Genomic DNA, 221221 nt, shown 5'->3' with positions numbered 1-221221 from the left:
CGTCAAGGAGGGGATTCTCGAACGGATTCCGCTCGACCGCTTCGCCGAGGTCGAGGACATCGTCAGCATGGTCACGTTCATCGCACAGAAGCAGTCTAGTTACATGACAGGACAGATTCTCGGCATCAACGGCGGGATGGAGTGGTGAAATGACACGGGTACCAATCGCCGGCGTCGGCATGACGAAGTTCGGCAAGAGCGGCGAGCGCACCGCCCGCGAGATGTTCGCCGAAGCCGCCGGCAAGGCATACGACGACGCCGGTATCGCACCGGACGACGTCGACGAGGTGTACTACGGTAACTTCATGGGCGAAATCGCGGAGCAGCAGGGCCACTCCGGCCCGCTCGCCGCAGACGCTGCCGGTGTCACTGCCCCCGCCACGCGCATCGAGAGCGCCTGCGCATCCAGCGGGGCCGCCGTGCGCCACGGCGTCAACCGCATCCGCAACGGCGACGTCGACGTCGTCCTCGTCGGCGGTGCCGAGCGCATGACCAACCTCTCGACTGCGGACGGAACCGCGGGACTGGCAGCCGCTGCGGACGCGCTGTGGGAGGTCAAAGCCGGGGTGACCTTCCCCGGGGCCTATTCGCTGATGGCCAACCGCTACTTCCACGAACACGGCGGCTCCCGCGAGGACCTCGCCAACATCGCCGTCAAGAACCACGACAACGCCGTCGAAAACCCCCTCGCACAGTTCCAGATGGAGATAGACGTCGAGAAAGTGCTGGAGGCGCCGACGGTCTGTTCGCCGTTCGGGCTGTTCGACTGCTCGCCGATGAGCGACGGCGGTAGCGCCGCACTGCTCGTCAGCGAGGACTACGCCGACGACCACGGCCTCGGGCCGGAGGTGGCAATCACTGGCACAGGGCAGAACGGCGACCGCCTCGCGCTCCAGGACCGCGTCTCCATGTCCCGCGCACCCGCCGCAGAACGCGCGGCGGAGCAGGCCTACGCGGACGCGGGCATCGGCCCGGACGACGTCGACGTCGCGGAGGTCCACGACTGCTTCACAATCGCGGAAGTGCTGGCTATCGAAGCGCTGGGCTTCTACGAGCAGGGCGAAGGTATCAAAGCGGCCACTAACGGCGAGACGACCATCGACGGCGAGTTGCCGGTCAACCTCTCCGGCGGTCTGAAAGCCAAAGGTCACCCCGTCGGCGCAACCGGCGGCGCGCAGATTTCCGAGTTGACGAAACTCCTGCGCGGCGACCACGTCAACAGCGACGCAGTCTCCGACGCCGAAATCGGCCTCACCCACAACGCCGGTGGCACCGTCGCGAGTTGTGTCGTGAACGTCCTGGAGGTGATAGCATGAGCGACGACGACAGAGTTCGCGACAACGGCTACGACGACTTCCTCGACGCCGTCGAGGAGGGTGAACCGTACTACCTGGAGAGTCCCAGCGGCAACGGCTGGCTCCCGCCCCGACAGATGGACCCCGAAACCGGCGAGCGCGACCTCACGGAGGAGCCGCTCCCGGAGACGGGCGAGATTCTGACGTCGACGATTACGAACGTCGCCGGGCCGTCCTTCGCCGACGACGCACCCTTCGTCGTCGCCGTCGCACAGTTCGGTCCCGTCCGCATCACCGGCCAGGTCCGCGGCATGGACCACGAGGACGTCGACATCGGTCAGGAGGTCACCATCGGCGTCGGCGAAAACGAGACGGAAGGCGAGCGACTCGTCGTCTTCGAGCCGGCCTGACCGCGTTCCGCGGTTTCACTTGACGACTGTCACCGGGACGGGCGAGCGACGAACGACCCTCTCGGCGATGCGTCGGAGACAGAGCTGAGCCGGGTTATCTCGGCCGTGCCTGTCGATGAAGACACCGCGTCTCCGTTCTTTGTGTGGGTTGCAGCCTCCGGTGGCCCCGCTGTGAGACAGCGTGCAACTCGCTCGTGACCTGTCCCTGCAGCGACGGCGCGGGTATCGGAGTGCGCCTGTACGACGTATCGCAGCGTTCCCTCGACTGTGCGGACCTGTCCATCGGCGGAGAGGCGTCTCCGAGGAGACGGTGGAAGCTGTGCACGAGTGGTAACAAAAATTGCCCGCAGGACGCCCCCTGATGGCGTTCTGCTGGGTGGCGGCCGGTCGAGGCCGCCGGATACCCACGCAAGTGAAGGTGGAGGTGGCGTTCCTCCGCCCGACGAGCTAACTGGTTTCGATTGGCGTACGAGGCTATCCCAGCGCCGGTCGCGTCGCTGCCGGCCGGCGCGTGCCGATGTACCCGCGTCCACTACTTAAAAATTCGGTCACTGACAAGAATCGCGACCCACGGTACCGACACACAAGGATTATTAGCGAACAGTCGTGTGTGAGTATATGGTTTACAGGTCCCGACCGGCTGTTGTGGCAACGCTGGCCGCGGGGGTGGTGGCGGTACTGGGTGTCGCGCCAGTGCAGGCACACGTCGACTACGTGACCGAGGAGTCGGGACAGTCGCTGGACCCCGTCGCCTTCCTCGTCGAGACAGTGTCCGATCCGACGAACCTCCTGTTGCTCGGCGGTGGCGCCGTCGGCCTGGGCGCAGTGCTCGGGGCGTACTTCGTCGTGCGACCGAAGGTCGAAGACGTCGTCGTGCTCCGTGAGACCCTCGCCGGGTACGACGACCTCATCCCGTGGATGCTGCGGCTCAGCGTCGGCCTCCCGCTGGTCGGGGCGGGCTTCGCCGGCTACCTGTTCTCGCCGGCGGTGCCGTTCGACACCACCGCCCGCCCCTTCCTGCGGTTGTTGCTCATCGGGCTGGGCTTTTTCACGCTCTTTGGGATGTTGACCCGCATCGTCAGCACCGTCGGACTCGCGGCGTACCTGCTGACGCTGGTCGCACAGCCCCGGGCCATCCTCGCCGTCGAGTTCCTGCCGGGATTCCTGGCGCTGATGGTCCTCGGAGGGGGTCGGCCCAGCGCCGACCACATGCTCCAGCAGGTCGCCAGCACGGAGGGGACGCTGTACGGGCGCGTCGACCCCGTCCACCACCTCAAGGCGTACCTGGACGAGGCGAGCACACGCTTCCGCCGGTACGTGCCGACCGCCCTTCGCGTGGGCCTGGGCGTCGGGTTCATCTACCTGGGACTCACGCAGAAACTCGGTGACCCGGCGCGGTCACTCGCCGTCGTCGAGAAGTACGGCCTGACGCGGGTGGTGCCGGTCGACCCGGGCATGTGGGTGGTCGGTGCCGGCCTCATGGAGATGGCCGTCGGGGCGGCGCTCGTCGTCGGCTTCCTCACCCGTGCCAACGCCGCGGTGGCGTTCGTCCTCTTTACCTCGACGCTGTTCGGCCTCCCGGACGACCCCGTACTCGCCCACGTCACGCTGTTCGGCATGGCCTCGGCCGTCTTCATCATGGGCGCGGGACCGTACTCCTTCGACGAGTGGGCCGGCCGACCGACCGTGTTCGACACCGAAGCGGTCGTGCCCGGCGACTGACCCGGAGTTGACGAGCCGGCAATCCGGCCGGAAATTCTGTGAGAATTTATTGTTTTCGCGTAATTCAGACAATGTCATAAATTATCACTATATCATAAGTGTTGAAATAGTTTTTACTGGGTCCACCCCGCAGGTAGGTGCGATGGAACGGTCTTCGTTGCACAATCGCACACTGGAGCAGGACATTGGCGCGCTCGGGGACATCCTCGAAGCGGTCATCACGGAGCAGGCGGACGCGGCCGATTTCGAACTCGTCGAGGAGATACGGGAGGCGGCGGCCGAGTACCGGGAAGGGGACCACGACTCCCGCGAACCGATTTCGCGGGCGCTCACGAGCGTCGACGCCGACACGCAGTCGACCGTCGCACGCGCGTTCACGACGTATTTCATCCTCACAAATCTCGCGGAAGAGCGCGAACGGGTCCGGGCCGTCCGGCGCGGCCAGGACCAGGGGACCTTCGCCGACAGCATCGAGGCCGCGGTCCAGCGCCTCGTCGCCGACGGGGCAGACCCCGAGGAGGTGGAGCGCGTCCTCGAGGACGTCTCCATCCAGCCGACGTTCACCGCGCACCCGACGGAGGCACGCCGGAAGACGGTCAAGGCGAAGCTCCGCCGAAGCGCCGGGTCGCTGCGCTCGCTCGACGAGCGCCGGCTCACCGAGAAGGAACAGGAGGACCTGCTGACGGAGCTGAAGTCGGAGGTGGAGACGCTCTGGCAGACGGCGCTCATCCGTGACCGCCGCCCGGAGGTGACCGACGAGGCGCTGAACGTCCAGTGGTACCTGGAGAACGTCCTCTACGACCGCATCGGCGAGACCTACAGCGAACTCGACAGGGTGCTGTCGGAGAACTACGACGCCGACATCGACGTCTCGCAACTCTACGAGTTCCGGTCGTGGGCCGGTAGCGACCGCGACGGGAACCCTTACGTGACCCCGGAGGTGACCGAGGAGACTCTCGACCGACAACGGTCGGTCGCGCTGTCGCTGTACCGCGACGACCTGAGCGACCTCGTCGGGACGCTGAGCGCGGAGCAGTCCCAGATTACCGTCGAGGACCACCTCGCAGAGCAGTTCGAACTCCGGAAGGCGCGCCTTCCCGCGGTCGCGTCGGAGGTCGAGACCCGCTACGAGGGCGAGCCCTACCGCCAGTTCCTCGAACTCGTCCGCGCCGGCCTCGCACGCGTCGCCGGCGTCCTGCCAGGCGGCTACCGCGACGAGGACGAGTTCGTCGCCGACGTGGCGGCGCTGGAGGAGAGCCTGCGCGCCAACAACGCCGCGGAGGTCGCCGACACCCACGTCACGCCGCTCCGCCGGAAGGCCGAAACCTTCGGGTTCACGCTCGCCGGCCTGGACCTCCGTGACCACCGCCAGAAGCACACGACCGCCCTCGAAGACGCGCTGTCGGCCGTGGGCGTCGACTACGCCGGGATGGACGAGGCCGAGCGCGTCGACTTCCTGACCGAGGCGGTGCTCCAGGACGAACCGGTCATCGACCTCACCGACACCGCCGACCTCGGGGAGACGGCCCAGCGGGTGCTGACCCGGTTCGACCACCTCGCGGACTGGCAACGCGAGTACGGCGTCTCGGCGATCGACACGTACTGCATCTCGATGTGCGAGGAGCCGAGCCACGTCCTGGAAGTGCTCTTTCTCGCCGACCAGGCCGAGGTCGTCGACCTGCCGACCCACTGCGGCCTCGACATCGTGCCGCTGCTGGAGACGGAGTACGCCCTCTCGGGTGCGAAACGCATCATGGGGACGCTCTTCGAGAACGAGGCCTACGCCGCGGCGCTCGCCGCGCGCGAGGACGTCCAGGAGATAATGCTCGGCTACTCCGACTCGAACAAGGAGAACGGCTTCCTGGCGGCCAACTGGAGCCTCCACGTCAACCAGAAGCGCCTCGCCGACATCACCGAGGCCCACGACGTGGAACTGCGCCTGTTCCACGGCCGCGGCGGGTCCATCTCCCGCGGTGGCGGCCCGATGAGCGACGCGCTGCTCGCGTTGCCACCGGAGACGGTCACCGGGCAGGTGAAGTTCACCGAACAGGGCGAGGCCATCTCCGAGAAGTACGCGAACCCGCGCATCGCCGAGCGGTCGCTCGAACAGATGCTGAACGCCCAGATGCGGGCGCGGTACAACGCGCTATCGGACCCCGGCGAGGACGTACCGGAGCGCTGGACGGCGGCGATGGAGACCGCGGCCGACGCGGCCCGCGACGCTTACCGCGACCTGCTCGACTCCGACGGGTTCGTCGAGTACTTCGAGGAGGCGACGCCCATCCGGGTCATCGAGGACCTCAACCTCGGGTCGCGGCCGGCCTCACGCACCGGCGAGCGGACCGTCGAGGACCTCCGGTCGATTCCGTGGGTGTTCTCCTGGACGCAGGCCCGCTGTATCCTGCCGGGGTGGTACTCGCTGGCCGCGGGCTTCCAGGCGTACCTCGACGAGGGCGGCGACATCGAGACGTTACAGGAGATGTACGAGGAGTGGCCCTTCTTCGCGACGACGCTCGACAACGCGTCGCTGGCGCTGGCCCGGACGGACCTCGAAATCGCCGCCGGATACGCCGACCTGGCGACCGAGGACCTCCAGGAACAGTTCTTCCCGCGTATCGAGTCCGAGTACGAGGCCGCCTGCGACCTCCTGAGACGTATCACCGGGCGTGACCACCTGCTCGAACGCGCCTGGCTGCGGGAGAGTCTCTCGCGCCGGAACCCCCACGTCGACCCGCTGAACGTCCTCCAGATGCAACTGCTCCGGGACGACGACCGCAGCGAACTAGAGCAGTCGACGCTGCGGATGACTGTCAAGGGCATCGCGGCGGGGATGCAAAACACCGGCTGACTGCAGCGGGCCACGCGGTCTGAACCCCCAGAACGGGGAGTGTGAGCACGTCGCTCGCAGTTGCGGTCCGCGAAGCGAATCCGTTCCGGAGGTGCCACAGGCCGGTGGCAGGTCAGACTAGGGAAATCGTCGTGTTAAGCGTTGCCGTAGTACAGCGTGAGAAGCGGGGACCAGGGTGGAATGGACTATGCACACTGTGGGGGGTGACGTCCACGCGAGAACAACCGTTCCCGTGAAGACGTCGCTGTGACTGGCGAGTGGGGCTACCACCGTCAGGTCACACCGCCGCGAAGCGGCACGTCAACGTACCACAGGAGGTATTATAATAATTTCGCCGGTCCGGCAGTCGGCCGGGGACGCCCCCTTTCCTCTCGGCGGTGCAGCAGGTATGTTACAATACTATACTTGTAACGACATGCGGCAATGTCTTCTAACCAACTATTCCTGCCGGCGTCGCAGCCGGTGTACGTGAACAGCCGGAACGGACCGGTCGCCACGAACCTATTTTCCAGTTTATTAATTGGAATTGAACTGAATGGCAATTCTCAATAGACAGGGTGTGCAAGCGTTCCCCATACTCATGTCCTATGTAATCGTCGGCGACGGAATCGCCGGCAGTTCGGCGGCGGAAACCATCCGGCAGGAAGACGTCGAGTCGGACGTGACGGTCATCACCGACGAGGGGGAGGCACTGTACAATCGTATTCTCACCAAGGAGTTCGCCAAGGGGAAGCTCCCGGAAGGTCCCATCTCCATCCACGACCCCGAGTGGTACGACGAGCGCGACATCGACCTCGAACTCAACACGTACGTCACGGGAGTGGACACCGACGCCCACGAGGTGCACACGCACGAGGGAGAGACCTACGAGTACGACAAACTCCTCATCGCGACGGGCGGGACGCCGATTCAGCTCCCGGTGGGGGACTCCGACGCCGACGGCATCCACCACTTCTGGACCTTCCAGGACGCCCGGAAGATTCGCGAACACGCAGACGAGGCGGAGAAGGGCATCGTCGTGGGTGCGGGACTACTCGGCATCGACCTCGCGGCAATCTGTGCGGCTCACGACATCGAAGCCAACTACCTGATGCGGGGCAACCGCTGGTGGCGCTACGCTCTCTCGCTGGACGGGGCGGAGATCGTCCACGACGCGCTCGCCGAGAACGACGTGAAACCGGTGTTCGAGTCGGGCGTCGACCACTTCGAGACCGACGAGGACGGCCACGTCACTGCCGCCGTCGACCCCAACGGCGACCGCTACGAGGGCGACTTCTGTGGCATCGCCGTTGGACTCGACTTCAACACGGAGTGGCTTCAGGGGAGCGGCATCGAGACGGACAACGGCGTGGTCGTCGACGAGTACATGCAGACCAGCGACGAGGACGTCTACGCCGCCGGCGACATCACACAGTTCCACGACACCATCCTCGGCGAGCGCGCACAGAACGGCGCGTGGGGCTCCGCCAGAGAACAGGGGTCGGTCGCCGGGGCGAACATGGTCGCCGACGGCGAGGCCGAGGAGTTCCGCTGGGTCTCGACGTACTCCATCTCCCACTTCGACTTCGCGTTCCTCTCCTTCGGCCACCCGACGCTGGGCGAGGAGACGGCCGAACGCAAGTACTCCGACAGCGAGTGGCGCCGCCTCGCGTTCAAGAACGGCCAGCTCATCGGTGGCGTCCTCATCGGCGACCTCTCACAGCAGTCGAACTACAAGCAGATAATCCGCGAGGAGCGCCAGGTCGCCGACCAGAAGGAACTCCTGCTCGAAGAGGACTTCGACCTGGAGGACCTCGAAGCGCCGCCGCAGGTCGAGTGACGCGACCGAACGAATAGATAACTTATTGACGCTCCATGTGGTACGAAGTCGCATGCGATTCGTGATTATCGGTGCCGGGAGCGTGGGCCTCCGGACGGCACGCGTGCTCAGGGACAGTGGTCACACGGTCGTCGTCGTGGAGAAGGACGACGAGGTGCTCAAACGGCTCGGCGACGAGGGGTTCGACACAGTCAGGAACACGGGGCCGCTGGCGGAGGTACTCGAACGGGCGGACGTCGAGGCGGCCGACGCCGTCGGGGCGCTCACCGACGACCTGAACACCAACTTCGCCGCGTGCATGATAGCCAAGCAGGCGGGCTGTCGGACGGTGATGCGACTCGACGAAGCCTACGGCGAGGAGGTCTATCGCCAGTACGCGAGCGACGTCGACGAGATAATCCACCCCGAACGGCTGGGGTCGGTCGTCGTGACGAACGCCCTCTCCGGCGGGAACATCCGTGCCATCGCGGACATCAAGCAGAGCCTCCAGATCGTCGAGTTCACCGTCACGGAGTCCTCGCCGATGGGCGGGTACAGCCTGAGCGAACTCGAACTCCCCAGCGACGCGCGACTGCTGGCGTACGGGAAGGGTGACGGCCCACTCGACCTTCCGACGGCCGACGAGGTGCTCGACGTCGGCGACCAGCTGGTCGTGCTGACGGACTTCAGGAAACTCGGTGACGTCCGCCGGCTCATCGTCGGCGAAGACGGGCCGCAGGTGCTGGCGACCTGACCCGATTCGCCACCAGTATTTTTAGGTCTCACTGTCTCTACAACGCACATGAGGTGTATCATCCTCGGGTTCGGGCGCGTCGGCCGGCCGACCGCCCAGCGCATGCAAGACGCGGGCCACGACGTCACGGTCATCGAGAACGACGACGGGAAGTTCGAGGCCATCAGGAAACGCGGTCTGACACTGGTCGAGGGCGACGGCAGTGACGAAGCGGTCCTCGAACGGGCCGACCTGGCGACGGCCGACGCCGTCGCCGCACTCACCGACGACCTCGACACCAACCTCGCCGCGTGTTCGGCCGCCAGCGAGGCGGGCTGTCGGACCGTGCTCCGAATCTCCCAGGAGATAAGCGACGCGGACTACGAGCGCTACTCCGGGCAGGTCGACGAGGTAATCTACCCCGAGCGCGTCGGCGCGGCGGCGGCCAAGACCGCACTGCTCGGCGGTGACTTCAACGTCATCTCCTCGCTGACAGAGGAACTGTCCATCGCCAGCGTCTCGGTCCCGGAGGGCGCGCCGGTCGTCGGCGAGCGGGTCGTGAACGTCGACCTGCCCGGGGAGACGCGCATCTACGCGCACGGGCGCGAGGGAGAAGACATGTCGGTCCCCCTGCCGCAGACGCGGTTCGAACCGGGTGACTCTGTGGCGGTGATGGTCGACTCGTCGATGCTCCAGGACGTCCGGGCGACGATTCGGGGGCTGTGACCGGTATCACTGGGGTCGCGAGGAGAGCGGCGCGCGCTCAGAGCGTGTAGGCCATCATCACCTGGTCGACCTCCTTGTGGCCGATGGTGTAGTGGTCCTCTCGGACACCCTCCCGCTCCCAGCCGCGGCGCTCCAGGAACGAGACCGCCTGCATGTTCGTCCGCGCGACGTTGTTGTACACCTTCAGGTAGTCGTGGCCGGCCGCCCAGTCGAGTGCCCGGTCCAGCAGCGCCGACCCGACGCCGTAGCCGCGGTAGGCATCGCGGACGCCGACGGTCAACTGCGCCGTCGGCCGGAGTTTCTCCGTCAGCGGGAGGTCGAGGTGGCACCACCCGACGATTTCGTCGTCGGCCGTCGCTACGAAGAACAGGCGGGCCCTGACGGTGTTGTGCCGGAACACCGTCTCGTCGTAGCGCATCTCCGCCGCGAGTTCCTCCGCGACGACGTAGGTCTTCTTCCCCGCGATCTCCTCGACGGTGTCGACGAGTGCGTCGAAGTCCTCGTCGGTCGCGGGTCGGACGGCGTAGGTGAAGTCCTTGGTCTCGAAGGTCTCGCTGCCGCCCAGGTCGAGCGCGAGCCCGAGCGCGTCACCCCGTCGTTCGAGGTACCCCGCCGCGGTCAGCGAGTCGACTGCCGTCTCGAACTCGTCGTCCGCGAGGCCGACCGCGCGCTGGACGTCCGCGGCGTCGTGTGGACCGTTCTGTTCGACGTGTTTGTAGACACGCTTGCTGGCTGGGGACTCGAATGTCACCGGTTCGAGTTGAAGCATACAGTAGCGTGTTACGTGGATGGTATGTTTAGTTCTTGCTTGTGGGGTAAGTAACAGTTTCCGGGTCGTGAGGGAGTGACGCCCCGGAGTCGGTCCACTGCCAGGGGGCCGTTCGAGCGCTCGACTGCGCCGGGGTCGGTGCGGTGTTCGGGCGGTAGACGGACTGTTCCGGGTTAACACGCACCAATATTTATTACGCTCTTCTCTCAATGGTACCCCGATGGCGACAGTAGAATACCTCGACTACGAAGTGGTGGACGACAACGACTGGGACCTCTACGACGAGGGCACGTTCGACGCGGCGGCAGACGCCGACCTCGGCGAGGAGGAGCACGGCACCTTCGACGTCACGGAGGGCGAGTACATCCTGGAAGCGGCCGAGGCGCAGGGCTACGACTGGCCGTTCTCGTGCCGGGCCGGTGCCTGCGCGAACTGCGCGGCCATCGTCGTCGCGGGCGACGTCGAGATGGACATGCAACAGATTCTCAGCGACGACGAGGTCGAGGAGAAAAACGTCCGTCTCACCTGCGTGGGGACGCCGGCCTCAGACCACGTGAAGATAGTCTACAACGCGAAACACCTCGACTACCTCGAAGACCGCGTCATCTGACCGGCCACTGCCCGTCCGGGCGGCAGCGGCCGACAGCGACGCGTCTGCGAGGGGGCAAAGCGGGCAGGAAACGGCAGCGAGCGGGCGTCAGGAACAGTCGGTTCGGAGAGTTCGCGCCCGGTCAGAGCGCGTCGGCGACTTTCTCGATTGGGTGGGGCGGCTCCTCGCCGTGTTGCTCCCGGTAATCCGCGAGCTGTGAGCGACAGGAGGCACCGGGTGCGACCACCTGGTCGGTCGGTGACTCGTCGACCTGGTCGTACAGAATCGAGCCGATGGCCTTGCTCATCGAGTAGTGTTCCTCCTCGTACCCGAAGCTGCCGGCCATGCCACAACAGCCCGAGTCCAGCGCGTCGACCTCGTAGCCCGCCCGCCGCAGGATGCCGACGGCGTGGTGGTCCTTCCGCGTGGCCTTCTGCTGGCAGTGGCCGTGGTACGCCAGCGACTCGGGCGGGGCGTCGAAGTCGATGTTCTCGTCGAGGCGGTACTGGTCCATGTACTCGAGGACGCCGTACGCCTTCTCGGCGACGGCCTCGACGTCCGACCCCGAGAGCATGTCGAGGTAGTCGAGCTGGTACATCACCGCGTCCGAGGGTTCGACCGAGACGATGTCCCAGCCCTCCGCGACGTAGGGCGCGAGCGCCTCGACGTTGTCCTCTGCCGTCGAGCGGGCGTGGTCGAGCATGCTCTTCGAGAAGGCCGGGCGGCCGCTGTCGGTCACCTCGTCGGGCACCTTGATGTGGATGCCCGCGGCCTCCAGCACCTCGACGGCCGCTCGGCCGACGTAGGGGTGGCTGTAGTCCGTGTAGGGGTCAGCGATGAGCAGGGCCTTCCGTTCGGCCTCGGACTGGGGCACCTGCGCACCGCCGCGGGAGCGCCACCACTTCCGGAAGGTGTTGCGGTGGAAGGCAGGGAAGTCCCGGTCGCTGGCGATGCCGACCGTCTTCTCCATCAGCCAGTCCACACCGGGGACCTTCATCCCCCAGTTCGACAGGGGCGCGAAGGTGCTGCCCAGCGAGAGTACCTGGTCGACGTTGGCGAACAGCCGGTCGCGGAGTTTCAGCCCCTCGCGCTGGTGGTACTCGTGGACCACCTCGGCTTTGACCTTGGCCATGTCGACCCCGCTCGGACAGTCGTTCTTGCACCCCTTGCACCCGATGCACAGCCCCAGTACCTCGTGGACGAACTCGTCTGTGAACATCTCGTCCGGCAGGTCACCGTTCATCGCGTGGCGCAGCATGTTCGCACGCCCACGCGTGCTGGTAATCTCCTCCTCGGCCGCGCGGTAGGTCGGACACATCACGCCACCGGTGGTCTCCTGGTATCCCGTACAGCCTGCACAGCCGTGGCAGAGTTCGACCATGCCCTGGAAGCCGTTCTCGTTCTCCCAGTTGAGCACGGGTTCGAAGTCGGCGTCGAAGGTGTACGAGGAGTCGTACCGGAGGTTCTTCGTCGCGTCGTGGTCGCCACAGACGTTGCCCGGGTTGAGCAGCCAGTCGGGGTCGAACGCCGACTTGAGGTCCCGGAAGGCGTTCCACAGGTCCTCGCCGTAGAGCTTCTTGTTCCACTGGGTGCGCGCGCGGCCGTCCCCGTGCTCGCCCGAGATGGACCCGCCGTATTCGACGACGAGGTCAGTCATGGCGTCGGATATCTCGTACATCTGGTCGACGCCGTCCTCGGCCTTGAGGTTCAACAGCGGCCGGATGTGCAACACGCCCGGACCGGCGTGAGCGTAGTACGCCGCGAAGGTGTCGTACTCGTCGAAGAGGTCCTGCAGGTCCGAGATGTACTCCGGCAGGTTCTCCGGCGGGACGGCGGTGTCCTCGACGAAGGGCCAGTGCTTGTCGTCGCCGGTGTTCGAGAGCAGAATCGGCAGCCCCGCCTTGCGCATCTTCCAGAACTTCGCCTGCCGGTCGTCGTCGTACGCCTCCAGCGCGTCGACGGCCTGAATCTCCACGTCGGTCACGTCCCCGGCGTCGTCGTCGGGGTCGAGTTCGGCCTGGTAGTCCGGCAGGCGGTCCGCGAGCAGGTTTGCGATCTTCTGTTTGCCCTCCTCGGGCGTGTCCGCGTAGAACTCGACCAGCAGCGTCGACTCGGTTCCCTCGGGGAGCGTCGCCACGAGGTCCGAGAACTGCGGGTTGTCGCGAGCCAGGTCCAGGAACACCTCGTCCATCACCTCGACCGCAGAGGGGTCGTGGTCGAGGATGGGCGCGACGTCGCGCATCGCGGGCAACACGCCGTCGTAGGTCAGCATCACGATGGCCGTCTCGTTGGGGATGGGTTCCAGCGAGACGGTGGCCTCGGTGACGATGGCGAGCGTGCCCTCGCTGCCGGCCATCAGCCGCCCGAGGTTGACCTCGCCGCGCTCGCGGGCCTCGTCGACGAGCATGTCCAGGTTGTACCCCGAGACGTTGCGTTTCATGTCGGGGTATCGCTCCGCTATCTCGTCGGCGTCCTCGTGGAGGAGTCGGCCGACCTCGGCGTATATCTGGGCCTCGATTTGCGAGCCCTCGTCGCGGGCCTCCGTCGCCTTGTCGTGGAGGTCCTCGACGTCTACCCACCCGAACGTCGTCACGGTCCCGTCCGAGAGCACGACCTCGCACTCCTCGATGTAGGCGTCGGTCTTCCCGTACTTCAGCGAGTGCGCGCCCGTGGTGTTGTTCCCGATGGCACCCGCGAGGACGCTCTTGTCGCCCCACGCCGGGTCCGGCGCGAACTTCAGCCCGTGCGGTTCGAGATTGCGGTTGAGTTCCGCGATGGTGATGCCCCCCTCCGCACGGGCCGTCTCCGCGTCGGGGTCGACGTCGAGCATCTCGCTCATGTGGCGCTTGAAGTCGAGGACGACCGCCTCGTTGACGGCCTGGCCGGCGAGGCTCGTCCCGCCACCCCGCGGGAGCACCGGAATCTCGTTGTCGGCACAGTACTCCATGACCGCGGCGACGTCGTCGGTCGAGACCGGCGAGACCACGCCAATCGGGAGCTCCTCGTACGCGCTGGCATCTGTCGCGAACAGTTCCCGTGTGTACTTGTCGAAGCGCACCTCGCCCTCGACCCGCGCTTCGAGCGCGGCGACGAGGTCCGGTCGGTTCTGCCCGTCACCCTGATGGTCGTAGTTAGCGTCGGGGTCACCCGACGGACCCGTGTGAGTCTGTGACTGAGAGTCGTATGCCATGCTCACCCTACCAGTTGTACTCCACCCAAATGAATGATTGGGGTGTCTTCGAGCTAATCAGTGCCTACAGCGGGGAGACTCGGCGGTCGAGCGGGGTTTCATCACAGATAGAGAAGGCAGAGAGCCGTCCCGGCCGCCGGTGTCGTCTGCCTCGGTCTCAGAGGATGGTGAACTGGTCGGTGATGACGTCCGAGTCCTCGCCGGCGTCGACCTTGACCTCGTAGCGGTAGGTGCCGGGTTCGATGTCCTCGTCGGTCTCGATTTTCGCGCCCCAGCCCTCCTCGGAGAACTCCTCGTGGTCGCCGCGCCAGGACATCTCCAGCGGGCCGTAGTCGGCGTTGGGGAACTCGACGGTGATGGAGTCCACCTCGTCCGCGCCGAGGAACTCGCCGGTGTCGCTGTCGAAGACGTTGACGTTGAGGCCGATCTCCATGCCGGGGTGGAACTGCCGGCTGCTCTCACACGGCGTGCCGGTCGAGGTGCCGTCGGCCGTGGCGGTGTCGTCCGTCGTGCTCGTCTCGTTTGTGACGGTCGTGTTGCCGCCGGTACCGCCGGTCCCGCTCCCGCCGGTGTCGCCACCGCTGCCGCCACTGTCGCCGCCGCTTCCGCCGCTTCCGCCGCTACCACCGCTGCCGCCGCTACCGCTGGGTGTGCCGGGGTCCGTGATGTAGTTGCACCCCGCGAGGCTCACCGTCGCCCACGCGGCCGCGCCGGTGGAGATGAGACGACGCCGCGAGACGTCGCCCCGCTGGCCGGAGCGCTGACTGGAAGTGTCGTCGGAATTGTCGTGGCCCATATAGCGGTATGTTCCAGCCCCATCGTACTTAAGAGTGTTTGTCGTTAGCTATCCAGACTCCATCGAACAGGGGCCGGGTCACGGTTGGGAGTGGAGGGTCAGTGTCGGGATGTCTCAGCGCTGATGAACTAAACGCAGAATTTATTAGGTGGGCGCGAGACGTATCACAGGAACATGAGCCATAGAAGTGACAAGACGGGTTCCAGCGGGGAACCGGCAGCACCGGACGAACTTCCAGAAGAATCAGGCGACAGCGGCACGACGCGGCGGCGGTTGCTCGCATCAGGGACGGCGGCCTGGGCGACGGTCCTCGCGGGCTGTCCGGGCGACGGCGGCGACGGCACGGACACCGAGGCACCGACCGACACGGCCACCGCAACCGAGACGGCAACCGAGACGGCGACCGAAACGCCGAGCCAGCAGCCGGAGAACTTCGTCGTGACGGCCGAGACCATCGCGGGCGGCGGCGTCCCGGGTTCGGTCTCGTTCATCTCCTCGTGCGCGGCTACGAACGTGTTCGTGCCGGGCATGACGGCGGTGTTCATGGTCGGTGTCTACGACCCCGAGACGGGCGACCGTCTGGGCCCCGACAGCCTCAGCGGCGTGTCGGTGAACGTCGAAGGGCAGGGTACGGTCGACCTGAGCTGGAACAGCGACTACAGCTGGGCGAGCAGCGCCGACGGCGAAGACTGGGTCGGTAGCTGGCAGGTTCCCGAAGACATCGAACCGGGCGGGCTTCCGTTCACGGTGGAAGTATCCAACGGCGACGCGAGCTTCCAGAACGTCGGCGTCCTCTCCGACTCCATCGAGGTCGTCGAGTACGACGACCCGACGAACTACGTCGTGGACACGGAGACCCGGTGGAACGGCCACCCGGCCCCCGACTACACCAACGGCTTCGTCGGTGCCTGTGCCCCCGAGCGGGAGTTCAGCACGGAGATGGACGTCACCTTCGTCGTCAGTATCTACGACAGCACCTCCGGCAACATGGTCGGCGCGGACGGCCTCGTCAACCCCAACACCGGGGAAGCTGTCGAGGACGAGGGGAGCGAGGTCAGCGGCGGCCTCGACTCCGTGACGGTCACCTCGACCGACGACGCGTTCGACGACGTGGCGCTGGAGTGGACCGCAGCACTCGACGACGAGAACGGGCTGCCGCGCTGGTTCGGCACGCTGGAGACGGAGAACCTCGACCCCGGCACGTACGGCTACGAGGTCCAGATCTCCGACCAGAGCAAGGGCCGCTTCGACACCGGTGTCGCGTCGGACCAGTTCACCATCATCGAAGTCCCGAGCAGCAGCAACTGAGCGGTTGACCGCTTCCGGATAGTTTTTCCCCACGCCCTTTGTTCGTTCAAGTATGAGCCAGCCGGACGACCAGACGCAACCGGCGGAGGACGACGACGGCAAATACCTCGAATTCGCCGATACCGTCGAACTGGACACCACCAAGGAGGACCTGTGGGAGGTCATCTCGGACCCGGCGGTCCTGACCGAGTGTGTCCCCGGGGCGGAGTCCATCGAGCGCGTCTCCGAGCAGAAGTACACCATCGACATCACGCGGGGCGTGAGCAGCCTGACCGTCTCGCTGTCCGGGGAGGCGGAGTTCGTCGAGATGAACCCGCCGGACTACATCGTGACCACGGGCAGCGCGTTCGACTCGAAGACCGGCAGCGACTTCGACATCCTGACCGCGATGGAGATGACCGAGACCGACGACGGGACGGTGGCGCTGACCTACAAGGCGGAGGTGTCCTTCTCGGGCGGCGTCGCCTCGATCAGCAAGCGGATCATCCGGCCCATCGTCCAGCGCGACGTCGACACCTACTTCGAGAACGTCCGCGAGCGGGTTCGGGACGACGGCGCGGAGTGAATCGAGCGGGGGGAGACGCGCCGGGGTCCGGTCGACGCCGGCGACTACTCGTCTGTGAGTTCGAAGGCGAAGTGAAACGCCGGGAGCGGCCGGACCGGATGGTTGTCGAGATAGGAGAGATGCGGCAGTAGTTCGAAATCCGGCATGTCCTCCTTGACCTTGAACAGCGAGGGGTAGACGTCGATGAAGTGCCAGCCCGGTTCGCCGGTCGCGCGAATCACCGGGTTGACGATGCCGGTGTCGTCGTCACCGCCGGTGCCACAGAGGTACCCCAGTGGATGGTTGTCGTAGACGAAATAGGCCGCGTTCTCGTAGTTCGTCCAGCCCAGCCCCGACAGCTCGATTTCGATTTCGGTCCCGAAGGGCCCGCTCGTCGGGCCGTAGGTCTCGATGGTGGGCTGCATCACGAAGCCGGTCACCGCGACCTCCCGGCCCTCCACGGCGGCCGTGATTGGTCGGGACGCGCCGATATCCTGCGGAATCGTCACGTCCACCTGGAAGGAGCCGTCGCTGTCGGCGGTGACCGTCGGCAACACGTCGGGCTTGCCCACCGGCGTGATGTCGGGGTCCGGCGGCGATGAGTAGCCCTGTGAGTTGTGACCCTCGTGGCGGTACCAGATGAGGTCGACCTCGGCGTTGGCGGGGAAGCCGGTCCCGGTGATGATGGCGCTGGTCCCGGCCTGGCCGCTCGTCGGCGAAATCTCCAGTTCGGCCTCGGTGTCCTCGTCGAGGTACGGGTAGTGTGCGGGGATGGGCTGCTCGTCGAACAGCGGGTCCATCCAGGCCGTCTCCGGCGGTTCGTCAGGTTCGGTCACCTCGACGGTCCACGAGGTCTGTCGGTCACCGGCCACGGCGCGAAACGGCGACTGCGTGTCACGGATGAGGTAGGGGACGCCCCGGTGACCGTGCCAGACCTTGATCATGTGCTTGCCCGGCGGCCCGGCCGCACGGATTTCCGCCGTCGCCGTCCCGCGGTTGTTCACGCCGGTCACGAACCCGACGGTGCTGTTGTCCCAGGCGACCTGGTAGTTCGTCGCCATCACGTCCGGACTGATGCCGTACCCGCGGAGGAGGAAGGAACCGCCGAGCGGTGCGACCTGCTCCTCGACGTCGAACCAAGCGATGACGTCGAACTCGGCGTCGTCGACGGTCTCGCCCTCCGCGTCCCGCACCTCGATGCGGTGCCGGCCGCCGAAGTCCTCCGGTATCGTCCACTCCCGGTCGAAGGCCCCCGAGGCGTCGGTCTCGACAGCCGCGATGGTGTCCACGCGGTGGCGGTACTGCGGGCCGACGATTTCGTGTTGCTCCAGGACGCCCCAGTGGCCGTCGACCGAGTGCCAGAGCACCTCGAACTCCTCATCGGCCGGGAAGTTCCGCCCCTGTACGGTAATCGTGTCCCCGACGTAGCCCTCACTGTGGCTGAGGACGACGTCACCCGGACGTCCGCCCTCGCCACCCGGCGCGCCGTGTGTGCTCCGTCGGGTCTCCTCGTTCGCGTCGTTTCCCATGTAAGTGTGTAGACAGGCCGTGTGGTATATATGTGCTGCTGAGAGGCTGACCCGGGGACGCCAGCCACCAGCACTCCGTGGGTTCGTCGCGTCCCGGCGGGTCGACGTGTAGGACAGAACAAACATTCACGTTAGCATCCATAATTACTGCCCCGTGCTGTCGGAAACGAAATGATAACTTCATTAGTGGGTGTCCGGGTAGGGCGGGACATGGGAGACAACGGCGGTCGAGAGCGAGTAGAGACCGAAAGGAGAGCCCGGGGCGCGGGTCGAAGCAGGCGGTCGTTCCTCGCGACCGGGGCAGCCGTCGCGCTGGCGTCGCTGGGCGGGTGCGCCGGGGACGGGGGCACGGACGGCGACGGCGGGAGCGGCGACGGCGGGAGCGGCAGTACCGGGACCGGGACGGCCGGCAGCCCCGACGAGGTGGTCATCGGCTCGGTCCACCCGTTCACCGGCAGCACGTCCTACGTGGGGACACGGTTGCACAACGCCGTCGAACTGGCCGCCGAGATGGCGAACGAGAACGGCGGCGTCGAGTCGCTGGACGGCGCGGAGGTCAGGGTCATCAAGGGCGACCACAAGAACGACCCCGCGCTGGCCGGCGAGGTGACCCGCGAACTCATCGACCAGGGCGCGGACATCCTGACCGGGACCTACTCCTCGCCGGTGACCAACGCCGCGACCCAGGTCGCCGAGTCGCAGGGCGTCCCGTTCGTCATCGACGTCTCCGTCGCCGCCTCACTGCTCCAGGCGCGGGACATGGAGTACGTCTACCGCCCCCACTCGAACTCCTGGGACATGGCGAGCGACAGCGTCGCGGGACTGCAGTCGGTCGCCGACCAGGCCGACCTCGACGTTCAGACGGCCGGCCTGTTCTACGTCGACACCAGCTACGGGCAGGCAATCCGCGACGGCCTCAAGCGCGCGTTCGAGGATACGAACATCGAGATTACCGCCACGGCAACCATCGGCTTCGGCGAGACGGCCGACACGCAGGTCACACGGTTCCGTCAGGCCGACCCCGACGTGCTCGTCCCGACGGTGTTCTCGAACCAGATGCTCGAACTGGTCGGCTCGATGCAGGACCAGGGCTACTGGCCGGACATCTTCGCCGCCCTCGGCAGCGGCGGGATGACCACGGACAACTTCCAGCAGATGGGCGAGGTCATCAACGGGGCGCTCGCCTCGGGGTACAAGATAGACCCGAGCAAGGAGCGCGCCCAGCAGGTGAACCAGCGGTTCATGAACACCTACGACACCGCCCCGATGGTGGACAACGTCGCGATGGCCTTCACGACGGCGGAGGTGATGATTGCCGCGGCCGAGCAGGCCGCGAGCACCGACGCGGACGCGCTGAACGGGGCGCTGCAGTCGCTCACCGTCGAGGACCATATCATGGCGATGCCACCCATCTCCTTCGACGACGCGGGAGAGAACGAAAACTCGCTGTCGGTTGTCGACCAGGTCCAGGACCAGCGGGCGCGTATCGTCTACCCCGACGAGTACGCGACTGTCGACGTCGTGACTGACACGATAGGACCCTCCTGAGAGGGCGCGGACGGCGCTACTCCTCGGTTATCTCGAAGGCCATGTGCATCCCGGGGAGCACGCGCATCGGGTGGTTGTGGAGATAGGAGAGGTGGGGCTTGCGCTCGAACTCCGGTTCGTCCTCCTTCATCGCGGTGATGGAGGGGACGACGTCGATGAAGTGCCAGCCCGGTTCGCCCGACGCCCGGATGACGATTCTGACGGTGTCGCTCTCGGCGTCGGCCGACTCCGCGGCGTAGCCGAAGGCCTTGTTGTCGTAGATGAAGTACGGGGAGTTCTCGTAGCTCGTCCAGCCGACGCCGGAGAGTTCGATTTCGATTTCGGTGCCGACGGGACCGCTTCTCGGCTCGAACGTCTCGATTTTCGGTTTGACCATGAACCCCGTGACGGCGACGGACTTGCCGTCCACCTCGGCGACGATGGGTCGCGTCGAGCCCTGCGTCGTTGGAATCTCGACCTCCACCTGGAAGCGTCCGTTGTCGTCGGTGGTCGCTGTCGGCAACACGTCGGGCCGGGGCTCCGGGAGGATGTCGGGACCCCGGATACCCGCGCCGACGTGTCTGTACCAAATGAGGTCGACCTCCTCGTTGGGCGGGAAGTTCTCCCCGGTGATGAACGTGCTCGTCCCCGGCGGGCCGGACTGGGGCGTAATCTCCAGTTCGGCCTCGGTGTCCTCGTCGAGGTCCGGGTAGTGCAGGTCGATGGGACTCTCGTCGTAGACGTCCTCCGTCCACGCGATCTCCGGTGGCTCCTCAGGTTCGGTCACCTCGACCGTCCAGGCCGACGTGCGACCGCCGGCGACCGGGCCGAACGGCGACTGCGTGTTGTTCGAGAGGTACGGGATGCCCTGGTAGTTGCGCCAGACCTGGAGCGTGTGCTCGCCCGGCGGCCCGACGGCGCGGATGCGGGCCATCGCCGTGCCGTGTTTCAGGACGCCGGTCATGAAGCCGACGTAGCCGTTGTCCCAGGTGACCTGGTAGTTGTTCTTGGTGGCCCTGGGGCCCAGGCCGTAGCCCGTGACGGTGAAGAAGTCACCCAGCGGGGCTTCGGTCCGGTCGAGTTCGAACCACGGCGTGATGTGGTACGTCGCCTGGTCGAGCGCCCGGCCGCTCTGGGTCATGATCTGGACGGTGTGGGGACCGCCGTAGTCCTCCTGGACCGTCCACTCCTCGTCGAAGGCCCCGGAGTCGTCTGCCTCGACCGTCGCGATACCCTCCTGCCGGGGCTTGAACTGCGGTCCGATGACCTCGTTGCCCTCGACGATACCCCACCGGCCCTCGCTGGAGTGCCAGACGATTTCGTACTCCCGGCCCGGTTCGAGGTTCCGGCCCGAGATGGTTAGCGTGTCCCCGACGTAGCCCTCCTCGTCGCTCAGCGTCAACTCGCTGTCGCTGTCTGCCGTACCCGGCGGCGCTCCGAGGTCGGACGAGGGGTTAGGGTTCTCCTCCATGGGTCAGGGTATTAATTAATCGTAGATATATCTTGCCCGTGCCCCCCGCGAGGACCGCGCAAATCACGTACTCATCACACGACGACGGGCCGACGCGGAATGGTAACGTTTTGGTTCCTGGGTGAGAACGGGGGGGTATGTCGTCGGAAGACCCGTCAGACGTGTTCGATGAGCTCTCCGAGATGGAGTCGAAGGCAATCTTCAAACCGAAGGTGGTGGCTCTGGTCGTCAGCAACAGCGAGAACAAGGGACCGAACGTCATGACCGCGTCGTGGTGGATGCTCGCCGGGTACAACCCGTTCCGCTACATGCTCGCGGTCAGCCACGGCGATTACACCCACGAGATCATCGAGGAGAGCAAAGAGTTCGTCCTCGCCGCGCCCTCCTCGGAGATGATAGAGGCGCTCACGCTGTCGGGGATGGTCAGCAACCGCGAACTGGACAAGATAGAGCACCTGGGCCTGGAGACTGTCCCCGGCTCGGAAATCGACGTCCCGCTGCTGAAAAACGCCGTCGGGAACATCGAGTGCTCGGTGATGGACTCCTTCGAGTTCGAGAACTGCACGTACTACTTCGGCCAGGTCGAGGCGGCCTACGTCGCGAAGGACGGCATGGACGGCCGTCTGCTCTCGCTGGACAACGACATCCTGGCGTACCTGGGCAGCGACTGGGACGAGGGCGACACCCACACGAAATCGCGGTACTACGCCGAGTTGAGCAGCGACGACCTGCGCCGGTTCCCCGGCGACGAGGTCATCGAGGGCCTTCCCGAGGACCTCCGCGAGAAGTACCAGGCCGAGGACTGACAGCTACTCCAGGTCCGCGGCGACGTCCGCGACCGCGTCGATTATCTTCTCGTATCCCGTGCAGCGACAGACGTTCCCGCCCAGTGCCGACCGGACGTCCTCCCGGTCGGCGGAGGGGTCGTCGTCCAGGTACGAGAGCGCCGAGAGTACGAACCCCGGCGTGCAGTAGCCACACTGCAGTGCGAAGTGCTCCTCCAGGGCGTCCTGGACCTCCCGGCCGAGCGTCCCGTCCTCGATTCCCGCGACGGTCGTCACCGACTGCCCGTCGGCCTGCGCGGCCGGCACCAGACACGTCTTCACCGCCGTCCCGTCCAGCAGGACCGTACAGGAACCACAGCGGCCGCTGTCGCAGGCGTCCTTGACGCTTTTCGCGTCGCAGTCCTCCCTGAGCACGTCACGCAATGGCTTTTCCGGCGGGACGTCGACCGTCGTCTCCGTCCCGTCGAGGTCGAAGGTGACGTTCATAGCGCACCTCCCGCGCGGCGCGTAGCGGTTTCGAGCGTCCGCTCGACGAGCGTCGGCGTCAGGGCGCGCTTGTAGCGTGCCGACCCGCCGCGGTCGTCGCTGGGGTCGATGTCCTCGCTCGCTGCCCCGGCGGCAGTCGCGAGTGCGTCCTCACTCACCGCCGCACCGTCGAGCGCGTCCTCGACGGACGGCGCGCGAATCGGCCGGTCCGCGACGGCCGTGAGGCCCACGCTCACGTCGGTGAACTCCCCGTCGTCGACGGTCACGGTCGCGGCCACGCCGACCGTCGGCCATCCCGCCTCGACCGACGAGTGTTTGATGTAGGCCGACCCCGCGTCCGACGGCGGGAGCGTGACGTCGATACCCGTCACCAGTTCTGCCCGGCCGAGGTCCGTCTCCCCGTCGCCCCGCAGGAAGTCGTCCAGCGCCTGCGTGCGGTGGCCGTCGGCGCTCTCGATGGCGAGCGTCGCGTCCAGACAGAGCAGAACCGAGAGGATATCGAGCGCGGCGACGCCGTAGCAGACCGCGCCGGCGAGGGTCCCCGCGTTACGAATCTGGCGGTCTCCGACGACGGCGCAGGCGTCCTCGAACATAGTGACCCGTTCGCTCAGGTCGTGGGCAGCCAGGTCGGCGTACGTCGTCGTGGCGCCGAACGTCGCGGTGCCGTCGTCGACGGAGACGCCCCCCAGCGCCGGAATCGCGCTGACGTCCACCAGCGCGTCGGGGTCGACGATACCCTCCCGCAGCATGAGCATCACCGTCTGGCCGCCGGCGACGACCATCGTTTGGCCCTCCGCGTCGGCGAGATTGCGACAGGCCTCCGCGACGGTCTCCGGCCGGTGGTACGCCCTCTCACCCGCTGCGGCGGTCATGGCTCGGCCTCCTGGAGCACGAAGAAGACGTCTTCGTCGCGCACCGGGGCGTCGGTAAAGCGGACGCCGACCGCGTCCCGGATGGCGTTCGTGATGGCTGGCGCGACGGGAGGCAGCGACGGCGTCCCCACGCCCTTCGCGCCGTACGGCCCCGACGCCTCGTTGGATTCGACGATTTCGCAGGCCAGCCGGTCGGGCATCTCCGTCGCGAGGCTGACCGGGTAGTCTGCGAACGTCGGATTGGTCGGCACGCCGTCGTCGAGTTCCAGTTCCGAGAGCGTGGCGAACTCGATGCCGTGCTGGACGGCCCCCTCCAGTTGGCCCTCCACGAGCGTCGGATGGATGGCAAAGCCCACGTCCTGGGCGGCGACGAACGCCGTGACGTCGACCTTCCCGGTGTCCGTATCGACGGCAACCTCGGCGAAGTGGACGCCGTAGCCGATTGGCGCGGTGTTGGTCTCTGTGCGGGCCGTCCCCTCGATGGCCTCGTCGAGCAGCGTCTCGACGGCGACGGTCTCCCCGTCGGGGGCCACGACTTGGCCGTCTTCGACCGTCAGGTCAGCCGACTGCGCCCCCAACCGGTCCGCGGCGCGGGACCGGACCTGCTCGGCGAGGTCGGCCGCGGCTTCCGCCACCGCCTTCCCGACGAGGTACGTCGTCCGGTTGGCGATGGAACCGTACTTGTCCGCGACGGCGTCGTCGGGGTCGTAGCCGCTGACGGTAATCCGGTCGAGCGGGATGCCTGTCTCCTCCGCGGCCATCTGTCCGAGGACGGTCAGCGCCCCCTGACCGACGTCGATAGCGCCGGTGTGGACAGTCAGCGAGCCGTCGGGTTCTATACGGAGTCTGGCTTCGGTGTAGTCCGTGTTCTTGTCGGACCCCGGTGTCGTTATCTGCCCGCCCGCGGCGACTCCCACGCCGTGGACGACGCTGTCCGTCTCGTCCTCGCTCCGGAGGTCGGCGAAGGTTTCGCGGCCGCGGTCGAAACACTCGGCGAGGCCACAGCTCGTAATCGGGTCGCCGGTGTGGGGGCGCTCGTACCCCTCCGCGACCCAGTTCTCCGCGCGGAACGCGACCGGGTCGAAGCCGGCTTTTCGCGCGAGTTCGTCCAGGTGGGACTCCAGCGCCCAGACGATTTGCGTCACGCCGATGCCGCGGTACTCCCCCGCAGGCGGGTTGTTCGTGAACGCCGCGACGCCCTCGTAGCGGTAGTGCTCCAGGTCGTAGAGGTCGATGGGCCGGTCCCGACAGCTCTTTAAGACGATGTGGCCCACGCCGTTGGGGTACGGCCCGGTGTCGGTGACCACGTCGACGGTCAGCGTCGTGAGCCGGCCGTCGTCTGTCGCACCCGCCTTCAGGTCGATGTACGTCTCGTGGCGCGACTCCGCGGCGGAGAACTCCGCCTCCCGGTCGAAGGCGAGCCGGACCGGGCGGCCCGTCTCCCTGGCGAGCGTGGCCGCGACGGGTTCGAGCGTGAGCTTCGCCAGCGACCGCCCGCCGAAACTCGACCCCGAGTCCGGCGGCTGCGCGACCGTGACCTCGCAGTCGCCGAACAGCTTTTCGAGCGTTCGCTCGGCACTTCCGCGGTTCCCCAGCGTCGCGGTGACTTCGAGCGTGTCGCCGTCCCACTCGGCGATACAGCAGTGCCGGTCGAGGTTGCAGTGGGTCACGCGCGGCGTCCGGTAGGAGGCCTCGTGGACGTGGTCGGCGGCCGCGAAACCGGCCTCGACGTCGCCTACCTCCAGCCTGTGGTAGTCGTCGACGTTCTGGACGTATTCGGGGTTGTCGACGCCGACCGGATGGCGGTCGGGCTGTCCGAACTCGGGGTCGTCCTGGACGACGGGCGCACCCTCCCGGACGCTCTCGCGGGCGTCGTGGACCGACGCCAGCGGGTCGAGTTCGTATTCGATGGCGTCGAGGGCGGCCTCCACCGCCTCTTTGCTCTCGGCAGCGACGGCGGCGACGACGTCGCCGTAGTGACGGACGCGGTCGTCGAAGCCGCCGGGCAGGTCCATCCGCGTCACCGCAGCGGCGACGTCCTCGATGGCGGTCGCGGCAGTCGTGTCGACCGACGCGACCTCGGCGTGCGGTGCCTCGGCGCGGAGGACACCGGCGTGAAGCGCGTCTTCGCGGTCGAGGTCGGTCCCGTAGCGCGCCGTCCCGCGGACCTTCCTGCGGCTGTCGGGTCGCGGCGCGTCCCGACCGACGGCGCGGTGGCTCAGGCCGTCGTCCGCCATCCTCGCCCCTCCGCGTCCGCGGACCCGTGTCCGCCGGTCCGCGGGTATGTGTGGTGTGCAGTCATATCCCGTTACCGCGGGGTTCGACCGGGGTCTCAAAGTAGGTGTCGACATCACCGGGCGAGCGGGTCGGGTGGTCGCCGGGCACAGCACTTATCCCGGTCGGTCGGGTGGCAGTCGTGTATGGGTGCCGAGGAGACAGCGGACGGAGACGGGGACGCGACGCAGCTGGGCTTCGAGGACACCGTGGAGCTCGCCACGACCAAGGCGGACGCCTGGGAGTTCGTCTCGGACCCCGTCCAGCTGGTCGACTGCGTCCCCGGTGCAGAGGACGTCGAGCGGCGCTCCCAGCGGGAGTACGCGTTCGAAATCGTCCAGGGAATCGGGCCGTTCACCGTGACCCTCGACGGTGACGTCGAACTCGTCGAACTGAACGAACCGGACTGGATTCTCGCCGACGGAACCGCATACGACGACTCCACCGGCAGCACCTTCGACGTCGTCTCCGCCATGGAGATGAACGAGACCGACGACGGGACGGTCGAACTGGCCTACCGCGCCGACCTCACGATGACGGGCGGCGTGGCCTCCGTCGGCGCGCGCCTGGCCTCCCGGGTCATCCGCTCCAACGTCGAGACGTACTTCGAGAACGTCAGGGAGAAAATCGACGGGCAGGCCACCGAGTGAGGACGCCGCCGACGGACTCGCCCGCCACGGTGTGGCAACGGAAAAGACTAAACGACCGTGTCAACCAGTCCCGGCCATGGACGACGGCGGGATATCACGGGAGCTACAGGACAGACTCGAAGAGCACAAAAGCGAACAGGCGAGCCAGCCCGGCACCCTGGAACTCAGTGAGGGGACGGGCTTCGTCGGCGACGAGGTGACGCTGGCGGGGCGGGACCTCCCCGCCGGGGAGCGCCTCAACGTCGTCTGGCACACGTCGACGGGACGGTGGGGGCTCGTCCAGGCCAACGAGGTCATGGACCCCGTCTACGAACCGCGGACCGAGACCATCCTCTCAGTCGACACCGACGAGGACGGGGCCTTCGATGAGACCTGGCAGGTCCACGAGGACTACGGCGGCGAGCACGTCGTCGAGGTCCAGACCAGGGGCGGCACCACGCTGGCGTCGTCGGAGTACCTCGTCGAGCCCCACTTCGAACTCGACCGGACGACGGCACCGCTTGGCGAGGCGTTCCGGCTCACCGCCTACGGCCTCGGTCCCGACCGGGTCACCAACAACTACCAGGTCACCTGGAACAACAGCTACGTCGGCTTCCTGACGGGCGTGTTGAACCGGGGGACGGCGACGGCAGAAATCCGCGCCGTCGGGCCGCCGGGCGAGCACGCCGTCCAGATATGGCGCAGTCCCGAGGGGATGCCGTACCTCCAGAACTACACCCAGTCGCCGCTGGGCGAGATGACCGACGACCGCACGACGTCGTGGACGGTCGAGGTGACCGAACCCGACGAGCGGCCCGAAACCGCGTGGATGGACCCGCTGCTGGAGGAGCACCCCATCGAGGAACACCTCGTCGACCCCGACGAGGACACCGGGGCGTCGCTGTCCGTCTCGCCGACGTCGGGCCAGTCGGGGACCGACGCCATCGTCACGGGGGAGGGGTTCCCGCCGAACACCGAGGTCGACCTCGTCTGGCACACCCACGCCGGTCACCGGTTCATGCACGACACGGTCACCGCCGAACCCCGGCTCGACGTGTTGCCGACTGTGGAGACGGACGCCGCCGGTTCCTTCCAGGTCGACGTGACGATACCCAGGGACATCGGGGAGACGCGACCCATCGCCGCGGAGGTCGACGGGCGGTCGGTCGCCACGACTGCCTTCGTACTCCAGCCCGAAATCGTCGATATCTCGCCGACCTCGGGGCCGGTGGGCACGGAAATCGACGTCAAGGTCGCGGGGCTGGGGTGGGCGCGCTACGAGAACAACTACTGCGTCCTCTACGACAACTCCCTCTCGGGGTACGTCTGCAGCCACAACCGGACCGACAGCGACGAGGACGGCAGTCTCGTCCACTTCCGGCTGAAGGCCGGAGGCCAGCCTGGGCTGCACTTCATCGACCTGATTCCGACGTTCAACGACACGCGCGTCGAAGACTTCAAACTGGAGAACAGACCGCACCTGTCGTACATCGACAACCACCCGCTCCGGCCGCTGCCGGGCATCCACTTCGCGTTCGAGGTGACAGCAGAGTAAGTCCCGGCGCGCTCACCACAGCGCCCGGTGGCCCGTGAGCACGAAGTGCGGGCTGTCCTCCAGGTTCTCGCCGAAGACGAAGGCCAGGAAGGGGAGCGATATCTTGCGGCCGCCGACAGCGATGTCCGCCCGCTGCAGCGGCTCGCCCTCCAGTCGCTCCGCGTACCGCTTGACGGTGTCGCGGTCGACCTGCAGACCGTAGCGCTGCTGGAGAATGCGCTCGCAGGCGTGATAGGAGTTGTCTGCGGCGTGAAACCGGCACAGGTCGACGATCGGCTTTGCGTACTCGCAGTTCTCGTAGAAGTGCTCGGAGAGGTCCCCCTGGAACGAGTGGCCGCAGTCCTTGCACTCGTACTGCTGGACTTCGAGGCCCACCTCCTCGAAGCCGTTCCGCGTGACGAGGCGAGCGAACGTCTTCGCCGCCTGCTGGTAGCCGTTCTTGCGCAGGTTGGTCGAGTCGCAGTTCGGGCACGGGCGAGGGTCACCGACGCGCTTGCCGTCGTACTCTCTGAGCTGGTCGTGAATCGTCCCGATTAACAGCGGCGACACGACCGGGTCGAGTATCTTTTCCGATGGGCTTTGCATCGTCTGTCACATTGTGCTGCAGGAACATAAGTTTTCACGTTAGCATACTTCCCCCACTTATAACTATCACGTTACAATACTTAATTTCGGATTATCAGAGAAGGGAATTTGCCGAAACGTTGAAAGGGGCGAGAGGGAATCATCCCATATGCAGAATCCATCGTCGTCAGGGACGGGGAGTAGTGAGCAGACGAGTCGCGCCGAGGGAGTGGACAGCACCTCGCGGCGGGCGTTTCTCACGAGCAGCGCGGCGGCAACCGTCGCGGCGTTCGCAGGGTGTTCGGGTGACGGCAGCGATGGCGGTGACGGTGGCTCTGGTGGCGACGGCGGCGACGGCGGCGACGGGTCGTCGGGGACGTCGGGAGGCGACAGCGAACCCTCCACGCCGTGGGAGACGCAGGACCTGGCGAACTACATCGACGGCGACGAGACGCTGACCATCTACGCTGGCACGGGTGACGCCCAGGAGTGGCGCGACCTCATCAAGGTCGTCAACGCGGAGTTCGGCACCAGCATCAAGGGCAACGTCTTCGCCGGCACCGGGGGCGACGTTTCACAGCGGTTCCTCCAGGAGTACCAGGCCGACAACCACAAGTGTGACATCCTGACGGTCGCGAGCGACGTCTGGGACCAGATAAAGCTCAAGGCCAAGGAGGAGGACAAACAGGCGGCCCACGAACTCGCCAAGCAGTACTACGAGTGGGACATGGACAAGAACTTCTGGTTCACGGACGTCCTGTCCGAGGACCGCCTGCTCCCGTTCCTCGCCGCCGGGTTCAACGGCGGTGCCGGCCTCTCGCTGCCGGTCAACGAGGACATCTTCGAGGAGCAGGGGCTTGACTACCCCACGGATTACAACGACCTCTTCGACGACCAGTACGAGGGGCTGACGATGGCCGTCCCCGGCTACGTCGTCAGCGGCGAGGTCGGCTGGGTCATCAAGCACCACGCCGCGGAGACGGACATGAGCGAGATGGAGTGGATATCGGCACTGAAGGACCACCTGGAGTTCGTCGGCACGAGTTCCTACACCTCCGGCATCCGGGCGGTCGGCCAGGGCGACTACGCCATGCAGATTCACAACTGGCCGTGGGTCGTCCAGCCGTTCATCGGCGACAACCCCATCCGCGGCATCTTCCCGCCGGGCGTCAAGATGGACGTCCTCTCGGGCGGCCTCGGCGTCAACGCGAACGCGCCCAACCCGTGGGTCGCGCGCTTCTTCATCAGCGCGATGCTCGAAGAGCCGGTCCAGCGCGCCATCGTCACCGACGTCAAGGACCAGTCGCCAGTTCGGACGGACCTCGACTACTCCTCCGATAACCCCGACCGCTTCATGAAGAAGCGGCTGAACGCAGACGTCACGCCCATCGGGTTCTACGAGGGGGCGAAGTTCTCCGACGTGGGCCAGACGGCCAAAGACAACGGAGCATTCGACATATGAATTTCATCCGTTCCGACACCCAGACGGCCACCGAGACGGAGACCGCCGGAGCGTCGGCTGGAGCCAGGGCGGGTGAAGCGACGGCCCCTGCCCGGGACGCCGACGACGACCTCCAGCTGGAGGTCCGGGGGCTCCGCAAGCAGTTCGGGAGCGAGTTCGAGCTCTCGGCTATCGACCTGGGCGTCGGAACGGACGAGATCGTCGCACTGCTGGGCCCGAGCGGCTGTGGCAAGACGACCGCCCTGCGCTGTATCGCCGGCGTCGAGACGCCGGACGGCGGCGACATCGTCATCGACGGCGACCGGGTCTTCGGCGACGGCGTCGAGAAGCCACCGGAGAAGCGCGACGTGGGGATGGTCTACCAGAACTACGCCATCTGGCCCCACAAGAGCGTCTACGAGAACGTCGTCTTCCCGCTGAAACACGGCGTGCACGACGTCCCCCGCAGCGAGTACGAGGACCGCGTCGACGAGATGCTGGAGCTGATGGAGATATCCGACCTGAAACACTCGCCGGCGACGGACCTGAGCGGGGGGCAACAACAGCGGACCGCCCTGGCCCGGTCGCTCGTCCACGACCCCGACCTGCTGTTGCTGGACGAACCCCTGAGCAACCTCGACAAGGAGCTCCGCAAGCACATGCGCTACGAGCTCCAGCGCCTGCAACACGAAATCGGCGTCAGCATGCTCTACGTCACTCACGACCAGGAGGAGGCCTTCTACCTCGCGGACAGAGTACTGGTCATGAGCGACGGCGAAATTGTCGAGCGTGGCAACCCCCGCCAGCTCTACGAGCAGCCGAAATCGCCGTTCACGCGGCAGTTCATCGGCGTCTCGAACAAGTTCGCGGGCACCGTCGAGCGCGACAGCGAGGGGACGAAAGTCGTCCGGAGCGGCCTGGTCGACTTCCCGCTTTCTGCCGCCGAGTACGCGTCCGAGAACATCGACGACGGCGACGTGGTGTGTTTCCTCCGGCCGCGCGACATCGCCATCGAGCGGTGCGCGGACGACGTCGGCGACCGGATGGCGGTGACGGGCACCGTCGTGGCGAAGGGGGTGCTGGGTGAGCGCTACGAGGTGACCGTCCAGTTCGACGACCGTGACCTCGAACTGAACGTCCACACGGAGAACTGCTACCGGTTCGACCGTGGTGAGAAACTGACCCTCCTGTTCAGCCCGGAGCACCTGCAGGTGTACGACCCGACGGACTGATGAGTACGAGAGAGGCCGTTCTCGGGCGCGTCAGGAACGCCCTCGGTACCGTCAGCGACTACGGTCTCACGACCAAGCGGGTCGTGCTGGGAACGCTGGCACTCGCCATCGTCGTCCTGACCGTCGTCCCGCTCGCGTTCATGATATGGACGAGCCTCTGGTCGGGCTTTCCCGGCCAGTTCTCGGCACACTTCACCGTCGGGAACTTCGTCGCCGTCTACCTGGAGGGCTTTTTCGACGTGTTCGACCTGTTCTCGAACTCCCTCGTCATCGCCGTCGGTATGACCCTCACCGGCATGGTGTTCGGGCTGACCTTCGCCTGGCTGTTCGTCCGCACGAACCTGCCCACGAAGAGCACGATGGAACTCGTCCTGCTCTCGGGGCAGGCGATTCCGGGCTACATCTACGCGATGATGTACGTGACCGCCTACGGCCCGGAGAACGGCGTCATCGAGACGGCGCTGCAGGACACACTCGGCGTCGGCCTCCCCTTCGACATCTTCAGTCCGCTGGGCATCGCCTTCGTCGTCGGTATCAACGTCGTCTCGACGTTCTACCTCCTGGCCGTACCCGCGCTACAGGACATGGACCCCGCACTGGAGGAGGTGAGCCGGGTCTACGGCGCGAGCATCCCGGCCACGCTGCGCTCGATCACGCTGCCGCTCATCAAGCCGGCCATCCTCTCCGGGGCGGTCGTCATCTTCCTGTACGGCCTCGGCGAGTTCGCCATCGTCGCGATTCTGGGCGCTCGCAACGGCTTCGACGTCTACTCGACGGAAATCTGGAAGGCCATCAACTCGCGCTTTCCACCCGCAAACGGCGAGGCGGCCGCGCTGGCCTGTAGCCTCCTGTTGCTGACGCTCGTGCTGGTGTGGTACTACCGGCGGGTCACCCGGCGCAAGGAGGACTTCATGACGCTGACCGGGCAGGGGTACACCCCCCAGACGTGGAACCTCGGGAGGTGGCGGTGGCCCCTCGCAATCGGCCTGTGGGTCGTGCTCGTCGTCGTCTGGATACTGCCGGTGGTCGTGATGGTACTGTCCTCGCTGGCACCGAACTGGCAGGGGACCGTCGACCTGACGGCGCTCACGCTGGCGAACTACGCCGAGGCGGTGTCGAATGCACAGTTGCGCGACGCGTTCGCCAACAGCATTGTCGTCGCCGTCGGCGGCGCGACGCTCGGCACCATCCTCGTCGTCGGGCTGGCGTACTTTACCGAGCGGACCAAGGCCCGCTTCCGTGGCCTCGTCGACTTCCTGTCGCTGACGCCGCTTGCCGTCCCCGGGGTCGTCATGGGTGCCAGCCTGCTCTTTAGCTTCCTCTGGATCGGGAAGATCCACCCCGTCGTCGACCTCTACGGGACGCTCGCCATCATCATCGTCGGCTGCGTCATCGTGTTCATCCCCGTCTCCTCGCGCATCGCCCTGGGGAACATCGTCCAGATCCACTCGGAACTGGAGGAGTCCGCCCGCATCGCCGGCGCGTCCTGGCTCCGCCAGATGCGAGAGGTCTTCATGCCGCTGTTTCGCAACACGACCATCGTCATCTGGTTCTTCCTCGCCATCCACATCTTCCAGTTGCTCTCGATTCCCATCATGGTCTACACCTCCGACACCGTCGTGGTGCCGGTCCAGCTGTTCGACCTCTACATGTACGAACCTAGCCTGGAGATAGTCGCCGCCATCTCCACTATCTTCATCGGGATGACGCTGGTGCTCATTCTCGCGCTGCGGTACGCCGGCGTCACGTTCTACGAACTCGGCCAGCGCTGACCTATCACATCGGCAGAATTTTTGCGGTCCCCTGCGCACGGCCACCATGGGAGCGGACGAAAACTCCGAGCTGTACGTCCCGGACGTCGTGCCGGACGAGGACCGGGCGTACTACGAGAACGAGGAACGGTACGGGAACCGCGTCGGGTGGGGCGACGACCCGGCAGTCCTCGTCGTCGACATGACCTGTGCGTTCACCGGCGAGGTGCCGGAAGTCGGCGACCCCTGCATCGAAGCCAACGAGCGACTGGTGGGGGCCGCCCGCGAGGCCGGCGTCCCGGTGTTCTACGCGAAACCCAATCCGGCGGGGACGTACGCGAAGGGCTACCCGAAGACGACGAAGGCGTCGCCGACGTCGACGCGCGGCCCGCCAGACGTGGAACCGAGCGGGGACCACTCGGCGTGGCGGGATGATCTGGACCGCATCGAACCGGCGCTCGAACCGCGCGAGGACGAACCGGTCGTCACGAAGTCGCGGGCGAGCGCCTTCTTCGATACCCACCTCGGAAACCTGCTGCGGTACCACGGCATCGACACGCTCGTCGTCGGGGGGATGACGACGAGTTGCTGCATCCGGGCGACGGTGGTCGACAGCCACTCAAGCAACTTCCGGACCATCGTGCCCGAGGAGTGCGTCGCCGACCCCTCCAGAATCTCCCACGAGGTCGGCCTGTTCGACATGGACACGAAGTTCGCCGACGTGACGCCGCTGTCGGCGGTCGTCGACGAACTGGCGGGGAGATAGAGCGCAGGACCGTCAGCCACAGACGTCCAGCGCAGTGAGCGCGTAGATTTTCGCCGCCGCTATCAGGTCGTCGATACGGACGGCGTCGCTCAGGTCCGAATCGGGGAACGCCTCGGGAGCGCGGGGCGGCCCGAAGTTGACCGACGGAATCCCCGCCTCGTTGAAGACGTTCGAGTCGCGCCACATGCTGGTCACGTGCGGTGCCGGCGGGTCGGGTTCGGCCCCCCGAACCGCCTCGTGGGCATCCTCCAGCGGGTTCGTCAGACCAGCGACACCCTCCACGTCGGCGACGTAGCCCCGCCGAAAGAGGTACGGTTCGACCGTCGCATCGACGTTCAGGTCGTCGAGCACCGCCTCGACCTCCCGTCGGGCGAACTCGACAGTCTCGCCCGGCGGCAGACGGACGTCCAGGTAGACCGTGCCCGTCCGTGGTGCTGCCGCCGGCGCGTAGGGTTTGCCGGCGCGGACTGCGCCGACGCCTGCTGTCGGCGTGACCGTGCCGTGGTCGTACTCACGCGTGTGTTCGCTGGGGTACTCCCCCGCCCACTCTTCGAGGGCGAGCGTCGTTCGAGCGAGGTCGGTCACCGCCCCCTGTCTATCGCCCGGGTCGACGTCCGGGCGCGCCTGCAACGGGTGGTAGGCCCCCGCTGCAGGACTCTCGACCGTAATCTCGAACCAGACGACCCCGCACTCCATGCGGGCGACGGCGAAGTCCGTACACTCCGCGACGAGCGCGTAGTCGCCAGTCACGCCGCTGTCGACGAGATGGCGGGTGCCGAGGCCGGTGCCGGCGTAGCGCTCGCGGTCCTGGAACTCGACGACCGTCGTGCCGGATATCTCCCCGACGACCCCCGTAACGTGGAGGTCCCCAGACAGGGAGATACCCGCGCGGTCCAGCGCCAGCGCCGCGAACACCTGCGCGCCGAGCGGCCCTTTGTCGTTGACGACGTCGTCGCCCTTGAGGAAGGGGCCGTCGCGCCAGGACTCGCGGTATGCCTTGGGCTGGTCGACGAGAACCTGCCCGTCCTCCTCCGGGTCGCCGTGGGCCGTGTCGATGTGGCCGTTGAACACGAGCGACTCGCCGTCGCCGGACTGCTCGCCGGACAGCGTCGCAACCACGTTCGCCCGGTCGCCGACGACCGGTTGCAGACGCGCGTCCAGTCCCTGGTCGGTCAGCCACTCCGCGAGGAACCGGCCCGCCTCGCCCTCGCGGCCGCGCGGGCTCGGAACGTTCCCGAACTCCAGCAGGAACTCTACCAGGTCCTCGCGTGCGTCATCTATCCAGTCGAGGACGGTTTCTCTGTCTGTCATTGCTGTCATTGGTGTGGTCAGTAGTCTTCGTCCGCACCCCGTCGCTACGCGTAGTACGGCGTATCCAGCGTCTCCAGGGCAAACAGGTCCTCGACGTCGTACCGCTCGGCCGCGATACCCTGGTCGTGGGCGTACCCGACCAGCGTCTCGACGGCGGTGACGTTGTCCGCGGTGAGGCCGTACTCCCAGGGGTCCTCGCCCATGACCTCGCGTTGTTCGTCCCTGTAGACGTCGGCCCACACGAGCGGGAGTTCCCGGGGCCGGTCCAGCACCGACAGGCCGATTTCTTTCGCACGCTCGAAGGCGTCGTAGAGTTTCTGGACGACCCAGGGGTTCTCCGCCAGGAGGCTGTCCTTGAGCACGATGGCGTGCATGATGGGGAAGATGCCTGTCTCGCGGTAGTACTCTTGTTCGACCGCCTTGGCGTCGTCGAACAGGCGCTCGGCGTTGTCGACGTCGGAGTCGACCGGGTGGAAGATGGCGTCGATGTCCCCCTCGGCGATGCGGTCCTCCAGCAGGCCGATGGTGTTGCCCTGGTGGTCGAGGTACTCCACGTCGTACTCGTCGGGGACGTCCACGTCGATTATCTCCGCGCCGCCGTTGACCCACGTCACGTCGGTGAGGTCGAGGCCGTGGTGCTCGGCGAGGGTCCCCCGCTGCCAGATGCCGGTCGTCGTCTGCCAGTTGACGATGCCGACCCGCCTGCCCGCGAGGTCTGCCGGCGACTCGATGCCGGCGTCGCTGCGCCGGTACATGTACGCGTGGCGGAACTTGCGGAACGGGAAGACGGGGATGGCGGTGAAGGGAAAGCGGTCGGCGTCCCGCCGGGAGGCGAGGTAGGTGCCCATCGACATCTCGCAGGCGTCGAACTCCAGGTTGCGAACCATCCGCGAGAACCGGACGGGGTTCGGGTAGTTCACCGCCGTGAGGTTCACGCCCTCGGGTTCGACACGGCCGTCCCAGAGGGGTTTCGTCCACTGGTAGTCGTGACAGGCCAGCGTGAGGTCGAGTGTCATGAGGCAGAGTGGCGAGCGCGCGACAGTTGAGCGTATCGGTCGGCGGAAAACGGGAGCGGCCCTACTCGGTTATCTCGAAGGCCATGTGCATGGCCGGCATCGGACGGACGGGGTGGTTGTCGATGTAGGAGAGGTGAGGCAGTAGTTCGAACTCCGGTTCGTCCTCCTGCATCTGGTAGATGGTCGGGTAGACGTCGATGAAGTGCCAGCCGGGCGCACCCGTCGCCGGGAGCTGGAGGTGGACGCGGTCCTGCTTGTCGTCGCCGCTGGTGCCACAGACGTACCCCAGCGGCTTGTTGTCGTAGACGAAGTAATAGCCGTTCTCGAACATCGTCCAGCCGATGCCCGAGAGTTCGATGTCGATGGTCGTCCCGACGGAGCCGCTGTCGGGCTCGAACTTCTCGATGTTCGGCTGCATCATGAAGCCGGTCACGGCGATTTCGCGGCCGTCGACCGCGGCCGTAATCGGGCGGGTCGACCCCTCGTCGGGGCCGATTTCGACCTCCACCTCGAACTCGCCGTTCGCGTCGGCGGTGACGGTGGGGAGAACGTCGGGTTTCGGTTCGGGCGTTATCTCGATGTTTTTCACCCGGTGGCCCTCGTGGCGGTACCAGATGAGGTCGACCTCCTCGTTCGCGGGGAAGTTCCAGCCGCGGATGAACGCCGTCGTGCCCGACTGGCCCGACGTCGGCGTTATCTCCAGTTCCGCGTCGGTGTCCTCGTCGATGTCCGGGTAGTGGAGGTCGATCGGCTTCTCGTCGAACAGCGGGTCGACCCAGGTCGACTGCGGCGGCTCCTCGGGTTCGGTCACCTCGACGGTCCACTTCGACGGGCGGCCCTGTGCGACCGGCCCGTACGGCGACTGCGTGTTGTTCTGGAGGTAGGGGTCCCCGCGGTAGCTGCGCCAGATCTGGATGACGTGCTCGCCCGGCGGGCCGACTGCGCGGACCTCGGCGGTGGCAGTGCCGCGGTTCAACACACCCGTCATGAACCCGTAGAAGCCGTTGTCCCAGGCGACCTGGTAGTTGTTCGTCACCACGTTGGGACCGATGCCGTACCCGGTGACGGTGAAGGCCTCGCCCATCTCGGCCTCGGTCCGGTCGATTTCGAACCACGGGAACAGCTCTATCTCGTCGGTGTCCACCGTCTCTCCGTCGGCGTTGAGGAGTTCAACCTTGTGGGACCCGCCGTAGTCCTCGGGGATGGTCCACTCCTCGTCGAACGCGCCGTCGTCGTCCGTCCTGACGCTGGCCACGATTTCGGTGCGCTGCTGGTACTGGGGACCCATAATCTCGTGGGCCTCCAGTACCCCCCACGAGCCCTGCGTCGAGTACCACTTGACGTCGAAGCGCTCGTTCGACGGGAGGTTCCGCCCATGGAACGTGATGGTGTCGCCGACGTAGCCCTCGCTGTCGCTCAACACCAGCGTCCCCTGCATGCCGCCCCCGCCGGTGCGGTGCTTGCTAAGTGCATCCTCAAGTTCCGAAGAAATTTCCGCGTCTTTGCTCATGTCGGCTGCTTACGGACCGATGCAAATATACTTACTGCTCGCATACTCACGTGGCCAAAAATCACTCAGTCGAAAGGAAATCGAAAACACAGAATCGCCGGTTCGAACCCGCCACGGAAGACTATCGAGGGGTGCGTTCCGAGAGGGAAACGTTCGTATCCAGATGGCGAACGGAGAGAACGTGGCGGGGAAACTGGCTCGACGCGGGACCGGACACCGTGCTAGTCGGCGGCGGTCACCCGAGTAGCAATCGCAAGTCCGGATACCGCTTGACGATGCTGAGTTTCTCGAGGCGGGCGTCGAGGCCGAGGATGCGGCCGGCACCGAACGCGCCCAGACCGAACAGCAGCAGGATGTAGACGATGTGCTGGCTCACGATGAGCGCGTTGTCGTGCGGGAAGTGCGCGGCCCAGTAAAAGCCCATCATCAGCGACCCGAAGACGGCGCTGAGGCGCATGAAGGCGCCCGCCATGAGGCCCAGGCCGATCAGCGTGAGTCCCACCTGGTTCAGCGGCGTCAGGATGTAAGCCCAGTCGTTGGCCATCGTCGCCCAGACACTGGTGAACGGATTGCCCTCGGGGATACCGTACAGCAGGAAGCCCCTGACACTCCAGTCGGGATTGGCGACCTTCGTGATGCCGGCGTAGAAGAACGTCCAGCCGATGACCAGCCGCATCCCGAGGATTGCATATGCGACCCAATGCTCGGAATACCGGAACGATACCGCCCGCCCAAACAGTTCTGAATCGAGTTCTCTGGTTGTCATACTTCGACGCTCACAGGTGGGTGAAAGGAAGCCACCCATATAAACGGTAGTGGTGATTCGGGTCCGAAGCAACTCACGGCGGGCCTGCCGGAGCCCGGTCAGGGGCCGGGGGCAGCAAGTAACACTCTCGACGGTCGACAGGAGACGGGACTCTCAGCTCTGGATTGAATCGGTCGAAAAAACGGTGTCGGTTCGTGCCGAATCGTGTCGGCCGAGCGAGACGGCCTGGAGACCTTAGAAGGCCCCAGGAACGATGACGTACGAGAGTAGCAGAGTCAGTATCCCTGCGAACACTCCGTAGTACAGGACCGGAATCAGTTCCAGCCTGATGACGCGCCCCTCCTCGCCGATGAGGCCGACGACCGTCAGTGCGGCGACGACGTTGTGGATGGCGACGAGGTTACCGATGGCACCACCGACTGCCTGCGCCGCGACGACGATGACCGTCGGCGCGCCGACGTCCAGTGCTGCCTCGAACTGGAACAGTCCGAACAGGATGTCGCTGACGGTGTTCGAACCGGCGATGAACGCCCCGAACGCTCCGATGAATCCGGAGAAGAACGGGAAGACCGGTCCGGCGATGTCCGCAGCGAGTGCCGACAGCGCCTGCAACATCCCGAGTTCGTCCCCCGTCGAGACCGGTGCGTTCCCGGTGAACTGCATGATCATGACCGTGGCGACTGCGAACCACAGCGCGATGACTGCCGGGAGGATGTTGCGGATGGCCTCGGACCACGACTCCTTGATGCCTTCCGAATCCATCCCGTGGAGCGCGTACGTGATGACCGCGACCAGTACGAACAGCGTTCCCGGGAGATAGACGATTTCTATCCCTTCGGAGTACGGCGTGCCGAGGATGTTGTTCCACTGCAGCTGGATGCCGGCCAGTGTCTCCTGGACGGACGGAATGACGCGAGTCACGACCAGCAGGAGCGCCACGAGGACGTAGGGAATCCACGCCGTCAGCAGCGACATGTCCTGGTTGTGCATGTCCTTGAACGATGCAGTACCGCCGTCGGCGGTGACGGTCTTGTCGCCGCTGGAGCCGCTGACGCCCTCACCGGGTTCGATGCTGCCGACCCAGTGGTCCGGCCAGCTCTCGCGCGGACCGAAGTCCCATTCCTCGTCGGGGAGGAAGAAGCCGGCCCGCAGCGTGAGTGCGACGATGACGAGGCCGACCATCGCGCCCAGCAGGGCGGGGAAGGTCGGGCCCAGGAAGACTGCGGTCGCGAGGTACGGGATCGCGAACGCGGCCCACGCGTACAGGCACAGCGGAATCATTTCGATTGCGGGCTGGATGGACCGCTCCTCGCCGAAGAAGCGAGTCATCATCGCGATGCCGATGAACGGAATCGCGATGCCGACGACGGCGTGGATGAGTGCCGCGTAGACGCCGATCTGCGCCACGAAGGCGCCGACGCTCTCGAAGCCGCCTTCCTGAACGATCTGGTAGGCGGCCGTCCCTGCCTGGTTGGGGTCCTGGGCGAAAACGACGTCTTCGAAGCCGATGATGAGCGGCGTCCCGACCGCGCCGAACGTAATCGCCAGGATGTTACCGGTCAGTGCGACGACCACTGCCGCCATCGGCGGCCAGCCGAGGCCGACGAGCAGCGGACCGACGATGGCCGCGGGCGTCCCGAAGCCTGCCGCGCCCTCGATGAACGAGCCCATCAGGAACACGAGCAGGATGGACTGCACACGTCGGTCGTCGCTGAGCGACGAGAACCCGGCGTTGATGACCTCGAACGCCCCGGATTCCTTCAGCGTGTACAGCAACAGAATCGCGCCGAACACGATGATGAGGATGCGTGTCGCCGTCATCGCACCCCGTATCGATGCTCCCGCTAACAGTTGTGGACCCATATCCCAGCCGATATAGGCCGCGCCTGCAGCAATCGCCCACGCAATCGGCATTGTCCGTGTCGCCGGCTGTAGCAACACGACCATCAGTATCGCGATCGCTGCCAGTGGCAACAGTGCTAATAGTACGAGTGTCAGGTCTGCCATTATTTACTCTCCTTGTGATGTTTCGTATCGTGAATGTACTTGTCTACCACACTTTACCCCGTTTGCCGCCCGTACCGGATTCACGTATGTGTCCGGCATAGTCAATGTGAATGAGGCTTGGTATTTATAATTATTGCCGTAACTGGCCGGCAGTTGCAGGCCCAGATCACCTTCATTTCCGTTGACAGAGCGCCGACGGCGGCCCGGACGGAGCCGGGACGGGGGACGCTCCCCCCACTGGAACTAAAACTATAAGAGGCACCGTGAGCTACCCGCAATTTGTCGCTAGAGGAACGTAGGTGCTAACGAATCACGTAGGCAGACCAGGACGACCCGGGCCGGGAACGCGACACCAGCGCCGTACCGGGATTGCGAGGAGATTGAAAACGGCAGTCTAGCCAACCCAAACATCTATAATCAACCAGACAGACTTCACAGTTGGTCGTTGCATGCAATAAGACAGCGAATCACAGACTACCACTTAGGCAACCGAGACTAAACAATGACACAAGACACAATCGCTTGGCGTGTTTCGGGTGGTTCCGGAGACGGTATCGACTCCACATCTCGGAACTACGCGAAGGCACTGATGCGGTCGGGACTGAACATCTACACGCACCGGCACTACCCCTCACGAATCCGCGGTGGGCACACGTACGTCGAGATTCGCGCCGGGGACGAGCCGGTGCAATCGCGCGGGGCTGGCTTCGACTTCCTCCTCTGTCTGGGGGACAGCTTCGCCCGCAGCGAACAGGAAGGTGCCATCTACGGCAACGAGGAGCTGAAACCGCTCACCGAGCAGTTCGACGAACTGCACGAGGGTGGCATCATCGTCTACGACACCGGCCAGTTCGACGAGGACGACATCGCCGAGACCGAACTGGAGGAGCGAGCCGAGGAGAACAACTGGCACGTATACCCGGTGGACCTCCGCGGCATCGCTCAGGAGCACGGGCGGGCCGTCATGCGCAACACGGCGGGACTGGGCGTCACCGCCGCGTTGCTCGACCAGGACGTGGACATGATAGAGGAACTCATCGAGGAGAACATGTCCGGCGACATGCGGGACGCCAACCTCGAAGTTCTTCACTCCGCGTACGAGCGCGCGCTCGAATTCGACGAGTCACACGACCTGGTCGCCCCGGAGGGCAGCCACGACGAGGAGCACGCACTGCTGACTGGCAGTGACGGCATCGCCTACGGTGCGCTGGACGCCGGCTGTCGGTTCATCTCGGGATATCCGATGACCCCGTGGACCGACGTGTTCCGCATCATGTCACAGAAGCTCCCCAAGTACGGGGGCATCGCCGAACAGGTAGAGGACGAAATCGCGTCCGCGACGCTCGCGCTGGGCGCGTCGCACGCGGGCGTGAAGGCCATGTCCGGGTCCGCAGGCGGCGGCTTCGCGCTGATGACGGAAGCGCTCGGCCTGGCGGAGATGACCGAGACGCCGGTCGTCTACGTCGAGGCCATGCGGGCAGGCCCGTCGACGGGGCTGCCGACGAAGACGGAGCAGGGCGACCTCGAACACGTCCTGTACTCCAGCCAGGGTGACTCCTGTCGGGTCGTCTTCGCCCCGGCCAACGCCGAAGAGGCCTACGAGCAGTCGCGACAGGCGTTCGAACTCGCCTACGACTACCACCTGCCAGCACTCGTCGTCTACGACCAGAAGCTGGAGGGCGAACTCCGGAGCGTGCCCGTGAGCCACTTCGACCAGGAGCCCGCGCCGGACCTCGGGTCGACGCTGACCGAGGAGGAACTCCGCGATGCTGCCCACGACGCGTCGGGCAAGTTCGAGCGGTTCCAGCACTCCGTCGAGGGTGCCAAAGAGGGCGTCAGCCCGCGGTCGATTCCCGGCCAGAAGGGCGGGCGCTTCCTCGCCAGCGGGAACGAGTCCGCACCGACGGGCCACATCAGCGAGGACCCCGTCAACCGGAAGAACCAGATGGACCGTCGCCTGCGGAAACTCACCGCTATCCGCGGCGAACTCGACGACGGCGAGACGAACCAGACGACGGCTGGCCCAGAGGACGCCGAGTACGGCATCCTGACGTGGGGCAGTACGCAGGACACAGTCCTCGAAGCCGTCGACCAGCTCAACGAGGAGGGTCACTCCGTGAAGGCGATGGGCGTCAGCGACCTGATGCCCTACCCCGAGGCGGAGGTCACCGAGTTCCTGGAGAGCGTCGAGGAGTGCCTCGTCGTCGAGATGAACGCCAGCGCGCAGTTCCGCGGGCTCACCCAGAAGGAACTGGGCCGGTTCGGTGACAAGATGTCCAGCCTCCTGAAGTACAACGGCGAACCGTTCCGCCACAACGAAATCGTCGAGGCGTTCAAGGACAGCATCGACGGCGGCCAGCCGGCCGCGCAGAACGTGAAGTTCGTCCCAGCGGCAGGTGACTGACAATGAGCGCATTCTCAGCAATCAACGACGAAGAACAGGAAATCGATCAGGATACGTTCACACCGGGAATAGAGCCGCAGGCGACGTGGTGTCCGGGCTGTGGCGACTTCGGCGTCCTGAAGGCGCTGAAACAGGCCATGCCCGAAGTGGGCCGCACGCCCGACGAGACGATGCTCGTGACCGGCATCGGCTGTTCGGGCAAGCTCAACAGTTACTTCGACTGTTACGGCTACCACTCGATTCACGGCCGCTCGCTCCCCATCGCTCGCGCAGCGAAACTCGCGAATCCCGGCCTCGAGGTCATCGCGGCAGGTGGCGACGGTGACGGGTACGGCATCGGTGGCAACCACTTCATGCACACCGCCCGCGAGAACCACGACATCACCTACATCGTCTTCAACAACGAGATCTTCGGACTGACGAAGGGCCAGACCTCACCCACCAGCCCGAAGGGTCACAAATCGAAGACGCAGCCCTCTGGTAGTGCAAAGGACCCGGTGCGACCGCTCACCCTCTCGCTCGCCTCCGGTGCGTCCTACGTCGCACGCACGGCGGCAGTGAACCCCCGGCAGGCGAAGGAAGTGCTGAAGGAAGCGATCGAACACGACGGGTTCGCACACGTCGACTTCCTCACCCAGTGTCCCACCTGGAACAAGGACGCCAAGGAGTACGTCCCCTACACCGACATCCAGGACGACGACGAGTTCGACTTCGACATCACCGACCGCCGCGAGGCGGCCGACGCGATGTACGAGGCCGAGTCGCGGCTCTGGGAGGGCGAGGTGCTGACCGGCCGCTTCTACCACGACACCGAGCGGCCGTCCTACGCCGAGGAGAAGCGCTCCATCGGTGAGGCCCCGGAGGACTCACTCGCAGAGCGGTACTTCGACGACGACGCCGAGTGGGGCAAAAGCGTCGAAGAAATCCGCCAGCACCACACCTGAAGGGACTGCAACTTCCTTTTCCCGCGCGGCATGGCGTCGATTAACCCGGTGAGCGGCGGCCACGCGTCGCCGCCGAACAGCGCCGGCAGCGTCGACGTTCTCAATTCTGGTTTTCGGGCCATACAGTTTAAATAAACATTGAGTGAAGCGCACAACAGACGGTACCAATGAGCACAACGAACGTGAGCCAGGGGGAGATGGCGACGTACGCCGACGCCGTAGAGTACGGCGGTCCGGACGAGGAGAAGGACCGGGACCAGCTCCGCGAGGAGCGCGACCAGTGGCGAGCGCTGTTCAACCAGCTCATCGAGAAGTTCCCGGAGCCGATATTCGCCGTCGACGACCAGCGACGGCTCCGCTACTTCAATTCCGAGGCGGAGCAGGCCTACGGACGCTCCCGGGAGGAGGCGATCGGGACAGAGGGGTACCAGTTCTTCGGAACTGATGGCGAGTCGGAGATACTGGCCGAGACGGTGGCACGGACCGGCGAGACTGTCTGGGAGGAGGACTATCGACAGGTCCCGACGCCCGACGGGCACCTGTGGAACCGGTCGATGGCCGTCCCGATGGAGGACATCGACGGGAACACCATCGGGGCCGTGGAGATGACGCCCATCGTCACGGACCTGGTCGAGCAGCGCAAACAGATGGCGGCCGCCCACGAGACGGTCTCCGAGGAAATCATGGGGGCGGTCGCGGAACTCGAAGAGACGACGTCGAGCATCCTGGAGAGTTCCGCCGGGAGCAGTGAAATCGCGACCGAGCAGTACGAGAAACTCGACCAGATAACCGCGGAGATATCGAACCTGAGCGCCAGCGTCGAGGAGGTGGCCTCGACCGCCCGGGAGGTCGAACAGACCAGCGAGGAGGCAAGCAGCCTCGCGGTCGAGGGACAGGACTCCGCAGCGGAGGCCATCGAAGTGATGACCTCGGTCCGAGCGGCCGCCGACGAGATGGCCGAGGACGTGACCGCCCTCGACGAGCGGGTGACCGAAATCGACGAGATAGTCGAGGTCATCGACGACATCGCCGAGCAGACCAACATGCTCGCGCTGAACGCCTCCATCGAGGCCGCTCGCGCCGGTGAAGCCGGGGAGGGTTTCGGCGTGGTCGCCGACGAAATCAAGTCCCTCGCCGCCGACTCACAGGCCCAGGCCAAGGAGATAGAGCAGACCATCGGCGAGATACAGGAGACGACGAGCCGGACGGTCGCGGGCATCAGGGAGACCAACGAGGAACTCAACGAGGGCGTCGAGCAGGCCGAGGCGGTCCTCGACGCGCTCTCGGAGATTACCGACGCGGTCAAGCAGACCGCCCGCGGCATCGAGGACGTCGCGGAGGCGACGGACGACCAGGCCGCGAGCACGGAGGAAGTTGCCAGCATGGTGGACGAGGTGACCGAGCGCGCCGACCCGCTGGCCGAGGAGATCGAGGCGATAGCCGACGCGAACGAGAAGCAGTCGGAACTGGTGGACGACATCGAGGAGACCATCGAGGGACTGGAAGCGAGAATGGCCGAACTCGGGTAGGTGGAGCCGATGGACGGATACCTGCGCGACACACGGTCGCTGCCGCGGCACTTGGGAGGCGTCAGATGACGCGTGACACCTGGCGGGAGATGTCCGACGAAGCGATAGCCGAGTTCCTGTCCAGCCGCGGGCACGGCGTCCTCTCCCTCGGCGGCGACAGACCGTACGCGCTGCCGATGTCCTTCGGCTACGACGGCCCAAACCGACGCTGTGTCATGCAGTTCATGTCCGGCCCCGACAGCAGGAAACGGGACCGCGTCGACCCGGGAACGCCAGCCTGCCTCGTCGTCTACGAGTGGCACCACGAGGATGACTGGCGGAGCGTCATCGCGGAGGGGCAACTCGACCCGATACCGGCGGGTTCAGAGCGCGAGCGGGCGGCTGGCGACCGCTTCGGCGAGGACGCCGCCACCGTCGGGCTGAGCATCTTCGGGCACCCGGTCGCCGACCTCGACCCCCAGTGGTACGACCTCGAAATCGAGACGCTGAGCGGCTACCGGTCACCGCTTGACCCGTGAGGGACCCCGCCTGCCCCCCGTGCTGGCGCGGCTGACCCGTCCTGAGTTGCGCCGACAGAACTATTGTCCGAACGACACTCTGTGACAGCGATATACCTGTAACAGGGCTCCAGCGTGGTCGAACCTCGACGACGAGAGGCGATTCGGCGTCCAAGCGATGAAAAGCGAAGACGCGTTACCGGGCCGGGTCCAGTAGCTGGACCGGGTGCATCGGTGCGTCACGGAGGAGGTCCTCTATCTGGTCCGTACAGGAGGTCCCGCTCGCGATGACGTGGTCGGTGTCGGCCTCCCGGAGCTGTTCGCCGAGGTTCTCCCCGACGTCCATCGACAGCTCGTAGTACTGTTCCTTGTAGCCGAAGGAGCCGGCCATGCCACAGCACTCCACGTCGCTCGTGGTCACCTCGTAGTCGGCCCTGTCGAGCAGCGCCAGGGTGTACTCCTCCAGGCCCATCGTGCGCTGCTGGCAGTGGCTGTGGTAGGCGACCGTCTCGCCGTCTGCGGCGGTCCGCAGCGCGTCGACGTCGGCACCGTTGGCGACGAGGCCGTAGGCGTACTCGAGTATCTCGTAGCTCCGGTCGGCGAGCGCCTCGAAGTCGTCCTCCGGGAGCATCCGCTCGTAGTCGCCGCGGAACATCGCGAGGTCGCTCGGCTCGATGACCACCACGTCGTAGCCGTCGTCCAGGTACGGCGACAGCGCCGCCGAGACCTTGCCGGCCTTGGTAGTGGCCGTCTCTATCATCCCCTGCGAGAGGGGTGCCCTGCCGCTGCCCGGCACCTTCGGCAGCTCCACCTCGACGCCGAGGGCTTCGAGCAGCCTGACAGCGGCCTTCCCGCGCTCGACCAGCATGTGGTTCGTGTAGAGGTCAGCGTAGAGGACGACCCGCGCCTCGGGGTCCTGGATGGTCGGTGACTGGCGGTCGTTGAACCACTCGACCAGCGTGGTCCGCTGGAAGGCGGGGAAGTCACGCCGGCTGTCGACGCCGGCCACCTTCTGGAGGGCGTACTTCGCCGGGGTAGAGTTGGCCGCCCAGTTCGAGAGCGGCGCGAACATGGTCCCCATCTTCGCGAGCGTCTCGAAGTTGCCGAACAGCCGCTTTTGAAGGTCGGGGCCGTCCGTCTCGGTGTCCGGCGTCAACCCGTCGACGAGGAACTCCATGTTCGGGTCCTTCCCGGAGTTGACGCGGTCCCTGACGACGGTGTTTATCCACGGGATGTCTATCTCCACCGGACAGGCCTCCGTACAGCGCGAGCAGCCGGTACAGAGGTCGTTGAACTCCGCGGCGCTGTCGAGGCCGTGGACGCCGGCCTCCCAGCCCGTCGCGATGCCGCCGGAGTAGGTCTCGCCGCCGAAGGCGTGGCCGCCGACGGCCTGGAAGTTGGCGCAGGTGTTCGAGCAGGCCGAACAGCGGATGCAGTACAGCGTCTCGCGCAGTTCGTCGTCCTCCCGCATCGCCATGCGGCCGTTGTCGATGAGTACGAGGTGGAAGTCCCTGTCGTCGTCGCCCTCGGTGATGGGCGTCGCGCCGTCGTCGAAGTCGACGGTCGGCGACTTGACCGGGGGCGTAAAAAGGGAGATGTAGCTGGTGATGTCCTGGCCGGTCCCCGAGCGGCCGATGAGCTGGATGAACGGTTCGAGGTCCTCGACGCTGGGGATGACCTTCTCGACGCCGGCAACGGCGATGTGGGTGTCCGGGACGGTGACCGTCTTGCGGGCGTTGCCCTCGCTGGTGACCAGCGCCATGGTCCCGGAGTCGGCAGTGAGGAAGTTCGCGCCGGTCATGCCGACGTCGGCGTCCTGTATGAGTTCGCCGAGTTTCGCACGCGCGAACATGGTCAATTCCTCGGCCGTCTCCAGTTCCTCCTCGGGTTCGAAGTACTCGTTGAACAGCTTCGCGATCTCCTCGCGCGACTTGTGGATGGCCGGCGCGACGATGTGACTCGGCGCCTCGTCGGCCACCTGGAGCACCCACTCGCCGAGGTCCGTCTCCACGACGTCCCGGCCGTCGGCTTCGAGGTACTCGTTGACGTCGATCTCCTCGCTGGTCATCGACTTGCTCTTGATGACGCGCCCGGCGTCTTTCTCCGCACAGACCTCCGCGACGTACTGGTTCGCGTCTTCGGCGTCGTCGGCGATGTAGACGGTGCCGCCGTTTTCCTCGACCGTCTCGGTGAGCTGGTCGATGAGCTCCGGGAGCCGCTCGATGGCGTCCTCCTTGATGGCTCTGGCCTCGCTTTTCAGGTTCTCGTAGTCCTCCAGGTCGCCGACGGACTCGTAGCGGCCCTGGTTGAACCCGCGTGTGTTCTCGCCGACCGCGTCCCCTTCGGCCTGCATTATCCGCCGGATGTGTTCTGCCTTGGATGCTCGTGAGCTCATGAGATGATGATGAGTTCGACAGTTTTCGGTCCGTGTGCTCCCTGTACCAGTGCGCCCATGTCCGCCGTCGCCGACGGCCCCGTCGCGAGAATGACCGAGTCCCGCGTCTCGCGCAGTTCCTCGCCGAGCCACTCGAAGGCCTCCGGCATGTCCGCCACGATGTCCTCCTCGTGGAGCACGGCGACGTGGGTGTCCACGAACAGGCTTATCGGTTCGCTGCCGTGGTCGTCGGCCCGCAGCGCGAGGCTGCCGTAGGTCGCAATCCCGAGCGAGGCCGGCGAGAGCCCCGTCTTCGCCGCCTCGAGTTCGTCGGGCGTGGGGTCGGTCGTGACAGCCCCCGGGAGCGAAACGCCGTCCCACGGGAGCGGCACGCCGACGGCCGTCGAGTCGAGATGTTCGGCGATTACGTCCGTCGCATCGCCGACACTGGCGTGAGTGACGTCCACCCCGTAGGATGCTATCTCCGTCTCGAACTGGTCCACCATTTCGCTTTGCATTAGTATCTGGTTTCTCCCTCGTAACTCATCTGTACGTCGGTTCTCCTGAATGTGTGGGAACGATACACTTGGTTCTTTCGTGCCGCCAGAGCGGATTCAGACCGACTCATCGGGCCGTAGACAGTCGCACGCCTCCGCGTCCAGGAACTCCCCGACTGTGTAGAACCCGCCGCAGTCCTCGCACATGACGTTGACCTCCAGGAGGACGTCGAACGAGCCGATGTCGACCGCTCCGTTGTTCAACAGTTGTTCGATGCCGCGTTCGGTGACGCTGGTCGTCCGGCTCTGCAGTGCCAGGAGGCGACTGCGCCACTCCTCGATGCGTTCCTCGTCGGTCTTCTCGGGCGGTTCGTGAGCCCTGTCGAGACAGTTCACGAGGTGGCGATACAGCGTCTGGTGCGAGACGAACCGGTCCTCGACGTCGTCGACCGGAACGCCGTCCTGCCGGAGTTGCTCGCGCGCCCGCGTCCGACTCCCCGGGTCGGTGTCGTCGTCGGTCAGCACCCGGTAGAGGTTGTCTATCTCGCCGTCGATGGGGAGTTTGTCCGCACGCCTGAAGGCGGTCCGCAGCACACGTTTGTTGAACATGTCGGCGAGTTCGCGGACGCTCTTCCCGTCGTCGTCGGCCCACTCCCGACACATCTCCTCGTGGATGCCGTCGAGGTCGAACTCGGCCGTGACTATCTCCACCTTGCAGGAACACGGCCGGGTCGCCGCCGCCTCCGATTCTCCCATGGTCGAGACGGTAGGGAGACGGCCTACGTAAATGTATGCCTGTTCAGCCCCGACTGGCGGAGAACATGTCCACCAAACACAAAGTTATTTCTTGCACGGGTGCGATTGTGCTCCCGCCGTGGTACCACGGCACGCCAGTCAGTAGAGAGGTCCCGCCTCGGCGTTACCGAGCGTGCCCGGCGCGCACTCCCGCCCCGGGTTCGCCGGGACGCCACCGAAAGCGCCGTCCCACCCGATGAGACCCGACTCTCGACGCCTGTCTGTCCCGGTCGAGACAGCTTCGTGACGGTCAGACACTCGCCCGCCCCGAAGCCGCAGGGACAGCAAAAAGCACTCGGATTGTTACGTCTCCGTACGCGTATCTGTAAGTTTATTTTGAAAACGTTTCATTCCACCGAATTGAGCGAGTAGCGGCCTCATGTCTGCCGAAATCGTGCAATACGGGTCGAAAGCGGGAGCAGAACCTGTAAACTGTGCGGCAATATTTACAGACCTGGATTTACAGAAAGAGTTTATGTTTTCAGCACGAACGTCGGCGTACATGCCTGACCGGAGAGGGAGTATGCATGATGTCGATATGGAGGTCAGGAACATCGGTGGCATCGACGAGACCTCCATGCGAATCAGTTCCGGCGTGACGGCGCTCGTCGGCGAGAACGCCACGAACAGGACCTCCCTCATCCAGGCGATTGCTGCGGGGCTCGGAACGGACAAGTACACCCTCAAAAGCGACGCGGAGGTCGGGGAAGTCTCGATGACGGTGGGTGACCAGACGTACGTCCGCGAGATACGCCGCGAGAACAACCACGTCGAGACCGAGGGGAACCCGTACCTCGACGAACCCGACATCGCAGAACTCTACGGCGTCCTGCTCGAATCGAACGAGATCCGCCGTGCCGCCAGACGGGGTGAAAACCTCCGGGAACTGATTCTCAGCCCCGTCGACACGGAACAGATACAGGACGAAATCGGCGAACGCGTCGACAGGCGACGCGAGATAGACCGCGAACTCGACCGCCTCGACGCGCTCGCCGACCGACGCACCGAACTCGAGGCAGACCGCCGCCGGAAACAGGAGGAGGTGGCGGACCTCGAAGCGCGCATCGAGGAGAAGCGGGGCGAACTCGACGCGCTGGACGAAGACAACGCCGACCAGGGGGACAGCGACGAACTGGCGGAGCAACTGGAACGGCTCCGCGAGACGAGGGCGGAACTGGAGCGCGTGAGCGCAAACCTGGAGAGTGAGCGAAAGAGCCTGGAACGGCTCGAAGAGAACCGCGAGACGATAGCGGACCAGCAGGACTCGCTCGAGCCCCCCGACGACGCGGAAATCGCACGCCTCGAAGAGCGCATCGAGGGGCTCCGGAACCGCCGCCGGTCGCTCGAATCGACGATAAGCGAACTGCAGCGGGTCATCCAGTTCAACGACGAACGCCTCGCGGAGTCCCAGTCGGGAGTCCGCAACGCGCTCGACGAGAAGACCAACGGCGGGTCGCCCGCCGACGGACTCGACCCGTCCTCCTCGGCGGTGACCTGCTGGACCTGCGGGAGCGAGGTCGAGCGGGGACGCATCGAAGAAACCGTCGAGCGCCTGCAGAAAATCCGCCAGGACAAGAGCCGCGAGAAGAACCAGATTGCGGCGGAACTCGACGACCTGAGCTGCGAACTCGAGGACCACAAGACCCGCCGGGAGGAATCCGCAGAACTGGCGGACCGCCTGGAGACGCTGGCGGAGAAAATCGACCAGCGCGAGGAGACCATCGACGAACTCGAAACGCGCCGCGAAAGCCTGCGGGAGCGCGTCGACACGCTGGAGGCGTCCGTCGAACGGCTCCAGAACGACCAGCAGGACGAACTGCTGGCGCTCCAGCAGGAGGTGAGCGAACTGACCTTCAACCGGGACCAGGCCGTCGACGACCTGGAGTCGCTGGAGGCGGAAATCGAGGAGATAGAGGCCGAGTTGGCGACCCGCGAGGAACTGCAAGCCCGCCGGGAGACGCTCTCGGAGGAACTGAACGAACTCCGGACGCGAATCGACCGCATCGAGCGGGAGGCCATCGAGGAGTTCAACACCCACATGGAGGCGATTATCGACCGCCTGGGATACGACAACATCGGGCGCATCTGGCTCGAACGGACGGAAGAAGAAGTCAAGAAGGGCCGGGGGACGGCGACAGAGAAACGGTTCGAACTCCACGTGGTCCGCGAGGACGAGGCCGGCGGCGTCTACGAGGACAGCATCAGCCACCTGAGCGAGAGCGAGCGGGAGATCGTCGGTCTCGTCGTCGCGCTCTCGGGCTATCTCGTACACGACGTCCACGAGGAGGTGCCGTTCATGTTGCTCGACTCCATCGAGATGATAGACGGCAACCGGCTGGTCGACCTGATACTCTACCTGGAGGAGTTCGTTCCCTACCTCGTCGTGGTCCTCCTGCCGGACCACGCGAGAGCGTTCAAGGAGAACACACCCTCCGAGGGCCACAAAGTCGTCGAAATCTGACGGTCAGACGGACCCGCCACGCCCCTCCCCCACCGAACCCGTGCCGACTGTACGTCCTCTCCACCCATTCCCATCAGAAGTTCAATATTCGAGAGTCCCGGAATCGAAGCGTCGGAATTCCCCATCGAAAATAGTTATACAGTAGAGTGGTGTCACGTACTGCCACGAAATCAGATACTTCACCCCGTATCGCTGTGGGGAACGCGAATATCGACTCTCGTCCACCAGTGTGCAAAATTTCGCGGTTTCGAAACGAATCTAAACGTTCGACTAGTTTCCTGGCGTGTACATATATAGCATATGTGTAATTGATGCCGAATGGGTACTTACAGAGGTATAGATGTAATCGACGCGGAGAGAAGTCCACGACATATCAGATTTCGATAACTCCTGACCCGACGCGGACGAAGGCGTTTCGCGGCCGAGGGTCGCCGGTGACCCTTGCGGGCACCAGCACCGGAGGTGAGGGGAGTGTGCCTGCGGGTCAGGGTGGGTTATTTCCAGCATAGATATAATTCCCAATAGATTTATTGTCGTTTTCATCGTACGTGGAAGTCGAGGATGAGTACCCCGGCCCGTCTGTTCGAACGAATGGAGGAAGACCTCACCGAAGCACTGGAGAGGGTGGACGACGCGGAGGCCCGGTACCACATCCGGACCGCCGCGCAGCGAGCGATTATCGCCGAAGAGACAGTCGAGGCACCGACGAACTGACCTCGCTCCGCGCGGGTGGGTCCGCGACCGAGCGTCTGCCGTTCTCCTCCCGGTTTCCGACCTCGTCGAGCGGCAGCACCGGCGCTCGTGACCCCGAATCCAGTCAGTGTGGCATACGTATTATACGTTCAGCGCCGTAAGACAGAGCACATGACTCCACCGGACGTGGTCAGCGACGTCGACTTCGCCGGGGACTCGTTCGTCGTGATGTCGGCACTCATCGGGACCGACTACGCCATCAAGACGTCGTCGGGCGAGAAGTTGCTGTCTGCCAGACGGCGGTTCTTCGACGAACGGCAGGAGTACGAGTTCCGGGACGGCGACACGCTCGTCTTGCAGTACGTCCGCGGGGAACCGACGGAGGGACGCACACGCTTCGAGCTCCGCGAGGCCGATTCGGGGACGGTGCTGGCGACGCTCGTCCAGGAGGACCCCACGGTCGAGGAGCGGTGGGAGGTCCGGCCGGCCTCGACCGGTGAGGTGGCGGCGCGAATCGTGACCGAGGAGGCGGGACGGTCGCTGCTCGGCACCCCGAGCGGCCAACAGATGAACGTCACGACGGCCGAAGGCGAACCCATCGGCGAGGTCAGCAGGCGGACGCTCTCGGTGCACCTCACCTTCGACGTCACCCTGCCGGACCTCGACGGGGTGGCGAAGGCGGCGACAGTACTCGCCGTGCCGCTGCTGTACGACGAGATGCAGCCGGGTTCCGAGTTCGAGACGATGGGGGAGAACTGACGACGGCCCCGACGAGGCAGTCAGTGGGCCCGCGGTGCGGGTTCGGAGGGCTTCTGGAGGCGCGACTCCACCCAGCGGGCGACGATACTGAGCGCGTCCTGGTTCGTGACGTGGAGGAAGTGCTTGCGTCGGTCCGGGACGCCGGCGCGGTCGTAGGCAGTCCGATAGCTCGTCTCCAGGTGGGGGTGGGTCCCTTCGAGGAAGAACAGAATCGGGTGATTGAGCCGGGGAACCGACGACGCGACGAGGTCGAGTCGTCCATTCAGGACCGCCAGGCCGGCGACGTCGGTGGACTGACTGGAGAGGTATTCGACGGCAGCGGCCGCTCCGGTGTCCACCCCACAGACTGCGAGGTCGAGGTCCGCTGTCACCTCCTGGTCGGTGAGCCAGTCGACCTGTGCGGCGAAGCGTCGCGTCAGCAGGTCCACGTCCGAGCGGGTGGCCCGGTCAGCCGACTCCCTGTGACTGACCAGGTCCATGACCACCGAGCCGATTCCGAGCCTGTGCAACGCGTCCGTGAGTCGACGCTCCAGTGTCGCGTAGCGTGTCCCGGACGTCCCGGCGGCGAAGACGACGAGTCCGGCCGGGTCCTCCGGGACGACTAATTCGCCGTATACCGGCTCTCCCTCGACGTCCAGATGAATCGACTGCCTCGTGTTTACAACCATATGTTACCATATACACAAGATACATATATGACCGGCAGCCAGTTCCCAGCTGGTAGGAATATATGTCATTAATCACGACATACAATGTCTGCAAAGTTCGTTACATACGACCACTCAAAACCTGAATTTCGGCACTGTATATAAGAAATTGTATATTTTACTCGTTCGCTGGATGCGGTGGTATTCGGGCACTACCGGGGGTGGGACGCCGCTGAACGACGTCGCCCGCGAACACATGTCAAACAGATAGGCGATGGAGGAGCGGCCGGACCTGAGTGCCGTGGACGGGCCGGGAGCGGCGCGCGCGAGGCCGTGGAGACAGCCAGGGCGAGCAGACGAGCGCCGACGGCGACGAGAGAGCGCGGGCGCGCGGTCAACCACGACCCAGCGAGACGCCTCTCTCCATGTGCTGGCGTCGAGCGGCCGCGGGAACCGACAGCCCGGCGAGCGCAGCGGGGGCCGACTACCCTCCGCTGACCGGTGGGAACAGGGCGAGTTCGGTGTCGCCGTCGACGGTCGTGTCCCAGCCCTCGCCCGTGGCGAAGGGGTCGCTCCCGTCGACGAGGAGGCGGACGTGGTCGTAGAGGTGACCCTCCTCGTCGAAGACCTCCGGTTCCAGACTCGGATGCGTTTCCAGGAGCGCGTCGAACGCCTCACGTAGTGTGACCTCACCCTCGGTGGGGACGGCGGCCTCGGCCTCCCCCGCGGCTTCCGCGAGCGTCGCAAAGAGCCTCCACTGCATATCCACTACTCGGGCCGCAGGCACAAAGAGGGTTGGCACTCGAAGCCGGCTTCGGGCCCTCTCGACGCCAGTGCGCGGGAACGCTTTTGCCTCCCCGGGCGAAGGGAGTGACATGACCGAGGACGCTTCGCGGACCGACCCGGCGGCGGCGGAGGAGTCCCTGCCGGTCGTGTCGCAGCCGTCCACGCAACCCGAGGGGAGTGCCGACGTCTGGGGTGTGGTGCTGGCCGCCGGGACCAGTACCCGTTTCGAGGGCCGGAACAAACTCCTCCAGACGGTAGGCGGACAGCCGCTCGTCCGACACGCCGCGGAACCGTTGCTCGCGGGCCACCTCACCGACGTCGTCGTCGTGGTGGGCCACGAGGCGGCGCGGGTCGGGGAGGCGCTCGCGGCTGTCGACGTTCGGGTCGCCGAGAACCCGGACTACGGCGAGGGACAGAGCACGTCCGTTCGCACCGGCGTCGACGTCGCCCAGCGCAACGGAGCCGACGCCGTGCTCGTCGCGCTCGGGGACATGCCGTCAGTGTCGGTCCGGACGGTCGCCAGGCTCGTCGCGACCTACGAGAGCGGGGAGTACACGGCGCTTGCAGCAGCCTACCGGGGAGACCGTGGCAATCCCGTCCTCTTCGACGCGGCGCACTTCGACGCCCTCCGTTCGCTGTCCGGCGACGTGGGCGGGCGGGAGATACTGCTCACGGCGGCGGAGAGCGCTCTCGTCGAGACGGACGACCCGGGGGTGCGACGGGACGTCGACAGTCCCGGTGACGTCCTCGACAACTGACGGTCAGTCCCCGCCGTCGACGGCGGTGCGGGGGTGAATCGGTCCCGCCCGGTCGCTCAGACGACCGCCAGCGCGGCCGTTGCTGACCGCGACGACTTCGCCGACGACGCTGAGCGCGATTTCGGCCGGTGTGCCGCCCCCGAGGTCGAGGCCGACCGGCGTCGAGATGCGCTCCAGCGCCTCGGCCGGGAGCGCGACGCCATCGTCGGCAAGGAGGTCACGGAGGCTGTCGAACCGCTTTCGCGGCCCCATGAGTCCGACGTAGGGGAGCGCGGCCCGGTCGAGCAGCGCCTCGACCGCCAGCCGGTCGTCGACCAGATTGTGGGACATGACCACCGCGTACGTGTGCTCGGGAGTCTCGACGACGTCGGCGACGTCGGACGGATTACCCGTCCGCACGATGTCGGCGCGGGGGAACGTGGATTCGTCGGTCGCTCCGCGGGGGGAGTACACGACGACCCGGAACCCGACGTCGTCCGCGAACCGCGTCACGGGTTCGACGTCGGGCTGGCTGCCGACGGCGAGGACCGTCGGAACGGGCTGGAGGCCGTCGACCAGCAGCGTCGCACCGCTGCCCACCTCCGCCGTCTGCGTCGCTGCAGTTCCGCGGACCTGCTCGATAGTGTCGGCCGCGTCGTCGAGGAGTCCGTCGGGCACTCGCCGTCGCGCCGGCACGTCGCGGACAGTGCCGTCGCGGGTGACGAGGACGCGGCTCCCGACGAGTTCGTCCTCGCCGGCCTCGACCACGGTCACGACTGTCACAGGTTCGCCGTCAGCGAGGACGTCGAGCACCGGGTCGAGGCTCGCGTCGAGGGGTTCCACGAACAGGTCGATGACGCCGTTACAGCCGAGTCCCAGGCCCCACTCGCCCGAATCGTCGGCGGTCATGTCGAACACTTCGGTGCGGGGTCGTCCGCTCTCGATGACGGTCGTCGCGACGTCGACCGCCGGCCCCTCCAGACAACCCGCCGTCACCGCCCCGACCGGTTCGCCGCCCGCAGGGACGACCATCTTCGCACCCGGCCGCCGGTAGGCCGAGCCCTCGACGGCGGCCACCGTCACGACGGCCGCCGACGCGTCCCGGGACCGGAGCGAGCGGGCGAGCGCTCGGCGGTCCTTCGCGGTGACGGCCCACGGTTCACCGGCGTCTCGTGTCATGTCCGCTCCCTTTCCCCGGCCTCGTCATTAATCGTTCGACACCGCGGTGGGGACGACTGCTACCGAGACGCGACCACATATATTGTATATATTGCACAAGACTAAATACGTTGTTCCACCAAGGGGAAGACATGCGCGCAGTATTCGCAACCGACCTGTCCGACGCCATCGAGGCCGCAATCAGTTCGCGGACGTGTCTGGAGTGTCTCGAACGCTACGGCATCGACGAGTTCGACCTCATAACGGTGACCAGCCCGAACGTCACCGTGGGGATGCCCGGCAGTGACGTGGGGGGGCGGACCAAGAAGGGACTCGCCCGCCAGCAGCGACTGCTCGAAGAGGAGGGGTTCACGGTGAACACCCACGTGATGCGCGGGACACCGCACCGTCGCATCAACGGGCTGGCCGACCGGATCGACGCCGACCTCATCATCGTGGGGTCCCGCGGGCAGAGCCCGCTCGAACAGCGGTTCATCGGCGGAACCGCGAGGAACGTGGCTCGGACGTCGGTCCGACCGCTCCTGCTCCAGCGAATCGTCGAGGGCGACGACGACCACGAAGTCGCCAACGAGCACCTCTTCGAGCGAGTGCTGTACGCGACCGACTTCTCCGAGAACGCCGAGCGCGCCTTCGAACAGTTCGACAACCTCACCGAGGCGACGAAGGAGGCGACACTGTTGCACGTCGCGCCACCGGAACGGCGGGCGGGCAGCAACGAGGAGGCCGTCGCGGACGCGGAGGAGCGACTGGAGGCGCTGGCCGAGCAACTCGAAGCGAAGGGCATCGACACGCGCGTGCTCGTCCGGGAGGGCGAGGCCACCGAGGAGATACTCGCCGTCGAGAAGGAGGTCCAGCCGACCACGATTCTCATGGGGTCGCGCGGCCGGAGTCCGATGCGGCGGCTCCTGCTCGGGAGCGTCTCCGAGGAAGTGACCGCGAAGGCGAACTGCAACGTGCTCCTCGTCCCGCCGACGAGGGTGCGCTGAGGCGACGACGGCTCTCTTTTCGACGTCCAGTAGGAAGCGAGTAAACGCTGATTCGTGAGCGGTCAGCGCCGTTGCCGCGTGTGAGAGCCGTCAGAACCGACGACGGCTCGTGTGAAACGTCAGGGGGGAGCGTGAAGGGGACCGTGCGCGCTACGGCGCGCGAGGAGAGATTCAGTCGCCGGTCAGGGCGTCCTGGCTGGCCGCACAGTTGTTGGGACCGAGTTCGAGTTCGAAGGCCTCGTCGTCGTCGGCCGTCTGCTGGCCCAGGTTGGTCGCGATGATGTCCTCGTAGTTCGCCGGCCGCGGCGGCATGTCCGAGAGGATGAGGTCGACGAACTCCTCCTCGTCCATCGTGAGCGCGTCCATCTCCGCTTCCAGTTCGCCGATGGGCGCGGTGTAGGTTCCGTCGTCGGCCGGCTCGGCGGCGTCGCTGAAGTGTGCGCCGCCGATGAGCACGTCGTCGTCGAGCGGCAGGACCTTCGTCTGGAGCGTCTCGTAGAGCTGACGGGCCGCGTCGGGCGCGCCCTCGTCGCCCTCCTCCAGGTCGGGCCGGGCGACGCTCTCGACGAACAGGCCGTCGCCCGTCGCCAGCAGGCTGTCGCCGACGAGGTAGGACGTCATGCCCGAGGTGTGACCGGGCGTGTAGACGACGTCTATCTCGATGTCGCCGACGGCGTACGTCTCGCCGTCCTCGGCGGTCTCGACCTCGTCGACGTAGGTGACGCCGCGTGGGCGGGCCTCCTCCGGCACGACGCCGGTGACGCCGCGCTCGTGGAGGTCGCGGACGCCGCTGATGTGGTCCGCGTGGATGTGGGTGTCGAAGGCGTAGGTCAGGTCGACGCCCAGGTCCTCGGCGTCGTCGAGATACCGGTCGGTGAACGCCCGGAGCGGGTCGATGACTGCGGCCTCACCATCGGAGACGGCGAGGTAGCCGAGACAGCCGCTGGAGGGGCGCTGGTACTGGTAGAGGTCGCCGGGACCGTCGTACCGTGTGACCGGCGTGCGCTCGTAGATGCGCGCCCAGCCGTTCATGCCCTCTTCGAGGTGGACGACGTCGCGGCCGGCTTCTGCCAGCACGCCGGCGACGTACTCGCTGGCACCGCCCTTGGCACAGAGCACGACCAGCGGGTCGCCCGTGGGAATCTGTTCCATGACGTCGTCGTCGACCTCGTCGTCGAGGAAGTGGAAGTACGGGACGTTCGCGATGTCCACGGAGGGACCGTCGATGTGCCACTCGTCGAAGTCGCTGTTCATCCGGGTGTCGAGGATAGTGACTGGGTCGCCGCTGTCGATTTGCTCCTTGAGTTCCGCTGGGGCGATTTCGTCGACCTCGACGTCCGGTGTCGGGAAGTCCTCTGGTTCCATGTTACGCTCATCGCTTGGGCCTGGGGGTACATATATCTTGCTTGTTTTGTACAATACTAACTACGAGGTGAAAAATGGCCAAAGGAGACGGAGCCGTAACAACGCGGTTATTTATCAGAAATAGCCTCAGCAGCGGCTGGGCCGCACAAGTAGTGTTGTGAAATATTCGCAATACAGAAGGGATGGAGAAGCGAGCGTCAGACGTCAGCCGCGACCGACCTGTCCTGGGCTTCCTCGCGGAGTTCCCGGACTGCGCTGTAGGAGACAGCGCCGCTGACCAGCAGGGCCGCGCCGAGGATGATGAGCAGGCTCACCGTGTCCAGCACCGGGAGGTCCAACACGCCGCCGATCTTCCGGACCGCGACGGCGATGGCACCGAGCAACAGCATCACGCCGAAGTACACCTTGATGTCGTCCTCCTCGACGAGACTCGTCGCCGTCGCGCCGATGCGCGCGCCGAGTGCGCTCCCCGCGAGCAACGGGACGACGATGCTCAGGTCGACGGCCCCGGACTGCGCGTACAGGAAGCTCCCGATACCTCCCGAGAAGACGATCTCGAAGAGGTCCGTCCCGACAGCGACGGGGACCGGCACGCCGATGAGGTAGAACAGCGCGGGCATGCGGATGAAGCCGCCGCCGACGCCCAGGAACCCGGAGAGCAGTCCGGTCGCGAACGCGACGAGCAGTATCATCCACAGCGACGCCTTGAAGCCGCCCCGTAGCTCCATCATCGGCGGGATGCGGTAGGACTGTATCTTCTGTGCAATCTCGGGGATGTCCGCGTCCTCCGCGTCGGCGTCTTCGTCGACGTCGTGGTCGATTCCGCCCCCGCCGCCGGCCTTGAGTGCCTCGCGCGTCACGAAGGCCCCGATGCCACCCAGCAGGAGGACGTAAGCGACGCTGACGATCGTGTCGGCGACGCCGATGTCCTGGAGGTACTCCAGCCCGAGTTTGCCGACTTCGATGCCGGCCGTGGTGCCGGCGATCATCAACACGCCGAGCTTGTAGTCGACCTGGCCGAGGTCACGGTGTTTGAGCGTGGCGATGACCGACGTCCCGAAGACGAAAGCCAGCCCGGACCCGACGGCGACGCTGGGCTCGTAGCCCATCACCAGCAGCGCCGGCGTGACGAGGAACGAGCCGCCCATCCCGAAGAACCCGAACAGGATGCCGATGAGCAACCCGAACCCCGCGAAGGTCGCCAGCAGGGTCGCGCTGACGCCGAATATCTCCATCATCACTCTCTCCCCCCGTTTTCGGTCACGGAACAGCGCCGGAAGAGCACGTCCAGCACTGCACACTGGCCCTGGAGCAATCGCTTGAGCGACGGTCCGAACCACGTCTCCAGCCAGCCGTATCCGAGGTACAGCACCATCGCCTCGATGAGGACGATTCCCACGAGTACGGCCGCCTGCGCGTTCCCGCTGAGGGTCTCAATACCGAACATGCCTTGTCACCTGTGTGAGTGGTCTTGCGAGCATATCGAAATTCTGTACAGCCACCCCTAATATTAGGAGGCTAATAACGGTTTTGGGCTAGTTGCACAATACTATATCTCCGTAACCGACCGATACCGATGGATAAGTTATCGGTAGCTACAGACAGTCGGAGCACCCTGTCGACACATACACGACTACTGCAGTCGAGTGCGTGACGTCGCGGGTCATCTGTGGGGCACATCTGCTCGCGTGACGCACGCGCACGCGGCTGTGCGCTCTAGCCTCCAAATCACAATATACCTGGACGACCGAATCTGGAAAAGGGTCGACGAGGGGACGCGCCTGGCGGGTTATTAGCAGTTTGTTCACAATACACACAATAAACAGCCGGACGACACTCCCGGTGTCGGCGGAGGCTTCGAGGGTCGCACAAAACGGGGGCGCGGTGTCGGGACCGGACTCAGCCCTCTTCCTGAACCGGCGTGAGGAGCGGTCGTTTGCTCTCGGGGGCGAGGTCGGTCCAGGAGACGCTCCCCTGGTCGGCGATGTTCTCCGGGGTCATCGCGGGGTCGCTGAGGACGAGTCCCGCCGTGAACTCCGGCGGGCGGGACTGTTCGCTCGGTGCGGGAGCCTCGCCCACGGGGTTCGCTGCGGGACCGGTCGGCGAGCCGACCACGATGGAGCCGACCATCCCGAACAGCTCGTGGGGGGCGCACATGATGTTGTGGACGCCCTCGGTCTCGAACGTGTACAGCCAGTACTCGCCGACACCGAGGATGGGCGAGGAGTACGGCGGTGCGTCGGTGGGGACCCGCTGGGTGTACCCGAATGCCGGGTGGTACGCGTTGACGTTGTGATGCGGCGAGGCGAGATTGAACCGAACCGTGTCGCCCGGTTCGATAGCCAGGCCGGTCGGTTCGAAGTAGAACTCCGGAATCGGGACCGGGTCACGCGGCTTGATTGCCAGATTTATCGTGTGGTCGGGTTCGACGGGCGGTGAGTCATCACCGGTCCCGATGTAACCGAATCGCGGGTGTATCTCCTGGCTGTCCATCTGCTGCTGTGTGGATGTCGGTGACATTGTTGAAGTCGAAGTGGGAGTCGAGGTCGCAGTATCTGTAGGGTCGTCTGACGAACTGCCACAGCCAGCGACGGTCGGCATCGCTGCGGCCCCGAGGGCCGTCAGCAGCCGCCGCCGGTTCAGGCGAGTCGCCGGTTCCCCTGCCGACCGGTTAGTCTCTCTGCGTGTCACATCCGAGAATATGACGTGTTTGTGTTAAATCTATTCCTCTGACTCGTCGGCCTCCAGAGCCGTGGCGACGAGGGGCCGCCTGGCGGCTTCGCGCCCTGTCCTACTCCAGTTCGACCGTCGGTGGTTCCCCGTTCCAGCCGTACGAGAACACGACGAAGGCGATGGTGAACAGGCCGACGAGCGCCAGACCGAGTTCGAGCAGCCTACCGAGTGTGCGCAGTGCCATACCGGTCGAACGGAGAACCCTCAGGTAAAGACTTCTATCTCTGCACACGACCTGCATCTTACTGGTAAAAGAGTGGCTATGAATTGTTACTAGTACTGGAGAATAGCAGAATTGTCACGCGTTGTTTACGTACAGGCGACGTGTTGCAGTGTCCGTTCTCCGGACTGGAACTGAGAGAACCATACTCCGATAGGAGGCAGAAAACGGCCGCAGAGAGTGTTACGGCAGGATTTTCACGAGACTGTAACAGTGAGACGCACAGCCCCGAAGCGAACACCGCATCCCGGGTGAGCGGCCGTTCGACCGAAATCCGTGGCATTGTGGAATACTGGACCGGCATCCGCCACGCCACGGGAGTCGGTGCTGGACCGCCGAAACACACCACGCGGCGATAACTACCAAATAAGTATATATATAATACATCTTATTTTTACCGCGGAGCCGCGACGAGCAGCGGCGTGTGTTGCCGCGGGCCAAGACGAATACGTTTTTGTCGGTGAGTCCTACTCGTACCGATATGGAACTGGCCATACTCGGCGGCACGGGCGACATCGGCGAAGGACTCGCAGTGCGGTACGCGGCGGACACGGACCACCGCGTGGTCATCGGGTCGCGGAAGGCGGAGAAAGCCGTCGACCGCGCGGGCGACTACGAGGAACGGCTGGCCGACCACGGCATCGACCGGGACATCGAGGGTGCGGCCAACGCCGACGCAGCGGCCGGCGCGGACGTCGTCGTGCTGGCGATTCCGCCCCACCACGTCGCCGATACGGTCGCAGACCTGGCCGAGGAGGGCGTCCTCGACGACCAGCTGGTCGTCAGCCCCGCGGTGGGGATGCAGGGCGACGCCGACGGCCTGCACTACCGGCCGCCGAAGGTCGGCAGCGTGACCGAACTCGTCGCCGAGCGGGCGCCCGACGGCCTCGCCGTCGCCGGCGCGTTCCACAACCTCGCGGCGGACCGCCTGGCGAACCTAGATGCAGACCTAGACGTCGACACGCTCGTGGTCGCGGACGACGAATCCGTCCGGCAGCAGGTCATCGACCTCGCGAACGAACTCGACGGCATCCGGGCGCTCGCGGCCGGGCCGCTCTCGAACGCGGCAGAAGTCGAGAGCGTGACGCCGCTCGTCATCAACGTCGCGCGCTACAACGAGGACATGCACGACGTCGGCGTCACGTTCCACTGACGGCGGACGGGACGGAAGCGTAGCTTTTTGTGGCGGTGGGCGGATAGGACGGGTATGGACGTCGACCTACCGGGGGTCGAAGAGACCCGTATCTTCGACACGCACGCGCACCAGCCGACCAGCGAGTTCCTCCACGACGCCGGCGGTGAGATGATGCAGGACGCCGCCGACCGCTTCGGCACCGACCTGGAGACGTGGGACTACGAGGAGATGCTGGAGGAGTACCACGAAGCCGGCATCGGCCGCGCGGTCCTGCTCGGGTGGGACGCCGAGACCAACACCGGGAACCCGCCCGTGCCCAACGACTACGTCGCCGAGGTCCGCGACGAGTACCCCGACTTCTTCGTCGGCTTCGGCAGCGTCGACCCGCTGAAAGACGATTGCGTGCAGGAGGCGATTCGCTGCGTCGAGGACCTCGACCTCTCGGGGTTCAAGTTCCAGCAGATCGCGCAGGGGTTCGACCCATCCGCGGACCGCCACGACCATCTCTGGAGTACCATCGAGGACCTCGGCGTCCCGGTCGTCTTCCACGGCGGCAATTCCACGCTCGGAGCCTGCAGCGCCGGCGGCCGCGGCCTGAAGGTCAAGTACGGCAACCCGATGCTCATCGACGACGTGGCGGCCGAACACCCCGACCTCGACATCCTCATCGCCCACCCCGCCTTCCCCTGGGAGAAGGAACAACTCGCCATCTGCCAGCAGAAGGGTAACGTCTACATGGACCTCTCCGGGTGGATTCCGAAGTACATCGACGACCAGGTGCTGCACTACGCGAAGACGGTGCTGAAGGACAAGGTGATGTTCGGCACCGACTACCCGATGATAGACCCCGAGACGTGGCTGACCTCCTTCGCGAACGACACCGACTTCGACGAGGACGCCCAGCGGCGGATTCTCTACGAGAACGCCGAGGACTTCTTCGACCTGTAGTCAGTCGAAGTCCGGTTTTCTGCCGTTCAGAAAGGCGTCGACGCCCTCGGCGTGGGCGTCCGTGTCGTACGCCAGCGTCTGGACGTGCGCCTCGCGGTCCAGGCCCTCGCGCCACGACTGCCCGAGGTTGTCGTGTATCGCACGCTTCGCCATCCCGATGTTCGCCGTCGGGCGGTTCGCCAGCGTCTCGACGAGGTCCGCGACCCGGTCGTCCAAGTCGTCGTCCGGGACCACCTCGTTGACGAGGTCCATCTCGGCGGCCTCCTCGGCGGAGACGAGTTTGCCAGTGAACGCCAGTTCCTTCGTCTTCCGGAGGCCGACGAGCCGCGGCAGGATGGCCGTCCCACCCATGTCGGGGACCAGGCCGACGTTGATGAAGGAAGCGCCGAAGCGGGCAGACTCCGCGGCGTAGGCGAAGTCGGCGACGGCAGTCAGCGACATCCCCGCGCCGACGGCGTCGCCGTTGACCTTCGCCACCACCGGCACGGGGGCGGTCAGCACCTGCTCGGCGACGCGACCCAGCGTGGAGCGGACGCGCTCGTAGGCCTCCGGGGCCGTCTCGTCGCGCTCGGCCATCGCCTCGATGTCGCCGCCGGCGCTGAACGACTCCCCCTCGCCGGTGACGACGACCGCGTCGTGGTCGGCCGGGTCGAGTCCATCGAGTGCGTCCGCGAGGTCCCGCGCGACGGCGGCGTTCATCGCATTCCGCACGTCTGGCCGGTCGAAGGTAATCCGCCGAACTGCACCATCGTCGATGCGCATACACGTATTCGCGTGTGCGGGCACTACTATCTTGCTACGCGCCGTCTCCCGTGCGGAACATCTGGGTGAACAGGGCGTGCTGTGCGCGGTGCAGCCGCTCGATGAACGCCGACTTGCTGATGCCGAGTTCCTGCGCTACGTCCGCGGCGTCGGCCTCCCGCGGGACGGTGAAGTAACCCATCTCCACGGCAGTCCGCAGGCTGGCCTCCTGGGCCGGCGTGAGGTCCCACTGCTGGGCGATGGAGTCGTCCTCCTCGGCGCGCAGGGCGTACACTCGCTCCAGGCGGACGCCCACCGTCTCGCCGGCGGTCTCCATGACTGACCGGAGAATCTCGTTGCCGACCACAGTCCCGGTGAGGATGGTATTTCCGTTCTGGTAGGTCAGCGACTCGACCATGAACCCGGAGCTGATGAGTTCGTGGACGACGCAGGGGTGCAGGGAGAGACACCGGTAGTTGTACCGGCCGTCGCTCTCCGACTGGTAGAGATAGCGGATGCGCTCGTCCGCGTCGAGGACCGCCGTCAACTCGTCGTTGGGGGCCGAACTGAACCGCAGGAGGACGTTGCCGTCGTTGCGCATCAGTGGCGGAGAGGCGTCGACGACGCCGTTGACGGCCCGGCTAGCGTCGGCCAGCGGACAGTCGTCGCCCTCGATGCGAAACTCCGTCATCAGGCACTCGTCAATCACGACCCGTGATATGGCGGGTGAGTATATAAAACCCGTCTATAGACTGCACAATTAGTAAGGGAAATCGGACGGTACATTGTGATGAACCATGAACGTCGACGAAGTCAAACAACGAGCGGGTCCCCGCGAGTTCGCGCCCAAGGACGACCTGCCGGAGGAGTACCGGAAGGCGGCGACGCGGATGCTGCAGTTCCACGCCAACAGCGAGATCATGGGCGCGTACCTGGAGCGCCCGTTCATCCGCCAGGCACCGAGCCTGGAGCGGAAGATGGCCTTCAGCGCGAAAGTGCAGGACGAGATCGGGCACGGGCAGTTGCTCTATCGGGCCGCCGAGTCGCTGGGGATCAAGACCCGCGACGAGATGCTCGACGAACTGGCCGAGGGCAAGGGCAAGTTCCTCAACTGCTTCCACTACCCGATGGACAGCTGGGTCGAGACGCCGATGATCGCCTTCTTCGTCGACGGCGCCGCGATGCGCCGGCAGGCGACGCTCAAGAAGTCCAGCTGGGAGCCCTACGCCCACGCGATGGACAAGATTTGCTTCGAGGAAGGGTTCCACGTCAAGCACGGCGAGGACATCCTCCGCGAACTGATGACCGGGTCGAAGAAAGAACAGCAGATGACCCAGGAGGCCTTCGAGACGTGGTGGCCGCGCATCCTGCAGTTCTTCGGCCCCACCGACGACAAGTCCTCGCACCACGACTTCGCCGCCGACGTCGGCCTGAAGGTCATGACCAACGACGAACTCCGGAACGCCTTCCTAAACACGTACATGGACAAGGCCGAGATGTACGGCCTGGAGATTCCCGACGAGCCGCGCATCCGCGAGAACGACGACGGCACCTACGAGGTCGTCGAGGACGACCTGGACTGGGACGAGTTCTTCACCATCGCGAAGAACGACTACGACCCCGGGCTGGGCCAAATCAACGCCCGGAAGGAGGCACAGGACGCCGTCGAGTGGGTCCGCGACGCGCTCGACGAGCAGGAAGCGCTTGCAGCAGGCTCGCAGTCCCCACAGGCGGCTGACTGACAATGATCTGGGAAGTATTCCGACAGGAGAAAGCGGGTGGCTATCACACCCACTGTGGCAACGTTCACGCACCCGACCGCGAGATGGCGCTGCTGTTCGCGGAGATACAGCACGGCCGGCGCAAGCCGACCAACAGCCTCTGGGTCGCCCCGCAGGAAGAAATCGGCGAGGTCGACACCGAGGACGCCCACTTCGGCGGGTCCACGAACAAGTCCTACCGCTTCGCCCGCACGTACAACGTCGAACCGGCCGCCGAGGAGGTCGAAGCCTCCGAGAAGGAACTGACGGAGGCCGAGGAACAGCGGGGTGAGGCGTAATGGCGACCGCCGAGGACGCCGGCCTCGACAGCGTCGAGGACCTCGACGAGGAGCAGCGCGAGGCCGTGACCGACCTCCTGCTCCGACTTGCCGACGACGAACTCGTCCTCGCCGAGCGCTACACCGAGTGGCAGGTCCGCGCGCCGACCCTGGAGTCGGACATCTCGCTCGCCAACATCGCACAGGACGAACTCGGCCACGCCCGCCTGTGGTACGACGTCGTCCAGACCTTCGGCTACGACGAGACCGACCTCATCTGGGAGCGCGACGCCGACGACTTCCGGCACAGCACCCTCGTGGAACTCCCCTTCGAGGAGGGGGACTGGGCCGACGCCGTCGTCCGGAACTACCTCTACGACGTGGCCGAGGACATCCAGCTCCGCGCCCTGGAGGACTCGTCGTACGCGCCCATCCGGGACCGCGTCGGGAAGGTTCTCGACGAGGAGGACTACCACCTCGAATACGCCGAGAGCTGGCTGGAGCACCTCGCGGCCGACGACGAGGGCCACGAGGAACTGCAGGCCGCGCTCGACAGGCTGTACCCCTACGCGCTGACGCTGTTCGAGCCCAGCGACGAGGACGTCGAGGAGACGATCATGGAACTGGGCCTGCGCGACGAGGAACTCGTGGGGATGCGCGACGAGTGGCACGACCGCGTGAGTTCGTACCTGGAATCCATCGGGCTGGCGGTCCCCGAACTGGACCTGCCCGAGCAGTACGACATCCACGTCTCGCCCGACGACCTGCCCGAGCACGTCGGCCGCGACGGCGACCACACCGACGACTGGCCACCGCTGCTCGACGAGATGACGGCCACCTACGAGGAACTCGGTCGCGACTACGCCACCCGCATCATGGACGACGATGAGTAGCGAGTACGAGCGCCCGGAGCGGGACGACGACGACGCCATGGCGTGTGGCTACACCAGCTACGACAGCGACGACGACGTCGAGTACGCCGAGAAGGAGTCCGCCGACAACGAGGTCCCGGCCACCGGGAGAGGTGCCGAGGGCGTCGAACGCCGCGTCTGGGAGGCGCTTTACAGGGTCGAGGACCCCGAGATGCCCATCTCCATCGTGGACCTGGGGCTCATCTACGGCGTCGACGTCGACGACGGCACCGCCACCGTCGACATGACGCTGACCTACACCGGCTGTCCCGCCCGCGACATGCTCCTCAACGAGGTCAAACAGTCCGTCGCTGCCGTCGACGGCGTCGAGACGGCCGAGATAACCCTCGTCTGGTCGCCCGGCTGGACCGTCGAGATGGTGACCGAACAGGGCAAGGAATCACTCCGGGAGTTCGGACTGAGTGTCTGACAATGCGAAATAGAGACCCAAGCGTCGACACGTCCGGGAAGTACGACCAGGCCGAGTGTCCCTACTGCGGGTCGACCGACACCGAGCGGGACCACCCGAAGGGACCGTCGCTGTGTCGGTCGATGCACTACTGCAACGAGTGCGAGCAGCCCTTCGAGCGGTTCTCGTAGCCCGACCCCGACATCGGGACCGAGGTGGTCGACCCTCACGGCGACCGCCGAGTAACAAATTTTTTGATAGTGTATTATGTTCACACACCTGGGTCGCGTTGTGCAGTCACTCACTCGCCCCGATTGCCAGTGCGACTCACAACCCCCAACGGTGACCCCGGAGGTCGGCCGGGTCCCGTCGCCCCGCTCGGGGACCCGGCGACCCCGCTGTCGCGGCTCTCCCGAGCGAAGGGGTGTCTCTGTCGTGGTGCTGACGACGAAAACCGGGCGTAAGCCTCAGGCGACGCCGGCGGCCCGGCGCACCCAGTCGTTGTTCTCGACGGCGTCGCGACGCATCGCCAGCCGTTCGTCGTTCTTCGGTCCGTTCCCGCGGGTCACGTCGAGAAAGCGGTCCCAGTCCAGCGGTCGGTGGGTGTACTCCTCGTTCTCCTCGTCGTAGACGACGAGGTCCGGGACGTCGAGGTCGTAGCGCTGCAGTTTCGGGACGTAGAAGTCGTTGATGTAGGTGTGGCGCAGTTCGTCGTTCGAGCGGACCTTGATGCCCCACTCCATGAGTTCGTCCGTGTGGTCGGAGTCGTCGTTCGGCGGCCCGTAGAAGCGCAGCGTCGGGCCGGCCCACCTGTCCACGGCATCCTGAATCATCTCCCGTTCCTTCTTCGAGCCGGTGGCCAGCGACCGGACGATGTCCTCGCCGTGTTTGACGTGGTAGGACTCCTCGAAGCATATCTTCCGGAGCCCGCGGGCGTAGGGGGCATACGAGGACTCCGTCAGCGAGCCCTGGCGGAACACCGCCGCACCGTCGATGAACATGGCGATGTAGCCCGCGTCTGCCCACGTCGGCGTCTCGTAGTTGACCCAGTTGATGTACTTCGCGTCGCCGTCGAGCAGTTCCTGCATCATCTCCTCGCGGTCCTTCAGCCCCAGCGTCTCCGCGACGCGGTAGAGCACCTGCGCGTGGCCCACCTCGTCCTGCACCTTGGCGCTCATCGACCGCTTGCGGCGGAACGTGGGTGCCTTCTGTATCCACTCCTTCTCCGCGACGGTGCCCATTATCTCGCTGTTGGCTTGGAACTGAATCATCCGCTGGGCCGCCTGTCTGTACGCCTCGGGCAGGTCCGCCGACGGTTCCACCTGCTCGCCGTTCTGCACGCGCTCCTTGAGACGCTCGGTGCTTGACTGACTCATACACCACAATAGTCTACGCAGGTCCCAAAAAGCGGAGACCACAGTATAGAGCAGTTTTTATCAGAGCGTCGCGGCAAGCGGAGGGGTGGGCCCGCCGGGACGCTGCTCACTCCAGTTTGACGTGGACGTTCTTGACCTCGGTGTACTCCTTGATGGCCTCCTCGCCCTGCGCGCGGCCGTGCCCGCTCATTTTGGTGCCGCCGAAGGGCGTCTGCGGCCAGGTGTTGGGCGTCTCGTTGACCATGACCATCCCGTAGTCCAGCCGGTCGGCGACGGTGTGCGCGCGCGTGAGGTCGTTCGTCCAGACGCAGGCGGTCAGCCCGAAGGGCGAGTCGTTGGCGACGTCCAGCGCCTCCTCCTCGTCGCTGACCTCGATAATCGACAGGACCGGGCCGAATATCTCCTCGCGTGCGACGGTCATGTCGTTGTCGACGTCGGCGAAGACGGTCGGCTCGACGAAGTGGCCGACATCCCTGTCCTCGGGGACGCCGCCGCCGGCCGCGACGGTCGCGCCCTCCTCCTTGCCGGTCTCGATGTAGTCGAGAATCTCCCGTTGCTGGTCCTCGCTGACCACCGGCCCCATCTGGCCGTCGTCGTCGATGCCGCCGCCGACCGGGATGTTCTCGGCGATGGAGGCCATCTTCTCGACCATCTCGTCGGCGACGTCCTCGTGGACGACCAGCCGCGAGTTCGCCCAGCACATCTGGCCGGCGTTCATGAAGATGCCGTACTGGACGCCACGGGCGGCCGCGTCGAGGTCCGCGTCGGGGAAGACGACGGCCGGACCCTTCCCGCCGAGTTCCAGCGTGACGCTCGTGACGGCGTCGGCCGCGTCCTGCTGGATGTGCTTGCCGACGCCGGTGGAGCCGGTGAAGGTGACGTGGTCGACGCCCTCGTGGCCGGCCAGTGCGCTACCCGCCTCGGACCCCGAGCCGGGAACGACGTTGACGACGCCGTCCGGGATGTCGGCCGCCTCGGCGGCCTTCGCGTAGTACAGCGCCGACAGCGGAGTCACGCTGGAGGGCTTGAGGACGACGCTGTTGCCCGTGGCCAGCGCGGGGGCGAGGCTGCGGCCGGCCAGCTGGAACGGGTAGTTCCACGGGGAGACGTGGGCGGTCACCCCGACGGGGTCGCGTTTGGTGTAGTTGAGTCGGCCGTCCGAGACGGGAATCTCGCTGCCCTCTATCTTGTCGGTCCAGCCGGCGTAGTACCGGAAGGTGTCGACGACCATGTCTATCTCCATCCCCGCCTCGAACGGCGTCTTGCCGTTGTCGTGGGACTCGACCATCGAGATCTCGTCTTTCATCTCCTCGATGGCGTCGGCCATCGCGTGGACCTTCCGGCGGCGCGTCTCGGGGTCCATCGTGCGCCACTCCGAACCGTGGGCGACCGCCGCTTCGGCCGCCGCGACGGCCGCGTCGACATCGGTCTCCCCGGCCTTCTGGACCGTCGCGTAGGTCTCCTCGGTCGCCGGGTCCTCCGTGTCGATGGTCTCGCCGCTCTGGGCTGCTGTCCACTCGCCGTCGATATACAGGTCTGTCGGGCCGGAGTACTCCATTGCAGGCCAAATCTTGGTTTCTGTGGTCTTAACGGTTTATATCGGACCACAACGGCGCGAGGAATAGTCGCCGCGAACGCGCGTCAGGGTTCCTCGTTGGAGTGGATGGTCAGGTCAGAGCGCGGGTAGGCGACACACAGCAGGCCGTAGCCCTGCTGTTTCTCCCACTGGGTGAGGACGTGCTCCTCGCTCTGGTCGATGTCGCCCTCGACCTTCGCGCTGCAGGAGGCGCAGACGCCCTGGAGACAGGAGTACTGGAGGTCGATACCCTCGTCGAGCGCCGCCTCGAGGATGTACTCGTCTTCGGGCACCTCTATCTCGACGCCCTCCTTTACGAACTCGCAGGTGTACGTCGTCGTGTCGTCGTCGGCGGCGTCCGTCATAGCACTCACAGCTCCTTCTCGTAGGTGACTTCCATCGGTTTCATGCCGTACTCCCGGTAGAGTTCCTCCTCCTCGACCCCGTGGAGCACGTCGATGCGCCAGAACGGCATGTCCTTCTCGCGGAACCACGCCTCGGCGGCCTCGATGAGCGCTTTCCCGACGCCCTCGCCGCGGTGTTCCGGGTGGACGTAGTGGCCGTAGACCATCCCGTGCTTACCGAAGTTGAAGACGGGATGGCCGCCGATGACGCGTGCCTCCAGCGCGCCGACTGTCTCGCCGTCGCGTTCGGCCAGCAGGATGTCGCCGCGCGAGGACTCGACGAGGCTGTTGGTGAAGTAGGACTGCCACTTCTCGCGGCCGCCTTCCTCCACCGTGAACCGCTCGTCGAAGTCAACCAGCGTGTCTGCGTAGCCGTTCCACAGCGACATAATCCCCTCCGCGTCGTCCGGTCCGGCGGTGCGAATCGTCGCATCCGCAAGTGATGTCTCGAATTCCATGTGTGCTGAATTGTAACAATCAGGTATAAAATTACCCGAACCGCTCGAACGGGCTCTCGCAACTGTCGCAGTGGTAGATGGTGCGACACAGCGACGGCCCGCGGGCGTTCTCGACGTGGGTGTCCATCGACCCGCAGTAGGGACACGCTATCTCGTCGTCGTCGACCGGTCGGCCGGCGTTCTCGTCCATCTTCTTGCCCACCGACGAGGAGCCGTCCCAGTCGACGTCGCGCATTACTCCTCCCTCCCGCTAAGCGAGCAGGCGAAGCCAGCCTCGCCCAGCTGTTCGCGACCCTTCTCGGTCATGTCCTCCGGCGACCACGGCTCCGTGTAGTCGAGTTCGACGTTCGCGCTCTCGACCTCGTCCATCAGTTCGAGGCGGCGCTCGGCCATCTTCACCATAATCTCGCGGGCGGGACAGCCGGTGTAGGTCAGCGTCATCTTGACTTCGGCGTGACCGCCGTCGAGTTCCACGTCCCGGATGAGGCCGAGGTCCACCAGACTGACCGGCAGTTCGGGGTCCTCGACGTCTTCGAGGGCCGCCCAGATGTCGTCCTCCGTGAGCGGGCCCTCCACCTCGTAGTCCGGGAACGCGTCCTCGACCGCGTCGAGTTCGAACCCGGGGGCGTTCCGCTCCAGCAGGCTGGCGACGTCCATGGTCATGCGGGAACGTCGACCCCCTGCTCGCGGACCTCGCGCGTCTCCGCGAGCAGGTCGTCGAGGTCGTCGGTGTGTTTGCCGGCCCGGCCCGCGCCGATGTCCTCGACGTCGGTCTCGGGCACGTCGTAGCCGTACTCCTCCAGAACCGCAGTGACCTCGTCGACGAACTCCTCGCTCTGGGCGTCCAGGGACTGCGCGTAGACGCCGGCCGCGGCCAGGTCGATGCCGTCGGGACCCGTCTCGAAGAACGCCAGGGCGTCGACCCAGTTCTCGTCGATGGCGCGCTGGACGCGTTCCTTGCCGTCCGCGTCGTCGGCCAGCGTCTCCAGCCACACCTCGCCGTGTTCGGCGTGGAAGTCCTCCTCCTCGTCGACCTTCGTGAGGTAGCCGGTCAGGGACTCGTCGCGGTCCGCGAGGTCACCCTCCAGCAGGGCGGCCGTGCGGATGTCGTCGGCGACATCGTAAAAGTACTGCCGGACGACCGTGTCCGCCCAGTCGGAGAACTCCCGTTCGACGAGTTGGGCGTTGCGGAACTCCTCGACCGGGCGCCCGTAGGCCAGGTGGTCGAGCGAGGAGCCGACGAGGTCGGCCACCTCCTCGTACAGGGACTCGGCGTGGCCGAGTTCGTCCTGTGCGATGTTGCCGACCGACACGTCCTCCTCGACGGTCGGCGCGACGCCGGTCCAGTCCGAGAGTCTGTTCCCCATCACGTGGTCGTCGTCGGCCGCCTCCAGCAGGGCCACCGCCAGGCCCTGCTCGAACTCGTCTGGCGCTGCGTCGCCGATGTCTGCAATCTGTGTGACAGTCATGCCGGGAAGCCCTCCACGTCGTAGCCGGAGTCCTCGCGGTACTCCTTCTCCAGGACGCCGCCGTAGGCGGCTCCCTCGCCGATTTCGTGCATCTGGTCCTCGCGGACGACGACGAGATTCGTCGTCTTCTTCCGGCGCGCGTAGTTGTCCTTCGCGTACATCTTCGCGAGTTCGGGGTTCTTCGCGTCGACGCTGCCGACCTCCGTCAGCGGCGCGCCGGAGGCCTGCCGACGGAAGACGTAGTAGACGTTCTCCGATGGCGTGCCCGTCATGTCACGCCACCCCCGCTGCGCGGCGGACCCAGTCGTTGTCCTCCAGCGCCTTCCGCCGGTCGGCCAGGCGCACGTCGTTCATCGGGCCGTTGCCCCGGGAGACATCGAGGAAGTGGTCCCAGTCGAGTTCGCTGAAGTTCCAGCGCTCGCTCTCCTCGTCGTACTCCATCTTCTCGTCGGGCACCTCCAGCCCGTACTTCTCCAGTTTGGGCACGTAGAACTCGTCGATGTACTGCTGGCGGAGTTCGTCGTTGCTCTTGACCTTCAGGCCCCACTCCATGAGATCGTCCGTGTGGTCGGACATGTCGTCGCGCGGGCCGAAGAACTGCATCGTCGGCTGGTACCAGCGGTCGACGGCCTCCTGCATCATGTCCTGTTCCTTCTTCGAGCCGGTCGCCAGCGAGCGGACGATGTCCTCGCCGTGCTTGACGTGGAACGACTCCTCGTAGCAGATCTTTCGCAGGCCGCGAGCGTAGGGGGCATACGAGGACTCGGTCAGCGAGCCCTGGCGGAACATCGCCGCGCCGTCGATGAACATGGCGATGTAGCCCGCGTCCGCCCACGTCTCGGTCGGGTAGTTGAAGACCGTCGCGTACTTCGAACGACCCTCGACCAGGTCGTCGAGCATCTCCGCGCGGGTCTTCAGGCCCAGCGTCTCGGCCGTGCGATAGAGTACCTGCGCGTGGCCGGCCTCGTCCTGCACCTTCGCGCTGATGGCGCGCTTGCGCTGCAGCGACGGGGCCTTCTTTATCCACTGTTTCTCGGGCAGCGTCCCCACGATTTCGCTGTTGGCGTGGAACTGAATCATCCGCTGTGCCGCTTCCCTGTACTCCTGGGGCAGGTCGTCGGACGGTTCCACCTTCTGTCCGTTTTGCACTCGTTCTTTGATGGATTCGTCGGTGCTCATCTACACCCGTAACTACGGGGGAGATTACGCATAGAGATGTACCGCTCCATGGAGCGGGTTTTAAGTTGGCACCGATATTTCGGCGAGCGGCTGGAAACTCCGGGAAAGACCGTTCCGTGGACGTATTCCGGCAGAGCGGCCGTTTGACGCCCGTCGAGGCCGGGCAGAGCTAGATTTATACTGCTGGGGAAATGACAGTCGGTAACGTGATAGACGAGTGCCTCGTCGTGGAGTTCTCCGTGACAGGGAACGACTGTCCCGTCGTCGAGGCGACGACGGACCACGACGTCATCGTGGACGAGAACCCGCCGGCCCACCGGGACGACGAGCGCACGCTGTTGCACTTCCAGGCGGAAGGGGAGGTCGACGAGTTCACCGAGTCGCTGGACGAGACGGCCGAAATCGACTACCTCCAGGTGGCAAACGGCGGGAGCGTCGCCCAGTGTCGCTGCCTCCTGCACGACGAGTGCGTCCTCCGCGGGCTGACGACGGCCGGCTTCATGCCCCACGAGATACGCATCGTCGACGGCACCGAGCGGTTCCGCGGGTCGGTCGTCGGCCGCGACATCCTCCGGGACGTCATCCAGGCGGCCCAGGAGATGGGCAACGTCGAACTCGAACGGGTCGCCAAACTCACCTCGGGAGCGGAGACGAACCAGGGGCTGGACGCCACCATCGAGAGCAGCCTCACGAAACAGCAGCGAGAGGCGCTCATCGCCGCGCTCGAACAGGGCTACTTCGACGTGCCCCGTGGCGCGACGGCGACGGAGGTGGCCGACGAACTGGGCATCAGCAAGTCGTCGTTCCTGGGGCGCATGAAACGCGCCCAGCGGACGGTGTTCGAACAACTGCTCGCCGGCGCAGGGTGACCCGGCAGCGGTCGGCGCTCACTCTTTCGTCTTGATGAGGAACTTCATGTCGCCCTGGAAGACGACGGTGCCGTCCTGCTTCTCCATCTCCGTGTCGAGGACGACCAGCCCGGCGTCGTCCCGGTCCAGTTCCTTCTGCGTGTCCACGACCATCTCCAGCTGGAGCGTGTCGCCGATGTGGACGGGGTTGGGGAGGTCCATGTAGTTCATGCCCAGGAAGGCAATCGCAGTGCGCTCGACGATGCCGGTCCGGTAGACGAAGCCGGTCGCCTGGACGAAGGTCATCGGCCCGTGGGCGATGCGCTCGCCGAACTGCTGGTCCTCGGCGTACTCCTTGTTGGTGTGGAGTTCGGTCCAGTCGCCCGACAGCGCGGAGTGCATCACGAAGTCCGACTCCGTGACCGTCCGGCCCACGCTGATGAATTCCTTACCCTCCTCGAAGTCCTCGAAGTAGTGTGGCTCGTAGCTGTACGCCATATCCATTCATCACCTAGCCTGCATAAATAACTTTATTTTCCCCCGTCGCTGGCCCGTTTCGGCCCGTTCACGGCTGCGACGCGGACCGCGTATCCGCGCCGGGAGGTGTGGGTAGAGCGACCAGTACGTATTTATTTGGGCTTGCGATATGGCCTACTGTATGGCGGACGTATCCGACGAGACACGGGAGCGTATCGAATCTGACGCGTACTGCGAGACGCTGGGCATCGACGTCGTCGAACTGGACGCTGGCTCCGCCCGGACGGAACTGACCATCACCGAGGACCTGCTGAACTTCCACGGGACTCCCCACGGCGGTGCCATCTACTCCGTCGCCGACGCCGCCTTCGCCGCGGCGTCGAACTCCCACGGACAGACTGCGGTCGCCTTGGAGACGAACATCTCCTACCTCGAAGCCGTCGAGACCGGCGAGACCATCGCCGCCACGGCCGAGGAGACACACGCCGCTGGGCGGACGGCGGAGTACGAGATAGAGGTGACCGGCGAGGACGGCAACCGAATCGCGACGTTCCGCGGCCGCGTGTACCGGCCCTGACTCACTCGCGGTGGTCGTAGACGCGCTGGACCTTCCCGACCTCGGTCCGGGCGATTCCCCCCGGCTCGACCAGGTCGAGTTCGTCCGGCGTGAACTGTAGTACGTTCGACAACCGCGTGAGAATCTCGTCTTTGAGTTTCTTCTCGCTCTTCTCGACATCCTCGTCGCGTTCGATGGTGAGCTCCATGACGTCGAGGCTGCCCTCCTTGTAGAGGTCGATGCGGTAGTGGGGTGCGACGCCGTCGATGTCCAGCACGACGTGTTCGATTTCACTCGGGTAGAGGTTGACACCGCGGACGATGAGCAGGTCGTCGGCCCGGCCGGTGACGTTGTCCATGCGGACCATCGTCCGGCCGCACTCGCACTCGTCGTAGTCCAGCGTCGTCAGGTCGCCCGTCCGGTAGCGCAGCACCGGCAGGGCCTCCTTCGAGAGCGTCGTCAGGACGAGTTCGCCCTCCTCGCCCTCCTCGACGGGTTCGCCCGTGCGCGGGTCCACGACCTCCGGGAGGAAGCGGTCCTCCCAGATGTGCAACCCTTCCTGAGCCTCGTGGCACTCGCAGGAGACGCCCGGGCCGATGATCTCCGAGAGGCCGTAGATGTCGATGCCGTTGACGTCCAGGCGCTCCTCGATTTCCTCGCGCATCGGGTCGGTACAGGGCTCGGCCCCGAAGATGATGGTCGAAATCGGGAGTTCCCGCGGCTCGAAGCCCATCTCCTCGGCGGTCTCGGCGAGATACAGCGCGTAGGAGGGCGTGCAGGTGAGGCAGTCGCTCTCCAGGTCGGTCATCAGTTCGACCTGGCGCTGCGTGCCGCCGCTCCCGATGGGGATGACCGTCGCACCCAGTTCCTCGACGCCGTAGTGCAGGCCCAGGCCGCCGGTGAACAGGCCGTAGCCGTAGGCGTTCTGGACTGTGTCGCCCGGCTCGACGCCGGACGCCAGGAGCGATTCCGCGACGACCTCGCTCCAGACGTCCAGATCCTCGTCGGTGTAGGACACGATTTTGGGCTTGCCGGTGGTCCCGGACGAGGCGTGGATGCGGCTTATCTCCTCGTCGTCGACGGCGAAGAGACCGTCGGGGTACTCGTCGCGGAAGTCCTCCTTCGTCGTCATCGGGAGTTTCCGCACGTCCTCGACGCTCTGGATGTCCTCGGGTGTGACACCCATCTCGTCGAGTTGCTCCCGGTAGAACGGTACGTTCTCGTAGGCATTCTCGACCGTCTCGCGGAGCCGCTCGGTCTGCAACTGGCGGAGCTCCGCCCGGTCGTATGCCTCCTCGGGCTTGTAGACCATGCTTCGTCGGAGGATTGGTGGACTACAATAAAAATGGTTAGGGTCTTCGACGCAGGTCTCAGGCACGCAGACGATGGATGACGCACCCACGGCCAGGCGCAGCGTGCGCCCGCGTGTGTCACCGTGCCAGGCGAGCGGATGGAAACGCGCGGAGGAAAAGCTATTTTTCCGCCACCTGCAGACGTACGGGTATGCGGGACGCCTACATCATCGGCGCAGGGCAGACGCCGTTCGGCGCGATGCCCGACGAGAGCTATCGCTCGCTGTTCACGACCGCCTACGAGCGGGCGGTCGACAGCGTACCCAACGGAATCGACGACGGCGAGGTCGACGAAGCGGTCGTCGGCTCCCTCGGCGTCGGCGGCCGACAGCTCGGCCTCTCCGGCCCCGCGGCCACCGAACACCTCGGGCTGCACGGGATTCCGAGTTCGCGCATCGAGAACGCCTGTGCCGCCTCGGGCTACTCCGTCCGGCAGGCCGTCCAGGCCGTCAAGAGCGGGATGGCCGACGTCGCCATCGGCGGCGGCGTCGAGATAATGACCGACATGTCGAGCGACGTGACGAAGTACTGGCTCGGCGTCTCCGGCGAGACGGAGTGGGAACGGCTGACCGGGACCACCTTCGCCGGCGTCTACGCCCAGATGGCCAGCGCCTACATCGACCAGTACGAGGCGACGTCGGAACACCTCTCGATGGTCGCCGTCAAGAACCACGCGAATGGCGCGAAGAATCCCAACGCCCACCTGGGGTTCGAGTGCTCGCTGGACGAGGCCGTCGGCGCGCCGACGGTCGCCGACCCGCTGAACCTCTATCACTGCTGTCCGACCTCCGACGGCGCGGCCGCGGTGCTGGTCGCCAGCGAGGACGTCGTCGGCGAGTACACCGACGACCCCATCCGCGTCGCGGGCGTCGGGGCCGCAAGCGAGCGCGTCGGGCTGTTCCAGCGCGACACCTACACCGCCATCTCCTCCTCGGGGAAAGCGGGGCGGAGCGCCTACGAGGAGGCCGGTATCGAGCCGGACGACCTCGACTTCGCGGAGGTCCACGATTGCTTCGCCATCGCTGAACTGCTGGCCTACGAGGACCTCGGCTTCTGCGAGCGCGGCGAGGCCTACAGGCTGCTCGAAGACGGTGCGACGGACCTCGACGGCGACCTGCCGGTCAACGCCTCGGGCGGACTGAAGTCGAAGGGCCACCCCATCGGCGCGACGGGCGCGGGCCAGGTCGCAGAGGCGTACAAGCAACTCAGCGGCAAGGCCGGCGACCGACAGGTCGAGGACGCCACCCTCGGGTTGACGCACAACGTCGGCGGGAGCGGCGGGGCGGCGGTCGTCCACGTCCTCGAACGGGAGGTGGCCCGATGAGCGACGTGTCCATCGCCGGCATCGGCGCGTACGCGCCCCGCCTGCGCATCGAGGCCGCGGAGTTCGCGGAAGCGTGGGGCTCCTTCGACGCCGCGGGCGTCGAGGAGAAGGCCGTCCCCGAAGCCGACGAGGACGCGCTCACGATGGGCGTCGAGGCCGCCAAGCGCGCCCTGGCCGCGGCCGACGCCGACGGCGCGGCGGTCTCCCATCTGGCCTTCGCGACGACGACCCCGCCGATGGCCGAGGAGGACCTGACGGCTCGGCTCGCAAGTATGCTTGGCACGCCCGAGGACGTGACGACGCGAACGCTGAGCGGCAGCACCCGCGCTGGCGCGCAGGCGCTGGACGGGGCACTCGACGCAGGTCCGTTCGGCGAGGGAGTCGGCCTCGTCGTCGTCAGCGACTGCCCGCAGGGCGCACCCGACAGCGGCGTCGAACACGCCGCCGGTGCCGGTGCCGCAGCACTCGTCCTCGACAGCGACGGCCCCGGAACGGTCGTCGACCGCGCCGAGAGCGTCGAACCGTTCCCGGGGACCCGCTTTCGCTCCGCCGGTGACGACGAGACGACCGGGCTGGGCGTCACGCAGTACGACCGGCAGTCGTTCACGACGGCGCTCGGCAGCGCTGCCGACGGTCTGGACGTGACGCCGGACAGCGTGGACGCGGCGGCGGTCCAGTCGCCGGACGGCAAACTCCCCTACCGCGCGGCCGGCGCACTCGGCGTCGACACCGGCACCATCGCGGACGCGGAGACGGTGAGCACGCTGGGGGACACCGGCGCGGCGAGCGTCTTCCTCGGTGCCGCGACGGCCTTCGAGGACGGTGCCGAGCGCGTCCTGCTGGCGGCCTACGGCAGCGGCGCGGGCGCGAACGTCCTCGTCGTGGACGGCGCGGTCCCGGTCGACGCCGCCCTGGGGGGCGACACGGACCTGACCTACGCCGAGTACCTGCGGCGGCGCGGCGAGATTACCAGCGACGAACCGGAGGGCGGCGGCGCGTACGTCAGCGTCCCCTCCTGGAAGCGGACGATTCCACAGCGCCACCGTCTGGTCGCCGGCGAGTGTCCCGAGTGCGGTGCGCTGAACTTCCCGCCCGACGGTGCCTGCGCGGCCTGCAACGAGCGCACCGACGAGTACGAGCACGTCGAACTGCCGGGGACCGGCACCGTCGAGGCGGTCACCACCATCGCCCAGGGCGGCGCACCGCCGGAGTTCGTCGAGCAACAGTCCCGCAGCGGTCCCTTCGTCAGCGCGGTCGTCGCGCTGGACGGGCCGGACGGCCAGGACACCGCCAGCGTCGCGGCGCAGGTGCTCACCGGCGGTGAGGAGACGGTCGACATCGGGACGCGCGTCGAGGCGACGATTCGGCGCGTCTACGCCCAGGAAGACGTCGTCCGGTACGGCTTCAAGGCACAACTGGCCGACGCGCGGCGGTAGTCGGTCCCAATCGAAGCCCTGTCAGGGGCGCTCGAAAATCGCCGCGACACCCTGGCCGAAGCCGACGCACATCGTCGCCAGGCCGTAGGTGGCGTCCCGCTTCTCCATCTCGTGCAGCAGCGTCGTCGAGATGCGCGCTCCCGAGCAACCGAGCGGGTGCCCCAGCGCGATTGCGCCGCCGTTGACGTTCAGTTTCTCGTCGGGAATGGCGAGTTCGCGCTGGCAGTAGATGCTCTGTGCGGCGAAGGCCTCGTTGAGTTCCACGATGTCGATGTCCTCGATGGTCAGGTCGGCCCGCTCCAGCGCAGCGCGGGTCGCGGGAATCGGTCCCTTCCCCATCACCAGCGGGTCGACGCCGGCGACGGCCCGGGCCGTCACGCGGGCCATCGCGTCGAGGCCGTGTTCCTCGGCGTAGGACTCGCTGGTGACGAGCATGCCGGCCGCACCGTCGGTCAGCGGCGAGGCGTTGCCCGGCGTGACCGAGGCCTCGTCGTCGTCGCGGAAGACCGTCGGCAGGTCGTGCAGCGTCTCGAAGGAGGTGTCCGGCCGCGGCCCCTCGTCGGTGTCCACGACGCCCTCGTCGGTCTCGACCGGGACGAGTTCGTCGTCGAACCGGCCGCTCTCCATCGCGTCGACGGCGCGCTCGTGGGAGCGCAGCGAGAAGCGGTCCTGCTCCTCGCGGGAGACGTCGTGGCGGCGCGCGATGGTCTCGGCGGTCTGGCCCATCGGCAGGCGGTCGGCGTCGTAGCGCTCCTCGATGGCGGGATGGAGCCAGTCCGAGAAGGGAATCCGGCTCATGTGTTCGACGCCCGCGACGGGGTAGACGTCGCCGTCGCCGACCGCGACGGCACGGCTGGCTTCGTTGAGCGTGGTCAGCGACGAGCCACAGAGTCGCGTGGTCGTCGACCCGGGCACCGTCTCGGGGAACCCGCCGGCGAGCAGCGACTGGCGGGCGAGGTTCCGTCCCTGTTCGTTCTCCTGGTTGGCACAGCCCAGACGGAAGTCCTGCCACTCCTCGGCCGGGACGCCCGTTCGTTCGACGAGCGCGTCCAGCACCGTTGTCACGAGGTCTTCCGGGTACTGTTCGGCGAGACCGCCGTCCTTCCTGGCCTGGGGGGTCCGGACGGCATCCACAACTACCGCTGGCTCTCCTGAGTCGGTCATCGTCGTCTCGACGTTGTCCGGGCGGCGACATTAATTCACTGGCTTCGGTGTCGAGTGGGCCGTTCGAGCCAGCAAGCAACGTTTTTACTCCTCGGCGTGCAGGCTCCGGATGATGCAAGTAGCCGTACTCGGCGCTGGCACGATGGGCCACGGCATCGCCCAGGTGTCGGCCATGGCAGGACACGAGGTATGGATGCGCGACATCGAGGACGAACTCGTCGAGGACGGACTCGACGCGATCGAGGCGAACCTGGCGGGCGGCGTCGAGCGGGGGAAGGTCTCCGAGGACGCGGCCGAGGCCACGCTGGACCGCCTCAGCGGGACCACCTCGCTGGCGGAGGCCGTGACGGACGCGGACTTCGTCATCGAGGCCGTCCCGGAGGACATGGACATCAAGCACGACACCGTCACCGACGTCGAATCGCACGTCGGCCGGGAGACGGTCATCGCCTCGAACACCTCGTCGCTGTCGCTGACAGAAATCGCCAGCGCGCTGGAACACCCCGACCGGGCCGTCGGCCTGCACTTCTTCAACCCGGTCCACATCATGGAACTGGTCGAGATCGTCGTCGCCGAGCAGACCAGCGACGAGACGCTGGCCGCGGCCCACGAGTTCGTCGAGGGCATCGACAGGACGCCCGTCGAGGTCACTGACGCGCCCGGCTTCGCATCCTCTCGCCTCGGCGTGTCGCTGGGCGTCGAGGCCATGCGGATGGTCCAGGAAGGCGTCGCCTCGCCACAGGACATCGACACCGCGATGGAACTCGGCTACAACCACCCGATGGGGCCCATCGAACTCGGCGACGTCGTCGGACTGGACGTCCGTCTGGACATCCTGGAGTACCTGCGCGAGGAACTCGGCGAGCGCTTCCGTCCGCCCCAGATTCTCAAACGGAAGGTCCGCGCCGGCAAACTCGGCAAGAAGAGCGGCGAGGGCTTCTACGTCTGGGAGGACGGCGAGATAGTCGGCACCAGCGGCGACTGGGAGGACGCCTGATGTCCGTCGAGGAGACGGCTGCCGACTGCGAGACGGTCAACGCGACCGTCGGGGACCGCGTCGACCACGTGGCGACCGTCGAACTGAGCCGGCCGGACGCGCGCAACGCGCTCAACGCTCAACTCCGCGCAGAACTCAAGGAGGTCCTGGACGCCATCGACGACAGCGACGTGCGTGTCGTCGTTCTCACCGGGGCGGAGGGGACCGGTGCGTTCGTCGCGGGCGCAGACGTGACGGAACTGCGCGAGCGGGACATGCTGGAGCAGCGGGAAGCCAGCAAGCGGCCGCGGGTCTACGAGTACGTGGACGACCTGTCGATACCGGTCATCGCGCGCATCAACGGCCACGCCCTCGGCGGGGGCTGTGAACTCATCCAGGCCTGCGACGTGCGCATCGCCCACGAGGACGCGAAAATCGGGCAGCCCGAAATCAATCTGGGCTTCATGCCGGGCGGCGGTGGCACGCAGCGCCTGCCGCGGCTGGTCGGCGAGGGACAGGCGATGCGGCTCATCCTCTCCGGGGAACTCATCGACGCGGCGGAGGCCCGCGACATCGGCCTCGTCGACGAAGTCCACGGCGACGGGACGTTCGACGACGAAGTCTACGACCTCGCGGAGTCGATGGCCGCGAAGAGCCCGGTCGCCCTGGAGTTCGCCAAGAAGTCGGTCAAGGCCGCCTCGCGGATGGACCTCGAATCGGGTATCGAATACGAGGCCGAACTGTTCGCCCAGCTGTTCGCCACCGAGGACAAGAACGAGGGCATCGACGCCTTCTTCGAGGACCGCGACCCCGAGTGGCAGGGCGAGTAACGGCCCCACAGCCCGTGTGAGCTACCAGCACGGTCGTTCAATTCTACTGAACGCATTTACGAAACGTATAGTCCACAATACCTCCGTCAGAGGGCGCTACTTCGACAAACCAGTGAGTAGAGAGTCTTCGAAAGAATCGAACGACATCTGATGGTACCTCGTACCATCGGCAGCGATACGACTGCCTGAGCACCTCAGAGCAGGATTCTCACTGCAGCTCCGACGGTGCGTGAGGGGTCAGCGAGATTCCGGCAATTATTGCGTTCATTCATGTTGAATCGGATGATTCGGAGCCTGAGAGGGGTCCCGTCGGCAGTCACGGCTGTGAAACCCACCCACGATGCACCATGCACTGCCCGCGGAGGCGGCTACGTCCGCGGAAGCGTCGCCGCTCGGCACACACGCTATCGGAGGGAACGGGCCTGCAGTAAGGTTATTACAGGCCTATGATTGTAATTTTACATGGTTCTGAAGGGGTCGGAGCTAGTAAAATTCGACTCTTTCGAACGAGAGGCTGGCCGAGCCAAGCGGGTGAGTGCGACGGGGTGCCTTCAGAGGCGGTCTACCCCGGCGTCGGGAGGTGGTCGGCACGGCGAGAGTCGTCACTCCCGGCTCAGAGACACCCGGGGGAGACGCGCCGTTCAACCGAACTGAACGAGTGTGCGCCAGGTTGACAGGGCAGACGACAGCCCGGGGTAGAACGAGAACCGGTCGGCACCGAGAGCCGTCCGACTAACTCGAACGACCTCAGACGTGGGCGAGATTGATGGTTATCTCGTTGACTGTCCCCAGCAGGAGGGTGGGGAGTTCCTCGCGGAGGAACGAACCTTCGAGGCGGTTCGCCGGGCCGGAGACGCTGATGGCCCCGATCGCGACGTCGTTCTCGTCGGTGATGGGCGCGCCGACTGCGTGGAGTCCCTGGACGGACTCCTCGATGTTGAAGGCGTAGCCGCGGTCCCGGATTGTCTCTATCTCCGACCAGAGCACGTCCGGGTCGGTTATCGTGTTGGGCGTCCGCGGCGGCAGGCCGTATCCGTCGATGATATCCTCGATGCGCTCGTCCGGCAGATGCGCGAGGATCGCCTTGCCGGCGGCGTGCTGGTGGAGGTAGTTCCGGTGGCCGACGCGAGCGTAGGTCCGGACGGAGTGTTTGCCCTGCGCACCGTAGATGTGGACGCTCCGGCCGTGTTCCTCCACGGTACACCATATCTTCTCCTCCGTCTCGTCGGCGAGTTCGTCGACCTTCGGTTTGGCCTCCTGGAAGAGCGTGTACTTCTCGCGTGCGACGATGCCGTAGTCCAGAAACCGGACGCTCAGCCGGTACTCGTCGTCCTCCTCGATGAGGAAACTGTGCGATTCCAGCGTCTTCAGGTGGCGGTGCGCGGTGCTCTTTGCACACCCAAGGTGGTCCGTAATCTCCATCACCGACGCCGAGCCGTTCTCCTTGAGGAATTCGACGATTTCGATGGCTCGTTCGACTGTTTCGACCGGCCGGTTCACTTCCGAGGGTACCGTCATACACCAGACCACGGGAACTGCTCACAAAAGTCTTGTTCTACCTATTCGAACGCCGACGAGAGACAACTGGACGTATCTCCACCGAGGGCGGGGGAAGAGAGACGAACCGACAACCGTTAAACCAAAGACCCACGCAGAAGATGTACGAACTGTCATGATAAAGATGGTAGACCTGCTCGTCCGCAGGGACGGGTACAGCCACGAGGAGTTCGCGGAGCGCTGGCAGGGCGACCACGCTGAACTCGCCAGGGAACTGCCGGGCCTCCGGCGATACGTCACGTCGCTCCCGGCCAACCCGGAGCAGGCCGACTTCGACGGCGTGCTGGAACTCTACTTCGACGACATGGCCGCACTCGGTGCGGCGTTCGACTCGGATATCGGCCAGGAGGTTCAGGAAGACGCCGCGGAGTTCATCGACGTCGAGGCCGGCCCGCGCCTCATCGTCGAAGAGACGGTCCAGCTCGACGAAATCCATGACTGAGACGGGCGAGCGGCTCGTCGAGGAACTCGACACGCAGGGCGTCGAGTACATGTTCGGCTACCCGGGTGGCCGCGTCATCGAGGTCCTCGACTACATTCCGGAGTCCGGCATCACGCTGGTCCGCCCGCGCGACGAGCGCGAGGCCAGCGTCATGGCGGAGTTCTACGGCCGCTACCACGGCGAGCCCGGCGTCCTCGCCGGCCAGGGGCCCTGGATTGGCAGCCTCGGTGCCATCGGCCAGATGGAGGGCCGGCTCGCCTCCTCGCCGATGGTCACCATCACGGAGGCCAGCGAGCGCGGCGACTACTCGACGCTTGCTCCCTACCAGCAGGCCCGCGGCGACTACGGCGGACTCGACCTCCCGTCGGCGCTCGACGCCTACACGAAGGAACACTGGTTCCCCCGCTCACCGACGGAGACCATCCGCAGCCTCCAGCTCGCCTTCAAGCACGCGACGGCCAGCCGTCCCGGCCCGACAGCGGTCATCCTCGACGGCGACGCCGTCACCGAGGAGATGCCCGAAGACCCCGTCCCGCCGGTCTGGGACGGCCACGACCAGGTCCAGAACTGGGAGTCCCGGCCCGACGCAGCGGACGTGGAAGCCGCCGTCGACGCACTGGCCGACGCCGAGCGTCCGGTCATCATCGCCGGCAACGGCGTCCACGCCGCCGACGCCTACGACGAACTGCGGACCGTCGCCGAGGCGACGGACGCCGTCGTGACCACCTCCTACCTCGGGAAGTCCACGTTCCCCGAGACCCACGACCTGGCCGCTGGCGTCATCGGCTCCTTCGGTCACGAAGGGGCCAACCAGGTCGTCAGCGAGGCCGACGTGCTGCTCGTGGTCGGCTCGCGGCTCAACCCGATGGACACCAACTGGCAGTCCCCCGAGTTTATCCGTCCCGACGAGCAGACCATCGTCCACGCCGACATCGACACGCGCAACGCCGGGTGGGTCTACCCCGCCGACGTGGCGCTCATCGGCGACGCCAGGGGGAGCCTGACCGACCTCGCCGACGCGCTGCCCGACGACGTGGACAACGACTGGGCACGGGACCGCGCCACCGCGGCGCGGGAATCGTTCTACACCCCCGAGTGCGACTCCGACGCCTCGCCCATCAAGCCACAGCGAGCGGTCAAGGAGATAGAAGCCGTCGTCGACGAGGACACCATCGTCACGGCCGACTCCGGGAACAACCGCTTCTGGCTGCTGAACTACCTGCAGGCCCCCGCGACGAAGACCTACTTCGGCAGCGGCGGCGTCGGCGCGATGGGCTGGGCGACGCCCGCGGCCGTCTCGGCGGCCATCACGACCGACAAGGACGTCATCGGCGTCGCCGGTGACGGCGGCTTCACGATGACGATGACCAGCGTCGAGACGGCCGTCGAACACGGCGTCGCCCCCACGTTCGTCGTGCTCAACGACACCAGTCTCGGTATGGTCCGACAGATGCAGGAGGGCGAGGGTGACATCGCCGGCGTCGAGTTCCACGACACTGACTTCGTGAAGGTCGCCGAAGGGTTCGGTGCGGAGGCCACCCGGGCCGTCACGCCCGACGAACTCGCCGACGCGCTGGCGACGGGAAAGGAGTCCGACGTGCCATTCGTCGTCGACGCCCGCATCGACCGCGAGGAGGAGATGGTCGAGTCGCTGCAGTCGTCGTTCTACGAGATGGTCGGCGGCCTCCACGAGTAAGACAGCAAAGCTTTTCACCGACACTCGAAACTCATACGACTACAACGATGACAGAGAATACCGTACTGGTAACTGGTGGTACCGGCTTCCTCGGCTCCTACGTCGTCGAGGACCTGGTCGAGGCGGGCCACGACGTCGTGGCCTACGACCTCTCGACGGACGACCGCATCCTCTCGAAACTCGGCGTCGCCGACGACGTGACTATCCGCCGGGGCGACGTCTCCGAGGCAACCGACGTCGTCCGCGCAGTCAAGGAGACGGGAACGAACCACATCGTCCACCTCGCGGCACTGCTGACCAACACCGCCCGCGACAACCCCCGCGCGGCGCTGGACGTGAACGTCCAGGGCACGAACAACGTCTTCGAGGCCGCTCGCACGCTGGACGACCAGGTCGAGCGCGTCTCCTGGGCCTCAAGCGCCGCCGTCTACGCGCCCCCGCACAACTACGACGCCGAGTACGTCGACGAGGACGAACTCGTCTACCCCGACACGCTCTACGGCGCGACCAAGGAGTACAACGAGCACCAGGCCCGCGTCTACCACGAGGACTACGGCCTCGACCACGTCGGCCTGCGCCCGACCGTCGCCTACGGCCCCTACCGCGAGACCGGCGGCTCCGCGTTCCTGGCGAACATCATCGAGAAGCCCGCACTCGGCGAGTCCTTCAGCGTCGAGTACGGCGACCAGGTCATCGACTGGCAGCACGCCCGCGACATCGCGCAGGCGTTCCGCAAGGCCACCTTCGTCGACGAGGACGAGTTGAGCCAGCGCATCTACAACGTCCGCGGCGTCCTGGCGACCATCCGCGAGGCCGCCAACGCAGTCCGCGAAATCATCCCCGACGCTGACCTGGAGGTCTCCGACGAGGGTGAACTCCCCTGGACGCAGAACCTCGACATGACCGCTGCCCAGGAGGACTTCGGCTACGAGGTGGAGTACGACCTGGAGACCGGCTTCCGCTCGTACATCGACACGCTCCGCGAGGAGAACGGCCTCAACCCCGTCTGAACCGGCTCTCGCTCTCTATTTCGTCAATCGCTGCCCGTCGACGTAGAGTTTCTCTGCCGGCGGCCGTCCCTCGTCGTAGCTGTCGTGGTACTCGAACAGCTGAAAGAGCGCGCCGGTCGGGTTCGACGGCGGGACGAACGCCTCGGTCCAGTCCTCGTACTCGCGGTACTCGACCACGCTGTAGCCCGACTCCTCCAGCGTGGCCGCGACGGCGTCGATGTCCGCCACCTCGAAGGTGACGTGGTGCAGGCCGGGGCCGTGCTCGTCGAGGTACTCCGTCAGGAAGGTGTCCTCGGCCTCCGGCGCGATGAGTTCCAGCCGGGAGGCATTCGTGCCGAAGTCGTACTGTGCCCAGCGGAAGCGCCCCTCGACGGACTCCTCGATGAGCTTCCGACAGCCCAGCGCGAACAGCAGCGGTTCGGCGTCCGGGATGGACTCGACGGCGATGCCGGTGTGGTCGACGCGAATCGGCGTCTCGTGGGACATGGGAGAGAGTGTTCGCGGCAGGCAGTTATAGGCTCGGATGGCGGTGGCTACGCGGAACTGGCATCTTCGAGCGACGTGCCCAGCGCGACGAGCGTGCGCTCGTCGCCCCGCCGCCCGACGAACTGGACGCCGGCCGGCGCCCCGTCGTCCGTCTCTGTCGGCACCGTGAGCGCGGGGTGGCCGCTGGCGTTGAACGGGACGGTGTTGGCGACGGTCCGCGAGAAGTCCTCGTCGGTGGTGATAGCGCCGAACTCGGGGGCGGTCATCGGGGTCGTCGGCGTCACGAGCGCGTCGTAGGTCTCCAGCACGTCGTCGACCGCCGCCGTGAACTCGGCGCCGAGGTTCCGCGCGGCGACGTAGTGACTCAGGCCGTCCGCGGCCAGTGTGCCGTGGGTCAGTATCTGGTCGCGGACGCTGTCCCCGATGTCCGGCGACCGGACCACCTCGCGGACGGTCTCGCGCCAGGGTTCGCTGTACCCGGTGCCGGTCCCGACGACCTGCCCCTCCGACAGCGCGAGCGTCGCGAACTCGGCCCCCGCGACGATTAGCCCGGCCATTCCGACGTTCCGGTACTGCGCGGGCGACACCGACTCCGCCGCGACGCCCCGGTCTTCGAGCGACTCGACGGCCGCCTCGACTGCGTCGGCGACATCCCCGTCGGCGTCGTCCATCGCCGGCTCGACGACGGCGACGCGGCACTCCTCCACAGGGTCGTCCAGCCCGGCGGTCGCATCGGTCGACGGTGCCCCGCTCAACGAGGACGGGTCCCGCGGGTCCGGACCCGCGATGGTATCGAAGACACGGGCGGCGGTCTCGACGTCGGGTGCGAGCGGCCCGATACAGTCCAGCGACGGTGCGAGGTCGGCGAAGCCGAAGCGCGGGACTGCACGATGCGTCGGCTTCAACCCGACGACGCCACAGAACGAGGCAGGGATGCGGACGCTCCCGCCGGTGTCGCTGCCAAGCGCCGCGTCGAGCATCCCGGCGGCGACGGCCGCGCCGCTCCCGCTGGACGACCCGCCGGGGACAGAGCCCTCTACCCGCGGGTTCTCGGTGGGACCGAACGCGCACGTCTCGCCGGTCGTGAAGTACGCGAACTCGTCCATGTTCGTCGTGGCGGTGACGGCCGCGCCAGCGTCGTGGAGCCGGTCGACGACCGTCGCGTGGTACGTCGGGGTGAAGTCGACGGCGGCAGACCCGCAGTGCATCGGGACGCCTGCGACCGCCATGTTGTCCTTGACGCCGACCGCCAGGTCATCCAGCGGTCCCGACGCGTCGGGCAGTCGGAAGCGGTGGCGGACGGCGTTGTACTCGTCGTCGCCAGTCGTGACGTCCGTCGCCGGTTCGGCCTCGGGCGTGGCAGGCTCCAGCGAGGCGAACTGCTCTCGCATGTCGTTCGCGGCCTCCGCGTAGGCCGCAAGGTCGTCGGCGTCCAGTTCGAGTCCGAGGCGGTCAGCCACGTTCCGGACGTCTGCATCGCGTATCATGCTGTGTGGTGTCGTGAGCCACGAGCAAAAAGGTGGGCGTGGAAACCCGGCGGTGTCGGCCCCGAATCGGACGCGCGGCCGAAATCCGGAGTTTGATTAGTCCCCTCCGTGTACGCTGTGGTGATGTACGAGCGCGACTTCATGGAAGGGACGCGTGGCACCATGGCCGTCGACTGGGAAGAGCGAATCGACATGCAGCGAATGCGCCGCGAGCGAAAGGAGCGGGCACTGGAACGGCTGCAGGACTCGGAACTCGGGTCGATGCTGCTCATCAACGACCCGAACGTCCGGTACGTAACCGGGCTGGCGATGACCGGCGGCAGCGGGGCCGACCACTACACGCTCCTGACGGAGAACGGCGACATCGTCCACTGGGACACGGCGGACCACGCCTCGAACCAGAAGTTCAATTGCCCGTGGCTGGACGACATCCGCTACGCCTGCCCCGGCCTCGGCAACGTCCCCCGCGCCTCCGGCCGACCTTCCGCGCGCGACTGGCTCAAGGACAAGATGGCCGAGACGGTCTACACCGCCATGGAGGAGTACGGCGTCGACAACGAGCCGATGGGCATCGACGTCGGTAACGGCGCGCTCGTCGAGAAGTTCGAGGACCGCAACGTCGACGTCGACACGGCAGCGGCGACGGACATCATGCTCGACGCCCGCAAGACGAAGACGCGGGACGAAATCGAGTGCCTCCGTCAGGTTGCGGCCATCTGTGAATCCGGGTTCCAGGCCATCACGGAGAGCGGCAAACCCGGCAAACGCGAATCCGAGGTCTGGGGCGACGCCGTCGGCGAACTCTGGCGTCACGGCGCGATGGCCCAGGGCGGCTACGTCACCTCCGGTCCGAACACCTGGCCGAAGCACCAGGCCAACACCACCGACCGGATGATTCGCCCCGGTGACCTGGTCTACGCCGACTTCTACAACATCGGCTTCATGGGCTATCGCTCGTGTTACTACCGCACCTTCAGCATGGGCGAGCCCACCGACGCGCAGAAGGACGCCTACGAGAAGGCCCGCGACGACCTCTACGACGTGCTCGAACGCATCGAGCCCGGGGCGACCACCGACGAGATTTGCAAGGGCTTCCCCGACGAGGAGGGCGAGCACATGGACTGGTACGGGGCCGACGAGTTCTGGCAGATGACCACCAACCACTGGGCCCACGGCCTCGGTCTCCAGCTCTACGAGGTGCCGCTCATCTGGCGCGGCCTCTCGCCGGACCACCCCATCGAAATCGAGGAGGGGATGACGATGGCCGTCGAGACGATGCAACCCGCCGACCGCCAGGGCGTCCGCGTCGAGGAGATGGTCGTCGTCCGCGAGAACGGCGTCGAAATCCTCAGCCAGTGGCCCGTCGAGGAGATCACCCGCATCGACTACTGAACGGCGACCCGCGTTCTACGAGCGCTCGACCGGCACGTCCTCGAAGTCCCGGATGTCCATTCTCCAGGACGAAGGGACGGCGGTCGGTTCGTTCGCCTCGTCGAGGACGACGTGGACCACCTCGCCGCTGGCCGCCACCTCGCCGTCGGCGACGACCTCGAACGCCATCGTGAGGCTGGCCTCACCGATGCTGGCGACGCGATAGCGGACCGTCACCGCGGCGTCGAATGTGACCGGTCCCGCGTAGTCTATCTCCTGACGGGCGATAGCGCCGTTCATCTCCGTGATGTCTACGTCGAGCACGTCCCGGAAGTAGCGGACGCGGGCCTCTTCCACGTACTGGAGGACGACGGCGTTGTGGACCTGCTTCATCACGTCGAGGTCGCGAAAGCGGACGGTCACGTCCGTCTCGTAGGTGTAGGGCGTGTCGCTCATAGTCGAGGATGCGACGTGAAGGCCTTAGAAGGTGATGATTGCGAGCAGGTCCGGCCTATCGCGTCCGGCGGTGGAGCCACGCCGCACAGACGAGCGCGATGAGTCCGCTCGCCGCGGCGACGCCGAAGGCGACGCGGTAGCCGACGAGCGTGTAGACGCGGCTGCCGGCGACTGTCTCGCCGGTCCAGAACACGTCCAGCACCCAGCCCATGACACCGGGGAGGACCGCCGCGCCGAGGAAGGCCATCCCGTTTATCGTCCCGGTGGCGGTCCCCGACCGCTCCGATGCGTGCCGTTCCTTGATGACGGTGTAGGAGAGCGTGAACCCGCCGAGCAGGAACATCACGCTGAAGAAGACGACGCCGACGTACCACAGCGGGGGTGTCCCGAGAGCGACGATGCTGGCGTAGGCGGCGAGGTAGACGACGGCGGCGGCGAGGATGATGCCGGTCCGGCGTTCGAGGCGGTCCGACAGCCAGCCCAGCACCGGCGACCCGACGACGAGGCCGGCGTTTCCGACGAGCGTGTAGACCGACGCCGCCGGAACGGAGAGGCCGTAGGCCTGCACGATGTAGGGGACGCCCCAGAGTCCCATGACGGTGAAGTTCATCCCCGTCGCGAAGAAGAGCATGACGCCCATAATCCACGTCTCGCGCTCGGCGAAGACGGCGCGGACGCCGGTGAGCACCTCAGAGAGGGTCTGCTCGGCGGCCTTCGGCGCGCCCTCGATGCTCGGGAGTCCGGCAATCTCCGGGGAGTCCCGGACGAACGCGAAGACGCCGGCGGTAAAGAGAAACCCGACGACGCCGACCCCGAAGACGCCGTCGCGCCAGCCGACGGACCCCACGAGAACCGCGAGCGGGGTGGCGGCGAGCAGGCCGCCGACGGCCGACGCGGAGAGTGTGAGGCCAGTGACCGTGGCGAACTCGTCGGCGCGGAACCAGTTCGCGCAGTACCGCAGCGTGGCGATGTAGATGACGCCGCCGCCGAGGCCGATGAGCACGCGCGCGAGAAATCCCTCGACGTAGCTCCCGGAGAGGGCGAACCAGAGGACGCCCAGTCCCATGACGCCGGAGCCGACGGTGGCGACGCGGCGGGTGCCCATCCGGTCGGCGAGGACGCCGGCGAAGAGCTGCATCGGCGCGTAGATGTAGAAGAACGCGGAGTGCAAGAGGCCCAGCTGTGCACCGGTCGTGTCGAAGACGCTCGCGAGCGTGTCCGCGAGGACCGCTGTCGAGACGCGGTGGAAGTTCACGAGGACGAACGCGCCGGCGAGGGCTGCCCAGCCGACCCACCGGCGCCTGTGCGGGTCGGACCAGATGCTCCGGAACATGCTAGCAGCGGGACAACTCGACGGTCCCTAATAAATCCGGGTGACGAACCGGACAGCCCCGTGTCACTATCGTTAAGGTGGTCGCACCGTAACGCCAGTGTATGCAACTCGGTACTGGCCTGTTCACCTGCCAGCAGCGCCCGGACGACGACCGCTCGACCAGCGAGATATACGACGAGATGCTCGAACTCGGCCGGGTCATCGACGACGCCGGCCTCGACAGCGCGTGGGTCTCCGAACACCACTTCCTCGACGACGACTACCTCTCTGGGGTCACCCCGGCGCTGGGTGCGCTCGCGGCCGTCACGGACGACATCGAACTCGGGCCCTGTATCGCGCTCGCGCCGCTGTACGACTCGGTCCGCCTGGCCGAGGACGTGGCGACCATCGACCAGATATCCGGCGGGCGAACGACGCTCGGCCTCGCCATCGGCTCCAACGACGCCGAGTTCGACGCCTTCGGCGTCCCCGACGAGGAGCGCGTCGACCGCCTCGAAGACGCCGTCTCCGTCCTCCGCGGAGCCTGGTCGGACGGGCCGCTGGACTACGACCCCGAGTTCCACGACGTCTCGCCGGACGTGACCGTCACGCCCACGCCCGCCCACGACGTGCCCGTCATGCTCGGCGGGGCCGCCAAACCGGCCGTCCGACGGGCCGCCCGCATCGGCGACGCCTGGTGTGCCCCCTCGGCGCTGTCTATCGGCGGCGTCAAGAAGCGCAAGGAGGACATCGAGAACGTCCGCGAACACGAGGACATCGACGGCGACTTCCAGACCTACGTCCTCCAGCACGGCTTCGTCGGCGACTCCCGCGAGGACGCCTGGGAGCAGATGCGCGACGGCTACTTCTTCATCCAGCGCCGGTACGAGGAAATCTTCTCCGGCGAGTCCGTCGACGAACTGGACGACGAGCGCAAGGCGGAACTGAAAGAGCAGGCCATCTTCGGCACCCCCGAGCATGTCGTCGAGGAACTGGAGACCTACCGGGAGGCGCTGGGCGACGACGTCCACTTCATCTTCCGCACCTACCACCCCGGGATCGGGACCGACCGGATGACCGAGTGCATCCAGCGCCTCGGCGACGAGGTCCGCCCGGAACTGGCCTGACCGAGGCGGACCTGAGCGGAGCGGGTCTGACCGGAATATCACGAATCTTTTTTACAGACCCTCCAGTTGGTTAGGACAGAATCCATGCGCAGCAGTAACGAGTCTCTCGACCGGGCAGCGCTCCGCGAGTTGCAGGGCGAGCGCCTCCACGAGACGGTCGAGCACGCCTACGAGAACGTCCCGTTCTACCGCGCCCAACTCGACGAGATGGGCGTCACACCCGAGGACATCCAGAGCGTCGACGACGTGACGAAACTCCCGATGACGACGAAAGAGGACTTCCGCGACGAGTACCCCGACGGTCTCTTCGCCGTCGACGACTCCGAAATCCGGCGGATTCACGCCTCCTCGGGCACCACCGGCAAGCCCAAAATCGTCTCCTACACCGCGGACGACCTCGACCTCTGGGGCCGGACGATGGCCCGGTCGCTGGCGGCCGCCGGGGTCGAACCGGGGGACGTCGTCCAGAACGCCTACGGCTACGGCCTGTTCACCGGCGGCCTCGGCTTCCACCAGGGGGCGGAGGAACTCGGGACCGCGGTGGTACCGACCAGCAGCGGTGGTACACAGCGCCAGGTCGAACTGGCCGACGACCTCGACAGCGACGCGCTCGCCTGCACGCCCTCCTACGCCCTGTACTTCGCCGAGACCGCCGAGGAGATGGGATACGACCCGCGCGACCTGTCGATATCGGTCATCGCTTACGGCGCGGAGACCTGCACGGAGCCGATGCGGGAAGAAATCGAGGAGCGCCTGGACGCCACCGGCATCAACAACTACGGCCTCTCGGAGATCATCGGTCCCGGCGTGGCCGCGGAGTGTGCCGAGGCCCAGGACGGCCTGCACATCTGGGAGGACAACTACTACCCCGAAGTCGTGAATCCCCGCACCGGCGAACCCGTCGAGGAGGGCGAGGAGGGCGAACTCGTCCTGACGACGCTGACCAAGGAAGCGCTCCCCGTCCTCCGGTATCGGACTGGGGACCTGACGACGCTGAACTACGACGAGTGCGAGTGTGGCCGGACGATGGTCCGCATGGACAACGTCACCGGCCGCGCCGACGACCTGCTGGTCGTCCGGGGCGTCAATCTCTACCCGAGCGAAATCGAACACGTCATCCTCGACGTCGACGGCGTCGCGCCGCACTACCGCATCGACCTCCACAGGGAGGGCAGCCTCGACGTCATGGAACTCACCATCGAACTGGACGAGGCGGTCGAACGGAGCGCGGGGACGCTGGAAGACGAGATACGAACGCGGCTGCAGAACGTCCTCTCGTTCACGCCGGACGAACTCGACCTGGTCCAGCCGGGCACCATCGAGCGCACCGAGGTCGGCAAGGTCCGCCGCGTCTACGACCATCGCAACTGACGGCGGTCGGCCGAACATCAACGCTTATCTCCCCGGCTCCAGAAACGAACGGACGACCATGGACGTAGAAGACTTCTTCGAGAACATGCCGTTCGCCGACCTGCTCGGCGTCGAGGTGACCGAGGTCGCCGACGGACACGCAGAGGGCACCATCGAGATGCGGGAGGAACTGTCCTGGAACGAGGACCGCGTGATGGCCCACGGCGGCGTCACCTTCACGCTCGCCGACACCGTCGGCGGGGCCGCGCTGGTCTCGCTGGTCGACCAGCCAGTCCCGACCATCGACATGCGCATCGACTACCTCGAAGCCGGCACAGGCGACCTCCACGCGGAGGCCGACGTGGTGCGCAACGGGGGCGACGTCGGCGTCGTCGACGTCGAGGTCTACGCCGCTGACGGCGCGCAGGTCGCCGACGCACGCGGCGTCTACAAGACCGGATAGCCGGGTACGGCTCAACGAAACCCGGAGACTTACGGAGCGCGACAGCCATTACGGGCGAGAATAGCGCGGGCTTCACCGCCTTGACCGGCGCTGCCGCAGTGCTCGGGTCGGCGCTGGTCTGGCTACGCAGGCGGAACGACGAGGACTGAGGCGTCGCCTCACTTCGCCTCGTCGAGCAACTGGTCTATCTGGTCCTCGTCGAGCAGTTCGACGAGGCGGGCGTCGCCATTCTCGTAGGACTCCAGCTCCGCGTCGGAGAGTTGCGAGCGGACGTCCGTCTCGCTCAGTTTCTGTTCGAGCAGGTTGTCCACGTCGTCGGGGTCGTAGCCTGGGACTGGCATGTATAGAACGACTGACTCGTAGGACTTATATCATGTGGTACGCCGAGACATGGCAAGGGCGGCACCGGTCGCCGGCCGCGACCGGAGTGAGCGCGGGACCGTCCGCTACTGGGTCTGGGAGTACTCGTCGACCCACTCCTGGAGCGTGATGCCCATCGCCGACTGGGTAATCGCGTTCGAGGAGGCGGAGTTGGCGCTCTTGACGAGTTCGGCCTCCATCGTGCGCGTGGGAATCTCGCCGATGAAGTGGGGAATCGCGCGCTGGACGGCCAGCGGACAGCCGACCTCGTGGGCCAGCGCGTAGCCGGACAGCGAGTGCGGGACTTCCTCCGTGGCGTACTCGGGGTCCGGGTCCAGCAGTTTCTCCTCGTCGACGAAGTCGACGTACTCGTAGCACTTGCCGACGTCGTGGAGCAGACACGCCGCGACCACGACGTCCACGTCGGGGTCGGCACCGTGGAACTCGCGTTGCTCCGTGGCCGATTCCCTGGCGATGCGGGTGACGCCACGGACGTGCTCGACGTTGGTCACCTCGTGGATGTTCCAGGCGTAGGGGATGTCCTCGATGTGTTTCCAGCCGCCGCGGTCGAGCGCGCGCACCCACGCCTCGACCACCTTCCCGCGCAGGTCGTCGTTCTGAATGTCGTCGAGTTCCGGGAACGCCTCGCGGACCTGCGTCTCGTAGTCGGGCATGGTCAGGACTCGTCTTTGACGAGCTGTTCCTGGCCGATGAAACGCGGGCGCTCTGCGATAGCCAGGAAGTTGTCCACGTCCTCCCGGGCCTCCTTGGCCTTGCCACCCGGGGCGTCGTAGTCGCGGGACCCTTCGCTCCCGAGTGCCCGGTAGAGTTTCGAGAGGTCCTCGAAGTACAGTTCCGCGACGCCGTCGAACTCGGCGTTGCCGGGGTCGGTCGGGATGACGGTGTTGTACTTGACGACGCCCTCGATCTCGCGGGCGATTGGCGTGTGGTTGGTCTGCCAGTAGTCCACGAACTCCTCGTGTGTCATGCCCTCCTGACGGACGAGAAATGCGGAGTGCTTGTAGAGGCCGTCGGTGTCGCCGCCGACCTCGTCTTTCTGGACGATTTCCTCGCCGATGATGCGCGGGCGCTCCTCGACGGCCAGGAAGTTGTTTACGTCCTCGCGGGCCTCGGCGGCGATTTCCTTGGTCGGGTCGTAGTCGCGCGAACCGGGGCTGCCCAGCGCCTCGTGGAGGTCGTCCAGCGTCTCGAAGTAGAGTTCCGCCAGCCCGTCGAACTCGGCGTGTTCGGGCTCCGTGGGGAGGACCTGATGGTAGCGAACGACGCCCTCGATGTCCTTCGCGATGGGGGTGTGGTTGGTCTGCCAGTAGTCCACGAACTCCTGGTGAGACATACCGTCCTGTCTCACGAGCAGGGCTATGTGCTTGTACATCGGGTTGGTCTTTTACACGCCACAAAATAAATCCTGAGGTCGACCCGGGGGGAGGAGGTGCAGCAAAATACCTAAGACCCTGTGCTCGGGACTACCAAGCGTCATGGACGCAATCAATCCCGCCACGGGAGAAGCCGTCGGCTCGTACGACGAGCACGACGACGAGGACGTGGAGGCGGCGCTGTCGAAGTCGACGGCGGCCTTCGAGGAGTGGAGCGAACGCCCGATGCGCGAGCGCGAGGAGCTGCTCGCCGACGCGGCCGACGTCCTCCGCGAGAACAAGCAACGCTACGCCGAGATGATGACGAAGGAGATGGGCAAACCCATCTCGCAGGCCGTCGGCGAAGTCGAGAAGTGCGCCTGGGCCTGCGACCACTACGCGGAGTACGCCAGCGCCTACCTCGAACCGGAACACCACCCGAGCCCGCCGGGGACGGAGGTCAAAACGGTCCACGACCCGCTCGGGCCGGTGCTGGCCGTGATGCCCTGGAACTTCCCGTTCTGGCAGGTCATCCGCTTCGCCGCGCCGTATCTCACGGCTGGCAACGTCGGCCTGCTGAAACACGCCTCGAACGTCCCCGGGTGTGCCCTCGCGCTGGAGGAAGTCTTCGAGGAGGCCGGGTACCCCGAAGGCGTCTTCCAGACGCTGCTCGTCGGGTCGGGCAAGGTCGAGGACGTCCTGACCGACGACCGCGTGCGCGCGGCGACGCTCACGGGCAGCGGCCCCGCGGGCCGGGCCGTCGCCGAGACGGCCGGCCGGGAACTCAAGAAGACCGTGCTGGAACTGGGCGGGTCGGACCCGTTCGTCGTGCTGGACGACGCGGACGTCGAGGCGGCCGTCGAGACGGGCGTGCAGGCGCGCAACCAGAACGGCGGCCAGTCCTGCATCGCCGCCAAGCGCTTCATCGTCCACGAGGACATCTACGACGAGTACGTCGACGAACTGGTCGACGCCTTCGAGGCCCTGACCGTCGGCGACCCGATGGACGAGGACACGGACATCGGCTCCCAGGCGGACCCGGACCTGATGGCGGAACTCCACGAGCAGGTCAAGGGAAGCGTCGAGGCCGGAGCGACGGTGCTGACGGGCGGCGAACCCCTCGACAGGGAGGGGGCGTACTACCCGCCGACCGTCCTGACCGACGTGCCCCACGGCTGCCCCGTCGACGCCGAGGAGACGTTCGGGCCGGTCGCGGCCGTCTACGAGGTGGCCGACGAACAGGAGGCAATCGAGGTGGCGAATGACACCCGCTTCGGACTCGGTGCGAGCATCTGGACCGAGGACCGCGAGCGCGGCGAGCGCCTCGCCCGCCACGTCGAGGCTGGCTGTGTCTACATCAACGAGATGACCAAATCCGACCCGCGGGTCCCCTTCGGGGGCATCAAAGACGCCGGCTACGGCCGCGAACTCTCCGAGGCCGGCATCAAGGAGTTCGTCAACCGCAAGACAGTTTGGGTGCAGTAGCGCCGCGGCGGCGACTCCGCATCGGCGGAATCGCGGGGTGACGGGCCGTTCTCTCGGGAGAACGCGGTTTGGGACACAGAAGGTTTTATTACGGTGAAGTTTCCATTGAGGAGTGTGACCATGAGAGACACTGATGGCGGTACGGACAAGCGTGTGCGAACTGCTACCTCGCGTCGGAAGTTCCTGACCCTCGCCGGTGCAGCCGGGGCCGTCGGCCTGGCTGGCTGTGGCGGCGACGGTGGCGACGGCGGTGACGGTGGCAGCGACGGCGGTGACGGTGGGAGTGACGGCGGAGACGGCGGCTCCGGGGGCGACGGCGGGTCCACTGGTGGCACGACGACAGTCACCGTGGCGAGCATCAACCCCATCAGCGGGGCGTACAGCTCACTCGGCCCGGGCCAGCGCGCCGGTGCCGAACTCGCAGTCGAGCAGATAAACAACACCGACGAGTACGACTTCGAGTTCGACCTCGTAACGGGCGACACCCAGACCACCGCGGGTGCGGCCCAGTCAGAGGCCCAGCGGGTCGTCCGGGACGAGGGTGCGGAGTTCGTCTTCGGTGCGATTTCCAGTTCTGTCGCGCTGTCGCTCAACGAGTTCGCCAAGAGCCGCGAGTTCATCTACTTCCCGGGCGGTGCGGCAGTCCCGATTACGGGCAGCGCCTGCAACGAGTGGGTGTTCCGCTTCGAGACCAACACGGCCCAGATTGCCGAGGCCATCTCGGCGTACTCTGTCAACAACCTCGGCTCGAACGTCTGGTTCCACATCGCGGACTACGCCTACGGCGACTCGGTGTACTCCCGCGTCAAGGAGCGGATGCAGGCGGCCAACGACAGCTTCACCGAAGTCGGCAAGACGGCGTCGCAGCTGGGTTCGGGCAACTACGGCTCCTTCATCAGCCAGATAAGCAACTCCGAGGCCGACGTCGTCGTCGTCGGGATGACCGGCGGCGACCTGGTGAGCTTCACCAACCAGGCCGCCGACGCCGGTCTGACCGACGACGTGGCCGTCGTCAGTGGGACCCAGACCTTCCAGAGCGTCCGGGCCGGCATCGGCTCCAATGGCCTCGGTACCTACGGCGGCGTCCGCTACCTCCCGGACATCGACCTCGGCGACAACACCCAGTTCGTCGACGCCTACCAGAGCGCCAACGACGGCCTGCCGGGCAACTTCGCGCGCGTCGGCTACGACTCGATGCGCCTGATGGCGAAGGGTATGAACGAGGCCGGCAGCACCTCGCCGCCGGACGTCCGGGACGCGCTCGAAGGCGGCACGTTCACGACGGTCCTGGGCGACATCACGCTGCGCGAGGAGGACCACCAGGCGACGAACCCGACCTGGCTGGGCGAACTCGTGCAGGGCGACAGGGACATCGCCGACGTGGAACTGCTCAACAAGGTCGAGGGCCCCGACACGCTGCCCCCGGCCAGCGAAATCGGCTGCAACATGAACTGACTGAGTCCCCATGGTAGTCGCAGACTTCATCGAACAACTCCTTAACGGGGTCACGCTGGGGATGGTCTACGTCCTGTTAGCCGCAGGGCTCTCCGTCATCTTCGGGGTGATGGACGTCATCAACTTCTCGCACGGCGAACTGTTCGCGCTCGGTGCGTACTTCGCGCTGAGCGTCGTCGACCCGCTCGGTGCGGGCGTCGGGTTCTGGGTCGCGCTCGTCGCCGCCCCGCTCCTCGTCGGCGTCATCGGCGCCGGTATCGAACGGCTGACCGTCCGGCCGCTGTACGGCCGGAACCCGCTCTATCACATCCTGCTGACCTTCGGGCTGGTGCTGGTCATCAACGACCTCATCAGGCTCCTCTGGGGCACCCAACAGCAACAACTGGCCGTGCCCGATTTCCTGGGCCAGCCGATAAGTTTCTTCTCGATTTCCCTGTCGTTGTACAACTACTTCATGATCGTCTTCGCCGCCTTGCTCGCGGCGGGGACCTGGCTGCTGTTGAACCGGACGAAGTACGGAATGATAATCCGGGCCGGCTCCGTCGACAGGGAGATGGTCCGCAACGTCGGCATCGACATCGACCGCTACTACACGCTGGTGTTCGGCTTCGGTGCCGCGCTCGCGGCCGTCGCCGGCATCGTCCTCGGCGGCTACCAGAACGTCAACACCGGGATGGGCGGGAGCGTCATCATCCCCGCCTTCGTCGTCGTCGTCCTCGGCGGCCTCGGCAGCTTCCGCGGTGCGGTCTACGGCGGCCTGCTCGTCGGCATCGTCCAGACGCTGATGCGGACCTACAGCGGGACCGCACTGTTCGACCTCGGCGGCTTCCCCGTCGCCGTCCCCGACCTGGAGGGCCTGACGGTCTTCCTGCTGATGATCGGCGTCCTGCTGGTGAAACCGCAGGGCCTGTTCGGAACACGTGGAGCGGAATCCGAAGGCGGCGAGGGGGAGATACTCGTCGGTGGCGAGAGTGCGGTCCTCGGCAGCGACCGCCGGGTCAAACTCGGCGCAATCACCGTCGGCCTGCTGGCTATCGCCCCCTTCGCCCTGCTGTCGATGGGCGAGAACTTCTACGTCATCCTGCTCAGCGAGATTCTCATCTGGGCCATCTTCGCGCTCAGCCTGGACATCGTGATGGGCTACGCGGGGCTGGTCCCGCTTGGACACACGATGTTCTACGGCGTCGGGGCCTACGTCTCGGCACTGGTGATGCTGCATCTCACCTCGTCGTTCGTCGTGGCGCTGCTCGGCGCGATTCTGCTCTGTATGGTGCTGGCGTGGATCGTCGGGAGCCTCTCGATTCGGGTCTCCGGCGTCTACTTCGCGATGATTACGCTGGCCTTCGCCGAGTTGCTCTACAGTACCGTCTTCAAGCTCCAGTTCACGGGCGGCAGCGACGGGCTGCTTGGCTTCAGCGCGATGATGGGCATCGCCGGCTTCGGCGCGCCGCTGTCGGACATCGAGTTCAACCTTCTGGGCATCGAACTCGGACCGCAGGTGGTGTTCTACTACCTCGCGCTCGTGCTGGGCGTGCTCTCGTTCCTGTTCGCCCGGCGGGTCATGAACGCGCCGTTCGGCAGCGTCCTGCAGTCCATCCGCGAGAGCCAGGAACGGACGGAGTTCATCGGCTACAACGTCACCCGGTACAAGCGCCGCGCGTTCGTCATCAGCGGCGGGATGGCCGGGCTGGCGGGCGGGCTGCTGGCAATCAACCCCAGCGTGTTCGTCATCTCGCCCGACGCGACGCTGGCGTGGATTCACTCCGGCGAGGTCATCGTGATGGCCCTGCTCGGCGGCATGGGGACGCTCTTTGGCCCCATGCTCGGCGCGGGCGTCTTCCTCGGCGCGGAGGACATCCTCTCGTCGTACACCGAACAGTGGCGGATGATAATCGGCGCAATCTTCGTCGTGTTCGTCCTGTTCGTCCCGCGGGGACTGGTCTCGGTCCCCTCGCTGCTCGCCAGTCGCGGCGAGTCGGGCGACGAGGGATCGAAACTCGGCATCGAGGAGTCGGAGGTGAACACGGATGACTGAGTCAATCCTCCGGACGGAGGGACTGACCAAGCGCTTCGGCGAACTGACCGCCGTCGACCACGTCGACCTCGAAGTGGAGAGAGGCGAGTTCCGCAGCGTCATCGGTCCGAACGGGGCCGGCAAGACGACCACGTTCAACCTCATCACCGGTGCGCTCACGCCCACCGAGGGCAGCGTCGAGTTCGACGGCCAGGAGATAACGGGAATGGCCCCGCACAACCGGGTCCGGCGCGGACTCGGCCGCTCGTTCCAGATTACCAACGTCTTCGGCGGGCTGACCGTCCGCGAGAACGTCCGCCTGGCCGCGCAGTCGGTCCACGACGACGACATCAGCGCGAGCGACGCGATGTTTCGCGACAAGGACTCCTTCGACGACATCAGCGAGCACACGACGGAAGTGCTGGAGCAGATCGGCCTGCGCGAACGCGAGGACGAACTCGCGGAGACGATGGCCTACGGCGACAAGCGCCGGCTCGAAATCGGGCTGGTGCTGGCGACAGACCCCAAGCTCGTGATGCTCGACGAACCCACCGCGGGCATGAGCAGCGAGGAGACGCGGGAGACGATGGACCTCATCGCCGACGTGCTCTCCGACCAGTCGCTGATGCTCATCGAACACGACATCGACCTCGTGATGCGCGTCTCGGACGTCATCACCGTCCTGACGCGAGGGCAGGTGCTCGCGAGCGGGAGTCCCGAGGAAATCGCTGCAAACGAGGACGTGCGCGACGCCTACCTGGGAGGTGCACGGGAATGAGTGACCCGCTGCTCTCGCTGGAGGACGTCCGCGCCGGCTACGACCTGACAGAGGTGTTGCAGGGCGTCACGATGGACGTCGAACGCGGCGAGGTCATCTCGCTGGTCGGCCGCAACGGCGTCGGCAAGACGACGACGCTGCGCTCCATCGTCGGCAACCTGACGCCGACGGCAGGCACGATTACCTTCGACGGCGACGACATCACGACGCTGCGTACGGAGGAGACAATCCGGAAGGGCATCACGTTCGTCCCGGAGGAGCGGCGCATCTTCCCCGGGCTGACCGTGCGCGAGAACATCGAGATGGGGATGATAGGCGTCGACGCGAGCGACGGGCCCTCCGTGGACGAGGTCATCGACATGTTCGAGAACCTCCGCGAACGCGAACACAGCGACGGGTCCGTGCTCTCCGGCGGCGAACAGCAGATGCTCGCCATCGCGCGGGCGCTCATCGCCGACCCCGACCTCCTCCTGCTGGACGAGCCGACGGAGGGGCTGGCCCCCTACATCGTCAGGCAGATAGAGGACATCATCGCGGACCTGAACGACCAGGGAATCACCGTGCTCGTCGTCGAGCAGAACATCCCGGTCGCGCTGGACGTCTCCGACTACACCTACATCCTGGAGAAGGGCCACATCGTCCACGAGGGCCCCGCGTCGGACGTCCGCGACAACGAGGACGTGCTCAACAAGCACCTCGGCGTCGGGATGGCCGACTGACGCCCCCGCTTCGGCCAGACGAGCGATACATATTTGACAATCGTCCCTGAATAGGCGACTATGAAGGACGTACTACTCGGCATCGACCAGAGCGTCGAGCGGTCGGTCACGCTGGCGGAGACAGTACTGGACCTCTTCGACACGGAGAACGTACAGGTGTACCTGCTGCACGACTTCGTCGACAATCCGGAGGGCGCATCCGTGACGCAGGTCGACTCGGTCAAGCGGGCACAGGAACTGTTCGAGGAGGAAGGGGTCGACACCGAACTGCGCGAGGGGAGCGGTGACCCGGCACAGTCCATCATCGAGACGGCCGAGGACCTCGATGCGGACGCCATCTGCGTCGCGGGGCGCAAGCGCTCGCCCGCCGGCAAGATGCTCTTTGGCAGCGTGACACAGAAGGTCATCCTGAACTCCGAGCGGCCCGTTCTCACCTGCAGCACGTCGGGATAAGGCCCGACCGCCACCGTCACCCCACTGAATCCACCCTTCCCGGGAGCGGTCGCTCTGGGGCCTCCGCCCGGACGTTGGGTGGTTCAGTATAATAGAACACTCCGAATCACCGTTCTGGGGAGAAAATACCGTTCAGGGCGTCTCTCGACGCCACTCGGAACCGATGACATAGATTCGAAAGAGTAGAACTACCGGTAGGAGAGATTGACCCGCAGTTCCCCGGAGACACCACGGACCAGGTCGGAGAGTTCGTTCTCCAGCCGGTCGCTGTCGAGGCGGTCGGCCGGCCCGGAGACGCTGATGGCACCGTAGACGTTTCCGGAGTTGTCCCGCAGCGGTGCGCCGACGCCGGCGACGCCCCGGAGGAACTGCTCGGTGCCGTAGGCGACCCCGCGCTCGCGGATGTCGGCGAGTTCGTCCGCCAGGTCCTCCCGGCTCTGGAAGCCCGGGAGGGGATACTCGTAGCTGTCGAGTATCTCCCGGCGTCGCTCCTCCGAGAGGTTGGCGAGAATCGCCTTCCCGGCGGCGAGGCGGTAGAGGTCGATGTGCTGGCCGATGCGCGCGTTGGTGCGGATGGCGTGACTGCCCACGGAGTTCGCGAGGAAGACGGCCTTGCCGTTCTCCTCGACGGTCCACCACACCTTCTCCTCTGTCTCGTCGGCCAGTTCGTCGAGTCTCGGCAGCACCTCCTCGTACATCTCCTGGGTCTCCCGCACCATCATCCCCATGTCCAGAAACCGGAGACTCAGCCGGTACTGGTGGGCGTCGTCCTGCACGACGTAGCCCCGCTCCCGCAGCGTCGAGAGGTGGACGTGGACGGTGCTTTTCGGCATGTCGAGGGCCTCCGCCAGCTCCGTCACGCCCGCCGTGGTGTGCTCTTTCAGCGCCTCGATGATGTCGAGCATCCGTTCGTCCGAGCGTATCGTGGTGTCTGTTCCCATAGTGCAAGCTGCGAACCGGAGCCGCATAACTCTGTTCATCCTGGTTAAATCACCCCGAAATAGCCGAATTCGGCCGGCAGAGACCCGCTTCTCACACCAATCTGTCCGTCCCTCATGCGGAGCGGACCGTCTACTGGCGAAGAAAACCGAACGCGGCAAGAGGAAAACCGGAGGAGACGGAGTGAGACGGCCGTCTACTGGACTCGTCCCGGTCGTTCGGGTAGCTCGAACGGGTGTTTCGCTGACTCGTCCGCGAGTTTATCGCGACAGCCCACAGTGAGTGCTCCTCTGTGCCCCAGGCGGGGCTGAGAAGCGTTCATCCTCGCCGAATGTCGACTCAAAAACAGGATGAAAGTCGACCGGCGCTGACCTGCAGTTCGACGTGAGTGAACACTGGCCACGATTCCCCTCGTGTCCGGGTATCGGGATTACAGCGATACGCGTGTCAGGGTCGCGGTCGGAGTCGACCGACTCCGCTCCGTGCAGACACGCGGAGCAGGAGACGGGGCGCGGAGCGGGTCCGCGCGCTCAGATGTCGGTGACGCGCTGGTAGTCCTCGTCGAGCGCTTCGGCGTCCTCTTCCAGGAGGGCGACGACGAGGTAGTCGGCGTACTCGCCCATGTACTCGACGAGCGCGGCGATGCGCCCGGAGTCGATGGCCTCCAGCGAGTCGAGCAGAATGAAGGGTACCTCGTTGTAGACGTCGTGGGCGAGGTAGCCCGCAAGCGCGAAGACGAGCCCCGTGACCTCCCGTTCGCTCTCGCTCAGGTGTGCGAAGTCGTCCTCGTAGGTGACGCCGTCGGCAGTCGAACGGACGACGTGGAGTCTGAACTCCGTCTTCGTGACCTTCCGGCGACCCTCGCGAGCATCGGTCTCGGCGCGTTCGACCCAGATACGGTCGAGGTTCTCGTAGTCGAGGATGTCGAGAACGGTGTCCATGTGGTCGTTGAACGCCTCGACGGCCTCCTCCTCGATGCGGTCGATACGGGTCCGAAGTTCCGTCAGTTGCTCGGTCAGCCCCTCGCGTTGCTCCTCCAGGGGCTCGATTTCCTCGATTTGTTCCTCGATATCCGCTATCTCGCTCGCGACGCGGTCGCGCTCGTCCTCCAACCGCTCGATATCCAGGTCGAGTTCGTTGACTTCGCGGTGAACGTCGAGGACCTCCGAGCGGTCCTGCTCTTCGAGCGTCGCTATCTCGTCTTCGAGGCGGTCGATGTCCGCAGTTAGCTCCTCGCGCTGGTCTTCCAGGTCCGACAGTTTCGACTCCCGCTCCTCGATTTCGGCGCGCACGTCGGCGAGCTGGCGCTTGACCTTCTCGCGGCGCTGCTGTGCGGACTCGACGGCCGACCGGCGCTCCTTCAGGTCGTCGAGTTCGTCCTCGATGTCGCTCTGGTCCGTGTACTTCGACTGGCGCAGTTCGCGCAGGCGGGCGAGGGTGTCCTCGATTGCCTCCTGGTCGACCTCCGTCCCGCAGGTCCAGCAGACGGTGGCGTCCTGGTCGTCGAGCAGCTGGTCGGTCACCGACTCGCTGGTGTCCTCGCCCCTGAGCGCGGCAGCGATGTCCTGGCTGGTCCCGTCGAGCATCTCCTCGTTGAACTGGATGACGTTCTGGAGCTTGCTCAGTTCGGACTCCAGGCGCTGTTTCTGGTCGCGCAGCCGGCTGATCTCCGAGGAGATGGCGTCGAGGTCGTCCGTCCCGTCCTCCTGGAGGTCCTCGTACCGCGATTCGAGGTCCTCGCGCTCGGTCCGGAGCGAGTCGAGGCTCTCCTCCTGGCTCTCCAGCCGGAATTCGGTGGTTTCGAGCTGCGAGCGGGTCTGCTGGAGGGACTGCATCTTCTCTTCGAGTTCCGTCTGCTCGGCGCGCGCCTCCTCGGCGTCCGTCGACCGCTCCTCCAGTTCCTGCCGTTTCTCTTCGAGTTCCGCCTCCTTCTCCTCGATCTGGTCACCCAGGTCGACGCGCTTTTCCTCGAGTTCCGGGAGTTTCCCCTTCAGGGATTCGCGTTCCTCTATCTGGCGCTTTATCTCCTCGCGCTGGGACTTGAGCTTGCGTATCTCCGCCTGAATCGCGTCTGCGTCGACCGGGTCCATGATGATGTCCCGGAGGTCCTCTTCGAGCGCGACCGTGCGCCGGGCCTCGTTGGACTCCAGCAGGAACCCGAAGAGGTCCGCGAGCCGCGAGTCCTCCAGGTAGGGGTCGCCACCGAAGGAGATGCCACCGGCCTGCCGCGTGAGGTCGCGGGTGTACTCCGTGTCGCCGATTTGCAGCGAGACGCTCCCGCCGTCGGCGTCGCCCTTGAGCGATACCTGGTCGCTGCCGAGACCGGCCATAATCGCCTGCAGGAACGACGTTCTGTTCGTCGCGTTCCGTCCAGTCAATATCGTCACGCCGGGGTCGAAGGTGACCTCGGTCCGTTCGATGCCGCCGATGTTCTCGGCTTCGAGACGAACCGCTCCTTTCGCGACGTTTCTTGATTCCATGCTCACACGTTCGGACGCCAACTATAATATCACCTGCGGTTTGGACCCGGTCCGTGCAGCGGGCGTTTCGAACCGACGGGTCGAGGGGCCATGCGACGGGTCTAGGTGTCCTCGCGCTCGCAGTCGCACCCGCCGCGACGGAGCAGTTCGCCCAGGTCGTACTGCGTCTCGCAGTCCTGGCAGTAGACCCGAAGGTCGACGATGGTGTCGAACGAGCCCAGCGAGAGGTGACCGGCCTCGCGGAGTTCCGACAGCGAGTTCTCCATGACGGCGACGGTTCTGCTGCGGAGTCGCTGGATGCGTTCCTCGTGTTTCTCCAGGGGTTCCGTCTCGTCGGTGGTCTCCTTCGAGACGCCGAGGCCGTTCGTGAGGTACGTGTAGACGGCCTGGTGGGTCACGAAGTCGCTCTGCAACTGGTCGACGTCGATGCCCGCACGTTCCAGCCGGTTGCGCTGCTGGGTCCGGACGCCGGCGCTGACGTCGTCGTCGGTGAGCAGCCGGTATGCGTTCTCCGCCTCGCCCTCCAGTGGGTCCGTGCCTGCGCGCTCCATCGCCTGGCGCAGCACCGCGATGTTGATCTCGTCGGCGAGGTCGCGGAGACTCGTCGCCTCCCCCGACTCCCCCAGCCACAGGTCGGGCAACTCCGCGTGGAGGTCGAGCAGGTCGTACTCCGAGAGGACTTTACCCACCTTGTAGTTGGTGTGCGGACTGGCCGTGTTATCTGCCATCTGTCCAACTCTACTGGAAACCGTTACTTAGCCGTTTTGGTGCCACGCCGACGAACCGGATTACACCCGTATCCATGTAATCGAGTGTCAACCGGATACCGACGAGCACTTTCCCCGGAAGTTCGGTACCCACGTAGGAATTTAAAAGCGCGAATCCACGCGGTCCGCTGGGAAGCGGCCGGCGCTGCTCCGAGATTTTTGTAGATAAGTAGTTAGAACTTTGTGCGTGGGGTGCGTCGACCTTCACATGGGAAAGCTCGACGACGTCCCGACTGACCGCCTCCGCGAGGAACTGGCGGCCGCCGAGAGCGCGAAGGCGGCAAAGCGGGTGATGGTCGCGCTGGCGTACAAAGACGGCGTGTCGGTGACAGCGCTGGCCGACCGGTACGGCATCGCCACGTCGACGCTGTACCACTGGCTCGACCGCTTCGAGCAGCGGCCGGTCGACGACGCGGCGAGCGACGACAGGCGCCCCGGCCGACCGAGCAAACTCGCAGACGAGGAGCGCGCTGCCGTCGAAGCGGCCACTGCCGAGCCGCCGACTGCGGTTGGATACAACGTCGGCAAGTGGTCGCCGGAACTCCTCCAGCAATACATCGAGGAGGAGTTCGGAACGACGTACTCGGCGGACTACCTCCGGACGCGCTTCGACGGGTGGCTGGAGGACGACTGAGGTGAAAACTACAATTACTTCTCTACATAATCTGTGTCACTGTCGTACGCCTCACCCGGGCGAGCGATGCGGACCCCTGTGTGTCACTGACGCCCGAAGGCCGTCCGTTTGATAACGTTTTAACCGACGATGCGCCTGAGACCGGGCAATGAGCTACAAGATCGGACTCGTCGGCAAGCCCTCCGTCGGCAAGTCCACCTTCCTCAACGCGGCGACGATGAACGACGTGCCGGAGGGCGCGTACCCGTTCACGACTATCGACCCGTCTGTCGGCGAGGCGTACGTCCGCGTCGACTGTGCCGCCCCGGAGTTCGACCACTCCTGTACGCCCAACCACGGCTACTGCGCGGACGGGACCCGGTTCGTTCCGACGCAACTCGTCGACGTCGCCGGCCTCGTCCCCGGTGCCCACGAAGGCAAGGGCCTGGGCAACCAGTTCCTGACCGACCTCAACGAGGCGGACGTGCTGATTCACGTCGTCGACTTCACCGGCGAGACGGACCTGGAGGGCGAACCGACCGAGGACCACGACCCACGCGAGGACATCGACTTCCTCGAAGGGGAACTGGACATGTGGTACCTCGACATCCTGGAGAAGGGCATCGAGCGCTACCGCTCGGGCTACCACGGCGAGGAGAAGGCAATCGAGGCGGACCTGGCCGAGCAGATGTCGGCGTTCGGGATTTCCGAGCAGGAAATCAAACAGGTCGTCCTCTCGCTGGACCTGGAACTGGACCCGGACGCCTGGGACGGCGACGACCGGGAAGCGCTCGCCCGCGAAATTCGCGTTCGGACGAAGCCGATGGTCATCGCGGCGAACAAGATGGACACCGAGGCCGCGCGCGAGAACTGGGCGACCATCACCGCAGACCCCGAGTACGAGCACCTGACGTTCGTGCCCGTCTCCGCACACGCCGAGAAGGCCCTGAAGAACGGTGCCGAGCAGGGCGTCCTCGACTACCGACCCGGCGACGAGGACTTCGCGGTGACCGCCGACCTCCCCGAGGAGAAGGCGGCCGGTCTCGAACAGATACGGGAGTTCGTCACCGCCTACGGCGGGACCGGCGTCCAGCAGGCACTGGAGACGGCGCTGTTCGAGGAACTCGAGGCCATCGCCATCTTCCCTGGCGCGCGCAAGCCACAGGACGACGGCACCTTCCTGCAGGACTGTTTCGTCCTGCCCGACGGCGCGACCGCAGAGGAGTTCGCCTACTTCCTGCACACGGACATCGGCGAGGGCTTCCTCCACGCCCACGACGTCCGCTCGGGCCGGCAAATCGGAGCCGACACCGAACTCGACCACCGCGACGTCGTCGAGATTACGACGACGAACTAGTCCTCCCGGGGCGGCGTCGTGTTGCTGTCGACGGCCGCCCAGATGTCCATCCCGATGGGTCGCTCCTGTTCTTCGAGGACCTCGCCCGTGACGCCCGCGGCGCGGCTGACGACCGCCAGCCCGCGGGCGGCAGTCGGCGAGAGGCCGACGTCCGCGGTCAGCGCGGCGATGGCACCGGTGACGTTGACGAGCAGGTCCCGGCCGGTCGCGTCCTCGAACGCCTCGCGGACCTTCCGCAGGACGGCGGTGTGCTCGCCGGCCAATCCCTCCTCCTCTGCGATGTCGAACAGCCGTTCTGCCCGCGGGTCGACCGGGTCCAGTTCCGGGTGGCCGATGCCGGGGAAGTACTCGCCCGACTCCAGCGTCGCGGCGACGAACGAGTCGACGGCGGCGTCGGTGTCGTCGGCCGCGGCCAGGTCGGCCAGTTGCTCCGAACACTCCTTCATCGGGCCCGCGAAACGCGAGCCGACGGCGGAGATGCCGCTGGCGATGGCCGCCTGCGGTGCCTCCGGGGCGGCTGTGGCCGTCATCCGCGCGGCGATAGACGAGGGCGTCGTCCCGTGGACCATCAGCGAGGTGAGGATGGCGTCGACCAGTCGGTGCTCGGCCTCGGTCGGTTCCTCGCCGGTCCAGAGGTAGAACAGCGCGGCGGCGAAGTCGAGTTCGTCCATGACCTCGCCGGCGAGGTCCTTCTCGCGGACGCGAATCGAGCGCTCGTCGTGGCTGGAGAGTGCCGTCTCGAACTGTCTGTCCATACGCCACCCGAGGGCGCGCACTTACAAGTCGCTGTGGTCGGCTGCGGTGTCGTCTCCCCGCATCTCGCGGACGCTCGGACTGTCACCCCCGTGTGGCGTGTGCCGGCGGCGAACCCGCGCGGCGTGAACCGTCTCCGTCGCGTCGTCGACGACAACCACGTCGCCGGTCCCCGTCGGCAACTGCTCGGCGAGGGCGGTGTCCATGTACGTCGGCCGCGCCCGCGCCAGCGCGTCGAGGTCGGCCTGTGACGTGAGCCGGTGCGCGACGAGCAGGTCCGACTGGGAGACGGCGACAGCTGGGAGCGCGCTCGGCCGCTGGGTCGCCAGTGCGAGACTGACCCCGGGTGCCCGACCGCGCGTGAGAAGCCGCCGGAGTGCACCCGCCGCGACGCCGTCGGTGAAGGCGTGCGCCTCGTCCAGCAACAGCCAGGGGAGGCGGTCCACACTCCCGTCGACGCGAGCGCGATACAGCCCTTCGGCGACGGCTCTGACGACGGCACTCGCCGGAGCCCGGTCCAGCCCGGAGAGGTCCACGACGGTGGCCGATGGGCTGGCGAGGTCGGCGGGAGACAGGCCGTCGGCGTCGAGCACGCCCCAGGAATCGGCGAGCGCGAGGTGGTTGACGGCAGCGCGAACCGCCGTCGCGGGTGCGTCGGCGTCGCGGACTGCCGTCCGCATCCCGTCGAGCGTCGTCGCCTCGCGTGCGGCCCGCCAGACCAGTCCGCCGGCACCGCTCTCGGGGGAGAGGTCGAGCAGGCGACACCAAGACCGCGGGTCGAGCGAGGCGGGGGCGACGGCCGGGTCCGGTTCGACGTCGACGGGGACGGCGTCGTGTGCCGGGTCGGTCACGCCGCCCGCCATCTCCCCGAAGGCGCCCATCGGGTCGAGGACGACGGGGGCGATGCCGCGCGTGCGAGCGAGCCCTTCGGCGACGACGCCGAGCGTGTAGGACTTGCCGTAGCCCCGCTTGCCGACGACGAGCACGGCGTGCGGACCGTCGAAGTCCAGTGCCAGCGGCGCGCCCGCGCTGCCGTCCCGCGCCCGGTAGTGGCCCAGTCGCCCGGTCGGTCCGGCCTCCGGTCCCGCCTCGCGGCCGAGTACGAACGTCACGGGAGCCGGTGGTCCCGCCCCGGGACTTGAACCTTCGGCCGACCGTCGGACGGCAGTCAGACGACGTCAGTACGTTTTAACCGTCGGAGAGGTACGGACAGGTATGGACAGGTGGCAGCGCCGGACGGGATACTATCTGCTCGTCCTGGTCGCGCTCATCATCAGCTACGCCCTCGCCTACGAGTACGGCATGGGTGCCTTCGAGGACCGGCCCCGCTCGTTTCTCCACTCCCTCCAGGTCGTCGTCGAGACGTTCACGACCACCGGCTTCGGCTCCGACGCCCCGTGGACGACCTCCTTCATGCAACTCCTCGTCATCTCGATGGACGTCATCGGAACGGTGATGATATTCCTCGCGCTGCCGGTCTTCCTGTTCCCGGCGTTCGAGGACGTCCTCTCGACGACGGTCCCGTCGGCCGTCGACGATGGGCTAGACGACCACGTCATCGTCGCGACCTACACGCCGCGGGCGGACCCGCTGGTCGAGGAACTCGACAGGCGCGGCGTCGACTCGGTCATCGTCGAACCGGACCGCGAGCGCTCGCTCGAACTCTACGAGAACGGCTACGACGTCGTCCACGCAGACCCGGACTCGGTGGAGGGGCTGCGCAACGCGAACCTCTCGGAAGCGCGCGCGCTGGTCGCGGACGTGTCCGACGAACTCGACGCCAGCATCGTCCTCACCGCCCGCGAGGTCTCCGAGGACGTGCGCGTGGTCAGCGTCGTCGAGGACCCCGACAGCACGCGGTACCACGAACTCGCGGGTGCCGACATCGTCCTCTCGCCGCGCCCGTTGCTGGGCGAGCGCCTCGCGGAGGTCATCTCGACAGGGGTCACGACGGACCTGGGCGAGGGTATCGAGGTCGGAGAGGACTTCGAAATCGCCGAACTGCTGGTCCACCACGGGAGCCCGCTGGCGGGCATCACGCTCGCCGAGAGCGGCCTGCGCGAGCAGACCGGCATCAACGTCATCGGTGCGTGGTTCCGCGGCGAGTTCGAGACGCCGATGGACCCGACGACGGTCCTGCAGGGCGGGACGGTCCTGTTGCTGACCGGCCGCGAGAGCCAGATAGAGTCCCTGCGAGGGTTGCCCGAGTCCGCCGTCCGGGAGTTCGAGGCCGGCGAGACGCTTGTGGTTGGCTACGGGCAGGTCGGACAGTCGGTCGTGAACGCGCTGGCGGCCGAGGACCAGACCTACACCGTTCTCAACCGGAACGACGTGCCCGGCGTGGACGTGGTGGGCGAGGCCAACGACCCGGATGCACTCCGCGAGGCGGGCATCGAGTCCGCGCGGTCGGTCATCCTCGCCATCCCGGACGACACCGAGACGGAGTTCGCCACGCTGGTCATGCGCGACATGAACCGCGACCTCGACATCGCGGCGCGGACTGAGGAAGCCGAGGCGGTCCAGAAGATGTACCGCGCGGGCTCGAACTACGTCCTCTCGCTCGCCCAGGTGACCGGACGCATGGCCGCCTCGGCCGTACTCGAAGGCGAACCCGTCGCCTCGATGAACCACCAGGTGACCGTCCGACGGACCCCCGCACCGGGGCTCGCCGGCCGGACGCTCGCAGAGGCCGACGTCCGCTCGCGGACCGGCTGTACCGTCGTCGCCGTCGAGCGCAACGGCGACGTGCTGACCGACCTCGGTCCGGACTTCCGCGTCGTGAACGGGGACGAACTCATCATCGCAGGAACGAAAGACGGGACCCGCACGTTCGTCGACCTCCTGGGCTGATAGGTCACAGTGACAGACAGTCACAGACCCGCCCTCCACTGCGTATTCGCAACGCACGCCACCGAAATAGATTTATAAGTAATATGAGAATATAGTAGGAGTATGGTACTGGAAATCGTGGCGGGATTCGTTCTGCTGCTGGTGGTGGTCTTGCTCGTGGCCTACGTCGTCAACATCTACAATCAGCTGGTGAGCCTGCGGGAACGCGCCGAGCAGGCCAGACAGAACATCGACGTCCTGCTGAAACAGCGCCAGGACGAACTGACCAAACTCATCGACGCCGCGAAGGAGTTCATGGACCAGGAGGAGCGGGTCCTGACCCAGCTCACAGATGCCCGGGAGCAGGCGGCAGCGGCCGAGACGCCGGCCGAACAGGCGGCGGCCGACCAGCAGATTCGCCAGGCGCTGACGAACTTCGAGGCCCGCGCGGAGGCGTACCCGGAACTGCGCTCCCAGGAGAACATGCTGCAGTTCCAGGAGCGCATCTCCGAAATCGAGTCCCAGATTGCAGACCGGCGGGAACTGTACAACGAGTCCGTCACGCACCTGAATACGCGCATCGACCAGTTCCCCTACGTCATCCTCGCCCAGCAGTTCGGGTTCGAGGAGAAGGAACTGTTCCGGGCGACCGAGGCGGAGAAGGCTGACGTCGACGTGGGCGCGGCCTTCGACAGCGCGTGAGCATGACCGGCCCCACCTCGTCGGTGCCCGTCGCGTTGCAGTCCGGCGGGGGCGACGTGGAACTCCTCCTCGTCCTCGTCGTCGGCTTCGTCCTGGGACTGTTCCTCGTCTACGACGGCTTCGACACCTGGAAGATGGCCCGACTCATCCAGGACACGCCCACCTCGAAGGTGCGCTCGATGGCCGTCGGGCGGACGGAACTGGAGGGTGTTGTCCGCGAGCACGACGGCGTCCTCCATCCGCCCTACGCCGGCGACGACTGCGTCTACGTCGAGTGGGAGGCCGAGCGCCGCGAGCGCCGCGTCGACGACGACGGCGACGTCCACTACACCTGGGAGACCATCGCGGAGGGCAGAGAGTCGCTGGCGTTCGACCTCGACGACGGGACTGGCGAGGTGCTCGTCCGGGCCGACCTCGACCTGCCCGAGTTCGACATCGAGACCGACGCGTTCAGCCGCACAGTTTATTTCGACCGCGGTGAGCGCCCGCCGGCGGAACTCGGCCGCTACATCGCCGCCTTCCGCACCCGCGAGGACACCACAAGCGAACTCGACGCCGAGGAGGGTGGCTTCTTCGACAGAGCCATCGAGAGTCTCTCCGATTTCATGGTGGAGGACAACCCGCTGGCAAACACCGCCAAGCGCCGCAGATACACGCAGACGGTACTGCCGGTCGGGACGGACGTCTACCTCTTCGGAACCGCACAACCCCGTCGCGCCGGAGAGATGACCACCGGCCAGCAGGACCTGCTGGAGGTCCGTCGCGACGCGGAGACCGGGGAGTTCCTCGTCGCCGATAGCTCCGGAGCGCAACTCCAGGAGCGGTACTCGCGGTGGGGCCCGATCGAGACCGTCGGCGGTATCGTCGTCAGCGCCGTCGCGCTGTACTTCCTGCTGTCGTGGTACGTCGTGCCGTGGACGTGAGGGCGGCGACATGCTTAGTTCCCGTGCGGGCGAATCACACAGTATGAGCGACGAGCGCGAACGGACGGTCGAGCGGGCGGCCGTCGACGAAGCGACCAGGGCGGCCGACGACGAAGCGACCAGGGACCTGGCCCCCGCGCGCTCGTCGGCGGAGGACGTGGACGCGGCCGCCGAGTCGTTCCTGGCGCTGGAATCACGGTTCCAGGGGACCGGGTCGGACACCGTCCGTGGGCGCGCGGTGAACGTCGAAACGGTGCCCGCCAGCGAGGTGCCGGGGGACTACCCCGTCAGGGTAGACACCCCGGCGGCGCTGGCGCTCGAACTCGCCGTCGACGCGGCCGACGGGCGGCGGGTAGTCGCCTACTTCGCGTGGGACGAGGGGCGGACCGACGACAGGCTGAGCCGCTTGCTCGCGCTGCACGGCATTCCCGCCCACCGCTTCGGTGACCTCCACGGCGAGTCGATTCTCCTCCGCGCCGAGGACGGCTACTACCTCCCCTGCGTGCCCGAGGAGTCCGCCCGCGGGTCGGCCCGCGGCGTCTACGGCGTCGGACTGGGGCTGGCTGTGAACCTCCTGTCGCTGGGGCTCCTGGCGGGCGGGTTCGGGAGCGTGCTCTCGTCGGCAGTCGTCCTCGTCGCTGTGTTCGCGGTGAATCTCCTCCTGCTCCCGGCGTCGACGTATCTCGACGGCTGGTACCTGCGGACGCAGACCGACTGGGGACAGGGACCGGCGTTCTGGGCGCTGCTGGCGGCGCTGCCGGGACTCAACGTCGCGTCCTCGCTGGCGTACCTGTACTACCGCCAGCGGGCCAGGCCGCTCGCCGGGGAGTGAGTGCAGTCCAGAGGGTCGCTACTCGACCTCGATGTCGACGTGGTTGCCCTCCTCCGTGACCTCCTCCTTGGGAATCGTCACCGTCAGGACGCCGTCGCTCATCGTCGCGGCGACGGCGTCGGCGTCGACCGGGTCCGGCAGTAGAATCGACCGGCGCATCGAGCGGTGCTGTCGCTCCCGGCGCAGGTATCGCTCGGACTCGGTTTCGGCCTCGTGCTCGTGCTCGGCCTCGATGGTGAGTGTGTCGTCGGTGACGCGGACGTCGATTTCGTCGCGGGAGAAGCCGGGCACGTCCACCTCGACCGTGTAGGCGTCGTCCCCGTCGATGAGGTCCAGCGCCATCGATTCGCCGGCCATCGAGATGTCGAACGTCTCGCCGGACTCCCAGGAGCGGGCGGCGTTCTCGAACTCGCGGCTCATCCGGTCGAACATCTCCTCGAGCGCGTCGAACGGGTTGCTTCGGCTACTCATGGCTCGGTCTGACTGTCGCCGCGGGGGACATTAGCGGTTTCAGCACTTCCCAGCCGGTGGGAAGTTCCGAAGTCAGGCGAAGCCGGCGACGGTGCGACCGGTGACGAAGGCCACCGCGGCCGCGACCATCCCGACGACCAGCATCTCCAGCCCGTTGTACGTCCACGACCGGTCGGTGACGAGGCTGCGACTCGCGCCGACCGCGAAGAAGGCGGCGGCGGTGAACGCTATCGAAAGGGGAAAGAGCGGGTCCAGCCCCAGGATGTAGGGGATGAGCGGCAGCCACCCGGCGGCGACGAAGGCGAGAAACGTCGCCAGCGCGGTCTGCGAGGGGGCCTTGCCGCCGGGTTCGGGTCCGCCGGTGGCGCTGTGGTAGTCCCGCTCGGAGCGCCGGCTGAGGAAGTTGCTCATGCCCATCGAGAAGCCGTCAGCGAGGAGGTTCGCCAGCCCCAGGATGAGAACGATTGTCGGGTCCAGCGCCGCGCCGGCGACGCCGGAGACGACGGCGAAGGTGGTGACGATGCCGTCGTTGGCCCCGTAGATTATCTCGGCGATGTACTCGCCGGTCGCTTCGATGTCGCCCCGGAAGAGCCGAACCATGGGGACAGTTTCGGGCGGCGCCAGCATAGTAAGCGGGCCACACAGTCGGCGAGGGACAGCCGTCGCCGGTCGGTAAGCCCTGCCAAACGACAGTAAGGCCTGCCGAGAGTCGACTAGTCGGTTCCGAACGGCGACGACGATGGTGCGGAACTTTACCGTCGCTCACCGTGGGTGAACGACTGTCACATGAGCAAGGAATCCTCCCCGGTCTTCGACGCCCTGAGCGACGCGGACTGCCGAGCAATCATCCGGGCCATCGGCCGGCCGCTGACGGCACGAGAGGTGGCGACGCGCTGTGACCTGCCGCTCTCGACGGCGTACCGGAAGCTCGACGCGCTCCAGGAGACGCCGCTGGTCGAGCAGACCTACCGGCTGCGCGAGCGCGGGAAACACCCCCAGCAGTACCAGCGCTCTGCGGACTCGCTACTCGTTCGCTTTCCCGACGAGCGGGTCGAGGTGACAGTCGTTCCCCACGCCCTGGTCGACTGACGGCCCGCGAAGCCGGTCGCGTCCCGTTCATTCGACGGCGATTCCCCCTTTCATTCCGACGCCGAGGTGGGGCTCGCAGTGATACAGCGCTACCCCGGTTCCGTCGAGCGTCTGCGTGTACACCTCGCTGTCGCTCTCGACTGGCTGGCCCGAGGTGAACGTGTAGTCCGACAGGCCGAGTTGCTCCTCCGGGTCTGCCTCGACGTTGTGGGCGTCGCCCTCACCCGTCCAGACCCAGCGGACGGTCGTGTCCACGGACACCACGGCCGCAGACGGCCCGAAGGCGAAGTTGCCGCCGTTGCCCTCGGAACCGACGTCGATGTCGACTTCGTCGTTGTCCCGCAGGTCGACGAGCGTCCCGTCGTAGGTGTCGTCGGCGTCGCCGACTGTCGTGTCCGTCAGCCACTCGTCGACGGGCGGGTAATCCGACCCCTGGAGTCCGGCCGCGCCGTCCTCGCCGTCACCGGCGGGGCCGCCACAGCCCGCGAGCACGACCGTTGCGAGCGCCGCGCCTTCGAGGTATCGACGCCTGGAGAGTCTGGCCACCATATCCACCCACAGGGCGCGTGTGACCCTCGCTCTACCGGGACTTCCTACGGACTGGGAAGTTCTGTCCCGGAGCGGGTCAGGAGACGGACTCCGTGGGCACGATGCGCGAGAGCCGCATCGCGTTGCCGGTGACGCCGACGGTCATCCCGGCGTCGCCGACCAGCACGGCGACCCAGATGGGCACCAGCCCGAAGGGCACCAGCACGGCCAGCAGCGCCTTCGCGCCGAGGCTCGACCAGACGTTCTGCCGGATGACGCTGGTGGCCCGCATCGCCAGCCGGCGCAGGTAGGGCAGTTTCGCCAGGTCGTCGCCCAGCAGGGCGATGTCGGCGGTCTCCAGCGCCGTGTCGGTCCCGGCCGCGCCCATCGCAATCCCGACCGTCGCCGTCGCCAGCGCGGGCGCGTCGTTGATGCCGTCCCCGACCATCGCCACGCCGTCGTGTTCGGCCTCCAGTTCCCGGACGGCCTCGACCTTCTCCTCGGGGAGCAACTCAGCGCGGAAGTCGTCGACGCCCACCTGCTCGGCGATGGCCCGGGCGGTGCGCTCGTTGTCGCCGGTCAGCATCACCACCTCCTCGATACCCAGCGCGCGCAACGCCTGGACCGCCTCGCGAGCGCCGGGGCGTATCTCGTCGGCGACGGCGATGACGCCCTCCAGTTCGTTCTCCGTGCCGACCAGCACGACCGTCTTGCCCTCCGACTGGAGCGCGGGGATGGTCTCGTCGACGAGGTCCATGCAGTCGTTGCGCTCGCAGAGGTCCCGCGACCGGGCCGTGACGGCCCCGCCCTCGGTGGCGGCGTGGACGTGCGAGAGGTCGAAGCCCAGGTCCTCGAACAGGCCGGGCTTGCCGGCGTAGTGGGGCGTCTCGCCGAGTGTCGCCTGCACGCCCTTGCCGGTGATAGACTCGAACTCGCTGACCTCGCCGGCCGCGACGGCCCGCCCGTCCGCGTGCTCGACGATGGCCTCGCCGATGGGGTGTTCGCTCCGCGTTTCCAGGCCGCGGGCGCACTGGAGCACCTCCTCCTCGGTGTTGCCGTTGACGGGGATGACGTCGGTGACGGTGAGTTCGCCCTTCGTGAGCGTCCCGGTCTTGTCCAGCGCCACGGCCTCCACCTCGCCCATCGCCTCCAGGTGGGTGCCGCCCTTGACCAGCACGCCGTTTTTGGCCGCGCTGGTGATGCCCGAGACGACGGAGACGGGCGTCGAGATGACGAAGGCACAGGGACAGGCCAGCACCAGCAACGTGAGGCCGTGGAGGACGGCAGTCGACCAGGAGACGCCGAAGACGGCGGGGCTGACCAGGGTCACCAGGATTGCGAAGCCGACGACAAGCGGCGTGTAGCGGTCGGCGAAGCGGTCGACGAACTGCTCGCGTTCGGTCTTCTCGGCCTCCGCGTCCTCGACCAGTTCGATGACCCGCGAGAGCGTGTCCTCGCCGGCGATGGCCGTCGTCGCCACCTCCAGGTAGCCGCCCTCGTTGATGGTGCCGGCGTACACCTCGTCGCCGGGCGTCTTGTCGACCGGGACGCTCTCGCCGGTGACCGGCGACTGGTTGACCGCGCTCTCGCCGTCGACCACCTCGCCGTCGACCGGAATCTTCTCGCCGGGACGGACGACCACGCGGTCGCCGACCAGGACGTCCTCGACGGGGACCGTGACCTCCTCGCCGCGGCGCAGCACGGTCGCCTCGTCGGGCGAGAGGTCCATCAACTCCTCCAGTGAGGTGCGCGCGCGGTCCATCGAGTGCTGTTCGAGCAGTTCGGCGACGTTGACGAGGAAGGCCAGCGTCGCGGCCTCCAGGTACAGCGGTTCGGCGAAGACCAGGCTGGCCGTCACCGCGCCGACGATGGCGGCGCTCATCAGGAAGTCCATGTCCAGCGACCGGTTGCGCGCCGAGTAGTAGCCCCCGCGGAGGATGACCTGCCCGCCGGCGGCGATGCCGACGAGAAAGAGCACGTCAGCGACGGAGTGGGGCGTCCCCAGCACCGTCGCGACGGTGGTGTCGAGGGCGGGAAGCAGGAAGGCGACGAGAAGCCCCGCTGCGAGGAAGAGCCCGCTGATGGCCGTCTTCACGCCGCGAGAGCTCCGGAGAATCGACCCGTCGGCCGCGTCCTCGTCGGCTTCTGCGTCGGGGACCGCGTAGCCCGCGCTCTCGATGGCCGCGACGAGCGTCGCGCGGTCGACCACGGACTCGTCGTAACGGACGACCGCGAGACCTGTCGTCGGCCGGGTGTCGATGTCCAGGACGCCCTCGACGTCGGCCAGGGCGTGCTCCACCTTGCCGGCACAGGAGGGACAGTCCATCTCCGGCACCGAGAAGCGCACCGTCTGCTCCGCGGCGTCCTCGCCGGCACCTTCCCGCCCGCCGGCGGTCCCGGCCGCCCGCGACGCGTCCGTTCCGGTCTCGCTCATGCGCGAGGCTAGGCCGCCACGTCTTATTAATTCGGCTGTTATCGAGCCCGGTCTAGATGGGATACTTTAACAAATTAAGTAGGCTGCGATAATAACTCGGCCCGTCACTCGCCGTCGGTCGTCGCGTCGCCGTCGGTCGGTTCGGGGGGCGCGTCCTCGCCCCGGTCTGCGGCGGGGCTCGTCTGGCCGGTGAGGTCGAGCGGGCGGACCCAGCCGTACCAGAGGACGAAGACGGTGGTGCCGTAGCCGATGGCCCACACGGCCGAGCCCAGCAGGGAGTACCCCGCCGCGTTGACCAGTCGGACGGCGATGCCGGTCCCCGCGACGCCGACGAGCACGACGAGTGCGAACGCCCTCCGCGAACCGAGTTCCATACCCGCCGTTTGGCCCGGACGGGCCTGTGTCTTTCGCGTCGGCCCGCCGGCTAGCAGACCGCAGGGATAAAGCCGGTCGTCACCGAGGGGAATGACAATGCGGTTCGAATGCTGGTCGACGCGGTTACTGGCTGCCGGAGCTGTGGTGCTGGTCGTGAGCATGAGCCTCAGCGCAGTCGCCGCCCCAGCCATCGGGACTGGCGGCGGCGCGGGCCAGTTGACGCTGGTCGGCTCGCAGGGAGGCGGGCCTGGACTCCACCAGGATGGCAGCGTCTACCTGATGAACGGGTCGGACACTGTCTGGCGCGAGGGAAGCGCCGAGAGCTACTTCGACGTCGAACGGCTCCCGAACGGGACGCTCCTCGCCGGGTTCATGCAGAGTGGCTACAGCGACTGTGGCCCCTACGACTCGCCCTGTACGCACACCGGCTACCGGCTCATCGACCCCGACGGACCCCGCGTGGTCGGCGAGTACAGCTACCCGGTCCGCTCGACGACCAACAGCGAGGTCCACGCGGCCACGCCGCTGCCCGACGGCAGCGTCGTCGTCTCCGACATGGAGTACGAGCGAATCTTCGTCAGAGACGAGGGCGAAATCGTCTGGGAGTGGCGAGCCAGTTCCTTCTACGACGCGCCCGACGACCCGACGACGACCGACTGGCTGCACATCAACGACGTGGACTACATCGGCGAGGACCGCTTTCTCGTCTCGGTGCGCAACGCCAACCAGATTCTGGTCGTCGAGCGCGGAGCGGGCGTCGTGGAGGTCATCAACGAGGACCGCGACGACAGCGACGACGGTGACTGCACGCGGGGCTCGCAACTGCGGGACACCGACGGCGACGGCGACGTCCGCTGTGGCGACCCCGACCTGCTCTCCCACCAGCACAACCCCCAGTGGCTCGCCGACGGCTCCGTCCTCGTCGCCGACAGCGACAACGACCGGATAGTCGAACTCGCGCGGACCGACAACGGGACGTGGGAACGGGTCTGGACCCTCTACGGCACGGGGAACCTCCGCTTCGACTGGCCCCGGGACGCGGACCGGCTCCCGAACGGCCACACGCTCATCACGGATACGTTCAACAGCCGCGTCGTCGAGGTGGACCAGCGCGGCAGGCTGGTCTGGGCGGCGTCGACCCTGCGGACCCCCTACGAGGCCGACCGGCTGCCGACCGCGGAGCCGGTCGGCGCGCCCTCGGCCGTGGGGAACGGAACCATCGCGCCCACGGCCACGGGCGACATTCCCGTGCTGACGGAGCTGACCTTTATCGCGCACGCGGCGGTCCCGGAACTCCCCTTCTGGTTCGGCGAGGCACAGCTCGCGAGCGTGCTGCTGGCGTTGCTGCTGGCGGCGACCGGTCTCGTCGCGGAAGCGCGGGGCTGGTAGACGCAATCCGGCGGAGAGCAAGAGAGGGGACCCGACGTCGAGGGGCGGCCGCGGGCTACTCGCCGTCCCAGTCCATCCGGCAGTCGTCGTCGCAGAAGTGCGCGCTCTGTACCTCGCCACTGTCTATCCACGTGATGACACGGTGGCGCGGACTGTCGAGAATCGTCGCGCCACAGGTGGCACACGCGGGTGCGTCCTCCTCGGAGACGTCCTCTCCGAGGTCCGAAGTCGGGTCAACCATCTTGGTTGCTACCTCGTGATGCCCCTACTTAATCCCATATATCGACGCCCATCCTTCACGATTGTCCGGCGGGGATAGGTCGCCGCCTAGCGGTCCCGCGTCACCGTCTCGCCGGGCCGGGTCCGCGCGCCCGTCGACAGCGTGACGCCGGCGTTCAGGGTCGTGTCGATGCCCGTCTTCGCGCCGTCGCCGACGACGATTCCGAACTTCCGGCGACCCGTGGAGACGCGCTCGCCCTTGACCGTCAGGCGCACCGGTTCGTCGTCGTGGCGGAGGTTCGCCACCGTCGTCCCCGCGCCGAGGTTGGCCTCGCGCCCGAGGACGCTGTCCCCGACGTAGGAGAGGTGGGGGACGTTCGTGCCCTCGCGGACGACGGTGTTTTTCAGTTCCACGCTCTGGCCGACGTGCACGTCCTCGCCGAGCATCGTCGCGCCGCGGACGTAGGCGTTGGGCCCCACCTCCGCGCCGGACCGAATCAGGACCGGTCCCTCGACGACGACGCCGGGTTCGACCGTCGCGCCCTGCTGGACGACCACCGTCCCCCGGAGGTCGGCGTCCGCGGCCACGTCGCCCGCGACGTCGCGCTCCATCTCGCCCAGTTTCCACTCGTTGGCCGCCAGCAGTTCCCAGGGCCGACCGACGTCGAGCCAGCGGTCGAGTTCGACGGCGGTGACGTCGAAGGCGTCGACGACGCGGGCGACGACGTCGGTGATTTCGTACTCGCCGCGTTCGGATTCGGGCACGTCCAGCCACTCCCGGGCGGCGTCGGGGAAGACGTACGCGCCGGCGTTGGCGAGGTCCGTCGGCGGGTCCGCGGGCTTCTCGACGATGCCGGTCACGCGGTCCCCCTCCGTCGAGAGGACGCCGTAGCTGGACGGGTCGTCGACGCGGCGGGCCGCGATAGCGGGGCCGTCGTCGAACAGCGCGGCGATGCTATCGCCGTCGTAGAGGTTGTCGCCGTTGAGCACCGCGAAGTCGCCGTCGAGGTGCGGGCGCGCGGCACGGACGGCGTCGGCGGTGCCGGCCTGTGTCTCCTGGACGGCGTAGGTGACCGGGACACCGCGATACTCGTCGCCGAAGTACGCCCGGACCGCGTCGGCCTCGTAGCCGACGACGAAGACGAGTTCTGACGCACCCGCCTCGACGGCGACGTCGGCGGTGTGGGCCGCCAGCGGGCGGTCAGCGACCGGGAGCATCGGCTTCGGCGTCGTCTCTGTCAGGGGGCGCATCCGTGTTCCCTCGCCGGCGGCGAGGATGACAGTCTGCATACTGGGGACGTACGCTGGGGGCGGTAAATGGCTACCGCATCCTGCAACCTGGTCGCCCGTCAGCGCCGCTTCTTCCCGCGCCGGGCCGACACCGGGGCGCGGTCCTCGAACGACCGACCGCAACTCGGGCACAACCCCTTCTCGAAGAACACTGTCGGCCCGGCCCGGGTCTCCGGGTCCCACCGAACCCGGTAGCCACAGGCCTCGCAGGTGGTCGTCTGTCGTGCCATGGAAGACACGACGTGGCCGGTGCCCATAACTCTCCGGGCGGGTGTCGGCTGACGGCGTAAACCCGTAATTTAAATTGAGACGGGGACGAACCCCTGCCCATGGCGCTAGAGATGGAACACGAGTGTCCGCACTGTGGCGAGACGCGGACCTTCTGGAAGGCCGCGAGTACGGAGATGCACCTCGGGCGAAAGGAGAAGTGGCACTGTTCGGAGTGTGACTACGGTTTCGTCCGCATCGACGGAGCCGTCGACACGGGTGCGGAGGCCGCCTGAAGCGGCCATGGGGAGCGACATCCGCGTGCTCGTCGTCGACGAGGACCAGGACGTCCTCGACCTCACCGTGACGTTCCTGGAGCGCGAGAGCGACGCGATAACCGCCCTCCCCGAGTCCAGCGCGAACACCGCGCTCGACAGAATCCGAACAGAGGACGTCGACTGCGTCGTCAGCGACTACCGGATGCCCGAGATGGACGGCCTGGAACTGTACGACGCCGTCGGGGACCACGACGGCGACCTCCCCTTCTTCCTGCTGACGGCCGCCGACGACGCCGACACCGCGGCCGCTGCCGAGGCGGCCGGCGTCACCGGCTTCATCCGCAAGGGCGCGGGGACCGAGCACTACACCGACCTCGCCGACCGCATCGAGACGGCCGTCGGAGAGTAGACGACTCGCGGTCCGGCGCAGACACGCGCCCCGAAACGGTACCCGTAGACTACTCGTCGAGCGCCTGCCACGAGAGCCGGGGCGTGCGGGCGGCCGCCACCTGGTCGATGCGCCGGGCGGCGGTCGAGGAGGGGGCCGATTCGAGCGTCTCGTCGTCCTCGCCGGCCACCGCGTCGAACGCCTCTGCCAGCTGGTCCAGCGAGCGCTTCGTCTCCACCTCCGTCGGTTCAGTCATCAGCGCCTCGTCGACGATTTCCGGCCACTTCGTCGTCGGCGGGTGGACGCCGTAGTCGAGCATCCGCTTCGCCACGTCGGCGGCGTCCTGCTCGCCCGCGCTGGCGACGAACTCGTGGTGGAACGGTCCGAACGGGACGTCGTACTCGATTTGCTCGGCGAGGTAGTTCGCGTTCAGCACCGCCGTCGCCGCGGCGTCGGCCAGCCCCTCGTCGCCCAGGCGGGCGATGTAGCCGTAGGCCTTCAGCAGGACCGGCCAGTTCCCGGAGAATCCGTGGACCTTGCCGATGGTGTGCTCGGGGTCGAACCGCTCGAAGTGCCCCTCGTCCGTCTGCCTGACCCGGGGCGCGGGCAGGAAGGGTGCGAGGTCGGAGACGACGCCGACCGGGCCGGCACCGGGGCCGCCGCCGCCGTGGGGCGTCGCGAACGTCTTGTGGACGTTGTAGTGCATGACGTCGAAACCCATGTCGCCGGGGCGGGCCTGTCCGAGCAGGGCGTTGAGGTTCGCGCCGTCGTAGTACAGCAGGCCGCCGGCGTCGTGGACCATCTCGGCGATGGTCTCGATGTCGCGCTCGAACAGCCCGAGGGTGTTGGGGTTGGTCAGCATCAGCGCCGCGGTGTCCCCACCGACCGCAGCCTCCAAGGCATCGAGGTTGACGCGGCCGTCTTCCGCGCTCGGCAGTTCGACCACGTCGAAGCCGGCCATCGCCGCGCTGGCGAAGTTCGTGCCGTGGGCGCTGTCGGGGATAACGACCTCCGAACGGTCCTCGCCGTTGTGCTCGTGGTAGGCCTTGGCGACGAGGACGCCGGCGAACTCCCCGGCCGCGCCGGCCGGCGGTTGCAGCGTCACCGCGTCCATCCCGCCGATGCGCGCCAGGTAGTCCTGCAGGCCGTGCATGACGCCGAGGACGCCCTGGACGGTCCGCTCGTCGCGGTCGGGATGGACCCCCGCCGCGGGGAGCGCTGCCAGGTCCTCCGTGAACTTGGGGTTGTACTTCATCGTACAGGAGCCGAGGGGGAACGGACCGCTCTCGACGCCGTAGTTCATCTGCGAGAGCCGGGTGTAGTGGCGGGCCAGTTCTGGTTCCGACAGCGCCGGCAGGGAGAGCGAATCCCGCGTCAGGTCGTCGGGCAGCGGCGAGTCCTCGACGTCGACCGTCGTGGTGTCCTTCTCGGAGAGCAGTGGCTCGTACCGGTCGGCCTCCGACCAGCGGGCCTGGTCGTAGTTCATTTCGCCGCCACCTCCATCGCCGCGACGAGGCCGTCGACGGCGTGCTCGTTTGTCTCGGTCACGCAAATCTGGATGTAGTGTTCGCCGACGGCGTGGACCGCGTAGCCCTCGGCGGCGAGGTCCGCGACGACTGCCTCCGCCGGCTGGTCGACGTGCGCGACGAACTCCCGGAAGTGGTGGCGGTCGTGGGCCGGTGCCTGCACGCCGGGCACGTCGTTGAACCTGTCGGCCGTCTCGCGGGCGCGGACCACCGCGTTCTCGGCCAGGTCGACCAGCCCGTCGGGACCGAGGCTGGCGACGTGCATCGCGGTCCGCAGGGCGACCCACGCCTGGTTCGTGCAGATGTTGCTCGTCGCGCGCTCCTTGCGGATGTGCTGTTCGCGGGTCTGCAGCGTCAGCGTGTACGCGCGCCGGCCGGTCGCGTCCTCGCCGGCCCCGACGAGTCGGCCGGGGACCTGCCGGAGGAACTCCTCGCGGGTGACGAAGAGGCCAAGTCCCATGCCGTAGGCCGACCCGACGCCGAGCGTCGCGGCGTCGCCGACGACCACGTCTGCGCCCACGTCGGCCGGGCGTTCCAGCAGGGCGAGCGCGACGGGGTCGGTGCCGAGACAGAACAGCGCGTCGTGGTCGTCTGCGAGGTCACCGACCGCGTCCAGGTGCTCCTCGATGGTGCCCCGGACCGTCGGCGTCTCGGCGTAGACCATCACCGCGTCGTCGGCCATCGCGTCGGCGAGGGCGGCGGTGTCGACGTTCCCGTCGTCCATCGGGTAGGTGTCGACGGTCAACTCTGCGCCCTCGGTGTAGTTCTCCAGCACCGACCGCTTCTCCGCGCGCATCAACTCGGGGACGAGCACGCGAGACCCGCTGGTCGCCCGGACCCGCGCGGCGAGCGTGGCGGCCTCGCCGAGTGCCGTCGCGGCGTCGTAGACCGAGCAGTTCGCCACGTCCAGCCCCGTCAGTTCGACCAGCATCGACTGGTACTCGAACAGGGCCTGCAGGAAGCCCTGGGCGATTTCGGGCTGGTACTGGGTGTAGGAGGTGAGAAACTCCTGGCGGTCGGCCAGGTGGTCGACCAGCGACGGGACGTAGTGGTCGTAGTGCCCGCGGCCCAGAAACTCCACGAGGTCGTCGTTGCGGCCGAGCAGGCGGCCGACCTCCTCGGTGACCCGCTGCTCGCTCCGCGCTTCGATGCCGAACTCGCCGTCGAACGCGACCGGCTCGGGGATGTCGAACAGCGCGGCCTCGCTGTCGACCCCGAGCGCGTCGAGCATCGCCCCCCGGTCCTCTGCCGTGTGCGGCGCATACGGGCTGCCGCGTCGATTATCGCTCATGGTGGGGTGAGATAGCGGGCTCTACTCCTGCCGAAAGTATCAGCGTTCGGTTTCGCGAACAGGTCTGGGTCGCCGCCCGGCCAGACCCCGCTCGCGTTCGGTTCGCCGCTTCGTGCCTGGACATGCACTGAGCAGAGCCACCGCACGAACGTTGATTGCCCCAGCCGTCCACCTAGGAGTATGACCGAGCTTCCAGACGAACGACAGCTCGTCATTCGGGCGCGTTCCCGGTTGGACCAGTGGACGAAAAAGGCCCGGATGGAGGCGTACGCTGAACTGTTCGAGGGTGACGATCCCATCCTCCCCCCCGAAGAGATACAACTGCTCGACGCGCTCGACTCCGAGATGGAGCGAGAGGGTGGCGATGGTGTCTGGGGAACCGATCAGTACGGAATCCACACGCCTGGGGCCGCTGGTTCGAAAACCTCACTCGGCGTGGTCTGCGTCTATCACCCCCAGATAACCAAAGACTCCGTCCTTCGGGGGGCTGACGAACTCGACGACGAGACCGAAGAGCGACTCAATGCCGCACTCTGGCAATACAGTGAACGGGTTGCGACACTCATCGAAAGAGAACTCGACGAGTTCATCCGTCAAACGCGGAGTTAGGCCCCGACTCAGGTTACGTGCGGGTCGCCTACTGGCCCGGGAACCTGCGACTGAAAAAATGCCCAGCGACGGAGAGGCCATCGAGATGTGGGCCGGACTTCGTGTATTCAGCCACCAAGCCACCAACCGTAGAGCTGTTCCTGCTCGTCTGTATCCGGATGCTTTTTCGACTGGCCGTAGGTCTTGCCCTTGAGAAGCTGGCGTTCGACGGCATTCGCCGCGAGACGGAGGGCGTGGGAGGCACCGTACCCCTCCCCATCGGCAGTGAAGTAGCCGCGGTCGGTGACCAGCCGGATTCGTGCCAGCACCAGCGGCACACCCCGGCTCTGTTCCTTGTGCTCCTGGAGTTCGATGCTGGCCTTGATGACGCTCATCTCGCCGTATTTCGTGGTCATGCCCTCGATCAGCGCGGCGACATCATCGTAGTCCATGCCCTCCAGCAGGTCGAGCCCGAACACCTGCACGGCGTTCCGGTCGTCGCGCTCCCAGGTGAGCGCCTCGATGACGTCCGTCTTCGTGATGATACCGACCGGCTCCTCGGTGTCGTCGGCCGTGACGACGAGCGAGGAGATTTCCCGCTCGAACATCGTCTCGACCACCGCGTCGAGCGGTGCGCTCCGCTCGACCGTCGCGACTGCGTCGGACATCAGGTTCCGTACCGGAAGATCGAGCATACGGTCGGCGTCGCCCTCGCGCGCGCCGAACCCGCCACGGTTCTGTCCACCGCCGCCGCGACCACCGAAGCCACTCGACGACCCGCCCTGGCTCTTGTTGCCGCCCCGCGTCGTGAACTCGATGACGTCGTACAGGCTCAGCATTCCCACGAGGTCCTTCCCGTCGACGACCGGGAGATGGGCGATTCCGGCGTCTCGAAGCAGATTCAGTACTTCACAAAGCCGGTTAGTTGAGACGTCTGCTTGCTGACGGTGTGTCCAATACCCAGCAAGCAGACGGTGAAATCCACGAGGACCAGCTCCTTAACTTCCTCGTCAACCAGCTTGACGAGGAAGTAGGGCTCAGCCTCGGTAGCAACGCAGAAATCGATACTGAAGACATCTACGAGGTCCTCGTCGGCGCCTGCGCCGACGGGACCTCAATCTCCGAACTCTGTGAATCCAGTGACGATTCACCCCACAAAAACACGGTTCTGTACCATCTCCGCGAGAAATTCGACCTTGCGTCCGTTGAACGAGTTGGGAACGCGCTTCTCCAGAAGGACGTGCTGGAGATCCTTCCCGAGCAGGTGGAGGTCGTCGCCGACCTCCACCTGCGGCCCTACTACGGTGACGAAGACGAGACAGACGGCCTCTATCATTCAGAAGCCAAGCGTGGAACCACCGCGTTCCACGCCTACGCGACACTCTACGCGCGTGTGAAGAACAAACGCTACACGCTGGCGGTGCGCCGTCTCGTCGACGGCGACACCGCCAGCACTGTCCTCGCAGCGTTTCTCGGAATTCTTGACGGCCTTGACCTCAGCGTCAAGGCCGTCTATCTCGACCGCGAATTCTACGATAGCAAGTGTCTCACGCTGCTTCAGGTACACAACCACGCCTACGTGATGCCGATCGTCCGGTGGGGAAAGAAGATCAAGCAGGTCCTCTCGGAAGGATGGAGCCGTGTCATCCAACACGATCTGACGGCGAAACTCGACGGTCACAGCTGGACCGTCGAGTTTCCCGTCTATATCGACTGTACCTACCAGAACGGGCGATACGACGAACACGGGGTGGCGCGTCACGGCTACGCCGCTGACGCGCCGTTCATTGACACGCCACGTGAAGCCCGATACCACTACGCCAAACGCTTCGGTATCGAGGCCAGTTATCGGCTCTCCGAACAAAGTATTGCGACGACCACAACGCAGAATCCGGTCGTACGGCTGTTGTACGTCGTAGTGAGCCTGCTCCTACAGAACGTGTGGCGGTATCTGCACTGGGAGTTTGTGGCGACGCCCCGCCGTGGCGGGCGTCGCCTCTGGAAGTGGCCGTTCACGGAGTTCATCAGGATGATGTGTCGGGCAGCGTGGACGGCCCTCGCGACGCGTCGGGCCGTCCCCGCAAACCGGCCACCTGACGACCGGTTCCACCGGTAGTCACCGACCGAGCACGCCTCCACGTGAGTGGCGACGCTGTCGCGTCGGCGGCTGACCGCCGCCGACAGCGACAGCTCCCTCTTTTCCCAGCGTCACTTGCTCGCTACTAACGGCTCATCAGGACAGACTGGTGAGCTCAGATCGGGTTAGCTGGCGACACCTTGTGAGGTACTGAGATTGAGTGCTTTCCCGATCGTGGTTTCGGGGCTCGCACTGATCAGCTCTGTCGTGTAGGCGTCGTCAACGGTCGCTGCGTCGAGAAACGGACGCACGGCTTCGAGGACGGCATCGCCAGTCACCACACCGACGACGCGGCCGTCGTCGAGTACGGGGAGCGTTTTGGCGTCGCTACCGATCATGAACCGCGCGACCTCGCGAACATCCTCGGTGCGGTCGACCGTCGGGACGTGCTGTACCTGTGAGCCGACCTTCGCAGACGGCTGGTTGGACGAGGACGCTAGCTGTCGGCGACTAACGACGCCGCGATACTCGTCGCCGTCCGTTACGACGACGGCGTCGAGTTCTTGATTCTCGAATGCCCCAGCGACCTTCGAGAGCGGTGTGCCGATGTCGAACTCCGTGAACTTTGTCGAAAGAGTCTCTGAGATATCCATGTGTAACTCTTTACTGGAGGAGCGCTGGACGGTTATGCTTGTTACACCTTTCATTTTGAAAGGAGAGGTATGCTGAGTCCTACTGAGGAATAGGGATACGTTTCTGGGACAGACTCGCGATACGTCGAGAGCCCCGGTCGCGACCTCCGCACCGATTCGATATAGCGGAATGGAGTTTATCCCACGGCAACGGCAGTGACCCTTCTCTTCAGCGAAACCGACGAAAACAGCCGACTTACGCTATCTGCTCGCGGTACTCGTCGGGTGATAGCAGGTCGTCGAGGTCGGCGTCGGTCTCCAGCTCTATCATCCAGCCCTCGCCGTAGGGGTCGTCGTTGACGAGCTCCGGTTCGTCCAGCAATTGCTCGTTCGTCGCGGTGACGGTCCCGCCGACGGGGGCGTAGATATCGGAGACCGCCTTGATGGACTCGACGACGCCGAAACTCTCCTCGGCGTCGAACTCGTCGCCCTCGTCCGGGAGTTCGACGAAGACCACGTCGCCGAGTTCGTCCTGTGCGAAGTCGCTGATGCCGACGCGGACCGTGCCGTCTTGCTGGCGCACCCACTCGTGAGAGGCCAGGTAGCGCAGGTCGTCGGGAATCTCGAAGCTCATGAGAGAAATGGCGTCGCGGTGGTACGTGCTTTCTTCGGTTCGCCGCGGATGACCACGCGGACCGACCGGTCCGGTTCGGCGTACTCGACCGGCAGGTACGCCAGCGCGATGGCCTCGCCAAGCGTCGGACTCATCGTCCCGCTGGTCACCGTCCCGAGGTGGTCGCCGTCGGGTGTCGTCACGTCGTAGCCGTGGCGGGGCACGCCGCGGTCGACCAGCGTCAGCCCGACCAGTTCCGACTCGTGGCCCTCGACGGAGATTCCTTCGAGGGCATCGCGGCCGACGAACTCGGTGTCGAGTTTCACGACGAACCCGATGTCCGCCTCGTAGGGCGTCCGCGGGTTGTCCTCGGGGTGGAAGTCCTGCCCGGAGAGCAGGAACCCCATCTCGAGACGCAGGGTGTCCCGGGCACCGAGACCGCAGGGCTGGCACTCCAGCGCCGACCAGACGGTCTCGGCGTCGTCCCACGGACAGAGCAGTTCGAAGCCGTGCTCGCCGGTGTAGCCCGTCCGGGCGACGAGGGAGTCGACGCCGGCGACGTCCCCCGCGGAGATGTCGAACCGGGCCATGTCGGCGAGGTCGACGTCCGTCACCCCGCCGAGCAGGTCGGGAGCGTCCGGCCCCTGGACGGCAATAATCGCGTACGCCGTCGTGCGGTTCTCGACGGTCGCGTCCAGCCCCCACTCCTCGCGGTGGGCCACCCAGCGCTCGTACATCTCACCGTCGTGGCCGGCGTTGGGCACGAACAGGTACTCCGCGTCCGCGCCCGCGGGGAGGTTGTAGACGACGGTGTCGTCGAGCATGATGCCGTCCGCGTCGGTGATGGCGGCGTACTGTGCCTCGCCGGGGTCGAGCGCGGCCACGTCGTTGGTCGTCAGCCGGTTCAAAAGCGCCGTGGCGTCGGGGCCGGAGACAGCTATCTCGCCCATGTGCGAGACGTCGAACTTCCCGACCGACTCTCGGACGGCGGCGTGTTCCGTGCGGATGGAGTCGAACTCGACCGGCATCTCCCAGCCGCCGAAGTCGGTGAACTGTGCCCCGGCGTCGTCGTGTGTGTCGCGCAGGGGCGGTTCCCGGAGGTCCATGCCCGTAGCGTCGCTCGCCGGCGTCCTAAGTCTGTGGGACGCACAGCCCGAGGAGGGATTTAAACTCCATGTTGCGATATCAAATCGCCACCTGACCGGTACTCGTTTTGACCGCCACGACGTACCGCCGGACATGCGCAGGTTCTGGGTGCGGGCGCTGATGGCCCTGGTCGGCATCGCGGTGTTCGTCGTCTACGGCAGCGCCGCCATCGGCGGCTACCTCCTGCTCTCGTGGCTGTTCGCCGAACCCCCGGACCTGCTGACGGCGCTGGGCATCGTCGCGGCGTTGACCGTCGTCGCGGGCTATCTGAGCTACCGGTTCGGAACGGCCCGCCTGCTCGGCGGGTTGCACGTCCGCGAACTGCCGCGGTCACGAGCGCCCGAGGTCTACCGTCGCCTCGACCGCCTCTGTGGAGAGATGGACGTCACACCGCCGCCGCTGCTGGTCGCGGACCTCGGCGCGCCGAACGCGCTGTCGCTCGGTGGCCCCCGGCGCGGGACCCTCGTCGTCGACCGCTCGCTGCTGGGGCTGTTGACCATCGACGAACTGGAGGGGATTCTCGCGCACGAACTCGCGCACATGGAGACCTACGACACGTTCCTCCAGACGCTGGCAGTCAGCACGATGCGGAGTCTGGCCGGCCTCCTGTCGCTGTTCCTGCTCCCGCTCGTTCTCGTGTTGCACGGCACAGACCGGGCGCTGGCCTGGGTACGCGGGCGACCGACGGACAGGCGACCCGGACTGGCGGGTCGGCTCCGCCGCGGCGTCGAGATGCTGGTGGGCGTCCTGTTGAGCGTCGCGACGCTCGCCTTCCTGGCGTACTCGCGCCGGCGGGAGTTCAGGGCCGACGAGCGCGCCGCGGAGGTCACCGGCAAGCCCGTCGCGCTGGCGCGGGCGCTGTCGAAGATACAGCGGGCGACGGACCCGACCTGGGGGTTGCGGTCGTTGCTGTACATCCACGGCGACGAGCAGGACGACAGCCTCCGTCGGCTGTTCTCGACGCACCCGCCCGTCGAGGACCGCGTCGACCGGCTGGTCGAACGGGCGGGCCAGCCAGTCGACGCCCAGTACGTCGGCCGGCTGTGGCCCTGACTACACCTCGGTGGACTCCCCGGACTCGACGGCCGTGCGTCAGCGATAAGCCACCCGGCGGTAAAGTGGACGCATGGGACTGCTCGACAGGTTGTTCGGGGACGGCCGGACGCGGGTAGGGCTGTTCGTCGACGGGCCGAACGTCCTCCGCGACGAGTTCGACGTGGACCTGGACGACCTGCGCGCAATCGCCGCGGAGGACGGCCCGCTCGCCATCACCCGGCTGTACCTCGACGAGCACGCGACGCCGAAACTCATCCAGGCCGCCGAGGCGCGGGGATACGACGTCGTCACCACCAGCGGCGACGTGGACGTGCGGATGGCCGTCGACGCCACCGCGGCGGTCGCGGACGGGGCCATCGACGTCCTCGTCGTCGCCTCGCGGGACGCCGACTTCAAGCCCGTCCTCGAACACGCGGCGCGGGAGGGCGCGAAGACCGTCGCCATCGCGCCGGGCGCGTACGGCCGCTCGGACGCGTTGCGCAACGCGGCCCAGCGCGCCGTCACGATGGAAAACTGAGACGAACCGCTTTTGCGCCGCGCTGCCGGACGTGTAGTCATGACCGCGTTCGAGCCGATTCTGGACGACCACATGCACTTAGACCCCGTCAACGGCCGCGGCGTCGAGGCTGCCGAGGAGTTCGCGGGCCGCGGCGGGACCCACCTGCTCGTGCTGAACAAGCCGTCCTGGCACCTCGTCGGCGACGTGGACGACGTCGACGGCTTCCGCGAGACGTTCGAGATAACCGTCGACGTGACCGAGGAGGCGAGCGAAGTGCTCGACGGCCGCGCCTGGCCGGTGCTGGGCGTCCACCCGGCGCTCATCTCCCAGCTCGTCGACCGCGGCTACACGCCGGCGGAGGCCCGCGACCTGATGCAGGACGGTCTGGACGTGGCGGCCGACTTCGTCGCCGGCGGGCCGGCGCTGGCGATAAAGAGCGGCCGCCCCCACTACGACGTCGACGACGACGTCTGGGACGCCTCGAACGAGGTGATGCGCTACGCCTTCGAACTCGGCGCGGAGACGGGCTGTGCCGTCCAGCTCCACACCGAGGGCGGCGAGGACTTCACCGAGCTGACCGAGTGGGCGGAGGACCGCGGTCTCCAGCGCGAGCGCGTCGTCAAGCACTTCTCGGGCGGGGCCGTCACCGGCCCGATTCCGAGCGTCATCGCCAACGAGGACGACCTGCTGGAGGCCTGCGAGCGGGACCGACCGTTCATGATGGAGACGGACTACATCGACGACCCGGACCGGCCGGGCGCGGTGCTGGGGCCGAAGACGGTCCCCAAGCGCGTCGAGTGGCTCGTCGAGGAGGGCTACGAGGCGGAGATGCGGCGGGCCCACGTCGAGACGCCGGCGCGCGTCTACGGCATCGACACGCAGGCGACGCTGGACGGAACGGACGCCTGAGGCCTGCTGCGAGCTGTTCCGGTCGATTTTTGGCGTCGCAGTGACAACCGTCACGGACGCGCCCGGAGTTGGACCCACCATGACAGATACGACCTCCATCAGTACCGCCCGAATCGTTCCCGACCACCAGAGACCCGTCCAGCCGGAGGAGCGGCGATGACCGAGCGGACCCGTCGGTCGCTGCTGCGGACGCTGGGCCTCGTCGCCGCCGGCGGCCTGGCGGGGTGCGGACAGGCGGCCGATTCGACGGCGACGCCGACGACGACACCGACGGCGACGGGAACGCCGACCGCGACAGAGACGCCAGAGGAGACGCCGACCGCCACGCCGGACGTCGACATCGACGAGCGCGCACGGACGCTCGTTCGGCGGCTGGACGCCGGCGAGTACGAGTCGGCGGCAGCGATGTTCGCGCCCCAGTCCGGCGTCGGCGCGTCGACGCTGGAGGGCGCCTGGAACGGTGCCCGACAGCAATTCGGGAGCGTCGTCGCCATCGAGGGGACCCGCCAGACGACTGTCAGCGGCTTCGAGGCCGTCGTCGTGGTCGTCCAGTTCACCGAGGCGCTGCGGGGCGTCCGCGTCGTCTTCGACGGTCAGGGACGGGTCGCCGGCTTGCAGTTCGTCGAGGCGACCCCCGACGAGCCGTGGTCGCCGCCGGCGTACGTCGACCGGGACGCCATCGCCACGACGAGCGTGACCGTCGACAGCGCCTGCGGCCTGCCCGGCGAGGTGACCGTGCCCGCCAGCGCGACCGGGACCGACGGCTCGGGCGTCCCGAGTTTCGTCCTGCTCGGTGGCTCCGGACCGACGGACCTCGACGGGTCGCTCGGCCCCAACAGGCCGTACAGAGACCTCACCTGGGGCGTCGCCAGCACCGACGGGGCGTCGTCGCTGCGGTACACCAAGCGCACGGCCGTCTGTGACGTGTCCTCGACGGGGCTGGACATCGACGACGAGTACACGGACGACGCGCTCGCCGCTATCCGGACGCTGCGGAACGCGGACGGGGCCGACCCGCAGCGCACCGCCGTCGTCGGGCACAGCCTCGGGGCGGTGCTGGCACCCCGCGTCGCCGCCCGCGCGGAGAACGTCCCCGGCGTCGTCCTCCTGGCCCCGTCGGCGCGGCCGCTCCACGAACTGTACGTCCAGCAGACGCGCTACCTGGCCGAACTCGACGGGACCGTCACCGACGCCGAGCAGGCGCGCATCGACGAGGTGACCGCCGCCGCCCAGCGCATCGCCGACCTGGACATCCCCGAGGGCGAGACGGTGCTCGGCGGGGGTCGGGCCTACTGGCAGAGCCTGCAGGAGTACGACGCCATCGCGACCGCCCGGCAACTGGACGTCCCCGTTCTCGTCCTCTTCGGCGAGCGCGACTACCAGGTGACACAGGCGGACGTCCAGGGCTGGCGGGACGGGCTCTTGGGAGTCGAGAACGCGACCGTCGAGACGTATCCGTCGCTGAACCACCTGTTCGTTCCCGGCGAGGGACAGTCCAGCCCGGAGGAGTACACCAGGCCAGGTCACGTCTCGGAAGACGTCGTGAGAGACGTCGGCGAGTGGCTGTCGGCGCGCTGGCAGGCGTAACGGGTCTCGCGGGCGGCGCTAGGACCCGTCGTCGGGTTCCTCGGTGGCGTAGCCGTGGCCCACGAGGACCGCGACGACGTTTATCGCCACGAGTTTGCCGACGATCGACAGGCTGGCGAGTCGCGAGGAGCCCACGAAAAGCAGCGGGACGTAGCCGAGCGGGAGCAGGGCCGCGGTCCAGAAGGCACACCCCTGGACGGTCCGTTTACTGGTGCGGCCAGCGGCGGACAGGAGGCGGGACCCGACGGCGGCGAAGCGGTCACGGAGCATGTGTCTCGGCTTACTCGAAGTAAGGCGCACTTACGGGATTAACCGTTATTGCAGAATGACGCCGACTGGCAGCCAGGTTCGTACCAGCAGAGTCACTTGCCACCCAGGTTGTTGCGAGTCGCATTCGTCCGCGCCAGGGCGACGGGAAGCCACGCTCAGCGGCGGACGCCCGGTGGTTCGACAGCGACTCGCGTGCGCGGGACCCGATGTAAGCCAGGCCGACCGGGAGAAAAGGCGGGTGCGAAAGTCATAACCCCCGAGGCGCATACGGAGGAATATGAGCAACCCGCCGGGGGAATACTACACAGAGGAACGCTGGCAGAACTGGCTGGACAGGATTCGCGAGGAGGAAGTCGACCCCGAGGACGAGGATTCCGCCCGCCTGCTGTTGAATCTGCAGGACGACACGGCCATCGCAGTGGCGAAGATACTCACCGACCACGACGACGACGACCTGGACGAGGAGACCGCGCTCTCCGAACTGGGCGACATCGAGGAAGTCGTCCTCGACGAGGTGACCTTCGACGACGAGGAGAAGGCGATGCTCGTCGACGGCGTCCAGACGTCGCTGATGTGCGTCTTCTACGCGGCCGAGGAGTACCTCGCCAGCGGGCCCGCCGACGAGGGCACCATCGAGGAGTACGTCCAGGCCGCCGGCGACGCCGAGGCCGAAGACGACCTCGACGCCGCGCTGGGATACTGCGTCCAGGCCGGCACCCTCATCATCGACGGCAAGGAGATGGACATCGGCATGGCCGAGGAACTCGACTTCGGCTTCGTCGCCGAGTGGGTCAACGGACTCGACAGCCTCCAGACGGCCATGAGCGACCCCGAAGTCGTCGAGGAAGAAGACGAGGCGTAGAGCGACAGATCAGTCGGGGATTTCGAGGAAGTACGTTCCCGTCGCACCGTTCGTAAACTCGACAGTGACGACGAAGAAGCCGCCCTGATTGAAGTCGCTCTGGCCGCCGTTGTCGAACGCAAAGGTCACGTCCGTTCTCGTCCTGTTGCCCGCCAGTTCGATGTCGGTATCCAGTGGCGTCAGGGGTCCCGTAATCTCCAGATTGTTCTTGACCGTCTGTGAGGTGTTCCCATTGATGACGTCGTAGGGGTCGACATCGGCGGCGTCGACGTTAGATTTGGCGACGAACGCGAACGGCATCCGGACTGCAGTGAAGTTCGTATTCCGGTCTGCGGTGTTGTTGAACTGTGCAGTGATTTCGTTACCGGACCGGGAGACGTCGCGGAGTTCCACGTCGTTCGGACCCGCTGGATTGATATCGAGCGTGGAGTCCGAGCGCTCTCCACCTGCCGGAGCCTCGTTGAGACCGAGCGGCGAACAGGCGACGCTTATTTCGCCGCCCGTTTGTAGCGTCAGGTTCCCGTCCGAGACGGTCACGTTCGACGCCGGCAAGTCCTCTGCGAGCAGGTCTCGCCACGTGCTCTGGCTGAGGTTCGTCGGGAGCGTGACGGTCGCGTCGGTGAGTTCCCGCTCCCGAACCGCACCGGGAACGGGTTCGACGCTCACCGTGTCCAGCCCTTCCAAATCGAGGCTCGTGTTGAGCGGTGTGATGTCGACGGCGTTCCCGTCGTTCGTGACGAGTTGCTCGTCAGTCAACGGAATCTGTCGGTCACCGAAATCGAGGTACAGAACGGTATTCTCGTAGACGACGTCGGGTGCATTCTGGTAGACGTTGTACCCTGGCTTGAACCTGAGCGTTCGCGTCTGAATCGTCCCCCCACTCGGACAGATATTCGGCGTGGAGCCTCCGGCAGAGACCGCTATCGGACGCGGGTCTGATGTCTCAAGTCTTCCGCTGGCTGGTGGCGGATTGACCGCGAGTATGCGGGTCTGGTACCTGGTCCCGAGGTCGACCTCGGCGAAGGTCGTCCGACCGGCGGTCTTTGCGGTGAGGAGGGCGTTCCTGAGTTCGACCATGTCGTCCTGCACGCCGTTGCTGTGTTCGAACTCAGCGGCCCGGTTCTGAGCGGGGACCACCTGAGACTGATAAATCGAGAGTAAAACGATGAGGGTCGCGAAAATCAGGACCGCGCCGATGACGTTCGAGACGGCACGGTCGTCGCCGCGAAATCCCATATCCGAATCAGGACAGAGGGGAGTATATAAATGTCGGTACCCGCTGTGAGTGACGACGACACATCGAAGGCCAGGTCTCCCGAAACCGACACGCGACGTCGGGCACGGTATCTACACCCGGCTTCAAAACCGTGGTTTTCCGCAGTGGCGGAACGTATTTGAATCCCCTCCACCGACATACGGCCATATTCAGCGATGGACAGAGGTGTTCGTGGGCAATCAGAGCTAATCGGCGTCATTCTGCTCACCGGAATTATCGTGATACTGTCCGTCGCAGTCGGGACCGTCTCCGTCTCGAATCTCAGTTCGCAAGCAGCAGCGGACCCGCTCGTGGACATCGGCGCAAACGCGACGACACAGCAGGTCACCGTCCAGCACATGGGCGGTGAGAAACTCGCCGTCTCTGACGTGACGGTCATCCTCCGTGGCACGAACAGCGAGCGGTATCCGCTCGAGACGTTCACTCAGCGGAGCGGGGACGACGCGACGCGATTCGAACCGGGAGACGAGTGGCAGCGAACACACGGCATCACCGGCGACCGGATGACCGTCCTCCTCGTCGACGAGAAGGCAAACGCCATCGTCGACACGACGACCGTTCCCATTACGGTCACCATCGCCGCTCGCTTCAGTACCTCTCCCAGATATCCGAAAGAAGACGAGACCGTCACGTTCGACGCCAGCGAGAGCACAGTCGCAGGGAGTACCATCACGAGTTACGCCTGGGAGTTCGGCGACGGGACGACCGCATCCGGCGAGACGGCGACCCACAGCTACACCCAAAACGGGTCGTACGCGGTGAACCTGACCGTCACGGCCGCGGACGGCCGCGTGGCGAACCTGACGAAGACGGTCCGTATCTACAACGAAGCCCCGAACGCCAGTTTCACCTACACCCCGGTGAACCCCAATCCGGGTGATCAGGTGGATTTCGACGCAACTGGATCCTCTGACCCCGACGGAACCATCGACAGTTACGACTGGGACTTCGGCGATGGGACGACCGGCTCCGGCGAGGCGCCGACGCACAGTTACGACTCCGAGGGGGACTATACAGTTCATCTGGACGTGACCGACAACGACGGAGCGACGCGACGGACGAGCCAAGTGGTTTCATTCGGTGGGACACCAGGGTTCGGTGATATCTCCGTCACTTCCATCCTTCCGTACGCGAACGCACAGTACCAGACGGTGATGTTTGCGCCGGAGGGGACCCTTCCTGCAGGGGAAACTGTCACAATCGATCTCCAAGTGGACGGGACGCAAGTTAGCTACGGGTCGGCAAGTCAGGAAGTCATCGAGGGAAGCGGACAAATCGACAACGTCGAAAATAACGGGAAGACGATAACGTATCTCGCAGAGGGAGACGGTGATAGTGACCCCGTTCGAATCAGACTGAAGTCTGTGACTGCCGAAGAACCAGCCAAGCAGAGCAACCCCTATACGGTCAACTTCACGAGAAGTGATGGTAGTTCGAAAAACACCGATTTCAAGGTGGCATTCGACAACGGAGAGTCCGGGTTTGTGAGTGTCTCAGCTTCGAACTTCACTGACAGTGACAGTAAGCAGACGCTGACGTTCACGCTCGACTCTGACATCGAACAAGGCGAGCGTGTAACGATAGATCTGAGTGATGCACAGAAATCGAGCGGCTCACCACCGAAGGTGAAATACGGGAGCAGCAGCGCGAATGCAGTCACTGGTAGCGGGAGTGCTCAGTTCGTGGAACAGGGCGGAGAAGAAGCAAACATCTACTATACTGCCGGTCCCAACGACGTGAGCGGCGACACGATCGAAATCGAAGTGACGGGAGTGAGCGCAGACATGGGACCGGACTCGATAGCGACCTACACGGCCGGCTTCAGCCGCGGGGACGCCGACACGCAATCCAATAAGTTCACTGTGACGAAGTCAGGGGTTCCCCCCGGAGATGGTGGTGGTGGCGGAAGTGGCGGCGAAAGCCCGGCGTGCAGCAATCCCAATCCGCCGGGTTGGTGTAGTAATTGAGGTGAAAACCCGAATCTAACTCTCTCTGGATTTGATTTAAAACCGCATGAGTATTTTTCGAGTGTTTCGACAACCGTCGATGTTTTAGTCGACAGGCACTTATACGTGCTACCGGACACTCTCAGATATGACAGATGTAGGTATTGACGGCATCGAAGTACGGACCGGCAAACTGAAACTCGACCTCGCGGAGACGTTCGCCCCGGAGAAGGGCGAAGAACCTGGCAAGTACACGAAGGGGCTGGGACTGTTCGCGTCCTCGCTCCCGGACGTCTACGAGGACATCGTGACGATGGCGGCCAACGCCTCCCACCGGCTGATGGAGCGCAAGGGCCTGGAACCGGAGGACATCGGCCGCATCGACGTGGCGACGGAAAGCGCGTTCGACAACTCCAAGCCGGTCTCGACGTACGTCGCGGGCTGTCTGGAGCAAGTCTACGACGGCGACTTCCACCACGCCAACAAGGGCGAGCGCAAGTTCGCCTGTATCTCCGGGACGCAGGCGCTGGACGACGCCTACAACTGGATTCGCGCGGGGCGCAATCGCGGCCGGAAGGCGCTGGTCATCGCGACGGACACGGCGCTGTACGCTCGGGACGACCCCGGCGAGGCGACGCAGGGGGCCGGTGCCGTGGCGATGCTCATCGACGAGGACCCAGACGTGGTCGCCTTCAGTACCGAGCAGGGGTACGGCAGCGCCGACGAGACGGACTTCCTCAAGCCGAACCAGCAGTTCCCGAGCGTCGACGGCAAGCGCTCGGTGCAGGTCTACCTCGCACGCATGCGCGAGGCGCTGGAGGACTTCGAGGCCGCCGGCGGCGACACGCACCCGGACAACTTCGCCTTCATCCCGTTCCACACGCCGTTCCCGGGGATGGTCCGGAAGGCCGCCGGACTGGGCTATCGACACTGCATCCGCGGCACCGACGTCGAGGAGGAACTGGCCGGGGAAATCGGCCGCCAGCCCCGCCGGGAGGCCTTCGACAGCGAGGAGGAGTACTTCGAGGCCGTCAAGGAGTACACCGATGCGCTGACCGAGACGGACACCTACACGGAGTGGTACGAGCAGACCATCGACCCGACGCTCGACATCTCCCGGGAGGTCGGCAACTGGTACACCGGGTCCGTCCACATCGCCCGCGCGTCCGGACTCAAGCGCGCCCTGGAAGAGGGTCGTGCAGTCACCGGGAAGAAACTGCTCGTCGGGTCCTACGGCAGCGGCGCGCAGGCGGAGATCCACGCCGAGACCATCGTCGAGGGCTGGGAGAGCGAAATCGAGGCGCTGAACATCGACGAGCAGATAGAAGCGCGCTACGACCTGAGCTTCGAGGAGTACGAGGAGATTCACGACGTCCACAACCACGAGGCGGAGACCGACATCGAACCGCGGACGACGCCGGAGGGCGAGTTCGCCTTCGACGGCTGGGGCCGGATGGGCGAGCGCAAGTACACCTACGTCGAGTGAGGCGACGCCGGGTCCCACACGGTCCGGACCCGCGTCCCGTTTCGTGTGACTGACCGGGGCTTGTTTTGTCACGTCGCCGTTCCGGAATCTTACCAGCGAAAGATTGCCAGCGACGCACGTCTGAAAATATCCAGGGAGTCGCCGGTGTCGCCGTCGGCATCGGTCGACAGAGGCCACCGCGCCTGGTTCAGGGAAGCTGTCGCAGCCCGTCCAGCATCGCGTCCAGGTCGGTGTCCGTCACCGCCAGCGAGAAGCCGTCGATGCGGGCCAGGTCCGTCGCGTGCTCCCAGACGTCCTCTGGCGAGAGTCCGTGCAGGACGACCGCGTTTGGGGTGGGGTTGACGACCCGGAGGGCGACGAGCGGGGACTCGCCCCGGGTGACGTTCGTGAACACGAGCGCGCGGTTGGTGCTCTGTCCGTAGAGGCTGTAGAACTCGTCGGCGGAGAGGCGCTGGATGGCCCTGATGGAGTCGATGACGGTGTGGCCGGCGACGGTGTCGCGGTCGCCGCGGGCCAGTTCGGTGGCGTCGACCGCCTCGTAGTACCGCTCCAGGGGGATGTTGGCCGGGTACTCGCGGAGGTCGTGGACGACCTCGCTGTCGAATCCCGCCGAGAGCACGCGGGCGTGCTGTCGGATGTGCGTGCCGCCGCGGCGCTCGTCGATGTCAAGCAGCGCGTCGACGACCCGGCGGATAACGCCGATGCCGGGATTCTCGCGGCGACCGCTCTCGTAGTCGGAGACGACCGACGGCGAGACTGTCAGTTCCTCGGCCAGGTCGGTCTGGGCGATTTCGAAGTCCGTCCGCCACTTCCGCAGCGTCGCGCCCGGGTCGTCGCTCAGTGTCACCTCACCCGCTATCTTTTCGGCGAGTTCGTCGCGTGGCCCCCGCGTCATGGCCCATCGGACGCCCGACTGTCCCAAAAGAATACCGAAGTCGTAGACCCATTCGACAGTCGACGTAGGGCCGACCCGGGAACGGGCGACGTACGAATCTCCGGGAAAGGGGTTTGTCGCAGTCGGCCCAACTAGCGAGCGTGCCGCGGCCGATACTGCAAACGAATCCAGTCGAAGTGACCGAGACGGGCCACCTCACAGAAGTGCTGTACGACGACGGTGTCACCGACGACATGGCGGTGTGTGCGGCCCACGGCGGGGCCGTCGAACCGGGGACCGGCGAGCAGGCGCTGGAACTGGCGACACGGACCGGGGCCACCTGCTGGGGTTGCTTCGGCTACGACGGCGACGTCGGTGCCTTCGACGCCTTCCACCCGGCCTCCTCGGACATCGACCCCGCGACGTACGACCTGCTCGGGAGGATTGCCGACCGTGGCTTCGAGACGGTCATCAGCCTCCACGGCCTGGCCGAGGACCGTGTGCTCGTCGGCGGCGGCGTCGACGGAGATGTCAAGCGCCGCGTCCGGGAGCGCCTCGCCGACGCGCTCTCGACCCCGGTCGCAGTCGCCGCCCCCGACGGGCAGTACGCCGGGACCGACGACGCGAACTTCGTGAACTGGCTCGCCGCTGACGGAGGTGGCCTCCAGCTCGAACAGGGGCAAACCGCCCGCGCCGACGAGTCCGAGGCCGTGCTCGACGTGCTCGACGATCTCCTGGCCGACGACGTGCTGTAGGTAGCGCGCGGAGGTGGCCGTCGCTACCGGTACCGAATCACCCGGGCCATCCCCGATTCGAGGTGGTAGAGGTTGTGGCAGTGGAACAGCCAGTCCCCTGGATTGTCCGCCAGGAAGTCGATAGTGACCCGGCCCATGTGAGCGGGCACGATGACGGTGTCCTTGACCGCGTCGCCGACCCGGAAGAAGTGGCCGTGGAGGTGCATCGGGTGCAACACGGGACTCAGATTCACCATCCGGATGCGGACGTGTTCGCCCTGCTGGACGGTCAGCGGGTCCGCGTCGGGGTAGGACTGGCCGTCTATCAGCCACTGCGTACCGCCCCGCGCCGCTGAGAGCGTCAGGTCGAATGTCCGATCCGGCGGCCCGTCGAGGCCCTCCAGCGGGGAGACGGCCCGGAGCGCGCCGTAGGACAGCACCTGCCCGCCAGCGGACGGCGAGGCGGGCGAGGCCGGCGTATCGACGCCCCCGTAGGCCAGGATTGCACGCGCTGGCCGTTCGCTCCCGTCGACTGCGGTGGCCCGTATCTCCCAGGTACCGGAATTGTTGGCCTCGACGATGGCGTCGTAGCGTTCGCCAGATCCGAAGACGACGGAGTCGACCGTGACCGGTTCGACCGGGCGGCCGTCCGCGTGCGTGACGGTCAACGGGTGGCCGGCCGCGCCGACCCGGAACGCCGTCGCGCTGCTGGCGTTGACAAACCGGAAGCGGACGCGCTCGCCCTCGCTGACCGTGAACGTCCGCGGATTGTCGGGCAACTGACCGTTCACGAGCAGTCCGGCGTACGGCGGTCGCCGGCCGAAGAACAGCCCGCCCGGGCCACCGCCTTGTCCTGGACCGCCACCGGGACCCGTCCCCGGGCCAGGACCGGTGGGACCCCCGGGACCGCCGCCCGGACCGCGCCGGCCTCCGCCGGGACCACCACCCGCGCCGGGGCCGCCACCCTGACCGCCGGGACCGATTGGTGTGCCAGCTGTGCCGCCCTGGGCAAGTTCAGACAGTGGCTGTGGCTCGCCTTCGAGGTAGTCGTCGACGACGACGGTGACCTCCCGGTCGTAGTCGACGTGGGGGTCGTCCTCCTCGATGATCAGCGGCGCAAGGAGCCCCCGGTCGAGTTGCAGGCCGACGTGGCTGTGAAAGAAGTACGTACCCGGCGGCTCGGCGCGGTACTTGTACGTGAACGAACCGCCGGGAGCGACCGGCTCCTGGGTGACGTTCGGGACGCCGTCCATCCCGTTCGGCACGGGGACACCGTGCCAGTGAATCGTCGTCCCGGCCGGGAGGTCGTTGGTCAGTTCCGCCTCGAACACCTCGCCCTCCTCCAGTCGGAGTTCGGGACCGGGGAACTGGCCGTTGTAGAGCCAGTTTTCGGCGGATGCGTTCGCACTCGGCTGGACCGTCCCCGGGGCTGCCGTCAGGCTGGTCGTCGTGTCCGCCGGGTCCGGCGGCGGTTGTCGCGCCGTCCCTGCTGAAGGGTTCCCGTCCAGGTCCGGGAGGCTGTCCGTCGAACAGCCCGCGAGCGACCCGACGCTGGCCCCGCTCAGCAACTGCAACACGCGACGCCGGGAGACCCGTGGCAGGTCGGTCACAGCGACTCCAGCACCCGCTCGAATCGCTCTGCTGCGTCGGTGGCCATCGAGTCGAGGCCCGGGTTGCCCGCCACGCCCATGAGTTGCTCGGGGTCGACTGTACTCACGACGACGCCTCCGTCGTCCGTCTCGTAGACGACGACGTTACACGGCAGAAGCGTCCCCAGTTCGATGTCCACGTCGAGTCCATCGAAGGCAAGCTGGGGGTTGCACGCACCGAGGATGCGGTACTGGCGGAACTCCTGGTCGAGTTTCTCCGCGAACGTTGCCTGTACGTCGATATCACAGAGGATACCGAAGCCCTCCTCCGAGAGCGCCCCGGTCGTCCGCTCGACCACCTCGTCGAACTCACCGTCGACCTGTTTTGCGGTGGTATAGTCCATGCTCCACAATGACGCTCCTGTCACTGATGACTCTTCTTCGAGGATGAATCCCAGATAGTTGCGACCGACGGGTGGCGGCGCGAAACGAGAGAGCGAAACGGAGAGCGCATCAGCGAGACCCGAGAGGGTTCGGAAGAGAGCAGGGAGCCTTCAGCAGAAGTTCTGCGTGGCGTAGACCCGGTTCTCGTCGGTGACGTAGATGCCGATGCCCTCGTTTTGCCAGTAGTCGGCAAGCATGTTCTCGCGGTGGCCCGTGGAGTTCATCCACTGGTTGACGATGCCCCGCGCGAGTTCGCTCTCGGTGTCGTAGTAGACAGTGTCCCCGCTGCCGGTCCTGACGTTCGTCTCGTAGTACGTGTAGGCGATGTTCTCACCGCCGGTGTAGTACATGCCGTCGTCAGTCGGCACGCGGCAGGTGTAGTCGAACTCCTCGTACCGGTCCGAGAAGTCGTCGCCCTCGGGGTCGGTGTGCGAGAAGTAGCCGCGCTCGGCCATGTCCTGACTGTGCGAGCGCGCGATGTCCCGCAGGTCCTCGTCGAAGTCGAGCGCGCTCAGTCCGCGCTCGGTGCGCTCTTCGTTCACGTAGTCGTGCATGAGGTTCTCGACTTTCGTCTCGTCGATATCCGGGGTCCGGTCGCTCGTCGTGTCTTCAGTCGGCGTAGCCGTGGCCGTCGGTGTTGGTGTCGGCGTTGGCGTCGGTGTTGGTGTCGGCGTTGGCGTCGGTGTTGGTGTCGGCGTCGGCGTAGCTGTGGCCGTCGGTGTTGGTGTCGGCGTTGGCGTAGCTGTGGCCGTCGGTGTTGGTGTCGGCGTTGGCGTAGCTGTGGCCGTCGGTGTTGGTGTCGGCGTTGGCGTAGCTGTGGCCGTCGGTGTTGGTGTCGGCGTCGGCGTAGCTGTGGCCGTTGGTGTTGGTGTCGGCGTTGGTGTCGGCGTCGGCGTCGCTGTGGCCGTTGGTGTTGCAGTCGGCGTCGGTGTTGGCGTCGGCGTAGCTGTGGCCGTTGGTGTTGGTGTCGCCGTTGCAGTCGGCGTTGGTGTTGCAGTCGGCGTCGCCGTGGGGGTCGCAGTCGGCGTCGCTGTGGGCGTCGTAGTTGCCGTTGCAGTCGGCGTCGCCGTGGGGGTCGCAGTCGGCGTCGCTGTGGGCGTCGTAGTTGCCGTTGCAGTCGGCGTCGCCGTGGGGGTCGTCGTTGGCGTTGGCGTCGATGTCTGCGTCGGTGTTACTGTTGCCGTCAGCGTCGGGACTGGAGTCGCAGTTGCAGTCGGAGTGGGTGTCGGGGTCGGCGCTGCGGTTGGGGTTTGTGTCGCCGTCAACCTCGGCGTCGACGACGCTGTCGGAGTTTGTGTCGCCGTTGCCGTCGGCGTCGCTGTCGGCGCTGCCGTCGACTCCTCGGTCTGGTCCTCGCCAGGGGCCTCGTGGCTCGGGAAGTCACCGACGTTCCAAGGGAACATCCCTTCGTCCTCGAACAGCGACCCCGACCGGAGAGCGTCGAACAGCGTAGAGAGAGAGTCCCTGAGTTCGTCGAGACCGTCAGATTCCCGTCCGTCTGTCTCAGTCTGGTTGTCCTCGGTCTCCTCGTCCGAGAAGGGGAAGAAGACGTCGAACGGCGAGGCGTCACCGTCACTCGGAGCAGATGGCGCGGCACCGACCGCCCCCGCTCCGACAGTACTCACCAGAAGTAGCGTCGCGAGTGCCATCGCGACGGCCGACTTCGTGTTCCGTTCCATGTAGTTCACTTGTCCGATACCCAACTTATAATAGTTTCTCAGATTGTCTGTCACTAGACGCACTCTACCAACCGAATTTGCCAAATCTGACGATTTCTACGGTCTCGATAAGCCCACAATAGTTAGATATCGTACTATAGTAAAGTTAGAGATTTAATGTTTACTTGCTAGTTACTTGTAGAGTAATTTTATCTTACTAGCAGTGCCACCGCTGGGAGCGAACCGACCGCTGCGCCGTCGGGTCGCATCGGGGACTCCGGGGGTGGCAGGCAAGCGACAACCTCACCGTTAATACCGTCGCCCGACGAGTCCCCGGTAGTGATGTCGTCTTCGACGGCCGTCCAGCGGAGGTCGGACGCGGCGGCTTCGGCTCCGGATTCGAGGGGCCGCTGCCCGGACCCAGGTCCAGTCTGGACGCGGGGGCCGATGCTGGACAGCAATACGATCAAGGGACTGCGGCGAGAACCTGGGGGCGAGCACACCGATGAGTGACTGGACCGAAACGTATCGCCCCTCGTCGCTGTCGGAACTCCGGGGCAACGACAAGGCCCGCGACGCCCTGCGCGAGTGGGCCCGGACGTGGGACGACCACCGGAAGGCGGTCATCCTCCACGGGTCGCCCGGCATCGGCAAGACCTCCGCCGCGCACGCGCTGGCGAACGATATGGGGTGGCCGACGATAGAGTTCAACGCGAGCGACACCCGCACGAAGGACGTCATCGAGCGTGTCGCCGGCGAAGCGGCGAAATCGGGGACGCTCACCGCCGGCGGCAGCGGGCGGCGGGTGGTCATCATGGACGAGGCGGACAACATCCACGGCAACGCCGACCGCGGGGGGTCTCGCGCCGTGACCAGCCTCGTCAAGGAGGCCAGCCAGCCGATGATTCTCATCGCCAACGAGTACTACGACATGTCCAACGGCCTCCGCAACGCCTGCGAGGACATCGAGTTCCGGAACGTCTCGAAGCGTTCTATCGTCCCCGTCCTCCGTGACATCTGTCGGAAGGAGGGCATCGAGTTCGAGGACGACGCGCTGGAGTCTATCGCGGAGATGAACAGCGGCGACCTCCGGGGCGCGGTCAAGGACCTCCAGGCCCAGGCCGAGGGGAAAGAGCGGCTGACGACCGACGACGTGGTCAGCGGCGAGCGCGACCGGACGGAGGGCGTCTTCGACTACCTCGATACGGTCATCAAGAAAGCCGGCGCGCAGGAGGCCCTGGAGGCGTCCTACGACGTCGACGAGACGCCGGACGACCTCATCAACTGGATAGAGGACAACATGCCAAAAGACTACCACGGCCGGGAACTCGCGGTGGCCTACGACTTCCTGGGCAACGCCGACCGCTGGCTCGGCCGCGTGCGTGCGACGCAGAACTACACCTTCTGGCGGTACGCGTCGGACAACATGACCGCCGGCGTCGCCGCCGCCCGGAGCGAACCCAAGGGCGGGTGGACCCGCTACGGCCCGCCGAGTTACTGGTCGAAGCTCGGACGAACTCGGGGAACCCGCGACAAGCGCGACTACATCGCCCGTCAGATAGCGGAGGCCAACGGCGTCTCCACCAGCACCGCGCGCCGCGAAATCATGCCCCACCTGTCGGTGATGACCCACCACTGCAAGAACCGCGAACTGACCGTCGCGATGGCCGCGCGCTACGAACTGGACCCCGAACACGTCGCCTTCGTCACCGGCAGCGGCAAGGACACCAACAAGGTCCAGTCCATCGTCGAGGACGCCGAAGCACTCCGCGAGGAACAGGCCGCCGAACACACCGAAGGTGCCTTCGAAGGTAACGCTGACCCGGTGGAGACTCCGGAGGCCACCGACGACGCCGGAACCGACGAGGAAGACGAGAGCGCTGGACAGGCCACCCTCACCAGGACGGACGAGGCGGAAGCGGATACCGACGACGAGCCGAGCAAGGAGGAGAAAGCCGACTCCGACGACTCGCAGGCTGGCCTCTCCGATTTCATGTAGGTGTCGTGAGTTCGGAGCCGTCGCTCAGTTCGGGTCGAAACCACTGGAATGCGAATCGACGTTTCCCGACACACCAGACAGGAAACCGTCCATCGAGACGACCGAGGGCGACGGAGAGCGACCGACTCGCCGTCCGTTCAGCTGCTGCCGGGCCGATTCAGTCGTCTGCCTGGGAGATGCTGCCGGTCTCGGCGTCGACTTCGGCCTCGGTCGCGCTGGGGCTGTCCGCACGGAGGAAGGCAGCGGTCGTGACGACGGCGAGCGAGCCGAAGATGATCTGTGCGGCGGTGTGGTGGAGGACCTGCGCGGTCGCGCCGTAGTTGAAGATGGTGTTCGCGCCGAGCAACACCTGAATCGGGAGCGCGAGGACGGCGAGCGTGGCGCCGTAGCGGATGAGCCGGTCCTTGCCGGAGCGCCAGGCGGCGACGGCGGTGCCGATGATGAAGAAGCCGGTTATCATCGCGACCAGACGGTGGAACCACTCGACGAAGCTGGGCCAGTTCGCGGGGAACAGCCCGAGCCAGCCGTCACAGAACGGCCACGCCGCGCCACAGGCCAGCCCCGCACCGATAGCACCGGTGTACACGCCTAGCAGGATGAGGCCGAAGGCCAGCCCGGTCGTCGTCGCCGCGAGGTGGCGAAACGAGAGCTTCATACTCGGTGGTCGGCACTCGACGCATATCAACCCCGCTATTCCCTCGTGAGAAAAAATCGCCCGACTGCGGCGATTGACAGCAAACTGACCTTCGATGGGCTTTTTGTGGGTGCCGGGAACAGACTCACTATGGGACTCGACGAGGACGCACTCGAATACCACCGGGAGGAACCGCCCGGGAAAATAGAAATCTCGACGACAAAACCGACAAACACACAACGCGACCTGAGCCTGGCGTACTCGCCCGGCGTCGCGGCCCCGTGTCGCGAAATCAGGGACGACCCGGCCGAGGCCTACAGCTACACCACGAAGGGAAACATGGTGGGCGTCGTCTCTGACGGGTCGGCCGTGCTCGGCCTGGGCGACATCGGGCCGGAGGCGTCGAAGCCGGTCATGGAGGGGAAAGGCGTTCTGTTCAAGCGCTTCGCCGACATCGACGTCTTCGACATCGAACTCGACCACGACAGCGCCGAGGAGATGGTCCACACCATCTCGGCGATGGAGCCGACCTTCGGCGGCATCAACCTCGAAGACATCAAAGCCCCGGAGTGTTTCGAGGTGGAGGAACGGCTGCGCGAGGAGATGGACATCCCCGTCTTCCACGACGACCAGCACGGTACCGCGATCATCTCCGGTGCGGCCCTGCTGAACGCAGTCGACATCAGCGAGAAGGACATCGCCGACCTCGACATCGTCTTCTCCGGCGCCGGCGCGAGCGCGCTCGCGACAGCCCGGTTCTACGTCTCGCTGGGCGCTACCCGCGAGAACATCACGATGTGTGACTCCGGTGGCATCATCACCGAGGAGCGCGCCGAGCGCGGCGACGTCAACGAGTTCAAACGGGAGTTCGCACGCGACGTCCCCGAGGGGGACCTGCGGGACGCGATGGACGGCGCGGACGTGTTCGTCGGCCTCTCCATCGGCGGCCTGGTCGACGAGGACATGGTCCGGTCGATGGCCGACAACCCCATCATCTTCGCGATGGCCAATCCCGACCCGGAGATCGACTACGAGGACGCCAAGCAGGCCCGCGACGACACTGTCATCGTCGCCACCGGTCGCTCGGACTACCCCAACCAGGTCAACAACGTGCTCGGATTCCCCTTCATCTTCCGTGGCGCGCTGGACGCGCGCGCGACCGAAATCAACGAGGAGATGAAGGTCGCCGCCGCGGAGGCGCTGGCGACGCTGGCCCGCGAGGACGTCCCCGACGCCGTCGTCAAGGCCTACGGCGACCAGCCGCTGCAGTTCGGCTCGGAGTACATCATCCCGAAGCCGCTGGACCCGCGCGTGCTGTTCGAGGTGGCACCCGCCGTCGCGAAGGCCGCGATAGACAGCGGCGCGGCCCGGCGTGAACTCGACCTCGAGGAGTACACGGAGCAACTGGAGGCCCGCCTCGGGAAGTCCCGCGAGATGATGCGGGTCGTCCTGAACAAGGCGAAAAGCGACCCCAAGCGGCTGGTGCTCGCCGAGGGCGACGACGAGAAGATGATTCGGGCGGCCTACCAGCTGGTCGACCAGGGCATCGCCCATCCCATCCTCATCGGCGACCGCGAGGTGATATGGGCAGAGATGGAACGGCTGGGGCTGAGCTTCGAACCGGAAATCGTCGACCCCGACGAGGCGAGCCTGGACCCCTACGCCGACCGGCTGTACGAACTCCGCCAGCGGAAGGGGCTGACCCGCCGCGAGGCCGACGACCTCATCCGCGACGGCAACTACCTCGGCAGCGTGATGGTCGAGATGGGCGACGCCGACGCGATGCTAACCGGCCTGATGCACCACTACCCCTCCGCGCTGCGCCCACCGCTGCAGGTCGTCGGGACTGCGGAGGACGCCGACTACGCCGCCGGCGTCTACATGCTGACCTTCAAGAACCGGGTCATCTTCTGCGTCGACGCGACGGTCAACCAGGACCCCGACGAGGACGTACTGGCGGAGATAACGAAACACACCGCCGAACTCGCCCGGGAGTTCAACGTCGAACCGCGTGCGGCACTGCTGTCGTACTCCGACTTCGGCAGCGTCGACAACGTGGGGACCCGAAAGGTCCGGAAGGCCGCGGAGCGGCTGCGGTCGGACCCGCGCGCGGACTTCCCCGTCGACGGCGAGATGCAGGCCGACACCGCCGTCGTCGAGGAGATAATGAACGACACCTACAGCTTCTCGGAACTCGACGCGCCGGCGAACGTGCTCGTCTTCCCGAACCTCGAAGCCGGCAACATCGGCTACAAGCTCCTCCAGCGCCTGGGCGGTGCGGAGGCCATCGGGCCGATGCTGGTCGGCATGGACAAGCCGGTCCACGTCCTCCAGCGCGGCGACGAGGTCAAGGACATCGTGAACCTCGCCGGCGTCGCCGTCGTGGACGCGCAGGACGAGTCCTGAGACAGGCGGCCGACACTCTCCTCTCCTCTCTTCTCCTCTGCTCTCTGTCTCCCATCACTCGCGACCGCCATAGCCCACCTCGGACGAGAGCCCCGTCAGCGTCGACCCTCGACCGGCGGGTGCAGGAACAGGGCGTCGGCGAGACTGAACGAGCCCAGCACTGCCACGACGACGGCGGCCTGGTGGAGCGCGACGTCGAGGACGAGGTACGCCGCGACCGACAGGACGAAACCCAGCGCGATGAGTACCAGCAAGACATCGTACCGGGACAGTGTGGGCAACCCATCGAGCGGTGCAGTGAACGAGGTACCACCGTTGCTGTGCCCGGAGTTGCGACTCGTGGACATGGGTTCCGTCACCTTCCACTAGAATATATGACGATTATCTCACTAAAAAGTTACTCCTGTGACGTAGAGGGAACGTTCTTCAACTCCCCACAGGCATTTCCTGGGCTATCGCTATAACTTATGCAGTGAATTTGCTTCGATAACCGCACCAGAACGAGGGTGGAGGTCAAAGCGACTTGGAAGACTAACTGACGGAGAACGGGCGAGAAAGCTAGATTCGGGTCGGGCAGTCAGTCGCTGGCGCCGCCGCGGTCAGAGCGGGAGGGCGGCGGGATGCGCTCCGCGGAGACGGGAGCCTCCGGCAGGACACAGCGGTCGGGTTCGTCGTTGACGTGGGCGTACTGGTCGGGGGCGTTGGCGAGGGGATGAGCGGGGTTGCGGTCACCGGAGATGCGGGCGGCCCGCACGTCGTCGAAGCCCCGGAGTCGGGCGCGGATGCCGCGCCAGTGCAGCCCCGTCGACGCGGGGACTGTCACCTGGTGGGGCGAGTCCAGGTGGGGTCCCTCTGCCGCCAGAATGGTCGCGTTGACGTTGGCGGCGAGGTCGTCGTGGTCGAGCAGGATGCCGACGCGGGCCTCCGCCGGGGTCCGGGCCGCGAGCACGTCGAGCCCGAGGTGCAGCGCCCGGTACTCCGCGACGTTGTTGTCCGGCACCGAGTTCGGGACGGACAGGCGTGCGACAGTTTCGCCGTCCCGTGTCTCGATGACCGCGCCGAGTCCGCCACCGGTCTCTCTGAAGGAGCCATCTGTGGCGAGATAGAAGTCCCGGTGGTGGGTGGAGGGCGGGTGAGCAATGTGTGGCGTCGGCGACTCGTCGAACAGGTCTCGTAGTGACGGCCGGCCATATGCGGCCATACACGCCTTTGGATAGCGTGAGTGTTAAAGTTACTGTCGCCTACGGTGCTCAGTCGTCGAAATAGTAGCCGACGGCGAGGGCGGTGACGTTGAGTGCGAGCAGCGTCACGAACGCGACAGTGGCGTCCTGGGACTGCAACCCGGAGGCGAGCAACGGGACGTGGAGGAAGGGGAGGACGATAGCCGCCCAGAACGCGACGCGTTTCAGCGGCCTCGTGACAAGGGCGGACAGCGAGCGGTCGCTCAACTCCGCGGGAACCTCGAGTGGGTCGGTGATGGAGGGACTGGACATCGGTGAAACTCCTCTGTCTATACAACTATCAGACAGGGGTAAATAACCGAGACAGCCTTCGGTTTGTTTCACCACGTTTCACGAGTCATGGACCCCGTACTGACGTTTCACAACGCGCGCTCGACGCCGAAGAAGTTTTATCGAGGCCTGTCAGGCCGTCGTACCTATCCGAGGACGTAGACGTCGACTGCGTGGGGACCGCCAGCTGTCGGGAGTGTCACCCGGTCCCGGATGGACTCGGGCAGCGCCGCTCGCCAGTCCGCGACGGCCGCCTCGTGACGGGTCCGGTGGCGCTCGACGGTGTAGGCCGCGTCGGGGTCGCGCCGCAGCGCGTCCTCGGTCTCGGCCGGGCGGGGGTAGTCCGGTGCGTCGTCGGTCAGGAGGCGGTCGGGGTCGATGGTGACGGCCTCGTCGGCCGACGGGTCCTCGTGGAGCTTCAGGTGTAGTCTGGCCCGCATCCGACCGCTGAACGGCGGCGTGACCCGCAGCAGTGCTTCCCGGTCGCTCGTGCGGTTGGTTTCGACCGCAGCGACGACGTCCTCGACGCTGACCGCGATAGAGCGGATGGCCGTCGGGTCCGAACCGGCCGGTGACATGGCCGGCCATAGGGTGGCGCCGCTCAAGACCGTTCGGGTCACGACAGCACCGGTATCGCCCACAGAGGGCACAGAAGCGGTCGGGGCGGTCGGCTTCCAGCACCGAACCGAGGTCGGAGAAACGGTCCGTGGCTGGCGGAGAGGGCTCTATGACCGCGAATGAGGGGGGCCGAGAATCAGCTCTGATAATACGTGGGATGGGTTTAACTAGTAGTTCGACGGACTGTTCAGATGGTGGTTCGCCGTGGGGGAGACCAATGCGACGAACACAACCGGAATACCCATGACGGACGAACAGAACACCATCCTGGTCGTCGACGACGAGCGCGACATCGCGGACCTCTACTCGACGTGGCTGGAGGCGGACAGCGAGGTTCGAACAGCGTACGGTGGCGAGGAAGCACTCCGGAAAGTCGACGGCGACGTCGACATCGTCTTCCTCGACCGTCAGATGCCTGATTACTCGGGTGACGAGGTACTCGACCGGATACGCGACCGCGACCTCGCCTGTCGCGTCGTCATGGTGACCGCGGTCGACCCCGACTTCGACATCGTCTCGATGGAGTTCGACGACTACCTGACCAAGCCGGTGATGCGCGAGGACCTCGCCGACGCAGTGGAGGCGATGAACGAGCGCGACGAGTACGACGACACGCTCCAGGAGTACTTCGCGCTGACCTCGAAGAAGGCAACGCTCGAAGCCGAGAAGACTCCCTCGGAGCTCCAGACCAACGAACGGTACCAGGAGATGGTCCAGCGCGTCGAAGACCTAGAAGAAGAAGCCGACACGGTCGTGACTGGATTCGAGAACGACTTCGACACGCTCTTCCAGGAATTCCCCGGCGGGGACTAGCGGGAGAACCGCCCGCGGGTCTCCATGCGCTGCTGTATCTCGGTCCAGACCTCGCGACACTCCGAACAGAGATAGCCACTGTAGTCGTCGACCGTGTGCCGCGTGACACGGGCATCAGTAGAACATCTTTGACACTTCATAGAGTCCTGGCCCTACCCTGGCCTCCCGACCCCTGAACGATGTTTGTTTTTGCGGGGAGACTTCGAGAAGGTGCGACTCGCTCGTCTGTTGAGTTCAGAGGGATACGAGTAGTAGCTGAGTACTAGCTCGATACCCACATCGTCGGCCCTATTTGCATGAGAGTCGCTCCGGCTTGGCACAGTTTGGTTATCGATGACACAGCAGCTTGATAGTCGTGGTCAGACAGTGTCTGCGACTTCGTAACCCGGAGGACAGCGGCACCGCTGGACGTGGCCTGACGCGGTGACGCGACACCAGCGGGTCGGTGTCGTGTGGAAGTAGTGCCCGGGGAGGGCTCCGAACCCTCGATCTCCGCATATCCCAGGTCCGAGGCGGATGCCTCGTGGGAATGCCGGTGTGCCGCGTGTGTGAGAACCCTATGAGTGCGGCGCTATGTCCAGCTAAGCCACCCGGGCGCACTCGGTCATAGCAGAGTGGGTTTCTTTAACCTTCCCATCTCGCTCGACGCACGAGGGCGCCGGGGTCGGAACCTGTCAGGCGAGTGCCAGCGGGAGGCCGAAGGTGACGACGAGTCCGACGAGCATGATGACGAATCCGACGGCGACCTGGCCCATCGTGTACTCGCTCTGGGGGGCGGTGCTTCGCAGCGGCGGTTCCCTGTCCGGGGGCGTCGGCGACGTGGGGTCGTACGCCGGACGCTCCTCTTCGTGGTGGTCGTCGGCCATGTCCGCGGGTTCGTCGCCATCCCACTTCGGTGTATCGGAGTCGGACGGTCAGTCGGGCCGCCAGCGGCCGCCGAGTTCCTCACGCTCGTAGTCGTCGTAGGACCCGTCCTGGAAGATGGTGACGCGGCCGTCCTCCTCGCTGACGGTGACGGCCGCGAGGACCTCCTTCCGGGTCGAGGCCTCGACGGCGCTGAGATGTTTCGTCCCCATCCAGTCGGCGGCGGTGATGGCGTCGCGCCCGCGGACCTCGGCGGTGCTCGGACTCCGCACGCGGACCATCTGGTCCTGGATGGTCCCGTCCGCGGTGATGACGACCGCGCCGTCGCGGGTGAACGCCACGTCCCGCGCGGCCTCGATGAACGCTTCCGGCGAGTCGGTGACGACCTGGCAGCGGTCGACCGGCCACGAGTTCGCTCCGAGCGGGTCGGCGTAGTCGCCGAAGTCGACGTCGGCGACGACCAGAAAGTAGAGACTCGGGCCGCTGACGTACTGTTCACCCCACCGGTCGAACTCGATGCTCAGGCTCTCTGCGGCGTACTTGAGCAGGTCCATGAGTTTCGAGCTGGTCGCGTACTCCGCGTGGAGTGAGTCGTCCTCGGTCACAGGTAGAGAGTGACGCCAGAGCGACTTAACTATGAATCGATTACAGGACGGCGGGGCGGTCCGGACCCGTCACGGGACGGCGGCGGGGTCGACGACGCGCCACCGCAGTTTCTGTGTGGACCCGAAACGGTCAAACGCGCGTCGCTCGAAGGGGTTTCACGTGCTAACGAAGCGAATCATCCCCTGTATCGACGTGGACGTCGACGAGGACGGCGAGGCGGCCGTCTACACGGGGACGAACTTCGAGGACCTGAAATACACCGGAGACCCGGTGGAGATGGCCAAACGCTACAACGAGGCCGGGGCCGACGAGTTCGTCTTCCTGGATATCACGGCAAGCGCCGAGGGACGGGAGACGATGCTCGACACCGTCTCCGCCGTCGCCGACGAGGTGTTCATCCCGCTGACCGTCGGCGGTGGCATCCGCACGCGCGAGGACATCAAGGAGACACTGCGCGCGGGCGCGGACAAGGTCTCGATCAACACGGGCGCGCTGGAGAACCCCGCCCTCATCGAGGAGGGCGCACGCGCCTTCGGCAACCAGTGCATCGTCATCTCGGTCGACGCCCGCCGGCGCTACGACGACGAGGGCGAGTACTACGCGGAGGTCGACGGCGAGTCCTGCTGGTTCGAGTGTACCGTCAAGGGCGGCCGCGAGGGCACCGGGACCGACGTCGTCGCGTGGGCGAAGGAAGCCGAGGACCGCGGCGCGGGCGAACTGTTCGTCAACTCCATCGACGCCGACGGGACCAAGGAGGGCTACGACATCCCGCTGATGACGGCCGTCTGCGACGCCGTCTCGACGCCGGTCATCGCGTCCTCCGGCTGTGGCAGCCCCGAACACGCCTACGAGGTGTTCACGGAGGCAAACGCCGACGCCGCTCTCGCCGCTTCTATCTTCCACTTCGGCGAGTACACGATACAGGAGACCAAGGAGTATCTGGCCGAGCGCGGGATTCCAGTTCGACTCTGAGCCGGCCCGCGCGAACGGAGTGAGCGCGCCTTTTTCGCCCACGTTTTTGCCGTGAGTGGTGCGCTTGCGCACCCGAACGGGAAAAAGGTGGTAACGGAGTATCCGGCCGAGCGCGGCATTCCGGTCCGCCTGTAGACGACGGTTCGACGGCTGGACGACAACGGCTTTTCGGGACGGGAACGTAGGTCTGGCCGAATGAGCGAGGGGTGTCCAACGTGGTGACGCTGGCCCAGCAACTCGAACAGCTCGTCAGTCTCGGCATCTTGGTGGTGGGTGTCGCGCTGGCGACGTTGAGCGCGATGGCGTACCGGCGGGAGCGCGACCGGCGGATGCTGCTGGTCAGTGGGGCCTACGGGCTGTTCGCAGTCTACGGGCTGGTCGTCTTCCTGGAGTACTTCGTCGTGGCGTATCTCGGCTACCAGACCGTCGAGTTGCTGGAACACGGGTCGGCGGTACTGATACTGGTCGGCCTGCTGGCCTTCTTCGTCGCACTCCGGAAGTGACGATGTCCGAAGACACCGCGGCCGAGTTGGAACTGCCCACGCGGCGGGCCATCTACCAGCGCATCGTCGACACGCCGGGGATCCACGTTCGGGCCCTGTTCGACGACCTGGACCTGGCGAAAGGGACAGTCCAGTACCACCTCCGGTGGCTGGAGGACGAGGACATCGTCGAGGTCAGCGACGACGGTGAGTACACCCGCTACTACCCGGCGGACTCCTTCGACGAGAGCGACCGGCAGGTGCTCAACGCGTTGCGCCGGACACTCGCCAGGCGGGTCCTCGCCTATCTCGCCGCCGAGGAGCAACTGACGACCGCCGACCTGGCCGACCACCTCGACAAGTCGAACTCGACCATCTCCTGGCACCTCTCGAAACTCCAGGACGCCGGTCTGGTCGAGAAACACCGGGACGGGCGGTGCGTCCTCTACGAACTCACCGACCCACAGCGGGTGCGCTACCTCTACACCGTCTACCGCGCGTCCTTCACCGACCGGCTCGTCGACCGGCTGTTCGACCTTTGGGAGAGTTACTGAGCGCTCGTCGACAGCCCGGTCGCGTTGATGTCCGTCACCAGGCGGAGCAAGAGGACGTACACCAGAAAGGAGAGTCCGGCAGTGACGAGCGGAAAGGCCAGCGACGCGAGGTCCGTCCCGACGGCCACCGCGTGAACCGTCGCGAAGGCGAAGCCGCCGTAGGCGAAGGCGTGGACGGCCGCCGGCCCCCACGGTCGGTCGAACTGTCGCGGGTCCAGAAAGCCGAGCACCGCCACGACGAGCAACAGCGAGCCGCCGGCACCGACCGCGACGCCAGCGAGCATGTAGCCGACGCTGTAGGCCGGCTGTGGCACCTGTCCAGTGGCCACGAAGTACGTGTCGGCCACGCCCAGGCCGGCGTGCGCGAGCGTGACGAGCATCCCCAGCACGGACACCTCGATGTGGACGCGACGGGCCGAGCGGTGGAGGACGCCGAAGCCGTCGGCGTTGTAGAGGATGCCGGTCAGGACAGCAAGATACAGCGTCGGGTACGCGACCAGCGCGGTAGCCCGATCCAGGTACCAGACGAGTTCCATCTACGAGGCCCCCGTCGTCGCCACGAGGTCCGGACAGCCGTCGCCGTCCTGGAAGCCGTTTCGCGTCTCCGGCCGCGTGGGACACTCGTCGCGGCCGTCGGTAACGCCGTCGCCGTCGTAGTCCGCCGGTGCCTGGCGGGTCGTGACCTGTGAGTCGACGAGGTCGGTGCGCTGGTCCGTGGCCACCTGCCGCTCGCGGACGTCGGCGATGGCGAGCACGGCCGGAACCGTCGCCGCGAAGGTCAGGAGCGCGGCGACGGCGACGGTCGTCTCACGTCGCGACGACATGGTCGCCGAACCCCTCCGTCTCCCGGAAGACGCCGCAGGTGACCACAAGCGCCTCGACGCCCTGCCAGTCCTCCGCGAGCGACAGTGCCGCCTCGTGGGGGAGGACAGCCAGCGTCGTCGCGAGCGCGTCGGCCTCCGTGCAGTCGCGTTCCGCCACCACCGTCACCAGGTCGTGACGACTCCCGACCGTCCCCGCCCTGGGGTCGTAGATGTGGTCGAGACCGCCGCGTTCGCGTCGGTAGCCGCCGGAAGTCGCCACTGCCCAGTCCGTGTCGAGCGCCCGCAGGTGGGTGTCGTCCCACGGGCTCTCGACGCCGACGGGGGCGGGGGGCGGCGTCATGTCGCCCCCACCGCTGACGAAAACAGTCCGGCCGAGCCCGGCAGCGGCGTCGTGAACGCGGTCGACGATGTAGCCCTTCGCCAGCCCGTTGAGGTCAAGCGGTGCAGAGGTTTCGACAGTGTCACCGTTCACGGTCACCGCCGCGTCGGCGTCGTCGTCCGGCGACGGGGGCTCGTCGACGTCGCCGCGAAGGTACCGCTTCAGGTCGTGTTCCAGCCGCCCCCGCTGGACGTCGAAGACGCCGTCGGTGCGCTCGCGGTAGGCGAGAGCCCGCCGGACGACGCGGGCGACGTGTTCGTTCTCGACGCAACCCGTCTCGTTGAGGCACGCGACGGCGCTGCTGTCGTCGAAGGCGTCGAGTTGCGCCTCCAGTCGGCGGGCCGTCGATGCCGCACGGTCGAGCGCACGCGACGCGGCGGGGCCGCGGACCTCGAGACGGAACGCCGTGTCACAACACTCGAACTCAGTGCTCGCGGTCCCGAGGCGTGCAGTGAGTGCAGCGAGGCGCTCGCTCACGGGCGCTCACCCACCGCGTCCGTGACCTCGTGGTGCTGTTCGTACTCCTCGTCGTCGTCTTCCTCTTCCTCCTCTCGCTCGTGTTCGTCCGGTTCGTACTCCTCGTCTTCGTACTCGCCGGAACCGCCGCCACCGGAGACGGCGGGCGTGAAGTTCCCGTTGGGCGTCGGGGCGTCGGCACTGAGGTTGTCGGTCGCGTCGCGGGGGGCCGGCGACTGGTCGCCGAGTCCACCGGGCACCACGAGGGCGGCGGCGACGAGCGTCGTCAACAGCGCACCGACGAGGGTCAACTGGACGAGACGGTTTCGGGGAAGGGGGACGTGCATTCGTGTCACCTGCACGGGAGTACCGCCAGGCCACACAAGGGGGTTCGCGTCCACCCGTCGAAACGTCGTCCACTCCTCGAAAGGTCCGTCGAGCGGTACATACTTCCTGGGGTGTCACCTACCTACCGGCAATGGAATGGCGGTGCGAGTGGTGTGGCAAACCCCACGACGAGAACGACCCGCCGTGTGACAACTGCGGCCACGGTACCTTCGAGAAGGCGGTCGTGCCGGTCGCGGATTCGGAGTCGGAACTCGGCACTGAGGCAACGGTCTGGGTGTGCACCGAGTGCGGCCGCGAGCACACCAAGCACACGCCACCGTGTTCGCGGTGTGGCAACGAGAAACTCGTCCGGCAGCGCCAGGAGGTCGACGACGCGGAACTGACCGCGCCGGGCTATCTCGACCTCCTCACTCCGCGGTACGTCCTGGGACTGGTCGCCGTGCTCGCGCTCGCGGCGCTTTTCGTCCTCGGCCTGACCGGCGTCATCGCCCTGCCGGGCTTTGGCAACGCTGTCCCCGACGTCTCGGACGTCCCCGGCAGCGATACCGCTATCGACGGCGTGACGCTGTCGGACGTCGAGACGGCGTATCTCGCGCGTATCAACGACGAGCGGACGGGCGCGAACGCGTCCGAACTCGCGAGCGACGACCGGCTCGACGAGGTGGCGACGTTCGTGAACCAGCGCGTCGTGAAAACGCAGTACGCCGACGGGTCGCTCCCCGAGCGGGAGCGAATCGCCGAACTGGTCGCCGGGAGTTGCCAGGGCGGCGCGACGCTCCAGACCGGCGCGGTCGCCGTCGGGACGGACGACACGGCGAGCGACGTCGCGGCCGCGCTCGCGGAGAGTAACAGTCTCTCGACGGCGTTTCGCAGTGACGTGACGAAAATCGGGGTCGACGTCCACGCCGCTCCGGACGGGACCGTCGTCCTGACACAGATTGCCTGTTAGACCGCCGCTTCGTAGGCGTCACGGAAGTTCCGTGACTTGTCGATGACGCGGTCGGCACCCGCCTCCAGGGCGTCCAGTGCGTCGACGCTCTCCTCGGTCTTGATGGTCAGAATCGGCTCGGTCTGTCCCCCCGACTGCTCGGGGTTCACGTCGTAGGTGGCGGCCGTGACGCCGTCGGTCTCCAGCAGCGCACCCTTCAGGACGTTCATGAAGGTGTGGTCCTCGCCGGCGACCTCTATCGACAGCATCGTGTCCTCTTTCTCGATGACCCGCAGTTCCATGCCCTGATTTACGACGCTTCGGGGTCATTACAGTTACGAAGGTCAGACGAGGGCGTAGACAATCAGGAACCCGAAGTAGACGAGGACGAGCGCACCCACCGCTTTCAGCCGGAACAGGCGGATGTCCGCCTGCTCGTCCTCGTAGGCCGCATCGAAGGCCGCGATCTCCTCGTCGGAGAGGTCGTCGGCGTGGGCCTGCCCGCGGTGCAGCGCCAGCAGGGTCTCGCTGGCGAAGGGTCTGCCACAGCGGTCACAGACCGCGGCGTCGGCGTCGGGCGGGTCGGTGTCGAGTCGTGTCTCGTCCTCGGCGCGGGACTGCTGGACGGTCACGGCGGTGGCACCTCCGGTTGTGCGATAATCCACAGGCTAGTCATCGTGTAGAACACCATCACCGCGATGTAGGGGTACTGGCTCCGAATCGCCTGCAGGCGGCCGGGGAAGATGTCGTAGGCGGTGGTGTGGGCGGCCCAGATGGCGAGGACGTGGCCGACGAGAATCGCCAGCATCCCGACCGTCTCGAACCACCCCGGCAGCGCCAGCAGCGGCACGTCGATGGGTGGGTTCAGCGGCGCGGCCGCGACGACGGCCAGCGCCGGCGACAGCGAGAGGAAGTACCCCAGGTAGTGCGCGAGGTGGTAGCCGGCCGCGATAGCCAGAAGCGGCGGCGCGAACTGTCGGGCGAGTTCCGCCCTGGTCAGGTACGTCCCGGAGATACGCTTGCTCGCTCGCGTCGCCGCGTCGAAGGCGAGCAGGAAGACCCCGAACCCGGCAGCGAGCGCGAGCGGGTACAGCGCCGACAGCGGGACGAACCCGAACGCGTCGACGACGGACCGCCAGGCGGGCGTGGACACGAAGCCGTCGAAGGTCGTGCCCCACAGCAGGGCGACGACGAATGCCACCTCGCTGCGGGTGCGAACCCCGAGGTCGGTCAGGCGAGCGGCCGGCAGCGAGACGGACACACCGTCGGCGTCGCGGGACAGCGGCGCGACGTGCCCGTAGTGGTGGAACACGCGCGCGATGGGGTCGGCCCGTCCGAACCAGTCCTCGACACCGAAGACGACGGCCCCGGACAGCGTCAGCACGGAGTAGACGAGGATGACGCCGCCGAGGACGGCGGGTTCGTCGGCGATGGGGCTGACCACCTCGACCCAGATGAGTGCCAGCAACGCCACCGTCGCCGGCCAGAGGCCGAGTCCGACAGGGTAGGTGTAGCCGAGCGACGGGAGCGGCGACGCGATGGTCCGCCAGGGGTTCACCGCCGGCCAGGTGTTCCCGACGAGGTACGTGCTCATCGTGAACCCGGCCCACCAGCCGACCCAGACAAAGAGTAGTCCGAAGTTCGCCAGCGGTGCCTGCGGGGCGAGAAAGCAGAGCGCGACCGTCACGGCGAGCAGGAGAACGCCGGCCGCACGCGTGAGACGGAGCGGGGTACCAGTGGTCAGCCCGTCACCGGCGAGCACGCGACGCCAGGCGTCGACCGCCTCGATGAGTCGCCGGTCGGTGACGAGACTCGCGAGCAGGAAGGAGGCACCGACGGCCGCCCCGCCGGTCATCAGGACGAGCCACGTCGGGACCGTCACGGCCTGGCGGCTTTCCGCGCCCAGACTGCCGCCGTGGGCGAGTGCCGGCCCGGTCGCGAGCGCCAGGAGAGCGAGCGCAGCGGCGACGCCGGCCGCCCAAGCGACCGGGCGCCTCGGGGGGCTCATTGACGGGTCTTGGGACGGTGTTCCCGAGTACCTGTCGAACTGCCGTGGCTGCGGAGACGGCGAGGTACGGCCGGTTGAGTTGGGAGGGTTTTTGGTAGTCCATCAGTAATAGCGCTGTATGAGTCTCGCAAAGGACGAGTCAACGGACGACCACGGGGGGCATCATCTGCCCGCCGTCGAAGACTGGCCACGCGGCTTCGGGGAGGCCAGCTGGTGGCCCTTCATCGCCGCGCTGGGCGTCGGCGGTATCTACATCGGTGCTGCGCTGTTCATCCTCGGCAACGGAGCGAACAACATCGTCAGCCCGATGATCGGCCCCGCGGTCCTCGTCGGTTCGACCGCCCTCTTCCTCGGCGGGCTGTACGGCTGGCTGTATCACGCCTTCGTCGTCAACTTCTGGGAGCACGGGACGGAGGGACACGGCTCCGGCACGCTTCGATTTGCCATGTTGCTGTTCCTCGGGACAGAGGTCGCCACGTTCGGTGCCGGCTTCGTCTACTACTTCTTCATCCGCTCGGGTCCGTGGGTGGCCGAACGGCCCGAGTTGCTCTCGCCGCTCATCTTCATCAACACGGCAATCCTGATCGCCAGCAGTTTCACGCTGCACTTCGCGCACGTCTCGCTGCTGCGTGACAACCGCAAGTGGTTCATCCGGCTGCTCGGCGTCACGCTACTGCTCGGCATCATCTTCATCGGCGGCCAGGGCCTGGAGTACTACGAGTTCCTCGTCCACGAGAACTTCAGCCTCGAAACCGGCATCTTCGGTTCGGCGTTCTACGGCCTGACGGGCCTGCACGGCCTGCACGTCTCGCTGGGTGCCATCCTGCTCGCCATCCTGTTCTTCCGCAGCCTCTACGGACAGTACTCCGCCCAGAAGCACACGTCGGTCTCCACCGTCTCGATGTACTGGCACTTCGTCGACATCGTCTGGGTGTTCCTCGTCGTCGTCATCTACGTCGGCGCGGAAGTCAACCTCTGACCGGATACGGCTTCTCTCCTCTCGTCGCGACCGATGGAACAGCTCGACATCTCTGACGGGTTCGACGTCCACGACTACCGCCACGGGCTGAAACTGCTCAAGGAGGACCGCGGGACGATGCACCTGGCGAACCGCGAAGGCTTCGCCTGTCCGGCCTGTGGCGAGCCCTTCGAGCGCCTGTTCGTCTCCGAGCGACGGACGAACACCTTCGGCAATCCCGGGACGGCGTTCTGTCTCGCGCGGACCGACGAGAAACTGCTCCTCCTGACCCACTGACCTAGAGACCGGCGACGAGCACGGCGTTGTTGACGACGACGGCGACGGTGACGAGCGCGAACAGCGCGAGGAAGATGGCCGCGTTGCGGTCCGAGAGAAGTGCCCAGCCAGCGACGAGCCACACCATCGCGGCGAACTTCAGCCCCCACAGCCCCGCCAGGCCGAACTCCGAGACCAGCGCGTGGAGGACGACGTTGCCCTCGCGGAGCCCGTTCGCCAGTCCCGTCACTGTCAGGACGATGTCGGCCGCCGTCGCGGCGAGGATGACACTCCAGAGGACGGCGTGAGTCCGCGTCATCCGCCGCGCTCGCCGGGGCGTGAACAGCGGCTCACGCTCCGCGTCCGTCTCGCCGGGCATCCACCCGTTCCAGGGGCCGTTCGCTACTGAATGTTGTCCCGTCAGCGCGAGCGGGGTTCGGCGTCGACGGCGGGGTCGTAGCGGTGACACTGCACCGTACGCCCGTCGGTCGTGGTCTCCGCGGGCGCTTCGTGCTCGCAGACCGTCGGAACCGCCTCCGCGAGGCGGTCGCTCGCCCGGTCCGTGTCGCCGTCGGCGAGCGCCTCGGCCGCCGCGGCGACGGCACGCTCGACGCGCTCGTCGGGAATCGACGCCGGCAGGTCGAAGGCCTCGCGGACGGCCACCGCGTCCGCCGGCCGAGTGCCGTTCCCGAGTGCCTCCGGCAGTTCACCGGTCTGGACCGAGAACCGGAAGCGAGCGACGCGCCGCCACAGGTCCGTCGGGAGATCCACGTCGCTCGGGGGGACGAGCGCCGGACAGCGGGTGTGGAACCGACAGCCCGACGGGGGGTCCGACGGCTCCGGGACTGCGTCGGTCAGCGGCCGGTCGACTCCGCGGTCTGCGGGGTCGAGGCTCGGCACCGAATCGAGCAGGAGTCGCGTGTAGGGGTGCGCGGGCGCGTCGAAGACGTCCGCGACGGGGCCACGCTCGACGACTTCGCCCAGGTACATCACGGCGACGCGGTCGCAGAACCGGCGGACGACGTCGGTATCGTGGCTGATGAAGAGGATGCCGACGTCGAACTCCCGGCGGATGTCCGCCAGCAGCGCGAGGATGTCGGACTGGACCCGGGTATCGAGCGCGCTCGTCGGTTCGTCCGCGACGAGCAGGTCGGGGTTGACCACGAGCGCGCGGGCGATGGCGATGCGTTGCTTCTCCCCACCGGAGAACTCGTGGGGGTAGCTGTCGGCGTCCTCGGCGGAGAGGCCGACGCGTTCGAGCAGGTCTGTTACGAGCGCCCGCCGGCGGTCAGCGTCGCGCATCCCGTGCAGTTCCAGCGGTTCCGCGACGGCCTCGCCGACTGTCATCCGGGGGTTGAACGCATCGTTGGGGTCCTGGACGACGAGCTGGACGCGGCGCTGGAACGACCGCAGGGCCTCGCCGGAGAGGTCCCCGACGGGGTCGCCCTCGAACCGGACCGTACCGCCGGTCGGTTCCTCCATGCGGAGCACCGACAGCGCCGTCGTGGTCTTGCCGCTGCCGGACTCGCCGACCAGTCCCAGCACCTCGCCGCTGTCGACGGTGAAACTCACGCCGTCGACCGCCCGGACCCGACCTACCTCGCGGCGGAGCAGGCCCTCCGTAATCGGGTAGTGAGTCTCCAGGTCCTCCACCGCGAGCAGCGGCGGCCCGTCGGCGTCCTCAGTCATCGTCACCACCCACCCGCGGGCGGGCGCTGCGGGCCTCCTGCAGGATGGTCGCGGGGTCCTCCTCGGTGTCGTCGGCGTAGTACACGCACGAGGCGGCGTGGCTGGGGTCGCCGTCGACCGGGACGAACGCCGGCTGGTCGCTCCCCTCGCAGCGCTCGGTCGCGTGCTGGCACTCCTCGCGGAACCGACAGCCGTCGGTCGGGACGGCGCGGGTCGTCTCCGCGAAGCGGTCCGAGAGGCCGTCGTAGCTGTCGAACAGCGCCTGCGTGTAGGGGTGGGCCGGGCAGTCGAAGACGTCCGCGACGGGCCCGCGCTCGACGATGGTGCCGCCGTACATCACGAGCACGCGGTCGGCCAGCGCCGCGACGACGCGCAGGTCGTGTGTGACCAGCAGCATCGCCATCCCGCCGTCGGTCAGGTCCCGCAGGAGTTCGATGAGCCGCGCCTGCACGGTCACGTCGACGGCCGTCGTCGGCTCGTCGGCGACGAGCAGGTCCGGTTCGGCGGCCAGCGCGATGGCGAGTGCCGCCCGCTGTTGCATCCCCCCGGAGAACTCGTGGGGGTAGTCGTCGACCCGCCTGGCCGCTTGCGGGATGCCGACCTGCCGCAGCAACTCGACGGCCCGCTCCCGGGCGTCCCTGCCGTCCCCGTGAATCGACAGTACTTCCTCGATTTGCTCGCCGACGGTGTAGACTGGGTCCAGCGCGTGCTGGGGATTCTGGAAGACGTGACCGATGCGGTCGCCCCGGGCGCGGCGGGCGCGGTCGGTGTCGGCCAGCAGCGACTCGCCGTCGAAGGAGACGGTGCCGTCGACCACCTCGACGGGCGGCTCGACGAGGTCGGTGAGCGACTCGCAGGTGACGCTCTTGCCACACCCCGACTGGCCGACCAGGCAGACCGTCTCACCCCGCTCGACCGAGAAGCTCACGCCGTCGACGGCGCGGACAGTCCCGCCGTCCGTGTCGATGTGCGTCCGGAGGTTCTCCACCGCGAGCAGCGGTTCGTCGGTCCGCATTGTGCCCGTAGCGCTGGTTTCGTCGGCCATGTCACTCACCACCCCGCGGGTCGAGCGCGTCGCGCAGTCCGTCGCCGACGAGTTTGAACGAGGTGAGCGTCAGCAACAGGGCGGCGGCGGGAACGGTCGAGATCCACCAGACCTCGTGTGCTTTGGCCGTCCCCTCGGGGCCCAGCCCCTCGGCGATGGTGCCGCCCCAGGAGTGCAGGGAGACGTCGGAGAACCCGAGGAAGGCGACGCCGGCCTCGACGAGGACGAGCAGCGCGACGAGGTGGAACAGGGCGGGCACGAGCGTGTTCGTGATGTTCGGCAGGATGTGCCGTTTCGCGACGTACGACCGGGAGGCACCGAGGCTGCGCGCGACGAGGACGTGGCCGTCCTCGCGGTGCTGGATGACCTCGCTGCGGACGAGTCGGGCGACGCCGGCCCAGCTAAACAGACAGAAAGTGCCGAGCAACAGGAGCAGGGACCCGTTGAAGTAGAAGTAGCCGACGAAGTACAGCAGGATGGCGGGGATAGCCATCTGGACGTCCACGTAGGCCGTGAGGAGGTTGTCGACGAGGCCGCCGTGGAGGCCGGCGACGACGCCGACTGCAGTCGCGAGCGGGACGATGAAGGCCGCCGTGAAGACGGCGATGTAAAGTGCCACCCGGGCCCCGAGGACGACGAGGTAGGTCATCGAGTGACCGCGGTGGTTGGTCCCAAGCGGGTGCAAGAGCGAGCCGCGGCAAAAGCGGTTGATGCCCTCACCGGGAATCGTGTCGCCGACGCACTGGACGGTGAAACTCGAATCGGCGGTGAAACCGACGGGGGGGTGAAAGGCGTGGACGAAGTGGAGGTCCGGCGGCCCGAGGATGAGCGGGCCGAGAAAGCCCACGGCGACGAATCCCGTCAGGACGATGGCCCCGAACTTGTAGAGGGGGCGCGACCAGAGGGAGGCGACGAGTCTGCGGCCGACAGAGCGGTCCTGCAACACCGGAACGAGCCCGTAGGCGACGACCACGAGCAGGCCGAGCAGGAACAGCCAGTCGGTGTAGTTGAACTCCCACGTGGCGACCAGGTAGACGTGGGCGACGTAGATGTTGTAGAGGTACAGTGCCGCGAGCAACAGGCCACCGACCAGCAGGACGGCCCGCTGTGTGGTGAGCGTCGGGCGGCCCGCATCGAACTCCGACCAATCGACGTGCTCGAAGCTGGCTCTATCGTGCGAATCCGTCATGGAGGGCTGACGTCTCCCTATGCTAAAGCCTGCCACAATAAGATTGCGGTCGATTCTGGATGAGATTTATATGGGCGAGTGCGCAACCACCACGGGATGCCCTCCAGACAGCCCCCATACGGCCGCTCCGGCCGTCGTGACAGCGTGCGCGCCCGTGCCCCCTCGCGCACGGGTGAGGTGAGACCGAACCGCGACCCGCGCCGTCCGCGGGAGCGGCCCCTTCGCCCGCCGGGTGAGACCCCGTGAGAGTCCTCCGCGTCCTCGCCCGTCGCGTGGCACTCGGGCTGGCCTCGGCGTGGGCGATTCTGACGACCATCTTCGCGATGTTCACCCTCACCGACGACTGGGTGCTGGGAGCGCAGGTCGGCCGGCTCAGGTGGGTAGGCGCGGGCGAGCAGGCGGTCCAGGCAGCCCGGGAGTCCTATCTCTCCGCCCGGGGGCTCGACCGCCCGCTGGAGCAGGTCTACGTCGACTGGCTGGGCAACATGGCCACGCTCGACTGGGGCCAGTCCTTCGAGTCGGGGGCGGCGGTGCTGCCGATGGTGGCCGACGCGACGGCGCGGACGGCGATGTACGTGCTGCCGGCGCTGGTGCTGGCCGTCGCCGCCGGACTGGGCGTCGGGCTCTACGCGGCACTGAACCCACGGGGTCGGCTGGCCGAGTTGTCCCTGGTCTCGACGTACCTGGTGTTCGCCGTCCCCAACTTCTGGCTGGGAGGGATGCTGGCCGCGCTGGCGGGCGCCGAGGTGATTGCAGTCCCGCCGCTTTTCGTCAAACACATCCTCCCCATCGCACTGACGACGACGACGCTGCTCGGGGGCTACGTGAGCTACACGCGCGCCTACGCCACGGAGTTCGCCAGCACGGACTTCGTCAAGCTCGTCCGGGCCAAGGGAGCCAGGCGGCTCCGCGTCGGCGCACACGTCATCCGGAACGCCGCTATCCCGGTCCTCTCGATGGTGTTCACCGAGGCGCTCGGGTTGCTGTTGCTCACCGTCTTCGTCATCGAGCGGTTGTTCGGCATCCCGGGGTTCGGGACGATGCTGCTGGGGGCCGTCGAGCAGCGCGATGTCCCCGTTCTGCTGGGTAGCACCGTCGTCATCTCCGCCGTCGGCGTGGTGGGAAGCATCGTACAGGACCTCTCCTATGGCTACCTCGACCCGCGCGTGGACTGAGACCGGAGTGTCCAATCTTCGCCAGAGGCTGCGGGACCGACACAGCGACCGTGTGACCCGCCAGAGAGGGGTCGCTGTTCGGTCCAGACCACCGTTACATCTGTGAGGGTGGAGAGAGTAGTGGGAGAGTGTCGCATGCGATTCGGCCACCGCGCGGCGTGTCTCGACCACGACCCCGGGCCACGCCATCCCGAGAGCCCTAACCGGGTTAGGGCCATCCGGCAGGCGCTCGCAGACGCCGATAGCGCCGAGTACGTCGCCGCCGAGCCGGCCACCCGCGAGCAGGTGCTGGCCGTCCACGACGAGGACTACGTCGCCGAGTTCCAGCGGTTCTGTGCGAACGGCGGCGGAAGCTGGGACGCGGACACGACGGCGGTCGAACGCACCTGGGAGGCCGCGCTGGCGAGTGCGGGCCTCGCCATCTGGAGCGCCAGGCGGGCCGTGGCCGGCGACGACGGGACGCGCACCCCGTTCTCGCTCGGGCGACCGCCCGGACACCACGCGCCCGCGGACGACGCCCGCGGCTTTTGCTTTCTCAACAACGTCGCCATCGCCGCCCAGTCGGTCCTCGACGCCGGCCTCGCGGACCGGGTGGCAATCGTCGACTGGGACATCCACCACGGCAACGGCACACAGGACATCTTCTACGACCGGGCGGACGTCTACTACGCCTCGATACACGAGCGGGACAGCTACCCGCCGAGCGGGTACATCCACGAGACGGGCACCGGTGACGGGGAGGGGGCGACCCTGAACATCGCCTTCCCGGCCGGCACGACCCACTCGGCGTATCTGGCGGCGCTGGACGAGGTCGTCGGTCCGGCACTGGAGCGCTTCGACCCCGACGTCGTCCTCGTGAGCGCGGGCTTCGACGGGCACGAGTACGACCCGATATCCCAGCAGCGAATCTCAACCGACGGCTACACCCTCCTCGCCGAGCGGGTCCGCTCCATCGCGACGGACTGCGGTGCCGGCCTCGGGTTCGTCCTGGAGGGAGGGTACGACCTGGAGATGCTGGCGGAGAGCGTCCGCGCAGTCGACGCGTTCTTCGAGCGGGAGCGACCCGCCGAGGACTCCGCGGCGGTGCTCGACGGCGCGCGCGAAGTCATCGACCGCGCGCGCAAACAGGTCGAGCGGGTGTAGGGGTCGAGCGGGTGTAGGGATGTCCGACACCCGCGACGGACGCACTCGCCGACGGCCGGAAGCGCCGACCCCGACGAGACACTGACCCAACACTATACGCCGACGCGTCGTAGAGGAGAGGTGTATGGACACCAAGTCATCGTTCAACGTTCGCGTCTCGTCCGACGACGGGGAGACGTCGACGCTAGTCATCGGTCAGGCACATTATGGAATGGCGGGGATAACGGCGGCCGACTACCTCGTCCGACACCTCGACTCGACGCAGGTGGGCCACATCGCGCCGGAGGAGTTGCCCGGCATCACCCCGTTCGAGGAAGGGGTGCCACGCCATCACAGCCGATTGTACACGCTCAACGGGACGGGCGTGGCGGTACTCGTCGGGGAGCTGTTCATCCCGGTCGACGCGGCGCGGGCCTTCGCCGACGCAGTGCTCGCGTTCACCGAGGAGCGCGGCATCGGCGAAATCGCCGTCCTCCACGGCGTGCCGTTCCCGCACGGGCCCGAGGAACACGACGTGTTCTCCGTCGCGACGCCGGGCTATCGGGAGATGCGACTCGGGGACCAGTCGTTCGACCCGCTCCAGGGTGGCTTCCTCGACGGCGTCGTCGGCGAACTCGTCATGCGGAGCCTCGAAGACACGGCACCCGAAACCGGCGCGTTCATCACCCCGACACATCCACCGGGACCAGACGTCGAGGCGACGCTCCGACTCATCGAAGCCGTCAAGCGCATCTACGACGTCGACGTCGACGAGACGGAGTTGCGCGAACTCGGCGACCAGTTCCGCGAGTACTACGAGCAACTGACCGACAGGATGAAGACCATGACCGAGGCGGAGGCGGCTGGCGGCCACGACTACCCGGAAGACCGGATGTTCATGTAGGGTCGGCCCACGGGTCGACCCCAGCCCCTCGCCGTGCTGGCTGGCGTCGCGTCCCCACCGACGGGAGAACACGGAATTTCAGTGCCGACGAAAGCTAATAAGCGCACCCACAATTCCCGACAATTAATAATTATGCTGCGGGTACAGGTCGCCGGCGGCACGATATCGAGACGAGTGGTTCAGATGCCAGACTTTCAGAACCGAGTCGCGATTGTAACGGGAGCGAGTAGCGGCATCGGCGAGGCGACGGCCAGGCGCTTCGCCGAAGCGGGAGCGAGCGTCGTCGTCGCGGACGTCGACGCGGACGGCGGCGAAGGGACGGTCGCCGACATCGAGGATGCCGGCGGCGAGGCGAGGTTCGTACAGACAGACGTCAGCGACCCGGACGACGTCGACGCGATGGTCGAGACGGCGACGGACGCCTACGGCAGGCTCGACTTCGCGTTCAACAACGCCGGCATCGAGGGAGACAACGAACCGCTGGCCGACCAGCCGCTGGACAACTTCGAGCAGGTCATCGACGTCAACCTGAAGGGGGTCTTCCAGGCGATGCGAGCCGAGATTCCCGCGATGCTGGCTGACGGGGAGGGTGCAATCGTCAACACGGCGTCGATAGCCGGACAGGTCGGCTTCCCGAACATCAGCCCGTACACCGCGAGCAAGTTCGGCGTCATCGGGCTGACGAAGACCGCAGCCCTGGAGTACAGCGGCGAAGGGCTCCGCGTCAACGCCGTCTGTCCGGGCGTCATCGAGACGCCGATGGTCGCGGGGTCGGACCAGGAGACCATCGACCAGGCCGTCGCGGCGACGCCGATGGGACGGCTCGGACAGCCCCGAGAAATCGGCGACCCCGTCGTGTGGCTCTGCTCCGACGAGGCGTCGTTCGTCACCGGCGAGGCGATGGTCGTCGACGGCGGGTACGTGAGTCAGTGACGACAGCGACGCCGCCGGCCGCGGCAGTCGGTCGAACGACGCGGCGGCGTCGCCCTGCCCGAGGAGTGTGAGCGCACAGCCCCACTCTCGCCCAGACAATTGTCCGATTTTTCTGCCATTATTTTAGTTATATGAATATACGAGCGGGTTTTCCACCTATGTGTATTTATCAAGGGGGGGAGAACCACACAAATTTATGTTAGTAGAAGGTATAATTCGTCATATATGTCGTCGGGCGCGTGTTATCCTGACAAGGCAGAACGGGTCGACCGGTTGTGCGAGGTGCTGAGTGACAGCCTTCGCCGGGAAGTCATCCACTATTTCGAGAATTACACGCAGTCTCACGTCGCGCGTCTCGACGAAGTCGAGGAGCACATCGAGAGACGGTTGCCGCCGGAGCTGTCGGCCGGGCTGCGCTCGAAGCTCCTGCACTGTCACCTCCCGAAACTGGAAGACCGTGGCTGGCTCACGTTCGACAGGCACACCGGGACCGTTCACTATCGAGGCCACGACTCCGCCGATGTTCTTCTGGGCGAACTGCTGGGAGTCTTTAACGAGAACAGCCCGGTCTGAGTGCGGGCGTCCGAGCCGTAGCCAGACCAACAGAACGCGTCGACGGCGGTCGAACAGCCGAGTCTCTGCTGTGGCACGGACGCCAGAACAGACGGAAATCGGGGCTACTGTCGGCTGGCGCGACTGCGACGGCCCCACTGCTCGCACTCCCCTCAACACGATGAAATTTTATACGACGCGGTGTGCTATCACGGGTCATGAGTGATGCGACGGCAGAGGAGGAGACACAGCAAACCACGTGGATTGCACTCGACAACTGGCTGGTGTACGGGTTGTTCGGTGCGCTCACGCTGGCCGGGGTGGCGATTTCGCTGGACCCCTACGGGACGGGCGTCATGACACCGCCACCCCCGGCACCGGACGAGACAGGGACTCTCGCAGTCCCGCTTTTCGTCTACGTGTACGCGACGCTGGGCGCGCTCGGGTACATCTTCACGAAGTTGATGTCCGGCCTCGAGGAGTACGACGAACCGGGGGAAGTCAGGGCCATCGTCGAGATGGGGATGCGAATCCCGGCGGCGTGGGTGCTCGGGGCCGGCTTCTACGTCGTCCTCCTCCAGACGGGGAACACGCCGACCGACGCATCCGCGCTGTTCGGCGCCGTCGCGTTTCTCGTGGGCCTCTACATCAACGTCGCCATCAAGTCCCTGGGGTCGCTCGCCGACCGGATGCTGGGTCGCGGTCGGAAAGGGTAGGGCGCACCCGCGACTGTGAGACTCAGTGTCTCTGCCCCATACAGCGAGTGCATCGCGAGCGACAGCGCAGAACGCCGCGCGGCACCGCATCGGTTCGTGGCTGACACGTAACATCTCGGAAGAATTTTGACAGACGAATATCTGATACATACTGAGGAGAACGAAGGGCACCAGCAGGGCTGATTATTTACTATCGCTCGACAGTATGTCGAGTATGGCAGGTGCAGACACTTCAGGTGGTGTCAGCGCTGACACCGAGGAACCCGGGGCCGTGATGGATGCGCTCGACGAGGACGAACTCACGGCGACGTTCACAGAGGACCTGTGGCTGGATAGACTGGCCCGGAAACTCGGATTCGGCAGGCTCTCCGAGTGGCTGCCAGGGGAGACGCCGCCGTCGTACCTCTACGCCCTCGTCCTCATCGGTACTATCGTCCCGGTCCTGAACGGTCGGGCGTACCTCGTCGGGGACCCCGTCGTCTATCTCCAGAATCCATTTTTCGTCCTGCAACCGATTGCCCTGCTGGGCGCTGTCTACGGCTCACGGGCACTCCGCAGGCGCTACCACCAGGTCACGCGGGAGATGAACATCGCGGACCGGACGCGCGACCCCGACAAACTGATCGACATCGTGCCGGACTGGCTCCCGTGGGCGTTTTTCGTCTCTGCGGTCCTCCTGAATTACGTCCGGGTGCTCGCGCTGGGCGGGCCGGTCGCCATCTATCAGGACAAGGGGCTCTCGGCGGTGATTGGCTGGATGGTCGTCAACCCGATCTGGGCCTCGATCGCTGCTCAGTTCTTCGCCGTCTACCTGTCGGTCGAACTCATCGCGCCGTGGCGTCTGTGGCGGTCGGACATCGGTATCGACTTTCGCGACCCGGAGGGACTGGGTGGCTTGCGACCGCTCGGTGAACTCATCAAGCACGCCTACTACTACATGGTTGCAGGGCTGATCGCGTTCGCACTCGTCACCTACGGACCGGTGCTCTCGGTCGCCGAGTGGGGGCCGACGGCGACGACGAACGTCATCTTCACGACGGCGTGGGTCGCGACAGTGGCGACCGTCGCCTACGGCGTCTTCACGTTGCACCGGTTCATGCGCCGGGAGAAACGGCGGGAGTTGCACCGACTCAAACAGGTGGAACAGAAGTACACGGACGACCCGTGGGACATCACCGCCTACACAGTGTCACAGGACGACCAGGAGATGGTCGACGAGATCAGACAGCGAATGGAGAGGGTGAGCGCGACGAACGAGTATCCCGCGACGTTCAGTATCTGGTCGCAACTGCTGGTCAGTATCGTCCTCCCGAAAGCCGCTCAGTTGCTGATTGCCAGCGTCTGACTGGGAGTCGAGAACGCCGTAACCGGCCGTGGCGTCGCCGCGCTCGATGCAGGGTGGAAGTGCCTACCGCTTGTCAGGGGTCAGAAAATGTCCCGAAAGGGAATGTGATGAGTTCTGTCGGGACACTGTCAGAGGATGTGGGACTCACAGTTCCCACGAGTCTTTGCATGTTTGGTACTTTATTAACTGTAACTACTGGATAGGGGAGAGTGATGTCACAGGGTACCTGACGGGGCGACACAGTACATCCGTCCTCGCTGTCGTCGGCGACGGTTGCGCTCCCCTCGGAGAGCAGGTCCCTCGAAACCCGACACCAGACGCGTCGTCACCGGTCGAGCGACGGGACGATGGCCGTGACCTCCTCGTCGTCGCGGAGCACCGACTCCGCGCACTGCACGCACAGATAGACGATGACGATGGCGTCGCTCTTGAAAATCATCTCCCCGCGTTCCCCCTCTCTCTGTCCGCAACGCGTACACTTCATGGGCCAGCTACGGCATGCCAGATATTAACACTCTCGCGGGGCGTGAGTGACTCTGCACCAAAGGTGGCTACTGTCGAATCGCTGGTGAGTACGGTCGCCCAGAGGTTATCGAACGGGAGGTTGTCGGCAAAATAGTGTATGCAGACCGAACGGATTCGGTCGTTTTCGGAGGTGTGAGAACTCAGGTGTGGACGAGACAGCGGCTCTAAGAGAAGGGGTGCTGAAGTCGTCGCTTTCAAGGGAAGTAGTAACTACATAACATAGTCCTTTCAGTAAAATTGGGTTACTAGCAACCATACATATGTGATTGCAAGAGAACTTTTTAGAACAGTCCGCCGCTACGCCTCACGGAACATCCAGAACGGCATGGGGGTAGCGAGACCTGTCCGGGTGAGCCGGTCACTGAGACCGCATTCCCACTCTCCCCTGGCGGCTATCGACTGGGACGACGGTGAAACGACATCGCCGACCGACTGAACACGCGACCGTTGCGGGCATCCGGGGCCACAAACGCCGGCGCACAAGCCATCCATGAGCAACACACAGCACACCGATTGTGACTTCCTGAGTCTCGAGAGCGGCGCCGAAGCGCTGCAAACAAGCGCAGAGTTCGATGGGCCAGTCGAATCGCTGGACTGCCACCACTGTGGTGACCACTTCGCACTCGTCTACGAAAACCAAAAAGAACAGCTCCAGGCTCTCGTCCCGTTTCTCCGGCACGGGCTAGAGCGTGGTGACCGCTGTCTATACATCGTCGACGACCTGTCGAGAGAGTCGTTGCTGAGTGCGCTCCGGGATGGTGGCGTGGATGTCGACGCGGCGCTCGAATCTGGCCAGCTCTCGTTCCGGAGCGTCGAGGAGACGTATCTCGATACCCAAGAGTTCGACCCCGACGAGATGGTCGACTTCTATGCCGACGCTATTACGGAAGCCACGGAGGAGTACTCAGCCCTGCGGGTTGTTGCCGAGACGACGTGGCTCCATGGAGAGGCCGCGACGATGGAGCAGTTCCTGGAGTACGAGGCAAAAATCAACCGCCTCTTCGACAACGAGAATTGTATCGGCCTCTGTCAGTATGACCGGACGGCGTTCGACCCCGACGTTATCAGGAAGGTGATACAGACTCATCCCCACCTCATCTACGACGGCACAGTTACCAACAACGTGTATTATACACCGCCGGAGGAGTACCTGGGTCCCGACGACTCTGGGCGTCACGTCGAGCGGATGCTGGGGACACTCCGCGACCGGACGCAAGCGCGGATGACGCTCCAGGAGTGGCAGCAACACCAGCGGCAACTGTACGATATCACGTCTGATCCAGGCCGGGACTTCGAAGAGAAACTGCAGGCGCTGTTCGATCTGGGGTGCGACGTCTTCGAGATGGACTTGGGGGCGATTGCCCAGGTCGATCCCGAAAACGACCTGTTTGAGATTACGCGGGTGAGTGATTCCCACGACCACTTCCAGCCGGGGACGAGGCTGGCCCTCTCGGAAACGTACTGTTCGGAAGTCATCGACAAAGAGACGATAGTGAGTGTTTCGAACCCGGTCGAAGACGGAGTGGGAGATACCCCTGTCCGTCGGAAGTTCAATATTCAATCGTACGTCGGGGCGTGTCTCAACCTGGACAGCAGTAGCGACCGGACATTCTTCTTTATCTCGACCGAACCACGCGACGAACCGTTCTCAGAGGCTGAGCGAACGTTTCATTATCTAATGAGTCAGTGGGTCGAGTCCGAATTAGAGCGACAACACCGCGAGCGCTCTCTCCGAGAACTCTACGAGATTATCGCCGACGGAGCGTATTCCTTCGAGGAGAAGATGGAGTGCGTTCTCGAACTCGGGTGTGACCGCTTCGGCCTCGACCAGGGCTATCTGACGCGGTATCATCCGGATGACGATATCATCGAGAACGAATACGTCGCCGGACCGGCGACCCGGGAGTCCTTCGTTGGCGTCCCCGAGATGCAGGCGAAACCGGGGCAGTTCTGTCACGCGACCGTTGCACAGGACGAGCCGATCGGGGCCCCCGATGTCCGTGAACTCGGGTGGGACGACGACCCGGTCTATACAGACGGCGGACTGACGAGCTATTTCGGTGTAAGAGTCACGGACGGCACGGGATGTTACGGGACGCTCGCGTTCTGTGATACGACACCACGGGACCGTCCGTACACCGACGCCGAACAGACGTTCCTGGAGGTGATGGGTCAGTGGGTGAGTCACGAACTCGAACAACAGCGGCGCGAGGCTCAACTGGCCGCACTCAACGACATGAGTCGGGAATTGATGGAGGCTGCAACGGTGGCAGAGATTGCGGACCTGACCGCGAAATACGCCACCCAGTCGCTCCAACTACCGCTTACCGCCGTCGCCACGTACGAGACAGAAACGGGGGAGCTTACGGCGGCAGGCCAGACACCACGTGCAGCGGACACGCTGCCGCTGGCCACGTTGTACGATGGGCCGTCCAGCCCCATCTGGGAGGTGTTCGTCTCGAACGAACCGGCAGTTATCGACGCCTCTGACCACGGTTTCGGAAGCGACGTGACGCAACTCATCGCTGTGCCCCTGGCTCAGCAGGGGGCGTTCATCACGGCGACCACGACACCCGGCGGCTTCACTGCCATCGAGCGAGACTTCATCGAGACGACCGCTGCAACCGTCGAAGCCGCCTGTACCCGCGCCGACCGCGAGCGGCAACTCCACGAGCGCGAGAAGACCCTCGAAGAGCAGAACACAACGCTCGAACGACTCAACCGGATTAACACGACCATCCGGAACATCGACCAGGCCCTCGTACAGGCCTCGACGCGCGAGGAGATTGAGGAGGCAGTCTGTGAGCAGTTGGCCAGCGTCGGACCGTACGAGATGGCGTGGATCGGGGCCCGTGATTCGGTGACCGACGAGGTAACCCCCTGTGAGGCGGCCGGAGCCGAGAAAGGCTATCTCGACGAAATCACAGTGACCGTCGACGAGACACCGACTGGAAAAGGGCCCAGTGGGAAAGCAGTCAGAACCCACGAAGCACAGGTCGTCAACAACATCCTCGACGACCCCTCGTTCGAACCGTGGCGACGACCAGCGCTCAGTCGGGGCTACCACGCCTGCATCGCGCTTCCACTCGTCTATGAGGGGACCCTCTATGGGCTCCTCGTCATCTACGCCGGGCAACCGGGTGTGTTCGACGAACTCGAACAGGCGGTGTTGGCAGAGCTGGGGCAGACAATCGCCTACGCCATCAACGCGATCGAGAGTAAGAAGGCCCTCATCAGCGATGAGCTCACGGAGCTGGAATTTGCCATGGACGAGATGGGCCTTGGAATCGTGAATCTCGTACAGAAGACGGGGTGTGAGTTCTCGCTCGAAACACTCGTTCCCCGGTCCGATGGCGGCCTGCGTGCGTTCTTCTCGACACGTGGGGCGCGAGCGGCGGAGATTGTCGAGGCCGGTGGGGAATTAGCTATGACGGACCTCAGAGTGGTGTCGGAATGTACTGAGGGGGACGCCCCGGTCTGCATGTTCGAGGCAAAGTTAGAGAGTGGCTCGCTGGCCGAAACCGTGCTGGACCACGGCGGACTGCTCAGACAACTGGACGCGACGGAATCGGATGCGACGGTCACGATCGACCTCGCGACGGATGCCGAAGTCAGAGAGTTCGTCGAGGCGTTCCAGGAGCGATATTCTAACGCGACGCTCGTCGCACAGCGGACACGCGAGCGGCCCGAGCGGACGAGCAAAGGGTTCCGATCAGCGGCACTCGAAAACTTGACTGCCCGACAACTCGAAGTTCTCCAGACCGCCTATTTCAACGGCTATTTCGAAGAGCCGCGGACGCAAACGGCCAGCGAGATTGCGGAGATACTCGACATCTCCCAACCGACGTTCACCAGTCACACGCGGCGGGCGCAACGCAAAATCTTCCAGTACTTCTTCGAGGAAGGCCCTGCAGAGCAGTGAGCGGGTTCCCGGGAGTATGCTGCGTATCGTCCCGCACGGACCGTCTATTCGCCGACTGGAACGTCAGCTCGTGCGAAGTGTGGGGGCAGGTCCGAGCAACAACGGCAATGGCTAGACTGATAGCCATCGTTACGACCGCTGGCTGTGCATCCAGATACTACGCCTATCTTTCGGAAGCGCGTTTGCCCGACCACCGTGACAGACCTCACAATTGATACAGCGCCGACAGAGGAACCCTCGAACCGACCGTTGAGCGAACGGGTCGTCGACGCTGTAGCCGAAGCAGAAGGTGTCGACCCGGTAGCTCTCGAACCGATCTACGCGGCTATCGAACCCGATGCACTCGACTCGTTATTCGCGCCGCAACTTGCGATGGACGAAGTCCCTGATGCGTCGGCAGAAGTCCGCTTCAGATACCACGGCTACCGGGTCAGAGTCACCGCGACGGGGAAGGTTACCCTGGATAGCGGCCACGAAACGTCTTCGAAGACTCAGTGAACGAATCCTGGACGGATGAAGTGAGAGACCCTACGAGCCAGACACTTGTGAACTGTTTTACACCTAAGGTCGCCTGGCAGCCCCCGAGTCGCTGGTATGCGCTGCCACAGCCAATGGGACTGTACTTTGGAGTTACACTCAGGTGGGCCGGCCAAAGACAGAGACAGTGCGCTGACTCTGTAACCTGCAACGATAGTGGGCAACGCAAGTCTGTTAGAGAGTGACCTGCCTGTAGACTTTTCTACGTTCGTCGTTTGAAAGGCAGTAATGACACGGCAAATCCTCGTCCCTGTGGACGGCTCGCCAAAGTCTCTGGAGGGGCTTGAGTACGCGGTGACGACGTACTCCGAGGCCGAGATTACAGTCCTTTCTGTCATGACGCCACACGACGCGTGGAACGACGGTGACGGCTCCCCCGCGCAAGACCAGTTCGAATCGTGGTACACCGATGCTCGGGACGAGACCGACGACGTGCTGGACGACGCTCGTGAACTGGCTTCCAGTCATGGTACGGAGATAACCACTGCGGTCGATACGGGCGAACCGTGGCGGGCTATCGTCGACTACGCCGAGGGGAACGACATCGATCACATAATCATGGGGAGCCACGGTCGGGACGACGAATCACCCCTTCCCCTGGGGAGTGTCGCCGAGACGGTTATGCGGCGTTCACCTGTCCTCGTCTCCGTTGTTCGGTAGAGTGAGCCAGTCGGCCTTCGCCTGACCCGGGTTTACGGTCCCACACGAGCGGAACTGGTGAGGTCCGAACGAGTGCCCCACTGACGCCGCCCATCATGTACCGGCCGAAATTGACGATGAGAGCGCTGTCGGGCTGATTGCCGTACTCGACACTCGTTGCAGACGGCTCCCCCTGAATCCCCTCCGGAGCAACAGAGATTCCGCGGTCTGTCGCGCGCTGTGCTGTCCGTCTACGATCTGTTCTCCGTCCCGCTCTATCTGTTCTCCGTCCCGCTCTATCTGTTCTCCGTCCCGCTCTAGAACGTCGACAACCTCTCTTTGCATCCGGGTCCGGCTGTCGCATCCGGTATCAGCGACGGTGAGGATATGACTCTCGGTCTCGTGTCCGGAGGTGAACCGGAATGCGTAATCGAGGACGGATTCGGCTGGTTCGCTTCCGGCCGTCGGGGAGAGAAGCCGGTCATGCTGGTTGTGACAAACGGACGTGGCTACTCGCCGTCGGAGGAATTTGACGAACTCCCGCTCTCTCCGCTGGACTCGCTGTTACTTTCATCGGCTGACTGTGGCCCGCCGCCAGTTTGTGCCTCCTGTGCGTCTCCCCATCCCCCAGCATCGACTACGGCGAAGAGCTTGCCCCAGTTCTCTTCGTCTTCGCTCTCCGGGAGTTGGTCGCGGAGCTGTTGCAGGTCGGAGGGAGGGACGAGCGTACTCACGAGATCGATGATGACCTGGGCGTGATAGGCTGCCTCCGACTTGTCGGCTCCCTCTATATCGCTCACACGCGAGACGAACTCCTTCCAGTCGAATCGCTGGCCGTGCGCGTGGACAGCCCCAGTGAGGTACCACTTGACCTCCAGCGGAAGTGAGGCGGCGAGATCCTCGGCGTTCCCCTCTGGAATTCGCTGGCCTAAGGTCATCAGGGTCGCCCGAACCGCCCGAACCGTTTCGCCGGTTCCCGGGAGTTCGAGACGGTGCTGTATCTCTCCGGTGAACTCATCGAAGTTCATTGGTCTCCATGTACAAGTATGAGACTTGTTCACATAACACCCCGCCCCTCGAAAGCACGTCGCCATACGACGAGGGGAGTAGACCGCCAATCTCGCTCAGGATGTATGGCCGTGACAGGGCGTCCATGCGTAGGTCACTCAATCAGATGTATCCGGCAAAGTAGGGTGGTGAGACCTATTCAAATGTCTCGCCGAGAGAGGTCTCTAAGGCGAATATAGCAGTGTAAGCGTCTCCAAGAGGAGAATAAGGTCATTCGGGAGACGTAGTCGACCGGAAGCCGGTGGAGGGATTTGAACCCTCGGCCTATTCCTTACGAAGGAATCGCTCTAGCCAGTCTGAGCTACACCGGCACACTCGTTTCACTCCTGCACCGAGACTCGCAATCTCCGCGGGATTGCTCACCACCGGCGCACGTCTTCGCTCGCATCACTACGTTGTGCCGATAACCGCTATAAGAATTGCGAATCAGACCCGGTCCAGTCGCACGTCGAGCACCACGTTCAGTTCGTGCGGGGCGTACGACCGGACGGTGTGTCGCGTCTCGACGGTCACCTCGTAGTCGGGTTCGGCCGCCGCGCGAATCGCGGCCTCCCCCGGTCCGTACGGGTCGTCCTCGTGCTGGATGTCGTAGTAGTGCAGCACGCAGGAGTCACCGGCCAGCGTGAGCGCGCTCGCCAGGAACTCGTCCGCGGAGTGTGGGAGGTTCATGACGATTCGATCCGCCCAGTCCGCCCAGTCCGCGGCAACCTCGCGAACGTCGCCGTGGATAGCTGTCACGTGGTCGGCAACGCCGTTGCGACGCGCGTTCTCGCGCAGGTACTCGATTGCCGTCCCGTTGATGTCGACGCCGACCGCCGTCGCGCCCCGCCTGGCCGCGGGCACGACGGAGGGGCCGACGCCGGCGAACATGTCGAAGACGTGCTCGCCGGCCCCCACCTGCTCGACGACGCGGTGGCGCTCGGTCGCCAGCCGCGGCGAGAAGTACACCTCGGCGAGGTCGACCGCGAACTCACAGCCGTACTCGCGGTGGACCGTCTCCGTCGCGTCCGGCCCCTCGCCGACGAGCACCTCCCAGTCGCGGACGCGCTCGGTCCCCCGTATCTTCGAGGCGCGGTTGAGTACCGTCCGCGCGGGCAGTGCAGACTCGGCGATGGCATCTGCGAGCGCGCGGGCACGTTCGGTGTCGTCCTCGTCGACGACGACCACGTCACCGATGCGCTCGTAGGAGGGTGCAAAGTCCACCAGTTCGGCGGGCATCGTCTGCCGGTCGCGCTGCGGGAGGTCCCGGGTGCGGACGTCGTACTCGTCGGGGACAGCCCTCGGGTCGGTCACCGGGATGTACAGGTATCCCTCCTCGACGGCGATTTCGTGCGCGTCGTCGACGATATCTCGTTCTGCGAGACGCGCCCGGACGGCCTCGCCGTCCTCGCGCGCGACACGAACACACGGTACCGACATACTCGCTTCTGTGCGACCGGCGGCGGTAAGCCTGACGTTCGGTCTTTCGCGGCGTTTATGCAGACGACTGCGGAAGTGGTGGTATGCTCACCTTCGTCGGCCTCGGCCTCTACGACGAGCGGTCGGTCACGCTCCGCGGTCGGGACGCCATCCGGGCCGCAGACAGCGTCTTCGCCGAGTTCTACACCAGCTACCTCGCCGGCACCACCGTCGAGAACGTGGAACGCGCACACGACGTCGACATCGAGATCCGCGACCGGACGGGCGTCGAACAGGACCCGGAGCCGATTCTCCGAGCGGGGGAGACCGGCGATGCCGTCTTCCTGACCGCGGGGGACCCGATGATATCGACGACGCACGTCGACCTGCGACTCCGGGCCGCCGACCGCGGCATCGACACCCGCGTCGTCCACGGCACGACCGCACAGACCGCTGCCAGCTCACTCACTGGCCTCCAGAACTACCGGTTCGGGAAGGCGACAACGCTGCCCTTCGAACGGTCCCACGGCGGCGAGGGCGTCCCCGACAGCGTGCTGGCGACCATCGACGAGAACACCGAGCGCGACCTGCACACGCTCGTCTACCTGGACATCGACCGCGAGAACGAGGACTACATGACCGCCGACCACGCCGCCCGATTGCTCGGCGATGCGGGCCTCGAACGGGTCGGCGTCGTCGTCGGACAGGCCGGCAGTGATGATCCGACCGTCGTCGCGGACCGACTGGGTGCACTCGCCGATGGCTCCTTCGGGCCGCCGCTGCACCTGCTCGTGCTCCCCGGCGAGTGCCACCCGCTGGAACGCGACGCGCTCGTCTCGCTGGCCGGGGCACCGCCGGGCAGTCTCTCCTAACCCGCTAGCTCGGCTGGCTGGACTCACCGTCAGGGTGATCGATACCGAGCGCGTCCTGCAGGTCGTACTCCTTCCCCGTGAGGACGTAGACCAGGTCCTCGATGACCGTCAGGACCTCGGGGAGTTCCCGGACGACCAGCCACGTGATGACCACCAGCGCGACGACGGACATGCTCTGTGCGAGGATGCGGTCGGAGACGATGTAGGACACCTGCCACTGCTCCTCTAACGAGAACAGTCCCATGACGACGTCCGGGAAGACGTTGGTCATCTGCTTGCCGAACGTCACCCCGATGAAGACGTTCCGGACCAGATTCAGGACGTAGATGACTGGAATCGAGACGGCGAAGGCGCGGAGTTTGCGGTCCATTGGTGCCCGGACGGCCGCGATGAGCCCGACAAAAATCGCCATGCTGCCGATACCCGTGCACGCGATTGCGATGGTGTAGGTGACGATGGACTGCTCTATCCAGGGGACCGAGGTCGCGTCGAAGACGAACGTGCTCTCGTAGGGGTATGTCTTGCCCGTAATCGAGTAGACGGTGCCGTCCGGCCCGACGGTCTCCATCCCCGTCGCGATGCCCGGGTCGAAGCCGACGAGGTTTATCAGAACCGCGGTCTGGTCGGTGACCATCTCGATGAGCGTCTGTCGCAACACCGGAACGGTGACGAAGGGCACGTAGACCAGCCCCATGACCGCGACGGCACGGGAGAACGTGAACAGCGAGTCGCGGCCGCGCCAGAGCAACACGGCGACGTACAGCGACAGCGGCACCGCGACGATGCTGCCGATACCCTCGACGAAGCTCTTCTTGTCGATGATGAAATGCGGGATGAGCGTGAACCAGAACAGCCCGAACAGCCCCCACGCGACGACCATCACCGGCCGCGCCCGGTCGCGGTCGTACCACTCCGCAATCGTCCCCAGCAGAAAGAGCGAGATCGCGGCCCAGCCGAGTGGCGTGGAGAAGTTCCCGAGTGTCGACACGAGCTGGTCGAGCATCTGTCCCGAGTAGGACGATGACCGCTATATGTCTTGTCGTTAGTGACGTCCGGAGCGCTGTCGCTGTGTGGTGTAGCGTCCGAAAGAAAGTGCGAGTGTCGAAGGGCCGGACGTGAATCCGGTGGTTAGTAGCTCACTTACTCGTTGCGGCGGGCTGCCAGCAGTGCCGCGGCGAGCAGGGCGAGCACGGAGACGATGACGCCGAAGCCGGGACCGTCCTGACCGGGCGTGGACGTTGCGGTGCCCTCGTCAGTTTCGGTCGCGGTTTCGGTTTCGGTTGCCGTTTCGGTTGCCGTCTCAGTTGCCGTTTCGGTTGCCGTCTCAGTCGGCGTGGCGGTTGCCGTCGGGTCGTCGCCGGGCGTCGCCGTTGCGGTTGCGCCGCCGCCGAGGCCGCTGATCTGGGCGGCCGAGACGACAGCGTCACCAGCGTCGTCAGTGTACGGCCCGTCCGCACCGGGGAAGTCGTACACCTGGTTGTTGTTGGTGTCCTGGTGGGCCATGGCGATCAGCTCCTGGTTCTCGCTGATCGGCTGGTCCAGAACGATTGCGACGCGGTTGTCGGTGTTGGCTTCGAGGTAGCCGGAGTGACCGATGACGTCGCCTGCAGTGCCATCTTCGGACAGGTGGATCGCAACGAAGCCACCGGCCGAGAAGTTGGCGTTGGCGACAACGACCGTGTCACCAGTCGAGGACTGGTCGTTGAAGGTCAGGTCGTTGACCGTCGGCTCACCAGCAATAGTTCCGTCCTCGGTTGTCGAAGCGTCGTTGGCTGCGGCAAGGAGCGTGAAGCCGGTGCCAGTGTTGGCCTCCTCGCTGGAGAAGTTGAGGGTGGTACTCCACGTACCGTCCTCGGTCACTTCGGCTTCCGTGTCTCCCGGGATGATGTACGGGCTGACAGCATCGTCGTTCGAGCTGGCCTCAACGGAGACGTTGGTACCAGTCGCGAACGTCGACGTGCCAGTCACCGTCTGATCCGCAGCAGCACCAACTTCGATGGGGGTGTCGATAGTGACCTCACCCGCAACGAACGAGGCACTCGCGGATGCAGTCTCGTTCGAGAACTCGCCGTCCTCGGGCGCAACGAGACCGTAGTCGAATTCACCATTCTGGTCCGCTTCCAGTGTGAACTGGAAGTCGAACTCATCGCCATCGGAGAGTCCAGCGGCGCTCGTGTCGACCACGAGGTAGTGCGTCCCGTCGTCGAAGTCGGGGATGAGCGTCGTGTTATCAGGACCGAGCTTGAACTCGTCGGGTGCCGTGTTCCGACCAGGGTTCAGTTCCGTCGCGGTGACGCTGATGTTCTCCGCGCCGAAGAACTGATCGGCCGGGTCAGTTTCAGGCTGCGAGGCGACGTAGCCTTCGAGGCCACTCGATTCGAGCTGCAGGATGAACTCGTCGTTGCCGTTAGTCACGGCTGCCGACGAGTCCTGCGTAATGACTCCGGCCTGCACGGCGGCCAGCACGTCGCTGGCGTTTTCGAGGTCAGCTGCTGCGCCATCGGGCGCGGTCCACGTCCGCAGTGCGGTCGTGTCGCGCTGGGTGACACTGATGCGGGCACGGCTGGTCCGGTCCGCATCGGTGAAGTTGCTGTTAGACGTCTCTTCACCGTTGACCAGTTCCAGGTCGTAGCGACCGTTCTGGATGACGCTGGCAGAGTTACCACCGAGCGCACTGTTAGTGACGTTGACATTAACGGGAGTGTCATCGCCAGCAACACTGAACTCGTTGGTAGAACCTGCTAGGAACGTATTCCACTCGATCGTGATTTCACCGTCTTCGTCGGCGTCGGTCGCCGTGACGAGAGCGTCGTAACCTGCGTCGGGACTTCCAATCCGCATGGTTGCCGTTTCACCCTCGGCGACGGTGACGTCGATTTCCGCGATGTCACCGCGGGTGACACTGTACGAACGGGTCGTGAACAGAGCGTCAGCCTCGAGCGGCTCATTAACCGTGATAGTATCCGTTTCGGCGGACGCACCCGAGGAGTTGTCTTCCACCTCGATGGTGTAGTCACCAGGATCCTGCGAACTGAACTCGACAGTACCTTCGCCAGAACCGTCGAGCTGGTCACCGATCGTGGCGACGGAATCGCCATCGGAGTCCAGCAGGGTGTAAGTAACGCCGCGGTCACCAGCGTTGGCGCTGGCGGTCGCGCTCAGCGTACTGTCGTTATCGACACTGGCGGAGTCTGCCTCGATGTCCAGAGCCAGGTCGCGTAGCGTGACAGTAGCGTTTACAGGAGCGTTGGTGGTCGTGCTGAAGTTGTAGTCACCGAGGTCGCGGTTCTCGGTGTTGAAGACGAACACCTGGCTACCGGTGCCGGTGCTACCGTCGAAGAAGTAAGTGCCATCAACTTCGTTGACTTCGACGTCAGTGGCGATGCTGCCGTAGTCCACAGCGATCAGTCCGCCGCGGTAGACGTTCTGCTGCGTAACGGACGAAGCGTTTGCATCGACTGTGGTGGGCACAACCCGGACGTCGTAAGTCGAGTTCTCGGTGTTGTCTTCGAAGTTCTTGACCGTCACGTTCTGCGCGTTACGGAAGAAATCGCTCGTGTCAACAACGACCTGTGCGTCACCGGTACCGCTACCGACTATATCGGATGTGACTTCAGTTTCGGTTCCGTCCTCAAAGCCAACATACACTTGACCTGTACTACTAATCGTTTCGTCGAACGCAAGCTCGAGAACGGCGTTATCACTAGTATCCGTATAGTGGGTCGCCTTCTCGACTACCGGATTATTTCCGGCTGCAGCGGTTGTTCCTGTAAGCGCAACAGTACCAGCGAAGACGCTGAATACCATCAGCGCAGCCAGGAACAGGCTGCGAAGTTTGTCTGAATTTCCTGTCATAGTTTGTTATGGTTGTTATCTGCGGCGACAGCAGCTTTCGGCCGGTCTCGTCTGCGCCAACACCGCACCGCCGTCGACAGCGCCGGAGTACTCGCTACTATCACCATGGGCAGGGGTACGGTGTAAGGCTTGTACGCTTGTATTAAATGTTTTGTGGTCGCGTACGAGGGATGACATAGAGCCCCACGTCCACAGACCGGCCTCTCAGCCCGATTTTCCGGAAAATCGCGACGGAGCCGAGAACGTCTGACGAAGAGCTGACAGGCCTATAAATGCTTTGTGTTAGCGGAGGGTTAGTGGCCGGTTGGTTACGCGCCACGCGACCGTCGTTTCGGTAAGCCAGTTCTACCCGACCGAAACGTCCGGTAAGCCGGTCCTAAAGGCCGTCTCTCGGCGGAATGACGTGTCGGAACGGGAAAGCCTTCGCTTACCGCTCGACGACCTCGACCTCGTGGCCGTCGGGGTCCTTCGTGAACGCGTAGTTGTTCCCGCAACTCTCCGGGTCACGGTAGTCCTCGGCCTCGCGGGTCATCAGCGTCTCCCAGCCCTCCTGGAGGTCACTGGTCCGGACGGCCAGGTGGCCCCAGGCGTCGCCCATGTCGTACGTGCGCCCGTCGTAGTTGTACGTGAGTTCGACCGCCATCGCCTCCTCGGCGGCTCCCTCGGGTTTCACGAAGTAGTTGGCGAAGGTGTCCGCCTCCCAGCGGCCGGTGTGTTCGTACTCCAGCTTGCGCGTCCACCAGCCCAGCGACTCGTCGGCGTCTTCCACGCGAATCATCGTGTGGTCGAGGCTCCAGCGGGCCCCGTGGTCGCGCTCGACGATTTCCACCTCGTGGCCGTCGGGGTCCTTGACGAAGGCGTAGCCGGGGTTGTCCTCCGGTCGGCGGTAGTCCTCGACGCCCTCGTCCATCAGTTCGTAGTAGGCGTCGTGGACGTCCTCGACGCGGACGGCGATGTGGCCCCAGGCGTCGCCCATGTCGTACGTGCGCCCGTCGTGGTTGTACGTGAGTTCCAGCAGTGCGCCCTCGTCGTGGACGTCCTCCGGGCCGAGGAAGACGTTGGTGAAGGTGTCGGCCTCCCAGCGGCCCTTCTCCTCGTAGTCGAGGTGCGTGGTGTACCACTCAAGGGACTCGTCGAGGTCTTCGACGCGCATCATCGTGTGGTCGAGTGTCGCGTTCATGCAGGCCGACTATCGGACCGACGGGCGAAAAGCGTGCTGCCATCGAGTCAGCGACTCGCCGGGAGGGCGTTCCTGAGCGTGGGCCAGTCGTACCACCAGACGACGGCCAGGATGAGGACGACGCCGATGGGAACCGCGACGGTGCCAAAGCGCTGGGCGAATCCCAGCGACATCCGGACCTGCGTCAGCGCGACGAGGACGAGCAACAGCGCGGTCACGCGACGGTCCTCGCGGCCGAGGAGGACCCCCGACAGCGCGCTCGCGACGGCGAGCAGGTAGACGCCGACGCCGACGGGCCAGGCCAGCAGGAACTGCGGCAGGCCGAAGGTGTCGACGGTGACGTAGGAGACGACGTCCTCCACGACGAGCGGGCCGAAGGTGACGAAGCCGAAAGGGAAGACGAGCGTGGGCTGTCCACCGGTGTCGACGAACGTCCAGGGGACGACGAAGAGCGCGAGGATGGCGAGCAGTCTGCGGCGCGGGGCGTCCATGCGCTATCGTCGGAGCGACGGGAGGTCAATCCTGCGTCTTACTTCCGGCGGACGATGCGCAGCACGTCCTCGTCGGCGAGTTCGTGGCCCATCCCGACCTGCTGTTCGTCGTGTTTGGCGCTCGGGCCGGTGACGCGGGCGAAGCGAAAGCGCTCCGTGAACTCGCCGCCGAGTTTCTCGCAGGCGTCCTCGACGGTGTCGCCCTCGCGGAGCATGAGCGGTTCCTCGTAGTCGACGCCGCGGCCGGGCTTGTCCATGTAGATACGGATGAGCCCGAGTTCCGCCCAGATGGCCTCCCGCAGCGAGTCCAGGCCCTTCTCCTCCTCGGCGCTGATGAAGATGGCCTCCTCGGGGTCGAGGTTGTGCTCGCGGAGGTCGCCCTCGACGGTGGGCAGGTAGTCCCGTTCGATGAGGTCGACCTTGTTGACCGACACCAGCGACGGGATGTAAACGCGGTTGGCCATCACGCCGTCGATGAGGCGGTCGATGTCCAGCTGTTCGCCGATGGTCACGTCGGCGTTGACGTACCCGCGCTCGCGCAGGACGTCCGTGATGGTCTCCTCGTCGAGGTCGAGGTCGACGCTGGACGTGACGCTGATGCCGTCCTTGTGCTTCTTGCGAATCGAGACGCGCGGGGGCTGCTGGTCGAGGCGGATGCCGTTCTTGTAGAGTTCCTCGTGGAGGCGCTCGTACTGCTGAATCTCGAAGACGGAGAGGACGAAGACGACGAGGTCAGCGGTGCGGACCACGGAGAGAACCTCCTGGCCGCCGCCGCGCCCGCCCGCGGCACCCTCGATGAGGCCGGGCACGTCGAGCATCTGGATGTTCGCGCCGCGGTACTGGAGCATCCCGGGGTTGACGTCCAGCGTCGTGAACTCGTAGGACCCGGTCTCGCTGTCGGCGTTGGTCAGCGCGTTCAAAAGCGTGGACTTGCCGGCGCTGGGGAAGCCGACGAGCGCGACGGTGGCGTCGCCGTGTTTCTCGACGGCGTAGCCCTGGCCGCCGCCCGAGGAGGACTGCTTTTTCTCCAGTTCCTCCTTCTTCTCGGCGAGTTTGGCCTTCAGGCGACCGATGTGGGCCTCCGTCGACTTGTTGTAGGGCGTCTCCGCGATTTCTTCTTCGAGTTCCCGGATGTCCTCTTCGAGCCCCATTATCCCTCTCTCGGCCCCCCGGACCCATTAGGGCTTTCGTCCACGGACGGAGTGGCAGTCGTGCGCACGCTCACCCACGCATCAGGTTCATGACCTCGTCGGCCACGTCGGGTTCGACGGCGACGACGTAGGTCTGCCCGGGTTCCAGCACCGTCTCCGGGCCGGCCATGCGGTCGCCCGCCGCGTCGGAGATAATGAGGCTTCCGCGCGGGAGCGCGATATCGGAGAGCGTGCGCCCGGCGACCGGCGCGTCCTCGCGGACGCGAATCTGCATGATGTCGAGTTCGCCGGTCACGTCCTCCAGAGAACTCACGTCGGGTTCGATGGCGTTCGCCGCCGCGCGTGCGCCTGCGCGTTCCGGGTACACCACAGCATCGACGAACTGCTCGAACTCCTGTTCGGGTTCGGTCTCGGTGCGGACGACCGTCTGGATGCCGTCGGTCATCTGGTGGGCCATCATGCAGACCGCCAGGTTCGTCCCCGTGGTCCGGGTCAGACCGGCGACCACGTCCGCCCGCTCCAGGTCGGTCTGGGCGAGGACGGTCGGTCGCGTCGCGTCGCCCTTGAAGACAGTGGCGACGTACTCGTCGCTTATCTGGTCGGCCCGCTCCGGGTCCGGTTCGATGATGACGACGTCGTGGCCGCGGTCGTCGAGCAGTTCCGCCGTCCGGTACCCCACCCGGCCGCCGCCAGCGATGACGACCCGAAAGGTCCCTGTCATGGGTCAATCATCAACCTCCTGTGAAATAGTAGTGTCCGTCTCGGCACTGTCCGGGGCCTCCTGGCCCGTCACCACCTGCAACCCGTAGTACGCGACCACGCCCGCCACGATCCAGCCCGCCGACAGGAGGAGCGCCAGCGGGTCCTCCTGAATGAGGAAGAAGATGAGCACCACCGTCAGCACACCGTTCAACACGATGCCGAGCACGGCGGGAATCGGGTAGTACGGCATCTTGTACGGCCGGTTCATGTCCGGGCGCTCCCGGCGGAGTTTGATGACCGCGCCGTTGACGATGATGAAGGACAGCAGGAAGAACAGGCTCGACATGTTGCCGGCGCTCTGGGTCGGCAGGACCACCGACGCCAGCATCACGACGGCGCTCGCCAGAATCGCGACAAAGGGCGTCCCGTAGCGGTGGTGGATGTTGCCAAAGCGCGGGAGCAGTTGCCCCTCCCGCCCCATCGAGAAGGCCACCCGCGAGGACGCGATGACGACGGCGTTCAGTGCCGTCAGCGTCGAGAAGACGGCCCCGAAGACGATGAGCGCGCCGCCGTTCTGGATGATGGGCAGCCCCGTCGGCATGAAGGAGGTGGCCGCGGCGGCGATGCCCGCTTCGCCCGCGTCGGCGAGTCCGGGCGCGCCGAGGGTGCCGATGGCGACGGTGACCACCAGCAGGTAGACGACGACGGTGGCGGCGAGGCTGATGAAGATTGCCTTCGGGATGTTCTCGCGGGGGTTCTCCACCTCCTCGGTGACCGTGGTGATGAGGTCGTACCCCTCGAAGGCGATGAAGGTCAGCCCCATCGCCGAGAGGATGGCGAAGGCACCGTTGCCCTCGGCGAACAGCGGGTCGAACTGCTGGAGGGTGAAACTCGTCTCCCCGCCGCCGCCGGCCGAGAGGAAGCCGAAGGCGACGAAGACCAGCAGGATGATGACCTTCGTCGCGGTGAAGATGGTCTCGGCGCTCCCGCTGGCGGCCGTCGACACGGCGTTGAGCACGACCAGCAGCGCGACGGCGACGAGCGCGAGGCCGACCGTCGCCGGGATGTCCAGCGGCAGGAGCGGCACGGCGACTGCGCCGACCTGGTCCGGCGGTGGGACGAACTCGTAGACGTGCAGCAGTTCCAGGAAGTTCGGGGCGAACCCGAGCGCGTACAGCGCGCCCGCGATCATGTACGCGAACCAGAGCATCCACCCCATGATGAACGACGGCAGGTCGGCGAAGATCTCCCGGACGAAGGCGTAGCCCCCGCCGGACTTCGGTATCGCAGAGGCGAGTTCGGCGTACGAGAGCCCGGTGAAGGCCGTGACGACGCCGTTGAGCAGAAATACGAGAAGTGCGGCCGGGCCCGCGATTTCGGCCGCGAGGCCCGTCAGCACGAAGATCCCTGCCCCTATCATCGCCCCCATACCTATCATCGTCGCGTCGAGCAACCCGAGCTCTGCGGCCGGTGCACGCTCGCCACTGCTACTCATTGCTCAGCAATGTTGTAGCAAGCCTGATAGTTGTTCGGGTCGTTCAGCGGTTCGGTGACGGCTAATTGCCGACGACGAGGAGTTGCGAGAGCGCGGGCGCGACCGCGACAGCCCCGTCGACTCGCCGTGTGCTTTTGTCGATGTGGCCCGATAGAACCCGTATGGACCGCCGCCACTTCCTCCGTGCGACTGGCGCGCTGGCCGCCGGGTTCGCCGGCTGTACTGCCTCGCAGTCGACCGGGCAGCCGACAGCCGACGCGACGCCGACCGAAACCGTCTCCGACCTGCCGGAGGCGATCGGGCTGGAGACGCTCGCCAGCGGCCTGCGCGCGCCCCTCGACATCGCGTTCGCGCCGGACGCGGACCGCCGCTACGTCGCCGAACAGCAGGGTGTCGTCAGCGTCCACGAGGCCGACGGACTCCGGTCGGAACCGCTGCTCGACCTCCGCGACCAGGTCACCGCCGGCGGGGAGAAGGGCCTGCTCGGCATCGCCCTGCATCCCGACTTCGCGACCAACCGGCGGCTGTTCGTTCGCTACTCCAGCCCGCCCCGCCAGGGGACGCCGGACAGTTACAGCCACACGTTCGTCCTCTCGGAGTTCCAGGTGTCCCAGGACGGCCGCTCGGTCGTCGACGGCTCCGAGCAGACCGTCCTCGAAATCCCGGAGCCACAGGGCAACCACAACGCCGGCGCCATCGTCTTCGGCGCGGATGGCTACCTCTACATCGGGGTCGGCGACGGCGGCGCGGGCGGCGACCAGGGGCGGGGTCACGTCGACGACTGGTACGACCGCGTCGGCGGCGGCAACGGCCAGGACGTGCAGGCGAACCTGCTGGGGAGCATCCTCCGCATCGACGTCGACGGGAGCGACGGCGACCAGCCCTACGCCATCCCCGACGACAACCCGCTCGTCGACGGGCCGGGCCTGGACGAGTACTACGCCTGGGGCTTTCGGAACCCCTGGCGGCTGGCCGTCGACGGGCAGGACCTCTACGCCGGCGACGTCGGGCAGAACCGCTTCGAGGAGATCGACCGCGTCGTCGCCGGCGGGAACTACGGCTGGAACGTCAAGGAGGGAACCCACTGCTACGGCGCGGACAATTGCCCGGACAGCACGCCCGCGAGCGTCCGTGGCGGGGAACCGCTGCTGGATCCCGTCGTCGAGTACCCACACAGCGGTGCCGCGGTCAGCGGCATCTCGGTCATCGTGGGCAACGTCTACCGCGCCAGTGCGATACCGGGGCTGGACGGACAGTTGGTCTTCGGTGACTACCGGACCGGCGGCGACCTGTTCGTCGCGACGCCGCAGTCGGGCGACGGTCTCTGGCCGACCGCGGCAATCCCCATCGCGGACGGCGACGCCGGGAAGTTGAGTCAACTGCTCTCCTTCGGCCGCCACGAGGGCGAACTCTACGCCCTCGGCATCGGCGACGGTGGCGGCGGCGTCCACCGCCTGGTCGCCCCCGACGGGTGAGGCCCGTCACTCGCGGTCGTCCGCCCGCCGGAAGCGCATCGTGAGCGACGGGTTCTCGCCCGCGGCGTCGACCGTGAACTCGCCGTGGGACTCCTCGACGGCCCAGCGAAGGAGCCACAGTTCGAGGCGCTGGAGGTGCTCCAGGGGCGTCTCGACCTCGTTCGCGACGATTTCGAGGTCGGTGCGCGAGAACGTGTCGCCGCGGTCTGTCACCGTCAGCACCACGGCCGTATCCTCGACGGTGACGTCGATTGCCAGGTGCAGGTCGTCGGCCCGCTCAGTCAGCCCCAGCAGGTCGGTCAGCGCGGGCGTGAGCGTCTCGTGTCCGAGAATGGGTGCCGTCTCGGGCAGCGACAGGTCGACGGCGGCGTCTCGCTTCCCGCCGTCGCTTCCCAGCCCCTCCCTGACGATGGTGACGAGGTCGAGCTGCTCCAGGTCGCGCTCGTCCGCGGCGACGATGGAGTCGAACTTGCGAATCTGCTCGCTGAGCGCGAGCAGTTCGTCCGCTGCCTGACGTATCGACGTGCCCGCCTCCGCCGCCTCGTCGAGAGCGGTGGCGTCCTGCATCTGGGCGGCGTACACCTGGACGATATTCATCTTGTTCCGGAGGTTGTGCCGGAGGACGCGGTTGAGCACGGACAGTTGCTGTTCGCGCTCCTTCTGGTCGGTGATGTCCCGCTGCAGGCCGAGGAAGTGGGTCACGTCGCCGTCCTCGTCCTCGACGGGGACGATGTCGAGCCGGTTCCAGAACGGCGTCCCGTCCTTGCGGTAGTTCAGGATGTCGACCGAGACCGGCGACTTCGCGTCGATAGCGGCGCGGAGTCGCTCGACGGTCGCCTGGTCGGTGTTCTCACCCTGGAGAAACCGGCAGTTGCGTCCCAGTATCTCCGCCATGGGATACCCGGTGATGCGCTGGAAGCCCTGGTTGGCGTAGATGAGCGGGTTGTCCTCCTGGGCGGCGTCGGCGATGGTGATGCCCTGTGCGGCCGCCTCCATGGCCCGGCCGAAGAGGTTGAGCCGCTGTTTGCGCCGGCGCTCGGTTGTCAGGTCCCGCACGAGCAACTGGGTCATGGACTGGCCGTCGTAGATGACGGGGACACCCGCCACCGCGACCGACAGCGACCGGCCGGTCGTCGACTCGAAGGAGAGGTCCACGAACTCCGCGCCGGTGCCCCCGTCGGAGTCGCCGACGCCCGACATGAACTGGCGGAAGTCCGTGACGTCCTCGGGAGCGACGAAGGAGACGAGCCGCTGGCCCTCCAGGTCAGACGGATCGTCGAGGTCCAGAAGCGCCTCCGCGGCCGCGTTGGCGTAGCGGACGCGACCGTCGTCGACGAGGAGGATGGTCTCGGGCGTGAGTTCGACCAGTTTGCGGTACTGCCGCTCGCGCTCGGCGAGGCCGACCGACGACCGGCGCGCGCGAAGCAGATTCTCCAGTCGCCGCCGGAGCAGCGACTTCCCCATCGGGACCGGCAAGACGTCGTCCAGCAGCGCGTCAAGGTCGTCGTCCAGCCGCTGCCGGATATCGTCCGCGACGGTCGCGGGAGCGACGAGGACGTGCGGGAGAAACACCGACCCTGAGCTGTCGTCGTGAGCCAGCAGGTCGGTCTGGAACCGGTCGAGCGCGTCGCGGTCGAGCAGACAGAGGTCGTACTCCGACGGCAGCGGGTCGTCGACGTCCACCGTCTGGACGCTGTACCGGCCGAGCGAGTCGAGCCAGTCGGCGAGCAGGTTCCGGTCCTGGCCGTCCCGCATGGCGAGGAGAACGCGGTCCTCGGGGCCTCGCTTCGGCCCGGACGGAGAGTGCTCGGATACCACTACGTCCGGGGGTATCCACGCCCGACATATAATTCTCTGTCTTCCGGGTCTGTATGACAAACCAATATAGTGGTCGGATTCACACGGGAGAGTATGACTTCCGAGCCGGCGCGGCTCTCGACCGGTATCGACGGGCTGGACAGCATCCTGCACGGGGGACTCATCGAGGAGCGCAGCTACATGGTCCGCGGCCCGCCCGGGGCCGGCAAGACCATCCTCGGCTTTCACTTCCTGCTCGCCGGCGTCGAACGGGGCGAGCGGGTACTGTTCATCAACCTCGAAGAGGACCTCGACGACCTGAAAGCCAACGCGGCGTCGCTGGGGTTCGAAACCGACGACGTCGACTTCCTCGACCTCAGCCCCTCCGCGGACGTGTTCACCGAAGACGAGTCCTACGACGTCTTCCCCACCGCGGAGGTGGAACAGCAGCCGCTCACCGAGGAAATCGTCGAGCGCGTGCGTGCGGTCGAGCCAGAACGGGTCGTCGTCGACCCGCTGACGCAACTGCGCTATCTCACGAGCGGCGAGTACCAGTTCCGCAAGCAGGTCGTCGGCTTCATGCGCTTTCTGCAGGACCAGGGCGCGACTGTCCTGTTCACCACGCAGGAGACCGACGCAGTGCCGACCGACGACCTGCAGTTCATCAGCGACGGTGCGGTGGCCTTCGACATCGGGTCCGACGGGCAGTTCGTCAGCGTGCCGAAGTTCCGGGGGTCGCCGACCCGGTCGGGACAGCACACCTTCCGCATCGACGACGCGGGGATGCACGTCTACCCCGAGCTCCAGCCCAGCGACTACGCCGCCGAGTACGCGCTCGAACCGCTCCCCACCGGCGTGCCGGAGGTGGACGACCTGCTACACGGGGGCATCGAACGCGGCACGACCACCATCATCAGCGGCCCGACGGGAGTCGGCAAGACGACGCTGGGGACCCAGTTCACGAGCGCGGCCGCCGACCGCGGCGAGCGGTCGGTCATCTACCTCTTCGAGGAGAACGAAGACACGTTCCTCGCACGGTCGGAGGCCGTCGGCATCCCCGTGGCCGAGATGGTCGAACGGGGAACCCTCCACGTCGAGGAGGTCGACGCGCTGGAACAGTCGCCACAGGAGTTCGCCGAGTCCGTCCGCGACGAGGTGGCGACCAACGGGACGAGCATCGTGATGGTCGACGGCGTCGCCGGCTATCGGCTCACGCTACAGGGCCGGGAGTCACAGACGAACAAGCACCTCCACGCGCTGGGGAAGTACCTGAACAACGTCGGCGTCGCGACCATCCTGGTCGACGAGACGGCCGAGTTCCACAGTGATTTCCGTGCCACCAGCGAGAACATCAGCTACCTCGCCGACAACGTCGTCTTCCTGCGCCACCTCGAACTCCAGGGTGAACTCACGAAGGCGATCGGTATTCTCAAGAAGCGAACCAGCGACTTCGAGCGCACCCTCCGCCCGTACGGGATTACGAGCGACGGAATCGAGGTCGGCGAACCGCTGACTGACCTCAGGGGAATCATGACCGGAACGCCGGAAATCCGCGACCAGAAGTGAGCAACGGGCGGTCCCCGCCGTGAGGCTATCGCGCCGGGACCAGACGGGACACGAGGGAGGTCGACACGGCGGAGCGCGTTTCGACACACTAATGTCACGAGAACAATCACACATGATAATGACAGAAGTGGCCCGTCTGCGTGACAGCACGCAGATACTGCTCCCGCCGGGAGCGCTCGATGGTCTCCGCGAGGAACTCGAATCGCGGTTCGTCGTGACCATCACGCGAGAGGCGGACGGGGTCCGCATCATCGGCAGTCCCGTCGTCATCAAGGACGTCAGCGGGTATCTCGCCCGCAACGGCGTCACGCTCGCGTGAGGGACGGCGGTCAGGGGACTCTGTGTCGGTGTGACGGACGGGCCGCGAAAAGCAATCCTTAAAACTGCACGAACGGATGTGCGGATATGGCTGATACTATCGAAGTGCTCGTTCCCGGTGGGCAGGCCAACCCCGGCCCACCGCTCGGTCCGGAACTCGGCCCGACCCCCGTCGACGTACAGGCAGTCGTCCAGGAGATAAACGACCAGACCGCGGCGTTCGACGGCACGGAAGTGCCCGTCACCGTCACCTACGAGGAGGACGGCTCCTTCGAGATCGAGGTCGGCGTCCCGCCGACGGCCGAACTCATCAAGGACGAGGCCGGTTTCGAGACGGGCAGCGGCGAACCCCAGGAGGACTTCGTCGCGGACCTGACCGTCGACCAGGTCAAGCAGATTGCCGATCAGAAGCAGACCGACCTGCTGTCCTACGACCTCAAGAACGCCGCGAAGGAGATCGTCGGGACCTGCACGTCGCTGGGCGTCACCATCGAGGGCGAGAACCCCCGCGAGTTCAAGAAGAAGATCGACGCCGGCGAGTACGACGACGTCTTCGCCGAAGAAGCAGCCGCGTAGGCTGTTTCGAGGCGAAAACTCGACAATCGAGCACCGCGAGATTTTCGGTGTCTTCGCTGAGGAAGCCGCCGCGTAAGCGCGGCCGCCGAAGCACAAGCAGGTCGGCCGCTGCACACGCTCGACCCGGCCACCACGACGTTCTGTTGACCCTCGCCGGACAGCCCCAGCCACGGTTGTCCTGGCCGCCCGGACCGGCGTTTGCGAACGGCTACCATTCGCCCGTTACCGCCGGTCTACGGGGGATTCGCCGCTGGCGCGGGTTCGACGGTTTTAAGTTTCACTTCGGCGTGTGGTCGGACGAGACAGGCGCAGGCCTGTTTCACTGACCCGTAGGAGCCGCAGGCGCACTACGGAGGTGAACAATGGCAGATCAGGAGATAGAGGAGGCAGTATCTCGCGCACTCGACGAGGCCCCGCCACGGAACTTCCGTGAGACGGTGGACCTCGCGATCAACTTGCGTGATCTTGACCTCAACGATCCATCGAACAGGGTAGACGAGAGTATCGTGCTGCCCGAAGGTACAGGACAGGAGACGTCCATTGTGGTGTTCGCGGAGGGCGAAACCGCGGTCCGTGCCAGGGAGGTTGCCGACGACGTTCTCGACGGCGACGACCTGGCGGACCTCGGTGACGACGACGACGCCGCGAAGGACCTCGCAGAGGCGACGGACTTCTTCATCGCGGAGGAGAACATGATGCAGAACATCGGGCGCTACCTCGGGACCGTTCTCGGTCCGCGCGGGAAGATGCCCGACCCGCTCAGCCCCGACGACGACGTCGTCGATGTGGTCGAGCGGCTGAAGAACTCCGTCCAGCTCCGCAGCGGCGACCGGCGAACGTTCCACACGCGCGTCGGCGCGGAGGACATGTCCGCAGAAGAGATCGCGGACAACATCGACGTCATCCTTCGCCGTCTCCACGCGGACCTGGAGAAGGGACCGATGAACATCGACAACGTGTTCGTGAAGACGACGATGGGCCCGGCCGTGGAGGTGGCCTGAGATGAGCGCGGAGAGTGAACGCAAAACCGAGACGATTCCGGAGTGGAAGCGCGAGGAGGTCGACGCAATCGTCGACTTCCTCGACGCCTACGACAGCGTCGGCGTCGTGGACATCACCGGCATTCCCAGCCAGCAGCTGCAGGACATGCGCCGGAACCTCCACGGGACCGCCGAACTGCGCGTCTCCCGGAACACGCTGCTCGTGCGCGCACTCGACTGGGCCGACGAGGGCCTGGAGGACCTGACCGACTACGTCAGCGGCCAGGTCGGCCTCATCGGCACCAACGACAACCCCTTCAGCCTCTACCAGGAGCTGGAGGCCTCGAAGACCTCTGCACCCATCAACGCCGGCGAGGTCGCCCCCAACGACGTCGTGATTCCGGAGGGCGACACCGGCGTCGACCCCGGTCCGTTCGTCGGGGAACTGCAGGCCGTCGGCGCGAACGCGCGCATCCAGGAGGGCTCCATCCAGGTGCTCGAGGACTCGACCGTGCTCGACGCCGGCGAGGAGGTCGACGCGGACCTCGCGAACGTGCTGGCCGAACTGGGCATCGAGCCCAAGGAAGTCGGGCTCGACCTGCGCTCCGTCTTCGGCGACGGCGTGCTGTTCGAACCCGAGGACCTGGAACTGGACATCGACGCCTACCGGGACGACATCTCCGCCGCGGCCGGCCGCGGCCGGAACCTCGCCATCAACGCGAGCTTCCCGACGACGGCGACGGTCCCGGCGCTGCTGGCCAAGGCCAGCGGCGAGGCCAAGAACCTCGGCATCTACGCGGCCATCGAGGATCCGGACGTCATGCCGGACCTCGTCCGCAAGGCCGACTCGCAGGTCCGTGCCCTCGCGGGACAGATAGACGACGAGGACGCTCTGCCGGAGGAACTCCAGGACGTCGCGGCAGAACAGGCAGCGCCTGAGACCGCAGACGCGGACGAATCGACTGACGAGCAAGAGGACGAAGCCGAGCCCGAACCCGCCGACGACGACGAAGACGACGAAGACGAGGACGAAGGCGACGCGGGCGACGCACTCGGCGACATGTTCGGAGACTAACAATGGAATACGTATACGCAGCACTCATCCTGAACGAATCGGGCGAAGAACTCAACGAAGACAACCTGACCAACGTGCTCGACGCCGCGGGCGTCGACGTGGAGGAGTCCCGGGTCAAGGCGCTCGTCGCCGCGCTCGAGGACGTCGACATCGACGAGGCCGTCGAGGAGGCCACCGCGGTGCCGGCCACGACCGGCGGCGCTGCGGCCCCTGCAGCGGGCGACGACGACGAAGGCGGCGAAGAAGAGGAAGCAGCCGAGGAAGAGGAAGCAGCCGAAGAAGAGGAAGCAGGCGACGACGACGAGGACGAGGGCGACGCAGGCGAAGGCCTCGGCGAGCTGTTCGGTTAAAACACACACTTTCTTTCGGCGCAGCGACACCCAGCGACGGCTCCGGAGTGCGGATACCATCGGACTACGTGCCAGTCGATTTCCGGCTCCTCAAGCCTGGATAAACAGTTCTAGCGCCAGACTCAAGTGAGTCTCATGGGTAGCCAGAGTCGATGGAATCTGCGCAACTGACGGTGTACTGCGAATCGGCCGTCGTACACGAGGCGCGGTACGACCCCGACAGCAACGCCTCGCCTGTCGAAGCGGTCGCCGAAGCCGTTGCGACCGCACAGGGAACCGACCCGATGGACCTCCCGCCGCTGTACGACTACATCGACGTGCAGGCGGTGAATCGCCTGATAGGCGGGCGAGACACGCGAATCGTCGGTGAAACGGTCCTCGCGTTCACCGTCGAGACGTGGAACGTACTGATCCGGAGCGACGGCCACATCAGGGTGCTCGACCCCGAGCAAACGGCGGAGCCGGCACGCCCCTTCGAGGGCGCGAACCGACTGGAAAACGAGCCCGAGCGGGGCCACAGCCCGGCAACGGACGACTGATTCTACCCCGAAGGTTCAAGTACGAATCGCCGGCCACCATGGCGCGATGGACGTCTGGAGCGCCAGCCTCGCGTTCGGTCCCGGCCGGACAGCGCTGGCGCTGGCCTTCGTCGCCAGCGGCGTCGCGCTGGGGACCGTCAGCGGACTCACGCCGGGACTGCACGCCAACAACTTCGCCCTCCTGCTGGCGGCCGTCGCTCCCTCGGTCCCAGGCCCGCGGCGGTACGTCGGTGCGGCGATGCTCGCCGCGGGCGTCGTCCACACGTTCCTCGACGTCGTGCCCGCGCTGGCGCTGGGCGTCCCCGACCCCGCCATGGCCGCCAGTGCGCTCCCGGGGCATCGACTGGTGCTCCGTGGCCGGGGCCGCGAGGCGCTTCGCCTCTCCGCGCTCGGGAGCGCCCTTGCCGTCGCATTCGCCGTGCCGCTCGCGCTGCCGGTGACGGCGGCGATGGAGCGGGCGTATCCAGTCGTCAGCGACCATCTCTCCCTCGTACTCGGTAGCGTCGCCGTCCTGCTCGTCGTGACGGAGCGGACGACGTGGGCGCAGGTTGGCGCGACGCTCGCGCTCGCCGGGAGCGGGGCGCTCGGCATCCTCGCACTGGACCTGCCGGCGGAGGGCGTCCTGCCGGCCGGGGAGATGCTCGCGCCGCTTTTCGCGGGGCTGTTCGGCGCGCCCGTGCTGGTCGAGGCAGTCGGCGGCGAGGGCGTCCCGCCGCAGGCCGACGGGACAGTCACGACGTCGCGGCGCTTCGTGGCCAGCGTCGCACTCGTCGGGACGCTGGCCGGGGCAGTGGTCGGCTACCTCCCCGGCATCTCCAGCGCCATCGCCGCCACCGGTGCCCTCGTGGTCCTGCCGGCCCGTGGCCCGCGGGCGTTCCTCGTGGCGACCAGCGGCGTCAACACAGCCAACACGATCTTTGCGCTGTTCGCGCTGGTCGCACTCGGGAATCCCCGCACCGGCGTCCTGGTCGCGCTGGAAGACGCCGGTGTGCCGGTCGTGCTCCCGCTCCTGCTGGCGAGCGTCGCCATCGCCGCCGCGGCGGGGTTCGCGCTCGTGCTCGCGGTCGGGGACCGCTACCTGGCCGCGGTGGGGAGCGCCGACAACACGCGCCTGTCGGTCGGCGTCCTCGGCGTGCTCGCGTTGCTCTCTGTCGCCATCGCCGGCGCCCTCGGACTCGTCGTCTTCACGGTCAGCACGCTCGTCGGACTCGTTCCCGGCCGCTACGGGGCCAAGCGGGCGAACCTGATGGGCGTCCTGCTGGTCCCGCTGGCACTCGGCATCTGACGGGGTGTGGACGGACTACTCGCCGCGGGTGCGGCGGCCGAGCAGGAGACCCAGGACGAGGCCGACGCCGACGGCGAGCGCCGTCCGTCGCCAGTCGGTAAAGCGGACGAACCGCGTCTCCGCGTCGGTCACTTCGAGGACTCCCAGAGGGCGGGCGTCGACGCCGCCGCCGACACCGCCGCCCTCGCCACCCTCGCCGTCCTCGTCGCCGTCGCCGCTCCCGAATCCCCCGCCGAAGCCGTAGGCGACCCGCGCGACCGGCACGAGCGTCCGTCCCTCGGCGGTTATCGGGTCGCCGAACACGCGGTCGACGCTCGCACTGTCCTGGATGCGCTCGACGAGGTGCTCGACCGGTGCGAACGAACCGGTCGGTGTCGTCTCCGCGTCGGAGTGGGTGGAATCGGATGACATGATAGTTGGTGTGGCGGCGCGCCGCGTGGAGGCGACCGCGAGGCGCGCCTTTCTGCCAGTGAAACTACGGGATGCGTTCGCTTAAACCTAGAATACGGTCCGGCAACCGCTACGGTCCACTCACTCGAACCGGAACGTCGCGCCGTCGTCGGTGTCCTGCACCTCGACGCCCAGCGCCTCCAGTTCGTCGCGGAGTTCGTCCGCCCGCTCGTAGTTGCCGGCCGCGCGCTCGCGTTCGCGGACCGAGAGCACGAGTTCCACCAGGTCCTCGGCGACGGCCACCTCGCCACCGCCGCCGCTGTCGCCGAGCGTCAGACCGAAGATGCCACCGGCGAACTCCTCCAGCGTCTCGACGGCCATCCGGAGCCCGCGGTAGTCGTACTCGTCGCGGGCGTCGACGTGGGCGTTCACGGCGGAGACGAGTCCCTCCAGCGCCGCCAGCGCGCGGCGGGTGTTGAAGTCGTCGTTCATCGCGGCGGCAAAGTCCTCGTGGGTGGCGTCGACGGCCGCCCGGAGGTCCTCGTCGTGGACTTTCGTCCGGGCGTCGACGCTGTCGCAGGCCTCGACGGCGCGCTCGTACCCGCGCTCGATGCCGTCCCAGCGCTCGACGGCCTCGTTCATCGTCGCCCGGCTGTAGACCGCCTCGTTGTGGTAGGCCGTCGACAGCAGGAACGTCCGGACGGCGTCGGCACCGTAGGTGTCGATGGCCTCGGCGACGGTCTCGAAGTTGCCCAGCGAGGAGGACATCTTCTCGTCGTCGGCGGCGTCGAGCAGGCGGACGTGCAGCCAGTAGCGGGCGAAGGTCTGCCCCGTCGCGGCCTCGCTCTGGGCGATTTCGTTCTCGTGGTGGGGGAAGACGAGGTCCTGGCCGCCGACGTGGATGTCGATGGTCTCGTCGAGGTGGGCCATGCTCATCGCGGAGCACTCGATGTGCCAGCCGGGCCGTCCCTCGCCCCACGGCGAGTCCCACGTCTCGGCCGTCTCGACGGCCTCGTCGGCGGGCGCGGCCCCCTCGTGCTGGTGGTCGGCAATCTCCTCGGGGGCGACGCCGTCGGCCTTCCAGAGGGCAAAGTCGGCTGGGTTGCGCTTCTCGGCGCGCTCGCGCTCCTCGCCCTGGGCGTCGAGTTCCTCGACGTTCTGGTTGGAGAGTTTCCCGTAGTCGTCGAAGGCAGTCACGTCGAAGTACACCGAGCCGCTGGACTCGTAGGCGTAGCCCTTCTCGACGAGGGTCTCCACGAGGTCGACGATTTCGGGGACGTGCTCGGAGACGCGCGGATAGACGTCGGCACGCTGCAGGTTCAGCGAGCGCATGTCGGCGATGACGTCGCGGATGTACGAGCGGGCGACGTCGGCCTCGCTGTCGCCGGCCTCGCCCACGCGGGCGACGATTTTCTCGTTGACGTCGGTGAAGTTCTCGACGTGGCGGACGTCGTAGCCGAGGTGTTCGAGCCAGCGGTGCATCACGTCGACGTGGACCCACCCGCGGGCGTGGCCGAGGTGGGCGGGGTCCGACGTCGTCAGCCCGCAGTAGTACAGCAGCACGGACTCGGGGTCGGCCGGCTCGAAGGGTTCCCGCTCGCCCGAGAGCGAGTTCGTCACGCGTAGCGTCATTGGCGAAAGGTACACGGGCCACCGTTTCAACTCTGCGGTCCCGCGAGCGCAGTTGCAGAGTCGGCAACTACGATTCCAGTTTTAAATACGCCGGGGTCTAGCCACCGGACGTGAGTGAGGACTGTGACGACGAGAAGGTACTCGCACTTCTCGACGACGAGTACGCTCGCGCAATCCTCACAGCGACGAGTGCCGAACCCATGTCTGCACAAACACTGAGCGAGCGGTGCGACGCGTCGGTCACGACGATATACCGGCGCATCGACCGCCTGAAAGAGTGTGACCTCGTAGAGGAACAGCTACAGCCCCAGCCCGACGGCAACCACTACAAGGTGTACGCCTCGCGGCTGGAGTCGTTCTCGGTATCCTTCGAGGACGGCGAGATGCGGGCCGACATCACCCGCGCGGAGGCTGAAGAGGACGTCGCCGACCGCTTCACGAGGATGTGGCAGGACCTATGACGTCGCTACTGTACTGGGGCGAGGTCGTCGTCGCCGTCGCGTCCGTCGTGCTGGGGCTGGTCATCGGCTACCAGGCCTACCGCGGCTTCCGGCGCAACGACAGCCGCTCGATGCAGTACCTCTCGCTGGGACTCATCTTCCTGACGGCCGTCCCGTTCACGCTGTCGTTCGTCGGCACGCTCGTCATCAACTTCCAGCCCGACCTGGCGAACCTCGAACGCTACCTCCTGGCCGCAAGCCGGACGATTCAACTCGTCGGCCTCGGCTTCATCACCTACTCGCTGTACGAGAAACCCTGAGCGGGCCGGTGGGTTCGGCACCCGTCTCAGCCACACGCGACCGACCGTGCGACGTCGACCATCGACGACTCCGGCAGGTCGCCGGCGACCACGTAGATGTACTCGCCACACTCCCAGACGACGATAGAACTCACGCCGGAGGACCGGAAGCGACCGGTCCGGTCGCCGATGGCGACCGGTTTCCCCTCCGACGTGTCGATGTAGGACTGCTCGCTGGTCTTCGTTACGACGAGCCGCGAGGTGGTCGCGCGGTAGGATAGCTGGACGGCGTCGAACGTCCCGCCGTCAATGCGGTCGGCCTGGACGAGCGCGTACCGGCCGGGAACGGCCGGGTCGGGGACGGGAACGTCCGTCGCCGCGACCAGGTCGTCCCTGGAGTCGAAGCTCGTCAGGTCGTACGACTCCGAGCGGTTGGCCGTCGCCCCCGGCGGCGGGTCGAACCTGAACCGGTCGGGGCCGAAGTCGGTCTCGAAGCTGACGTTCGACAGTTCGTAGGTGTACGTCGACCGGTTCCCGCCGAAGCGGGACTCCTGATGGAGCTTCAGCGTCACGAAGTGCTCCGTATCGAGCCAGAGCGTCTGCTGGAGGATGCCCTGCGTCCGATTGCCGGCCGCGGTGTAGTTCAGCACGTGTGCGGTCCGCCCGGCAATCTGCTGGGTCCCCTCGTAGCTGACGCGGAACTGCCCCTGGGAGTCCCCCTCGCTCTCAGGCGTTCCCTCGCCGGCGTCGGGGACGACCGGGAGCGGCGCCCCGCCGACCGGCGGCCCGTCGGTCGTATTTCCTCCCGCACGCGCGTCGGCGACGGCTGCCTCGACGCGCTGGGCGCTGGACTCGAAGCGGTCGGTACCCGACGTCGAGACCTGGATGTACTCGTTCGACGTGGCGTTGTACTGGACGATTGCGGACCCGTTGGCGACGTAGAGGTTCCCGGCCTGTGACACCGGAGCCAGGATCTTCGCGCGGGAGTTACCGTCGTCGGGGTCGAACCAGACGCGGACGCGCTGGTCGGTGTCCTGGCTCTGGTCGATATCGACGGTCGCGGTGTAACCGTCGAGACTCCGGTACTCCTCGGCCGCCTCCTCGCCGGGCGGCAGGGGGGGAGTCGGACCCGGTGAAGGCACTACACCCCGAGAGGAGAACGGCGAGCAGGAGGGCAGCGACGAGGGCACGCCGGCCGGTCCGCACCGGCCGGGAGCGGGCGTCGGCTTTCATGCAACTCTGTTGGTACTGTTGTCGGAAACCCACTAATATGCCTTGCGAGTCCGTTGTGACCACATCACACCAGTTTGCGCGGGGGACCGGACACTGTGTGACGAACGTGACTGTCTCCTGTCATTGGGGGGGGGTGTGTGGGGAGGGCGCGAACGTCAGCGGGGAGATACGCGTCAGTGGGGATGGTGATGTGCGTCAGCGGGGACTCGGGCACTCGATGTCGGCGGCGATGTCGACCAGCGTCTCCTGCTCGAACTGTCCGAGGAGGGTGTAGGCGGTGTCCTCGCAGGTCCAGGTGAGCGACGCCATCTGCCCGAACTCCGAGTACTGGGCGGTCCGGTCGCCGACCGAGACGTTCTCGCCGTCGGACGGATTCCTCTCGCCGGCCGCCGTCACCTGCATCGTCACCGTCCGGTCGCGGTCGGCGTACTCCAGCGAGACGATGGACGTCGACCCGTCGACGACCGACCCGCGCTCGAAGGCGAACCGGTCGGCCAGTTCCCGCCCGGGAATCGGGCGGTCGACGGCGTCAGCGAGGCGGTCGTAGGACTGGAACTCCGAGACGTTCGGGGTGGAGGGTGTCCGGACCTCGGCGTCTTCGGGGAGGTCGAACTCGAAGGTCCCGTCCTCGAAGTCGGGATCGAGCGTCAGGTTCCGGTAGCGGACGGTAGACGTCGCCTCGCCGAACGCCATCGACATCTTCACCGGGAACAGTTTCTCGGTGTCGACCCACATGGTGATGGTTCCCGAGAGGGCGGGGCCAGCGGACTCGTTGGGGACGAGCGTCAGTTTGTGCGTCTCCGTCCCGTTCAGGTCGACCGTCCCGTTCGAGTAGATGTCGAAGTTCTCGACCAGCCGTTCGACCCGCGGGACGGTGTTGGTCGTGCCCACGTCGGGGACCTCGATGCGAGTGGCCGTGTTCTCGGCGGCGTTGTACGTCCACATGACCGACCCGTTCGAGACGGTCTTGCTGCCGGCCCGGTCCGGTGGGGCGAGGACTTCCTGGCGCATCTCGCCGGTACCGGTACGGGCCCACACCTCCGTGGTCATCTCGAAACTCCGGTTGTCGAACGTGGACGATACCGTTACGGTCGCGTGATACCCGTCGATTTCCGACAGCCGCTCCTCGAACTTCTCGGCGACACGCTGCTCCTGGTCGTCGGTGAGCTGCTGGCCTGCGCACCCGCTCAGGGCGAGAGCGGCGGCGAGACAGACCACCAGCACGGAGGACCGATTCGGGACCATCGCACTCCGGTCTTCACTCCCCGCTTCCATAAACCGAGTCCGTGAGTTGCCGAGACAGCAACCCGGGAGAAGATATATATACGACGGTCCTGACCCTGCCGGGGACGAAGTCCTAAAGGACGGCTCCGCCCTATCCCGCGTATGACCACCGCGCTCGTCATCGCGGCCCACGGGTCCCACCTCAATCCCGGGTCGAGCGCGCCCGCCTTCGCGCACGCCGACCGCATCCGCGCGACGGGGGCGTTCGACGAAGTCAGGGAAGCGTTCTGGAAGGAGGAGCCGTCCTTCCGCGAAGTACTGCGGACGCTCACCGCCGACGAGGTGTACGTCGTCCCGCTGTTCATCAGCGAGGGGTACTTCACCGAGGAGGTGATTCCCCGCGAACTCCGCCTGGAGGAGTGGGACCCCGCCGCCTGGGACTCCGACGGGACCAGCGCCGACCACGCCACCTTCACGGCCGGCGACGTCGGGGCGACGGTCCACTACTGCGGTCCGGTCGGGACCCACGACGAGATGAGCGACGTCATCGTCCAGCGGGCGAAGTCCGTCACGGGCGACCCCGACGTGGGGCCGGGCGTCGGGCTCGCGGTCGTCGGCCACGGGACGAAGCGCAACGAGAACTCCGCGAAGGCCATCGAGTACCACGCCGACCGGATCCGCGAGCGCGGGCGCTTCGCGGAGGTCCGGGCGCTCTTTCTCGACGAGGAACCGGAAGTCGACGGCGTGACCGGCCACTTCTCGACGGAGGACGTCGTCGTCGTCCCGCTCTTTATCGCCGACGGCTACCACACCCGGGAGGACATCCCCGAGGACATGGGCCTGACCGACGGCAGCGGCGAGTGGGAGACGCCGGCGACTGTCGACGGCCGGCGCATCTGGTACGCGGGCGCTGTCGGGACCGAACCCCTGCTCGCGGACGTGGTGCTGGAGCGGGCACTCGACGCCGGCGCGGACGTGGAGACAGCGAGCGTCGGAGCGGCCGGTACCGTGGAGGGGAGCCGATGAAGGCCGAGCAGGTCGAGGCGCTCCTGACGGCGGCCGCGGAGGGGGTCGACACCGAGGTACTGACGGCCAGCGAGTCGGACGGCACCTACGACTTCTCGGTGCCGGACGCGACCTACCACGGACTCACCGACGCGGAACTTCGCGACGCCGCGCGCCGCCACAGCGAGGCCGTCACGGAGTGGTACTTCTGGGAGCGAGTCGCACCGGACGCACCCGACCGCCGGGCGTTCCTCCGGTGGGTCGAGGGTGCCGACGACCTGTCCCTGTCCGACCGGCGCGAGCGCCTGGCCGACGGTGTCGCCCGGGACTGGGGGCAACTCCGCATCCGGGCGCGAACCGTCGAGGTCGGCCGGCGCGCGTACGAGGTCCGCCACGTCGACGACGCCGGCGAGCGCGTCGAGGACCTGGCCGTCCACACGGACCCGCTGGACGCCCGGGAACTCGCCAAGCACGACGACCGCGGGCGCTACCGCCCGCTCTCGACTGCGCCGACGCTCCAGCGCGGGTGGGCCTTCGTCGACCTCGAACCGGCCGCGGTGGTCAGAGCGGTCGACACCTTCTACCCCGCGACGATTGCGAACTGGCACCGCGAGCGGGCGGGCGACCTGGACGTGAGCCACTGGCGGGAGACCGCCGGCCGGCAGACCGGTATCTACGGCGTCGTCGACACCTGGGACCGCGGCGAGGGCCACGAGCACGTCGAGTGGGTCGCCGAAGCCTGCTGTGCGGATTCCCAGTGCCTGAAACGGCGCGAGTGGGAGTACGACGAGGAGACCGACCTGGACGTCCACGGTGGGGACGGGACGTTCCCCTGCCGGGAACCCTGCTCGCTCGTCATCTCTGCCGCCCGGCGCTGGGCCCGCATCGAGGGCGAGGAGGCGCGGACCTACGAGTTCGAACTCACGCCCAGCGAGAAGGAACAGGTCGAGGAAATCGTCGACGCCGTCGCCGACGGCCGGGCGGACGACGTGCGCGAGGCCGATTTCAGCGACGGCGCGAACCGCTGGCGCGCGCGATACCTGCGCGCCAAGCGCATGAGCGACGGCACTCTCTCAGGCGTCCCGACCGACCGGGACGAAGACGGGGGCGGCGACTGACCGCCGTATGCGCTCGCGGCACCACTTCCCGATTTCGGCCGCCGTCGGCGTCGTCCTGGCGCTGACAGTCGAGACGCCGCTGTCGGCCCCGCTGCTCGTCGTCGGGGCGGCGCTGCTGGGGACGTTCGTCGACCTCGACCACTTCCTCATCGCCCGCGTCCGGACCGGGACGTGGGAACCGCTGGTCCGCTGTCTCCGTGACCCCCGGATGGCACTGCTCGACCAGGACGCCATCTTCGAGGTCGGCGACGTGGGTGTCTGGACGCGGCTGGCGAGTCACGCCGTCATCACGGTGGCGCTCGTGGCCGCGCTCTCGGCCGTCTCGCCGCCGCTCGCGCTGGCGGCCGGCGTCGTCCTCGCCGTCCACGTCGGCTGTGACGTGGCCTGGGACGCCTGGCGCGGAACGCTGACCGGGTGACTACCGCTCGTCCAGTCGCTCGCCGGTCGCCTCGTACGTGCGCGCCAGGTCGGCGTAGTGCTCGGCCGTCGCCTCGCTCATCGACCCGTCGAGTTCGGCCTTCACCTCGGCCGGCGCGCCGACCACCATCGTCTCCGGCGGGACCTCGGTGCCGTCGGTGACGACGCTGCCGGCCGCGACGACCGCTCCCTCCCCGATGTGTGCGTCATCGAGGACCACGGCGTTCATACCGACGAGCGCGCCGCGTTCGACCGTGCAGGCGTGGACGATGGCGCTGTGGCCGACCGTGACGTCCGGGCCGAGGACGGCGTCCTCGTGGAGCACGGCGTTGTCCTGGACGTTCGCGCGTTCGCCGACCACGATCTGTCCGTGGTCCCCGCGCAGCGTGGTGTTCGGCCAGACGCTGGCCTCGTCCTCGACGACCACGTCGCCGATGACGACCGCGGCCTCGTCGACGTAGGCCGAGTCGGCGACGTCGGGTTCCATCCCGTCGACTGCTCTGAGCATGCTCCCGACTGCGCGGGCCGCCGCCTTGAAACCGCGGTTCGACCCTCAGGACCGTTCGACGACGGGTTCGAACTCGGTGACAGTGTCGAGGGTGTACCGCCGGCCGGACTCCGTCGAGGACAGTTCCATCTCGACCCGGATGCCGACCTCCGTGACCGGCGTCGCGTTGGGGTCGACGAGCGTCTCCAGATTCAGCGTGCCCTCCCCCAGTTCGCCGGTGTCGTCGAGTTCGATGCGCGTCCAGAGGTCTTCGACCTCCTCGTAGGTGAGGTCCGGCCAGAGCCCGCCGGAAGGGGCCTTGAGGTAGATGTTCGCCGGCGGGTCGACGGACGTCCGCGGCGCGCGGAGGTCGACGGTGAACGACTCGATTTTCGTGTCGTCGTGGGAGTTCGTGATGCGAAAGCCGAAGTCGTCGGTGGGCGAGCGCTGGAGCGAGCGCTGGTCGAAGCCGACCGCGAGGATGCGCTGGCCGTCGTGGCGGCAGATGAGGTACTTTTCGCGGCCCTCGTCCTCCGGTTCCGTCTCCTCGACGGTCAGCGGGACTGTGCTGCCGAGCAGCCCGGAACAGCCGGCAGTGGCGAGGCCGGCCCCGGCCAGTCCCGTCGCGAGAAACGTGCGTCTGTCCATACAGTCCCTGGACCCGGGACCCAAGTAGGCCTACTGATGGTACAAACAGCGGTTTGTGTTACCCCAGGCGACCCGTGACGGTCTTTTCGGTCCCGCCGCAGGCCGGGACCCGTCGCTACGCCGGACCGACCAGTTGCACCCGGTACCCGGTAGCCAGGAGTGCTGCTTCTAGACGCCCTCGATGGTCTCGCGGAAGTCGTGGATGGCGTCGAGCGCGTCGTCGATGGTCGCGGCGACGTCGTCGCTGGCGTCGCTCTGGACGTCACCCAGGGCGGATTCGATGCGTGCGAGGCGGCCGTGGTCGGGGTCGGTGTCCCGCTCGGCCAGCGTGTCGAGCTGGGCCGAGAGGTCCGCGAGACGGTCCGCGTCGTCGCCGCTGCTGTCTTCCGCGGCCGACGCGAGCAGGTCGCTGGCTGTCGCGAGTTCCTGACGAGTCATGTCTCTATCTGGACTCACGTGTCCAAAAACGGTTTCGGTCAGTCCGAGACGAGCGGGACGGTCCGGACGGGGAGGTCGGTCTCGAGCAGGAGATGTTGCGCGGTCGAGCCGAAGACCATCTTCCCGACCGGGGAGCGCTTGCGGATGCCGATGACGAACTCGTCGGCGTCGTGGCGGTCGGCCGCGTCCAGCAGGTCGACGACGGGCTCGTTGCCCCGGACGAACTGGTCGGCCTCGAACTCGACGCTCTCCCCGAGTCCATCCTCCAGGACGTCGAGTGCCGCCTCGCCGTCGGCGATGTCGTCGGCGGAGGTTCTGTCCCCGCCGACGAGAGAGTTCACGCCGTACACCGCGTCGTCCTCGTCGAGAACCCGCTGGAGGTACTCGACGAGCCGTTCGCTGGTCTGCTCGCCGTCAGTGCCGACAATCAACCGTACCATGGCGGAAGATTCGCCGCCGCCGTGTATAAAAGTACACCTGTGTATATCCACCCTCCACCGGGCGGGAGGCCCGCAGTGGGGCGATTGACGGCTCCGATCCCCACTAACCCAAATTCATTAGGTATCTAACTTACACGGTCTAGGGTCGTGTCTAGTGAGTGTGAACGAGTCCCAGCTCGACAGAGGAAAGGCCATCCACAAGGAAACTGGCCAGACGTTCTACTACGCGACTCGTCTCCTGCCGGCCCGGATTCGGAGCCCGACCTACGTCCTGTACGGGTTCTTCCGCATCGCCGACGAGGTGGTCGACGGCGACCAGGAACTGACGCCCGACCAGCAGCGCGAGCAGCTGGAGGAGATTCGGCAGGCGGCACTGGGCAACGAACCCGCCGACGAACCGGTGGTCGACGCCTTTGCGGAGATCCGCGAGGAGCACGGCATTCCCGACGAGGAGGTCGACGAGTTCATCGACGCGATGCTCGCCGACATCGACACCGACCGCTACGAGACCTACGAGGACCTGGAGGGGTACATGCGCGGGTCCGCGGCGGCCGTCGGCCACATGATGTGCGCGCTGATGGACCCCGAGGACCGCGCGGCGGCCAGCCCGCACGCCGGCGCGCTCGGCGAGGCCTTCCAGTTGACGAACTTCATCCGCGACGTCCGCGAGGACATCCGGGACCTGGACCGGGTGTACCTCCCGATGGAGACGCTCGACGAGTACGACGTGACCGTCCAGCAACTCCGCGACGAGGAGTGTACGCCCGGTTTCCGCCGTGCCGTCCAGTCGGAACTCCGCCGCGCCGAACAGCTCTACCGCGAGGGCGTCGCCGGCATCGAGTACCTCCCCGAGGACTGCCAGTTCGCGGTCCTGCTCGCGGCGACGCTGTACGCGGAACACCACCGCCTCGTCCGCCGCCAGGAGTTCGACGTCATCTCGACCCGACCCTCCCTGTCGACGCCCCGGAAGATGCTGGTCGTCGCCCGGACCTGGTGGAACTGGCGGCGGTTCAAGGACCCCGTCACCGTGTTCCGCCGGGTCAGCCCGGTTCCACGGGCCGACGCCGCCGACTCGGACTCCGACGACCACTCCCACGTTCCCCACCCCGAGTAGGGACTCCCCGTTCCGTTCTTCTTACCCCGACTGTCGCCCCGCTGCGCCACGCCAGACGGCGAAGTCGAACCGGTCCAGTCGGAGCAACCCGGCCGCGAAGAGCGCCGCGACAGCGACCGGTATCCACGCCCCGTAGAAGGCGTTGACGGCACCCCACAGCACCACGAAGCTCACCAGGTCGTCCAGCATGTACGGACAGCCCTGGACGCGCTCGACCAGCGCGTCGTGGTCGAAGGCGGCGTCGACGAGGACGGTCGCCACCGTCGCGCTCAGCACCCACCCCGCGTAGTTCGACAGCGGGACGCCGTAGTAGACGCCGCCGCCGTAGTCCCAGAAGCCGAGGGCGACCGCCGCGGGGTCGAGCACCAGGTCGACGGCGAGGACGGCGGCGACGACCACCGGGAGCCGAACGAGCGCCGACCGGGCGCGGTCGCCCAGCAGGAGCAAACAGAGGAGGTAACTGTTGAGCACGAGCGGCAGGAAAAACACCGGCAGACCCACCGGAATCGTGTCGAACACCATCGGCCCCAGCGGGATGTCGTAGTGAAAGTCGCCGTAGGGGAAGCCGGTGGTCGCGCCAATCCACTCGATGCCGTAGGCGTAGGCGGTCAGCGCGCCGAGCGCGAGCGCACCCCGGCGGCGAATCAGCGGCAGCAGGCCGGCGATCAGCGGGGCACGCATCACGAGTACGCCCGTCAGGACGAGGTAGGGATTGAAGGCCAGAATCGCCGGGAGGAGGTCCTCGGCGCTGGCCAGCAGCAGCACTGCGCCGACGAGCGGGAAGACCACGGCGATGGTGAAGCGGTTCTCGGCGACCACTCTGTCGAGCCCTCGCTCGACGTCGACCCGGTCGGTGGGCCGTCGCAACTCACCCATACAGCAGCCCCCAGATTGCGCCCATCGTCAGCACCATCCCGGCCAGCGTGTTGAGCACCGGGAACCACCAGTACGCCCGGTCGATGTCGACGCTCGCGGCGACGATACCGACGACGAAGACGGGGTAGACGGCGAAGACGCCGCCGAGGAACGGGTGGACCAGCCCCATCAGGACGGCCGCGGCCAGCCAGACGAGCCCGCAGTACGCCAGCGCGCCGCGCTCGCCGAGGAAGGTGGCAGTCGTCTGGATGCCGGCCGCGCGGTCGGGTTCGATGTCCGGCACCGCCGAGAAGGTGTGCATCGCCATCGTCCAGAGCCACCCGCCGGCGACGGCGAGCAGCGGCGGGAACGTCCGGGCGACGACGAGGTAGGCGACGACGCCGGGCAGGATGTACAGCCCGTTCGACAGCGAGTCGAGAAACGGCGTCGTCTTCAGGCGCAGCGGCGGCGCGCTGTACTGTGCGCCGAGCGCGAAGAAGGCCGCGAGCACGTAGACGCCCTCGAAGGGGAGAAACGGCACGAGGAGTACGCCGGTCGCGCTCATCAGGTAGACGAGCATCACCACGATGCCGTCGCCGCTGTACTGGACCTCCTTGCCCTCGTCGCTCTTTTTCGGGTTGTGCTCGTCGACGTCCCTGTCGAAGATGTCGTTGATGCCGTACAGGAAGACGTTGGCGGGAATCAGGAAGTAGAGGAACATCCCGACGGTGACCGGCGTGAAGAAGTCGGCGGTCGACTCGGCAGCGTAGACCACGCCGACGACGACGGGGCCGGCGAGGTAGAACCAGAAGCGGGGGCGGGACATCCAGAAGAGATACCCCAGCAGCGACTGCTCGGACGGTGCGAGTTCCGACAGCCGGTCGGTGACCCCCTCGCTCATACCTACGCGTGGTCCTCGATGAGTGCGTTCGCCGTGTGTTCGCCGCTGATGAGACACATCGGGACGCCGATGCCCGGCGTCGTGAACGACCCGGTGAAGTACAGCCCGTCGACGGCCGAGGACCGGTTCGACGGCCGCAGCAGCGACGTCTGCCGGAGCGTGTGCGCCAGTCCGAGTGCCGTCCCCTCGGTCGCGTTGTACCGCTCGCCGAAGTCGCTGACGCTGAACTGCTCCTCGACGACGATGCGGTCCCGGAGGTCGACGCCCGTGTTCTCGGCGATGTCGGCGAGAATCTTCTCGCGGTACTCCTCGCGCACCGCGTCGCCGTCGTGCAGTCCCGGCGCGATCGGGACGAGCAGGAAGAGGTTGCTGTGGCCCTCCGGGGCGACGCTGTCGTCGGTCTTGGAGGGGACACAGAGGTAGTAGGCCGGTTCGTCGGGCCAGGCCGGGTCCTCGAAGATTTGCTCGAAGTGGGGGTCCCAGTCGGTCGGCAGGACCAGCGTGTGATGCGCCAGCGGCTCGACGTCGCCCTCGACGCCGAGGTAGATGAGGTACGCGGAGGGGGCGTAGGTCCGTTTCTCCCAGTAGTCGGCGTCGTACTGGCGCTCGTGTTCGGGCAGGAGTTCCTGCTCGGTGTGGGCGTAGTCGGCGTTGCTGACCACGTACTCGGGGTGGTAGGTCTCGTCGTCGGTCTCGACGAGGAAGCCGTGCTTGCGCCGCGTTATCTCGCGGACCGCCGCGCCGGTCTCGTAGGTGACGCCGAGTTCCGAGCCGAGTTCGGCGACGCCGTCGACGACGGCACCGATGCCGCCGTCGGGGTAGTAGACGCCGAGGTTGAAGTCGACGTGGCTCATGATATTATAGAGCGCCGGCGTGTTCTTCGGGGACCCGCCGAGGAAGACCAGCGTGTACTGCATTATCTGCTGGAGTTTCGGGTTGTCGAAGTACTTCTCGACGTGGCTCTGCATCGAGCCGATGAGCTGTAACCCGACCGGGGCCGCCCGGACGACGTCCAGGTCCACCCAGTCGCGCAGGCGCGAGCGGTCCTCGTAGACGAAGTTCTCCATCGCCGTCTCGTAGTGCTTCTCGCTGGTCGCCAGGTACTCCTCGAAGGCCTCGCCGGCACCGTCCTCGTACGATTCGAAGAGGTCACGCAGGTAGTCCTTGTCCGGGCGGACGTCGACGGTGTCCCCGTCTTTGAAGAACATCCGGTAGTGGGGGTCCAGGTGTTCCAGGTCGTAGTAGTCGGAGGGCTGGCGGTCGAAGTGACCGAAGAAGCGCTCGAACACGTCGGGCATCATGTACCAGGACGGGCCCATGTCGAAGCGGAAGCCGTCGCGTTCCATCCGGCTCGCGCGGCCGCCGACCTGCTCGTTCTTCTCCAGCACGCGTACGTCGGCACCCGCGTCGGCGAGGTAGCACGCCGTCGAGAGGCCGCCGAAACCTGCGCCGACGACTGTCACCGTCGACCCTGAGAGCCGTGTCATCGTACCGTCTCTTTCGTCCCGAACGCCATAAACCGGTTTCCAAACCAGTGGGGTGGACACGCTGTCGCTCGTGCCCATCCCGTCCGGGAGCTACTTTGCGGTGGCCGCCCACGTCGGGGTATGGACGGACAGACAGCCGTCGTCACCGGGGCGAGCCGCGGCATCGGGGCGGCCATCGCCCGCCGGTTCGCCGACGCCGGTGCACACGTGGTCCTGTGTGCGCGCGAGGCCGACCCGCTGGAGGAGGTGGCGTCCGCCATCGGCGCCGCCGGCGGGGAGGCAACGCCGGTCCGCGCGGACGTCCGCGACGAGTTCGACGTCGAGCGCCTGATGGAGCAGGCCGCCCGCGAGGGCGGGGACATCGACTGCGTCGTCGCCAACGCCGGCGTCTACCACGGCCATCCTGGAGAGACCCCGCTGTCCCGGGAGTCGTACGCTGCCTTCGACGACCACATGCGCACCAACGCCCGCGGCGTCTTCGCGACCGTCCGCGAGGCGCTCCCGCATCTCGCGCCGACGGCCCGCGTGCTGGTCTCCTCGGGCGTCGTCGCCCGCGACCCCCAGCCGGGCTACGGCTCCTACGCCGTCTCGAAGGCCGCCGCAGAGGCCGTCGCAGTGCGCTTCGGCGCGGGCCTCGACCAGGCCGTCGGCGTCGTCGACCCCGGCCAGGTCGCGACTGACCTCACCGGCGGGCAGGGCCGGGACCCGGAAGACGCCGCCGACCAGTTCCTCTGGGCGGCCCGCGACGCCGACGCGGAGACGGTCGACGGGGCCATCCTCGACCGCCGGGCCTGGCGCGACGCCACCCCCTGAAGCGGAGGGTTTATTAATTCGAATCCAGTGTTTGCTAAAAATGGGTATTAACGAGCCTGCCGAGGTTAATAACTCGGCCCGGGACATTTCGCTGCTGGGGGTCGGCGGGACGCTCGCGCTGGTCGCGCTGTCGGGGTTCGCCGTCCTCACAGAGCTGACGAAAGTGCTCGTCATCTCGTGGGCGGCCTTCGTCGCGATGGCGGCCGGCGCGGTACTCAGCGTCTGGGCTGGTGCCTCGTACCCGCGACGCCTCGTCTGGGGGTACGGCCTCGCCAGCGGCGCGATGGTCACCAGCGCCGCCGTCTTCCTGCTGCCCCAGGCCATCAACCTCGACGGCCGCATCGGGGGCTTCGGCGTCGCCACGGGGCTCATCGTGGGTTACGGCGCCCACGTCATCGGCCACCGCCTCTCGCACATCGACGTCGGCCTGGACGTGACGGCCGCACAGATAACCGCCCACGCGCTGGCGGCCGGGGCTATCATCGGCCTCGTCTACGGGTCGATGCCCGGCCTCGGCCTCCTGCTGGGCCTCGCAATCGTCTCGCACAAGGGACCGGCGGGCTACGCGGCCGCGCACCGCCTGCGCGAGAGTGGCAAGCCGGTCTCCGCACTGTTGCTGCCCGCGGCCGGTGTCGGTCTCACGGCCATCCCCGCCGCGTCGCTCCCCGTCCCCGAAATCGCCGTTCTCAACGCCGCCGTCTTCGGCTTCGCCGCCGGCGTCTTCCTCCACGTCGCGATGGACTTCCTGCCCTCGTGTGAGGTCGGCGGCGAGGTCGACCAGGTCTGTTCACTCTCGGAGCACTCCCACAGTCAGCTCGACAGGCTCCGCGGGCACGCGGTGGCGAGTACGGCTATCGGCGGCCTCGCCGTCTTCGGTGCCTGGCTGCTGGTCGTCTAGAGTTCCCGCCGGCTGTCGGGGTTGTCGAGGTCCCACAGCACGGCCGGGAGAAAGGCGTCGAGGTTGTCCACGACCCGCCGCTCGGAGACGTCCAGTCCCTCGCAGTGGTCGTGTGCCGCGTCCCGGACCGAGACGTGGATGTCGCCCCCGGGGTGGCTCGTCCGGTCGCCGTCCTTAACGCTGACCGAGAGGGGAAAGACCGAGCACCGGGCCGGCTTCCAGTCGTGTTCGGCGTGCAGCGTACAGAGGCCGTCGTCGCGAAGGAAGAAGCAGGCCTCGCCGTCGTCGCCGACGTGCTCGTCGCGGTCTTTGGCCTCCTTCCGGACGAAGTCCTCGCCGCGGACCTGCGTGGTCGCCTCCGCCAGCGAGGCGCAGTCGGCGAGGCGGAGGAAGTCCGGTTCGTAGAGGAGGACGCCGTGGTGACAGCACCACGTGCAGTCGTCGACGCACTCGAAGGTCAGCGACGGGTCGAAGTCGACGACCGCCTCCCTGCCGGGGTGAACCTCCACGACGTCGCCCGAGGCTGG

General features: G+C 66.3%; 224 protein-coding genes, 2 tRNA genes and 3 pseudogenes (2 of these 229 running past the window's edge). 114 read left to right on the top strand and 115 right to left on the bottom strand.

The genetic code is table 11. The features are described 5' to 3' along the window. The 8 genes from WDJ57_RS19090 to WDJ57_RS19055 all read left to right on the top strand — a co-directional run. A protein-coding gene (locus WDJ57_RS19090) for a beta-ketoacyl-ACP reductase (protein ID WP_338902568.1) crosses the window boundary here: on the top strand, positions 1-148 show its 3' portion. Its footprint begins 596 nt before the window's first position; 148 of the gene's 744 nt are visible here — the last part of the coding sequence; the start codon falls outside the window, past its left edge; it ends in the stop codon at positions 146-148. 1 nt (position 149) lies between these two features. After that, positions 150-1316, top strand: a complete 1167-nt coding sequence (locus WDJ57_RS19085; protein ID WP_338902567.1) for a thiolase domain-containing protein — start codon at positions 150-152, stop codon at positions 1314-1316. Continuing rightward, positions 1313-1705, top strand: a complete 393-nt coding sequence (locus tag WDJ57_RS19080; RefSeq protein ID WP_338902566.1) for a Zn-ribbon domain-containing OB-fold protein — start codon at positions 1313-1315, stop codon at positions 1703-1705. The genes WDJ57_RS19085 and WDJ57_RS19080 overlap by 4 nt, the downstream gene beginning before the upstream one ends. Positions 1706-2323: 618 nt before the next feature. Next, a complete protein-coding gene (locus WDJ57_RS19075; protein WP_338902565.1) occupies positions 2324-3427 on the top strand; it encodes a DoxX family protein in 1104 nt (367 codons plus the stop codon). A gap of 142 nt (positions 3428-3569) precedes the next feature. After that, positions 3570-6275, top strand: a complete 2706-nt coding sequence (ppc, locus tag WDJ57_RS19070) for a phosphoenolpyruvate carboxylase (RefSeq protein WP_338902564.1) — start codon at positions 3570-3572, stop codon at positions 6273-6275. A gap of 580 nt (positions 6276-6855) precedes the next feature. Further along, positions 6856-8094, top strand: coding sequence for an NAD(P)/FAD-dependent oxidoreductase (locus tag WDJ57_RS19065; RefSeq protein WP_380630223.1), 1239 nt, complete (start codon positions 6856-6858; stop codon positions 8092-8094). 52 nt (positions 8095-8146) lie between these two features. Continuing rightward, entirely contained in the window at positions 8147-8827 is a 681-nt protein-coding gene (locus WDJ57_RS19060; protein ID WP_338902563.1) for a potassium channel family protein, read from the top strand. A 48-nt stretch (positions 8828-8875) separates the two neighbouring features. Continuing rightward, positions 8876-9532, top strand: coding sequence for a TrkA family potassium uptake protein (locus WDJ57_RS19055; protein WP_338902562.1), 657 nt, complete (start codon positions 8876-8878; stop codon positions 9530-9532). A 37-nt stretch (positions 9533-9569) separates the two neighbouring features. On the opposite strand, the gene WDJ57_RS19050 is transcribed toward WDJ57_RS19055, so the two are convergent. Continuing rightward, the gene (locus WDJ57_RS19050; protein ID WP_338902561.1) at positions 9570-10301 is read right to left on the bottom strand and encodes a GNAT family N-acetyltransferase; all 732 of its coding nucleotides are present in this window, start codon (positions 10299-10301) and stop codon (positions 9570-9572) included. A gap of 220 nt (positions 10302-10521) precedes the next feature. On the opposite strand from WDJ57_RS19050, the gene fer reads away from it, so the two are divergent. Next, a complete protein-coding gene (fer, locus tag WDJ57_RS19045) occupies positions 10522-10911 on the top strand; it encodes a ferredoxin Fer (RefSeq protein ID WP_338902560.1) in 390 nt (129 codons plus the stop codon). 121 nt (positions 10912-11032) lie between these two features. On the opposite strand, the gene WDJ57_RS19040 is transcribed toward fer, so the two are convergent. Next, positions 11033-14080, bottom strand: coding sequence for an FAD-binding and (Fe-S)-binding domain-containing protein (locus WDJ57_RS19040; RefSeq protein WP_338902559.1), 3048 nt, complete (start codon positions 14078-14080; stop codon positions 11033-11035). 157 nt (positions 14081-14237) lie between these two features. Next, positions 14238-14876 (bottom strand): hypothetical protein, encoded by a 639-nt coding sequence (locus WDJ57_RS19035; protein ID WP_338902558.1) that lies wholly within the window; start codon positions 14874-14876, stop codon positions 14238-14240. A gap of 174 nt (positions 14877-15050) precedes the next feature. Between WDJ57_RS19035 and WDJ57_RS19030 the strand changes: the two genes are divergently transcribed. Next, positions 15051-16184 carry a hypothetical protein gene (locus WDJ57_RS19030; protein ID WP_338902556.1) on the top strand — a complete coding sequence of 378 codons (1134 nt, stop codon included), beginning with the start codon at positions 15051-15053 and terminating at the stop codon, positions 16182-16184. Positions 16185-16236: 52 nt separating this feature from the next. Beyond that, positions 16237-16749, top strand: a complete 513-nt coding sequence (locus WDJ57_RS19025; RefSeq protein ID WP_338902555.1) for a CoxG family protein — start codon at positions 16237-16239, stop codon at positions 16747-16749. A 44-nt stretch (positions 16750-16793) separates the two neighbouring features. Here WDJ57_RS19025 and WDJ57_RS19020 read toward each other — a convergent pair whose 3' ends face one another. Then, entirely contained in the window at positions 16794-18257 is a 1464-nt protein-coding gene (locus WDJ57_RS19020) for a hypothetical protein (protein WP_338902554.1), read from the bottom strand. 210 nt (positions 18258-18467) lie between these two features. On the opposite strand from WDJ57_RS19020, the gene WDJ57_RS19015 reads away from it, so the two are divergent. After that, positions 18468-19805, top strand: coding sequence for an ABC transporter substrate-binding protein (locus WDJ57_RS19015; RefSeq protein WP_338902552.1), 1338 nt, complete (start codon positions 18468-18470; stop codon positions 19803-19805). 16 nt (positions 19806-19821) lie between these two features. Here the strand turns inward: WDJ57_RS19015 and WDJ57_RS19010 are convergent, their stop codons facing one another. Then, positions 19822-21255, bottom strand: a complete 1434-nt coding sequence (locus tag WDJ57_RS19010; RefSeq protein ID WP_338902550.1) for a hypothetical protein — start codon at positions 21253-21255, stop codon at positions 19822-19824. 137 nt (positions 21256-21392) lie between these two features. On the opposite strand from WDJ57_RS19010, the gene WDJ57_RS19005 reads away from it, so the two are divergent. Beyond that, on the top strand, positions 21393-22061 hold the full coding sequence (locus WDJ57_RS19005) for a flavin reductase family protein (RefSeq protein ID WP_338902549.1): 669 nt from the start codon (positions 21393-21395) through the stop codon (positions 22059-22061). 3 nt (positions 22062-22064) lie between these two features. Here WDJ57_RS19005 and WDJ57_RS19000 read toward each other — a convergent pair whose 3' ends face one another. The 3 genes from WDJ57_RS19000 to WDJ57_RS18990 are packed head-to-tail and all read right to left on the bottom strand — an operon-like array spanning position 22065 to position 25635. Next, positions 22065-22526, bottom strand: coding sequence for a (2Fe-2S)-binding protein (locus WDJ57_RS19000; protein ID WP_338902548.1), 462 nt, complete (start codon positions 22524-22526; stop codon positions 22065-22067). Next, positions 22523-23398 (bottom strand): FAD binding domain-containing protein, encoded by an 876-nt coding sequence (locus WDJ57_RS18995; RefSeq protein ID WP_338902546.1) that lies wholly within the window; start codon positions 23396-23398, stop codon positions 22523-22525. The genes WDJ57_RS19000 and WDJ57_RS18995 overlap by 4 nt, the downstream gene beginning before the upstream one ends. Then, positions 23395-25635: a xanthine dehydrogenase family protein molybdopterin-binding subunit gene (locus tag WDJ57_RS18990; RefSeq protein WP_338902545.1), complete on the bottom strand. Its 2241-nt coding sequence runs from the start codon at positions 25633-25635 to the stop codon at positions 23395-23397. The genes WDJ57_RS18995 and WDJ57_RS18990 overlap by 4 nt, the downstream gene beginning before the upstream one ends. Before the next feature lie 183 nt (positions 25636-25818). Here WDJ57_RS18990 and WDJ57_RS18985 point away from each other — a divergent pair, with 183 nt between their 5' ends. Continuing rightward, the gene (locus WDJ57_RS18985) at positions 25819-26322 is read left to right on the top strand and encodes a CoxG family protein (RefSeq protein WP_338902544.1); all 504 of its coding nucleotides are present in this window, start codon (positions 25819-25821) and stop codon (positions 26320-26322) included. A 76-nt stretch (positions 26323-26398) separates the two neighbouring features. Further along, positions 26399-27856, top strand: a complete 1458-nt coding sequence (locus tag WDJ57_RS18980) for a hypothetical protein (RefSeq protein WP_338902543.1) — start codon at positions 26399-26401, stop codon at positions 27854-27856. Between the two features lie 12 nt (positions 27857-27868). Here the strand turns inward: WDJ57_RS18980 and WDJ57_RS18975 are convergent, their stop codons facing one another. Further along, positions 27869-28441, bottom strand: coding sequence for a hypothetical protein (locus WDJ57_RS18975; RefSeq protein WP_338902541.1), 573 nt, complete (start codon positions 28439-28441; stop codon positions 27869-27871). Between the two features lie 148 nt (positions 28442-28589). On the opposite strand from WDJ57_RS18975, the gene WDJ57_RS18970 reads away from it, so the two are divergent. The 4 genes from WDJ57_RS18970 to WDJ57_RS18955 are packed head-to-tail and all read left to right on the top strand — an operon-like array spanning position 28590 to position 33610. Further along, the gene (locus WDJ57_RS18970; protein ID WP_338902540.1) at positions 28590-29882 is read left to right on the top strand and encodes an extracellular solute-binding protein; all 1293 of its coding nucleotides are present in this window, start codon (positions 28590-28592) and stop codon (positions 29880-29882) included. Further along, positions 29879-31093: an ABC transporter ATP-binding protein gene (locus WDJ57_RS18965; protein ID WP_338902539.1), complete on the top strand. Its 1215-nt coding sequence runs from the start codon at positions 29879-29881 to the stop codon at positions 31091-31093. The genes WDJ57_RS18970 and WDJ57_RS18965 overlap by 4 nt, the downstream gene beginning before the upstream one ends. Then, complete coding sequence (locus tag WDJ57_RS18960; protein WP_338902538.1) at positions 31093-32865, top strand: ABC transporter permease; 1773 nt, start codon at positions 31093-31095, stop codon at positions 32863-32865. Before WDJ57_RS18965 ends, WDJ57_RS18960 begins: the two co-directional genes overlap by 1 nt. A gap of 46 nt (positions 32866-32911) precedes the next feature. Further along, a complete protein-coding gene (locus tag WDJ57_RS18955; protein ID WP_338902537.1) occupies positions 32912-33610 on the top strand; it encodes an isochorismatase family protein in 699 nt (232 codons plus the stop codon). Between the two features lie 12 nt (positions 33611-33622). Here WDJ57_RS18955 and WDJ57_RS18950 read toward each other — a convergent pair whose 3' ends face one another. From WDJ57_RS18950 to WDJ57_RS18930, 5 genes are all read right to left on the bottom strand, one after another. Continuing rightward, complete coding sequence (locus tag WDJ57_RS18950) at positions 33623-34921, bottom strand: M20 family metallopeptidase (protein ID WP_338902535.1); 1299 nt, start codon at positions 34919-34921, stop codon at positions 33623-33625. Positions 34922-34965: 44 nt separating this feature from the next. Next, entirely contained in the window at positions 34966-35937 is a 972-nt protein-coding gene (locus WDJ57_RS18945) for an ABC transporter substrate-binding protein (protein WP_338902533.1), read from the bottom strand. 61 nt (positions 35938-35998) lie between these two features. After that, on the bottom strand, positions 35999-37447 hold the full coding sequence (locus WDJ57_RS18940) for a hypothetical protein (RefSeq protein WP_338902532.1): 1449 nt from the start codon (positions 37445-37447) through the stop codon (positions 35999-36001). A 235-nt stretch (positions 37448-37682) separates the two neighbouring features. Next, positions 37683-38213 carry a DoxX family protein gene (locus WDJ57_RS18935; RefSeq protein ID WP_338902531.1) on the bottom strand — a complete coding sequence of 177 codons (531 nt, stop codon included), beginning with the start codon at positions 38211-38213 and terminating at the stop codon, positions 37683-37685. Positions 38214-38447: 234 nt separating this feature from the next. Next, positions 38448-40220, bottom strand: coding sequence for an L-lactate permease (locus WDJ57_RS18930; RefSeq protein WP_338902530.1), 1773 nt, complete (start codon positions 40218-40220; stop codon positions 38448-38450). 502 nt (positions 40221-40722) lie between these two features. Between WDJ57_RS18930 and WDJ57_RS18925 the strand changes: the two genes are divergently transcribed. The 4 genes from WDJ57_RS18925 to WDJ57_RS18910 all read left to right on the top strand — a co-directional run bounded on the left by WDJ57_RS18925 (position 40723) and on the right by WDJ57_RS18910 (position 45615). Continuing rightward, the gene (locus WDJ57_RS18925; protein WP_338902528.1) at positions 40723-42624 is read left to right on the top strand and encodes a 2-oxoacid:acceptor oxidoreductase subunit alpha; all 1902 of its coding nucleotides are present in this window, start codon (positions 40723-40725) and stop codon (positions 42622-42624) included. A gap of 2 nt (positions 42625-42626) precedes the next feature. Further along, positions 42627-43568 (top strand): thiamine pyrophosphate-dependent enzyme, encoded by a 942-nt coding sequence (locus WDJ57_RS18920; protein WP_338902527.1) that lies wholly within the window; start codon positions 42627-42629, stop codon positions 43566-43568. Between the two features lie 167 nt (positions 43569-43735). Beyond that, positions 43736-45097, top strand: coding sequence for a methyl-accepting chemotaxis protein (locus WDJ57_RS18915; protein ID WP_338902526.1), 1362 nt, complete (start codon positions 43736-43738; stop codon positions 45095-45097). Positions 45098-45162: 65 nt separating this feature from the next. Further along, positions 45163-45615, top strand: a complete 453-nt coding sequence (locus WDJ57_RS18910) for a pyridoxamine 5'-phosphate oxidase family protein (RefSeq protein WP_338902525.1) — start codon at positions 45163-45165, stop codon at positions 45613-45615. A 175-nt stretch (positions 45616-45790) separates the two neighbouring features. Here WDJ57_RS18910 and WDJ57_RS18905 read toward each other — a convergent pair whose 3' ends face one another. From WDJ57_RS18905 to rdfA (WDJ57_RS18895), 3 genes are all read right to left on the bottom strand, one after another. Further along, complete coding sequence (locus WDJ57_RS18905; protein ID WP_338902523.1) at positions 45791-47989, bottom strand: LUD domain-containing protein; 2199 nt, start codon at positions 47987-47989, stop codon at positions 45791-45793. After that, positions 47986-48486, bottom strand: a complete 501-nt coding sequence (locus WDJ57_RS18900) for an LUD domain-containing protein (protein WP_338902521.1) — start codon at positions 48484-48486, stop codon at positions 47986-47988. The genes WDJ57_RS18905 and WDJ57_RS18900 overlap by 4 nt, the downstream gene beginning before the upstream one ends. Positions 48487-48582: 96 nt before the next feature. After that, a complete protein-coding gene (gene rdfA, locus WDJ57_RS18895; protein WP_338902520.1) occupies positions 48583-49221 on the bottom strand; it encodes a rod-determining factor RdfA in 639 nt (212 codons plus the stop codon). A gap of 562 nt (positions 49222-49783) precedes the next feature. Between rdfA (WDJ57_RS18895) and WDJ57_RS18890 the strand changes: the two genes are divergently transcribed. The 3 genes from WDJ57_RS18890 (at position 49784) to WDJ57_RS18880 (ending at position 53173) form a co-directional block, all read left to right on the top strand. Next, entirely contained in the window at positions 49784-51721 is a 1938-nt protein-coding gene (locus WDJ57_RS18890) for an archaea-specific SMC-related protein (RefSeq protein WP_338902519.1), read from the top strand. A 561-nt stretch (positions 51722-52282) separates the two neighbouring features. Further along, the gene (locus WDJ57_RS18885; protein WP_338902518.1) at positions 52283-52435 is read left to right on the top strand and encodes a hypothetical protein; all 153 of its coding nucleotides are present in this window, start codon (positions 52283-52285) and stop codon (positions 52433-52435) included. A gap of 150 nt (positions 52436-52585) precedes the next feature. Next, positions 52586-53173, top strand: a complete 588-nt coding sequence (locus WDJ57_RS18880) for a hypothetical protein (protein ID WP_338902517.1) — start codon at positions 52586-52588, stop codon at positions 53171-53173. Between the two features lie 20 nt (positions 53174-53193). Here WDJ57_RS18880 and WDJ57_RS18875 read toward each other — a convergent pair whose 3' ends face one another. Beyond that, positions 53194-53841 (bottom strand): hypothetical protein, encoded by a 648-nt coding sequence (locus tag WDJ57_RS18875; RefSeq protein WP_338902516.1) that lies wholly within the window; start codon positions 53839-53841, stop codon positions 53194-53196. A 463-nt stretch (positions 53842-54304) separates the two neighbouring features. Continuing rightward, positions 54305-54583: a ubiquitin-like small modifier protein 1 gene (locus WDJ57_RS18870; protein WP_338902515.1), complete on the bottom strand. Its 279-nt coding sequence runs from the start codon at positions 54581-54583 to the stop codon at positions 54305-54307. 112 nt (positions 54584-54695) lie between these two features. On the opposite strand from WDJ57_RS18870, the gene WDJ57_RS18865 reads away from it, so the two are divergent. After that, on the top strand, positions 54696-55364 hold the full coding sequence (locus tag WDJ57_RS18865; RefSeq protein WP_338902514.1) for a nucleotidyltransferase family protein: 669 nt from the start codon (positions 54696-54698) through the stop codon (positions 55362-55364). A 3-nt stretch (positions 55365-55367) separates the two neighbouring features. Here the strand turns inward: WDJ57_RS18865 and WDJ57_RS18860 are convergent, their stop codons facing one another. After that, positions 55368-56522: an XdhC family protein gene (locus tag WDJ57_RS18860; protein ID WP_338902512.1), complete on the bottom strand. Its 1155-nt coding sequence runs from the start codon at positions 56520-56522 to the stop codon at positions 55368-55370. Between the two features lie 131 nt (positions 56523-56653). On the opposite strand from WDJ57_RS18860, the gene WDJ57_RS18855 reads away from it, so the two are divergent. Continuing rightward, entirely contained in the window at positions 56654-57508 is an 855-nt protein-coding gene (locus tag WDJ57_RS18855) for a universal stress protein (RefSeq protein WP_338902511.1), read from the top strand. Between the two features lie 171 nt (positions 57509-57679). On the opposite strand, the gene WDJ57_RS18850 is transcribed toward WDJ57_RS18855, so the two are convergent. From WDJ57_RS18850 to WDJ57_RS18830, 5 genes are all read right to left on the bottom strand, one after another. Then, positions 57680-58873, bottom strand: coding sequence for an MBL fold metallo-hydrolase (locus WDJ57_RS18850; protein WP_338902509.1), 1194 nt, complete (start codon positions 58871-58873; stop codon positions 57680-57682). A 197-nt stretch (positions 58874-59070) separates the two neighbouring features. Beyond that, positions 59071-60111, bottom strand: coding sequence for a sulfite exporter TauE/SafE family protein (locus WDJ57_RS18845; RefSeq protein ID WP_380630222.1), 1041 nt, complete (start codon positions 60109-60111; stop codon positions 59071-59073). Beyond that, on the bottom strand, positions 60111-60320 hold the full coding sequence (locus tag WDJ57_RS18840) for a DUF7512 family protein (RefSeq protein WP_338902508.1): 210 nt from the start codon (positions 60318-60320) through the stop codon (positions 60111-60113). The genes WDJ57_RS18845 and WDJ57_RS18840 overlap by 1 nt, the downstream gene beginning before the upstream one ends. A gap of 452 nt (positions 60321-60772) precedes the next feature. Next, positions 60773-61393: a cupredoxin domain-containing protein gene (locus WDJ57_RS18835; RefSeq protein ID WP_338902507.1), complete on the bottom strand. Its 621-nt coding sequence runs from the start codon at positions 61391-61393 to the stop codon at positions 60773-60775. Between the two features lie 271 nt (positions 61394-61664). Then, the gene (locus WDJ57_RS18830) at positions 61665-61790 is read right to left on the bottom strand and encodes a hypothetical protein (RefSeq protein ID WP_338902505.1); all 126 of its coding nucleotides are present in this window, start codon (positions 61788-61790) and stop codon (positions 61665-61667) included. A gap of 517 nt (positions 61791-62307) precedes the next feature. Between WDJ57_RS18830 and npdG the strand changes: the two genes are divergently transcribed. Continuing rightward, positions 62308-62979, top strand: a complete 672-nt coding sequence (npdG, locus tag WDJ57_RS18825) for an NADPH-dependent F420 reductase (RefSeq protein WP_338902503.1) — start codon at positions 62308-62310, stop codon at positions 62977-62979. Between the two features lie 54 nt (positions 62980-63033). Next, entirely contained in the window at positions 63034-63909 is an 876-nt protein-coding gene (locus tag WDJ57_RS18820) for an amidohydrolase family protein (RefSeq protein ID WP_338902502.1), read from the top strand. Here WDJ57_RS18820 and WDJ57_RS18815 read toward each other — a convergent pair whose 3' ends face one another. Together WDJ57_RS18815 and WDJ57_RS18810 are read right to left on the bottom strand one after the other, a co-directional pair. Further along, entirely contained in the window at positions 63910-64671 is a 762-nt protein-coding gene (locus tag WDJ57_RS18815; protein ID WP_338902501.1) for an enoyl-CoA hydratase/isomerase family protein, read from the bottom strand. It abuts the gene before it with no gap. 34 nt (positions 64672-64705) lie between these two features. Further along, the gene (locus tag WDJ57_RS18810; RefSeq protein ID WP_338906316.1) at positions 64706-65341 is read right to left on the bottom strand and encodes a helix-turn-helix domain-containing protein; all 636 of its coding nucleotides are present in this window, start codon (positions 65339-65341) and stop codon (positions 64706-64708) included. Between the two features lie 106 nt (positions 65342-65447). On the opposite strand from WDJ57_RS18810, the gene paaA (WDJ57_RS18805) reads away from it, so the two are divergent. From paaA (WDJ57_RS18805) to paaE, 5 genes are read left to right on the top strand one after another with little or no spacing between them, the layout of a single operon-like run. Next, on the top strand, positions 65448-66392 hold the full coding sequence (gene paaA, locus WDJ57_RS18805; RefSeq protein ID WP_338902500.1) for a 1,2-phenylacetyl-CoA epoxidase subunit PaaA: 945 nt from the start codon (positions 65448-65450) through the stop codon (positions 66390-66392). Between the two features lie 2 nt (positions 66393-66394). Then, entirely contained in the window at positions 66395-66709 is a 315-nt protein-coding gene (paaB, locus tag WDJ57_RS18800; protein WP_338902499.1) for a 1,2-phenylacetyl-CoA epoxidase subunit PaaB, read from the top strand. Beyond that, on the top strand, positions 66709-67581 hold the full coding sequence (gene paaC / locus WDJ57_RS18795) for a 1,2-phenylacetyl-CoA epoxidase subunit PaaC (RefSeq protein ID WP_338902498.1): 873 nt from the start codon (positions 66709-66711) through the stop codon (positions 67579-67581). Before paaB ends, paaC (WDJ57_RS18795) begins: the two co-directional genes overlap by 1 nt. Further along, on the top strand, positions 67574-68029 hold the full coding sequence (gene paaD, locus WDJ57_RS18790) for a 1,2-phenylacetyl-CoA epoxidase subunit PaaD (RefSeq protein ID WP_338902497.1): 456 nt from the start codon (positions 67574-67576) through the stop codon (positions 68027-68029). Before paaC (WDJ57_RS18795) ends, paaD begins: the two co-directional genes overlap by 8 nt. A gap of 2 nt (positions 68030-68031) precedes the next feature. Beyond that, positions 68032-68199: a 1,2-phenylacetyl-CoA epoxidase subunit PaaE gene (gene paaE / locus WDJ57_RS18785; protein WP_338902496.1), complete on the top strand. Its 168-nt coding sequence runs from the start codon at positions 68032-68034 to the stop codon at positions 68197-68199. 276 nt (positions 68200-68475) lie between these two features. On the opposite strand, the gene paaA (WDJ57_RS18780) is transcribed toward paaE, so the two are convergent. From paaA (WDJ57_RS18780) to paaA (WDJ57_RS18740), 9 genes are all read right to left on the bottom strand, one after another. Next, complete coding sequence (paaA, locus tag WDJ57_RS18780; protein WP_338902495.1) at positions 68476-69384, bottom strand: 1,2-phenylacetyl-CoA epoxidase subunit PaaA; 909 nt, start codon at positions 69382-69384, stop codon at positions 68476-68478. Positions 69385-69490: 106 nt separating this feature from the next. Next, positions 69491-70942, bottom strand: a complete 1452-nt coding sequence (locus WDJ57_RS18775; protein WP_338902494.1) for an aldehyde dehydrogenase family protein — start codon at positions 70940-70942, stop codon at positions 69491-69493. An 83-nt stretch (positions 70943-71025) separates the two neighbouring features. Next, complete coding sequence (locus WDJ57_RS18770; RefSeq protein WP_338902493.1) at positions 71026-71325, bottom strand: 2Fe-2S iron-sulfur cluster-binding protein; 300 nt, start codon at positions 71323-71325, stop codon at positions 71026-71028. Between the two features lie 5 nt (positions 71326-71330). Continuing rightward, positions 71331-71822 carry a GNAT family N-acetyltransferase gene (locus tag WDJ57_RS18765; RefSeq protein WP_338902492.1) on the bottom strand — a complete coding sequence of 164 codons (492 nt, stop codon included), beginning with the start codon at positions 71820-71822 and terminating at the stop codon, positions 71331-71333. A 31-nt stretch (positions 71823-71853) separates the two neighbouring features. Next, positions 71854-72057, bottom strand: a complete 204-nt coding sequence (locus WDJ57_RS18760; protein WP_338902491.1) for a hypothetical protein — start codon at positions 72055-72057, stop codon at positions 71854-71856. Then, entirely contained in the window at positions 72057-72485 is a 429-nt protein-coding gene (locus WDJ57_RS18755) for a metal-sulfur cluster assembly factor (RefSeq protein ID WP_338902490.1), read from the bottom strand. The genes WDJ57_RS18760 and WDJ57_RS18755 overlap by 1 nt, the downstream gene beginning before the upstream one ends. Further along, on the bottom strand, positions 72482-73291 hold the full coding sequence (gene paaC, locus WDJ57_RS18750; protein WP_338902489.1) for a 1,2-phenylacetyl-CoA epoxidase subunit PaaC: 810 nt from the start codon (positions 73289-73291) through the stop codon (positions 72482-72484). Before paaC (WDJ57_RS18750) ends, WDJ57_RS18755 begins: the two co-directional genes overlap by 4 nt. After that, positions 73288-73563, bottom strand: a complete 276-nt coding sequence (locus WDJ57_RS18745; RefSeq protein WP_338902488.1) for a hypothetical protein — start codon at positions 73561-73563, stop codon at positions 73288-73290. Before WDJ57_RS18745 ends, paaC (WDJ57_RS18750) begins: the two co-directional genes overlap by 4 nt. A 1-nt stretch (position 73564) precedes the next feature. After that, a complete protein-coding gene (paaA, locus tag WDJ57_RS18740) occupies positions 73565-74470 on the bottom strand; it encodes a 1,2-phenylacetyl-CoA epoxidase subunit PaaA (protein ID WP_338902487.1) in 906 nt (301 codons plus the stop codon). Between the two features lie 206 nt (positions 74471-74676). On the opposite strand from paaA (WDJ57_RS18740), the gene WDJ57_RS18735 reads away from it, so the two are divergent. Continuing rightward, positions 74677-75339 carry a helix-turn-helix domain-containing protein gene (locus tag WDJ57_RS18735; protein WP_338902485.1) on the top strand — a complete coding sequence of 221 codons (663 nt, stop codon included), beginning with the start codon at positions 74677-74679 and terminating at the stop codon, positions 75337-75339. 18 nt (positions 75340-75357) lie between these two features. Here the strand turns inward: WDJ57_RS18735 and WDJ57_RS18730 are convergent, their stop codons facing one another. Next, positions 75358-75816, bottom strand: a complete 459-nt coding sequence (locus WDJ57_RS18730) for a MaoC/PaaZ C-terminal domain-containing protein (RefSeq protein WP_338902483.1) — start codon at positions 75814-75816, stop codon at positions 75358-75360. A gap of 160 nt (positions 75817-75976) precedes the next feature. On the opposite strand from WDJ57_RS18730, the gene paaI reads away from it, so the two are divergent. Beyond that, positions 75977-76372: a hydroxyphenylacetyl-CoA thioesterase PaaI gene (paaI, locus tag WDJ57_RS18725; RefSeq protein ID WP_338902481.1), complete on the top strand. Its 396-nt coding sequence runs from the start codon at positions 75977-75979 to the stop codon at positions 76370-76372. Position 76373: 1 nt separating this feature from the next. On the opposite strand, the gene paaK (WDJ57_RS18720) is transcribed toward paaI, so the two are convergent. Continuing rightward, entirely contained in the window at positions 76374-77663 is a 1290-nt protein-coding gene (gene paaK / locus WDJ57_RS18720; RefSeq protein ID WP_338902480.1) for a phenylacetate--CoA ligase PaaK, read from the bottom strand. Positions 77664-77854: 191 nt separating this feature from the next. Between paaK (WDJ57_RS18720) and WDJ57_RS18715 the strand changes: the two genes are divergently transcribed. Together WDJ57_RS18715 and WDJ57_RS18710 are read left to right on the top strand one after the other, a co-directional pair. Then, entirely contained in the window at positions 77855-79027 is a 1173-nt protein-coding gene (locus tag WDJ57_RS18715) for a thiolase domain-containing protein (protein ID WP_338902479.1), read from the top strand. Next, complete coding sequence (locus WDJ57_RS18710; RefSeq protein ID WP_338902478.1) at positions 79024-80463, top strand: OB-fold domain-containing protein; 1440 nt, start codon at positions 79024-79026, stop codon at positions 80461-80463. Before WDJ57_RS18715 ends, WDJ57_RS18710 begins: the two co-directional genes overlap by 4 nt. Before the next feature lie 21 nt (positions 80464-80484). On the opposite strand, the gene WDJ57_RS18705 is transcribed toward WDJ57_RS18710, so the two are convergent. Then, positions 80485-81627, bottom strand: coding sequence for a thiolase family protein (locus WDJ57_RS18705; RefSeq protein WP_338902477.1), 1143 nt, complete (start codon positions 81625-81627; stop codon positions 80485-80487). A 112-nt stretch (positions 81628-81739) separates the two neighbouring features. On the opposite strand from WDJ57_RS18705, the gene WDJ57_RS18700 reads away from it, so the two are divergent. Further along, complete coding sequence (locus WDJ57_RS18700; protein WP_338902475.1) at positions 81740-82624, top strand: 3-hydroxyacyl-CoA dehydrogenase family protein; 885 nt, start codon at positions 81740-81742, stop codon at positions 82622-82624. After that, positions 82624-83433 carry an enoyl-CoA hydratase/isomerase family protein gene (locus WDJ57_RS18695; protein ID WP_338902474.1) on the top strand — a complete coding sequence of 270 codons (810 nt, stop codon included), beginning with the start codon at positions 82624-82626 and terminating at the stop codon, positions 83431-83433. The genes WDJ57_RS18700 and WDJ57_RS18695 overlap by 1 nt, the downstream gene beginning before the upstream one ends. Positions 83434-84180: 747 nt before the next feature. Here WDJ57_RS18695 and WDJ57_RS18690 read toward each other — a convergent pair. After that, a complete protein-coding gene (locus WDJ57_RS18690) occupies positions 84181-84951 on the bottom strand; it encodes an IclR family transcriptional regulator (protein WP_338902473.1) in 771 nt (256 codons plus the stop codon). A 154-nt stretch (positions 84952-85105) separates the two neighbouring features. Here WDJ57_RS18690 and WDJ57_RS18685 point away from each other — a divergent pair, with 154 nt between their 5' ends. The 3 genes from WDJ57_RS18685 to WDJ57_RS18675 are packed head-to-tail and all read left to right on the top strand — an operon-like array spanning position 85106 to position 88138. Continuing rightward, positions 85106-85432, top strand: a complete 327-nt coding sequence (locus WDJ57_RS18685) for an EthD family reductase (protein WP_338902472.1) — start codon at positions 85106-85108, stop codon at positions 85430-85432. Then, on the top strand, positions 85425-87128 hold the full coding sequence (locus tag WDJ57_RS18680; protein ID WP_338902471.1) for a thiamine pyrophosphate-binding protein: 1704 nt from the start codon (positions 85425-85427) through the stop codon (positions 87126-87128). The genes WDJ57_RS18685 and WDJ57_RS18680 overlap by 8 nt, the downstream gene beginning before the upstream one ends. 47 nt (positions 87129-87175) lie before the next feature. Continuing rightward, positions 87176-88138 (top strand): NAD-dependent epimerase/dehydratase family protein, encoded by a 963-nt coding sequence (locus WDJ57_RS18675; RefSeq protein ID WP_338902470.1) that lies wholly within the window; start codon positions 87176-87178, stop codon positions 88136-88138. A gap of 15 nt (positions 88139-88153) precedes the next feature. On the opposite strand, the gene WDJ57_RS18670 is transcribed toward WDJ57_RS18675, so the two are convergent. Together WDJ57_RS18670 and WDJ57_RS18665 are read right to left on the bottom strand one after the other, a co-directional pair. Continuing rightward, a complete protein-coding gene (locus tag WDJ57_RS18670; protein WP_338902469.1) occupies positions 88154-88624 on the bottom strand; it encodes a VOC family protein in 471 nt (156 codons plus the stop codon). Between the two features lie 47 nt (positions 88625-88671). Next, positions 88672-90111, bottom strand: coding sequence for an amidase (locus WDJ57_RS18665; protein WP_338902468.1), 1440 nt, complete (start codon positions 90109-90111; stop codon positions 88672-88674). 123 nt (positions 90112-90234) lie between these two features. On the opposite strand from WDJ57_RS18665, the gene WDJ57_RS18660 reads away from it, so the two are divergent. Next, positions 90235-91503: a M24 family metallopeptidase gene (locus WDJ57_RS18660; RefSeq protein WP_338902467.1), complete on the top strand. Its 1269-nt coding sequence runs from the start codon at positions 90235-90237 to the stop codon at positions 91501-91503. A gap of 15 nt (positions 91504-91518) precedes the next feature. Here WDJ57_RS18660 and WDJ57_RS18655 read toward each other — a convergent pair whose 3' ends face one another. Next, positions 91519-91938, bottom strand: a complete 420-nt coding sequence (locus tag WDJ57_RS18655) for an acyl-CoA thioesterase (protein WP_338902466.1) — start codon at positions 91936-91938, stop codon at positions 91519-91521. Positions 91939-91993: 55 nt separating this feature from the next. Further along, entirely contained in the window at positions 91994-93271 is a 1278-nt protein-coding gene (locus tag WDJ57_RS18650) for an MFS transporter (RefSeq protein ID WP_338902465.1), read from the bottom strand. A gap of 101 nt (positions 93272-93372) precedes the next feature. Here WDJ57_RS18650 and WDJ57_RS18645 point away from each other — a divergent pair, with 101 nt between their 5' ends. The 4 genes from WDJ57_RS18645 to WDJ57_RS21690 all read left to right on the top strand — a co-directional run bounded on the left by WDJ57_RS18645 (position 93373) and on the right by WDJ57_RS21690 (position 96339). Further along, entirely contained in the window at positions 93373-94377 is a 1005-nt protein-coding gene (locus WDJ57_RS18645; RefSeq protein ID WP_338902464.1) for an LLM class flavin-dependent oxidoreductase, read from the top strand. A gap of 84 nt (positions 94378-94461) precedes the next feature. Further along, positions 94462-95748, top strand: a complete 1287-nt coding sequence (gene paaK, locus WDJ57_RS18640) for a phenylacetate--CoA ligase PaaK (RefSeq protein ID WP_338902463.1) — start codon at positions 94462-94464, stop codon at positions 95746-95748. 58 nt (positions 95749-95806) lie between these two features. Continuing rightward, the gene (locus WDJ57_RS18635; RefSeq protein WP_338902462.1) at positions 95807-96190 is read left to right on the top strand and encodes a PaaI family thioesterase; all 384 of its coding nucleotides are present in this window, start codon (positions 95807-95809) and stop codon (positions 96188-96190) included. Positions 96191-96270: 80 nt separating this feature from the next. Continuing rightward, the gene (locus WDJ57_RS21690; RefSeq protein WP_417750489.1) at positions 96271-96339 is read left to right on the top strand and encodes an MYXO-CTERM sorting domain-containing protein; all 69 of its coding nucleotides are present in this window, start codon (positions 96271-96273) and stop codon (positions 96337-96339) included. Between the two features lie 9 nt (positions 96340-96348). Here the strand turns inward: WDJ57_RS21690 and WDJ57_RS18630 are convergent, their stop codons facing one another. The 3 genes from WDJ57_RS18630 to WDJ57_RS18620 all read right to left on the bottom strand — a co-directional run bounded on the left by WDJ57_RS18630 (position 96349) and on the right by WDJ57_RS18620 (position 97943). Beyond that, positions 96349-96531, bottom strand: a complete 183-nt coding sequence (locus WDJ57_RS18630) for a hypothetical protein (protein WP_338902461.1) — start codon at positions 96529-96531, stop codon at positions 96349-96351. A gap of 105 nt (positions 96532-96636) precedes the next feature. After that, positions 96637-97224, bottom strand: a complete 588-nt coding sequence (locus WDJ57_RS18625) for an HD domain-containing protein (RefSeq protein WP_338902460.1) — start codon at positions 97222-97224, stop codon at positions 96637-96639. A 2-nt stretch (positions 97225-97226) separates the two neighbouring features. Continuing rightward, positions 97227-97943 (bottom strand): EthD domain-containing protein, encoded by a 717-nt coding sequence (locus WDJ57_RS18620; protein WP_338902459.1) that lies wholly within the window; start codon positions 97941-97943, stop codon positions 97227-97229. 103 nt (positions 97944-98046) lie between these two features. Here WDJ57_RS18620 and WDJ57_RS18615 point away from each other — a divergent pair, with 103 nt between their 5' ends. The 6 genes from WDJ57_RS18615 to WDJ57_RS18590 all read left to right on the top strand — a co-directional run bounded on the left by WDJ57_RS18615 (position 98047) and on the right by WDJ57_RS18590 (position 104827). Further along, the gene (locus WDJ57_RS18615) at positions 98047-99408 is read left to right on the top strand and encodes an NAD-dependent succinate-semialdehyde dehydrogenase (RefSeq protein ID WP_338902458.1); all 1362 of its coding nucleotides are present in this window, start codon (positions 98047-98049) and stop codon (positions 99406-99408) included. A gap of 120 nt (positions 99409-99528) precedes the next feature. Next, positions 99529-100863 (top strand): ABC transporter substrate-binding protein, encoded by a 1335-nt coding sequence (locus tag WDJ57_RS18610; protein WP_338906315.1) that lies wholly within the window; start codon positions 99529-99531, stop codon positions 100861-100863. A gap of 10 nt (positions 100864-100873) precedes the next feature. Continuing rightward, a complete protein-coding gene (locus tag WDJ57_RS18605) occupies positions 100874-102898 on the top strand; it encodes an ABC transporter permease (RefSeq protein WP_338902456.1) in 2025 nt (674 codons plus the stop codon). Further along, entirely contained in the window at positions 102891-103655 is a 765-nt protein-coding gene (locus tag WDJ57_RS18600) for an ABC transporter ATP-binding protein (protein WP_338902455.1), read from the top strand. The genes WDJ57_RS18605 and WDJ57_RS18600 overlap by 8 nt, the downstream gene beginning before the upstream one ends. Next, positions 103652-104374, top strand: coding sequence for an ABC transporter ATP-binding protein (locus WDJ57_RS18595; RefSeq protein ID WP_338902454.1), 723 nt, complete (start codon positions 103652-103654; stop codon positions 104372-104374). The genes WDJ57_RS18600 and WDJ57_RS18595 overlap by 4 nt, the downstream gene beginning before the upstream one ends. Positions 104375-104434: 60 nt before the next feature. After that, on the top strand, positions 104435-104827 hold the full coding sequence (locus WDJ57_RS18590) for a universal stress protein (RefSeq protein WP_338902453.1): 393 nt from the start codon (positions 104435-104437) through the stop codon (positions 104825-104827). A 188-nt stretch (positions 104828-105015) separates the two neighbouring features. On the opposite strand, the gene WDJ57_RS18585 is transcribed toward WDJ57_RS18590, so the two are convergent. The 3 genes from WDJ57_RS18585 to rdfA (WDJ57_RS18575) form a co-directional block, all read right to left on the bottom strand. Next, complete coding sequence (locus WDJ57_RS18585) at positions 105016-105768, bottom strand: IclR family transcriptional regulator (RefSeq protein ID WP_338902452.1); 753 nt, start codon at positions 105766-105768, stop codon at positions 105016-105018. Between the two features lie 528 nt (positions 105769-106296). Continuing rightward, positions 106297-108246, bottom strand: a complete 1950-nt coding sequence (locus WDJ57_RS18580; protein WP_338902451.1) for an archaea-specific SMC-related protein — start codon at positions 108244-108246, stop codon at positions 106297-106299. Between the two features lie 101 nt (positions 108247-108347). Further along, positions 108348-108974, bottom strand: a complete 627-nt coding sequence (gene rdfA, locus WDJ57_RS18575) for a rod-determining factor RdfA (protein WP_338902450.1) — start codon at positions 108972-108974, stop codon at positions 108348-108350. A 247-nt stretch (positions 108975-109221) separates the two neighbouring features. Between rdfA (WDJ57_RS18575) and WDJ57_RS18570 the strand changes: the two genes are divergently transcribed. Both WDJ57_RS18570 and WDJ57_RS18565 read left to right on the top strand, forming a co-directional pair. Further along, complete coding sequence (locus WDJ57_RS18570) at positions 109222-109647, top strand: helix-turn-helix domain-containing protein (protein ID WP_338902449.1); 426 nt, start codon at positions 109222-109224, stop codon at positions 109645-109647. 148 nt (positions 109648-109795) lie between these two features. Continuing rightward, complete coding sequence (locus WDJ57_RS18565) at positions 109796-110983, top strand: redox-regulated ATPase YchF (RefSeq protein WP_338902448.1); 1188 nt, start codon at positions 109796-109798, stop codon at positions 110981-110983. Here WDJ57_RS18565 and WDJ57_RS18560 read toward each other — a convergent pair. Next, positions 110980-111738 carry a citryl-CoA lyase gene (locus WDJ57_RS18560; protein ID WP_338902447.1) on the bottom strand — a complete coding sequence of 253 codons (759 nt, stop codon included), beginning with the start codon at positions 111736-111738 and terminating at the stop codon, positions 110980-110982. The genes WDJ57_RS18565 and WDJ57_RS18560 overlap by 4 nt on opposite strands. Positions 111739-111759: 21 nt before the next feature. After that, a complete protein-coding gene (locus tag WDJ57_RS18555; protein WP_338902446.1) occupies positions 111760-112848 on the bottom strand; it encodes an ATP-binding protein in 1089 nt (362 codons plus the stop codon). A gap of 103 nt (positions 112849-112951) precedes the next feature. Here WDJ57_RS18555 and WDJ57_RS18550 point away from each other — a divergent pair, with 103 nt between their 5' ends. The 4 genes from WDJ57_RS18550 to WDJ57_RS18535 all read left to right on the top strand — a co-directional run bounded on the left by WDJ57_RS18550 (position 112952) and on the right by WDJ57_RS18535 (position 117022). Continuing rightward, positions 112952-114586 carry a potassium channel family protein gene (locus WDJ57_RS18550; RefSeq protein WP_338902445.1) on the top strand — a complete coding sequence of 545 codons (1635 nt, stop codon included), beginning with the start codon at positions 112952-112954 and terminating at the stop codon, positions 114584-114586. Between the two features lie 102 nt (positions 114587-114688). Beyond that, positions 114689-115267, top strand: a complete 579-nt coding sequence (locus WDJ57_RS18545; protein ID WP_338902444.1) for a LemA family protein — start codon at positions 114689-114691, stop codon at positions 115265-115267. A gap of 2 nt (positions 115268-115269) precedes the next feature. Further along, positions 115270-116190, top strand: coding sequence for a hypothetical protein (locus WDJ57_RS18540; RefSeq protein ID WP_338902443.1), 921 nt, complete (start codon positions 115270-115272; stop codon positions 116188-116190). 43 nt (positions 116191-116233) lie between these two features. After that, positions 116234-117022, top strand: coding sequence for a hypothetical protein (locus WDJ57_RS18535; protein WP_338902442.1), 789 nt, complete (start codon positions 116234-116236; stop codon positions 117020-117022). A gap of 18 nt (positions 117023-117040) precedes the next feature. Here WDJ57_RS18535 and WDJ57_RS18530 read toward each other — a convergent pair whose 3' ends face one another. Then, positions 117041-117493, bottom strand: a complete 453-nt coding sequence (locus WDJ57_RS18530; RefSeq protein ID WP_338902441.1) for an Hsp20/alpha crystallin family protein — start codon at positions 117491-117493, stop codon at positions 117041-117043. A gap of 72 nt (positions 117494-117565) precedes the next feature. Then, positions 117566-118093 (bottom strand): VIT1/CCC1 transporter family protein, encoded by a 528-nt coding sequence (locus WDJ57_RS18525; protein WP_338902440.1) that lies wholly within the window; start codon positions 118091-118093, stop codon positions 117566-117568. A gap of 186 nt (positions 118094-118279) precedes the next feature. Here WDJ57_RS18525 and WDJ57_RS18520 point away from each other — a divergent pair, with 186 nt between their 5' ends. After that, a complete protein-coding gene (locus WDJ57_RS18520) occupies positions 118280-118582 on the top strand; it encodes a helix-turn-helix domain-containing protein (RefSeq protein ID WP_338902439.1) in 303 nt (100 codons plus the stop codon). Between the two features lie 27 nt (positions 118583-118609). On the opposite strand, the gene WDJ57_RS18515 is transcribed toward WDJ57_RS18520, so the two are convergent. From WDJ57_RS18515 to WDJ57_RS18505, 3 genes are all read right to left on the bottom strand, one after another. Next, positions 118610-119131, bottom strand: coding sequence for a halocyanin domain-containing protein (locus WDJ57_RS18515; RefSeq protein ID WP_338902438.1), 522 nt, complete (start codon positions 119129-119131; stop codon positions 118610-118612). Positions 119132-119207: 76 nt separating this feature from the next. Then, a complete protein-coding gene (locus WDJ57_RS18510) occupies positions 119208-121544 on the bottom strand; it encodes a heavy metal translocating P-type ATPase (RefSeq protein ID WP_338902436.1) in 2337 nt (778 codons plus the stop codon). Positions 121545-121648: 104 nt separating this feature from the next. After that, on the bottom strand, positions 121649-121918 hold the full coding sequence (locus WDJ57_RS18505) for a hypothetical protein (protein WP_338902435.1): 270 nt from the start codon (positions 121916-121918) through the stop codon (positions 121649-121651). A gap of 160 nt (positions 121919-122078) precedes the next feature. Here WDJ57_RS18505 and WDJ57_RS18500 point away from each other — a divergent pair, with 160 nt between their 5' ends. Then, entirely contained in the window at positions 122079-123308 is a 1230-nt protein-coding gene (locus WDJ57_RS18500; protein ID WP_338902434.1) for an aryl-sulfate sulfotransferase, read from the top strand. 55 nt (positions 123309-123363) lie between these two features. Here the strand turns inward: WDJ57_RS18500 and WDJ57_RS18495 are convergent, their stop codons facing one another. The 3 genes from WDJ57_RS18495 to WDJ57_RS18485 all read right to left on the bottom strand — a co-directional run bounded on the left by WDJ57_RS18495 (position 123364) and on the right by WDJ57_RS18485 (position 125047). Next, on the bottom strand, positions 123364-123549 hold the full coding sequence (locus tag WDJ57_RS18495) for a DUF7576 family protein (RefSeq protein WP_338902432.1): 186 nt from the start codon (positions 123547-123549) through the stop codon (positions 123364-123366). Positions 123550-123635: 86 nt separating this feature from the next. After that, positions 123636-124817 carry a bifunctional sugar-1-phosphate nucleotidylyltransferase/acetyltransferase gene (gene glmU / locus WDJ57_RS18490; RefSeq protein WP_338902431.1) on the bottom strand — a complete coding sequence of 394 codons (1182 nt, stop codon included), beginning with the start codon at positions 124815-124817 and terminating at the stop codon, positions 123636-123638. A 59-nt stretch (positions 124818-124876) separates the two neighbouring features. After that, positions 124877-125047: a hypothetical protein gene (locus WDJ57_RS18485; RefSeq protein WP_338902430.1), complete on the bottom strand. Its 171-nt coding sequence runs from the start codon at positions 125045-125047 to the stop codon at positions 124877-124879. 99 nt (positions 125048-125146) lie between these two features. On the opposite strand from WDJ57_RS18485, the gene WDJ57_RS18480 reads away from it, so the two are divergent. After that, positions 125147-125320 carry a hypothetical protein gene (locus WDJ57_RS18480; RefSeq protein ID WP_338902428.1) on the top strand — a complete coding sequence of 58 codons (174 nt, stop codon included), beginning with the start codon at positions 125147-125149 and terminating at the stop codon, positions 125318-125320. 7 nt (positions 125321-125327) lie between these two features. After that, on the top strand, positions 125328-125711 hold the full coding sequence (locus WDJ57_RS18475; RefSeq protein WP_338902427.1) for a response regulator: 384 nt from the start codon (positions 125328-125330) through the stop codon (positions 125709-125711). 49 nt (positions 125712-125760) lie between these two features. Here WDJ57_RS18475 and gcvPB read toward each other — a convergent pair whose 3' ends face one another. Together gcvPB and gcvPA are read right to left on the bottom strand one after the other, a co-directional pair. Next, on the bottom strand, positions 125761-127176 hold the full coding sequence (gcvPB, locus tag WDJ57_RS18470) for an aminomethyl-transferring glycine dehydrogenase subunit GcvPB (RefSeq protein ID WP_338902426.1): 1416 nt from the start codon (positions 127174-127176) through the stop codon (positions 125761-125763). Continuing rightward, positions 127173-128507: an aminomethyl-transferring glycine dehydrogenase subunit GcvPA gene (gcvPA, locus tag WDJ57_RS18465; RefSeq protein ID WP_338902425.1), complete on the bottom strand. Its 1335-nt coding sequence runs from the start codon at positions 128505-128507 to the stop codon at positions 127173-127175. The genes gcvPB and gcvPA overlap by 4 nt, the downstream gene beginning before the upstream one ends. A 180-nt stretch (positions 128508-128687) precedes the next feature. On the opposite strand from gcvPA, the gene WDJ57_RS18460 reads away from it, so the two are divergent. Continuing rightward, on the top strand, positions 128688-129116 hold the full coding sequence (locus WDJ57_RS18460; RefSeq protein ID WP_338902424.1) for a DUF7539 family protein: 429 nt from the start codon (positions 128688-128690) through the stop codon (positions 129114-129116). Positions 129117-129223: 107 nt separating this feature from the next. Here the strand turns inward: WDJ57_RS18460 and WDJ57_RS18455 are convergent. After that, positions 129224-130006: pseudogene (locus WDJ57_RS18455) on the bottom strand (CBS domain-containing protein); the annotation flags it as partial. A 38-nt stretch (positions 130007-130044) separates the two neighbouring features. Between WDJ57_RS18455 and WDJ57_RS18450 the strand changes: the two are divergent. Next, on the top strand, positions 130045-131211 hold the full coding sequence (locus WDJ57_RS18450) for an ISH3 family transposase (RefSeq protein WP_338901937.1): 1167 nt from the start codon (positions 130045-130047) through the stop codon (positions 131209-131211). Positions 131212-131363: 152 nt separating this feature from the next. Here WDJ57_RS18450 and WDJ57_RS18445 read toward each other — a convergent pair. The 3 genes and pseudogenes from WDJ57_RS18445 to gcvT form a co-directional block, all read right to left on the bottom strand. Beyond that, a pseudogene (locus tag WDJ57_RS18445) lies at positions 131364-131825 on the bottom strand (CBS domain-containing protein); the annotation flags it as partial. Positions 131826-132060: 235 nt separating this feature from the next. Then, positions 132061-132438: a glycine cleavage system protein GcvH gene (gene gcvH, locus WDJ57_RS18440; protein ID WP_338902421.1), complete on the bottom strand. Its 378-nt coding sequence runs from the start codon at positions 132436-132438 to the stop codon at positions 132061-132063. Further along, positions 132435-133523, bottom strand: coding sequence for a glycine cleavage system aminomethyltransferase GcvT (gene gcvT, locus WDJ57_RS18435; protein ID WP_338902420.1), 1089 nt, complete (start codon positions 133521-133523; stop codon positions 132435-132437). Before gcvT ends, gcvH begins: the two co-directional genes overlap by 4 nt. Positions 133524-133656: 133 nt before the next feature. Here gcvT and WDJ57_RS18430 point away from each other — a divergent pair, with 133 nt between their 5' ends. The 4 genes from WDJ57_RS18430 (at position 133657) to WDJ57_RS18415 (ending at position 137614) form a co-directional block, all read left to right on the top strand. Beyond that, complete coding sequence (locus tag WDJ57_RS18430; protein ID WP_338902419.1) at positions 133657-134616, top strand: M48 family metalloprotease; 960 nt, start codon at positions 133657-133659, stop codon at positions 134614-134616. A 73-nt stretch (positions 134617-134689) separates the two neighbouring features. Continuing rightward, positions 134690-135136, top strand: a complete 447-nt coding sequence (locus tag WDJ57_RS18425) for an NYN domain-containing protein (RefSeq protein WP_338902418.1) — start codon at positions 134690-134692, stop codon at positions 135134-135136. 39 nt (positions 135137-135175) lie between these two features. Beyond that, positions 135176-136027, top strand: coding sequence for a TatD family hydrolase (locus WDJ57_RS18420; RefSeq protein ID WP_338902416.1), 852 nt, complete (start codon positions 135176-135178; stop codon positions 136025-136027). Positions 136028-136183: 156 nt separating this feature from the next. After that, positions 136184-137614, top strand: coding sequence for an alpha/beta fold hydrolase (locus tag WDJ57_RS18415; RefSeq protein ID WP_338902415.1), 1431 nt, complete (start codon positions 136184-136186; stop codon positions 137612-137614). Between the two features lie 18 nt (positions 137615-137632). Here the strand turns inward: WDJ57_RS18415 and WDJ57_RS18410 are convergent, their stop codons facing one another. After that, complete coding sequence (locus WDJ57_RS18410) at positions 137633-137884, bottom strand: hypothetical protein (protein WP_338902414.1); 252 nt, start codon at positions 137882-137884, stop codon at positions 137633-137635. Between the two features lie 277 nt (positions 137885-138161). On the opposite strand from WDJ57_RS18410, the gene WDJ57_RS18405 reads away from it, so the two are divergent. Next, the gene (locus WDJ57_RS18405; protein ID WP_338902413.1) at positions 138162-138746 is read left to right on the top strand and encodes a DUF2150 family protein; all 585 of its coding nucleotides are present in this window, start codon (positions 138162-138164) and stop codon (positions 138744-138746) included. Positions 138747-138755: 9 nt separating this feature from the next. Here WDJ57_RS18405 and WDJ57_RS18400 read toward each other — a convergent pair whose 3' ends face one another. Continuing rightward, on the bottom strand, positions 138756-139982 hold the full coding sequence (locus WDJ57_RS18400) for a hypothetical protein (protein ID WP_338902412.1): 1227 nt from the start codon (positions 139980-139982) through the stop codon (positions 138756-138758). 195 nt (positions 139983-140177) lie between these two features. On the opposite strand from WDJ57_RS18400, the pseudogene WDJ57_RS21685 reads away from it, so the two are divergent. The 3 genes and pseudogenes from WDJ57_RS21685 to hmgB all read left to right on the top strand — a co-directional run. Continuing rightward, a pseudogene (locus WDJ57_RS21685) lies at positions 140178-140234 on the top strand (hypothetical protein); the annotation flags it as partial. Positions 140235-140240: 6 nt separating this feature from the next. Then, positions 140241-141989, top strand: a complete 1749-nt coding sequence (locus WDJ57_RS18395; protein ID WP_338902411.1) for a PKD domain-containing protein — start codon at positions 140241-140243, stop codon at positions 141987-141989. Positions 141990-142116: 127 nt separating this feature from the next. Then, a complete protein-coding gene (hmgB, locus tag WDJ57_RS18390; RefSeq protein ID WP_338902410.1) occupies positions 142117-143454 on the top strand; it encodes a hydroxymethylglutaryl-CoA synthase in 1338 nt (445 codons plus the stop codon). Between the two features lie 187 nt (positions 143455-143641). Here hmgB and WDJ57_RS18385 read toward each other — a convergent pair whose 3' ends face one another. Beyond that, entirely contained in the window at positions 143642-144349 is a 708-nt protein-coding gene (locus WDJ57_RS18385; RefSeq protein WP_338902409.1) for a helix-turn-helix domain-containing protein, read from the bottom strand. 140 nt (positions 144350-144489) lie between these two features. On the opposite strand from WDJ57_RS18385, the gene WDJ57_RS18380 reads away from it, so the two are divergent. Further along, entirely contained in the window at positions 144490-145083 is a 594-nt protein-coding gene (locus WDJ57_RS18380; RefSeq protein WP_338902408.1) for a poly-gamma-glutamate hydrolase family protein, read from the top strand. Between the two features lie 23 nt (positions 145084-145106). Here WDJ57_RS18380 and WDJ57_RS18375 read toward each other — a convergent pair whose 3' ends face one another. The 3 genes from WDJ57_RS18375 to WDJ57_RS18365 form a co-directional block, all read right to left on the bottom strand. Further along, positions 145107-146672, bottom strand: coding sequence for a multicopper oxidase family protein (locus WDJ57_RS18375; protein ID WP_338902407.1), 1566 nt, complete (start codon positions 146670-146672; stop codon positions 145107-145109). Beyond that, positions 146669-147055 (bottom strand): DUF302 domain-containing protein, encoded by a 387-nt coding sequence (locus tag WDJ57_RS18370; protein WP_338902406.1) that lies wholly within the window; start codon positions 147053-147055, stop codon positions 146669-146671. The genes WDJ57_RS18375 and WDJ57_RS18370 overlap by 4 nt, the downstream gene beginning before the upstream one ends. 150 nt (positions 147056-147205) lie before the next feature. Beyond that, on the bottom strand, positions 147206-147649 hold the full coding sequence (locus WDJ57_RS18365; RefSeq protein WP_338902405.1) for a CAP domain-containing protein: 444 nt from the start codon (positions 147647-147649) through the stop codon (positions 147206-147208). On the opposite strand from WDJ57_RS18365, the gene WDJ57_RS18360 reads away from it, so the two are divergent. Together WDJ57_RS18360 and WDJ57_RS18355 are read left to right on the top strand one after the other, a co-directional pair. After that, positions 147648-148778, top strand: a complete 1131-nt coding sequence (locus WDJ57_RS18360) for a hypothetical protein (RefSeq protein WP_338902403.1) — start codon at positions 147648-147650, stop codon at positions 148776-148778. The two genes, WDJ57_RS18365 and WDJ57_RS18360, sit on opposite strands and share 2 nt — an antisense overlap. Before the next feature lie 480 nt (positions 148779-149258). After that, positions 149259-150752 carry a replication factor C large subunit gene (locus WDJ57_RS18355; RefSeq protein WP_338902402.1) on the top strand — a complete coding sequence of 498 codons (1494 nt, stop codon included), beginning with the start codon at positions 149259-149261 and terminating at the stop codon, positions 150750-150752. Between the two features lie 157 nt (positions 150753-150909). Here WDJ57_RS18355 and WDJ57_RS18350 read toward each other — a convergent pair whose 3' ends face one another. Further along, positions 150910-151407: a cytochrome AA3 biosynthesis protein gene (locus WDJ57_RS18350; RefSeq protein ID WP_338902401.1), complete on the bottom strand. Its 498-nt coding sequence runs from the start codon at positions 151405-151407 to the stop codon at positions 150910-150912. A gap of 129 nt (positions 151408-151536) precedes the next feature. Between WDJ57_RS18350 and WDJ57_RS18345 the strand changes: the two genes are divergently transcribed. Continuing rightward, positions 151537-153792 (top strand): NADP-dependent malic enzyme, encoded by a 2256-nt coding sequence (locus tag WDJ57_RS18345; protein ID WP_338902400.1) that lies wholly within the window; start codon positions 151537-151539, stop codon positions 153790-153792. 95 nt (positions 153793-153887) lie between these two features. On the opposite strand, the gene WDJ57_RS18340 is transcribed toward WDJ57_RS18345, so the two are convergent. The 4 genes from WDJ57_RS18340 to WDJ57_RS18325 form a co-directional block, all read right to left on the bottom strand. Then, entirely contained in the window at positions 153888-154139 is a 252-nt protein-coding gene (locus WDJ57_RS18340) for a hypothetical protein (protein WP_338902398.1), read from the bottom strand. A 230-nt stretch (positions 154140-154369) separates the two neighbouring features. Further along, positions 154370-154993, bottom strand: a complete 624-nt coding sequence (locus tag WDJ57_RS18335; protein WP_338902397.1) for a ribonuclease H — start codon at positions 154991-154993, stop codon at positions 154370-154372. Between the two features lie 49 nt (positions 154994-155042). Further along, positions 155043-155285, bottom strand: a complete 243-nt coding sequence (locus WDJ57_RS18330) for a hypothetical protein (protein WP_338902396.1) — start codon at positions 155283-155285, stop codon at positions 155043-155045. Between the two features lie 164 nt (positions 155286-155449). Next, entirely contained in the window at positions 155450-155881 is a 432-nt protein-coding gene (locus tag WDJ57_RS18325) for a hypothetical protein (RefSeq protein WP_338902395.1), read from the bottom strand. Between the two features lie 283 nt (positions 155882-156164). Here WDJ57_RS18325 and WDJ57_RS18320 point away from each other — a divergent pair, with 283 nt between their 5' ends. After that, positions 156165-156734 carry a HalX domain-containing protein gene (locus tag WDJ57_RS18320; protein WP_338902394.1) on the top strand — a complete coding sequence of 190 codons (570 nt, stop codon included), beginning with the start codon at positions 156165-156167 and terminating at the stop codon, positions 156732-156734. A 462-nt stretch (positions 156735-157196) separates the two neighbouring features. Here WDJ57_RS18320 and WDJ57_RS18315 read toward each other — a convergent pair. The 3 genes from WDJ57_RS18315 to WDJ57_RS18305 all read right to left on the bottom strand — a co-directional run bounded on the left by WDJ57_RS18315 (position 157197) and on the right by WDJ57_RS18305 (position 158152). Continuing rightward, positions 157197-157330 (bottom strand) — tRNA-Met (locus tag WDJ57_RS18315). A 78-nt stretch (positions 157331-157408) separates the two neighbouring features. Continuing rightward, complete coding sequence (locus tag WDJ57_RS18310; protein ID WP_338902392.1) at positions 157409-157600, bottom strand: DUF7550 family protein; 192 nt, start codon at positions 157598-157600, stop codon at positions 157409-157411. A gap of 48 nt (positions 157601-157648) precedes the next feature. Next, positions 157649-158152, bottom strand: a complete 504-nt coding sequence (locus WDJ57_RS18305; RefSeq protein WP_380630066.1) for a diadenylate cyclase — start codon at positions 158150-158152, stop codon at positions 157649-157651. 211 nt (positions 158153-158363) lie between these two features. Between WDJ57_RS18305 and hisF the strand changes: the two genes are divergently transcribed. The 3 genes from hisF to WDJ57_RS18290 all read left to right on the top strand — a co-directional run bounded on the left by hisF (position 158364) and on the right by WDJ57_RS18290 (position 160212). After that, a complete protein-coding gene (gene hisF / locus WDJ57_RS18300) occupies positions 158364-159176 on the top strand; it encodes an imidazole glycerol phosphate synthase subunit HisF (protein ID WP_338902390.1) in 813 nt (270 codons plus the stop codon). A 215-nt stretch (positions 159177-159391) separates the two neighbouring features. Beyond that, positions 159392-159679, top strand: coding sequence for a hypothetical protein (locus tag WDJ57_RS18295; protein WP_338902388.1), 288 nt, complete (start codon positions 159392-159394; stop codon positions 159677-159679). Between the two features lie 2 nt (positions 159680-159681). After that, on the top strand, positions 159682-160212 hold the full coding sequence (locus tag WDJ57_RS18290; protein ID WP_338902386.1) for a winged helix-turn-helix transcriptional regulator: 531 nt from the start codon (positions 159682-159684) through the stop codon (positions 160210-160212). On the opposite strand, the gene WDJ57_RS18285 is transcribed toward WDJ57_RS18290, so the two are convergent. The 4 genes from WDJ57_RS18285 to WDJ57_RS18270 are packed head-to-tail and all read right to left on the bottom strand — an operon-like array spanning position 160206 to position 162218. After that, positions 160206-160748, bottom strand: coding sequence for a hypothetical protein (locus WDJ57_RS18285; RefSeq protein ID WP_338902385.1), 543 nt, complete (start codon positions 160746-160748; stop codon positions 160206-160208). The genes WDJ57_RS18290 and WDJ57_RS18285 overlap by 7 nt on opposite strands. Then, a complete protein-coding gene (locus tag WDJ57_RS18280) occupies positions 160749-161036 on the bottom strand; it encodes a hypothetical protein (protein WP_338902384.1) in 288 nt (95 codons plus the stop codon). Next, a complete protein-coding gene (locus WDJ57_RS18275) occupies positions 161020-161892 on the bottom strand; it encodes an FAD:protein FMN transferase (RefSeq protein ID WP_338902382.1) in 873 nt (290 codons plus the stop codon). Before WDJ57_RS18275 ends, WDJ57_RS18280 begins: the two co-directional genes overlap by 17 nt. Further along, the gene (locus tag WDJ57_RS18270; RefSeq protein ID WP_338902380.1) at positions 161889-162218 is read right to left on the bottom strand and encodes a hypothetical protein; all 330 of its coding nucleotides are present in this window, start codon (positions 162216-162218) and stop codon (positions 161889-161891) included. The genes WDJ57_RS18275 and WDJ57_RS18270 overlap by 4 nt, the downstream gene beginning before the upstream one ends. A gap of 131 nt (positions 162219-162349) precedes the next feature. Here WDJ57_RS18270 and WDJ57_RS18265 point away from each other — a divergent pair, with 131 nt between their 5' ends. Beyond that, positions 162350-163168, top strand: coding sequence for a CAP domain-containing protein (locus tag WDJ57_RS18265; RefSeq protein ID WP_338902379.1), 819 nt, complete (start codon positions 162350-162352; stop codon positions 163166-163168). Here the strand turns inward: WDJ57_RS18265 and WDJ57_RS18260 are convergent. From WDJ57_RS18260 to WDJ57_RS18250, 3 genes are read right to left on the bottom strand one after another with little or no spacing between them, the layout of a single operon-like run. Next, positions 163165-163449, bottom strand: a complete 285-nt coding sequence (locus WDJ57_RS18260; RefSeq protein ID WP_338902378.1) for a DNA-directed RNA polymerase subunit L — start codon at positions 163447-163449, stop codon at positions 163165-163167. The genes WDJ57_RS18265 and WDJ57_RS18260 overlap by 4 nt on opposite strands. 42 nt (positions 163450-163491) lie before the next feature. Continuing rightward, complete coding sequence (locus WDJ57_RS18255) at positions 163492-163779, bottom strand: C2H2-type zinc finger protein (protein ID WP_338902377.1); 288 nt, start codon at positions 163777-163779, stop codon at positions 163492-163494. Beyond that, on the bottom strand, positions 163776-165155 hold the full coding sequence (locus tag WDJ57_RS18250; protein ID WP_338902376.1) for a hypothetical protein: 1380 nt from the start codon (positions 165153-165155) through the stop codon (positions 163776-163778). Before WDJ57_RS18250 ends, WDJ57_RS18255 begins: the two co-directional genes overlap by 4 nt. Before the next feature lie 118 nt (positions 165156-165273). On the opposite strand from WDJ57_RS18250, the gene WDJ57_RS18245 reads away from it, so the two are divergent. Continuing rightward, on the top strand, positions 165274-166134 hold the full coding sequence (locus WDJ57_RS18245; protein ID WP_338902375.1) for a cytochrome c oxidase subunit 3: 861 nt from the start codon (positions 165274-165276) through the stop codon (positions 166132-166134). A gap of 33 nt (positions 166135-166167) precedes the next feature. Continuing rightward, positions 166168-166410, top strand: a complete 243-nt coding sequence (locus WDJ57_RS18240) for a DUF7385 family protein (RefSeq protein WP_338902374.1) — start codon at positions 166168-166170, stop codon at positions 166408-166410. 1 nt (position 166411) lies between these two features. Here the strand turns inward: WDJ57_RS18240 and WDJ57_RS18235 are convergent, their stop codons facing one another. Genes WDJ57_RS18235 through WDJ57_RS18220 form a run of 4 tightly spaced genes read right to left on the bottom strand, consistent with a single transcriptional unit; the run spans position 166412 to position 170312 of the window. Continuing rightward, positions 166412-166768, bottom strand: a complete 357-nt coding sequence (locus tag WDJ57_RS18235) for a DUF5658 family protein (protein WP_338902373.1) — start codon at positions 166766-166768, stop codon at positions 166412-166414. Between the two features lie 41 nt (positions 166769-166809). Continuing rightward, positions 166810-168078 carry an ABC transporter ATP-binding protein gene (locus tag WDJ57_RS18230; RefSeq protein ID WP_338902372.1) on the bottom strand — a complete coding sequence of 423 codons (1269 nt, stop codon included), beginning with the start codon at positions 168076-168078 and terminating at the stop codon, positions 166810-166812. Further along, entirely contained in the window at positions 168071-169123 is a 1053-nt protein-coding gene (locus tag WDJ57_RS18225) for an ABC transporter ATP-binding protein (RefSeq protein ID WP_338902371.1), read from the bottom strand. Before WDJ57_RS18225 ends, WDJ57_RS18230 begins: the two co-directional genes overlap by 8 nt. A 1-nt stretch (position 169124) precedes the next feature. Continuing rightward, entirely contained in the window at positions 169125-170312 is a 1188-nt protein-coding gene (locus WDJ57_RS18220; RefSeq protein ID WP_338902370.1) for an ABC transporter permease, read from the bottom strand. Positions 170313-170554: 242 nt separating this feature from the next. Here WDJ57_RS18220 and WDJ57_RS18215 point away from each other — a divergent pair, with 242 nt between their 5' ends. The 7 genes from WDJ57_RS18215 to WDJ57_RS18185 all read left to right on the top strand — a co-directional run bounded on the left by WDJ57_RS18215 (position 170555) and on the right by WDJ57_RS18185 (position 177059). Then, positions 170555-171487 (top strand): ABC transporter permease, encoded by a 933-nt coding sequence (locus WDJ57_RS18215; RefSeq protein WP_338902369.1) that lies wholly within the window; start codon positions 170555-170557, stop codon positions 171485-171487. A gap of 135 nt (positions 171488-171622) precedes the next feature. After that, on the top strand, positions 171623-172630 hold the full coding sequence (locus tag WDJ57_RS18210) for a histone deacetylase family protein (protein ID WP_338902368.1): 1008 nt from the start codon (positions 171623-171625) through the stop codon (positions 172628-172630). A 124-nt stretch (positions 172631-172754) separates the two neighbouring features. Then, on the top strand, positions 172755-173513 hold the full coding sequence (locus tag WDJ57_RS18205) for a proteasome assembly chaperone family protein (protein WP_338902367.1): 759 nt from the start codon (positions 172755-172757) through the stop codon (positions 173511-173513). Between the two features lie 183 nt (positions 173514-173696). Next, positions 173697-174446 carry an SDR family oxidoreductase gene (locus WDJ57_RS18200; RefSeq protein ID WP_338902366.1) on the top strand — a complete coding sequence of 250 codons (750 nt, stop codon included), beginning with the start codon at positions 173697-173699 and terminating at the stop codon, positions 174444-174446. 225 nt (positions 174447-174671) lie between these two features. Then, positions 174672-175019, top strand: a complete 348-nt coding sequence (locus WDJ57_RS18195; RefSeq protein ID WP_338902365.1) for a DUF7344 domain-containing protein — start codon at positions 174672-174674, stop codon at positions 175017-175019. A 197-nt stretch (positions 175020-175216) separates the two neighbouring features. After that, the gene (locus WDJ57_RS18190; RefSeq protein WP_338902364.1) at positions 175217-175714 is read left to right on the top strand and encodes a hypothetical protein; all 498 of its coding nucleotides are present in this window, start codon (positions 175217-175219) and stop codon (positions 175712-175714) included. Positions 175715-175928: 214 nt separating this feature from the next. Then, positions 175929-177059, top strand: a complete 1131-nt coding sequence (locus WDJ57_RS18185) for a hypothetical protein (protein WP_338902363.1) — start codon at positions 175929-175931, stop codon at positions 177057-177059. Between the two features lie 325 nt (positions 177060-177384). On the opposite strand, the gene WDJ57_RS18180 is transcribed toward WDJ57_RS18185, so the two are convergent. Then, positions 177385-177543, bottom strand: a complete 159-nt coding sequence (locus WDJ57_RS18180; RefSeq protein WP_338902362.1) for a hypothetical protein — start codon at positions 177541-177543, stop codon at positions 177385-177387. Positions 177544-178074: 531 nt separating this feature from the next. Between WDJ57_RS18180 and WDJ57_RS18175 the strand changes: the two genes are divergently transcribed. From WDJ57_RS18175 to WDJ57_RS18165, 3 genes are all read left to right on the top strand, one after another. Continuing rightward, positions 178075-181506, top strand: coding sequence for an MEDS domain-containing protein (locus tag WDJ57_RS18175; protein ID WP_338902361.1), 3432 nt, complete (start codon positions 178075-178077; stop codon positions 181504-181506). A 195-nt stretch (positions 181507-181701) separates the two neighbouring features. Next, positions 181702-182004, top strand: coding sequence for a HalOD1 output domain-containing protein (locus tag WDJ57_RS18170; protein WP_338902359.1), 303 nt, complete (start codon positions 181702-181704; stop codon positions 182002-182004). 267 nt (positions 182005-182271) lie between these two features. After that, complete coding sequence (locus WDJ57_RS18165; protein ID WP_338902358.1) at positions 182272-182703, top strand: universal stress protein; 432 nt, start codon at positions 182272-182274, stop codon at positions 182701-182703. A 488-nt stretch (positions 182704-183191) separates the two neighbouring features. Here WDJ57_RS18165 and WDJ57_RS18160 read toward each other — a convergent pair whose 3' ends face one another. The 3 genes from WDJ57_RS18160 to WDJ57_RS18150 all read right to left on the bottom strand — a co-directional run bounded on the left by WDJ57_RS18160 (position 183192) and on the right by WDJ57_RS18150 (position 185169). Then, positions 183192-183710, bottom strand: a complete 519-nt coding sequence (locus WDJ57_RS18160; RefSeq protein ID WP_338902357.1) for a DUF2267 domain-containing protein — start codon at positions 183708-183710, stop codon at positions 183192-183194. A gap of 276 nt (positions 183711-183986) precedes the next feature. After that, positions 183987-184061, bottom strand: a tRNA-Thr gene (locus WDJ57_RS18155). A 115-nt stretch (positions 184062-184176) separates the two neighbouring features. Next, a complete protein-coding gene (locus WDJ57_RS18150; protein ID WP_338902356.1) occupies positions 184177-185169 on the bottom strand; it encodes a class I SAM-dependent methyltransferase in 993 nt (330 codons plus the stop codon). An 83-nt stretch (positions 185170-185252) separates the two neighbouring features. On the opposite strand from WDJ57_RS18150, the gene dph5 reads away from it, so the two are divergent. Continuing rightward, positions 185253-186020 (top strand): diphthine synthase, encoded by a 768-nt coding sequence (dph5, locus tag WDJ57_RS18145; RefSeq protein WP_338902355.1) that lies wholly within the window; start codon positions 185253-185255, stop codon positions 186018-186020. 4 nt (positions 186021-186024) lie between these two features. On the opposite strand, the gene artA is transcribed toward dph5, so the two are convergent. The 7 genes from artA to WDJ57_RS18110 form a co-directional block, all read right to left on the bottom strand. Then, positions 186025-187023 carry an archaeosortase A gene (gene artA / locus WDJ57_RS18140; protein ID WP_338902354.1) on the bottom strand — a complete coding sequence of 333 codons (999 nt, stop codon included), beginning with the start codon at positions 187021-187023 and terminating at the stop codon, positions 186025-186027. A 137-nt stretch (positions 187024-187160) separates the two neighbouring features. Continuing rightward, positions 187161-189875 (bottom strand): DUF7282 domain-containing protein, encoded by a 2715-nt coding sequence (locus tag WDJ57_RS18135; RefSeq protein WP_338902353.1) that lies wholly within the window; start codon positions 189873-189875, stop codon positions 187161-187163. A gap of 427 nt (positions 189876-190302) precedes the next feature. Beyond that, positions 190303-191055 (bottom strand): VOC family protein, encoded by a 753-nt coding sequence (locus tag WDJ57_RS18130; protein ID WP_338902352.1) that lies wholly within the window; start codon positions 191053-191055, stop codon positions 190303-190305. A 47-nt stretch (positions 191056-191102) separates the two neighbouring features. After that, positions 191103-191546: a TIGR04206 family protein gene (locus WDJ57_RS18125; RefSeq protein WP_338902351.1), complete on the bottom strand. Its 444-nt coding sequence runs from the start codon at positions 191544-191546 to the stop codon at positions 191103-191105. A gap of 38 nt (positions 191547-191584) precedes the next feature. Continuing rightward, the gene (locus tag WDJ57_RS18120) at positions 191585-192697 is read right to left on the bottom strand and encodes an OBG GTPase family GTP-binding protein (protein WP_338902350.1); all 1113 of its coding nucleotides are present in this window, start codon (positions 192695-192697) and stop codon (positions 191585-191587) included. Between the two features lie 70 nt (positions 192698-192767). Further along, entirely contained in the window at positions 192768-193418 is a 651-nt protein-coding gene (locus WDJ57_RS18115; protein WP_338902349.1) for a potassium channel family protein, read from the bottom strand. A gap of 3 nt (positions 193419-193421) precedes the next feature. After that, positions 193422-194894 (bottom strand): APC family permease, encoded by a 1473-nt coding sequence (locus WDJ57_RS18110; RefSeq protein ID WP_338902347.1) that lies wholly within the window; start codon positions 194892-194894, stop codon positions 193422-193424. A gap of 161 nt (positions 194895-195055) precedes the next feature. Between WDJ57_RS18110 and WDJ57_RS18105 the strand changes: the two genes are divergently transcribed. Then, a complete protein-coding gene (locus WDJ57_RS18105; RefSeq protein WP_338902346.1) occupies positions 195056-196369 on the top strand; it encodes a PQQ-dependent sugar dehydrogenase in 1314 nt (437 codons plus the stop codon). A 6-nt stretch (positions 196370-196375) separates the two neighbouring features. On the opposite strand, the gene WDJ57_RS18100 is transcribed toward WDJ57_RS18105, so the two are convergent. Continuing rightward, on the bottom strand, positions 196376-198187 hold the full coding sequence (locus WDJ57_RS18100; RefSeq protein WP_338902345.1) for a PAS domain-containing protein: 1812 nt from the start codon (positions 198185-198187) through the stop codon (positions 196376-196378). Positions 198188-198280: 93 nt separating this feature from the next. Here WDJ57_RS18100 and WDJ57_RS18095 point away from each other — a divergent pair, with 93 nt between their 5' ends. From WDJ57_RS18095 to WDJ57_RS18060, 8 genes are all read left to right on the top strand, one after another. Next, positions 198281-199732 (top strand): ATPase domain-containing protein, encoded by a 1452-nt coding sequence (locus WDJ57_RS18095; RefSeq protein WP_338902344.1) that lies wholly within the window; start codon positions 198281-198283, stop codon positions 199730-199732. A 118-nt stretch (positions 199733-199850) separates the two neighbouring features. After that, on the top strand, positions 199851-200051 hold the full coding sequence (locus tag WDJ57_RS18090; protein ID WP_338902343.1) for a hypothetical protein: 201 nt from the start codon (positions 199851-199853) through the stop codon (positions 200049-200051). Positions 200052-200137: 86 nt separating this feature from the next. Continuing rightward, a complete protein-coding gene (locus tag WDJ57_RS18085) occupies positions 200138-200626 on the top strand; it encodes a 50S ribosomal protein L11 (RefSeq protein ID WP_338902341.1) in 489 nt (162 codons plus the stop codon). A gap of 362 nt (positions 200627-200988) precedes the next feature. Further along, positions 200989-201627, top strand: a complete 639-nt coding sequence (locus WDJ57_RS18080; protein ID WP_338902340.1) for a 50S ribosomal protein L1 — start codon at positions 200989-200991, stop codon at positions 201625-201627. A 1-nt stretch (position 201628) separates the two neighbouring features. Further along, positions 201629-202681: a 50S ribosomal protein L10 gene (locus WDJ57_RS18075; RefSeq protein WP_338902339.1), complete on the top strand. Its 1053-nt coding sequence runs from the start codon at positions 201629-201631 to the stop codon at positions 202679-202681. A gap of 2 nt (positions 202682-202683) precedes the next feature. After that, positions 202684-203031: a 50S ribosomal protein P1 gene (gene rpl12p / locus WDJ57_RS18070; RefSeq protein ID WP_338902338.1), complete on the top strand. Its 348-nt coding sequence runs from the start codon at positions 202684-202686 to the stop codon at positions 203029-203031. 152 nt (positions 203032-203183) lie between these two features. Then, a complete protein-coding gene (locus tag WDJ57_RS18065) occupies positions 203184-203570 on the top strand; it encodes a HalOD1 output domain-containing protein (RefSeq protein WP_338902337.1) in 387 nt (128 codons plus the stop codon). Between the two features lie 46 nt (positions 203571-203616). After that, entirely contained in the window at positions 203617-204855 is a 1239-nt protein-coding gene (locus tag WDJ57_RS18060; RefSeq protein ID WP_338902336.1) for a tripartite tricarboxylate transporter permease, read from the top strand. Between the two features lie 15 nt (positions 204856-204870). Here the strand turns inward: WDJ57_RS18060 and WDJ57_RS18055 are convergent, their stop codons facing one another. Together WDJ57_RS18055 and cysS are read right to left on the bottom strand one after the other, a co-directional pair. After that, positions 204871-205266 (bottom strand): spore germination protein GerW family protein, encoded by a 396-nt coding sequence (locus WDJ57_RS18055; RefSeq protein ID WP_338902335.1) that lies wholly within the window; start codon positions 205264-205266, stop codon positions 204871-204873. Between the two features lie 120 nt (positions 205267-205386). After that, on the bottom strand, positions 205387-206877 hold the full coding sequence (gene cysS / locus WDJ57_RS18050) for a cysteine--tRNA ligase (protein WP_338902334.1): 1491 nt from the start codon (positions 206875-206877) through the stop codon (positions 205387-205389). Positions 206878-206987: 110 nt separating this feature from the next. Between cysS and WDJ57_RS18045 the strand changes: the two genes are divergently transcribed. Together WDJ57_RS18045 and WDJ57_RS18040 are read left to right on the top strand one after the other, a co-directional pair. After that, positions 206988-207338, top strand: coding sequence for an ArsR/SmtB family transcription factor (locus WDJ57_RS18045; RefSeq protein WP_338902333.1), 351 nt, complete (start codon positions 206988-206990; stop codon positions 207336-207338). After that, positions 207335-207637: a DUF7521 family protein gene (locus WDJ57_RS18040; RefSeq protein ID WP_338902331.1), complete on the top strand. Its 303-nt coding sequence runs from the start codon at positions 207335-207337 to the stop codon at positions 207635-207637. Before WDJ57_RS18045 ends, WDJ57_RS18040 begins: the two co-directional genes overlap by 4 nt. A 26-nt stretch (positions 207638-207663) precedes the next feature. Here WDJ57_RS18040 and WDJ57_RS18035 read toward each other — a convergent pair whose 3' ends face one another. Continuing rightward, positions 207664-208758, bottom strand: a complete 1095-nt coding sequence (locus WDJ57_RS18035; RefSeq protein WP_338902330.1) for a hypothetical protein — start codon at positions 208756-208758, stop codon at positions 207664-207666. 286 nt (positions 208759-209044) lie between these two features. After that, entirely contained in the window at positions 209045-210124 is a 1080-nt protein-coding gene (locus WDJ57_RS18030; protein WP_338902329.1) for a LolA family protein, read from the bottom strand. A 111-nt stretch (positions 210125-210235) separates the two neighbouring features. Here WDJ57_RS18030 and WDJ57_RS18025 point away from each other — a divergent pair, with 111 nt between their 5' ends. Genes WDJ57_RS18025 through WDJ57_RS18015 form a run of 3 tightly spaced genes read left to right on the top strand, consistent with a single transcriptional unit; the run spans position 210236 to position 212614 of the window. Beyond that, positions 210236-211099: a CbiX/SirB N-terminal domain-containing protein gene (locus WDJ57_RS18025; RefSeq protein ID WP_338902327.1), complete on the top strand. Its 864-nt coding sequence runs from the start codon at positions 210236-210238 to the stop codon at positions 211097-211099. Further along, positions 211096-212196 (top strand): DR2241 family protein, encoded by a 1101-nt coding sequence (locus WDJ57_RS18020; protein WP_338902326.1) that lies wholly within the window; start codon positions 211096-211098, stop codon positions 212194-212196. Before WDJ57_RS18025 ends, WDJ57_RS18020 begins: the two co-directional genes overlap by 4 nt. Positions 212197-212203: 7 nt before the next feature. Continuing rightward, positions 212204-212614, top strand: coding sequence for a hypothetical protein (locus WDJ57_RS18015; RefSeq protein WP_338902325.1), 411 nt, complete (start codon positions 212204-212206; stop codon positions 212612-212614). On the opposite strand, the gene WDJ57_RS18010 is transcribed toward WDJ57_RS18015, so the two are convergent. The 4 genes from WDJ57_RS18010 to WDJ57_RS17995 form a co-directional block, all read right to left on the bottom strand. Continuing rightward, positions 212615-213121 carry a gamma carbonic anhydrase family protein gene (locus WDJ57_RS18010; RefSeq protein WP_338902324.1) on the bottom strand — a complete coding sequence of 169 codons (507 nt, stop codon included), beginning with the start codon at positions 213119-213121 and terminating at the stop codon, positions 212615-212617. A gap of 45 nt (positions 213122-213166) precedes the next feature. Further along, positions 213167-213748 carry a hypothetical protein gene (locus tag WDJ57_RS18005; protein ID WP_338902323.1) on the bottom strand — a complete coding sequence of 194 codons (582 nt, stop codon included), beginning with the start codon at positions 213746-213748 and terminating at the stop codon, positions 213167-213169. A gap of 168 nt (positions 213749-213916) precedes the next feature. Continuing rightward, the gene (locus tag WDJ57_RS18000) at positions 213917-214186 is read right to left on the bottom strand and encodes a DUF7553 family protein (protein ID WP_338902322.1); all 270 of its coding nucleotides are present in this window, start codon (positions 214184-214186) and stop codon (positions 213917-213919) included. Between the two features lie 38 nt (positions 214187-214224). After that, positions 214225-214626 (bottom strand): universal stress protein, encoded by a 402-nt coding sequence (locus tag WDJ57_RS17995; protein ID WP_338902321.1) that lies wholly within the window; start codon positions 214624-214626, stop codon positions 214225-214227. 160 nt (positions 214627-214786) lie between these two features. Between WDJ57_RS17995 and WDJ57_RS17990 the strand changes: the two genes are divergently transcribed. Further along, positions 214787-215740, top strand: a complete 954-nt coding sequence (locus WDJ57_RS17990; RefSeq protein ID WP_338902320.1) for a phytoene/squalene synthase family protein — start codon at positions 214787-214789, stop codon at positions 215738-215740. Positions 215741-215761: 21 nt separating this feature from the next. On the opposite strand, the gene cruF is transcribed toward WDJ57_RS17990, so the two are convergent. The 3 genes from cruF to crtD are packed head-to-tail and all read right to left on the bottom strand — an operon-like array spanning position 215762 to position 218983. Further along, complete coding sequence (gene cruF, locus WDJ57_RS17985) at positions 215762-216616, bottom strand: bisanhydrobacterioruberin hydratase (protein ID WP_338902319.1); 855 nt, start codon at positions 216614-216616, stop codon at positions 215762-215764. Then, positions 216609-217496, bottom strand: a complete 888-nt coding sequence (locus tag WDJ57_RS17980; protein WP_338902318.1) for a prenyltransferase — start codon at positions 217494-217496, stop codon at positions 216609-216611. The genes cruF and WDJ57_RS17980 overlap by 8 nt, the downstream gene beginning before the upstream one ends. Before the next feature lie 2 nt (positions 217497-217498). After that, positions 217499-218983: a carotenoid 3,4-desaturase gene (crtD, locus tag WDJ57_RS17975; protein WP_338902317.1), complete on the bottom strand. Its 1485-nt coding sequence runs from the start codon at positions 218981-218983 to the stop codon at positions 217499-217501. 120 nt (positions 218984-219103) lie between these two features. Here crtD and WDJ57_RS17970 point away from each other — a divergent pair, with 120 nt between their 5' ends. Continuing rightward, a complete protein-coding gene (locus tag WDJ57_RS17970) occupies positions 219104-219796 on the top strand; it encodes an SDR family NAD(P)-dependent oxidoreductase (RefSeq protein ID WP_338902316.1) in 693 nt (230 codons plus the stop codon). A gap of 40 nt (positions 219797-219836) precedes the next feature. Further along, positions 219837-220694 carry a ZIP family metal transporter gene (locus WDJ57_RS17965; protein ID WP_338902314.1) on the top strand — a complete coding sequence of 286 codons (858 nt, stop codon included), beginning with the start codon at positions 219837-219839 and terminating at the stop codon, positions 220692-220694. On the opposite strand, the gene WDJ57_RS17960 is transcribed toward WDJ57_RS17965, so the two are convergent. Then, a protein-coding gene (locus WDJ57_RS17960; RefSeq protein ID WP_338902313.1) for a YkgJ family cysteine cluster protein crosses the window boundary here: on the bottom strand, positions 220691-221221 show its 3' portion. It continues 6 nt past the right edge of the window; only the last 531 of its 537 coding nucleotides appear in the window; the start codon falls outside the window, past its right edge; its stop codon occupies positions 220691-220693. The genes WDJ57_RS17965 and WDJ57_RS17960 overlap by 4 nt on opposite strands.

This window comes from Salinibaculum sp. SYNS191, assembly GCF_037338445.1.
Taxonomy (GTDB): Archaea; Halobacteriota; Halobacteria; order Halobacteriales; family Haloarculaceae; genus Salinibaculum; species Salinibaculum marinum.
Note: the sequence above shows the minus strand (reverse complement) of the source record. Positions and strands in the feature narration are given on the sequence as shown.

Coding starts and splice junctions, on each gene's coding strand:
- WDJ57_RS19085 (WP_338902567.1), top strand. CDS start 150: ATGACACGGGTACCAATCGCCGGCGTCGGCATGACGAAGTTCGGCAAG.
- WDJ57_RS19080 (WP_338902566.1), top strand. CDS start 1,313: ATGAGCGACGACGACAGAGTTCGCGACAACGGCTACGACGACTTCCTC.
- WDJ57_RS19075 (WP_338902565.1), top strand. CDS start 2,324: ATGGTTTACAGGTCCCGACCGGCTGTTGTGGCAACGCTGGCCGCGGGG.
- ppc (WP_338902564.1), top strand. CDS start 3,570: ATGGAACGGTCTTCGTTGCACAATCGCACACTGGAGCAGGACATTGGC.
- WDJ57_RS19065 (WP_380630223.1), top strand. CDS start 6,856: ATGTCCTATGTAATCGTCGGCGACGGAATCGCCGGCAGTTCGGCGGCG.
- WDJ57_RS19060 (WP_338902563.1), top strand. CDS start 8,147: ATGCGATTCGTGATTATCGGTGCCGGGAGCGTGGGCCTCCGGACGGCA.
- WDJ57_RS19055 (WP_338902562.1), top strand. CDS start 8,876: ATGAGGTGTATCATCCTCGGGTTCGGGCGCGTCGGCCGGCCGACCGCC.
- WDJ57_RS19050 (WP_338902561.1), bottom strand. CDS start 10,301: ATGCTTCAACTCGAACCGGTGACATTCGAGTCCCCAGCCAGCAAGCGT.
- fer (WP_338902560.1), top strand. CDS start 10,522: ATGGCGACAGTAGAATACCTCGACTACGAAGTGGTGGACGACAACGAC.
- WDJ57_RS19040 (WP_338902559.1), bottom strand. CDS start 14,080: ATGGCATACGACTCTCAGTCACAGACTCACACGGGTCCGTCGGGTGAC.
- WDJ57_RS19035 (WP_338902558.1), bottom strand. CDS start 14,876: ATGGGCCACGACAATTCCGACGACACTTCCAGTCAGCGCTCCGGCCAG.
- WDJ57_RS19030 (WP_338902556.1), top strand. CDS start 15,051: ATGAGCCATAGAAGTGACAAGACGGGTTCCAGCGGGGAACCGGCAGCA.
- WDJ57_RS19025 (WP_338902555.1), top strand. CDS start 16,237: ATGAGCCAGCCGGACGACCAGACGCAACCGGCGGAGGACGACGACGGC.
- WDJ57_RS19020 (WP_338902554.1), bottom strand. CDS start 18,257: ATGGGAAACGACGCGAACGAGGAGACCCGACGGAGCACACACGGCGCG.
- WDJ57_RS19015 (WP_338902552.1), top strand. CDS start 18,468: ATGGGAGACAACGGCGGTCGAGAGCGAGTAGAGACCGAAAGGAGAGCC.
- WDJ57_RS19010 (WP_338902550.1), bottom strand. CDS start 21,255: ATGGAGGAGAACCCTAACCCCTCGTCCGACCTCGGAGCGCCGCCGGGT.
- WDJ57_RS19005 (WP_338902549.1), top strand. CDS start 21,393: ATGTCGTCGGAAGACCCGTCAGACGTGTTCGATGAGCTCTCCGAGATG.
- WDJ57_RS19000 (WP_338902548.1), bottom strand. CDS start 22,526: ATGAACGTCACCTTCGACCTCGACGGGACGGAGACGACGGTCGACGTC.
- WDJ57_RS18995 (WP_338902546.1), bottom strand. CDS start 23,398: ATGACCGCCGCAGCGGGTGAGAGGGCGTACCACCGGCCGGAGACCGTC.
- WDJ57_RS18990 (WP_338902545.1), bottom strand. CDS start 25,635: ATGGCGGACGACGGCCTGAGCCACCGCGCCGTCGGTCGGGACGCGCCG.
- WDJ57_RS18985 (WP_338902544.1), top strand. CDS start 25,819: ATGGGTGCCGAGGAGACAGCGGACGGAGACGGGGACGCGACGCAGCTG.
- WDJ57_RS18980 (WP_338902543.1), top strand. CDS start 26,399: ATGGACGACGGCGGGATATCACGGGAGCTACAGGACAGACTCGAAGAG.
- WDJ57_RS18975 (WP_338902541.1), bottom strand. CDS start 28,441: ATGCAAAGCCCATCGGAAAAGATACTCGACCCGGTCGTGTCGCCGCTG.
- WDJ57_RS18970 (WP_338902540.1), top strand. CDS start 28,590: ATGCAGAATCCATCGTCGTCAGGGACGGGGAGTAGTGAGCAGACGAGT.
- WDJ57_RS18965 (WP_338902539.1), top strand. CDS start 29,879: ATGAATTTCATCCGTTCCGACACCCAGACGGCCACCGAGACGGAGACC.
- WDJ57_RS18960 (WP_338902538.1), top strand. CDS start 31,093: ATGAGTACGAGAGAGGCCGTTCTCGGGCGCGTCAGGAACGCCCTCGGT.
- WDJ57_RS18955 (WP_338902537.1), top strand. CDS start 32,912: ATGGGAGCGGACGAAAACTCCGAGCTGTACGTCCCGGACGTCGTGCCG.
- WDJ57_RS18950 (WP_338902535.1), bottom strand. CDS start 34,921: ATGACAGACAGAGAAACCGTCCTCGACTGGATAGATGACGCACGCGAG.
- WDJ57_RS18945 (WP_338902533.1), bottom strand. CDS start 35,937: ATGACACTCGACCTCACGCTGGCCTGTCACGACTACCAGTGGACGAAA.
- WDJ57_RS18940 (WP_338902532.1), bottom strand. CDS start 37,447: ATGAGCAAAGACGCGGAAATTTCTTCGGAACTTGAGGATGCACTTAGC.
- WDJ57_RS18935 (WP_338902531.1), bottom strand. CDS start 38,213: ATGACAACCAGAGAACTCGATTCAGAACTGTTTGGGCGGGCGGTATCG.
- WDJ57_RS18930 (WP_338902530.1), bottom strand. CDS start 40,220: ATGGCAGACCTGACACTCGTACTATTAGCACTGTTGCCACTGGCAGCG.
- WDJ57_RS18925 (WP_338902528.1), top strand. CDS start 40,723: ATGACACAAGACACAATCGCTTGGCGTGTTTCGGGTGGTTCCGGAGAC.
- WDJ57_RS18920 (WP_338902527.1), top strand. CDS start 42,627: ATGAGCGCATTCTCAGCAATCAACGACGAAGAACAGGAAATCGATCAG.
- WDJ57_RS18915 (WP_338902526.1), top strand. CDS start 43,736: ATGAGCACAACGAACGTGAGCCAGGGGGAGATGGCGACGTACGCCGAC.
- WDJ57_RS18910 (WP_338902525.1), top strand. CDS start 45,163: ATGACGCGTGACACCTGGCGGGAGATGTCCGACGAAGCGATAGCCGAG.
- WDJ57_RS18905 (WP_338902523.1), bottom strand. CDS start 47,989: ATGAGCTCACGAGCATCCAAGGCAGAACACATCCGGCGGATAATGCAG.
- WDJ57_RS18900 (WP_338902521.1), bottom strand. CDS start 48,486: ATGCAAAGCGAAATGGTGGACCAGTTCGAGACGGAGATAGCATCCTAC.
- rdfA (WP_338902520.1), bottom strand. CDS start 49,221: ATGGGAGAATCGGAGGCGGCGGCGACCCGGCCGTGTTCCTGCAAGGTG.
- WDJ57_RS18890 (WP_338902519.1), top strand. CDS start 49,784: ATGCATGATGTCGATATGGAGGTCAGGAACATCGGTGGCATCGACGAG.
- WDJ57_RS18885 (WP_338902518.1), top strand. CDS start 52,283: ATGAGTACCCCGGCCCGTCTGTTCGAACGAATGGAGGAAGACCTCACC.
- WDJ57_RS18880 (WP_338902517.1), top strand. CDS start 52,586: ATGACTCCACCGGACGTGGTCAGCGACGTCGACTTCGCCGGGGACTCG.
- WDJ57_RS18875 (WP_338902516.1), bottom strand. CDS start 53,841: ATGGTTGTAAACACGAGGCAGTCGATTCATCTGGACGTCGAGGGAGAG.
- WDJ57_RS18870 (WP_338902515.1), bottom strand. CDS start 54,583: ATGCAGTGGAGGCTCTTTGCGACGCTCGCGGAAGCCGCGGGGGAGGCC.
- WDJ57_RS18865 (WP_338902514.1), top strand. CDS start 54,696: ATGACCGAGGACGCTTCGCGGACCGACCCGGCGGCGGCGGAGGAGTCC.
- WDJ57_RS18860 (WP_338902512.1), bottom strand. CDS start 56,522: ATGACACGAGACGCCGGTGAACCGTGGGCCGTCACCGCGAAGGACCGC.
- WDJ57_RS18855 (WP_338902511.1), top strand. CDS start 56,654: ATGCGCGCAGTATTCGCAACCGACCTGTCCGACGCCATCGAGGCCGCA.
- WDJ57_RS18850 (WP_338902509.1), bottom strand. CDS start 58,873: ATGGAACCAGAGGACTTCCCGACACCGGACGTCGAGGTCGACGAAATC.
- WDJ57_RS18845 (WP_380630222.1), bottom strand. CDS start 60,111: ATGATGGAGATATTCGGCGTCAGCGCGACCCTGCTGGCGACCTTCGCG.
- WDJ57_RS18840 (WP_338902508.1), bottom strand. CDS start 60,320: ATGTTCGGTATTGAGACCCTCAGCGGGAACGCGCAGGCGGCCGTACTC.
- WDJ57_RS18835 (WP_338902507.1), bottom strand. CDS start 61,393: ATGTCACCGACATCCACACAGCAGCAGATGGACAGCCAGGAGATACAC.
- WDJ57_RS18830 (WP_338902505.1), bottom strand. CDS start 61,790: ATGGCACTGCGCACACTCGGTAGGCTGCTCGAACTCGGTCTGGCGCTC.
- npdG (WP_338902503.1), top strand. CDS start 62,308: ATGGAACTGGCCATACTCGGCGGCACGGGCGACATCGGCGAAGGACTC.
- WDJ57_RS18820 (WP_338902502.1), top strand. CDS start 63,034: ATGGACGTCGACCTACCGGGGGTCGAAGAGACCCGTATCTTCGACACG.
- WDJ57_RS18815 (WP_338902501.1), bottom strand. CDS start 64,671: ATGCGCATCGACGATGGTGCAGTTCGGCGGATTACCTTCGACCGGCCA.
- WDJ57_RS18810 (WP_338906316.1), bottom strand. CDS start 65,341: ATGACGGAGTTTCGCATCGAGGGCGACGACTGTCCGCTGGCCGACGCT.
- paaA (WP_338902500.1), top strand. CDS start 65,448: ATGAACGTCGACGAAGTCAAACAACGAGCGGGTCCCCGCGAGTTCGCG.
- paaB (WP_338902499.1), top strand. CDS start 66,395: ATGATCTGGGAAGTATTCCGACAGGAGAAAGCGGGTGGCTATCACACC.
- paaC (WP_338902498.1), top strand. CDS start 66,709: ATGGCGACCGCCGAGGACGCCGGCCTCGACAGCGTCGAGGACCTCGAC.
- paaD (WP_338902497.1), top strand. CDS start 67,574: ATGAGTAGCGAGTACGAGCGCCCGGAGCGGGACGACGACGACGCCATG.
- paaE (WP_338902496.1), top strand. CDS start 68,032: ATGCGAAATAGAGACCCAAGCGTCGACACGTCCGGGAAGTACGACCAG.
- paaA (WP_338902495.1), bottom strand. CDS start 69,384: ATGAGTCAGTCAAGCACCGAGCGTCTCAAGGAGCGCGTGCAGAACGGC.
- WDJ57_RS18775 (WP_338902494.1), bottom strand. CDS start 70,942: ATGGAGTACTCCGGCCCGACAGACCTGTATATCGACGGCGAGTGGACA.
- WDJ57_RS18770 (WP_338902493.1), bottom strand. CDS start 71,325: ATGACGGACGCCGCCGACGACGACACGACGACGTACACCTGCGAGTTC.
- WDJ57_RS18765 (WP_338902492.1), bottom strand. CDS start 71,822: ATGGAATTCGAGACATCACTTGCGGATGCGACGATTCGCACCGCCGGA.
- WDJ57_RS18760 (WP_338902491.1), bottom strand. CDS start 72,057: ATGCGCGACGTCGACTGGGACGGCTCCTCGTCGGTGGGCAAGAAGATG.
- WDJ57_RS18755 (WP_338902490.1), bottom strand. CDS start 72,485: ATGACCATGGACGTCGCCAGCCTGCTGGAGCGGAACGCCCCCGGGTTC.
- paaC (WP_338902489.1), bottom strand. CDS start 73,291: ATGACTGTCACACAGATTGCAGACATCGGCGACGCAGCGCCAGACGAG.
- WDJ57_RS18745 (WP_338902488.1), bottom strand. CDS start 73,563: ATGACGGGCACGCCATCGGAGAACGTCTACTACGTCTTCCGTCGGCAG.
- paaA (WP_338902487.1), bottom strand. CDS start 74,470: ATGAGCACCGACGAATCCATCAAAGAACGAGTGCAAAACGGACAGAAG.
- WDJ57_RS18730 (WP_338902483.1), bottom strand. CDS start 75,816: ATGGCGTACAGCTACGAGCCACACTACTTCGAGGACTTCGAGGAGGGT.
- paaI (WP_338902481.1), top strand. CDS start 75,977: ATGGCGGACGTATCCGACGAGACACGGGAGCGTATCGAATCTGACGCG.
- paaK (WP_338902480.1), bottom strand. CDS start 77,663: ATGGTCTACAAGCCCGAGGAGGCATACGACCGGGCGGAGCTCCGCCAG.
- WDJ57_RS18715 (WP_338902479.1), top strand. CDS start 77,855: ATGCGGGACGCCTACATCATCGGCGCAGGGCAGACGCCGTTCGGCGCG.
- WDJ57_RS18710 (WP_338902478.1), top strand. CDS start 79,024: ATGAGCGACGTGTCCATCGCCGGCATCGGCGCGTACGCGCCCCGCCTG.
- WDJ57_RS18705 (WP_338902477.1), bottom strand. CDS start 81,627: ATGACCGACTCAGGAGAGCCAGCGGTAGTTGTGGATGCCGTCCGGACC.
- WDJ57_RS18700 (WP_338902475.1), top strand. CDS start 81,740: ATGCAAGTAGCCGTACTCGGCGCTGGCACGATGGGCCACGGCATCGCC.
- WDJ57_RS18695 (WP_338902474.1), top strand. CDS start 82,624: ATGTCCGTCGAGGAGACGGCTGCCGACTGCGAGACGGTCAACGCGACC.
- WDJ57_RS18690 (WP_338902473.1), bottom strand. CDS start 84,951: ATGACGGTACCCTCGGAAGTGAACCGGCCGGTCGAAACAGTCGAACGA.
- WDJ57_RS18685 (WP_338902472.1), top strand. CDS start 85,106: ATGATAAAGATGGTAGACCTGCTCGTCCGCAGGGACGGGTACAGCCAC.
- WDJ57_RS18680 (WP_338902471.1), top strand. CDS start 85,425: ATGACTGAGACGGGCGAGCGGCTCGTCGAGGAACTCGACACGCAGGGC.
- WDJ57_RS18675 (WP_338902470.1), top strand. CDS start 87,176: ATGACAGAGAATACCGTACTGGTAACTGGTGGTACCGGCTTCCTCGGC.
- WDJ57_RS18670 (WP_338902469.1), bottom strand. CDS start 88,624: ATGTCCCACGAGACGCCGATTCGCGTCGACCACACCGGCATCGCCGTC.
- WDJ57_RS18665 (WP_338902468.1), bottom strand. CDS start 90,111: ATGATACGCGATGCAGACGTCCGGAACGTGGCTGACCGCCTCGGACTC.
- WDJ57_RS18660 (WP_338902467.1), top strand. CDS start 90,235: ATGTACGAGCGCGACTTCATGGAAGGGACGCGTGGCACCATGGCCGTC.
- WDJ57_RS18655 (WP_338902466.1), bottom strand. CDS start 91,938: ATGAGCGACACGCCCTACACCTACGAGACGGACGTGACCGTCCGCTTT.
- WDJ57_RS18650 (WP_338902465.1), bottom strand. CDS start 93,271: ATGTTCCGGAGCATCTGGTCCGACCCGCACAGGCGCCGGTGGGTCGGC.
- WDJ57_RS18645 (WP_338902464.1), top strand. CDS start 93,373: ATGCAACTCGGTACTGGCCTGTTCACCTGCCAGCAGCGCCCGGACGAC.
- paaK (WP_338902463.1), top strand. CDS start 94,462: ATGCGCAGCAGTAACGAGTCTCTCGACCGGGCAGCGCTCCGCGAGTTG.
- WDJ57_RS18635 (WP_338902462.1), top strand. CDS start 95,807: ATGGACGTAGAAGACTTCTTCGAGAACATGCCGTTCGCCGACCTGCTC.
- WDJ57_RS18630 (WP_338902461.1), bottom strand. CDS start 96,531: ATGCCAGTCCCAGGCTACGACCCCGACGACGTGGACAACCTGCTCGAA.
- WDJ57_RS18625 (WP_338902460.1), bottom strand. CDS start 97,224: ATGCCCGACTACGAGACGCAGGTCCGCGAGGCGTTCCCGGAACTCGAC.
- WDJ57_RS18620 (WP_338902459.1), bottom strand. CDS start 97,943: ATGTACAAGCACATAGCCCTGCTCGTGAGACAGGACGGTATGTCTCAC.
- WDJ57_RS18615 (WP_338902458.1), top strand. CDS start 98,047: ATGGACGCAATCAATCCCGCCACGGGAGAAGCCGTCGGCTCGTACGAC.
- WDJ57_RS18610 (WP_338906315.1), top strand. CDS start 99,529: ATGAGAGACACTGATGGCGGTACGGACAAGCGTGTGCGAACTGCTACC.
- WDJ57_RS18605 (WP_338902456.1), top strand. CDS start 100,874: ATGGTAGTCGCAGACTTCATCGAACAACTCCTTAACGGGGTCACGCTG.
- WDJ57_RS18600 (WP_338902455.1), top strand. CDS start 102,891: ATGACTGAGTCAATCCTCCGGACGGAGGGACTGACCAAGCGCTTCGGC.
- WDJ57_RS18595 (WP_338902454.1), top strand. CDS start 103,652: ATGAGTGACCCGCTGCTCTCGCTGGAGGACGTCCGCGCCGGCTACGAC.
- WDJ57_RS18590 (WP_338902453.1), top strand. CDS start 104,435: ATGAAGGACGTACTACTCGGCATCGACCAGAGCGTCGAGCGGTCGGTC.
- WDJ57_RS18585 (WP_338902452.1), bottom strand. CDS start 105,768: ATGGGAACAGACACCACGATACGCTCGGACGAACGGATGCTCGACATC.
- WDJ57_RS18580 (WP_338902451.1), bottom strand. CDS start 108,246: ATGGAATCAAGAAACGTCGCGAAAGGAGCGGTTCGTCTCGAAGCCGAG.
- rdfA (WP_338902450.1), bottom strand. CDS start 108,974: ATGGCAGATAACACGGCCAGTCCGCACACCAACTACAAGGTGGGTAAA.
- WDJ57_RS18570 (WP_338902449.1), top strand. CDS start 109,222: ATGGGAAAGCTCGACGACGTCCCGACTGACCGCCTCCGCGAGGAACTG.
- WDJ57_RS18565 (WP_338902448.1), top strand. CDS start 109,796: ATGAGCTACAAGATCGGACTCGTCGGCAAGCCCTCCGTCGGCAAGTCC.
- WDJ57_RS18560 (WP_338902447.1), bottom strand. CDS start 111,738: ATGGACAGACAGTTCGAGACGGCACTCTCCAGCCACGACGAGCGCTCG.
- WDJ57_RS18550 (WP_338902445.1), top strand. CDS start 112,952: ATGGACAGGTGGCAGCGCCGGACGGGATACTATCTGCTCGTCCTGGTC.
- WDJ57_RS18545 (WP_338902444.1), top strand. CDS start 114,689: ATGGTACTGGAAATCGTGGCGGGATTCGTTCTGCTGCTGGTGGTGGTC.
- WDJ57_RS18540 (WP_338902443.1), top strand. CDS start 115,270: ATGACCGGCCCCACCTCGTCGGTGCCCGTCGCGTTGCAGTCCGGCGGG.
- WDJ57_RS18535 (WP_338902442.1), top strand. CDS start 116,234: ATGAGCGACGAGCGCGAACGGACGGTCGAGCGGGCGGCCGTCGACGAA.
- WDJ57_RS18530 (WP_338902441.1), bottom strand. CDS start 117,493: ATGAGTAGCCGAAGCAACCCGTTCGACGCGCTCGAGGAGATGTTCGAC.
- WDJ57_RS18525 (WP_338902440.1), bottom strand. CDS start 118,093: ATGGTTCGGCTCTTCCGGGGCGACATCGAAGCGACCGGCGAGTACATC.
- WDJ57_RS18520 (WP_338902439.1), top strand. CDS start 118,280: ATGAGCAAGGAATCCTCCCCGGTCTTCGACGCCCTGAGCGACGCGGAC.
- WDJ57_RS18515 (WP_338902438.1), bottom strand. CDS start 119,131: ATGGTGGCCAGACTCTCCAGGCGTCGATACCTCGAAGGCGCGGCGCTC.
- WDJ57_RS18510 (WP_338902436.1), bottom strand. CDS start 121,544: ATGAGCGAGACCGGAACGGACGCGTCGCGGGCGGCCGGGACCGCCGGC.
- WDJ57_RS18505 (WP_338902435.1), bottom strand. CDS start 121,918: ATGGAACTCGGTTCGCGGAGGGCGTTCGCACTCGTCGTGCTCGTCGGC.
- WDJ57_RS18500 (WP_338902434.1), top strand. CDS start 122,079: ATGAGCCTCAGCGCAGTCGCCGCCCCAGCCATCGGGACTGGCGGCGGC.
- WDJ57_RS18495 (WP_338902432.1), bottom strand. CDS start 123,549: ATGGTTGACCCGACTTCGGACCTCGGAGAGGACGTCTCCGAGGAGGAC.
- glmU (WP_338902431.1), bottom strand. CDS start 124,817: ATGCAGACTGTCATCCTCGCCGCCGGCGAGGGAACACGGATGCGCCCC.
- WDJ57_RS18485 (WP_338902430.1), bottom strand. CDS start 125,047: ATGGCACGACAGACGACCACCTGCGAGGCCTGTGGCTACCGGGTTCGG.
- WDJ57_RS18480 (WP_338902428.1), top strand. CDS start 125,147: ATGGCGCTAGAGATGGAACACGAGTGTCCGCACTGTGGCGAGACGCGG.
- WDJ57_RS18475 (WP_338902427.1), top strand. CDS start 125,328: ATGGGGAGCGACATCCGCGTGCTCGTCGTCGACGAGGACCAGGACGTC.
- gcvPB (WP_338902426.1), bottom strand. CDS start 127,176: ATGAACTACGACCAGGCCCGCTGGTCGGAGGCCGACCGGTACGAGCCA.
- gcvPA (WP_338902425.1), bottom strand. CDS start 128,507: ATGAGCGATAATCGACGCGGCAGCCCGTATGCGCCGCACACGGCAGAG.
- WDJ57_RS18460 (WP_338902424.1), top strand. CDS start 128,688: ATGACCGAGCTTCCAGACGAACGACAGCTCGTCATTCGGGCGCGTTCC.
- gcvH (WP_338902421.1), bottom strand. CDS start 132,438: ATGAGCTTCGAGATTCCCGACGACCTGCGCTACCTGGCCTCTCACGAG.
- gcvT (WP_338902420.1), bottom strand. CDS start 133,523: ATGGACCTCCGGGAACCGCCCCTGCGCGACACACACGACGACGCCGGG.
- WDJ57_RS18430 (WP_338902419.1), top strand. CDS start 133,657: ATGCGCAGGTTCTGGGTGCGGGCGCTGATGGCCCTGGTCGGCATCGCG.
- WDJ57_RS18425 (WP_338902418.1), top strand. CDS start 134,690: ATGGGACTGCTCGACAGGTTGTTCGGGGACGGCCGGACGCGGGTAGGG.
- WDJ57_RS18420 (WP_338902416.1), top strand. CDS start 135,176: ATGACCGCGTTCGAGCCGATTCTGGACGACCACATGCACTTAGACCCC.
- WDJ57_RS18415 (WP_338902415.1), top strand. CDS start 136,184: ATGACCGAGCGGACCCGTCGGTCGCTGCTGCGGACGCTGGGCCTCGTC.
- WDJ57_RS18410 (WP_338902414.1), bottom strand. CDS start 137,884: ATGCTCCGTGACCGCTTCGCCGCCGTCGGGTCCCGCCTCCTGTCCGCC.
- WDJ57_RS18405 (WP_338902413.1), top strand. CDS start 138,162: ATGAGCAACCCGCCGGGGGAATACTACACAGAGGAACGCTGGCAGAAC.
- WDJ57_RS18400 (WP_338902412.1), bottom strand. CDS start 139,982: ATGGGATTTCGCGGCGACGACCGTGCCGTCTCGAACGTCATCGGCGCG.
- hmgB (WP_338902410.1), top strand. CDS start 142,117: ATGACAGATGTAGGTATTGACGGCATCGAAGTACGGACCGGCAAACTG.
- WDJ57_RS18385 (WP_338902409.1), bottom strand. CDS start 144,349: ATGACGCGGGGGCCACGCGACGAACTCGCCGAAAAGATAGCGGGTGAG.
- WDJ57_RS18370 (WP_338902406.1), bottom strand. CDS start 147,055: ATGGACTATACCACCGCAAAACAGGTCGACGGTGAGTTCGACGAGGTG.
- WDJ57_RS18360 (WP_338902403.1), top strand. CDS start 147,648: ATGAGGTTCTCGACTTTCGTCTCGTCGATATCCGGGGTCCGGTCGCTC.
- WDJ57_RS18365 (WP_338902405.1), bottom strand. CDS start 147,649: ATGCACGACTACGTGAACGAAGAGCGCACCGAGCGCGGACTGAGCGCG.
- WDJ57_RS18355 (WP_338902402.1), top strand. CDS start 149,259: ATGAGTGACTGGACCGAAACGTATCGCCCCTCGTCGCTGTCGGAACTC.
- WDJ57_RS18350 (WP_338902401.1), bottom strand. CDS start 151,407: ATGAAGCTCTCGTTTCGCCACCTCGCGGCGACGACGACCGGGCTGGCC.
- WDJ57_RS18345 (WP_338902400.1), top strand. CDS start 151,537: ATGGGACTCGACGAGGACGCACTCGAATACCACCGGGAGGAACCGCCC.
- WDJ57_RS18340 (WP_338902398.1), bottom strand. CDS start 154,139: ATGTCCACGAGTCGCAACTCCGGGCACAGCAACGGTGGTACCTCGTTC.
- WDJ57_RS18335 (WP_338902397.1), bottom strand. CDS start 154,993: ATGGCCGCATATGGCCGGCCGTCACTACGAGACCTGTTCGACGAGTCG.
- WDJ57_RS18330 (WP_338902396.1), bottom strand. CDS start 155,285: ATGTCCAGTCCCTCCATCACCGACCCACTCGAGGTTCCCGCGGAGTTG.
- WDJ57_RS18325 (WP_338902395.1), bottom strand. CDS start 155,881: ATGTCACCGGCCGGTTCGGACCCGACGGCCATCCGCTCTATCGCGGTC.
- WDJ57_RS18320 (WP_338902394.1), top strand. CDS start 156,165: ATGACGGACGAACAGAACACCATCCTGGTCGTCGACGACGAGCGCGAC.
- WDJ57_RS18310 (WP_338902392.1), bottom strand. CDS start 157,600: ATGGCCGACGACCACCACGAAGAGGAGCGTCCGGCGTACGACCCCACG.
- WDJ57_RS18305 (WP_380630066.1), bottom strand. CDS start 158,152: ATGGACCTGCTCAAGTACGCCGCAGAGAGCCTGAGCATCGAGTTCGAC.
- WDJ57_RS18290 (WP_338902386.1), top strand. CDS start 159,682: ATGTCCGAAGACACCGCGGCCGAGTTGGAACTGCCCACGCGGCGGGCC.
- WDJ57_RS18285 (WP_338902385.1), bottom strand. CDS start 160,748: ATGGAACTCGTCTGGTACCTGGATCGGGCTACCGCGCTGGTCGCGTAC.
- WDJ57_RS18280 (WP_338902384.1), bottom strand. CDS start 161,036: ATGTCGTCGCGACGTGAGACGACCGTCGCCGTCGCCGCGCTCCTGACC.
- WDJ57_RS18270 (WP_338902380.1), bottom strand. CDS start 162,218: ATGCACGTCCCCCTTCCCCGAAACCGTCTCGTCCAGTTGACCCTCGTC.
- WDJ57_RS18265 (WP_338902379.1), top strand. CDS start 162,350: ATGGAATGGCGGTGCGAGTGGTGTGGCAAACCCCACGACGAGAACGAC.
- WDJ57_RS18260 (WP_338902378.1), bottom strand. CDS start 163,449: ATGGAACTGCGGGTCATCGAGAAAGAGGACACGATGCTGTCGATAGAG.
- WDJ57_RS18250 (WP_338902376.1), bottom strand. CDS start 165,155: ATGAGCCCCCCGAGGCGCCCGGTCGCTTGGGCGGCCGGCGTCGCCGCT.
- WDJ57_RS18245 (WP_338902375.1), top strand. CDS start 165,274: ATGAGTCTCGCAAAGGACGAGTCAACGGACGACCACGGGGGGCATCAT.
- WDJ57_RS18240 (WP_338902374.1), top strand. CDS start 166,168: ATGGAACAGCTCGACATCTCTGACGGGTTCGACGTCCACGACTACCGC.
- WDJ57_RS18235 (WP_338902373.1), bottom strand. CDS start 166,768: ATGCCCGGCGAGACGGACGCGGAGCGTGAGCCGCTGTTCACGCCCCGG.
- WDJ57_RS18230 (WP_338902372.1), bottom strand. CDS start 168,078: ATGACTGAGGACGCCGACGGGCCGCCGCTGCTCGCGGTGGAGGACCTG.
- WDJ57_RS18225 (WP_338902371.1), bottom strand. CDS start 169,123: ATGGCCGACGAAACCAGCGCTACGGGCACAATGCGGACCGACGAACCG.
- WDJ57_RS18220 (WP_338902370.1), bottom strand. CDS start 170,312: ATGACGGATTCGCACGATAGAGCCAGCTTCGAGCACGTCGATTGGTCG.
- WDJ57_RS18210 (WP_338902368.1), top strand. CDS start 171,623: ATGCGATTCGGCCACCGCGCGGCGTGTCTCGACCACGACCCCGGGCCA.
- WDJ57_RS18205 (WP_338902367.1), top strand. CDS start 172,755: ATGGACACCAAGTCATCGTTCAACGTTCGCGTCTCGTCCGACGACGGG.
- WDJ57_RS18200 (WP_338902366.1), top strand. CDS start 173,697: ATGCCAGACTTTCAGAACCGAGTCGCGATTGTAACGGGAGCGAGTAGC.
- WDJ57_RS18195 (WP_338902365.1), top strand. CDS start 174,672: ATGTCGTCGGGCGCGTGTTATCCTGACAAGGCAGAACGGGTCGACCGG.
- WDJ57_RS18190 (WP_338902364.1), top strand. CDS start 175,217: ATGAGTGATGCGACGGCAGAGGAGGAGACACAGCAAACCACGTGGATT.
- WDJ57_RS18185 (WP_338902363.1), top strand. CDS start 175,929: ATGGCAGGTGCAGACACTTCAGGTGGTGTCAGCGCTGACACCGAGGAA.
- WDJ57_RS18180 (WP_338902362.1), bottom strand. CDS start 177,543: ATGAAGTGTACGCGTTGCGGACAGAGAGAGGGGGAACGCGGGGAGATG.
- WDJ57_RS18175 (WP_338902361.1), top strand. CDS start 178,075: ATGAGCAACACACAGCACACCGATTGTGACTTCCTGAGTCTCGAGAGC.
- WDJ57_RS18165 (WP_338902358.1), top strand. CDS start 182,272: ATGACACGGCAAATCCTCGTCCCTGTGGACGGCTCGCCAAAGTCTCTG.
- WDJ57_RS18160 (WP_338902357.1), bottom strand. CDS start 183,710: ATGAACTTCGATGAGTTCACCGGAGAGATACAGCACCGTCTCGAACTC.
- WDJ57_RS18150 (WP_338902356.1), bottom strand. CDS start 185,169: ATGTCGGTACCGTGTGTTCGTGTCGCGCGCGAGGACGGCGAGGCCGTC.
- dph5 (WP_338902355.1), top strand. CDS start 185,253: ATGCTCACCTTCGTCGGCCTCGGCCTCTACGACGAGCGGTCGGTCACG.
- artA (WP_338902354.1), bottom strand. CDS start 187,023: ATGCTCGACCAGCTCGTGTCGACACTCGGGAACTTCTCCACGCCACTC.
- WDJ57_RS18135 (WP_338902353.1), bottom strand. CDS start 189,875: ATGACAGGAAATTCAGACAAACTTCGCAGCCTGTTCCTGGCTGCGCTG.
- WDJ57_RS18130 (WP_338902352.1), bottom strand. CDS start 191,055: ATGAACGCGACACTCGACCACACGATGATGCGCGTCGAAGACCTCGAC.
- WDJ57_RS18125 (WP_338902351.1), bottom strand. CDS start 191,546: ATGGACGCCCCGCGCCGCAGACTGCTCGCCATCCTCGCGCTCTTCGTC.
- WDJ57_RS18120 (WP_338902350.1), bottom strand. CDS start 192,697: ATGGGGCTCGAAGAGGACATCCGGGAACTCGAAGAAGAAATCGCGGAG.
- WDJ57_RS18115 (WP_338902349.1), bottom strand. CDS start 193,418: ATGACAGGGACCTTTCGGGTCGTCATCGCTGGCGGCGGCCGGGTGGGG.
- WDJ57_RS18110 (WP_338902347.1), bottom strand. CDS start 194,894: ATGAGTAGCAGTGGCGAGCGTGCACCGGCCGCAGAGCTCGGGTTGCTC.
- WDJ57_RS18105 (WP_338902346.1), top strand. CDS start 195,056: ATGGACCGCCGCCACTTCCTCCGTGCGACTGGCGCGCTGGCCGCCGGG.
- WDJ57_RS18095 (WP_338902344.1), top strand. CDS start 198,281: ATGACTTCCGAGCCGGCGCGGCTCTCGACCGGTATCGACGGGCTGGAC.
- WDJ57_RS18090 (WP_338902343.1), top strand. CDS start 199,851: ATGACAGAAGTGGCCCGTCTGCGTGACAGCACGCAGATACTGCTCCCG.
- WDJ57_RS18085 (WP_338902341.1), top strand. CDS start 200,138: ATGGCTGATACTATCGAAGTGCTCGTTCCCGGTGGGCAGGCCAACCCC.
- WDJ57_RS18080 (WP_338902340.1), top strand. CDS start 200,989: ATGGCAGATCAGGAGATAGAGGAGGCAGTATCTCGCGCACTCGACGAG.
- WDJ57_RS18075 (WP_338902339.1), top strand. CDS start 201,629: ATGAGCGCGGAGAGTGAACGCAAAACCGAGACGATTCCGGAGTGGAAG.
- rpl12p (WP_338902338.1), top strand. CDS start 202,684: ATGGAATACGTATACGCAGCACTCATCCTGAACGAATCGGGCGAAGAA.
- WDJ57_RS18065 (WP_338902337.1), top strand. CDS start 203,184: ATGGAATCTGCGCAACTGACGGTGTACTGCGAATCGGCCGTCGTACAC.
- WDJ57_RS18060 (WP_338902336.1), top strand. CDS start 203,617: ATGGACGTCTGGAGCGCCAGCCTCGCGTTCGGTCCCGGCCGGACAGCG.
- WDJ57_RS18055 (WP_338902335.1), bottom strand. CDS start 205,266: ATGTCATCCGATTCCACCCACTCCGACGCGGAGACGACACCGACCGGT.
- cysS (WP_338902334.1), bottom strand. CDS start 206,877: ATGACGCTACGCGTGACGAACTCGCTCTCGGGCGAGCGGGAACCCTTC.
- WDJ57_RS18040 (WP_338902331.1), top strand. CDS start 207,335: ATGACGTCGCTACTGTACTGGGGCGAGGTCGTCGTCGCCGTCGCGTCC.
- WDJ57_RS18030 (WP_338902329.1), bottom strand. CDS start 210,124: ATGGAAGCGGGGAGTGAAGACCGGAGTGCGATGGTCCCGAATCGGTCC.
- WDJ57_RS18025 (WP_338902327.1), top strand. CDS start 210,236: ATGACCACCGCGCTCGTCATCGCGGCCCACGGGTCCCACCTCAATCCC.
- WDJ57_RS18020 (WP_338902326.1), top strand. CDS start 211,096: ATGAAGGCCGAGCAGGTCGAGGCGCTCCTGACGGCGGCCGCGGAGGGG.
- WDJ57_RS18015 (WP_338902325.1), top strand. CDS start 212,204: ATGCGCTCGCGGCACCACTTCCCGATTTCGGCCGCCGTCGGCGTCGTC.
- WDJ57_RS18010 (WP_338902324.1), bottom strand. CDS start 213,121: ATGCTCAGAGCAGTCGACGGGATGGAACCCGACGTCGCCGACTCGGCC.
- WDJ57_RS18005 (WP_338902323.1), bottom strand. CDS start 213,748: ATGGACAGACGCACGTTTCTCGCGACGGGACTGGCCGGGGCCGGCCTC.
- WDJ57_RS18000 (WP_338902322.1), bottom strand. CDS start 214,186: ATGACTCGTCAGGAACTCGCGACAGCCAGCGACCTGCTCGCGTCGGCC.
- WDJ57_RS17995 (WP_338902321.1), bottom strand. CDS start 214,626: ATGGTACGGTTGATTGTCGGCACTGACGGCGAGCAGACCAGCGAACGG.
- cruF (WP_338902319.1), bottom strand. CDS start 216,616: ATGGGTGAGTTGCGACGGCCCACCGACCGGGTCGACGTCGAGCGAGGG.
- WDJ57_RS17980 (WP_338902318.1), bottom strand. CDS start 217,496: ATGAGCGAGGGGGTCACCGACCGGCTGTCGGAACTCGCACCGTCCGAG.
- crtD (WP_338902317.1), bottom strand. CDS start 218,983: ATGACACGGCTCTCAGGGTCGACGGTGACAGTCGTCGGCGCAGGTTTC.
- WDJ57_RS17970 (WP_338902316.1), top strand. CDS start 219,104: ATGGACGGACAGACAGCCGTCGTCACCGGGGCGAGCCGCGGCATCGGG.
- WDJ57_RS17965 (WP_338902314.1), top strand. CDS start 219,837: ATGGGTATTAACGAGCCTGCCGAGGTTAATAACTCGGCCCGGGACATT.